Below are 230,686 nucleotides of genomic sequence, written 5' to 3' on the forward strand. Positions count from 1 at the left end.
ACCGGCCGGGTCGGAACCAGAAAGCCGCTGTGGCCGTATCTACCCCTTCCCGTTCAAACTGGGCAAAATAGCGGACCATCCCGCCGGGAACACCTTCTTCATTCGGCACCCCATACTCATTAATACTGATCGGTCTTGGAGAAATGCCCAGATCCAGCTCGATTTGCCGGTAAGCTGCAATATGGGCTTTGATAGTCCAGGTATCCGCAACCGTATTGCCAAGCTCATGCCAGCTGATAATATCCGGAAGCACATTATTGGCCTTGGCGTAGGTCAGGAAATTCCTCATCCAGGATTCTTCATAGCGGGAATAGCTTGGACCGATCGTTTTCGTTGCAGTATCAAGGGTCTTTACCCGTAAATAGGTGTTCTTCCAGCCATCCAGGAACGTTCCGGCTGCACTCTTCCAGGTCCAGTCCGGTTCATTCCACAGTTCGTATCCATAAATATTGGTCGCACCGGAGGCTAATCTGGCATTAACCATTGTGTCTACCTTGCTGTACCAATCCGCCCAGCTCAACCATTGATAAGGGAAGTTCGAGTAAATATCTGGCATCCGGATGGTGACAGCCGCTCCGTTTCGCGCCGCTATGGGGGCCACCTTCAGAGCGTCTCCAATCGGTACAGTCTCTCCATTCGGCAGCTGCCCGCCGTTCGGAGCCATTTGTGTAAACATTTTGGGCTTAGTCGGAGCGATCAGGCTGTCGGAGGGCCGCCCTTCTCCAGCAAGACCATACAAAGAACCTGATGCCACATGTGTCACCGAACGGTACTGATTGGCCAAATCTACAGTGAATGTTGCCGGTATGGCGGCACTGGCTGGCATTACTGGCAGGGACAACAGCAGCAGGGACACGCTGAGCAGGCTGAGCAGTTTCTTTTTCAAATCCTAACCTCCCATACTATGATTGAACAACAGTCAGTGACGGATAAATTACCCCTTTACACCGGTCATGGCAATGCCCTGAATAAAGTATTTCTGGGCGAACAGGAATATGATCAGGGACGGGAGCACAACAAGCGATACCGCCGCCATCATCAGATTCCACTGGGATGAATACGCTCCCTGAAACAGAGTAAGTCCAAGCATTAACGTATAGTTTTTCTCAGAGGACAGGTAGATCATCGGCGCTAAATAGTCATTCCAGTTGTTCAGGAAAGTAAACAGACCGACCACAATCATCGATTGGGAGCTAAGCGGCATAATGATCCTCCGGAATACAGTGAAATGATTGGCCCCATCCATAAATGCGGCTTCATCCAAATCCCGGGGGATGCCCATATAGAACTGACGCAGTAGAAAGATGTTGAACAATCCTCCGCCGAAATAAGCCGGAATAATCAGCGGTGCCAGTGTATCCGTCAAATGCAGCGTTCTCCAGCCGATAAACTGCGGAATCATCACAACCGCAAACGGCAGCATCAGCGCTGTGAGCATTACCCCGAACACCCGGTCACGGCCGGGCCAATCCACTCTGGAAAAACCATAGGCACACAGCGAGCTGCTGAGCAGTACACCGACAATATTGGCCACCGTTACTATACTGCTGTTCAGGAAAAAACGGTCAAACGGCTGTGCCTGCAGTGCATCGCGGAAATTGTGAAATTCCAGATGCTTTGGAAAGAAGGTCGGCGTAATTTCGAAGATCAGATCACTGCCCACGAGTGCCGTACGAAGCATCCAATAAAACGGGAACAGCGCAAAGATTGTGCCGCTGATCAGCAGCAGATAGAGCAGTATTTTTGTTGTGCGTCTCTGTTTGGTCATGATCTTTTGCCATCTCCTTCATAGTGAACAAAGGATTTGGAGAACCGGAAAATCAAAAAGGTAAAAATTAAGGTAACAATAAAAAGCAGTACTGCATTAGCGCTGGCCGCCCCCATTTTTGAGAAGCGGAATGCATTCTGGAACAGATACAGTACATAGAGCAGGCTGGCATTATCCGGTCCGCCCATCGCCGCTGCGCCGCTGCCCGAATTACCGCTGGTCATGACCATAGGCTGCACAAAGGTCTGGAAAGCATTGATAAAACCCATAACCGTGTTAAAAAAAATAATCGGTGAGCTCATAGGGATGGTGATATAACGAAGCTTGTGCCAGGCATTTCCCCCGTCCACCTCAAGTGCCTCGTAAAGATGGGCCGGAATCCCCTGCAGCCCTGCCAGAAAGATCACAATCATGCTCCCGGAATTCCAAAGGCTGAACAATATCAATGTTGGAATTACCGTGTTATCAGAAGCAAGCCATAATGAAGTTGGCAAATGAAGTGTCTGGAGCATATAATTCACCACACCGAAATCAGGCTGCAGCATCCACATCCAGATAATCCCCGCCGAAGCAATCGGAATGATGACCGGTAAATAAAAGACCCCCCTGAAAAAAGCTCTCGCCTTAATTTTCTGATTTAGCAGAACCGCTACAAAAAATGCGAAAACGATGCCCACAGGAACACTAACGAATACATAATAAAAGGTGGCTTTGACGGCAGGATAGAAAAACATGTCTCTTCCCGAGAACATATCCGTAAAGTTGCTCCAGCCAATAAAATGCATCGGCGCTCCAATCGAATAATCCGTAAAGCTGAGCACAAAAGTAATCACCAGCGGAACTACGATAAAAATGGAATACCCGAGCAGCACCGGTGAAGTAAATAAAAGTCCGGTCCTTAAGTTTTTCATCCTTTTTTTCCTGGCCTGGCGCTGGGCATCCATCTGCGTCTTCTCCCAATCCAGCTGAACTGCAGTAGACATACTCTCTCTCACCCTCCTATGAATGGGAAGCTTTCTTGAAGGAGCCTCTGATAAGCTTCGGATGCTCCTTCAATCGGCCGTATCCTCTTTATTTATCGTATCTGCCTTGGATATCAGGCTGGACTTTCGGCGCAATTTCATTTAGAGCATCCTGCGCCGTCTTTTTACCCAGCCATACGGAGTCCAGAGCCGAGATGACGGCTGTGTTCACTTTGGCATAGTTTTTCAGATAATAGGTTGACCCCGGCACCGAGTGGTTCAGGAACTGATTCATCATGGCTTCCTTGAATCCTGGGGGATGGGCTGCCGGATTCGCATCGACCCATTTAGCCACCAGGTCGGGATTGGTGTACCATTCCTTCATCGTCGGCATCCACAAACCGCTGGAATACAGTTCAATTGCACCATCCGGATTAGACATCCACTTGAAGAGCATCCAGGCTTCTTCCGGGTGTTTGGAATCCTTAAAGAATACAGTCGCCCCGCTCAGACCGACAGTCAGACTCTTCTTCAGCTTCGGCAGGACGCCGATATCATAATTGACTTTGGCGTTGCCGAGATCAAGGTTCATCCATTGACCACCGATGGCCATCGCTGTTATTCCCGACTGGAGTGCAACATTCATGGCAGGAAGCGACTTTGCTGCGAGCGGAGATGGGGCCACGTGATATACATTAATCAGGTCAGCTAATTTCTGGATGGCCTCGGCGGCTTCCGGTTTGTTCAGAGTGAACTCTTTGCCGTCTTCCGAGACCCAGTCGCCGCCATTACTGTAAATGAAATTATTCAGCGGCTCATTCCATGTTTCAAAGGTGACACCGTACTGTTTGATGCTCTTAGAATCAAAGTCCGGATCAGCTGCATTCCTGCCCTTTTTGTCCAGCGTCAGCTTCTTCGCGGCTTCTACAAATTGATCCCAGGTCCAAGCCGTTTCTGCTGTAGTTGGAGGGGTTTCCACCCCGGCCTTTTCCAAAAGATCCTTTCGATAGAACAGCCCAAACGTTTCACCGGCTGTGCTGATGCCCCAGGCGTTATCCGGGGACTGTTTATACCAGATCGTATCCAGGAAATCCTCCTTCTTCAGCTCATTGTCCTTGGCAAACATCTCAAACAAATTGACAAACTTGCCTTGCTTCGCCCAGGTATCTCCCAGGTCTCCGGTCATGTACCCGGTGTCGGGCATATCATTCGCTGCTGCCATTGCTGTCAGCTTCGTGTTATAGTCCGAATTTGGAATCTGTACATCCTCAACGGTAATCCAGGGATACTTTTCCGTAAATTTGGCGGTTGCATTTTCGATAGCCTTCTTCTCGTCTGCACTTCCCCAATACGTAAATTTAAGTTTCACAGGCTCATGCTCTTCTGCAGCCGTCGGACTGGCACTGCCAGCTGCAGAGTTGTTCACTGCCGCCGGTTCTTTCTCATTGCCCCCACAGCCTGCGGACAAAAGACCTAGAATTAATACGATGCTCATCATGGACAACAGCTGTTTGCTTTTAGACTTTTTCATGCTTGCCCCCCTGAATTCATTTACTTTGAAAGCGCTACCGCTATTCATGATTGAATTATAAATGACGTATCGTAAGCATAACTTGTAACATTTTAAGGTTATTGCACTTTTTTAGCTTGCTTACCGAACGTCCCCGGGCACCGGATCTTCTATGCTATAATAGCAAATGTATCCGGTTACATAAATTAATTAGGAGCACTTGGGGGTGGCCCATGTTTACAATATTGGTTGTTGATGACGAGCCCAGACAGGTCAAAGCGCTTGTTGCAGTGATCCGGCAGTTAAAGCCCGCCTATACCGTAATGGAAGCCTATGACGGGGACGAGGCACTGGATATCATCCGCAGAGACAAAGTTGATATCCTTATAAGCGATATCAATATGCCTCATCTCAGCGGCATCGCCCTGATTGAAATCCTCTCGAAATTAACCCCGACGCCCAAAATAGTAATGCTGACCGGCTATGACGAATTCGAATACGCCGTTCAGGCTCTGCGCTTTCAGGCTTTTGATTATTTGCTTAAGCCTATAGGTAAACCTGAACTGACTGTGCTGCTGGAACGTCTGGAAGCTCTTCTGCTGGAAGAGCAGCACTCCAGCCAGAAGCTGCTTACCGACCAGCGTCAGCTTGCTGCCACCGCTCCTGTCTATGAGTATTATTTGATGAACCAGTGGATTCATCTGCGGGCCGACAGCGGGGAATTGTCGGAAGTCCGCGCGAGACTACACAATGCTAGCGCTAGGGGTGCCATTATCCTGTTTGCGCTGCACAACAAATTGGCTCTCAGTGAATCAGAGACAATAGAAGCAAGTTGCGCTTTGCGGGAGTCCATCCTGCAGCAGTTCGATCCTTCTGACCAGCTTTGCGTATTCCGTCTGGAGGAAGACAGCCGCCTGCTCGTCCTCCCGTACTTCTGTGAATCTGCGGAAGGGATCAACAAACTGCTCCCCATTTTCGACCGTTTATCCAGCATGAACAGCCCGGAATCCGGGCTTAACATAGCTATCGCGGCAGGTCCCGTAGTACAGGATCTGCTGGTTGACGCTGCTTATTCGTTCAAGCAGGCTCATTCGGCACTGTCGGCCCTCTTCTATGGAGGGCAGCGCAAAGTAATAATGGCGGACGATAGTCCGCTTCATTTCAGCTCCCGTTTTCCGTTTAAAGAGGAATTTTCCTTATTTATGAATGCACTGAATGAGCAGGACGACTATGCTCTGCAGAAACTTGTCGGCGGGCACCTTGACAAGCTAAAGGACCACAAGTGCGACCCTGTGCTGCTAAAAGACGAGTGGTACGGCTTTATGCTGCAGGCAGTTAAACCGGTCAGAAACCAACTGGAGGACGAGGATTGCCGGACATGGATGGCAGAGCTGAAATTGCAGCTGTATAACTGCCGGGAATATACCGAAATACGGCCAATCCTGCTCACCTTTTTACTAAAAGTACACAGGCTGTTCCACCGTCATTCTAAAACTCAGCAGCAGGTTGTGATCACCCAGTGTATCCAATATATCACTCAAAATTATAATAAGGACATCTCGCTGGAAGAGGTTTCGGGAAGGTATCATTTTCACCCTTCTTATTTCAGCACCTTGTTCAAATCCATCGCCGAAATCGGGTTTTCGGAGTATGTGCAAAAGGTACGGATAGACGAGGCCAAGAAACTGATTCTTAGCACAGACAAAAAAATGAATGAAATAGCATTATGTGTCGGTTATCGGGATGCCGCATACTTCAACAAAACATTCAAGAAAGAAACAGGTGTCTCTCCCAATAAATATAAACGCATTCAGAAACTGGAGTAGACACGGACTATGAAAATTCAATTCCTCAAAAATATAAGTCTCCGCACCCAGTTTATCGCTTTGTTCATCCTCCTGATCACGATGACCTTGGGTATATTCGGGTACCGATACTATGTCATAAGCACAGCCGTCGTTACGGATATTGCCGAACAAAATGCCTATCAAATTGTAAAGAAGAACAATGACATCATCGACACCAAATTGTCTTTGATCGGGCAGAATATCGTCGCCTTCTCTAATGATAAAGAACTGTATGAAGCTTTTGGCACAATCCTTCCGGGCAATGATGAGGATATTCTGAAGCTTGACCATATTGTGAGCGATATCATCAAGAAATACTTCTCCCACTCCCAGGATATCTATTCTGTACAGCTGGCTACAAGCTATTATACTTTCGGGCCAACCACATTCTACAGTGGAGAATACGGAAAAAGCTTCATTCCCGCAGATGCACTGAAAGCCTCTCGGATTTATCAAACCGCCGAAGCGGCCAAAGGCAAAATCATGTGGATTCCTACCTACAAATTCGCGGAAATGTTCCACATCCAGTATCTAGACAATATAAAAACTGACTATGAGTATATGTTCTCCGCCGCAGAGATGCTTGACGGGGCAATCATAAATGGGAGTGTCTACTACACCTTTCCTGAAGGGGTTGAAGCTCCTGTACTGCTTGTTAATTTCAAAGAGGATTTCTTCAAAAATCTGCTGGAGGAGAGTATACCGATCGAAGGCAGCTATTACATGGTTCTCAGCCGGGAAGGCACCGTAATATCCAGTTCTGATGGTGTGGAGGAATTATCGTCCACATTAAATGCTCCATGGCTCTCCCAGATCATGAAGACGGAAAACGGCTTCGGCACCATTGAAATAGCCGGCAGGAAAATGATTGTCTGTTATGACACCTCTGACGTAACCGGCTGGATCTCACTCATTGCCTTTCCTCAGGAGCAGCTCGCAGGTACGATTATCGGGGCGATGCGCTCCACACTTTTATACTGGGCAGTCTTTATTCTCATCATCGCGGCAGTTGCGTCCTACTGGATTGCCGGACGTATTACCAACCCCATCCGGCGGATTACCAGAGCGGTTAACCGCACCGGGAAAGGTGATTTCGAGGTCAAACTACCGGCTATAGGCACAAAGGAAATCCGTATTCTGATCCATAACTTCAACCTCATGAATGAACGAATCGGCACGTTAATTGAGGAGAATTATGAAATCAAGCTTAAGGAAAAGGATGCGGAAATTACAGCCCTCAACCTTCAGCTGGATCCGCATTTTATGTATAACACACTCAATATGATCAGCATGGTTGCCTTGGAGAACAATCAGGATGAGCTGAGTGAGATGATTATCAGCCTGTCACGCATGCTGAAGTATACGGTGAAGAACAACAAGGATCTGGTCCTGTTTGCAGAGGATTTCGCTTATCTTGAAGGGTATATCTACTTAATGTCCAAGCGGTTTGAAGGAAAAGTAGAGATTCAGCTGGAGATGGATCAACGGATCCTGTCCACGACAGTGCCTAAATTTCTTATGCAGCCCTTTGTCGAGAACGTATTTGTACACAGTTTCAGAATCAAGCGTACCGGAAAGCTCGTCATTCGTACAGAAATAGACAATAATACGCGGCGGTTCATCATTGAAGACAATGGAGATGGTATTGCAGCAGAGAAGCTGCAGGAAATTCAGCATTATTCGGGCAGCTCGGTGGGAATGCTCAATGTTCAGAACCGTATCCGGATAATTTACGGCGGCTTATATGGAGTCGAAGTCAGAAGTGTCCTGGGACAAGGAACTTCCGTAACGATAAGTCTGCCATATCAATAAACTAGCACCCCCCAAAGGGGAAGGTAATCGCAAATACCGAGCCTTCCCCCGGCGTGCTCTCAACCGAAATTCCTCCTCCGCACAGCTCCACAATACGCCGGACCAGCGGCAGCCCGAGGCCGTTGCCTTCGGCCGACCGCGATTGATCCCCCTGATAGAATTTCACGAAGATATGCTTCATTACTTCCTCTGTCATACCGATACCGGAATCTGTGATTGTCACAGTAACGGCATGGCCTGTTGTGGAGAGATCGACGGTAATTTCCCCTCCGCTGTCCGTAAATTTAATAGCATTCCCAAGTAAATTCAGCCATACCTGCATCAGCAGATCCTCGTTGCCATAGAACACGACAGGTTCAAGGTTGAGGTCCAGATTGATATCTTTGTCATTCCACTGGGCTTCCAGCAGCAGCAGGGCCTGGCGGATTTGCTCATCAAGGCCGAAATGGCTTTTGTCCACGATGAATTCCTGATTCTCCAGCTTGGACAGCTTCAGGATGTTACTGGACAGTGAGGACAGCTGCCTCGTGCTCTCAATGATCAGACGGCTGTATTCCTGGCGTTCCTTCGGTGAAAGATCATGATCCTGCATTAAGGTGGCATAACCCTCAATCGCCGCAATCGGGGTCTTGAATTCATGCGAGACATTAACGATAAAATCATTGCGCAGTGTCTCAATGCCGCCCAGCTCATGCACCATACGGTTGAAATTGACGGCCATCTCCCCAAGCACATCGACTCTATGATCCTCATGCGCAACTCTAATGCTGAAATCTCCTTTGGCAACCTGCTTGGCGGCTTCACTGAGATCGATGATCGGGGTCAGGATTTTACGTCCAGAAATCGCAGTTATAACCGTCCCGATCAAGATGCTGGCAACCATTACGAAGGAAATCGGCCAAAAGATATTGAACCGGCCCACATCAATAATTCCCGAATGTACGATCAAAAAGCTCATCAGTGCCATTAATAGCGCCGCGCTCAGCATAATCAAGAACACCATTAGAACCAGCGTCCCCCACAGATTGCGTATTTTTCTCGGTCTGATCAACAGCGTTTCACCGCCTTATACCCTAATCCCCGGACGGTAACAATCTCGAATTCAGGACAGTCCTTGAAGCGTTCACGCAGCCTGTTGATATGCACATCTACAGTTCGCGCATCCGTTTCTGAGTCCATCCCCCAGATCTCGTCCATCAGCTGCTGGCGGGTAAAGATTTTGTTCGGGTAGGACAGCAGCTTGTATAGAAGGTAGAACTCCTTTTGGGGCAGCAGCAGGCTTTTCTCCCCGCGGTAGACCGTAATGGAATCTGAATCCAGTATGACCTCCCCGATTACCAGCCTGCGTTCATTCGCAATCTGTGCCCGTCGCAGCAGTGCCCCGACCCGCAAAATCATCTCGTTCACATCAATCGGCTTCACCATATAATCATCCGTGCCGGCCAGATACCCGCGCTGCTTGTCCTTGAAGCTTTCTTTTGCGGTAACCATCAGCACCGGAGTATTATAGCCTGCCTCTCTCAGCCTTTGGATCAGTTCATATCCGTCCACGTTTGGCATCATAATATCCGAGATAATCAAATCAATATAATGTGTATCCAGCAGCTCCAGCGCATGTTGTCCATCCACTGCCACCACCGGGTTATACCCGTGTTTGGTAAGCACCGTGCCGATCAGCTGCCGCAGCTTATCGTTGTCCTCTACTACAAGAATGTTGATCATTTCTCCACCTGCGTTCCCTCAAGGTTCGGTAATCCTTATAACATTGTACAACAACTTTATGAACCCATTATGAACGGAGAGCGTAACACTTACTATACATAGGCAGCTCCCCGGCTGCCAGGCTGTACGAGTTGATGTTCAGTTCATAATCGTATGTTACGCTTTGCACACACAAGAGAGATGGATGGATTAAGAGAGGATGAGAGTACGGTATGCTGCAATTGAAAAACATTTCTAAAAGTTATACAACGGGCAGTTTCACGCAAATTGCCTTAAATGATGTCAGTCTGGACTTCAGAAAAAACGAGTTTGTGGCGATTCTCGGACCCAGCGGTTCCGGCAAAACAACCTGTCTGAATTTGATCGGCGGGCTTGACCAGTATGACAACGGGGACCTGATTATTAACGGAACCTCGACCAAACATTTCAAGGACAGTGACTGGGATGCTTACCGCAATAACAGTGTGGGCTTTATTTTTCAGAGCTATAATCTGATCTCCCACCTGAGCATTACAGACAATGTGGAAATGGGCATGACCTTAAGCGGCGTGAGTGCCGAAGTCAAACACCGCAAGGCTGTAGAAGCGCTGGAGAAGGTCGGACTTAAGGAGCATATCCACAAAAAGCCCGGCCAGCTATCTGGAGGCCAGATGCAGCGTGTTGCCATCGCCAGAGCACTGGCTAATGATCCCGACATTATTCTCGCCGATGAGCCGACCGGTGCACTGGATACGGTAACCAGCGAACAGATTATGGAGCTAATCAAAGAGATTGCCAAGGATAAGCTGGTTGTCATGGTCACCCACAATCCGGAGCTGGCCGAGACTTATGCCGACCGGATCGTACAGTTCAGAGATGGAAAGGTCATTTCGGACAGCAATCCCCCTGACGAGATTCAGGAGAATACCAATTATCAGCTGAAAAAGACGGCAATGAGCTATTTTACCGCCCTCAAATTATCCGGCAAAAATATCTCCACCAAAAAATGGAGAACGGCTCTCACCGCCTTCGCCTCCAGCATCGGCATTATCGGTATTGCGTTGATTCTGTCGCTCTCGAACGGGTTCGACAAGCAGATCAGCAGCTATGAATCCGGCGCCTTATCCAATTTCCCGGTGACCATCAATGAATCGGCTGCCAGCATTGATCTGTCCAGCCGGCCATCGGAAGATGCCGGAAAGAAAGACAAAAAGTGGAAAGAATTCACCAGTGCGGGTGAAATCTACCCTTATGATCCATCCGCCAACACGGTTATGCATACGAATGTGCTAAGTGAAGAGTATCTGAAGTATCTGGACGGTATCGATCCTGCCCTGCTGGACGGCGTATCCTACAGCCGCAAGGTCAACATGAATATCCTTAGGTCCGATGGCGAGACCGCCGTCCCCGTCGATACAGCTAGTCTGAACTTTACCTCGTATCCCGACAAACCCGCCGGTGTTGAAGGCAGCTATCTTGCTGATTACTATGATCTGCTGGCCGGAAGCCTGCCGGAGAAGTCTACGGACCTCGTTATGGTCGTTGATGAATATAACCGGATGAGCCAAAGCATTCTCGAAGCCCTCGGCCTCGATTATAAAGCAGCTAACATCAGCTTCGATGATATTGTCGGCCGGGAGTTCAAGCTGATCTATAACGATGATTACTATATCGAATCTGACGGCATGTTTAAGCTAAACGGCAATGCTGCCAATCTGAGTGCAATGTACAACAGCGGCAATGCCGTCACGTTGAAAATTTCTGGAATCATCCGCAAGCAGCAGGATTCCCCAATGTCCACCATGTCGGCGGGAATCGCCTACTCTGACAGTCTGGCGGAAGAGTTTATAACCAATGCGAAGAATTCCTCCATTGTCAAAGCCCAGGAACAGCAGGAGCAGGTCAACGTGCTTACCGGGAAGGTATTCTCACAGGTCAGCGGCATGGGCAGCGGTATGGGTATGGGCATGAGCTTCAGTATGGGCAACTCCAGCGCAAGCTCGGATCCAGGCAGCTCAGTGTCCAAGGAAGATACGCTTGCCGCCCTGGGTGCTGTAGCTACTCCATCTTCAATCTCTTTATATCCTAAAGATTTTGAAGCTAAAGAGGGCATCGTGAAGTATCTGGATCAATGGAATGAAGGCCGCAGCGACAAAGAAATGATTGTCTACACCGATTTAGCTGAGATGGTCACCAGTCTCTCCAGCGGCATTATGGACGGAATTACCATGGTGCTGATCGCCTTTGCCTCCATCTCGCTGGTCGTATCCCTGATTATGATCGGGATCATCACCTACATCTCCGTGCTTGAACGGACCAAAGAAATCGGTGTACTCCGCGCCTTGGGTGCACGCAAAAAGGATATTACGCGTGTCTTCAATGCCGAGACCTGCATTATCGGTTCGCTCTCGGGACTGCTGGGCATCGGGATCGCTTATCTGCTGACCATTCCCGTCAACATCATCCTCAAGTCGATTACCGACCTGTCGAATGTGGCCCAGCTGAATCCGCTGCATGCCTTCGGACTCGTGGTACTCAGCGTCGGACTGACCATGCTGGGCGGATTCATCCCTGCCAAATTCGCAGCAAAAAAAGATCCGGTGGTTGCACTGCGCAGCGAATAAGTTACCTTGTGAACAGCGGAATATAGTTAGTTATGAAGGAGCCGGTCTTGGACCGGCCCCTTTTTTTCATTATAATGAATAAAAAACGATATATTGGAGCACATAAATGAGAAATTTCCGAAGTGGTGCTGTGCTCTTGGCCTGTTCCCAAAAATCCGTATGAAAAACATGTGTTCAAAACGGATTCCGTGAATCTCTATATCGTCATCGGAACAAGAAGCTCTGCCTATACCGGAGATTTCGAAGCCTACCATAATGCTGACCTGTTCACGATGGAGCTCAGCGAGCGGTTGTCTGCGCTTATGGTTCCTCCCTCAAATGAGAATGCAGTTTATCTTTTCAGACGGAAAAACCCGGTGATCCGGCGAACCTATTAATCGCCGGTAACCGGGTGATTTTTCCCTAATCCCAATTTCTGAGGTCATTAATCCCTTTCTTCTCGCTAAACGCTTTCTCCAGATCAATGTCCAGCTTATTGGCCAGATCAAAAATATTCCACACGACATCGTACATCTCGTAGCCCAGGTTCGCTTTTCGTTCCGCATCGGGATGAAAGGACACGGACAGCACTTCCTTGGCTAATTCGCCGACCTCAGTCATCAAGTATAACATCCGCTGCTCTATGGTACTCGTATCAAAGCCCTTCACTTCACTAAATGCTCTAACATACTGCTGAAATTCTGATGCGTTCATTCCTTCCGCTCCTCATGAGTTCTTTAATCTTCGAATCTCATTATACATCCTCTACTAGACAAAAAAACGCAGAGCCCGAAAATACGGGCCCTGCTCCTATAAGGATAACGGACAATCAGCCTAATTCAAAATAACGGTCAGCATTATGAAAACAGATATCCTGTACGATTCGGCCCAGGAAAGGCAGATCCCTTGGCGCTTCGCCGTTCACGACCCAGCCTCCGATCAGGTTGCACAGAATACGGCGGAAATACTCGTGGCGCGTGTAGGATAGAAACGATCTGGAATCCGTCAGCATGCCTACAAAGCAGCTGAGCAGACCAAGATTCGACAGGGATGTCAGCTGCTTGATCATGCCGTCCTTCTGGTCGTTGTACCACCAGCCGGAGCCGAACTGGATTTTGCCCTTGATGCCGTCGCCCTGAAAAGAACCAATCATCGCTGCCAGCACATCATTCTGTGCCGCATTCAGATTGTAAATGATCGTCTTGGGCAGTTCGCCGGTCCGGTCAAGCCCGTCGAGCAGCTTATATAACCGGTCGGCATAGCTGTTGTCGCCAATGGTATCGAAGCCTGTATCCGGCCCCAGCTCACGGAATCTGCGTGTATTCGGATTTCGGATTGCCCCGATATGCAGCTGCATGGTCCAGCCGTGTGCAGCGTATTTCCGGCCCATGGCCAGCAGCAGCGCAGTCGCGTATTGGTCACATTCCAGCCTGCTGAGGTTGTCACCGCCCAGACGTCTGCTGAAGATGTCTTCGAGGACTGAGGCCGGAGCTTCTTCATACGGCAGATGCGAGAACCCGTGGTCGGAAATCATGCAGCCCTGACGGTGGAAATATTCAATCCGCTCCAGCAAGGCACGTTCCATCAGTGCGAAGCTGGTAATCGGGTACCCTGCCACCTGCTCCAGACTGGAGACATACCCAGGGAAGGTCTCTGCTTCAATCAGCAGCGCCTTATCCGGACGGAAAGTTGGCGTGACGCCGGTTTTGAACGCCTGCTGCCCGGAAATCTGCCCGTGATAACGCAGATCGTCGACAGGATCATCTGTGGTGCAGATCCATTTCACATTGGAGCGTGTGATCAGTCCCTGTGCGGAGAAGCCCTTATCTGCAATCAGCGTATTGCAATGCTCATAGATTTCCCGCCAGTTCTGGGAATTCAGCTGTTCCTCCACGCCAAAATAGCGCTTCAGCTCCAAGGCCGACCAGTGAAACAGCGGATTGCCCACGGTAAAAGGAAGAACCTCGCTCCACTTGGCGAACTTTTCTTCATCTGAAGCCGGACCGGTTATATAGTTCTCCTCCACGCCGAACGTTCTCAGCGCGCGCCATTTATAATGATCCCCGCCCAGCCAGACCTCAGTGATGCTGTTGAACCGTTTATCTTCAGCGATGGCCTGCGGATCAAGATGGCAGTGGTAGTCTATAATCGGCAAGTCCTTGGCGAACTCATGATAGAGTATCCGGGCTTCCTCAGACTGCAGCAGAAAATCCTCATGAATCAGTGCCTTCATTTGCTCATGTCCCCTTATTTCAGATACTTCTCCAGTGTGCGTCTTACCGCTCCCGGTCCGGCCAGCAGCTCGTAGAACATACCCTCAATCTTATCGCCCAGGCCGATGTCATAGAGCTTCACGCCAAACAGCTGTTCATCCTGCAGAATTGCCCGCACATGGGTATATGTGTCTCCCAGAACAACACCCTGCAGATGCCCCTGCAAAGTTTCAAGCAGCGGGTCAGGACTGAGCGTGAAGGCATTCCCTTCATCATCCACGCCAAGCAGATAGCGGCACCAGACGGCAATCGCCAGCGGAATGGCTGTCAGCCCGGCCGGATCCAGATCCTCTCTGCGGATATACGATTTAATCGTTTCTCCAAAGCGGATGCCGACCTTCTGCGAGGTGTCGGTTGCAATCCGCTGCGGTGTGTCGGGAATAAACGGATTGGCGAAGCGCTCCTGCAGCACCTCATCCAGGAACTGCTTCGGACTAAGGATGCCCGGATCCACAACTACCGGCAGCCCTTCCGTGTAGCCGATGATTTCCACAAATTTGCGCAGCGTATCGTCCTTCATCTCATCGGCAATCAGTGTATAGCTGAGCAGACAGCCCGACACGGCGAGTGCGGTATGCAGCGGATTAAGACAGGTGGTCACCTTCATCGTCTCCACCTTATTGACGGTATCCCGGTCGGTGAAAATAATGCCCGCCTGCTCAAGCGGAGGACGGCCGTTCGTGAACTTGTCTTCAATGACCAGATATTCACTGATCTCAGCGTTTACAAACGGGGCAGTATAGGTATTCTTGGAGGTGACAATCACCTCCATCTCACCAATCCCCTGTTCAAGCAGCGCTGCCTGCACCGTTTCCGACGGGCGCGGCGTGATTTTGTCGATCATCGACAGCGGGAAGGTGATCAGCTGCTCGTTCAGCAGATAGTCTACGAAGCCTGCTTCCACCGAACCTTTTGCCGCCCATTCCTTGGCAATTGTGACAATCCCGTTCTTGAGCTTATCCCCGTTATGAGAGCAGTTATCCATGCTGACAAAAGTCATCGGGTACGCACCCTTCAGATAACGCTTGTATGCAAGGGCAGCCACGATGCTCATCGCATGGATCGGCTGCTCGGGTCCGCCGGCGATATCCTTCTCCACAATGCCGAGATACTGGCCGTTTGGTCCGGTCAGGGAATACCCCTTCTCCGTGATCGTGAAGCTGGCCATCTGCAGGCTCGGGTTCTCAAAGATTTCCGTCAGCCGCCGATCATCCGCTTCGAGGGTTTTGTCGGCAGTGATGCCTTCCGTGATGCTGCTGACCACTTTTTTCTGGAAGTCGCCGCGTGCATTCATCAGCACCAGCAGGGTCAAATTGTCATACGGCTTGTAGACTTTGTCGATCATTTCAAAATCAAACGTCTCCGCCGCAATGATCCCGGTGTCCGCAGCCCCGCTGTCCAGCAGCTTCTGGTGGGCATTGGCCACAAACCCGCGGAAGATGTTGCCTGCGCCGAAATGTACCCATTTCGGCTTCTCCAGCGTGTTCTTCGCTACGGTGTCATAGTCGAACTTGGGAAGCTCAACACCGGCGGCCTCCCAGGAGGCCGCCTCATTCCGGATACTGGATCGGGTCAGGCGCAACATGTTACTTCGCCTCCTTTACATTCTCCAGGCTATCCCATACGCCAAGCAGATACATAATACCCATCGCTCTGTCGTAGAGGCCATAGCCCGGACGGCAGTTCTTCTCTTCTCCCCAGAGGTGACGTCCGTGGTCCGGGCGCACATAGCCGGTGAACCCGCTCTCATGATAAGCCTTTACTACCTCAGCCACATCGACACTGCCGTCGCGCCCGCGGTGGGATACTTCGATGAAGTCCCCGTTGTCAAACACCTTCACATTCCGGATATGGGCAAAATAAATCCGGTCATGGAACTCGCGGATCATCGCCGGCAGATCATTCTCCGGATTCGTGCCGAGTGAACCGGTGCAGAAGGTCAGTCCGTTGTACGGGCTGTCTACGGCATCCAGCATCCGGCGGATCGTATCGCGGCTGCGGATGATACGCGGCAGCCCAAAGATCGGCCAGGCCGGATCATCGGGGTGGATGGCCATTTTGATATCCACTTCCTCACATACCGGCATGATGCGCTCCAGGAAGTACACCAGATTTTCGAACAATTTATCTTCTGTCACATCGGCATAAGAAGCGAACAGATCATCGAGCCTCTCCAGACGCTCCGGCTCCCAGCCGGGCATCGTGAACTCGCCTGCGCCTTTGAGGATGCGGTCAACCATTTCGCGCGGATTATCGGTAATGGCAGCCTTTTCATAAAAGAGGGCGTTCGATCCGTCCTGCAGCTCCTTGTACAGCTCCGTACGCGTCCAGTCGAACACCGGCATGAAGTTGTAGCAGATGACTTTAACGCCGACTTTGGCCAGCTTGCGGATCGTATCGATATAGATGTCGATATATTTGTCGCGGGACGGCAGGCCGATCTTAATATCATCATGAACGTTAACACTCTCGACTACAGCGGTGCTGAAGCCCTTGGCCGTAATCTGATCTGCAACCTTCTGGATTTCCTCCATCTCCCACACTTCGCCGGCCACCTTATGATGCAGCGACCACACAATGCCCATTACGCCCGGAATTTGCCGGATATGGTCCAGAGTGATATTGTCATTCCCTTCGCCGTACCATCTCCATGTCATGTTCATTGATAAACCCTCCTTAGGATGTATAAACCATGATTGCACATACCACAAATCTTGTATACAAGTTTTGAGTAGATCATAAATAAACAACACAATTTTGTCAACACTTCTTTTGAAAACGTATATCACCATCGATATATAGCGAAAATATTGCCTTGTCTCGTGAAAGTTTTCTTTTATCACAGCGGGCATTGATGTATACTAGAACTTAAAATACGGATGATGGAGCCGAAACACAATGTCGATCAAAGAACAAATTATGAAGACGCTCAAGCATGAAATTCTGACCCTGACACTGAAGCCCGGCACCATTCTTAGTGAGACTGTTTTATCCGAACGGTTCCAGATTTCACGGACCCCGCTGCGCGATGTGCTGAAACAGCTCAGTCTGGAATCCTATATTGATATCTATCCGAAGAAGGGCAACCTGGTTTCGTTCATTGATCTGGAGTCGGTTGAACAGATTATTTATTTGCGCAGTGTCCTGGAAAAAGAGATCATGAAATACCTGTCGGCCCATCTGGTGCTGAAGGGTGTACATGAGCTGAAGGAGATTCTCGACAGGCAGAAGGCTGCGATCCATGAAGTGGATGCCACGGAGCAGTTCCTCAACCTGGACGATGCGTTCCACGCCGCCCTTTTCCGGCTGGCCGGACGGGAATTCCTGTGGAATCTGATACAGCAGTCCAATGTGCATTATGTCAGATACCGGCGGCTGCACATGCTCCGTCAGGAGAAGCTGGAGGAGATCTTAACGGAGCATCAGCGTATCCTTGAATACATGACCCGGCAGGAAACGGACAAGCTGGATGCGCTGATCCATCACCATTTGCGCGAAGACATTAACTCACTCTATCTGCAGGAGAACTTCTCAGACTACATCAAGGTCTAGGCATTCGTTAAGCTTCGGAAGCCTACAATTGAACAAGACCACCCTGACGGGTGAATGTACTGCCCCCCCCTTAAGCATAGGCTGCCGGACAGCCATGCTTGTCTTGCTTGGGCGAGCGGCGTTTCTGCGGAATCAGAGGTACTTCTACCTCTGATTTCGTACCATGGCCGTGTTTCTGCGGAGTCAGAGGTACTTTTACCTCTGATTTCGTACCACGGCCGTGTTTCTGCGGAATCAGAGGTACTTCTACCTCTGATTTCGTACCATGGCCGTGTTTCTGCGGAATCAGAGGTACTTTTACCTCTGATCTCGTACCACGGCCGCGTTTCTGCGAATCAGAGGTATTTTTACCTCTGGTCTCGTACTACGGCCGTGTTTCTGCGGAATCAGAGGTACTTTTACCTCTGATTTCGTACCACGGCCATTCCTAAGCATGAGCTCCACTCCAACTTCAGGCGCTTCCTCATCACAGTAGACGAGACTCATGATACATTTAGCTGCAGCACAAACAGCCCGCCTCCGGAATGCCGGAGACGGGCTGTTCTTATAGTTAGACTGTACTGCTATTCTGCTGTACTGCTATTCTTGAACTCCTCCAGCTTCAGCCTTTGCAGGCAGAAACTGAAACCACTGAAAGTCGAACCTGCTGCCGGGCAGGAACAGGAAGGTTACCGTCTGTTTGCCGCTTACCGGCTCCAGCGTGAATTCCCGCTCCGTATAAGATTCTGCGCCGTCAAACTCGACAAGCTGTTTGGATTCGCCGCCTTGGCCGCTAAACAGCAGGTGCACCGTGTTGTTACTTAGCGCTGAACGCCCGCAGATGACTAGCCGTGAAGTCCCCTGCTCCCCGAAATCCATGTCCTCAAAAATTAGCGACACATTGTTGCCGATACCCTCAACCGCGGTCTCTGTTACAGAGAAGGTATCCCCATAAATCCGGCTGTTCGCCAGTGCATCCAGGCGGGCGTAAGCTTTGCTCTCCCGGATAAACCGGAAGCCCTTCAAGTGGATCTTCTTCCGCAGGACAAATGACAGTGTCGTGATGCCGCTCAGCCGTCTAGGCAGTTTGTAGGTCTCTTCCTGGTATACATTCCATTGGGACGGTTTCTGGTAGAGTACCGTGTCCAGCAGCTCTGCGTCATCCTGCCCCGGGATACCTTCCCAGATGTCGATCGGATATTCGTCACTATCCAGCGCAAAGATCGGCAGCGTGAGCTCCTCCGCACCATAGCTGCCAAAGTCGACACGCTCGAAACAGATCAGGCTCTCCCCTTCCCGCGCCGTAGCCACACCGCGCTCATTGCCGTTGGTCAGATTATAACTGGCGTTGCTGTGATAGGCGGCAGAGACGAACTCATACGGGTCAAGATAGGCCTGCCCGAACCCGGTCAGCCTGATCTCCATCTGCGAGTAGAGACGGATGCTGTCCGCGCCGTTCCCTGTTCCGCAGCGAATGAACACCTCCCCGTCCCCCAGAGCAGTAATACGCGCCTCATGCCCGTTCACTTCCAAAGAAGCAATATTGGAGTCCACCCCGGCCGCATTGGTAACGCGCCACTCTACCTCCCGGAAGGTCGCGTTCTCTGGATGCAGCTTCACGCGGATCGGCAGACCCGCCTTGTCCGGCGTCAGCACAACACCCTCAGGGCAGATGATTTCCAGCTTCCGTACCGGAATCTCTGTCAGTGAAGGGCTGCTGGTGTCCTTAGACCCCCCGCTTGCTTCCAGCGGGTTATCTGCATAGAGAATCAGTTCCTCTTCAGCACTATTACTCATTGCAGGAAGAATAGACTTCAGCACAATCTCAGCATCCGCAATACCCGGTGAGGCTCCATGCAGCGTGATCGGACCGGCTTCCAGTGTACCCGCAATAATCGCGAGCAGCTTGCCGCTGAACATCCGGCGGCTTACGCCTTTGTAGGCATCGTAATCGGTGCTGTCCCCATTATCAAGGCCCACTAGCCGTCCAGGTCCGTCTATACTCAAATGCACCCGGTTGTTGGCATTCTCCACCGGCAGACCCTGAGAATCGGCAGCGCTAATAGTCACGAAGATCAGATCCTGGCCGTCAGCCGTAAGCTCCCGCTTATCCGCCGTAAGAACCAGAGAAGCGGCATCCCCGAAGGATGAGCGCCGCTCCTCAGCAATCACATTACCATACTCATCGTAGGCAACCGCCCGCAGGGTACCCTCTGTATATGGCAGCTGCCAGTTCCCGAGCAACTGCAGGCCGCGTGCATGGTCGATGTCGTAGATTCCCTGCGAAATGTCATTTAGGAACAATTCAATTCGTGGCGCATTGGAGCACACCCGCACATCAATCAGCTGCCCCTCTGAGAAGTCCCAGTACGGGAAAATATGAATCATCGGGCGGATTCTGTAATCTGTCCATTCCGCCTGATAGATATAATAGGCATCCTTCGGAAACCCTGCAGTGTCCAGTTGCCCGAAATAAGAGTTCTTCGTGAAGTAAGGTGTCGGCTCACCGATATAGTCGAACCCTGTCCACAGGAACTGCCCGAGGGAATATGCGGCATCCCGGTCTCCGGTGATGCAGGCTTCCGTGCTTCTGGCCCCCCAGCTAGTAGAGCTGTTGCCGAGCGAGGAGCACTGCTGATCATCATCGGCAAGAACCTGCTGGTCCAGCGGGAAATGATAGATTCCCCGGCTCTGTACGGTGGAGCAGGTCTCACTGCCGTAGATAATCCAGTCCGGATGCGCTTCATGGTGCCGGTCATAATATTTCTCACCGTAGTTGTACCCCGCGAGCTTAACGATGTCGGCGCATTTCTGGGCATTCTCCCAAGGCATGTAGTTTGAGCCGATCGTCACATAGCCGTTGCCGCGCGGATCATGAATCAGCACTTCATCCTGCAGCATGCGGGTGACCTCCTGGCCGCGGGCGTCGGCATGGGTATCATAAATCTCGTTGCCGATGCTCCACATGATCAGACTTGGCCGGTTCCGGTCCCGCCGCACCCAGCTGGCAATCTCCTTCTTATACCATTCCGGAAAGAAACGGGCATAGTCGTAAGGTGTCTTGCTGCGTTCCCACATATCGAAGGCTTCCGAGACAATCAGCACGCCCAGCTCATCCGCCAGCTCCATCAACTCGGCCGCGGGCATATTATGCGCGGTGCGGATGGCGTTCACACCCATCTCCTGCAGCAGCACGAACTGCCGCCGCAGGGCGGCTTTGTTGACGGCTGCCCCCAGCGCGCCCAGATCATGATGCTGACACACCCCGTTAAGCTTAAGATGGCGCCCGTTCAGGAAAAAGCCTTTTTCGCTGTCCAGTTCCACCGTGCGGAACCCGAAGCTCTGGATCTCTTCTTGAGTAACTGCGTCTCCACCCAGCAGCTCCGTCTTAAGCATATACAATCTGGGGTTATCAATATCCCAGAGCTGCGGCTGCTCGGCAGTCAGCCGGCTATGGGAATGAACAGTCTCCTCACCGCTCTGCGCAGGCACGGCAGCTTCTGCTTGAGCAACCACTGCCCCGCCGGGATCTAGGACCGTGTGGCGGAGTTTCAATTCCGCAGCGCTTCCGCCTGCTGCGATATGCAGCTCGGAATCCACATCCACTGTCCAGGTGCCGCCGTCCGCTGGTCTGGCTGCTATATAAATACCATCAGACACAATATGCGTCTTCGGATACGTATGGAGCCATACGGAGCGGTAGATTCCCGCGCCGGAATACCAGCGGGAATTAGGCGATTCATGAATAACCCGCATCACAATCGTATTATCTCCGGCTTTCAGGAAGGGGGTAATTTCGAACTCAAAGGTTGAGTAACCGTACTTCCACTCGCCCGCAGCCTGTCCGTTAACATATAGCGTGGAGTTCATGTATACGCCTTCAAAACGCAACGATAGACAACTTTCCACCGGGACCTCGGCCAGGGTGAGGATTTTACGGTACCAGCCCTTACTGTTCTCATATAGGTCATGAGTGTTGTAGATCAGCCAGTCATGAGGCAGCGTCACCGGCATCCACTCTCCCTCAGCAACCACGTACGCCAGCTCCGATCCAAGAGGCTGCTTGCTGAAATACCAGCCGCCGTTCCATATCTTTTTCATGCTCATCGCCATAAATCCCTCCCAAAAGTAGTTGCTATGCAATCCATTCAATCAACGGTTCAAATAACGCTCATATGCAGCCTGCTGAATGTCCAGCGCGCGTTCAATGCCCAGGTCCCTCATTTGCTGCACGTACTTGTCGTAGTTATCAGCGGATTCGATACCCATAATTATTTTCAGCTCGGTTTCTTTCACAAAAGTGTTGATGTCGTTCATTATACTGCTCATTTCATCGGCTTCTTCGGCGGTAGGAGTGACAGGAGGCAGCAGATGCTGCTCATGATTGGTTTTCTTCCAGATGCTGATTGACTTGCCCGTTGCCGGATATTTGGCCGGCAGATTGTTATCCTGCTGAATCATTGGAAAGTTGGTACTATGAGAGTATTTAGACATGACCTGATCGCTCCCCAGACCTTCCGGGTTGTTGACCACAAGATCGGTGTAGACCGGTTTGCCGTTCTCCAGGTTATACGTGACTCCTTCAACGCCGTAAGTGTTCAGCAGGCTGCCTTCCTCTGTGTAGGCATAGTCCAGCCAGCGCATGGCTGCTTCCGCATTTTTGGTATAGGCTGAAATCGCTGCTGAACTTGTACCGGCATAAGCGTTGTCAAGCTGGCCGAATTCCGGAAGCTGGCCCTTCACGGCAGACGGATAAGGAGTTGCAACAAATGAGGCCTCCTTACCAGTCCCCTGCACGGCTGAATTGTATTTTTCGATATAGAACTGCCAGCCAATCGTCGCCCCGCTCTCGCCCGAGGTCATCTTTTTATCTACCGTTGCAGCATCTATCGAAGCAAAATCCTTATCGATCAGCCCTTCCTTATACCACCGGGCCATCGTTTTCAGATATTCCTTATAGCCCGGCTCCAGGTAACCGTAGACAACCTTTCCGTCATCAACATAGAAGTTGCCCATCACTCCGAAGGCCCCGGCGAATCCGCCGGTCCGCTCCCCTAAGAATAGTGTACGGAAGGTTACAGGTGCGCTGGCATGTTTCTTTTCTTTAAAAGCGGTCAGTACCGTATGCCATTCATCAATGGTTTCCGGAACACTGAGGTTCAGCTCGTCCAGCCAGTCCTGCCGGATAATCGGCCCGCCATATACCCGCCCGGTTTCAGAGCGGATGAACGGGAAGGCATAATAGGTACCGTCATCGGTTTTGATCATTTTGTCGATTTCCGGATGCTGCTCCAGCGTCTTTTTGAGGTTCGGCGCATACTGGTCAATCAAATCATTGAGCTTCAGAATGTAGCCTTGTTCCACTGCTTTATCAGGCCCGCCCGGATACTGCAGCCAAGTGTTGAGAAAAATATCTGGCAGCCCGCCCGAGGCCAGCAGCAGGCTGAATTTCTGGTCGGTCATCGGCGCTCCGCCCAGCTGCCTGATTCGGATGCCGGTCCGCCCCTCGTACTCTTCATCAATCGGCAGTCGTTCCGGCGTGCCTCCCAGCGTTTCATTCATATAGGTCAGTTCGATACCTCCCGGCATCGGGTAGGAGAAGTTTGCTGCATCTGCTGCAATAGCATTTCCCGTTGTATTAGAAGCGCTTTCAATCTTTCCATTATTTGAACCGCTGCATCCGGCGAACAGCAGGGTAAAGCCCAGCAGAACAGCTGCCACGGGCTGAAACCTTCTCTTTTGCATAGAATTCATCCTAATAACGACCTCCGTTTCTGTTTATAGGGAAACTTGATGCTCCTTCAATGTTAGCTGTATCGGGGGTAGACGGCAATGTTCAATATGCAAAATGTATCGCTAAAAACGTAAGTACACGCTCTATAAACTACAAAACCTCCTTACCGGCAGGCGGAACCGTATGGAACCTGAGGGTCCCTTTCGTCCACCTTAAGGCAAAGAGGTATGGATTAACTATAGGATTTGAAATACCGGCCTGTCCTGCACAAAGCGGACGGGCAGGCCGGGAAACTGCTGCGACAGCCGCTCGGCCAGCAGCTTCATGCCGGGTGCTTCACTCTCAGCGTGGCCCAGCATGATCAGCGCCCGGTTGCGCCCCTGTGCGGCGGCATCTTTTATATACTCCGGAGTTTCCCATTCCGGCCCTTCTCCGGCAATAATCAGATCGAGGCCGTCCTGTTCGAACAGGGGAATCGTCATTGAACCTCCGCCTCTATAACCAACCAGAATGCCCACCCGGGTACAGGAAGCAGTTAAATTGCCTGCCACACGCACATAAGAGATTGCCAGCTGCCGCTTCACCATCTCTGCAGCGTCTTTGACGGACATAGACGGAATGGTTAATATCGACACTGCCGCCCGGTGCTCAGTTACATAATCCTGCCAGCCGAGTGCACAGATCAGCCCCTCCGTTATCCCGTCCGGCGTGTAACGGTGCACATCATCATGAAACCGGTAGATCCCAATACCTGATGAGGCAATCAGGGCGGATTTTTGCAAAAATACCGGATCCCCGCCCAGCCATTCCCGCTGATCCTGGTGACTGTAATAAACCCCTTCATGAGTTACGATTAGGTTCGCCCCTAACGCAGCCGCCTGTTCAATTATATATTGCGAGGCTGCAAAGGCCGTAACGATCCCCTGCACCTCTGTCTCCCGGCTCCCCGGGTCCAGCTTGTCCACGGTTGGATCCGGCCGGCTGACGCCTGCCGTCAAGCTATCAATGACATGTCTGAAGGTAATTGTCATGGCCATTCACCTCTCAGTAGATAGTGCGCTGGCTTGCATCCATAATGCCGCTCTTTCTGAAGAAATACGTATTGATCTGGTCGCGCCATTCCTTGGCATGAGCAGCCTGCCCTTGTAGGCGCTCCTCGACCTGTACATACAGATCTTCTCTGAGGCTCCCCTGAAGGCTGCCCCATAAGGCAAGCAGTTCTTCCGCACGTTCTGCGCCAGCAAAATGAGTATCATAAATATGCTGGATCACCGTTTTGCCGGAATGGAGCACATGGGTATACGGAACATGATGGAAGAACAGCAGCAATTCATCGGGGCATTCCTCGAGCGAATCATAACGTGCAGCATTGCTGCCGATATACTGGGAACTGTAACCCGTACCACTCTGCACGGTCCGGTCGACTCCAATCCCGCAATTGTCGGCATAATGGTACGTTCCCCACTGGGAATATTCATAGCCGTCCACATTCGGCCCGTAATGATGCTCCGGATTGATCATCCAGCCCACGCCGAGCGGAGCTGTGTAGGATTCATATATTTCCCACGAATCCAGCAGAATCCGACTGATCACGGCCGCTGTTGTTGGATCCTGGCCAAAGGTTAGAGCGATCCATTCCCCGGCAATCTCTTCCGCGCTCAGCTCCGGATTCCAGGCCAAACGGCCATATCCGTACAGATTAGCCTGGGCCAGCAGATGACCGGTCCAGTTAAGGTCATTGCCTACATTGGACACCGCCGCGATCCCGCTGTACCGGTTGCCCCACAGCGAGCCGTCTACGATATGCTTGACCGGAGAAGCTTCCCCCTTGGCATTCGTATTGAATTCCAGCACCTCTTTCCACTGGGGGACAAGGTAACAGACATGGCGCTGCTGGCCCGTATATTCCTGGGCAATCTGGAATTCGATCACTTGATTGGTCCGCTCAAGCGCCCCGAACAGCGGGGATACCGGTTCCCGGACCTGGAAATCCATCGGTCCGTTCTTGATCTGCAGAATGACATTATCTTTGAATTTGCCGTCGAGCGGTTTGAAGTGATCATAAGCGGCTCTCGCCCGGTCTGTCTTGCGGTCGCGCCAGTCCTGCTTGCAGTTGTATACGAAGCAGCGCCAGATGACGATTCCGCCATAGGGCTCAAGGGCTTCCGCCAGCATATTCGCACCATCGGCATGGTCGCGCCCGTAAGTGAACGGTCCGGGACGGTTCTCCGAATCCGCCTTGACCACGAAGCCGCCGAAATCGGGGATCGCCTGGTAGATATCGGCCGCTTTGCGCTGCCACCAGCTGCGCACACCCGGATCGAGCGGATCAGCTGTGCCTACTTCCCCTTCATGCATCGGGCCGGCAAAATTAACGCTCAGGAACAGCCGGATGCCGTACAGCCTGAATACATCAGCAATGCTAGCCACCTCGGGCAAATATTCCGAAATAAACAGCGTCTCCAGGGCATGAACATTCACATTATTGATCGCGATGGCATTGATGCCGGTCGAGGACATCAACCGCGCGTAGTCGCGGATCCGTCCCATATCTCCTGTAAACCGGTTATTTTCATAGAAGAAGGATCTCCCCGCATACCCCCGCTCCACACTGCCGTCAAAGTTATCCCAATGATTGATCATCCGCAGCCCGTTTACCGGATTCACGGTTACATCGAGTTCCTCAATCTCCTGCAATGTGCCGAGCAGGCGCAGCAGATGAAACACTCCATAGAGAACGCCTACCGGTGAAGCGGCTCCTACAGCAATGCAGTTATGATCTGCACTCGTGCGGATGGCGAACCCTTCACGTTCCACCTTGCGGATGTCAGCTTCTTTAAACACACTGCGGATCAGCGTATTTCCGCCCCCGAAGGTGCCGATGGCAACCCTTAAGGCGCCGGTACTTAACTCTTGATCTGCCTGGACCTGAATGGCAAGCATGGCTACAATGCCCTTGTTCCATTCTGCCAGCGCGGCCTGAACCGTATCGTCAGCTTCGGTAACACTCACCGCTCCGCACCATTTTACATACTGCTCCTGCAATCTGCCCTGCGGCAGTGGCGGATAGCCCAGCCAGGCGCTGTAGCCCTGGTCTTCTACCGAAACATGATGCTCATTGGATTCTTTCATCATCTGGAAGACTCCTCCTGTGTTTTGCTTGAGTACTGGATATAAGCCTAACTATTAGCCTTTCTGCAGCCCGTCAGTGATCTGTTGCCTGTACCTTCCAAGAGCCAGAGGATTGCTGTAACTCCGCGGGGGTAGTATTTACTTCCACCTATCAGGCCGGACAAGATCTGGTCACTCCAGCACCAGTAGGACAGCTCGGGATGCAGCAGCCAGTTCACATGCGCAGCATCAGCCGCAAGCCCGCTCTCCTCCCAAGGCAGCTGCAGAATCTCCCGGGCGATGAACTGGGATAGATAGATTTTGCTGAGCCAGGAGTTATTGCTTGTGGACGACAGCTTCCAGCCTCCGTCCTCGAACAGGCATACGCCCGGAACCAATACCGTATGGAGGTGGGTATTCAGCGCACTGAGATACTCCGCAAATCTGCCGCCGGGATCGAGCGCTTCTCCGCAGCCGGTGAAGAGCGGGAAGACCAGGCCTTCAATCGCTGGAATAATACAGGATTGCTTATCTTCATGGATGATAGCGGGAATATAACCGTCACTGTTTAATTGGGAAGATAGCGAAGCGGCACACTTCACGGCCTGCTGCCCTGCCTCCGCTGCCAGTTCAGCCAGTCCTTCCTGTCCGAAGAATTTCTCCAGCGCTACATAAGCCGCCCAGCATTTTCCTGCCATATAAATGTTATTGCGGGACTGCCCAAGCGACGTATCCAAGCTGTCATAGGTAGTGATTTCGGCACCGCCTTGCGTCCGGTTGCTGTCCAGACCCATCAGGCCGTTGCGCTGGCTGCTGTCCGGATGATCGCGGTTCAGCATGCTGTCAAAGCAGGCACGGAGTGTCGGAAGCATTTTATCGGTGAATTCGCGGTCCTTGGTCTGTTCAATGTAGACGAGCGCCGAGACCAGCCAATTGACCAGCTCCTCATGGCTCATATAGGAGAAGCAGTCATCCAGCCCGGCCAGCTCATAAGCGGAGTACTGCGGCCGCGAGAATACATTGGCTACGCCAACATCATGAGTGAAGCTGATCCCTCCGGGGTACTCCTCGTTTCCACCCGGAAAGACCACCTTGTCCTCATAGCTGTAGCGGTCCACGAACAATTCGAGCTCATTGCGCACTGTCCACGGGTTCATTACCAGTTCAAAGAACAGCTGATCCGCCGTTAAATCCAGCGTATTCATCATCCGGTATTCGCCTTCATTCACGATCCAGATGTACCTGTCCCCGTCGTGCAGAAGCTGTGTGCTGCCATAATAGCTGTGAATCGCATGCGAGAGCATAAAGGTCTGATCTCCAGTAAGCCCGGCAGAGGCAATCCATTCATCGGCTGCTGTGCAGGAAGCAGTCAGCTCATCAAAATGCTCAAGCGCATAGCCGGCCACGGCCTCAATATTGTTAAAGTAACGGGTATAGGCATAGCTGGCATCGATACCTGTGGTCACCAGTCCGCCCCGGTAAAAACAGATGGCAAAACGGTACGTCCGTTTCTCCCCCGGAGGAACCTCCATTAACACGGCGCCTGTGCCGCCCAGTCCGAAGGCCAGGTTATGCGCAAGCTTAGCCTCCAGAATCTTCTCCATCGTGAACCCGAGTGCAGACTGAATCCCTTCAGCATCACAGGCAACTGCCATCAGCCGGCCTTGTCCGATTCCTTGAAAAGCCCCGCCGCTGGTGTCGCTGAGTCTGCGCATAGAGCTGTAGGGATCGCTGCCTTCATAACCGAAGAAGCCTTTTCGTGTAAAAGTCCCATTAGTGTTGTCGAGTGTGAGCTCGGCAAAGACTGCCGGCAGCAGGGCTGCCTTGAGCTCAGCTTCATCAGCAGCGGCTGGATCAGGCACCGGACGCACAGGGGAGTACACTTGAAAAGTCAGGTCACCCGCCTGCCAGGTATCCGTCGCCGCCCCAAGTGTTCTGCTGATTTCATGATCCTGAAACGCTTTCAAAAGAACGCCGGACAGCTGATGCCCGCCGTTTGGCATGGCTTCGTCATTCTCGACCGGCGGAACAGGGAATCCCTGCTGTAATTCCTTCGCGGTTTCATCCGCTTTTTCTATATCGTATCTGGCGCCGGCATCCTCAACCTGATCGAAAAAGGGCAGCGCCTCGTAAGTTGCACCGTCTGCGGACTGGAATCCGATATACACATTCTGGTCAGCCGGTTTACCCAGCTCCAGCCCAAGCCCCCCATGTTTGCCTTTAAAACCTAAAGTGAAGCTTGCAAAAGCACCTATCGGTGAATGCTGGACATTGTAGAACAGATTAGATTTTGTCATAATGACTCCTTCCCGGTTCGTACGTTTAGGATCGATTGCTCTGTTGGTACTTCCTTATCCTATCACGGGTCCGCCCGGCGGGAACATTGTCAAATCAAGCAATAATTTACCCAAATCAAGCTAATGTCAGGTATACTAATAGATATATCAGTGAGCTAGATAAACAAAGGGGAACTGCACATGGCTTCAGCTTTTATGCCGCCTGCACTTGGACAAAGCATCAGTGAAACGATCATTCCGGACGTAAAAACTACGCTGAACCTATTCGGCATGCATCTGAGGAAAGTAAGCGGTGCCTGGAATTATCCAATTCATGCCCACCCGCAGTACGAATTCAACTATGTGCTTGAAGGGGAGCAGCGGATGATCGTTAATAACCGCAGCTATACGCAGCGGGCCGGGGATCTGGTCCTGCTCAGACCCGGAGACTCCCATTCGAGCCAGAGCGGCAACGGCCAGCCGTTTACTTATTTCTGCATTCATTTTGACATTGATGACAAGCTTCTGATCTCGCTGCTGAGCCGGCTGAATCATATGCTCTTTACCGCGGAAAGCCCCATTGCCCATAAACTCACGCCTCCTCTAAGCAAATTAGTGGACATTTCAACCACAATCCATGGGGATATCACCATGTCCCAGCGGATGATGCTGCAGTCTGCGGTCTTCGACCTGTTCGGCCAGTTGTGGGAGGCGTTCTCGATTGAGGCGAATCTGCATGCTTCGGCTACTTATGAGAAGGTAGAGCTTGCCCACCAGATCCGCAGCCGCCTGCAAGGGCTTGTCTACCAGCAGTTCAAGCATGATATACAGGAAGACCGGACGCTTGGCGTCGATGATATTGCCGCAGAGCTGGGCATCAGTTCCTCGCACTGCTACCGGGTTTTCCGGCAGGTGTTCGGTCTCTCTCCCCGGGAGTTCCTCTCCCAGCAGATGCTTCATGAGGCTAAGATTCTGCTGGACGATCTGCGGCTGCCGGTCAGCCATATCTCTGCCCTCCTCGGCTACCGCGATATCGCTCATTTCAGCCGCCAGTTCAAACGCTGGCAAGGCCAATCTCCAAGGGAGTATCGGGAATCGGGCCCGCTACACAACTAAGACCTCATGGACGGCAGGGAAAAGCCTGTCCTTCTGCCGGCAAACCGCTTGCCCGGTAACGGTAGACCGGAAAAGTGAAATCTGCACAAACAGACCCGCCGGAAAAATTTCCGGCGGGTCTGTTGCAGCATTGCTTCAATCCGGCAGATTCAGCCGTTCTAGGGCGGCACCGGCCGGATTCGGCCAAGCTTAACGGCCGAGAGTTATCCACCTGCGGCTCGAATGATGATCGTAGAGAAGCTTCACTCCGGCACGCGGCGTGTTCTTCCTCTCTCTACGCTTAGAGAAACCACTCCGGAAACCATTGTTTCAGCGATTTAAGCTTGGCCTCGGTCTGAATCGCTCCCCCGCCCTCATGGGCGTTGAACGGATAAATGTTGATTTCTTTCTCTCCGGCAATCCGGTTATAGGTGGCAAAATACATCTCCGGCGGGCAGGTTTCATCCTTCAGGGCTACGGAGGCCAGCACCTTGCAGGTGATCCGACTGGCCATATTCATGGTATCGAAATAGCTCAGTTCATTCATCACCAGATCCAGTTCTTCCGGATGATGGCGGAGATAATCGGCTACCGCGGCAAATGCGCCATGCTCACCCTCTATTCTCCGCACCAGATTACTGTTGCTCGGAACATCCGCGAGTGCTGCTGCAGGCCTGTCATCCAGCGCGGCCATTGCCATCGTTAAAGCCCCGCCCTGGCTGCCGCCTTCAACGACAATCCGCTTAGGATCCACTTCCGGCTGGGCGCAGGCAAAATCGATCGCCTTCATACAGTCCATATATTGGTAGCGGTAATAATACTCATATTTGCTGCGTAGACCTTTACTGGCAAGGTTCATGGAGTATCCCCAGGATGAGGGGGCCCGGCTGCCGGTGCGTCCGCCTTGTTCCCTGCAGTCAATCGACACCACGGCAAAACCCATTAATACCCAGTGCATGAACTCAGAGGGTTCACCCCGGCTGCCGTTAAATCCGTGATAATGGATTAAGCACGGGTACTTCTCCTTTTGCATGAAGTCAGGAACAATATACCACCCGTACACCGGCGTTGTATCCATCCCGTCAAAGCTGATTTCATATACGCTTACTTGCTCAATCGGATAGGTTAATTTTTGTCTGCTGCTATTCAAGGGAACAGCCCTAGCCTCGGAAATGGTTTCCTTCCAAAACTGGTCAAAGTCTTCCTGCCGGGTAAGCTCCGGCTTATAGTTGAACAATTCCTTCGTAACATCCTCCAGGTAACCCATGTTCTCTACTCCCTTAATGCTTATTTCCGAACATTATTCTGTAATGCCAAAATCACGCAGCAGCTCCTGGGTATCGAGTGCAGGCAATCCCAGCGGGGTGCGTAAGTTCTGCAGCTTCTCCACCAGATCGGCTTCGTTCGCATACGCGTATGGGCTCTTCCACTCCGATTCCAGCGTGAGCAGTTCACTGGATCCAGGCTTCATGGAGTTATAATTCAGAATCCAGCTCTTCAGTTGATCCTTACTGATATCGGTACGGATATTATCGCCCAGAATGTCGATGATCTCCCCCCACTTGGCAATTCCGCTCACGGAATCCAGCTTATTCAGGATGAGGTTCAGCACCTCCTGCTGCCGTTCATTACGGGAGAAATCGGACGACTCTGCGGTTCCCCGGTTGGATTTGCGGTAGCGGACGAAATCCAAAGCTTCTTTGCCGCTTAAATGCTGCATCCCTTTTTTCAGGTTAATATTGGTGCCGTCGGCATTATCCACGTAACGCATATCCATCGGCACATTGATATCGAGTCCGCCAAGCTCATCCACGATGCTGCTGAATGCTGCGAAATTAATCAGAATCATATGCTCAATATCCATTTGCAGGATACTGCCGTAGAACTCTTTTGTCTTACTTAAATCCTCATCCTTGTTATGTGCGTAATAATAGGCATAGTAGTAATTGGCCTTATGCGAGCCGATCTCACTGCTTGTGATCTTCAGATCACGGGGGATCGACAGGATAGACAGCTTCCTGGTAACAGGCTCATAGACCACCGGCATCAGCACATCCGTATTCAGCGTCCCTCCGCTGCCGCTTCTGTTATCCACACCGGCGAGTAAAAAGGTTAGCGGCTTATTCTCATCCTTTTCCTCCGCAGCCTCAGCATCTGCCGATGCTCCGGGCACTGGTGATGCAGGACCAGCAGTTTCAGCGGGAGCCGTTCCCGATGCCGAAATCCGGTCAAGCGCACGCTCGGCCTTAAAATACAGTGTTCCGGCATAGACAGCTCCGGCGATCAGACATGTGCCAAGTACCGCTGAGACACTAAGCAGTGTCTTGCGGGTACGTTTTTTGCTGCGCTGTGCCTTCCTTCTCTTGCTTCGCTCCTCCATTCCCTTCCTCCTGCTTCCCTCTCATTAATGTTATAAGTTGTAAATGATTATACCACAGGCTAATAAAGCCGCTTACTAAAAAGTGGAAGAGATGTGGGGCATATCATTGAGGTGTAATCACATGCAGGCCTTTTCAAAAGGTGTATAATAGTAGGAACTTACCAAAAAAGGATGTCCTGACATGCTTCTTGCCGTGAACCGTGTGCTTAACCGGATGATGCCGCTGATCACTCCACTGAGTGTCCTGACCGGGGTGCTCTGCGGCAGTGCGCTTACTTCTTATACCTTTTTGTCTCCCTGGCTGTTTGCTTTTATGACGTTTGCCGGCAGCATCAGTCTTGGATTTAAAGATTTTGTGAATGTGCTCAAAAAGCCTCTGCCCCTGTTCGCCTGCTTATTTATCCTTCATCTGGCCATGCCGCTGGTTGCCTTTGGACTCGGGAATGTGCTCTACCACTCGGATGAATTCACCATCACCGGCCTTGTGCTTGCTGCGGTAATTCCTACGGGAATCAGCAGCTTTATCTGGGTCAGCATTTATAAAGGTAACACCGCTCTTACCCTCTCGATCATTCTAATCGACACGCTGCTGGCTCCCTTTATCGTACCGGGTGTGCTTTCCGTGCTGATTGGAACCAGTGTGGAGCTGGATACCTGGGCCATGATGAGCAGCCTCTTCTGGATGATTGTCGTGCCCTCTCTGCTAGGCATGGTGCTTAATGAATGGAGCAAAGGGGCAGTGGCCCCCGTATGGAGCCCGAGACTGAACCCGTTGTCCAAACTGTTCATGGCTGCCGTGATTATGATTAACGGCTCTGTCATTTCCCCTTACCTGGCGGACATCAATCTGCATCTGGTCGGTCTGGCCGCTGTTATTGTACTGATGGCTTCCACCGGCTATTGTCTGTGCTTCCTCACCGCCAGGCTTCTGCGCTGGAACGAAGCAGATGAAGTCGCTCTGCTCTTCAATGGCGGCATGCGCAATATCAGCGCCGGCGCAGTACTCGCAGTGTCCTATTTTCCCGCTCCGGTCGCCGTCCCCGTCGTACTCGGTATGGTGTTCCAGCAGTTGCTCGCTTCGCTGGTAGGCTTCCTGCTCGGCCGCCGCTCCAGGGTTAATCATGCGGCCGACCGGACTTCGGCGGCTTGAGCGAGGGGCCGGGTGGAATAAGCCCCCGGCTTCTAACCCGGTCTAGCAGAAAATGTCGCTGTAAGCTGCGGTGCTGGAGCCGGGAGGGCTGAAGGGCTGATGCCCGCCTGCGCTGAAGTCAAAGGGATTTTTACCATTAATTCCCCCATATTGCCCGAATGCGCCGAATTCAAAGGGATTTTTACCTTTAATTTTCCCAAATTGCCCGCCTGCGCTGAAATCAAAGGGATTTTTACCTTTAATTCCCCCATATCGCCCACATGCGCCGAATTCAAAGGGATTTTTACCTCTAATTTCCCCATATTGCCCGCCTGCGGCGAAATCAAAGGGATTTTTACCTTTATTTCCTCCATATCGCCCACTTGCGCCGAAATCAATGGTACTTTTACCTCTAATTCCCCCATATCGCCCACATGCGCCGAATTCAGCGGTACTTTTACCCTGGCACGTAGATCCCCAACAGATTCTCAGGCACCCCACACTTTCTCACCTTGCATCACATCCTACAAAACCAGCAAAGGCAGCGAAGTTGCCTCCGCCGCCTTAAAAACTAAGTATATTGTGTGCGCCAGCGGTCTATTGAGACCGGAGCATGGTAATTTGTTTGGCAAGATAAGCTGGGGTATACGGCATGTCCCGGCGCAGCCATTTCACCACCGTCCCAATCAGGGCTGCTGAGCCGTACCAGATGGCGATGTCCCTTTGAACCATGGACTCGGGACTGCTGCTGATGTTCCCATTCCGCTCCAGCCGCGAAATAATCATTTCATCAATCAGAGCCACCAGCCGGTCCGTAAAGATTGTACTTTGTCTAAAGGTAAGCGTAACTTTATATAGTCTTGCGTTCGCCTGGATATGCTTTAGCAGGTTCTCGAGCAGCTGCCACTCCTCTTTTCCCGCCTGCTCCGGATTGCTGTTAACGACTTGCCTAATGTTCTCGACCATTTCATCGGCCATTTTTTCCAGCATATCCGGCAGATCCCGGTAGTGCAGATAAAAGGTCACACGATTAATACTGGCCCGCTCGGCAATGCGGTTGACCGTGATTTTCTCGATATCCATTTCCTCCAGCAGCTCAACAACGGCATTCTTCAGCAATTGGCGGGTGCGGAGTACGCGGGGATCTACACGCGCTTCGTTATTTTCCATCCTAATTTCTCTCCATCCTTTCTCTTCCTCTTAGCAGACTACATTTTGCACGGAATTGTCGTTTTTCAAAAAGTTAAACTACATATCACCTATGAATGTTTATTAATTTACACTTTTTCAGAAACCGTTGCTTGCTTACATGAAAATTTCATTTATAATTTGTTTTATGCAATGTAAACTATACAACACGATGTAAATTAAGTCCATGATTAACGATTTGAAAGGATGGAGTGTAGTGAGTAAAGAAATAGAGGCAACAGCCAGTTCCATCAAAAAAGGGCCCATCTTGTTCATCATGATTCTGGGCGCATTTCTTGCGACACTGAATCAGACAGTGATGAGCGTTGCCGTACCCGGACTTATGAATGACTTCGGCATCACAGCTGCAACGGCCCAGTGGCTGACGACGGGCTATATGCTGGTCAACGGGGTTCTGATTCCGATCACAGCCTTTCTGATGCAGCGGTTTACTACCCGTGAGCTTTTCCAGACGTCCATCTTTGTCTTCCTGGCAGGGACCATAGTCTCCGCGCTTGCGACGAGCTTCCCTGTTCTGCTGACCGGACGGATGATTCAGGCAGCCGGTGCAGGGATTATCATGCCGCTGCTGACCAATGTAATATTAGCCCTCTTCCCCCGGGAAAAACGCGGAGCAGCCATGGGGATGGTCGGATTAGCGATCATATTCGCGCCTGCGATCGGACCCACACTGGCCGGATATATCCTGGAACACTACACCTGGGAAACCATGTTTTACGGTATGATCCCATTGACTCTGATTGTTATTATCTGCGGATTTATGTATTTGCGGAATGTGTCGGAGCGTTCTTATCCTAAAATTGATATTAGCAGCGTAATAATGTCTACTGTTGGTTTTGGTGCGTTGCTGTATGGCTTCAGCCGTGCGGCCAGCGCAGGCTGGTCAAGTGCGGAGGTCATATTGTCACTTGCTGCAGGTGTTGTTGCGCTCGGCTTGTTCATCTGGCGGCAGCTGTCTTCCCAAACTCCGCTGCTCGATCTCCGGGCTTTTAAATACAACATGTTTAGCTTAACTACGCTCATCAGCGTCGCAGTTACAATCGTGATGTATGCGGATATGATGCTGCTGCCGCTGTATCTGCAGAATGCCCGCGGCTATACAGCCTTGGAGTCAGGGCTGCTGCTGCTTCCCGGAGCGCTTATCATGGGGCTCTTAATGCCCGTTACCGGTAAGCTGTTCGACCGATTTGGCGCGAAATGGCTGGCGATCGTCGGCCTACTCATTATGATCGTTACAACGCTGGGCTTCGTTAACCTGACAGACTCGACCAGCTTCACTTATCTGGTGCTGATGTCCACAGGCCGGCGGATCGGGATGGCGCTGCTGCTGATGCCGATTCAGACACTGGGTCTAAACCAGCTGCCGTCGAAGCTGAATGCTCATGGTACAGCGATTTCAAATACCGTTAGGCAAGTAGCGGGGGCTGTAGGAACCTCTCTGCTTGTAACTGTAATGACGAGCCGTACGACTACTCACATGAAGGATATGCTTACTTCAGGCGGTACTCAAGGGACGAAAGAACATATGATCATGGAAGCCTCCATCCAGGGTATCAATGACGCTTACCTCGTTATCGTGGGAATTGGTGTCCTGGGTCTGCTGCTCTCCTTCTTCATCAAGAAGGTCGGCCAGACAACGGAAGCTGAATCCGGGCAGGCACTGAAGCAGGCCGTAGCCAAAAAAGCCTAGGCTCAGTTAAAAAAAGAGGTCGACGACAATCCCGGTCGTTGATCTCATTTTTTTGCGGGAGATTCCCACCATGATGTAAGTATATCTAACATAACATCCTGTGATCCGCCTTAAAAATAGCATAAAAATGAACAAATAAAAATTTATATGTCATCATTATTGACATTTTCACTGTGACTATTTATATTGACAATATAAGATTTCAACGACACAGCATTGTGTCAACGAAGGAAACAACGGGTTCTCCCCACAATGTTGTGGCTGGAAGGCTTGTTGTACCGGCATTCTTACATTTGTTTATAAAGTCAGCTACGATGACGTGGCTGCAATTGGCAACGGGGCCGATTAACACAATCCGCAGGTACGCGGGTTCTGTCAGTCGGCCCTTTTTTGTCGATTCACTTACTTGGGGTTCATTAAAAGGAGGATGTCAGCAATGGAAGCAAAAAGTTTTCGCAAGGCGGGTCATGCCCCGAGTTTATTCTCAGCTTTTTTGTACTTTGACGTAAGTTTTATGATTTGGGTGCTGTGCGGAGCTCTATCGCTCTACATTACCAAGGACTTCGGATTGTCAGATACTCAAAAAGCAACCATGGTCGCCATCCCAATCCTCGGCGGCTCGATCTTCCGGATTCCAATGGGGATCCTGGCAGACCGCATCGGGAGTAAAAAAGCGGGTCTGACCGGGATGTTCCTCACCATTATCCCCCTTCTGTGGGGCTGGCTTGGCGGAAGCAGCCTGCTGCAAGTGCATATGATCGGATTCCTGCTCGGTTTCGCAGGTGCAAGCTTTGCCGTATCGCTGTCCCTTGCAAGCCGCTGGTACCCTCCGCAATATCAGGGGCTGGCGATGGGTATTGCCGGTGCAGGAAACAGCGGAACAGCGCTGGCTACCTTTTTTGGACCGCAAATCGCCCAGGCTTACGGATGGCACAGTGTATTCGGACTCGCACTTATTCCTCTGGTGATCGTTATGATTATTTTTACAATATTAGCTAAAGATGCCCCGAATGCCCCTGCGCCTAAACCGCTCAAAGATTACCTCAGCGTCTTCAAGCATGCGGATACCTGGTGGTTCTCGATGTTCTACGCCATTACCTTCGGCGGGTTTGTCGGGTTCGCCAACTACGCGAGCATTTTCTTCTATGATGTGTACGGCGACGCCGCACACCCCGGGGGGCTGACCAAAATCCAGGTAGGATACCTGGTCACTATAACAGTCATCGCAGGCAGCTTCTTCCGTCCTTTAGGCGGCTGGATTGCGGACCGGATTGGCGGCATGCGTCTGCTGCTTGTTTTGTACAGTGTGATTTCGGTATGTGCGTTTGCCATTGCCTCGATGCCGGGTTCATTCCTGGTGATGCTGCTTTATACCAGCGTAATGATGGCCTGCCTCGGGATGGGGAACGGCTCGGTCTTTCAGATCATTCCTCAGCGCTTCTCCAGGGAGATTGGAGTCATTACCGGCATTGTCGGTGCAGCCGGAGGTCTTGGCGGTTATCTGCTGCCGACTTACGTCCTGGGCCCGCTGAAGCAGTCTACAGGCTCACAGGTCACCGGATTTCTCGTGGTCGGTTCCATTGTGCTCCTCACCACCCTTATCTTCTACGCTGTAACAAGATCCTGGAGAAAATCCTGGGCGAAGGCAGAGTCGGGTGTAAATTACTAATCAGCTCGTACAGAAAACTTCGGGGCGGTGAACTCACATGACAACTGACAAAGTTAAAAGCGTCTGTCCTTACTGCGGGGTTGGCTGCGGGATCATACTCGAAGTATCGGATAACCGCGTAGTCAAAATCACCGGGGATAAGGAGCATCCGGCCAATTTCGGCCGGTTGTGCACCAAAGGTAGCACCGCTGCAGCTGCGATTACGGAATCCGGCCGGATGGAGTATGCCTACAGCCGCCCTTCCCGGGGGGCTGTACCTGTAAAAATGGAAATCAACGCAGCCATCACCGAAACCGCGCAGCGGCTGCGCAGCATTCTGGAGGAACACGGCCCGGATGCCCTCTCCGTCTATGTATCGGGCCAAATGTCGCTGGAGGCCCAGTATTTGATTAACAAGCTGGCCAAAGGCTTCATCCGGACACCGAATATTGAGTCCAATTCACGTCTGTGTATGGCTGGTGCAGGCAACGGCTACAAGCTCTCCCTGGGAGCGGATGGCCCTCCGGGTTCCTATCAGGACATGGATCAGACAGATTTATTCTTCGTGATCGGCGCCAATATGGCCGATTGTCACCCGATTCTGTTCCTGCGGATGATGGACCGGGTGAAGAACGGCGCCAAGCTGATTGTCGTTGACCCCCGGCGGACGGCAACGGCAGAGAAGGCGGACCTGTTCATGCAGATCAGACCCGGAACAGATCTGGCCCTGCTCAACGGGCTGCTGCATCTGCTAGTCAAGAACGGCCATACGGACCCGGAATTTATCGCCCGGTTCACCTTGGGCTTTGAGAGCATGGAGGAATTCCTGGAGGATTATCCGCCGGATAAAGTCTCCGAAATCACAGGCATCCCGGAAGCGGATATCCGTCAGGCAGCCGAGTGGATTGGTGAAGCTCCGGAGTGGATGTCCTGCTGGACTATGGGTCTCAACCAGAGCATTCACGGCACCTGGCACACCAATGCCATCTGCAATCTGCATCTGGCTACAGGAGCGATCTGCCGTCCGGGGAGCGGCCCCTTCTCCCTCACCGGACAGCCCAATGCTATGGGCGGACGGGAGATGGGTTACATGGGGCCGGGCTTACCCGGACAGCGTTCTCTGGTATCTGAAGCTGACCGCGGCTTCATAGAGAAGCTGTGGGAAATTCCCCAAGGCACTCTCCGGACGGATGTCAGCGGCGGCACCATTTCCATGTTTGAAGACATGATCGTAGGCAAGATTAAGGCCTGCTGGATCATTTGCACGAATCCGGTGGCTACCGTTCCGAACCGCAAGAAGGTTATCGCTGCTCTTGAAGCGGCTGAACTGGTTATAACCCAGGACAGCTTCCTGGATACCGAGACCAACCGGTATGCGGATATCCTGCTGCCCGGAGCTTTATGGGCTGAAGGTGAAGGGGTGATGATAAATTCGGAGCGTAACCTGACCCTGATGCAGCAAGCCGTGAAGCCGCCTGGAGAAGCCATGCCAGACTGGGAGCTTATCGCCCGGGTAGCGGCTGCGATGGGTTATGCTGAAGCTTTTTCCTATTCATCCTCCGAAGAGGTCTATGCAGAAATCCAGCAGGCCTGGAATCCGAAAACAGGTTACGACCTGCGCGGGGCCACCTATGCACGGCTAAGAGAAACGCCTGTGCAGTGGCCAAGTGCGCCGGGTCAGCCGAACGACCGGAATCCCATCCGGTATTTGAATCTTCAAGACGGCAGAGCACAGATCGAGCTTTCAGATGGCAGTTCTCCGGATCTCGTGTTCCCGACAGAAAGCGGAAAGGCTGTATTCTGGGCACGTCCCTATATGCCGCCTGCAGAGCTGCCGGACAGCGACTATCCCTTTGTGCTGAATTCCGGCCGCTTGCAGCATCAATGGCATACGCTAACCAAAACAGGCAAAGTCCAGAAGCTTAATAAATTGAATCCGGGCCCCTTTGTAGAAATTCACCCGGAAGATGCTGAAGTCCTGGGAATTAAAGACCGGGAGCCGGTAGAGCTCCGTTCACGGCGGGGGCTGGCTGTTCTTCCGGCCGTCCTCTCAGACCGCGTGCGCCCCGGCAACTGCTTTGCCCCTTTTCACTGGAATGATGTCTTTGGAGCACAGCTGGCTGTCAATGACGTTACCAATGATGCCGTAGACCCTATGTCCTTGCAGCCCGAGTTGAAATTCTGTTCGGTATCTCTGGTCAAGGCTGCAGTTCAGCCTGGCGGGGAACTGCATACGCCGGCCAAAGACCAGAGTCCGGCTGCACAGCCAGTCAACGCTGAGAACGCCCGCCCGAAGGAGGCCGTAACCATGAAGCCGCTTGACACACTCGCAGGCCTGCTAGGGATTGAAGCCCCCGCACCCCTGACCCTGGATAGCCACGAACAGGCTTATCTGTCCGGCTTCCTCACCAGCCTGCGCACCGAGGCTGGCCGGTCCGCTTCCGGCATTCCGGTTTTACCGTCCAGCGCACCTTTTGAACCGCCCACCCGCTTCTTTGTAGACGGCCTGCTGGCAGGCATGTTCTCCCGTGCCCCGCTTCCCGGGGCGGAAGCTTACGAAAGAACAGAAACGCTAACAGACTCAGCCCCATCGGAGTCTGTTACGCTGCCGGAGAGTACCGCTACGACCAAGCTTCCGGTAACCATCTTATGGGCTTCACAGACGGGAAATGCGGAGGGTGCAGCCATTGACTGTGCCAGAAAGTTACAGCACGCCGGTTATGATGTACGGCTAATAAATATGAATCAATATTCCGTAAGCGATCTGGCCAAGAACCGGTTTGCCCTGTTCATCGCCAGCACCTTCGGAGCCGGAGATCCTCCGGACAACGGCGAAAGCTTCTTCCAGTCCCTTAAAGCAGAGAATGCCCCGCAGCTACAGGATCTGCATTATGCGGTGCTCGCTTTCGGGGATTCCAATTACGATCTCTTTTGCGGCTTCGGGCGGAATCTGGATACCCGCCTCACGGAGCTTGGCGCGCAGCGGCTGTTGGACTGTGCCCATTGCGATACAGACTTTCAGGAGCAGGTGGATGCATGGACGAATGATATCTCTGAACTGTTGAGCGGATTTAAAGGAAGCCCGAAGCCCGGTGTACCTGCCGCAGCAAGCAGTAATTCGTCCACTCCGGTTGCCGCATCCGCCCCGGTTGCCTCAAGTTCGGAAACACGCGGATATCACCGGAACCAACCGGTACCGTCCAGGCTGCTGTTCAAGCAGAACCTGAACAAAGCCGGATCTGAAAAAGAAACCCGCCACTACGCCTTCGACCTTTCCGCTGCCGGAGTACAGTTCGAAGCCGGCGATGCTCTGGGCGTGTGGCCTGCCAATTGCCCTGATCTGGCCAGCAGTCTGCTGCATACACTGGGCATTGAGCCTTCTACCCCGGTACTGGTCAAAGGCCAGGGACAACTGCCGGTGGCCGAAGCACTGCTCCGTCATTTCGAGATTGCCCGGGTGACACCGGATATGCTCCGGTTCATCCGTGACCGCTCTCAGGATGCCCGGTTAAGCCATCTGCTCGACCATGAGAACCCGGCGGAGCTCAAGCAATGGCTGTGGGGCCGTCAGCTGATCGATGTGCTGCAGGAAATTCCGGTTTCGCTCAGCGCACAGGAGCTTGTGGAACAGCTCAAGCCTTTGCAGCCCCGTCTCTACTCGATTTCTTCCAGCCCGAAAGCCAATCCGGACGAGGTTCATATTACTGTTTCCACCGTTCGCTACGAGAACAACGGCAGCGCCCGTAAGGGAGTATGCTCCACATTTCTCGCGGACCGTGCTACAGAGGATGCGGACATTCCTATTTTCATTCAAAAGAATGCCCATTTCCGGCCACCGGCTAATCCCGATGCCCCGATGATTATGGTCGGTCCGGGCACAGGCATTGCACCGTTCCGGGGCTTCCTGCAGGAACGCAAAGCATCCGGGGCCAAGGGAAGAAATTGGCTGATCTTCGGGGAACAGCGGGAGGAGAGTGATTTCTATTTCCGCGAGGAGCTTGAAAGTCTCCAGAAGGAAGGCTTCCTGCATCGGCTGGATACTGCCTTTTCACGTGATCAGCCTGACAAAGTGTATGTACAGCACCGGATCCTTGAGCATGGAGCCGAGCTCTGGGCCTGGCTTCAGGAAGGCGCGCACTTCTACGTATGCGGAGATGCCCAGCAAATGGCCAAAGAAGTGGATGCCGCATTGAAGACGGTAATCCAGCAGCACGGCGGCATGACTGCCGATGAAGCCAATCATTATGTCAAAGAAATGTCCTTATCCAAACGGTATGCGCGGGATGTCTATTAAGCAGACTAATAATTAATGATCATGCATAAAATCAGCCGGCAACGATCAACCTACAGGTTAGCGTCCTTATGGCGCGTTAATCACAGGAGGCGATTGTACAATGGCAAAGCCGGATAACCGTGCAGATAATGTCGAGCATTTACAGCAAAGCATTCAGCACACCATGCAAAACCTGCATGAAGCTGAAGACTATCTAAACGAATTCTCATCTGAAATCAGCAGCAAAGAACGGGAACAAATCGAAGAAAAGAACGAACGCCGCAAAGAAAGCATTAAAGGCTTCCGCGAGGAAGTTAAAGACGAAGCTGCGCATTCAGAGGAGTAGACAGCGTCTGGCGATGCCGATTCAATCGAGTCTATAACGAGCTGATTGCGCTTGTGCTGGCTCAAATCAAACAGCCCATGCCTTTAAGGATGGGCTGTTTCTCTATATAGCTCTGCTTGCGCGGGCGGTATCCGCACCGTCAATTGTACCTTTAAGCACAATCACTTGGATACCGCAAACAAGGATTGAGACAGCAAAACCATGGTTTGTCTGTAAACGGTATGGGCCGCGTCGACATCGCCCAGAAACCCGCTCATATACAGGTGAATTACCCCGTGAAGCGAAGCCCATATGGCGCTGACAATGGTCCCAGTCTCTTCCTCGTCCGAAATTTGTCCTTGCTGCTGGGCAGTGCTGATTAGAATCAGCAAACGGCTTATGGCTGTCATCGTTCCCTGCATACTTTCGGCATCCGGCTTGAACTCGGCAAAAGCCCCTCCAAACATCAGCTTGTAGTAGCTGGTATGATCCTGGCCAAACTGCCAGAAGGCTTCACCCAAATCCAGCAGATGCTGCAAGGGGTCTGAGGATGGCGACACTTCTTCAAAACGCTGGGCCAGCAATTTGCAGCCCTCAAGATATAGCTGCTGGGCCAGGCCTTCTTTATTAACGAACAAGCTGTAAATGATTTTGGTGGAGCAGCCCATCTTTTGCGATACTTTACGCACGGTAACGGCTTCCGGCCCCTCTTCCTGCAAAATGGCTGCGGCCGCGTCAACTACAATCTTACGGAGATTTTCCGTATTCTGCAGACGGACCTCCTGATATGTTTTTAACTCCCGCCCTGCATATTGCGAGGGCTTGTCTTCGTTATGGATAAGAATCACCTTCATTCGGTTATCATGTTGTTCACAGGAAACAAGGTTACTGGGTTATAACAGGCATTCTAAACATTTGTAAAAGGGTTGTCAATGGATCCATCACGCTGAAAAAAAAGATTTGACACATGCATACCCATGGGATACGATGATTCACATCGGAAACAGTGTTACCAAGATACTTTATGCCCATATATATTTGGCATTCTTTTTTTGGAGATTTGGTAACACTGTTTCTCGAATAAAACATTGTATTAAAAGGAGCGGGAATCATGAATATTAAAGGAAAATGGTCACTGATCACCGGAGCATCTTCAGGCATCGGCGAACAGTTTGCAAGACAACTGGCCAAGGAAGGCAGTCATTTGGTGCTTGTAGCCAGATCCGAACGCAGGCTTAATACACTTGCAGCCGAATTAACCCGAGGCTATGGAATTCAATCCCGGGTTATTCCCCTGGATCTGTCCGCCGCAGGTGCTGCCGGAGAATTGTATCAGAAGTGCCAGCAGCTCAACCTGGAAATTGATCTGTTGGTCAACAATGCAGGGTTTGCCACCCACGGTCTGTTCGAGAAAGTCTCCGGTGAGCGCCAGCATGAAGAAGTAATGCTCAATGTCGCTGCTGTAGTGGATATGACTCATTCATTCCTTCCGGGGATGCTCCAAAGAGGCGCTGGCGCTGTTATCAATGTATCGTCTACCGCAGGCTTTCAGCCGCTGCCTTATATGGCCGTCTACGGTGCTACCAAAGCTTTTGTCTTGTCCTTTACCGATGCCCTTTGGTGGGAGAATCGCGATCGTGGCGTTCAATTCTTTGCTCTATGCCCAGGCTCGACGGAAACAAATTTCTTCAATGTCGTTGGCACGGAGGATGCCTCAGTCGGTACGAAGGACACGCCGGAGCGTGTAGTGGCAGTCACGCTCCGAGCTATGAAAAAAGGGAAACAGTACGTTGTTCCGGGACTCCGGAATTATCTGGGTGCCCAAATTTCTCGTTTCATGACCCGCAGACAGAGTCTGCGGCTGGTTGGGAACATGCTTCGCCCGAGCAAACAATAAGGAGGAATTATGATGTCCACAGAACCAATGCAGCGCAGACGTTCAACACGTCAAAAAGTCAACAGATGGAGCTTGGCCCTGCTCGGGATAATTGTGCTGGGGATTGTTGTATTTCTGCTAATACCTGCTCCGGTAAATCCGGCGCTATGGTCAGCGCCTGCCGCCCCTTCCTTTGAAAACGAGGGACCCTGGAAAGAAAACAGCAAACTCAGCTCGGCAGAGCTGGTTACAGATCGCGTGAAGTACCCGGAATTTATCACCTTTGATGCAGAAGGACGGCTCTATACGGGAGATTCCGACGGCAAAATTTACAGAGTAGCCTTTGACACAACGGGGAAAGCGCAGCCGGCTGAAGTGTTTGCCGATACCCACGGAACACCTAACGGACTGAAATTTGACGCAGCCGGAAATTTGATTGTGGCGGATATTCAGAAAGGGCTGCTGTCGATTGACCCGGAGGGAAATGTTGAAGTCCTAACCAATCAAGTGGAGGAAGGTCCGATCTACTTGGCAAACGAGCTTGACATCGCGAAGGACGGTTCAATCTATTTCTCCGATACTTCAAACTATGGCAAGGTCATGTTCAAAGAAATTGCCGAGAACAAGCCGCATGGACGATTGCTGAAATATGATCCGCTTACCAGGGAGACGACCGTTTTACTTCGTGATCTGTATTTTGCCAATGGGGTTGCATTGTCTGCCGAAGAAGATTTCGTACTCGTTGCCGAATCCTATCATTATCAACTGACCAGATACTGGCTGAAGGGGGCCAAACAAGGCACCTCGGATTTATTTACCGAAAATATTGCCGGATTCCCGGATAACATCACACGTGATGCCCAGGGACATTTCTGGGTAGGGGTATTCACAACCCGTTTGTCTTTTGCCGATTACATGCACAGTCATCCCTGGTTGGCCGCAACGATGTCCAAAGTTCCACAATCTTTGTTAAATGGAGCAAGCAGGCCGGTGAAGCATGGGCTTGTCGCAGAATATGGACTCGAAGGAGAACTTGTGACTAGCTGGCATGATCCTGAAGGAACCCTGTACGGTGTTACCACTGCCGTAAGCCAAGGTGGATATTTATATCTCGGTACTGCACCGGGAGGAAGCCAGGGTGTTCACCGGGTGCTTTTGAATCCGTAAGGAAAGTTCCCCCAGACAAATTTCCAGCTGAAAAAGCAGGCACAAAACTGAACTGTCCCCCTAGTGTTAGACACCATCTAATGATTGGAGGTAAAGCTCGTTCATGCCTGCTTTTTAGCTTACTATAAATTATTCACCATTATTCCCTTCGCCGTTCCGCAGACTACCCCGCATCTCTGCATAAGCCTCAGGTGTGCCGACATCCTCAATCGTACCTTCCGTAAAATAGGCGCGGATCTCCTGGCGGGAGTGCAGCCACTCGGGAAAATAACTCGGCGCATCCGGGTTGCCTCCTTCGGCGAGATAACGGGAGAACAGCGGCAGCGTTGAACGCTTATAGATATAAAGTGCAAACACGCCTATGTTCGTCCGGGGTGACTGCGGCTTTTCTTCCAAGGAAAGGACCCGCAGCTCATCGTCCAGCTCAGCCACGCCTACACTGCGGAGCTCCTGGATATTGTCTACCGTCCGGACTAGAATACAGTCTTTGTCCACCTGATGAAAATAATTCAAATACCCCTCAAGGCCAAAGCCGAGCACATTGTCGCCTGCCAGAACCAGCAAATCCTCCTTCAGGTGTTCCCGCTCAATGACAAACTGGATATCACCGACCGCACCTAACCGTGTTTCAGGGGAAGAGGTGCCGTCATTCAGAATACGGACAGGCTTCGTCCCGCCATATTCGAGTTGCCACTGCTGAAAAGCGCCGAAGAAGCGCTCATTCGTCACAATCAGAATCTCCGTGATTTCCTCCAGAACCTCCAGCCGGTCCATCAACAGATCCAGAATCGTCCGGGTTCCTTGAATCGGCAGCAGCGGCTTTGGCGTATCCTTCGTTAACGGATAAAGACGGGTCGCATACCCCGCAGCCAAGATTAATGCTATCATCCTGTTCGCTCCCTGCCCTGAATATTTCCCTTAACTATATACCACAGGGATCATCAAGCCAAGTCTGCTGCTGCACCTTCATAAGCTACTTCTTCATCCGATACCGCCGGTATCTCATTACTTTTTTGTACATGGATTTATTTTTGAGCTGATTAAAGATGTAGGGATCCGGATTCATATTCACTTCAATAATCCATGGCGTCAGTGTCCGGTCCAATCCGACATCTACGCCGATCTGCACAATCTTCGGATAGGTTTTCTGCATATGAGCCGCCATCCGTACGCCAAGCGTACTCAGTTCACCCGTCAGCTGAGTAAGCTTCTGTGCAGGGAGATGGGTACTGAGCAAGGTTTCTATCGCTGTTGGTTTGCCGCCGCTGTGGTAATTCGTAACAATCTTGCGCGGGTGGCCCAGACGGCCGATAATTCCGGTAGCTTCCCAGACTCCCTTAGGACTTAACTGCACCATTACACGGATATCGAAGCGGCGGCGGTTATGCTTCAGCAGGTGAATTCCTTTTTGAATCAGATACCTTCTGCCGCCTGTCTTCTTCGCCAGACTTTGGTGAAAGGAATCAAAGGTGTCGAAATGGCGGACCGTTTCTTCATATTGGTAGGTGAAGCCCCCACGTTCCCCCCGCTCCGCGCGGATTACACCGTTCCCATAAGTTCCCCTTTCGGGTTTGACGTAGATCATCCCATAGCTGTAAATCATCTGCTCCAGATTGCGTCTGGTGAATTTACGGGTATCCGGGATATAGGGTCTGATGGAAGCACTCTGAAGCAGCAGCTTCGTTTTTAGCCATTTGCTCTGCAATGAAACAGCTTTTCTTGCCTTCACACCTGCACTCTCCTGTCCGAAAAGGGTTACCCTTTTCCTGATTTACAAAGTCAGTGCATCCTATGCAGAAACAGGCGAGGTGGAATGAACCATCTGTCCCGTCCGGGAATATTAAGTTTCAACTTTCCTCTGCCCGGTCATCCCTTGAGGCTCAGGCATATTCTAGTGCAGACGCGCAAGTGTCAATTTGTGCACGGAGATGAACCTAATGTCAGCAACCTCAGCAGGCTCACACGTTAGCGGCCCCTCTATAGACGTACTAATCCCGGCCATTGAAAAGGACCTGGCCACCCTTCCCTATGTGATCGACAGTCTTCGCTCCTATGTACTCCACCCCATCAGCCACATCTACATCGTCTCACCCGGCAGCAGCAGAATCAGGGAAATGTGCTCTCGCAAAGGCTGTATTTTTGTCGATGAGACTACCGTTCTGCCGTTTACTAAAAAGGACATCCGTTATTCCTCCTCCCGCTGGAACCGTTCCGGGTGGCTGTATCAGCAGCTGCTTAAGCTGAATGGGGATCATATCTGCCGGGAAAATTATTTTTTGGTCATCGATGCCGACACGGTCCTGATTCGCCCCCACCGGTTCCGTTCAGCGGGTAAAACCGTCTTTTACTGCCGCAATTGGAGCCAGCCGGAATATTTCCGCACCTACCGGAAACTGATGGGAACCGCAGCACCTTCTCCCAAGTCTTTTGTGACGCATTATATGCTGTTTGAGAAATCTAAGCTTGCCGCTTTAAAAAGAACCATTGAAGCGCGCCATGGAATGCCTTGGCATGCCGCCATTATCCGCAGTATCGATAGGAAAAAGCAGTTCGGATTTTCCGAATTTGAAACGTACGCCAATTATGTGTACAGCGGTAACCGTGCCTCGGTTTTGCTCAGAAATGCAAATAATAAATCGCTGAAAACCTCAGCATCTGCCGTAGGAATCAAACAACGCCGGAAGCTGGCGCGTACCTACCGGTCAATTTCATTCCATCAGCGTAAGGGATACTCCATTCGAGCCAAGCATTAAGAAGGGGGAGCGTCTTGCCTGCCACTCTTTTCTGCGGCGGTTCCGGCAAGCGGCTGTGCCCGCTGCCGGGCCGAATCCGCTCAACAACGGCTCCTTCCGGTGACGGGAAACCCATAAGCACAGCACATTTTACAGCAGCACCGAAGTCATTTACAAAGAATTGAAAAATCCCGCAGATTAAAGTAAACTAGCAGTGTAATCGACTGCACTTAAGTGCGTTTTATGGAGGGATTTTTTTGGGAAGCGCTGAACGAAGAAGCAGAGAGATGGAGCTTCGCAGGAAGGACATCATAGAAGCCGCCGAGCATGTGTTTTTTGAAAAGGGCTATGAACGCTCTACTATGGATGATGTGGCCAAGCAGGCGGAATTCAGCAAAAGAACCCTGTACGCTTACTTTAACAGTAAGGAGCAGATTTATTTTGAAATTATGATCAGAGGGTACCGGCGCTTAATCGGCCTCTTACAAGACAAGCTTCAGGGGAACAACTCCTTTACCGCACTGGAAGCACTCTGGGAGATTACCTCGGTTTACTATGAGTTTTCCTGCGCGGAGCCGCATTATTTCCAGGCCATTATTGAATATGAGAACAGCCTGGTTGATTTTCAGAACGGGATACCCGATGAGTCCAGGGACGAATGTTATGCGCTCGGGGAAGAAGCCCTGCAATTCGTGAAAAATGCGCTGCAAAAGGGGGTTGAAGAAGGTAGCATTCGTGCGGATCTGCCGGTGGATCAAACCACAATGACCTTATGGGCCAGTATGCTTGGCATATTCAGCACGGTACGGACCAAGAAGCATTACCTTGAGCGTTACTATAAAATCGGACCCGGTGAATTCATCCAAGAATCGTTCCGCCTCCTGCTCCGTTCCCTGGAACCGGCTCAATAATCCCACTTATGAAGGAGAACAGGTATGAAGAAAGCGGTGAAGAAATCTGTGAGTCTTGCTCTAATAAGTCTATCCGCCTTGGTGCTTCTTATTGTTGGCATTTTATTCTACATAAGCGGTGTTTTTCAGAAAGAGGCGTACCTTGAACCGTGGAACAAATCCTATGCTACGCAATTCGGCGATCCGCGGGTCCGCCTGGCTGCACACGGCCTGCTTGCCGCAAGCGGACATAATATGCAGCCCTGGAGAATCTCTCTTAGCGGGAGTGAGCCGATGAGCTTGTACCTCTACGCTGACAGCAGCCGGATGAGCAAGGAGGCTGATCCGCTTGCACGGCAGATGATGATCTCCCAGGGAACCTTCCTGGACTATATCGATGTAGCCGGTCAAAAGCTGGGATATGGAGTTGGCTTAGACCTGTTTCCTATGGGCCCATATGATGAACAGTCGCTGGCAGAGAGCATGGATACTTACCCCGTTGCAAAACTAACGCTGCTAAAGCGCCCTCCCCAAAACACCCCCTTATATGATGACCTGTTTCTCCCCGACACCAACCGGACGGCGTATTCGCCCGCTCCATTAACCCGTGAACAGATTGAACAGCTTGAGGCTGTCAGTGATGGCAGCAGCGTGTCCGTCCGCATTGTTCAGGACAAGGATAACCTGGATAAACTGGGCCGTTACGCCATGCAGGGAGCTGCCATCGAGGCAGCGGCAGCATCTGTAGCCAAAGAATCCGAGGACATCTTCCGTGCGAATGAGCACGAGAAAAATCAATACCGTTACGGGTTCTCCGTAGAGGGCCAAGGCACTACGGGCTTCATGAAACATATCATGCAGGGACTCGTCACCCTCTTCCCGTCCATGAACAGCGGAAAAGCTGCATCGGACCGGCTGATCCAGTCTGTTCAGACAGCGGTAAACAACACGCCGGCCTATGCCCTAATCCTTACCAAAGACAACAGCCGTAAAAGTCAGGTGCTAAGCGGAATCGTATACAGCCGGCTGATTCTGGAGGCGCATCAGCTAGGGCTCGCCATGCAGCCGCTTAGCCAGGTGCTGGAGGAATATCCGCAGATGCAGGCACCTTATCAGGCTATTCACCGGGAATACGCCCCCGAAGGCGGTACCATCCAGATGCTGGTACGCTTGGGCCGGCCCATAAAAGAGGCTCCGCTCAGCATGCGCCGTGAGGTAACGGAATTGCTTACCCCGGCAGATGCCAAGTAGAGCCGGTAACATTTTGAATTAGCTTACTGAACCGGGTGCGTGGCTCCGGCTTCTGGAGCGCGCAGGGCAAAATCAGAGGGATTTTTACCTCTGATTCCGGCTTCTGGAGCGCGCGGGGCGGAATCAGAGGGATTTTTACCTCTGATTCCGGCTTCTGGAGCGCGCGGAACGGAATCAGCCACACCCCTGGCTCCGGGACTTCTCTAAACCGGCTCTTCCCGCATATCATGCTCCATGAAGAGGATGTCGCGCTTCATCTCCTTCATGCCCTGTCTGGAGATCCGCCCGGTCTCGAACATGGCCTGAAGGTTGTCCCGCTCCAGCTGAATCCCGGCCCGGGCCAGCTCCTGTAATGACAGGTCGTAATCTTCGCGGGTACCTGTAGCTGATTGATCTCTGTTCAGACGAAGCAGCATCCGTTCATATTGCAGAATGAACGCGCTGACCGTTTCCATCTCCTGCTTACCCTCCGCAAGGAGCGCGTTCAGCTGCTTAAGCACATAAGCAATGTTTTGGCTTCTGAGTCTGGTCCGTTCGGCTCGTCTTTCGCGGAAGCTTAGGCGGGCCTGCTGCAGGATGCCAACCACATCATCCCATTGCTTAACAGGGAACAATTCTCTTTTATACCGGGCATCCTTTGTACTCATATACAGCATCTGGTTAATTCTTCTCAAATACCGGTAGCCGGTATAAGGATCGACTTCTTTCCGCTCCAGCGCAAGCAGCGTGTTCTCCCGTTCCCATTGCAGGACCAACAGGCCCAGAGCACGCTGCATGTTATCACTTCTGTCGTCCTTCCGGAGCGTGCGGATTCTGGAGGTATACGTATTGATGAGCTGAACGGCGGCCAGCCGGTTTTGGTCTGTGGTCAGATCGTTCAAGCCGGCAACCACATTTCTCAGAATCTCAATTTTGGCCTGTACCTCCTCTTCTTCCTGCGCAGTTGCCGGCTCTTTCCCGAGCAGCAGCGGCAGCAGATAATTGGAGGCCAGCAGTGTCCACAAAATCACGCCGGACGCCAGGAAGATGATGAGATCCCTTGACGGAAAGGCAGTTCCATCCTTAAGAAAAAACGGCAGCGACAACGTACTCGCCAGTGTGATCGTTCCCCGGACGCCCGACAGGGAGAGGATCAGCGCCTTTTTGAATCTGCCCTTCCCCAAGCTGCGTGCATCGCCGTCCTCCGGAACATCTATTAAAAGTACCCAGATCAACCGCAGCCCGAGTACGGCTACAGTCAACAATAGAGTATACATCACGACTTTGAAATTCCCGATTTCCGGGCTGTTCCAAATGGTCTGAATAATCTCAGGCAGCTGTGTGCCAAGCAGCAGGAAGACCAGGCCGTTCAGCACAAAGATGATAACGGACCAGGTGCTTTTGGAGACAACCCGCAGCTTGGCTACCTCGGGATTCATTTTCTTATAGCTGAAGGAATGGGCAATCCCTGCAGCGACTACAGCAAGAATGCCATTGACCCCCAGTTCTTCGGCCGCCATAAATATCATAAAGGGTGTCAGAATCTCAATCAGCATATGGAGGGTAACGTTCTCCATGCCGAGTCTGCGCAGCCATTTTACCACTCCATATTTCACCAGTGTGAGCAGCAGACCCAGGGCCACCCCGCCAAGTGAGATAGAAATAAAGCTGAGCCCGGCGGACTTGAAGGAGAACATCCCGGTAACCATAGCGGCTGCGGCAAATTGAAAGGATACCAGACCCGATGCATCATTGATTAAGGATTCTCCTTCAAGGATCTGCATTGTGCGGTGGGGGATTTTGACCTTCTGCTCCAGCGCACCGACGGCTACAGCATCCGTAGGCGCCAGGGCAGCCGCCAGCGCAAAGGACGCCGCCAGCGGGATCACCGGAAGCAGAGCGTGTACGAAATACCCCACAGCACCGACCGTTAGGAACACGAGACCCAGCGCCAGCAAAAGAATGGGCTTCTTGAGCTTCCAAAGCGCCTCTTTATCCGCATGCCTGCCATCATTGAACAGCAGCGGAGCAATGAACAGTAGCAGAAACAGCTCTGGATTTAATATCACTTCATAATGCAGGGGCAGCAAGGTAATCGCCATTCCCAGCGTAATTTGGATAATCGGCACAGAGACCGACGGAATAAACCGGTTCACCAGATTGGATACCGCCAGCGCCGCCAGCATGAGTAAAATATATTCAAACAATTCCAAAGGTTACTTCCCTCCATCTCTGTAGTCAGGGTTAATGTAGTGTAATTCATGAATTCAAACTGAATGTAAATACGCCGCTTAGGTTATTTATCGGCAATTCCTTATGTGAAAGTTGAAGCTATGGTTTTTCTATTTAGGGAATTATCCGTGACTGCAGAGAAAATTTGGTCTTCCGGCCGCTGTTAGATTTGGATTTCCTCGAATAGTTAATGTATATTTTCAAGTTCGAAGGGACCATTGCCAAAGCTGAATCATTCATGCAAAACAAATGCTTCCCTTTACCGGGGAAGCAATTGCTGTGAGATAAACGTCAAGTATTATGGATTCTCTTAGGCAGAATCTTCATGATTTTTTTATCACCATCGACACTTTATAGTTCGCATATTCATTTAACCCGTCCAGGAATTCATCTATATGCTGATTGGATGGAAATCTGCACTCCAGAAGGTAACACCCATCCCCGCCAATTTTATAAGTATTCAACACAAAGGGCTCTTTCATTTTAATATAGGCCAACAACGGTTGGTGATTAAGTGTATTGGTATAGAGCGTGATGAAAGCATGAATAATACACCCTAACTTGGATTGATTAACTTTTATCGTATACCCTTCAAGCACTCCAGTATCCTCCAGTTTCGCAACACGGCTTGCTGCTGCCTGCCCGGTCATATGCACTTTCTCCCCTAATTCTTTCATGGTGATACGGCTATTTTTGGATAATTCAGACAGAATAAGCAAATCGGTTTGATCCATTGAAGTCCCTCCTATGAAATGCGTGAAAATCTAAGCAAGCGTATTAAGATCACTTTCTTTCAAAATTAAAGTCAAATCATCCAAAGACTTGATTTTATATATGTAAGTTCAATGGTCTCCTAGGTACAATAATATTATAACAAAAGAAAAGGAGCTAATTTTATGAAAGTTAGATTGATAAGAAACGCAACCTTGGTTGTTGAATATGCAGGCAAGAAATTTTTGGTTGATCCATTCCTGGCAGAGAAGGGAACTCTTCCGCCATTTCCTGCTTTCACTAAAAATGAACAATATAACCCTTTAGTTCAATTACCGGTATCGCTTGAAGATTTAATTAAGGGTGTAGATGCGATCATTGTTACTCATTTACATTATGACCACTTCGATGAAGCCGCCAAAGAAGTGCTGCCAAAAAACGTAAAAATGTTTGTACAAAATGAAGAAGATGCAACAGAAATCAAAAAAGCCGGTTTCCAGGACATTGAAGTTTTATCGGACAGCACATCCTTTGAAGGGATCCAACTCGTGAAAACGAAAGGCGAACACGGGAGAGGAGAGGTCTTACACCTAGCCGGAGCAGTTTGTGGTGTTGTTTTTAATCATCCAGATGAGAAAAGGTTATATGTCGCCGGAGACACCGTATGGTACGAAGATGTTCAAAAAGAAATCGAAACCCACCAGCCGGAAGTCATTGTCGTTAATGGAGGAGATGCCCAGCTCACAGAAGGCGGCTCTTTGATTATGGGAAAAGACGATATTTATGAAGTGCATAAGGCTGCCCCTAACGCGGTGATTGTTTCAGTTCACATGGAAGCAGTAAATCACTGGACCTTGTCTAGAGCAGAGTTAAAAAGCTTCCTAAATGAAAAAGGGATTACTTCTAATGTATTCGTGCCGGATGACGGCGAATCTTATACATTCTAATATATAGGGATTACTATTCACTATAAATTTTAAAAAAACAGCTGCCGGAGGTTCCGGCAGCTGTTTTTCGTTTACCATAGCCCTCAGCGTATTCAAAAAACGACTCGACCCATTTAAAAATATTACAACATAACTACACCAAAGCCGCTAAAATACGGTCACACAAATCCATCGTCAGCACATTATCCCGCCCGTTCGATAGCGGCAGGATCCCCTGTGTGCAGCATTCCATGAAATGTGCCATCTCACCCACAAATCCGCGCAGGTATAAATCGCGATAGGCGCCGGACATCGGTGAAGCGGAGGGTGTAAATACGGAATCCTGCTCCTCCAGCGATTGCCAAGGCAAGGAATCACCGGTCCGCGATTGATGGATAACAAGCTTATCGATCTCTTCCGCGGAGGCGAAGCCATGATCAAATGTAACCAGCAGACGTTCACTCTCTCTGGACCAGGCCGTCATTCCGGTAAAATACACATTACCGACAATCCCGTTCTCAAATTTGAGCGCAATGCTCTGTGAGATGAATTCGCCGCTGCTGCTGCTGAAACCCGAGATTTGTGCAACTTCCCCGAACAGAAACCGCATCAGATCAATGATATGAATGGCTGCCAGCTTGATAAACTGCTCCTCGTCCTTGCAAAAAGGAGTGCTGTCCACGGCGAAAGTCGCCTGAAAAGAACGGGCAGCGCCCAGCGTTTCTCCTTCTATGAGCTCTTTCAATTTCTTATAGACAGGGGCGTAGCGCTTCATGAACCCTACCATTACAATTACTCCGGCTTGTTTGGCCGCATCCGCGATCTGCAGCGCTTCGCCGGCATTCCAGCCGAGCGGCTTGTCCACATAGACATTTTTGCCGGCTCTGATACAATCGAGCACCATAGCGGTCTGATCCCCAGGCTGGGCAACGACCACAACGCCGTCGCACTCCTCCTGTTCCAGCATCAATTGATAGTCGTCATACGCCTTGCCACGGCTTCCGAACCGCTGGAGCGCCGCTTTTGACCGTTCCAGATCACGGGTAGATATGGCTGTAATTTCTGCTCCTGCTCTAATTACAGAAGGATAAATATTGGTCGATGCATGAAAGCCTGCGCCGATGAAACAGAGTTTTGCTGTACTCAAGGCTGATCGCTCCTAATGTATGTCTTAGTTATATCCGGATTATTATTCTACCACGGGAGCACATTACCGGCATAATCGGTAAGCATAAGCCCCTGCTCCACATCGTCCAGCTTCAGGCGGTTCTCTACCAACTGCAGGATGTGCCGGGCCGACTCATCGGGAGTGAGACTACCTGTGGTGTCCAGCTTACCTTGCATATACGTCTGAACATGCCCCGGATGGATGACCATCACCTTACCGCCCTGCTCCGAGATCTGATTATGGATCAGCTGAGACTGCATATTGAGGGCTGCCTTGGACATACAATAGGCGTACCAGCTGGTGCGCCGGCAGGCTCCGATGCTGCCGGCTTCAGAGGAAATATTGACGATCAGCCTGCTCTCACTGAGGAGTAGCGGTTCGATTAAGCCATTTGACATGCGAAGCGCCCCCAGCGTATTCACCCGGAATACCTGCTCCATCTCTGCAAAATCCAGCTCATCCTGAACCGTAGCTTGTATATCCCCCAGAATCGCACCATTGTTAATTAGAATGTCCACCCGGTCCGTAACGGCTGAGACCGCGTCCAGCGCAAGCTTCACACTCTCTTCATCGCTTATATCCAGCTGCAGCACCTGCAACCGTTCTTTATGGCTTGCCTTAAGCTGACCCAGTGCATTATCATTCTCTTGTTGATACTGACCGGCAAACACATGATAACCCTGATCGAGCAGCTGCTTAACCAGACTGAGTCCGACACCCCGGTCAGCGCCGGTTACCATAACCCATTTTTTTTGCATAATTCCGCCTCCTGCTGATTCTATGAATACCTAAGGAGATGATACCACTGAAACCATTCATACAGCTGCTGCATTTTGGCTATCATCAGGCGATGAGCTGTATTTTTCCTGTAGCGATCTTTGGCACGCTGGCTCTTTCCAGTATGGTAGAGATTCCTTTCGTCTACCGTTATGATGCTGTTCTGATCATACTCCTTACCGTGCAGTATCTGATGTACCGCAGCGGACTGGAGACCTGGGATGAAATCAAAGTAATCTGTATATTTCACTTGATCGGCCTGCTGCTGGAAATCTATAAAGTCAGTATGGGATCCTGGTCCTACCCCGAGCCTGGGCTTACAAAAGTACTGGGTGTACCGCTCTATAGCGGATTTATGTATGCGAGTGTCGCAAGCTTTATGTGCCAGATCTGGCGCAGGCTGAAGATGGACATGACCGGATGGCCGGGGCTTGCTTCTGCGGGGATACTGGGAGGCGCCATCTATCTGAACTTTTTCACCCATCACTTTATTCCTGATTTCCGCTGGCTGCTGACAGCACTTGTATTCGTTGTCTTTTGGAGAACCTGGATTATATACCGGGTACGCTCCGTTACCTACCGGATGCCCTTATCGCTGGCTTTTATCATCGTTGGATTCTTCATCTGGCTGGCCGAAAATGTGGCTACCTTTTTTAATGCCTGGAAATATCCGGACCAGCAGCAAGCCTGGCATTGGGTCAGTTTCGGTAAAATCAGTTCATGGTTCCTGCTCGTCATCATTAGTGTCATTATTGTAGCCCAGTTAAAACATGTTAAAGCGGGAATGGGGAAGTAATCATATGAAACCGAAGTTAATATTAATCGAAGGATTACCGGGCTCAGGGAAAACAACAACCGCTGGCTTAATCCATGAGCTGCTCAAGGAAATGAACCTTAGCGCTCAGCTATTCTTAGAGGGAAATGCGGACCATCCTGCTGACTATGAAGGGGTCGCCTGTTTTACGGCAGCTGAACTCGCTGAATTATGGATTACCCATAACAAGTATAAAGAGTTATTGAGTAAACGGTTGATTACACAAGGGGACCGGCACTTCCTGGAATACCGGAAAATCAAACAGGAATTAGGAACGGATTTCCCGGATGAACTGCTGGCTGACGTCTCCAGATATGATATTTATGAATTGCCGCTGGAGTACAACAGAACTCTGATCACAGAGCGTTGGAGAAGATTCTCAGCGGATGCTCAACACAGCCCTGACATCTATATTTTTGATTGCTGTTTCATACAAAATCCTGTAACTGTAGGGATGATCAAATATGGCGCAGCAAAAGAAGCCGTTATAAGCTATGTCGAAGAGCTGGCCGCCATTGCCAAGCCGCTGAAGCCGCTGCTGATTTACGTAGAGCAGAACGATCTTGATCGTTCTTTCCGCAAGGCTGTTCACGAAAGACCCAAAGAATGGTCTGAGGGATTTATAGATTATTATACTAACCAGGGATATGGAGCACAGCAGGGGTACCATGGGTTAGAAGGAACCTTGCAGGTGCTGAAGGCACGAAAGGATCTGGAAGCAGAAATATTTAGCGGCCTGGCCATAGACAGGCACAGAGTGGATAACTCTGCATATGATCTGAGCGGTTATAAGCAAGCATTAACACAGATTCTGGCAGATCATTTCAGCCAGGTTTAGGGGGATTAAACGGATGGATCAGAAATACCCGATTGGCACTTTTCAATTTGATGATGAAATTACAAACAAAGTTACAAGTGCTTGGATAAACGAGATTGAAGATTTACCAGGATTATTACGGGAGGCGGTAAAAGACTTAGATAATGAACAGCTGGATACCGCTTATCGTTCTGGAGGATGGACTGTGCGGCAGGTAATACATCATCTTGCAGATAGTCATATGAATGCCTACATTCGCTTTAAATTGGCTCTTACAGAAGAAAGTCCTACAATTAAGCCCTATGATGAAAAGAAATGGGCTGAACTATCAGATTCTAAGTTGCCCGTGGATACTTCACTTTTACTCCTCGAATCATTGCACAAACGCTGGACTAACGTGTTACGTGGTTTAACTCCTGCTGATATGGAAAAGACATTTATTCATCCGGAATCAGGTGAAGTTTCAATAGGTAGAAATATAGGAATCTATGCCTGGCACGGGAAGCATCATCTTGCACATATTACTTCTTTGCGTAACCGTAAGGGCTGGTAATAAAAATAAAGACAGGGATCATCACAGATCCCTGTCTTTTCAATTAATCATCTTGCAGGAGCCGCGTTTGAGCAACACCGCATCATAAACAATATGCTGATTGCTTGACCGTCCGGAAATAAGGTCGAACAGGACACCCACACTGGATAAAGCCATTTCGGTACCCGGCTGGCTGATGGTATCGAGCGACGGGTGATAATATTCAGCCATTTCAATCCCGTCAAAGCCGATGATCGAAATGTCATCCGGGATCGACAGACCTGCGGTAAGCACCGCTTTGGCTGCGCCGATCGCAATCGTATCCGAAGCAGCGAACATGGCTGTAAGTCCCTTGTTCTTATTCAGCAGTCTCCGCGCGGCATTAAAGCCTGAGCTCGGACTGTATTCGCAGTCCTCGACCAGCCCGGCATCGTAAGGCAGACCATGCTCTTCGAGTGCCTGCTTGTAGCCCAGAAACCGCCGGTTGCCTGTCGTCTCATCCAATAAAGGAGACTTGGCCAGGAATCCGATATTCGTATGCCCTAGGGAGATCAGATAATTGGTGGCTTTATAGGCTTCCTTCAATTCATTGATAATCACACTGGAAAAGATGGCCGGGTCCACTTCCTGCGTGGAGGTGATGGTCGTCAGCACAAACGGAACCGTCAGCTGCTTAAACTTCTCCTCGGAATGATTATAGGTTCCGCCCATGAAGATAATCCCGCACAGATTCTTCTCCTTCACGAGCTGAATGGCTGCATTGATCTCATCCGTTCCATCCTCCACCTGCTGGATCAGAAACGGATATCCGCGCAGATTAACCTGCCGTTCAATTTCCTTGATCATATTGGAAAAGAACGGGTTGGTGATTCCTTTGACCATCAGTGCAATATTCTTAGACTGTGTTGTTTTCAAATTCCGCGCGTTGGAATTGGGAATGTAATTGTATTCCTTGACCACACTCAGCACTTTTTCCCGCGTGGCTTTGCTCACGAGTCCCTTGTTATTGATTACCCTGGAAACCGTCGAGATGCCCACACCGGAAATCCGCGCGATATCCTTGATATTTACGTCCACTTTACTCCTCCATTTATGGGTAAAGGAGCTATATCGGATCATAGCTCCTTTACACCTTTTAACGTTCCTTAGTTGACAGGAACAAATTCAGCCAGTTGCTTCTCTACTTCGGCAATGACCTTGTCAATTCCTGCTTTTTTCAGCTGATCGCGGTATTCTGCAACGGCTTCTTTAGGATCTTTACTGGTTTTGCCCAGCATCAGCTGGATGCCCAGCTGTGAATTTACGTTCGAGATCGAAGCAATTTCCGTAGTCACATTGGATGGATCGAAGCTGAAGCCATTGTAAGGATCATCGATGGCAACTTTATCCCATTCAGCGAACAGGGAGTTACGGACCGGATTTTCTGTATCGCTTGGAATCACGAACTTGTCATTGCGGAGCGACCAGGCTGCGAAGCCGCCGCCGTCTGTTTTTTCATTGTAGCCTGCAGGGAACTTCTTAATACCGTTTTCAATCACATACTGCTTGCCTTCGATACCGTATTGAATGAGGTTGTAGTAGCTCTCATCCGTCATGAACTTCTCAATGACCATAAGTGCACGTTCCGGATTAGCCGAATTGGTGCTGATTACCGTCGAGTTGTCTACACCCATCTTGCGTTTGATTTTCTTATTGGCTTCCGCGAAGGTGAAGAAGTAAGGATCCGACTCCGGCTGTGCCTTCATGTCCGCACCATATTGGCCGATCCAGTCCTGGGCATGGGTCAGATAACCTGCAGAATTGGCTGCTCTGAAATTATCCTTGCCGCCCAGAGTAGCGGACAGCACGTCCTTGCTCCAGTAACCTTTATCCGCCCATTCGCGCATCTTCACAGCCCAGTCTTCGAACTCCTGGGTGAACGCCGGATGGAAGACGGTTTTATAATCCTCGGGACTCTTCGTAACCAGATTCAGCTCATTCAGAGAAATCCCCGGCGCATTCAGCCACATCCCCGTAGTATCAACCAGCATTCTGAACATGTTCTCCGCATCTTCCGCTTTGCCGTTAATCGGCGGGAAGGATTCATTGGCGACCACGTTATCCATGTACTTTTCCATATCCGCAATCGAAGTGATTTTGTCCATACCATACTTCTTCAGCAGGTCTGAACGGTAGGCATAACCGTAAGGTGTGTATTCACTGTATAAGCTCGGAACGCCATAAATTTTGCCTTTGTATTTCGTGTTCTGCCAGGCGCTGTCGGGAATTTCCGCCTTTAGCTTCGGAGCAACTTTGTCCAGCATATCCGTGATATCTACCAGTGCGCCTTCACTAGCCAAGGTAAAATAGGAGACCGGTGCTCCCGGGGAAGCGTGTGACATATCAAAGGATTCGCCGGAAGCGAATAGCAGCGGGTATTTGGTGGCAATATCCGGCCAATCGATATACTTCACTTCAAGGGTAGCGTTGAGATCAGCCTTAAGCTTTTTATTAATCTCGGCAAGGATAGCTTTATTCTGAACCCCTTCACTTCCCCACAGGTAATACGTCAGCTTGGCTTCTTTGGAAGTATCTACTCCGCCTGTGTTAGCAGAAGTTTCTGGTGCTTTCGTGGCTGCCGCATCATTCACCGGCTCATTGTTGTTAGATGAACAGGCTGACAAAACTCCGCTAAGCATGAGGACAGCAATTAAAGAAGACGCAATCTTTTTACCTTTCATTCGGTAAGCCTCCCTTTTCTCTTCTATTTACGAAATGCCTTCATTTATAATAAACGCCCCTCGGAAGCAGACGTCCATTAACCCTTTACAGCCCCGATCGTCAGGCCGGTTACGAAGTAACGCTGTACGAACGGATACAGGAGAATGATCGGCCCGGTAGCCAGCACCGCTGTAGCCATCTTGATCGATTGGGTCGGAAGATCAGCGGTATTGATGACCGCTCCCGAGTTAATCAGTGCTCCAAGATTCGTCTGGCTGACCATCCGCTGTAGAAAGTATTGAAGCGGATATTTGGCCGGAGTGTCGATGTACAGCATCCCGTTATACCACTCATTCCAGAAGCCCAGCGCCGAGAATAGCCCGATCGTAGCCAGCGACGGAACCGCCAAGGGAATAAAAATCCGCCAATAGATACGAAAATCACCGGCACCGTCAATTGTCGCAGATTCATACAGGGAGTCCGGGATCGCCTTCATGAAATTACGCATCAGGAAAATAGACCATGCACCCACCACCGCCGGCAGAATCATCGCGAACAGGCTGTCCTTCAGATGGAGGTGTTTGACCATCAGAATATAAGTTGGAATCAGGCCGCCGCTGAAGAGCGTTGTGAAGTAAATCAGGAATGAAAAGAAATTCCGGTATTTGAAGTCCTTGCGGTTGAGCACGAACCCGGCCATCGACATCATAAACAGTCCAAGCACAGTACCCACTACGGTGATAAAAATCGTGACCTGGTAAGCATTCACCAGCTGGGTGGAGTTATTCAGCAGCAAGTCGTAGGCTTTAAATGAAATTTCCTTGGGCAGCAGCTTGTAGCCTTCGCGGACAATCTCCTGCTCGTTCATGAATGAGGAGGAGATCATCAGCGCAAAAGGAAACAGGCAGAACAGTGCGAATATTGTGACACAGAAGTAGCTGATCCCCTTAATGAGAATACTGCCGGAGTCCTGTTTGATCGTATTCTTTTCCATCATCATCACCCCTGTTTCTATCTAAAATAGTGCGCTGTCCGGTTCGACCTTGCGTACGATAAAGTTAACCACCAATACAAGAATCAGGCCGAACAAAGATTGATAGAAGCCCACCGCCGCTCCCATGGAGAAGTTGAACTGCCCTACCAGTGAACGGAAGACATACGTATCTATGATATCCGTCTGCGGATACAGCACGGAGTTGGTGCCGATCAGATTATAGAACAGGTCGAAGGAGCCTTTGAGAATTCCGCCCATTCCGAACAGCAGCAGCAGAATAAAGGTTGGCTTCAGAATCGGCAGGGTCATATAGCGGATCCGCTGCCAGGTTGTGGCTCCATCCATATAGGCCGCCTCATACAGATCATGATTGATTCCGGTGATGGTGGCGAGATAGACAATCATGCCGTAGCCGGTACTGGCCCAAATCTTGAAGGCGACGATGATATACTTCCAGATGCCCGGATCAGAATAGAATTCATAACGGTCAAGCCCGGTGCTGACCAGCAGGGTATTGATAAAACCGGAGTTGAAGTTGAAGATATTGTAGGCAAACACGCCCACGATAACCATTGAAATGAAGTTCGGCAGGAGAATGACGGACTGGGAGACCTTCTTGAACCATTTGCCCGAGATTTCGGACAGCATAATTGCAAATACGATTTGAATGATATTGCCCAGAGCCAGGAAGACGAGATTGTAGAGCAGCGTATTTTTCGTAATATTCCAGAGATCACCGTTCTGCACCAGGAATTCGAAATTCTTCAGGCCGATGAAATGGCTTCCGAAAATACCTTTGTTGAGATTATAGTCCACAAATGCGACGTAAGCGCCGGGCATTACCGCATAGTGGAAAATTACGAAATACAGAATTACAGGCAGCAGCATGAGAAACAGGACTTTGTTTTTAATGATTTCTCTGACAATATTCCCACCCGTATGCACAAGTCTTGCCAATGAGCCCACCTCCAATTTGAACGGTAATGAACGTATTGAATGGTATAGAAACGTTTCCATCATTTCTTTGGAACTCCCCTTGCGAAGAGCATACTCCTGAAATGTATGCGCTGTCAATTGAAATTATTTTTTAATTTTTAAGTACTAATATCCTAGTTTTAGGGGTAAATCATCTGAAACAGCGATAATTCCATAGAGGATTGACAATTTTTGCTTTGGAGACTAATATCGAGGTGTATCTAACATGGAAACGTTTCTATCTCCTTTTTTTTGTGAAAAGATCACCCTATATTCTGGCATCTGGTCATGAATTCCCCTTCCATCCTATCCACGCTGCACGAAAGAGAGGGTTGTTATGATCTTCAAACAACATACGAACCTGATTACCCTGAACCGGGATGATTACAGATATCTTTTCCTGCCTGCCGGAGACGTCTTCGAGTTCACCCATGCACAGTTCCTCATCAATCAGTTCCAGGGTAATCCGCTTGACGGCTCGGCCAATAATATCTATCTGCGTGTGCACACGGCAGAGGGCATAGCCAGCTATCCGCTGCTCGGCATCCGTTCCCACTCCAAATTGTCTTATAATAACGAACGGCTGATTTTTCAAGGCTCTATAGACAAGATTAACTATAAGATAACCTTTGCTCCCGCAGCGGATGGCATCTGGTTCTGGCATGTTCTGCTCTCAGGAAGCGGGGAAACGGTCGATCTGATCTACGGACAGGATATCGGCGTCGCAGACAAGGGCGGCGTGCTGTCCAATGAGCTCTATATGAGCCAATATCTCGGTCACAGCATCCTGGAAGGTCCTCACGGGTATGTTGTATGCTCACGCCAAAATCAGCCGCAGGGCACTGCTTTTCCCTATCTGCAGCAAGGTATTCTGGGAACGCGGGCTGTGGGCTACTCCACGGACGGAATGCAGTTTTTCGGCTTATCCTATAAAGCGGACCAGCTCCCCCAAGTGCTGCAGACCGGACTGCCCAGCCTGAACTATCAATATGAGCTGTCTTACACAGGCCTGCAGACGGAGCAAATGCAGCTGTCTGAACCTGTGGAATTCGCTTTTTATGGCCTCTTCCGTCCGGATCATCCCGCTGCAGTAACCTCACTGGAATTCGGAGCTGAGCTGCAGGCAGCCTATGACCGCATCGATTGGCATCATCAGAAGCCGCTGCAAGACGGAGAAACCGTCACCCTATGTAAGGAATACGGTCAGCCTTATGTCTCCGGGCAGTGGTCCTTGGAGGAGGTTACCTCATTTTATCCCGACCGCCGGCTGGAGGAATTCCAGGACGGGCAGCTGCTGTCCTTCTTCACCCCGGACCATGTCCATGTCGTCCTCCAGCCCAAGGAGCTGCTGGTTGAGCGCCCGCACGGCCATATCATCACCACGCTGCTGGATGATAAGCAGGTCAGTGGCAATCTGATTACCTCCACAAACTATATGTACGGTATTTTTAACGGTCAGACGGTTGTCGGCAATACTTCCTTCCATAAGCTGCTCTCCACACCGCGCGGCCTGCTCAATATTCTCAAGAATACAGGACAGCGCATGTACATCCGTATGGGGGCTGTCTACCGGATGCTCACGCTGCCGGCCGCTTATGAAATGGGCGTTAACTTTGCCAAATGGCATTACCAGCTGGAAGAGGATACGCTGACGGTCACTGCTTTTGCCGCAGCCAGACAAGCGGATATTGTGCTGGAGGTGCACTCCAGGCTCGGCAGAGTCTACGATTTCCTCATTACGAATCAGCTGGTGATGGGCGAGCATGAATTCCAGCATCCGGTTAGCGTCAGCTTCGCTAATGAAATTCTGCACATCCTCCCTGCTGAAGAGGTGCGGCAGAACCATCCTTATCCCGGACTGCACTATGACATACAGCTTCCCGGTACCGCTTACACTGTCAGCGATGACCGGATCTTCTATGAAGACTGTCAGCCGCGCAACGGGACATTGCTCACGATCTCAGTTGCGCAGTCTGCAGGCTTCCAGCTGGTAATGCAGGGAAGGCTTACGGATGAGCAGAGTCTGCCGCTCACTGCCTATTGCTTCGAGACCGAAGCAGCACAATACAGTGAATTCTATGAAGCCTTCAGCTCGCGCTTCCGGCTCCAGATTGCAGGCGACCGGCAGCAGCAAATAGATATCCTGAACGAAACCGCATGGTGGTATACCCATAATGCTATGACCCATTTCATCGTGCCGCACGGGCTGGAGCAGCCTGGCGGAGCGGCTTGGGGAACACGGGATGTATGCCAGGGGCCGATGGAGTACTTCCTGATGACCCAGCATTATGAACTTGCCCGGAACGTCCTGCTGGAGATCTTCGCCCATCAGCTGTGGGAGACCCGGGAGTGGCCGCAGTGGTTCATGTTCGACCGGCATCCGGTCCAGTCACCGGAATGGCATGGCGATGTGGTGCTCTGGCCGCTGAAATGCATCGGTGACTACGTGATGGCTACCGGGGATCGTACTATTTTTCATGAACAGGTAATCTACCACCAGCTGGCGGATGCGCTGCCAAGCCGGCAGTCGGAGTCTCTTCTGGAGCATGTCAAGGCAGCAGTTGATACGATCCGTAAGCGTTTCCTGAACGGGACGGCCCTTCTTTCTTATGCAGGGGGCGACTGGGATGATACCCTGCAGCCTGCCGATGAAGCGCTGAAAACCCGGCTGGTCAGTGCGTGGACGGTGGCCCTGGCGTTCCAGGTCATCCGCAACCTGTCGCAGGTTACGGCCTTCGATCCCGGGTTCTCGTCCAGCCTTGCCGAAATGGCTGAAGAGATGAAGGCCTCCTTCCACTCCCTGCTGATTAAAGATGAGGTTATTGCCGGCTTCGCTTACTTCAAGGATGCCGAAACCATCGAATATATGCTTCATCCCGAAGACAAGGAGACGGGAATTCATTACCGCCTGCTGCCGATGACCCGCAGTATTATTGCTGAGCTGGTGGATCCGGCACAGGCCGCAGCCAATCTGCGGCTGATCGATGAGCATCTTAAATGTCCGGATGGCGTACGCCTGATGGACCGCCCGGCCCGCTACGAAGGCGGTGTCAGCACGATTTTCCGCCGTGCAGAGCAGGCGGCCAATGTCGGCCGTGAGATCAGCCTGCAGTATGTGCATGCCCATATCCGTTATCTGGAGGCGGCAGCCAAGCTCGGCGAAGGGGAGCGCGCCTGGGAAGGGCTGTTCCAGATCAATCCGATCCTGATTCAGCACAGCGTTCCTAACGCGAAGCTGCGCCAGAGCAATATGTATTTCAGCAGCTCGGACGGGGATTTCCCTGACCGCTACAGCTATCACGAACACTTTGACCAGCTGCGCACCGGCAGCGTGGAAGTGAAGGGCGGCTGGCGGCTGTATTCCAGCGGCCCCGGTATTTATCTGAATCAGCTGATTTCAGGCATTCTGGGCATCCGTTTCAATGACGATAACCTTATTATTGATCCGGTTCTTCCGTCCGCCCTGGATGGCCTGCACTTCACTTATCAGTGCTTTGGCCGCACGGTCACCTTTGTTTATCACATCCGCTCCGGCCCGGCCCGCACCCTGGAGGTGCGTGCAGACGGGCAACCCGTTCCGGGGCAGGTTTTATACAATCCGTACCGTCCTGGTGCTGCGGGCATTGCCAAAGATATCCTGCTTGCATTAAAGGACGGAGAACTGCACATCTATTTAACCCAATAAATTTCCGTACGCTGTGGAAGAAGGAGTTAACCATGACGAAACCGTTTATCCAAGATCTTGTGAATGATATGACGCTGGACGAAAAACTGGCCCAGCTCACCCAGCTGGGTCCTCACTATTGGGGTCTGGACGATACTGTGGATTTAACGGGTCCGTTCAAGGAGTTGAACATAAAGCCGCATGTGATTCATAGCATCGGCAGCGTTCTAAACGGCATTGGCGCGAGGAATGTAATGGAGCTGCAAACCCGGCATTTGCAGAATAGCCGCCAGCGGATCCCCCTGCTCTTCATGGCAGATGTGATCCACGGCTACCGGACCATTCTCCCGATCCCGCTGGCGATGGGCGCAAGCTTTGATCTTGCAGCTTGTGAACGGTTTGCCGCTATTGCTGCCAAGGAAAGTGCTGCTGCCGGGATTCACGTTACGTTCTCCCCGATGACCGATCTTGTGCGCGATCCGCGCTGGGGGCGCGTGATGGAAACCTCAGGCGAGGATCCCTACCTGAACGCCCTGGTTACAGCAAGCATGGTCCGGGGCTACCAGGGCTATGATCTGAGGGAAAAAGGCCGCATCGCCGCCTGTGTGAAACATTTCGCCGCCTATGGTGCGCCTGAGGGCGGGCGCGAATACAATACGGTCGACCTGTCTTCCGGCGTATTGCGCGACTTCTATCTGCCTGCTTATAAAGCGGCCGTTGATGCCGGGGTTGCTATGGTGATGGCTGCCTTTAATACCGTAGACCGCATCCCGGCAAGCGGGAATAAACAGTTGCTCCGTGGTATTCTGCGGGAGGAATGGGGATTCGGCGGGGTGACGATCGCTGACTTCAATTCCGTCAATGAACTGATCCCCCATGGCGCGGCGCAGGATGGCCGGGAAGCCGCAGAGTTAAGTCTGGCTGCCGGTCTTGATATAGAGATGATGTCCACCCATTATCTTGCCCATGGTGCGGAGCTTGTGGAGCAAGGCCGGCTGGACGCCGCCCTGATCGATGAAGCGGTCATCCGGGTGCTGGAGCTTAAGGATGCGCTGGGCCTGTTCGACAATCCGTTCAAGGATGCCGATCCGCAGGCGGATGAGGTAGCTGAACCCAGCGGGGAGCACCGTCAGGCTGCCCGGGAGCTGGCTGCAGGCTGTGTTGTGCTGCTGAAAAATGACGACCAGGTGCTGCCGCTTAAACGGGGGATGAAGATCGGCCTGGCCGGTCCCTTCGCGACCTCCGTTCATGTGCTGGGCGGCTGGTCCGGGACCGGGCAGGATTCTGCCGTATCGTTATATTCAGGCCTTGCACAGAAAACCTCTGCCGGAGATATTCTCACGGCCATGACCGGCGAGCTGGGCAGCATGCTGGAGGGTATCTTTGATGTCGCAGATGAAACAGAGGAAGCGTATAGCCGGCTGAAAGATTGCGATGTCATTCTGGTTGCCGTCGGCGAGAATCAGCAGGATACCGGAGAAGGCGGCAGCAAGTCCAACCTCCGGCTGTCCCCCAACCAGGAGAAGCTGGTCTGGCGGCTGAAGGATACCGGCAAGCCGGTGGTCACTATTGTATTCAGCGGCCGTCCGCTGGAGCTGAAGCCTGTTCTTGAGGCCAGTGACGCCCTGGTGCAGGCCTGGTTCCTAGGGACAGAATCCGGGAATGCGCTCGCAGATGTGCTGTTCGGGGACTATAACCCGTCCGGACGCCTGTCGATGAGCTTTCCCTATACGGTGGGACAGATTCCGGTGTATTATAACGCCTATCAGACCGGGCGCCCCTATGATCCCGAGTATCCGCAGGTCCGTTATGTTACCCGCTATCTGGATTGTCCCAATGACCCGCTGTTCTGCTTCGGCTATGGACTGAGCTATTCGAATTTTGCTTACAGCAGCTTTACAGTTAAACGGGTTGAAGACGGAGATCAGCTTACCGCCTCCATCGAGGTAGAGAATACATCGGACATCGCCGGCAAAGAAACCGTCCAGCTCTATATCCGCGATGTCAGCGCAAGTGTGGTACGTCCGGTCAAAGAGCTGAAGGGCTTCCGCCAGCTGCTGCTTGCCCCGCATGAGAAACAGGCGGTCTCCTTCGAGATCACCAGGGACATGCTGATGTTCTACGGCAAGGACGATCAGCTGATCTTCGAGCCCGGCGAATTTGACATTATGATCGGCCGGAATTCCGGAGACTGCAGTACAGAACGGATCTGGATCGGCTGATCTCACTATAGCTGTATAACTGAAAGCGCCACACCCTTTAACCTGAATGGTGAAATAGGCGGTTGGCGCTTTTCAGTGAACCTGAGAGGAGAATGTAATGATGAGCGGCAATTTATCATTCCGGCAAGACGGAACCTTTACCATTGTGCAATTCACCGATCTTCACTGGATGGACGGAAGAGCCGAGGACCAGCGTACCCGGGAGCTGATGGAACGCGTGCTCGAAGCGAAGCAGCCGGATCTGGTTGTCTTCACCGGGGATCTCATTTATACCGGTCCCGTGTCACCGGGAGACCAGGAATGTACCCAGCCTGAACAAGCCTTCCGGGAGGCTGTAGCCGCGGTGGAGACCGCCGGAATTCCCTGGGCCTTTGTATTCGGCAACCATGATACCGAGAAGCTGATCACCCGGCAGGAGCTGATGCAGATTGCCCTGGAGCATCCCCACACCCTGGCGGAACCGGGTCCCGAAGAGATTGCCGGAACCGGCAATTACAGTCTTGAAATCGCAGGTCCGGACGGCCGGGCCGCCGCCCATCTGTATTTCCTGGACACCGGCAGCTATTCCGAAGTGGAGCATGTGCCGGGCTATAACTGGGTTCAGCGGGATCAGATCAGCTGGCTGACAAATGAATCCGCGCGGCTGAACCCGCAGGCAGGCGCGGCTAAGCTGCCGGCACTGGCCTTCTTTCACATCCCGATCCCTGAATACCAGGAAATGTGGGACACGCAAATCTGCCGCGGACAAAAATTCGAGCGTGTCTGTTCACCGGTGATCAATTCGGGATTATTTGTGGCCTTGCTGGAAATGGAGGATGTACGGGGGACCTTTTGCGGACATGATCACGTCAACGACTATACCGGCAGCCTGCATGGCATCCGTCTCTGCTACGGGCGGGCTACCGGTTACAACACATACGGCAGAGAAGGCTTCATGCGCGGCGCCCGGATCATCCGGATGACGCTCGGCAGCCAGGATTTTGACACCTGGCTTCGGCTGGAGGACGGTTCTGTTATTATGGAGCAGCCTGTTCATGATCCTGAATAATTGATGAGTATTCAGGCTGCCGGGAAATTTCCCGGCAGCCTTTTGGGTTTCTTTTATTTAATTGCCCGGGCAATTATTCCACTGATTATCCCCGGCCCTATCAGAAGGCATTCCTAGTCCATGGTAATGATAATTTCCCTGTCTCCAGACGTAAGCACCGTGATTCTATCCTGCTCAAACCTCACGTTCAGCAAGGCCGCGGGTGATTGTTCCAGAACATCTTCAGTCGTGAAAACACGGTTCTCCTTAGCAGAAGCTCCGGCCGGGCCCCCGTATACAGCGGAAGCCAGCCAGTGGATTCCCGGTGCTAGGGATGCCGTCAATGTCGGCAGCACCGTCCGCGGATGAAGCAGATTGGTGTTGGCATTGGGCCAGATCAGCTCTGCCTTCCTGTAGCCGAGCAGTCCCTGAACCCCGCTGATTCCCCAGGCAGTAGATACAACCATCCCCGTCTCGCCGGCTTTCTCTTCGCGCTCCGTGTCCAGGCCAAGTGCGAAGCCTCCTTCCGCAGCGTCCAGTTCCCGGCCGGTCCGGATCCGGTGAATCCGGATATGCCATGGCAGGCCGGCGATAAGCCAGGAACAGACCTCGACGTCAGCCCATGGCTTCCAGACCGAACGCAGCACATTATCCGTGATTTCCGACTCCAGGTTCCGGCGTCTGACCCGGTACAGGTTGTCTCCGCCCTCGCTCAGGGCGAGCATCGAATCAAAGGCTCCCTGAGATAAGCCCCATTCGGCGCGGGGCACACTGAAGCCGAAGCCTGTCGAGTAGACGAATTTCTCGTATTTCGCCGAGGTGTGGGTATGTTCATTACTGTACAGGTGTCCGCTGTTAAAGGCAGCCACATGGCCAGCATTAGCATCCCGGACGATAACCAGATGCGCCGGCTGCTGGACCGTAACGGCCGGAATTTCCGGCAGCGGCAGCTCGGCTGCCTTCCAGAACGGATGCTCCTCGCTGAAGGCCAGCGGCAGGAAGGTCTTCAACGCCCAGTACGGAGAACCGGGAGCGTTATAGTTCTCTGCCATTACCAGATTCGGATAGACATAGCCGATGGTCAGCACGCCATTCTCGTCGAAGATGGGCTGGGCGAACCACCAGCGCAGGTTGCGCAGCACCAGCCCTTTAAGGACACCCGCAGGGAGCCCGTCTACTCCGGCGTAAGCATAAGCGCCCCAGAAGGCCGACTGGGCGAAGCGGTAAGCGAGACTGCGACCGTACGGCAGCGCAGAGCCGTCCGCCGCGAACCAAGTGATGAACTCGGCCGCGAACAGTCCCGCTCTTTCTTTGAACTGACAGGAACGCTCCGGATCTTCCTGCTCCATCAGCTTTGCATACAGCAGTCCGTAATAGTGGATGGCGAATGGACCGTAATAATCACTATGGCCGTTGATCCCATCGCTGTACCAGCCTTCACCCAAGTAGAAATCATCCATGCGCCGCAAATTAGTCTCCAGTTGCTCCGCATCATAAGGAAGACCCAGCTTCTTGAATCCGGAATTCACCAGCACATTGAAGAACAGCCAGTTGCAGTCATAGCAGGGATGGGCGTTAATCTGATTCAGCCAGAGGTACAGATGATCCCGTTCCTGCGGAGCAAGCGGTGTCCAGATCCGTTCCGGGATGGCCGCCAGGGCGAAGCCGAAGACCGCCATCTCCACCAGACGCTGGTCATAATCCCCCACTTCCCCCCAATATTCTTCGTGGGAAGGATCGGTTCCATGCCGGATACCGTCCAGCACCAGCTCCCAGAGCCCGGTGTCTCCGCCGCCCATCAGCAGCGGCACCAGCCCCCACAGCACCCGGGAGAAGCCTTCCATCTCCGCAACTTTGGCAGGATAACTGGCTCCCGTGGTTCCGGCTTTCAGCCGTGCACCGCCCGGACTATAGAGCGGACGAAGCGGAGCCGTAAGCTGCTCAAGTGCCTGCACCAGATCATGCCGAGTCTTCAGCGGATTCTCTTGAATCCGTGAAGCTGCTGTTACCTTCTCGCAATTCATCCTGTATCCTCCCCTATTCCCAGTAGAACGGTCCGGCTTCCTTCACCCGGGCCAAAGCTTCCACATAGAAAAAATCCCCGTAAATCAGCGGAACATCAACATTCCGGTTCTCCGGATAGTGACTCGTGCCGTGCAGCAGCAGTCCTTCCTCATCCGCATTCTCCCAGGTGCCGTAATTCCGGTAGAGGGACTCCAGAATCTTCATGGCACCCTTCCGGTACACATGCGATTCCGAAGCGGTTACCTGACCCGCCAGCAGCAGAAGTCCGCTCGCCGCACAAGATCCGGCCGAGGTATCGCGGAGATCACCGGTTGCCCCGGATGTGCGGAAGTCCCAATGCGGAACATGATCCTCCGACAGGCGGGTCAGGAAGAAATTCGCCACCTGCTGTGCTGCATGCAGGTATTCCTGCTTGCCGGAATGGTGATAGGCCAGCGCCAATCCGTAGAGGGCCCAGGCGGTGCCGCGGGACCAGGCCGATTCCGGCGCATAGCCCTGCCCGCCGAGCTTCTCCGTAACTTCACCCGTTTCCGGGTTGAAGCTGACGATATGATACACCGAGCCGTCCGGCCGGATGAAATGCTCCAGCACCGTATCCATATGCGCCTCCGCGATATGGCGGTAGCGCGGATCACCGGTCTCCCGGGAAGCCCAGAAGAGCAGGCTCGTATTCATACAGCAGTCGATAATCGCGATCCCGCTGTTATCCTCGCCTTCCCGCCAGGGATTCCAGGCGCGGATGTAGCGGCCCTTCAGATTGAAGCGGGCTGCCAGATAATTCGCTGCCTTCAGTGCCCTGATCCGTGAGGCTTCATCACCCGTTAGCTTGAAATTCGCTACACTGGTCAGCAGCCACATGAAGCCCAAATCATGATCCAGCTTGACGTAGCCGTCAAGCACCTCATCGAGCTGCTGCTCACACGCTTCGGCAATTGCCTTCAGGCTCTCGTCCCCGCTCTCGGCGTAGAACTGCCAGAGCATGCCCGGCCAGAAGCCGGCCGTCCACCAGTTCGGAGCCTCAAGCACATATTTACCATCCTGGCTGGCGTGAGGAAACCCTGCCCCTATTCTCTCACTGTTACTTTTGGTCTTCTCCAGCGCTTTGCCCCAGGCTTCATCTATCCACGTTTGCTTTGCCGTCATCATCATATTCGAATTACCGCCTTTATTTTGAATTTGCTCGTATCCTTTATAAAAACTGAAAAGTGAAGGCAAATCTGCCCCCGCTGCCGGGCCGGACCGCATGAAAGTCCAAGCTATGCCAGACCTGCTCCCGGCCAAAATGATCCCGGTACATATGCGCTGCGATCTCCGGCTCTACTACCCCGGGAACATAGGACACTTCGACTCCGCCGCCCTCTCCCGGCAGCAGCACAGTACCGGACCGGAGCAGCTGTGGCTTGCGCCACGTGACAAACCGCTCGATCCAGCTTCCCGGAACACCGTCATACCGGTATTCATCCAGCAGCTCCAGACGGGGCAGCCTCTCTTTGTGCCAGACGAAGGAGCGGGTGAGCGACAGCAGACCTTCAGCCTCATAAGCCTGCGTCAGGTCCAGCGTCAGTTCATCCGTATCCCCCGTGGATGCATGGAGCACCACGGAGCTGAACTGCTGCCCCGGCGATTGATACCGGCCGCCAATAACCGGTACCGAATGGCCCTGCGATCCGTTGCAGTCATACTGATAGCGGCCGGCGCCGAAATAATCCGCCGTATATTCTCCGCTGCCCAGATCAGCTGCGTAGACCTCGCCCCGCCCGGTCAGGATGAACTGTCCCAGGTCATTATGGTTATGCGGCTCCGCATTGTGGCCGCCCTTGGCAGCGAATCCGAATGTATCCGCCTCCGGCACATGCCGCGATATCAGCCATGCGGCATCTGGCAGGTAGAAGCTGGAAGCGTCCCAGGCACTCTTCCCGCTGCCCGGCCTAGTCCAGAGCAGATTGCGGAGCGCCGGAGCAAACCGGCTGCAATGATCTCCGGTATACGGTGCACGGAGAACTGCCGGGGGATGCTCAACCTCTCCGGGATAGACCTCCGCCAGATAATGGGATAAGCCCATATGCACAGACATTTGCGGCAGAGAATCCGAAAAATTGGCAACAAGGGAGCCATCGATGAAGCATTGCTGCTGAAACCGGGCGATCCTTCGCACCTTCTCATGGTGGAACCAATCCAGCTTCCCCCCACTGCGGGAGCGGAGCAGGTCACTGTAATAAGTGAAATAGCCAAAGCCGTAATTCCAGTACCCAAGCCCCTCAAGGCACGCCCCGTCTTCCCCGAAGCCTTCCAGATAATAGCGCATGCTGCTCTCTGTCCTGAACAGAATTTCCGTCAGGAGCCCGGGATCGTTCAAGGACAGCAAGGCGGCTGCCCCGATCGAGCCAGCACAGACAGCTGCCCAGTTATGCCGGGCAGTCTCCCATTCATAAGGCCCCTGAGTAAGAAAAGGCCGGAACAGCCTGCGCTCTACTTCTTGCCGTATCCGTAAGCGGAGCGCCGGCGGGAGCCTTTCCCCCAGCAGCAGTGAGATCTCGCTCAGCGTAAAGCCGGTCTCGGAAGAAAACAGATCGATATAGCGGTCGATATCAGCCGCCTGATGCTCCCGGGGGAGATGCGCCGGCAGACACCAGGTGTACTCCCCGCATACCGCCCGGACGATATCCTCCAGCTGCTCCAAATGCTGCGGATTCTCCGGCTCCAGCAAGGCAAGAAACACATACGTGTTCAGCCGTCTTCTCCGCTCGAAGTAGACCTCCTCATACGGAATTCTCGAACCCGTCCGTGCGAACATGGATAACAGCTCTGCCGTCAGCTCCGGTATCGCCTGCCTGTCCAGTCTCTGCCCCTCCGCACAGATTTCTGCGATTTCCTGCGCTAAATGTGCGGACACTGCTGCCTGTTTCCACCAAGCCTCCGTATCTCCCTCCGGATAATACAGGCTTAAGGATACCGGCTTCAGCTCCAGCACCGTTTCGAAAAGCTCCTGCTTATTCATGCATTTCTTCCTCCTATCGCGGTTCCCAAAATCCTCCTCCGTCACTTCTTCCCTTTTTCTGTGTTTTAAGGTTCAATCTATTTACTTGCCCAAGGCAATATCCCTCATCACATTCTCGCCTGAAGTAATTCTCTGTGAGGTCCATTTCATGTCCTCCCCCGCCCAGAATGGGTCGGAAGGAAGCAGGCCAAGCGGCAGAAATACGGAAGCGCACAGGTAGAGGCTGCCTGTATTGATATAGCTCTCGGCAAGCTCCGGCTGGTAGCCGTATACCCCCGGGCGCAGCCATCCGTTCTCATCGAAATTACCGGGAAACTCCATAATCCGGGCGATCACTGCGGTCAGGGCGCAGCGCACCTGCTGCGGCGGAAGCGCTTCCTCCAGAAAATGCTGAAGTGCCGCCTGCGACAACAGCTGAAACGCTCCAAAACGGTAGACAATGGAGCGGCCGGTGAACGGATACGTTCCATCCGGCGCAATCATCCGTTCCAGCACGGTTGCGTATCTCTGCGCCCGCTCCACGATTACCGGCTTCCACTCCGCGTATTGCCCCGATTCGTGTTCAAAGAGCTTCACCACATCGAGCAGCATCGGCTGAATAACAAAGCTGTTGTAATAGTCCCAGTGAAACTCCTTGCCGTCCCCGTATACGCCATCCCCCTTATACCAGTCCATGAACATATGGATGGCATACCCGACGCGCATCCGGTCATATTCGGGATCACCGAGAATATACAGGGCGGCTTCGACCATGGCGCTGAACAGCAGCCAGTTGCTGCCGCTCGGCGCGGTCCGGCGCGTCTGCTTAAGTGCCGCGGTTACATTGCCTCTGACCCGCTCATTCAGCCGCCCGGCGAGCTGCTTTGGTGCGCGAACCAGCGCATGGGCCAGAAAAGCCGCATCGACCAGCGGCTGGCCTTCGGTCCGGAAATCCATGTAATCCGGTGAAGCCGGATCGGTAGCCGCATCAATAGCTTCCAGCATCAGCCCGGCATAGCGGGCTCTAAGCTGTTCCTCTTCTCCTTCCAGCCCTTCCAGCTCCAGCCAGGGGGCCATTCCGCATGCCGTTCTGGCGAAGGCTTCGAGATGGGCAAAGCTGCTGCGGTCATTGTGAAACTCCGTAGGAAGCTGATTTTTCAGTTCCCTCCGGCTAAGTGCCTCCAGGACCGGATGTCCAATCTGAAGCATTGTATCCAGCCAGTATTTACGCTGTTCCGTATCATTCATCTATCGTTTCGCCCCTTTAATTGCGCAATCTTCTTCTATAGTTTACTGTTGTGTTAGTGCAATGTCTTTGCGATTAATGATGATTTATTGCGTTTCTTGCGATGAATCTGAAGGGCGGCTATCCGTATGAAACATGCTGAGTATTATCAGGTGTTCGATGGCGATATTCTGGCGGGAATCGGCAATTCGCCGGTCTCTCCTACCCGGGATTTCCACATCCATGACCATTACGAAATCTTCCTGTTCCTGGGCGGCAAGGTGAACGGATTCGTGGATCAATACAGCTATCCCCTGCAGCGGGGCGATGTGCTCCTATTCAACAATCACGAGATTCATAAAATTATCAATTTGTCTTCGGAGCCCTATGAACGGTTAACGATTCATTTTAAGTCCCCGCTCGTGTATCCCTTCTGTACCGCAGGCACGAATCTGCTGGCCTGCTTCCAGAACCGCCAGCCCGGAGAGCATAATCTCGCACATCTGGATGAGCCGAAGCTTACAGAATATATGGATCTGTCCTTACGTCTGATCGACCTGCTGGAACACCCGAAATACGGCAGCGAGGTGCTGGCATTGACTTATCTGATCCAGCTCCTGGTACTCGTGGGTGAGCTGTACAGTCACACCCGTTATGCCATTCCGAGCATTATTTCTTCACATATCCAATCCGCCATGAGTTATATCGACAACCATCTGCATATGAATCTGTCACTGGAGCAGATTGCCGCGGAACTGGGTACCGATAAATATTATCTCAGCCATATGTTCAAGCAGCAGACAGGCGGAACAATCTACCGTTATGTCCTGCTCAAAAAGATCGCATTAGCCAAGCAGCTCTTAACCGCCGGAACCTCCGTGTCCGATACGTGCTACCAGACCGGCTTCAATGATTATGCCAATTTCATCCGCACCTTCAAGAACATCACGGGCGTCCCGCCCGGTAAATACGGCAAGCAAACGGAGAAGCAAGACGGAATATAACTGCTCTTGATAAAAAAAAAACGGCAGCCTGCTCACATCGCAGTCTGCCAGGTTTAATACAGCCGGTCACAATCCTCCTAGCCTTTAATCCCCGAAGCCGCAACCCCCTGCACAAAATACTTCTGCAGCGCCAGGAACACGATGACTACCGGAATAATTGAAACTACACTGGCGGCCATAATCAACCCGTATTCGGCTGAATATTGCGAGATGAACATCCGCAGCCCGATCTGAATCGTCTTTAAATCGGTTTTGGTCAAATAAATCATCGGCCCGAGGAAGTCATTCCAGGTAGAGACGAAGGTAAAGATCGTCAGGGTGGACAAGGCCGGCTTCGACAGCGGCAGCATAATTCTCGCCCAGATCCCGTATTCACTTAAGCCGTCGATCCGCGCCGCCTCACATAATTCATCCGGCACCCCTTGGTAGAATTGGCGCATCAGGAAGACCCCGAAAGCCGAGAAAGCCTGGAGCAGAATAATCGCCATATGCGTGTTGTTCAGTCCCAAAGAACGCATCATGATAAACTGCGGCACCATATAGGCCTGCCAAGGGATCGCAATAGTGGCAATATAGCCGAGGAACAGCACGTTTTTCCCTTTAAAATGCAGCTTGGAGAACGCATAGGCCGCAAAGCTCGACGTCAGCAGCTGCAGGATCGTCACGATTACAGATAATTTTGCCGTGTTGAAAATGAAGCGCCCGAGCGGAATCTTGGTCCAGATGTCCACGAAATTCTCCCAGCGCGGATGCGCCGGAATCCACTGCATCGGGAAGGAGAAGACATCCTTATTCAGCTTAAGTGATGAGGACAGCATCCAGAGATACGGAACAAGCATACAGAACACTGTCGCAAGCAGCAGAGCATATACAAGCACCATTGTGCCCATTCTAATTCCTTTATTTGAACCTACCATATCGTTCATATCCTCCTATTGTCCGTACTTCTTCTCGCCGCGGAACTGGACGATGGTAATCCCGAGTACCAGCAGAAACAATACAATGGCCATGGCGCTGGCATATCCGTAATCTAACGAACGGAACGCCGTGTTATAGATTTGATAAACCATTACTCTTGTAGAGTCGTTCAGCTGATTGTCGGCACCGGCAAACAGGTTGATAAAGATATCGTAGACCTTGAACGAATTGATCACCAGAATCATCAGGACAAAAAACGTCGTCGGTGCCAGCTGCGGAACCGTCACATTGCGGAATCTTCGCCAGGCGTTGGCTCCATCCAGCTCAGCCGCTTCATACAGCTCAGGATTGATGCCTTGAAGCCCTGCCAGATAGATCACCATGTAATACCCCATGTTCTTCCACACGGTAAACAAGATAACGGTAAACATCGCCCAGTGCTTGTCTGCCGCCCAGCGGGGGAGATCCTCGATCGGAACGCCGGAAATCAGGTGCAGAATATTGTTGACGGGCCCCATAGTAGGACTGAAGATAAAATTCCAAACCGCCGCTACCGCTACCAGCGAAGCGACATAAGGAAAGAAGAACACCGTCCGCATGAAATTACGGGCAATAATCCTCTGATTGAGCAAGATTGCCAGCGCAAGTGCCACCGCCATGGTGAAGGGAACAACGCCGATCGTGTAAACAATGGTATTCCAGAGCGCTTTATGGAAGGTCGTATCCCTCATCAGGCGGGTAAAATTATCAAACCCGATGAACTCCATCGGATTGGACCCGTCCCATTTCACAAACGCCAGAACAAAGGCAAAGAACATGGGTACCAGGGTAAAGATCGCAAAGCCGATAAAGTTCGGCGCAATAAAGCTGTAAGCTACCAGGTGATCCCGGACGCCTTTGGACAGCAAGCTTTTAGGGGCTTTTTTGGGTTGCAATACGGTTTCATTCTGCATTCGTTCTCCTCCAAACCTTATATCATAACCCCACAAAGCGGGGCATTATCTTTGATGATTACTCAGGTACTTTGCGGGGACCCCAAAACAAAGTGGGCGGGTCTCCGCCCGCCCCCTGAGAATCACGTTATCCTTCCGCTTAATTGTTCAAGAGCTCCTGCACACGGGTATTCATATCCTTAAGCCCTTCGTCAATCGTCGCGTTTTTGGTCATAATGTTGTCGTGGGCTTCGTTCAGGATCACTTCAATATCCGCACTCTTTTCATGCATCGGCATTTCCAGGTAGGTCTTCACGGTTGTCAGGGCTGCTTTGCTGTTATCATCTGCAGGGAAACCGTCAATGGACGTAATGGAACTGATAACCTCATCATTCTTGATCGCCGGGATTGTACCGGTGGAAGCAATTACGGTTGCCCCTGTTTCGCCAGTCACGAATTTCATGAAATCAAGTGCAGCTTCCTTGTGTTTGGATTTCTGGTTCACAGCCAGGGAAGTAATTGTACCCAGTGTTGTTCCGGCTTCCACGCCTTCCGGATGCGGATATTTCACGATGCCCCAGTTGGTGGCCTGGGATTCGCCGCTTTTGACCTTCTCAATCTGAGTGGCGATAAACCAGCTGCCCATGTTCATCATGGCAACAGAATTGTTGTAGAATACGCCGGAATAATGCGTGCTGGAGGTCTTCAGGGTGGCGTAATCCATCACGATGCCGTCCTCCTGCTCCTTCAGAATCCGCTCATAGGTCGGCTTCAAGAAGTCATAGTTTCCATCGACCACAGTGTTCTTGCCGTCCAGAATGCCGAACAGCTGAACCGCACTGCGCCAGGTATGATAATGGGCTCCATACACCTTTTCCGCTCCGCTGCCGGAGGTCATTTTTCTCGCAAGCTCATCATATTGGTCGAAGGTCATATCGTTGGTCGGATACTCTACTCCGGCTTTGTCGAATAAATCCTTGTTATAGTAGACAATCCAGAAATCGCTGCGGAACGGAAGCGCATACACTTCGTCGTTCACTTCAATCTGTTCAACCGTACCCCCGTACAACGAAGGGTCGATGCTGTTTGCGCTCATGAATCCCTTAAGGGGCTCCAGGTGATTCTGCTTCACCAGATTGGAGTATCCGGGGATATCCTTAATGGTAAGAATATCGAGATCCGCACCGCCGGACAGCTGTGTGCTCAGCATAGTCATATAGTCGGTAGAACCAAGATCGACGTATTCGATCGTGACATTCGGATGCTCTTTTTGATAGGCTTCGATCAAAGGCTTGTAGTACGCGGTGGCTTCCCAGTCCCAAAGCGCCCATTTCAAAGTAACCGGATCCTGGCCCGGCTCGGCGGAAGCGCTTGCATTACTTCCAGTAGAAGGAGCCGTTGTGGCAGCAGCATTATTAGCTTCATTGTTGTTGCCGGAGCACCCGGCCAGTACGCTCAGCGAGAGCACTGTAGCGAAGGTCATACCGTATAATCTTTTGTGATTCATTTTAATATCCCCTTTTCTGCTTGTTTGGTTAACGATGAATCCTCTTCTGTTGCTAAGTCAAATTCTAACGGGTTCCCGGCCCGGATGGGATGCATTTTCAACCGCAGATCCTTCACTTTTATGTTCTTTTTCGTCTTCCTCCGTGTTAGACCTGTAATTTTCTATTTAAAACCTGTAAAATTCTTCGTTCCTGCCTCCCCCTCTATTTTGAGTTACAGGAATATGCTATGGTGTTTATGTAACCGCTTCATTATAAGTGAAGGAGGATTCACAACGAGAAGACAGTCTACCATAAAAAGCCGCATTATTCTGATTATGATAATTTTTGCGCTGCTGATTGCCGCACTCCTGTCATTCTTCAGCTATGAGCTAATTTCCTATTATCAACGGAAAACGACCATCCAGGCGACGGAATTTAATCTCCAGCTCGTCTCCCATATTATAGAACAGGATTTACTGAATCTGTCTGCACTCGCGATGACCAGCAGCACCAATTCGGCGACCAATACTTTGCTTACCGACTATTTCGGCTCACCGCAGGCCAAAGCCCGGGACGCACTCAATGTTTTCAACTCGATGCAGGAGGACTTCCGGGTCAACCGCTCCAACAGCTACGTCCGCCGCCTGATCGTTACAGACAATAAAGGAAAGTTCCTGCAGGTGGACAATTCCGTCAGCACATCGGTTCCGCTTACTATTCATAATATCGGACAGATTACCGGACTGAACAATAATGAGGCTGTAAAAGAATACGATCAGGTCATTAAAGACCCGCTCTCCACCTCGGTTGGAATTCCATATATTCTGCCGGTTTACGGAGAGCGGGCAGCCCGGATCGGAACCGTCTATCTGCTCGTCAATACGTCCGTCATTACCGACAAGCTGAAAGGCTACTCCCTCCCTGAGGATTCGCGGCTGCTGCTGACCCTGGGAGACAACCATTATCAGCTCATTGGCGACAAGGTGCAGGATATCGGAGCGCCCTATGAACCGATTCCTTACACAGATGATGAACCAGTCGGCCCGCAAACCAAGCTGTCCACCCTCCGGCTGGAAGACGGGGAGCAGACCATCGCCGTGTCTTATCCGGTACGCAGCGGAGTGGTGCTGTCCCAGACCCTGTCCGGCAGCCAGTTCGCCCCCAAGGCAAGCATCTGGATTCCGATTATGCTGGGCGTATGTTTCATGGTTCTTGTCCTCAGCGGTATTATTACCATATATTTGACCCGGACAATCAGTCTTCCGGTGGAGAAATTGAAGAAGCGGATCGACAAAATCGCCCAGGGCAACTTCCTGCTCGACCGGAATATCGAATGGAACAGTGAGCTAGGAGATGTCGGCAGAGGGATCAACCGCCTGTCCCAGGACATCACCGCATTAATGGACAGCCGGCTGGCTGACGAGAAGCAGAAGCAGGAGCTGGAATACCGGATGCTGCAAAACCAGATCAATCCGCATTTCCTCTACAATACGCTGAATTCAATCAAATGGATGGCGACGATTCAGAATGCGACCGGCATTGCTGAAATGACCACTGCCCTGTCCAGGCTGCTGCGCAGTATTGCCAAGGACAACCGGCGTCTGCTGCCGCTGAAGGACGAGCTGAAGCTGCTGGAGGATTATTTTCTGATCCAGAAATACCGCTATGGCGGTACTGTCTCTATGGAGCAGACGATTTCAGACGAGGAGCTGCTGTCAGGCCTGATCCCCCGCTTCACCCTCCAGCCGCTCGTGGAAAACGCCATCTTCCATGGGATCGAGCCTAAAGGCAGAGGGGATATCATGATCACGGTGCAAAAAAACGGCTTCGCCGATATTCTGGTCACCATTGAGGATAACGGTGTCGGCATGCAGAAGGAGCAGATCGCGAAGATCCTGGACGCGCGGGAGGAGGGCTCCACGGGGCTGTTCGAGAATGTCGGGCTCCGCAGTGTCAATGAACGCCTGCACCTGGCGTTTGGGGAGCCTTACGGCCTTTCGATCGAGAGTGAACCGGGGCAGTATACACAAATGAAGATTCTGCTGCCGTTCCTGCTGAAGGAATAACCCGGAATCCAGAGTGAGGAAGTGATGAGCTTGATCAAATTGCTGATTGCCGATGACGAAGCGCTCGTCTGTATCGGCTTGCAGTCCATGCTGAAATGGGAGCAGTATAACATAGAGATCGTCGGAATCGCGCATAACGGGGCTCAGGAGGAAGAGATGATTGACAGCCTCCGCCCGGATATCGTCATCAGCGATATTAAAATGCCCGTTAAGAGCGGCCTTGCCGTTGCAGATTCGGTACGCAAAAAGTACGGCCGGCTTCCGCTGTTCATCATCCTGACCAGCTACGAAGATTTTGAATACGCACGCGCAGCCATCGGAGTCCAGGCCACCGATTATCTGGTGAAGCTGGAGCTGACGCCGGACACACTGGCCGCATCTATTCAGCGGGCCATTACGCTGCTGGAGGCTTATCAGACGCTGGAGAGCTACCCGAAGCTCGTCCACCGCGGCAATCTGCAGGCCCAGCGTGATAAGTTCTTCATCCGGCTGTTCAATAACCTGTTCGAGAATAAAAACCAGTATCTGCTGCAAAAAGAGGATTTGGACCTTGACCTCAGCGGCCCTGCCTATCTGGTCTGTACCTGCCGTATTCTGGGCCCGGACAGTGTGCCGCCGCGCGGGGATAAGCTGGTAGCCCTCTGCTCAAGCACCGTCCAAATGGCCAAGGATACCCTAACATCCACCCGGACCTGCTATGTTACGAGCCTGGATCTGCGCAACTTTGCCGTTGCCCTGCCTGTCTGCGGAACCGATCCGCTGGGGTGGATGCCGGACACCCAGAAGCTGCTGGCCGATATGGCCTCCGTGCTCCACAACTATTTCAATGTAACGATTATCGGTGCGATTGGCTTTGCCGTCGAGGACCCCTATCTGCTGCGGGAGAGCTATCTCGCGGCCCGAAAAGCACTGCCGGCTGCAGTAAAAGCACAGTCGTTCGTATTCTTCGCCGAAGGGGAGCCGCTGGAACAGGATTATCCCCTGTTCGATTTCTCCGAATCACGCAGCGAGATCCGCCGTGCCTTTGAAGAGATGGACACTCAGGCGCTCTACGCCATCATCTCGCGAATGATCGAGATCTTTGACGGCCGCTCCGACCTGCTGGTTCCTGCCACCGACGCCGCCTGCAATATTCTTTATATGGCCACCTCCCTGCTGGCGGACGGGGAAGAGATTGTAGAACAGATTTTTGAGCATGAACCGGAGGGCTACCGTGCCATCTACCAGATGCATACGATTGAAGAGATCGCGGGCTGGCTGATCACGTTCCGTGACGGCTGCTCCGCCATCCTCTCCACCAGAAGACAAAGCTATAAGGAGCAGATCGTCAAAAATGTCCAGGAGTACATCAAACGGAACCTCGGCACCAAGCTCTCGCTCAATCAGGTAGCCGATGTCTTCAATTTCAGCCCCAACTACCTGAGCCATCTGTTCTCCAAGATCGCCAAGGTCAATTATGTGGAATATATCACCGAGACCAAAATTACGGCCGCCAAAGAAATGATGCTGCGCGGCGAGGGCCGGATTTACGAAATCTCGCAGAAGCTGGGCTACGAGAGCGCCTTCTATTTCAGCAAGGTGTTCAAGAAGGTCACCGGCATGTCCCCCCGGGAATATATACAGCAGATAGAGGCAGGTTCTCAGCCTGAGCGCAGCCTCCAGGAGAGAAACCGCTCCTGAGCTCAGGCGGCGGCCCTTGTTTTTAGAGCTTTCTCCGCTGTTTAAGCGGTAAATGTACTATAAAACACGAAAGATCCGAGTAAATCCCCCTTCGTTATTTGCGCTTACTTTGTGCTTCAAATCACCCTGTTCCTCCAGCAAAAAGCCGTATAGTTAGGGAATTAGTACCCGTAATACCCTATAATTTTTCGGTAGGAGGTCAATGATTCGATGAGGAAATATATCCCTAACCAGCACGGTGCCTGGGCCATGCTCATCCTTCCCTTTCTGTTTGGAGTAGCAGCATCTGGGGGGCAATGGATACATATTCCGCTGTTTGCCTGCTGGCTTTTGATTTATTTGTTCAGCTTCCCTTTGCTGCAGGGGGTCAAGAGCGGTAAATTTAAGCGCTATGAAAAGCCTTTGAAGGTATATGGAGTTCTGCTGGTGCCATTAGTCATCTATCTGGTAATCGCTGAACCGGTACTGTTATGGTTTGTTCTGCCGCTCCTGCCTTTGTTCGCTGTGAATCTCTATTATGCCAAAACCAAAAATGAACGTGCCTTACTCAATGACATCTCGGCCATAGTGGCATTTTGCCTGATCATTTATCCGGTCTTCTATGTCGGTCAGGGTGAAAGCTGGCGGACAGCAACAGAGCTGTTCCTGCTGGCCGTACTGTATTTCGTCGGAACCGCCTTCTATGTCAAAACCGTCATTCGTGAACGCAACAACATCACCTTCTATTACGGTTCTGTGGGGTATCATCTGCTGTTTGCGGCAGCCGGGCTGTTCATCTTTCCGTCACTGCTGGTTCCGCTGCTGATTCTGCTGATACGGGCAGCCATTGTACCCAAGACCGGAATCTCAGCCAAGCATACCGGAATGATTGAAATCGGCTTTTCCCTTATGTTATATGTATCTGTGCTTGGGTTGTACTTCTAAATATAGCAGCATTAACACAAAGAAGCTCCCCTCCCAGTAACCCGGGCAGGGGAGCTTCCTTGTTCTTGCATTAATCTATTCTACGATCATATCCTGATTGCTGGCCCCCGGAGGTACGATAGGATATACATTTTTCTCCTCGGTAATATCAAACTCCATTACGACAAGGCCGTCCGTGTGCAGTGCGAGCTCGATAATCTGCTCTGCTTCAGCAAGCGTATGGGCCCGGAATCCGTGGGCACCAAAGGACTTGGCCAAGGCGACAAAATCCGGCGAGCTGATCCGCACCGAGGAATACCGCCGACCCAGAAACAGCTGCTGCCACTGTCTTACCATACCCAGATACCCGTTCTTAAATATAGCGACCTTAACATTGAGCCCATGATCGACAGCCGTCATGATCTCCTGCATATTCATCTGGAAGCTGCCGTCCCCCGTGATACAAATGACATGGCGGTCAGGAAAAGCAACAGCGGCACCGATCGCAGCAGGCAAACCGTATCCCATGGTGCCAAGCCCTCCGGAGGTCAGAAAGGACCGAGCTTCCGAGAATTCATAATGCGTTGCGGTCCAAATCTGATGCTGGCCGACATCCGTAGCTATAATGGCATCGCCTGCTGTAGCCTTTTGAATGCACCGGATAACTTCCTGGGGGGTCAGCTTATCCTCCAGTTCCCGTCTTGCTTTTGCAGAACGGCGGGACCAGGTTCCGATCTGTTGTTCCCAAGCGGAGTGATCCGCAATATGTACGTTCTCCAGGAGTCCTGCGAGCAGTTCTGCACATGAGCCTGTAATCGCCAGGTCTATAGGGATGTTCTTGTTCAATTCCGATGTATCCAGATCCACCTGGATTTTATAAGATCCCGGAGAGAATGCTTTGCGGTTGCCGGTCACACGGTCACTAAAACGGACGCCGAGACAAAGCACAACATCAGCATTCTGCAGCGCACGGTTGGCCGCCACGGTTCCATGCATTCCTACCATGCCTAGATGAAGATAATGTCCGGACGGGAGCGCCCCCAGCCCCATCAGTGTACTGGCAACGGGTAGGTTAAAACGCCCGGTGAACTCTTTTAATAGCGCTGGTGTACCATCTGTCATACAGCCTCCGCCAATCAGAATAAGCGGCCGCTGCGCCTGGCTCAGCCGCTCTGCCGCCACCTGAATATCCGCCGGATCAATGGCATGATCGGGCTGGTATCCCCGGATGAACGGCGTAGAACTCTGCGTAGCCCGCTGGTTCTCCGCTGTGAACTCCGCATTCATCACATTCTTCGGCAGGTCAATCAGGACCGGCCCCGGCCGCCCTGTTGTCGCTACATGGAACGCTTCATTTACGATTCTCGGAAGATCAGCAATGTCCCTGACAATATAATTGTGCTTGGTGACCGGCATGGTCATCCCGTAAATATCCACTTCCTGAAAGCTGTCCAGGCCAATAAGGTCGGTGGATACCTGTCCGGTAAGAACGATTAGCGGAACCGAATCCATAAATGCTGTAGCGATTCCTGTGACAGCGTTGGTGGCTCCGGGACCGCTGGTAACCAGTGCCACGCCCGGCCGGCCGGTTGCTCTTGCGTATCCGTCTGCCGCATGAACCGCAGCCTGCTCATGCCTGACCAGCACATGCTGGATTCTGTCACAATCATACAAGGCATCATACAAAGGCAATACCGCACCGCCGGGGTATCCGAAGAGGATTTCAATATTCTTCCCGATCAGCATCTCTATCAGCAGCTGTGCTCCGTTCATAGGTACAGTTCGTCTCCAGTCGTATAAAAAGTGTTTTCAGGTTACAAAATATGGGTATTACCTTATGATTACTTCCTTAAGAGGAGAGTGAAAGCAAATGATTAACGAATCCGATCAATCGTCAATGCTAAGCCGGGAGGAACGTGAGCAAATCGGCCGCCGGACAGGTGCAGGCTTCGCCCGGGTGGAGCGCACGGAAACCTCCGAAGGTTCGACCAATATTCCAACCGGATCGATCGGCGCAGAGCTGACAGAAGATGAAATCCGCCGCCTGGTAGGCTCGGGCAATTTTGAATCGGCCAAGAATGATCGGCAATCCGGCTCGATCAACAGCTGAAGCAGTATTTCGCCGCCTAACCACCAATATAGGACATGCCGATCTTGGTCCTGTTCTTCACGGTCTGTTCCGTCCGCTCATCGGAATAACGGTCACTCCGCTGCTCCCATACGTTTTGGATAGCTGCGAGCAAGCTTTGATCACTCGCCCCGCTGCGGATCATTGCCTTGAGATCAAAGCCGCTGGAAGCGAACAGACAGGTAAACAGTTTGCCGTCAGAAGACAGCCGGGCCCGCGTACAGGAGGAGCAGAAGGATTCAGATACGGACGTAATAAAGCCGACCTCCGTGCTGCTTCCCTTGTACCGGTACCTTTTGGCCACCTCACCGAAATAATTGTGGTCCTGCGCTTCCAGCTCAAAGCTACTTTGGAGGCGCTCCAGTATTTCCCGCTTGGTGACGACTTTATTATAGCTCCAGCCATTGTCGTTGCCGGCGTCCATAAATTCAATGAAGCGCAGCGTGATGTTCCTGTCTTTGAAGTACGATGCCATCGGCACAATCTCCGATTCGTTCACACCTCTCTGCACTACCATGTTCACTTTTACCTCAAAACCGGTATTCACGGCATGATCAATATGCTGCAAAATTGCATCAGGCTTATATCCCCGCCCGTTCATTCTGCCGAACAGTTCAGGCTCCAGCGCGTCCAGACTGACATTCAGCCTGCGGAGGCCTGCCTCATACAGCGGCACAGCGTACCTTCCAAGCAGCACCCCGTTCGTTGTCAGTCCGATATCTTCCACACCGCAGATCGAACGAATTCCCGATACAAGTGCGGGAAGGTTCTGCCGCATCAAGGGCTCTCCTCCGGTCAGGCGGATTTTGCTTACGCCAAGGGAGACAAACAGCCCCGTCAAGCGGTGGATTTCTTCAAACGTAAGCAGCTGACTTGCCGGAAGGAAGGCGTAGTCATCACCGAACACTTCCTTTGGCATGCAATAGGAACAGCGGAAATTACACCGGTCAGTGACTGAAATCCGCAAATCGTGTATTGGCCGCCGCAGCTTGTCTTGTAGCGGATGAACACTCATCTGTCTGTCTCCTTTCCGGTAAGCTTACCGGTTCTTCCGGTTATTTCTGCGTAATATCGCTGAAGGTACCCACATACCGGACATCTTCGCCGGTCTCATCCTTCACAGCGCTGATATTCAGCCACTGCAAATACTCTTCGCCGTTCTTGCGCTTGTTCCAGATCTCTCCCTGCCACATGCCCTTTTCCCTGATTTCCTTCCACATGCCGAGGTAAAAATCCTTGGATTGGCGGCCTGATTTCAGGATGCTGGGCTGCCTGCCGAGTACTTCCTCTTCGGTGTAGCCGGTGAGCTTCGTAAATGCCGGATTCACTGACTTAATCAGACCCGATATATCCGTTACAAGAATACCCTGCCCAGTGGAGTTGAACACTTCAGCGGTAAGCGCAAGCCGGTCCTGAAAATAGAGCCACACTACCAGCACCAGACTGGCCAGTGCCACCTGTGAGAGCAGCATGAACCCGATCGAATATTGCCCGGTCGCCGAATAAATCACCGACAGCATAATCGGAGGGAAAAATCCGCCCAGACCGCCCATCATCGACACGATCCCGTTGGCAATCCCCGCCTGCTTATTGAAGTACAGGGGAACTAATTTGAAAATAACCCCGTTACCAATCCCCGCACTTACAGCAATCGCAAGGCAACCCGCGGTATACATGCCCATATCCGGCATAAATGCCAGGATAATTGCTGCCACCGTATAGATACTGAAGGTGCCGATCAGCAGGAACAGAGGCTGAAATTTATCACCGAGCCACCCGCCTATTGGCCGGAAGAACGTTGCCACGGCAATGAAGCCGGCGGTTCGCATGCCTGCATCCACCTTTTCCAGACCGAAATTCGAGACCAGAAAGTTCGGCAGATAAATGGTAAAGGCAACGAAGGAGCCGAATGTAATGAAATAGAAAAGCGAGAACAGCCAGAGCTTTTCATTCCTGGATACACCCTTGATCTGTTCGATAATCGGTGTTTTGAGCTTGGGCTCATGACGGTCGCCGAAGAAAAAATTCAATGCGATAAACACAAGTAACAGAATCAAATACATCTTAATTGCAGACGCCCAGCCAATCTGCGCAGCCACCATCGGAGCCGAGAAGGTAGTGACCGCCGTTCCGATATTGCCGATTCCATAGATCCCGTTGACCAGACCATGCTTCTCTTTGGGGAAATACTTGGGCAGGGAGGTCACACCTACAGAAAATACGGCTCCGCCGATGCCAAGGAACACTCCCCCGATAATTAAATGGGTAACCGAAGAGGCTTCACTGATAAAATAGACCGGAAACAAAAGCAGAATAAAGCTGGACATAAAAATAATGCGGGCACCCAGAATGTTGGCATAATACCCCAGAGGAATTCTTAGTATAGAACCGAGCACAACCGGAATAGCCGTAACCATCGCCAATTTTCCCTGCGGGATGCTTATATCCTCCGAAATAAAGGGCATCAGGGAAGAGATGATCACCCACACCATGAATCCGGTAATCAAGTTTAATGTTTGTAACGGCAACTGCATTTTTTTTATCATTCGCCCCACCTTTTCGCCATGTATTCTCTGATCGTCTGTACAATACTTCCTGTATTCATTGTATCTGCCCATCCCCCGCTCAGATATAGGGGAGTCCCCTTTCCCTCACAGGGGAAACCCTGAAAATAAGTAGAGACGGCATTCCCGTCCTGTATGGGACGGTATCCGTTTCTGCGAGAAATAGAAGGATAATTTAACTTCAATACTAAAACAAGCCGCCCCATTTAGGAGCGGCTTGTTCATTTCATGTAATAAGCGTATTCAGCTTTTGGCTTAGCCGCTCTTTGTCCTTCGCACTCAGCTGATGTTCGGCCATCGGAAAGATAACCGTTTCTTCCTTTACAAAGTGGACCGTAAGTACCTCAAAGGCCTCCCCTGCATCTCTGACAGCCGCACGGATATCTTCCAGAGACAGCAGGTCCGCCCCGCCGTCCGTATGATGCAGGAAATGCCCGATATATCCGTCAATTTCTCGGTGTTCCTCCTGAATGCCGACCAGCGGTCCTTGTTCAAACCCGATATAAGTGCCCAGCAGCGGGAAAAAATGCGTCTCTTCCTTCAAGGTATGCTTCTTCAGCGGACCGGTAAACTCCAGGATCGCCTGGCGCAGCTCTTGAAGCCGTATCCTGCCCTCATCCAGACGGATTTGCTCCTGTTCAAACCAAAGTACGATGGCATGCCATTCTTCCATTAAAAAAGATAAATAGCGGTGCTCGTTCTCAAGAATGCGCATGGCGGGCGTTGTGAACTGCAACTCTGCATATTCCGGCATGCAGCGGTACCTCCATTCGCCGGTTAGAAATCCAGCATTTTTTTCTTCAAAGCATATTCGACCAGCTCAGGCCGGCTTTTAAGATTCAATTTCTCCATAATTTTCGCTTTGTGGGCTTCCACCGTTTTCACGGAAATGAACAGCCTTTCTGCTATTTCTTTGTTTCCGTAACCTTTGGCAATAAGCGGCAAAATCTCTAGCTCCCGCTTGGACAACAGCTCGAACAGGTCTTCTGTCCCGGCGGTTTTCTCCTGCTTGATGAACTCACGGACAAGAGAGGTAGCCATTTTGGGATGGATATAGGTCCCCCCTTCATAGATGGTCCGGATGGCCAGCAGAAGTTCCTCGTCCGGCGCACTTTTGAGCACATAACCGGAGGCTCCGTTCTTCAATACATGAAAGAGGTATTCATCATCATCATGCATCGTCAGAATCAGGATTTTGGTATCGGGGTAATCCTCTTTAATCTTGCCAGTCGCAACCAGCCCGCTTTCTCCCGGGGGCATGCTTAGATCCATAATAAGAATATCCGGACGGAATTTGGCGACCAGTGCATAAGCTTCCCTGCCGTCTGCCGCCGCTCCGATCACTTCAATGTCATCTTGAAAATTGAGAATCATGGAGAACCCGCTGCGTACGATCGCATGGTCGTCTGCGATGACAATCTTCATCAGAAGCTCATTCCTTTCCTCGGGCAAATCCTACTGGTACCTGCAAAAGAATTCTCGTTCCCCTGCCTATCCCTGAATCTACATTGAAGGTGCCGCCCACCAGCTCTGCCCGTTCCTGCATGCCAAATAGGCCAAGTCCGGTACCACTGGGCTCGTCACCCTGATTGAAGCCAATCCCCTCATCTTCAATCAGAAGGCGCAGCACACCGTCCTTTTCGGTAAGGGTTACTTTGACTGTATCTACCTGGGCATACTTCAGGGCGTTCAAGACAGCCTCCTGGCATACACGGTACACAACGGTTTCGATCTCACTCTCATACCGTTTGTCAGCAAGACGGGACTCATATTCGATGACAAGCCCATAGCTTTGCTCCATCCGCTTGAAGTGTGAGCGGAATGCAGCCTCCAGTCCGAAGTCATCCAGTGCAGCCGGCCTGAGCTCCACCGAGAGGTTGCGGATATCCTGCAGAAGCCTTGTCATGGAAACTTCAGTCTGCTTCACTTTCTTCAGCAGCTGCTCATCGGCTGTCATATATTTCAGCACCCGCAGATCAATCACGGCGCTCATCAGCTCTTGGGCAACGCTGTCATGGAGCTCACGGGAAATCCGCTTGCGTTCATTCTCCTGCGCCTCAATGATATGCTTCATCATTTTGTTCTGATAGAACTTCTCTTGGGTCTTGAACTGTCTGGTTAAATCCCTAAGCATAAACACTCTAATATCATTCTCATAGTCTATCGTGTGAAAGGTCGCGGCATAGGGAACGATTCCCTTATCTTTCGTCTCCAGATAGACTTGATAGGAAGTAAACTCCTCGGAGTCCGGAGTACTTAAATAACAATCCAGACAAGTGCGAAGCTCCGTTTCACTGGTGTATCCCCGGCAGGTCCCGCAAAGGGCTTGCGGATTTCCCTGATACAGCTGCTTCAGAATATCCTTGTCAACGATATTCTCAGCAGCGGGATTCATCGCCAGCGCTTTCCCTTCCCGGTCAAAAAAGAACATCGCTTCCGTGCTGTTCTCGAACAGCTTCGTCATGAGCAGGCTCGGCAGATCCTTTCCGGGTATGATCAACTCAGCAACAATTCCTTCCCGTTCAAGTCTCCAATACCTTGACGCGCTGTCGCTTCCAGGGCTAGCAGCATTTCACCGGTTACCTCACGCTCTCCCCGGAATCCGCCAAGAAGCACACCGGCGACGCGGGCATCATTCCACATGGGTACAGCACCAATGCTGTTCAGATTCTCCATCTTGGTAATGGGATAATTAAACAATGAATCAGGCTTCACATCTTTCTGCACAGAAGGGAGTAGAAACGGTTTGCCGGTCTTGAACACGATTCCCGCAATCCCTCTTCCGGATTGAAGAACGATCCGCCTGTAACGTTCATTCGTGTTCCCGGAGGCATATTTCCATCGGATAACGTAGTCATATTCTGCGGGTTCAGCCAGTGCCAGTGACATGAAATCATAACCTAAATCCATGCGGATCCGGTCAAGCTCCAGTTGGTAATCCACCTTATTGGTCATCGTATTCTCTCCTAATTGAACAGGGAAAGAAGTTCGCACTGCTCTCTCCTTTAATTCGATTTATTTCTTCTGTATAGAATATAACTTCTGCCTACATAATTCAACGGAACACTCCACACATGGACCAGCCGGGTAAACGGCCAAAAGGCAAAGATAGCAAACCCGGACAGAATGTGCAGCTTAAAGGAAAATGGCACATCCGCCATCAGCGACGGGTCCGGACGGAACATGAACAGGCCGCGGAACCAGACGGAAATCGTATCGCGGTAGTCAAATTCAGGCTGTACGGCATTCGTTACGATCGTGGAGTACATCCCCATAAATACGATAAACAGAAGGAGTGAGTTAACGATCAAATCCGAGGCGCTGCTTAGCCGGCGGACATTCTTAATCGAAAAGCGCCGTGAGGTCAGAATCAGCATCCCGAGCAGAGTGGCAGCACCGAAAATCCCCCCGATGTATACCGCTCCGATGTGGTAAAGATGATCACTGACGCCGATGGCCTCCAGCCACGATTTTGGAACCGCCAGACCGCCGATATGGCCCAGAATAACCGGCATAATGCCCAGATGGAACAGGATGCTGCCGTATTTCAGCTGTTTCTTTTCTACAAATTCACTGGATTTGGCCGTCCAGTTGAACTGGTCTTTCCGGTAACGGAAGATATGGCCTCCGATAAAAATCACCAAACAAACATAAGGGAAAATGACCCATAAAAACTGACCGGACATATTCATTGATGGAGGGCCTCCTGTTCAGCACAAGCTTTGAATGTTTCGCGAAGTCCCTTCACCAGATGGAAATAGGGGCTGTTAACCCGTTCAAGCGCCTTGAGCAGATGATAGGTTCCATCCTCAAGAATCGCGATCAGCATGCGGAAATTCTCCGGTGCTCCCGGGTCTTCCAGCCATTCTGCGGCGTATAGAAATTCACACATGAGCGGAAGAAAATCGGGTAATTCGCCTTCAGGCATCAGAAGCCCGGACATTTCGTACAGAAGCTTCAGTTTGGCGAGCATCTGTCCCCGTTCTTTGGCATCCTCAAACTTAAAATAGGTCATATAGAGAGCGCAGTCCTTCTGGAAATCAAAGGTGGCTGCGTAGCTCTCCTGGATCTCATCCAGACTGAAGTGTTGCATTAGCGTCCAATAGGTATGCACATGGGCGTAACCCGGGTGACCGCTATCAAACGCCTCTTCCAGAAAAGCCGGATGAAAATCCAGCTTTTCCGGGTACATGAGCTGCAGGGCGAAATATCCGAAGGATTGCTTGTAATCATGCAGTTTCATCAGATCAATCACGCCAAATCCCCCCGTAGAAATTCTCTTCGTACATCTCCTTGCCGGTCTTCATGGTGCTCTCGGCAGGGCTGGCCGGTCCGCAGCCGTCACAGCCGGATCCGGAACCCATATCGCCCATAGTGTTGCCGAAACCGGCTGAGCCTTGGGCACGGTAAGGATTCATATGCTGTTCCTTATGCGAGGTCGGGATAACGAATCGGTCCTCATATTTGGCAATGGCGAGCAGCCGGTACATTTGCTCTGTCTGATGTGCGGTCATTCCGACACGTTCAAGACGGCTGAGGTCAAATTCCTGGCCTACGGACTTAGCCCGCATGTAGGAACGCATCATCGCCATCCGCTGCAGGGCTTCCTTAACGGTCTGCGTATCGCCTGCAGTCAGCATGTTCGCCAGATACTGGATCGGTGTACGCATCTCTTCGATGGCCGGGAAGATCATATCGGGATTCTTCAGCGAATCTTTGCCTTCAAAATAATTCATGATCGGGCTAAGCGGCGGCACATACCATACCATCGGCAGTGTCCGGTATTCCGGGTGAAGCGGGAAGGCCAGCTTGTGCTCGATGGCGAGCTTATAGACCGGAGAGTTCTGGGCCGCTTCCAGCCAATCCTCGGAAATGCCGTCTTTTCTGGCCTGGGCAATGACTTCCGGATCATGGGGATTCATAAACAAATCGCATTGCGCTTTGTAAAGGTCCTTCTCATCCGGTGTTGAGGCAGCATCCAGAACCTTGTCTGCATCATACAGCAGGACACCAAGGTAGCGGATCCGGCCGGTACAGGTCTCGGAGCATACCGTAGGCAGCCCTGCTTCCACGCGCGGGAAACAGAAGGTGCATTTCTCCGCCTTATTAGTCTGCCAGTTGAAGTACACTTTTTTGTAAGGGCAGCCTGTCATGCAATATCTCCAGCCGCGGCAGGCCTCCTGGTCAACCAGGACAATCCCGTCTTCATCCCGTTTGTACATAGCTCCTGAAGGACAGGAAGCGACGCAGCTTGGATTCAGGCAGTGTTCACATAAGCGAGGCAGATAGATCATGAAGGATTTCTCGAAGTTGAATTTGATCTCTTCCTCGATCTTCTGGATATTCGGATCAAGCGGTCCGGTTACATGTGCCCCCGCCAGATCATCCTCCCAGTTCGGTCCCCATTCAAGATCCATTTTTTCGCCTGTCACCGCTGAATGGGCGCGCGCCACGGGAGAATGCTTCTGTTCACCTGCATTGGTCAGGTTCTCGTAATTGTATGTCCACGGCTCATAGTAGTCTTTCATCTCAGGCATGTCTGGGTTGTAGAAGATTTTGCCGAGCGCAATCTTGGACAGCTTGTTGCCTGACTTCAGCTCAAGCTTCCCCTTGCGCAGCTGCCAACCGCCCTTATAGAGCTCCTGGTCCTCCCAGCGCTTCGGATAGCCGATCCCCGGCTTCGTCTCTACGTTATTGAACCACATATATTCCGCACCCTTGCGGTTCGTCCAGGTCGTCTTGCAGGTCACGCTGCAGGTGTGGCAGCCGATACATTTATCCAGATTCATCACCATTGCAACTTGCGCTTTAATTTTCAAGCCAATTTACCTCCTTCATTTTGCGTACGGCTACATAGACATCCCGCTGGTTGCCGATTGGACCATAGTAGTTGAAACCGTAGCTGAGCTGTGCATATCCGCCGACCATCTGGGTAGGCTTCAGATGAATTCGGGTAGGCGCATTGTGGCTTCCGCCGCGGGTATCCGTAATTTCGGAACCCGGTACTTGAATGTGCTTGTCCTGAGCGTGGTACATAAACATTGTGCCTCTCGGCATCCGGTGGCTGACAACGGCACGTGCAGTTACAACACCGTTCCGGTTATAGACTTCGAGCCAATCATTATCTTCTATGTGATGGGCCCCGGCATCCTCATTGTTGATCCATACGGTTGGCCCGCCGCGGAACAACGTCAGCATATGCTGGTTATCCTGGTAGGTCGAGTGGATATTCCACTTGCCATGCGGTGTCAAATATCTCAGGACCAGTGCATCCTGTCCGCCCTTTACTTCCTTGTCACGCGGTCCGAAGACCATCGGCGGCAGGGTGGGCTTGTAGACCGGCAGGGATTCGCCAAACTGCTGGAAGATCTCATGATCAATGTAGAAATGCTGTCTTCCTGTCAGGGTACGGAACGGAACGAGCCGTTCGATATTGGTGGTGAATGGTGAATAACGCCGCCCCTGCTTGTTCGAGCCACTGAATACCGGTGTCGGGATCACTTCCCGCGGCTGCGCGGTGATGCTCTGGAACGTAATCTTCTCGGCGGCCCGGTCGGCCGAGATATCCCGGAGTTCTACGCCTGAATCCTTCTCCGCCGAAGCGTAAGCCTTCTGGGATACACGGCCATTGGTCGCCGAAGACAGGTGAAGAATTGTATCTGCGGCCTGGCGTGCGGTTTGCAGCTTCGGCAGGCCGTTTTTGATTGTTTCGTCGAAATAAACTCCGCTGAGCCGTTTCAGCTCCTCATATTCTTCAGCGACAGAGAAGCTGATTCCGTGTGCACCTGCTTTACCGGTTATGAGGTTTGGCCCGAGTGAGATGTACTTATCATGGATTTTGGTATAATCGCGCTCGACAATGTTGAAATTCGGCATGGTTTTGCCTGGGATCGCGTCCACTTCGCCTTTGGCCCAGTCTTTGACCAGACCCATCGGCTGGGAAATCTCACTAATCGAGTCGTGGCCCAGCGGTGTGACGACAAGATCTTTATAGACGCCGGGCAGATGGGATTTCGCCATTTCGGAGAATACCTCTGCCAGCTGGCGGTAAATATCCCAGTCTGAACGGGATTCCCACAGCGGATTAACTGCCGGATTAAACGGATGCACGAACGGATGCATGTCGGTTGACGACAGGTCCGTTTTCTCATACCAGGTAGCGGCCGGCAGCACGATATCTGCATAGAGCGGTGTTGTGGTCATCCGGAAATCCAGCGCAACCATGAGATCGAGCTTGCCATCGACATCCTCCCGCCAGATGATCTCCTCCGGCTTCTGTTCTTCATTGGGCTCAGCCAGCAGACCGTCAGAAGCTCCGAGCAGATGCTTCATGAAGTATTCCTGCCCTTTAGCGGAGCTTGAAATCAGGTTCGAGCGCCAGATGAACAGGGAACGCGGGAAGTTCTCCGGAGCGCCGGGATCCTCCACGGCAAAGCGGGTTTTCCGTGATTTAATCTCTTCCACCGTGTGGCTGATGATCTCGGCATTCGTCTTCTTGCCCTGCTGCGCAGCCTCTTCAGCGAACAGAAGGCTGTTCTTGTTGAATTGCGGGAAGGACGGCAGCCAGCCAAGCCGTGCAGCCAACACATTATAGTCAGCCGGATGCTGATAAGCGACCTCCCCGCCCGTCGGAGATTTCAGCGAATCTGTTCCGCTCTCCTCATATCGCCACTGCTCAGTTGCAAAGTAGAAGAACGAGGTCGCATTCTGCTGACGCGCCGGACCTTGCCAGTCCTTGGCAAAGGCAACCGTTGACCAGCCCTCGATCGGACGGCATTTCTCCTGGCCGACATAATGCGCCCAGCCGCCGCCGTTGACGCCTTGGGAAGCAGTCAATACCACGAGATTCAGAATCGAACGGTAGATGGTATCGCTGTTGAACCAGTGGTTGATGCCTGCCCCCATGATGATCATGGACCGTCCGCCCGTATCAATTGCATTCTGGGCAAATTCGCGGGCGATTTGCACCACGACACTTGCTTTCACCGTCGTAATCTTCTCCTGCCATGCCGGGGTGTAATGAGAGGACTCATCCTCATAACCCTTGGCGTTAAGCGGACTTTCTGTACGCACGACACCATACTGGCTCATCATCAGATCATAGACAGTGGCTACTAAACGTTCTGTACCATCAGCCAGCTGGACTTTCCGGACCGGAATCATCCGCCGGAACGTGCCGTTGCCGGCATTGTCGAAGTACGGGAACACGATTTCCATCCACTCTTCCCCGTGGCCTTCGATTGTCAAGGCTGGTTCCACTTTGCTGCCGTCTTCATTCTCAAGGATCAGGTTCCACTTCTTGCCTTCTTCCCAGCGCTGCCCCATGGTTCCATTGGGAACGATCACCTGGCCGGTGGCCTCATCGAAGATTACCGGCTTCCAGTCGGCGTGCGGCGAATCCTCTCCAATATCACTTGCCCGGAGGAAACGCCCTCCCTTGAGTGCATCCTCATGGGGGTCAAGCAGGATTAGGAAAGGCATGTCAGTATATTGCTTCGCATAATTCAGGAACATCGGCTCCTGGCGTTCCTGGTAGAACTCATTTAGGATGACATGCGTCATAGCCTGGGCAAGCGCAGCATCCGTACCAGGATTCGGTGCCAGCCAGTTATCAGCAAATTTGACGTTCTCCGCCAGATCCGGTGCCACCGACACGACTTTGGTTCCCTTATAGCGCACTTCTGTCATAAAGTGGGCATCCGGTGTCCGGGTAAGCGGCACATTCGAGCCCCACATCATCAGGTAACCGGCATTGTACCAGTCAGAGGATTCCGGAACATCCGTCTGCTCGCCCCAAATTTGCGGAGAAGCTGGTGGAAGATCCGCATACCAGTCATAGAAGCTCAGCATTTGTCCGCCCAGGAGCGATATGAACCGTGCACCCGATGCGTAGCTGACCATCGACATGGCCGGAATCGGTGTGAAGCCGGCGATGCGGTCAGGGCCGTATTTTCGGATCGTATAGATCAGCTGTGCCGAAATGAGGCGAAGCGCGTCGTCCCAAGCCACACGAATATGACCGCCTTTGCCGCGTGCCTGCTTGTAGAGGGTAGCCTTTTCGGGATTTTCCACAATACTGGCCCAGGCGTCGACGTAATTGTCATGCTCCTTCAGGGCCGTCTGCCACAGGCGCCACAGCTTTCCTCTGATGTAGGGATATTTCACCCGCAAAGGACTGTATTCGTACCATGAAAATGTAGCTCCGCGGGGACAGCCGCGCGGTTCGAATTCCGGCATATCCGGCCCGCAGGAAGGATAGTCGATCTGCTGGTTCTCCCAGGTAATGATTCCGTTCTTCACAAACACCTTCCAGCTGCATGAGCCTGTACAATTGACTCCGTGTGTGGTGCGGACGACTTTATCGTGAGACCAGCGCTGGCGGTACATATTCTCCCAATCTCTGTTTTTCTCCTCAAGAATGGACCAGTTCCCGGAATAGCTTTCAACCGGTTTAAAAAAGTTAAGGCCGTATTTTTTCTTCATCGATTACGAACACTCCTTTGCAGAAAACATTCAAGTAATACCATTATGGATCTACCAGACTGCGCTTCCCATTAGGGAAACACCTATTGTGCCTCGGGAATTCCCTTGATCTGAATAAAAAACAAAAAAGCTTTCCTCACAGGGAGAAAAGCTCTGTTCTGGCGAAGGAAATTCCAAGGCGGCAGCTCCATTAGGGACTTCCCTCTTTGTTAACCGGGGAACTCCTTATCGGGAATTTCACTACAATTCTGTGTGCTATACTGACAAGTGGAAATGGCTTTGCCGTCCTTTTTTGAGGACGGTACCGTTTCCGCGAGAAATAGAAGGATTATTTATCAGGTGAAACAAATAAATGCTTATATTTTCAAAAAAACGAGAGGATGAAGCCTCATGCCAGGACCATCACTGCGCCAATTGCACGCCCATCATGCCATTCATCAGGGTGGGCTGTCCGGTGCTGTAGCCAAGACTGAAGAAGTAGAGGAGCTGCTGGAAGCGAGGGAATTCGAAGTGGCGCGGCAGGCCGCCGATCATTTGATAGAGTACTGGGAGACGCGGATTCTCAGCCATGCTGATGCGGAAGAGGACGGATTCTATCAGGAAATGGCTGAGAAGAATCCTAACCTGCAGGATACGGTTCTGCGGCTTACACGTGATCATGAATTATTGCGGATCATCGTACAAGATGTGAAAGCACAGCTCGTAGAAGAAGGCCTCACACCTGAGGTTCTTCACCAGTTCCATGCACTGCTGGTATTGAATGCCATTCATAGCCGGGAGGAAGAACGTCTTCTGTTTGAGGAAGCGTGACCTCGTTCTGCTGCTGCAAAATAGCACGCAAATCATCTTTGTTGACCAGCAAATCCTGCAGTGTGTATTCATCCAGCACCTGCAGATAGGCTTGAAGGGCTCTGCCCAGCACACCTTTAAGACCGCATACCGGGGAGATCGGGCAGCTGCCGCCTGAGGGATTGAAGCATTCGACAAGATAAAAGTCGTCTTCCATCCGCCGGACGACCTCCCCGATGTTTATATCCCCGGGTTCAAGAGCCAGACGTATGCCTCCCTTCCTTCCTCTTACCGTTTCTATGTATCCCGCCTTACCTAATTCATGCGAGACCTTCATTAAATGATTTTTGGAAATCTGATAAGCATTTGAAATATCCTGTATAGTTGACAGCTCATCCCGTTTTTTCGCTCCAAGATAGATGAGAATCCGTAATGAAAAATCCGTGTACAACGTCAGCCTCATATTTATCTCCGATCCCTAGGTATAGTAAGTGATATTTATTACAAATACTATCATAAGTAGTGTCCATTTTGTTAAAGTGGTATTTTAAATATATCTTTTAATTTAAAATGGGTATATATTAATTTTGTAATAATTGAGAGGGGATGAACATTATTTTATCACAACAAACCCGCGACATTGTCAAATCTACAGCGCCAGTCCTGGCAGAACATGGAACAACCATTACAACCGTCTTTTACCGCAACTTGTTCGAAGCCCATCCGGAATTGCTAAATGTATTTAACCATGCCAACCAGGCGCAAGGCCGCCAGCAGGCGGCACTCGCTAATGCAGTGTACGCAGCGGCCGTCCACATCGATAACCTTGAGAACATTCTGCCGGCGGTAGTCCAGATTGCACACAAGCATGTCAGTCTTGGCATCAAGCCGGAGCATTACCCGATCGTAGGTGAATTTTTGCTGAAGGCTATTAAGGAAGTGCTGGGTGATGCGGCTACGGGTGAGATTCTTACTGCCTGGGAAGAAGCCTACGGTGTCATCGCTGATGCCTTTATCGGTGTCGAAGACAGCATGTATAAAGAAGCACGCGAGCAGGAAAACGGCTGGAACTTCTTCAAACCGTTCACCGTTGCCCGTAAAGTACAGGAGAGCGGAAACATTACATCGTTTTACCTGAAACCGGCAGACGGCTCCAATGTACCGGATTATAAACCGGGCCAGTATATCTCAGTACGCGTCCTGATTCCTGGTGAGAAGTACACAATGATCCGCCAATACAGCCTTTCCCAGGCTCCAAAACCTGATGAATTCCGTATCTCCGTAAAACGTGAAGAAGCGAATGACCCGAATGGCGTTGTATCCGTATATCTTCACAATCAGGTCAATGAAGGAGACACCCTTGAGGTTAGTGCCCCTGCCGGTGAATTCTTGCTTGATGCCACCAAAACTACACCCGTTGCGTTCATCTCCGGCGGCGTAGGCATTACACCAATGATAAGTATGTTCGAGACCGTTGCCAATGTAACGCCGGACCGGCCGACGGTCTTCCTGCACTCTGCACGGAACGAAGCGCTCGCCGCTTTCACTCAGGATGTGGAGAAGCATGCTGCAGCCATGAGCAACGTGAAGACCAAATTCTTCTTCTCCGGCGGCCCGGACGGCGTCATTACAGGAGAAACCCTCAAAAATTATGTGGACATTACCGGTGATGCGTATGTTTGCGGTCCGGTGCCCTTTATGGAAGCCATGATCCGTGAGTTACATGCACTCGGAATGAAGGAAGAACAAATTCATTATGAGTTTTTCGGCCCGGCCCTGCAGCTGGACAATCACTAAATCTGTGAGTCTGGTCACCCAGCCTCCTTTCCAGCTTGCGTTATGCTTTCTGTAAAGATGCCATTCTATGGCAAGTAATGTTTACAGGAGGATTCACAATGGAAAAGGTAGCTGTCAATTATGAGAAGATGTATTACGGGTTTCCGGTTATTCTGGTGAGCTTTTACGATGTCAATGGACTCCCCAACGTGACAACCATCTCTTCCTCATACACGTTGAAGGACATGGTGGTCCTTGGCTTCAGCAGCAAGGGTTATGCCATCCATCAGATTAAAGAGGTCCGTGATTTTGTAATCAATGTGCCGAACCGGTCGATGATGGACGCCATCAGCTATTGCGGATCGAATACAGGTTATGACCTGGGCAAATTTGATAACGTAAGCCTGACGCATGTAAAGTCACAATCCGTAAACGCTCCGGTGATCCGGGAGTGTCCAATCTCCATTGAATGTACACTGTCGGATATCATCGAACGGGAGCAGTTCAAAGGCATAACCAATATCCTGGCCCAAATCAAAGGTAGATTGGTCGCCAAAGACTATCTGAACGATGACGGCGGGCTGCAATCCTCGGAATTCGACAATGTGTTCTATATCGGGGATGGACGCCAAAAGGGATTCAGATATATGCAGTAGATTGAAAAAAGCACACGGGCCGCTTCCCGGATCTAATGATCCAGGGGCGGCCCGTGTGCTTTTTAACGGGAAAGAAGCCGTTTATACAGTACGGCAGCATGATTGTGTATGGAGTCTTTGGCGGCATACACCAACGTAACTTGTTGTTCCAGCGCCCGCTCCATAATCTTAGCAGCAAGTCTTACGCGCTCCGGCTCCTCTTCCAGTTCCCTGATATAGCGGTCACTGAATTCCCCGAACCGTTCCGGCATGTGGCCGAACCATTGGCGCAGGTCCGGGCTGGGGGCAATTTCCTTCATCCACTCGTCGATTGCGACCTCCGGTTTGGAAACTCCGCGCGGCCACAGCCTGTCTACAAGTATCCGGTACCCGTCCTCCGGAACAGCCGGCTCATAAACCCGCTTCAGACAGATCCGGTAAGGATGTTCAGCCGATAGCCTAGTCAATGTACTTCTCCAAGGACGGCCGGTTCTTCACAATAAGCTGCTTGTTTCCTACCAGCTCAATGAGGCCCAAATCCTCGAAGATGGCAAATTTACGGCTGATCGTTTCCCGCGTAACACCCACATAACTGGCCAGCTCCTCACGGGAGAGAGGCAGCTTAATATGTATGCCGCTGCTGCGTGGTTTGCCGTACTTGTCACTCAGCTCCAGAATCATATAGGCGATGCGGATTTCCGGGTCTTTGGTTGCAAGGCTCTGGGCAAGATTCTCGGTATGGGCCAGCCTTTTGGAGACGGTCTTCAGCAGCTTGATCGTAATATCCGGATTCTCCGAGATCAGCTGCTCCATATCATTTTTGGTCAGCATGCAAATACTTGTATCGGTCAGCGCATACGCACTGAAATTGCTCAGCTCTTCGCTGTTAAATATATTCAGCTCGCCAAAAAATTCTCCGCTTGTCAGCACATGCAGGATTTGTTCTTTTCCCTGAGGCGTCATTTTTGACAGCTTTACTTGCCCCTGCTGAATGATATACAAGGTGTCTGTTGGCTGCTCTTCAAGCAATAGCGCCTGGCCTTTGCCTACTTTCCGGTGTCTGATCATGGCGCTGATCCGCGAGAGCTCCCCATCGCTGAGCGATGCGAAGATAGGCACTTTACGGGTACAGGGCTCCGCAGCGTTCTGGCAGGAATGTTCCAACATTCATATCCCTCCTAGTATCTCTACTGATATTGAAGCAGGCGCAGCTTCTTAAGAAGCTGCCCCTTTGTCTGGTACAGGTGCAAAATGGGTCGTATCTTCGCCGCAGACCGGACAGACCCAATCCTCCGGCAGATCTTCAAAGGCCGTACCCGGTTCAACATCCTCATCCGGATCGCCTAACGCCGGATCGTAAATATAGCCACATGGCAAACAAATGTATTTTTTCATAGTCGTTATCTCCTTCAAATTGTTCAATTAGTTCTGTAATCTGGACTCTATTTCAGACATGATTTCCCCGAGAGTACTATTCGCCAAGTCGATGCCTGTAAGGCTTATATTCTGCTCAATTGCGGATTTATAGATTAACGAGGCTGCAGCACCTTCCCAGGAGAGAGCCCCGGTCAACACGCTGTCCTTCACAAAAATTCTGGTGTACACGCCGTTAACCACGGCTGAAACCGTCTGGTCGCATTGACTCTCATCGGTATTGCCGATGGAGAACAATGAGATGCCAAAAGCGTTGAACAAGGTGACCGGTATGGACTTGCGGTAAGCAGCGGGCTGCGCGGCAGCCATGTTGCCTCCGGCAACCTTCCCCTGCTCCATGGCACCGCCCCATAAGCCTTCGACCTGGCCGTCCAGTTCGGCAAGATCTCCGGCCGCGTAGATATGCGGAGCACTTGTCTCCAGATGGGTGTTCACAACCACGCCGGAGCGTGTGCGGATCCCTGTTTCTTTTACAAGAGCAGTATTAGGAACGATGCCTATAGAGTACACCACATGCTCGCAGGGTATTGCCGCCATGTCGTCAAGGGTCACGCCGGAGACAACGTCCGTTCCATTAATTGAGGTTACTCCGCGATGAAGTTTAACCTGCACACCAGCCTCTTCCAGGGTCAAACGCAGCTGCTCTGAGGAAGCTTCATCCAGCTGTCTGGCCATCAGCCGCGGGGCTGCTTCTACTATAGTTATTTGATAGCCGGCTTCATGCAGTGCCCAGGCCGTCTCCAGCCCCTGAACCCCTCCGCCGATAACAACGATTCGTTGTCCGCTTGTGAGGCTTGCTTTTAGTGCGTCGGCGTCCCCTAACTCACGGATCGTGTGGACATTCTTCAGTCCAGCTCCCTCCACCGTAAGCGCCCGGTTTCTCGCACCCATGCAGAGCAGCAGCTTATGGTATGAGGTCAGCTTACCGTCTGCGGTCTCCACCTGCTGCCGCTCCGGATGGATGGACATAACCCGGCTCGAGGTCTGAAGGGAGATCCGGTTGTCCCGGTACCACTTCTCCTTCTTGATCAGCACCTTCTCGCTGTGCAGGTCGCTGAACAAACCTTTGGTCAGCTTGATCCGGTTATACGGCAGATGCTCTTCCTCGCCAAAGATCGTGATTTCTGACTCCGCATCCTGATCACGGATCGCCTTGGCGGCATGAACTGCCGCGACTCCGCTTCCGACAATGACGTAATGTTTAGGCATATCAGTACCCCCTTAGAATGAGCTCAGCAGCAGATCGGAAACAAAATCAGCAGCATTTTTGATTTTCTGTGTCTTATCAGTATCTTTTGGCGAGAACCGGACCCGGATAGGGAACTCCACATGTGTCATTCCGGTTGACTTGATTACCTCGGATGTACTTTGTACTGTCATATTGGTTCCGTTCAAATAGTCCTGAATCACCTCAATGGCTTCACCGCTCCAGCCGTAAGAGCCAAATGCCGCTGCAAGCTTGCCTTCCAGATTCATTTGCTGCAGCTCTTTCAGCAGGGGCTCCAGGTTACCGATCATGTCTGCATAACGGGTCGAGCTGCCGATAAAGACGGCATCCGCTGCGGCGATACTGTCCAGAATCTCTGACATGCCGCTTTTTTCCGCATCCCAGACTGCTGTTTCAATCCCGTTTGCCTGCAGGGTATTCTGCAGAATGCCGGCCATTTTTTTGGTGTTGTTTTTGAGTGTTGTGTACACGATAGCTGCTTTTTTGCCCTGTGTCGTCTCACGGCTCAGCTCGGCGTACAAATCAATATATTTGCGGACATCTTCCCGGATAATAAATCCGTGCGAAGGGGCGATCATTTCGATTTCCAGATCCTTAACAGCTTCAATCAGCGTTCTTACATATCTTCTGTGCGGATGGATAATGGCATTATAGTAACCCTTGAAGTCCTCTGTAATGTCGAACCCGGCTTCATCGCTGAACAGCTTCCCGACAGCAACATGTGTGCTGAATATATCGCAAGGGAACAGGATTTTGTCTTCCACACAATACGTAATCATCGTCTCTGCGGTATGAAGGTACGGCGTTTCTTTGAACAGCAGCGTCTTGCCGCCAATATCCAGCGTATCTCCATCCTTCACAACCAGGAAGTTGCGGGCATGAAGCTTGTACATTTCCTGAAGCTCTGGCACAGCAATCTCTGTGCAGACAATCGTGGCGTTAGCCGCCCGGGAAGCCAGTGCTGCAAGTCCGCCGGAATGATCAGGTTCGGTATGGTTGATTACAATGTATGAAATGTCCAAAGGATCGATCAGCTTTTCCATCTGGTCCGCATATTCCCGGCCAAATTCCATATCCACGGTATCGATAACGGTCGGCTTGCCGGTTTTCAGCAGGTATGAATTATAGGTGGTTCCTTTACTCAGTACAAGACGGTGGAAGGGAACCTCCCGGTTGTCGATTTTGCCTACCCAATACGTATCTTTTGCAATCTTAATTTCAGTGTTGTTCATCTGTTTGCCCTCCTGATTGATAATGTTTATCAGCAACCTCATTCTATAATGGCCGCCAATTCAAAAGGAGGATTTGAATCAAATTTTGAAAGTTTCAAAAACAGATGTCCATAACCTGAATATACACTATGGCTGAAAATGCGTTATGCGTCTGGTCACCTTAGGTGCCGGAAGTTATTGGATTCACATCTTGCAATAGCAAAAAGGAGGGGCATCTAAGCCCCTCCTTAGGAATGCTGGCGCTGCCAGACACCGTTAGCTTGCAGTCCCCTGCACCAGCTGATTCTGATACATCTCGAAGTAGAACCCCTTACGGGACATCAGCTCTTCGTGTGTGCCCCGCTCGGTAATCTCCCCGTTCTGGACTACGAGAATTGCATCTGCCTCGCGGATCGTACTGAGCCGGTGAGCAATAACGAAGCTGGTCCGCCCCTTCATCAGCGTCTTCATCGCCTCTTGGATATGCAGCTCCGTTCTCGTATCCACGTTGCTCGTTGCCTCATCCAGAATCAGAATGGCGGGACTGGCCAGCACAGCCCGGGCGATCGTCAGCAGCTGCCGTTGTCCCTGGCTTAAGTTCCCGCCTTCGGCGTTCAAGTACGTATCATAGCCGTCCGGTAGCTTCCGGATGAACACATCGGCATTCGCGAGCCGCGCCGCTTCCTCGACTTCCCGGTCAGTAGCACCGAGGCGCCCGTAGCGGATGTTATCACGGATCGTCCCGGAGAATACATAAGCATCCTGCAGTACGAGGCCGATCTGCTCTCTTAGCACCCTTTTGTCAAAATCATTAATATCTTCCCCGTCAATGAGAATCCGGCCCGACTGGATATCATAGAACCGGGTCAATAGGTTGATAATCGTGGTTTTCCCTGCGCCTGTCGGACCCACGAGCGCCAGCACCTGGCCGGGCTCTGCATGTAGCGAGAGATTGTTCAGCACAGGCACATCCGGTTTATAGCCAAAGCCGACCTGCTCGAACACGACCTCGCCCCTGATGCGGCGCTCCTCTCCGGTCTCTGGCTCCTGCCCCATCTCGGGCTCCAGATCCATCACTTCAAATACGCGCTCCGCTCCGGCAATGGCGGATTGAAGCAGATTGTATTGATTGGCCAACTGGTTAATCGGCTGGCTGAACTGGGTGGAATAATTCAAAAAGCTGACAATGATCCCGATAGTAATGAGTTCATGGTAGGCAAAAATGCCGCCGGATACCGCAATGACTACAAAGGTTAAATTGCGCATCGAGTTCATCAAAGGACCGACGGAACCGGAAAAACTCTGCGCCTTCACCCCGACTGCCCGCAATCGTTCGTTGATGGTCCGGAATTGTTCAACCGACTCTGCTTCTCTACCGAACACCTTAATGACCTTCAAGCCTGAGATGTTCTCCTGCACGAATCCGTTCACTTCTCCAAGAAGCTGCTGCTGCTCCGAGAAGAAGCGGCGGGTATGCTTAGTTATTTTTTTAATGGTGAACGTAATAACCGGAACAGTAAGAATCGTAATGAGCGTCATCCAGACGCTTAGGCTGAGCATCATGACAAGGCTGCCCACCAGCATAAGAACGCTGGCAATCAGCTGGACAACGGTTTGATTCAGCGTATTCGAGACGTTGGAGATATCGTTGACTGCTCTGCTCATCAGCTCACCGTGTGTCCGTTGATCAAAGAACGACACCGGCAGCCGCTGATATTGCCCGAACAAATCCTGCCGCATATTCTGCACAGTATTCTGGGACAGGCTTGAGGCCATGTACTGCTGGACCCACGTGAAGAACGCGCCTAGCGCGTACACTCCGAACAGAATCAGCCCCATACGCACCATCCCGTCAAAATGCCCCGGAACAATATAGTCGTCGAACAGCTTGCCGATCATATAGGGTCCGATGAGTGCAAGGCCGGTCGTTAAAACCGTACAAAGAATAACCCAGAAGAGCGCCCGCCGCTCCAGCCGCAGATAACCTCCGATTCTCCGCAGAGTTCCGGCTGTATCCTTCGATCTTACCTTGGGCACGCCCCCATGAATATGACCCGATCCCGGGCGGAAGCCCATCTGGTCGATTTTTTGCGGCATAGTACTCTGGCTGGAAGAATTGGAAGACGGATTGCTAGCCGACATAAGGCACCTCCTCCTTGCCGAATTGAGAGCGGTAGATTTCTTGATAAACCCCGCAGCTCTTCATTAATTCTTCATGAGTTCCTCTGCCTGCGATCGCCCCTTCATCAATGACAAGGATCTCCTGCGCGTCGACCACGGACGAAATCCGCTGGGCAATCAGGAACGTGATGGTGTCTTTCATGACATGGCTCAAGGCCGTGCGGAGCTGTCTCTCCGTCTTCGAATCGAGCGCACTCATGCTGTCATCCATAATTAGAATGGGCGGCTTAACGAGCAGCGCCCGGGCAATAGAGATCCGCTGCTTCTGTCCCCCGGACAGATTCACACCCTTCTGGCCCAGCATCGTATCATACCCTCCGGGCAGCCTGCTGATAAAATCATGAGCTTGTGCGGTCCTGGCCGCGTCTTCAACTTCCGCTTGCGTAGCCTCCGGTTTGCCAAAGGCAATATTGTCACGGATCGTTCCGGTGAACAGGAAGGATTCCTGAAGAATCATCCCGATCCTCCGTCTTAGTTCAAGGAGCGGAAGCCCGCGGATGTCCTGTCCGTCCATCTGAATGGAGCCTGACGTGACATCATACAGCCGGGGAATGAGCTGGACGAGCGTTGTTTTGCCGGACCCCGTAGCCCCGATAATCGCAACGGTCTCTCCGCGGCGCGCTTCAATGTTAATATTCTGCAGCACCAGATCCTTGGGATCAGACGATCCGTTATAGGAAAAACACACCTGCGATAGCTTAACCTGCCGCCCAGACAGGGAAAGGTCCTTCTGCGGTGCCGCATCTTCAATGTGGGGCCGCGTTGCCAACACTTCCTGAATACGCTTCGCCGATACGCCCGCCTGTGAGACATTCATCAGCAGCGCGCTTACCATAATCAGGGAGGACAAAACCTGGACAACGTAATTCACAAAAGCTACCAGATCCCCAGCCTGAACGGAACCGATCGACACCTGATTTCCGCCATACAACAGGACGGTAACCAGACAGGCATTCATGATAAGCGTCACGATCGGCGAGTTCAGCGCGATAAACCGTGCTGCCCGTATGGATACCTGCGTATAATCCAAGTTGACCTCTCGAAACCGCTGGGTTTCATAGCCGGTCCGGACGAACGCTTTTACCACCCGGATGCCGGCAAGGTTCTCCTGAATTTTCGTATTCACAGCATCCAGCTTACTCTGCACCGTTGAAAAAATCGGCGTTGAGAAGCGGATCAATACGACTAGGACTGCAATCAGGACGATAAGCGTACCTAGCAGGATAAGTCCCAGTCTTAAATTAATGATCAGCGCCATGACCACACTGCCGATTAGCAGACTCGGCGCCCGGACAAGACCTTGAAGCCCCATCTGCAGCAGATTCTGCACTTGAACGACATCACTGGTCATACGGGTCATAAGCGATCCCGATTTGAAGGTATCCACATTCTCGAACGAGAAGGTCTGCACCTTCGTAAAAAGCGCCTCACGGATATCGGCACCGAAGTTCTGGGAGGCACGGCTGGCAAAAACGTTGCACAAGACGCCTGTCACCAGTCCGAGCCCGGCCACCGTAAGCATCGTAAAACCTGTACGCTCAATCACACTGAAATTACGAACTACGATCCCGAAATCAACGATATGTGCAGCCAAAGTAGGCTGAAGCAGATCAAAGAAGACCTCCATCATCATGAACATCGGGGCGAGAATCATAAATTTTAAATACGGCTTCAGATAGCTTCTTAATCCCCACATATTCAATCCCCTTCTGTGTTCTCCGGCTTAAGCTCCTCAGCTTCTCTCCCGCGGAGTTCAAAGTGCCGGGTATATTCGTCAATGATCATTTCAACCGCCTTTAGCTCTCCGAGTAAAACAGGTTTAATCTCCTGATACTCCGGTGCCTCCACCTGCTGCCTGAGCGTCGTCCGTTTGACCTCAAGCACGCTTAGAAATTCAAGTGCCCGCCCGCGGCGAAAGGTCTTCGCGCCAGGATGATGCGGCCCTTTATGTCTGCCCTCACAGTTCCGTTCCCCGTTGTCAAATGGTTCCCTCATGATCCATCACTCCTTATGTATACAAATGTATACATAGTGATGCGGAATGTCAATTTTGCATCTTTATAAACATAAACGGCCGTTCCCGGTAAAAATACCGGAAGCGGCCGTGTTTAGTTTTATTTTGTATCAATATCCTGTGATTCCAAGAAATATGCTTTAAGCCGCCGGGCCAGCTCATCGTCCGGTAAAGGATTGCGGTGCGTATTTTCCAGATAAATATACTTTTCGGTCTCCGGCATCAAGTATTCTTTGTACCACAGGAAGAAATCGGGGCTGTCGCCGTTCATCCGCAGTACCCGTCTTAACGTATCCATATTCTGCACCGTGCTCTCGATGTTCGTCAGCCAATCCGCCCGGTAAAAGCCGTCCCATTTCCCGTACTCGGAACCTCTTAGCACATCAAGCCCCTCCCGGTACCTCCACATGGATTCTGAGGCATAGACAAAAGCCTGCGGATAGCGCTGACGGCTGTATTCCCCGTAAGAACGGCACAGCCAGTAAAAGCCTTCGCAGCCGGACAAATGAAGCGCACCGTGGAACCGGAGCTGGTCGGCGGCTCTGCGGCTGTCTTCCCCTTCAAGTCTCCTGATGACTTCATCGCAGCGTTCAAGCCAGGCCCGCCACTTCCCGATGCCTGCTTCAAGCCGCGTCTCGAACCCCTTGACCTGCTCTGCAAAAGGTAGGTCCCCTACCGCCCAGATCAGACCCGGGTCCGGCTCAGCTTCCTTATGCTGCAGCCAGTGCCCGATAATTCTCCTCGCCGGATGATGGTAATACTCGTCTCCGGCCAGATCATCGGCATTCGGCCCATAAGGAAGCGCTGCGGCGGAATAGCTGCGGTACAGCTCCTCCAGCTCTTCACGGCCGGATGCGTAATAGCTGCTCACGAATTCACTCAAATGCTTATCTGTATCGATTTCACCTGCGGTCCACAGCTCCCGCAGAATATCCAGCGGATAGACATGAGGCCGGATGTTCCCGCAATTGACCAGCACATATTCATCCGTTCCCGCAGCAAAGGCTGTTTCCAGCTCCTGCTTCAGGAATGCGGCCGAACCCGGGAACATCGTCAAATGGTTAGATGCCTGCAAATCATGGAAGGTCACATGGTAGTACAGGCCATGTTTACCTCCGTCACCGCCAGCCGGCAAGGCAGAAACCCGCAGGTTCAGGTTATTATGCCGGCGCGAGACCATCCGGCCGTAGCCGTTATCGGCCCATACCTTAATCACATTGTCCGGCAGATCTATGTATCCGCCTTTATACAGCTCTGAGATTTCGCCATACAGCGCTACACAGCAGACTGGGTTTTGAACCGCCGCACTGATCATCTCATACTGTCTGCGGATGACCTTGCTGATCATAGCCCCGCGCTTCTCAGAGGTGTCGAAGGAAGGATCCTCGATCCAGAACGGCTTGTCTCCCTGGCCGCGGAAGGACAACACCCAGAGTACGTTCATGTCCTTTTGCATCTCGATCGCTTCGAGCCACAGATTTTCGAACAGCTCCGGCTCACTTTGATAGCTGGCATGTTTGCCCGGGAAGGCACGCAGGAACATTTCGGCTCCAAGCGGCTCGGCATGATGATGCGTCACCCACAGGCCCATCTCCGACGCCAGCTTGTAATGAATGCCGTCTCTGGGCAAATCGGTACCGGGGATAACCATGTTTCCGCCGCAGCGCAGCAGCGCTTCAAATACCGGCTCCCACACTTCTCCAGTTGGCGGATAAGGTTCCTTCCAGCCGATCAGGCACACTTCGTCATTGACGAACCAGCCCCGGTAGCGGACCTTCGGCTGCGGAGCGTCATAATCCTCGCACAGGATAACGATCTCCTCCTGCCTTTCAATCGTCTGGTCCATCCAGAACCAGAACGGCTGAATACCCAAGTATCGCCGGCTGAACTCAAGTATGCCGTAGACGATGCCCAGCTCGTCACTGCCGATGATGTTCAACCGACTTCCGTCATCACCGGATTCAAAACGAAAACAGAACCCCTCCGGACGTGCCTCACAATGGTCCTGCTCTTCAGCCAGGCGGATATGCAGCTGCGCGGGTTCGGGTCCGTCTGTTACCCATTCGGGCTCCGAGCCGAGAACAGCCTCCAGATCCCTCGCGAGTATCCTGAGCGCATGCTTCACCGGTGAAGTTAGTACTGGCGGTACTTGTATAAGTACCCGTCCCCGAAGCTTCAATTGTTCATTGACCTTACCACTCACTTGCCCATCATCCTCTCATCTTCACTATAGAATATCGAAACGGCTTGCTGCCGGCTTATCCGGGATCCTTCTCTTAAAACGCTTTCATAGTTTCCCAGAATCCTTCAACCGTCGTTGGAACCGGCTATCTCAGTTCACTCATTTGTATTGCCCCTTTATCTTGATATTGTGCTATATGTTTTTCCTCTTCGCAAGCTCGAAGTGATCAACCGCCGCTTAGAACTATAACCGCTTTCACACCAATACTCAGAAGAACGTCTTCACGGCCGTAATCCGTTAACTCATTGCACATTGGGCAATTTTGCACTTTGGGCAAAGTCATGCTTTAATGGAGAATAGCATTAAGATGTTGTCAATATTAAATCCAGGAAAGGAGGGTATATGAAACTTGAATCCCAAGCTCACCCTGCGCGACAAAAAGAAGGAAGCTACCACCTATGCTTTGGCCGAGGCTGCCTTTGAATTGGCCCTTGTGCAGGGGATGGACGGCTTCATCGTGGACGATATTGTCCAGCAGGCAGGCGTTTCCCGGCGGACCTTTGCCAATTACTTCTCGTGCAAAGAAGAAGCGGTAGCGGCGTACTTTATGAGCAGTGCTTCGAAAGAGGATCAGAACATGCTGTTGGCAGGCTTGCCTCCGGATGCAACACCGCTGGATGCCTTATACTGTCTACTTAAGCTGCAGTTCACTTCTGAATTTCTGCATAAACTGCGGCAGTTTGTGTCGCTGGCGAATCAGTATACCACGCTTGAGCCGTATATCCTCAGCGTATTCCACCGCTTACAGATTGCCGCACAGGAGGTACTGGAACAGTTCACCCGCGGGCGTTACACCGACGGTTATACCCACCTGCTTGCCGGTGCCGTCTATGGGGCGTTCATTCCGATTATGGACGGACGGCTCAATGTACTGCTGCCGGGAGAAGCACAGGATGAACGCTCCAGTGCCATATCGTTCGATCATTATTTGAATTCAATGTTTGGTTATTTACGAAAAGGCTTCTAAACCAGAGATAAAAAGGAGAAACCATCACATGTCCACATTTCTGTACCGATTGGGAAAATCGGCGTATTCCAAACCATGGTATTTCCTCGCGGCCTGGATCATCATTCTCGGCGTTGTAGGCGCCCTGATAGGCGTTAATGGCATCCAGTCCAGCTCCGAAATGAAGATTGAAGGAACTGAATCGCAAAAAGTGCTGGATATGCTGGCCGAAGAACTCCCTGCTGCCGCCGGCGGCCAGGCGAGTGTCGCCTTCACTGCGCCGGACGGAGAACGTCTGGACACGCCGGAACGGGTAGCACTGCTCCAGAAGGCTATCAATGATGTCTACAGCATGGACTATGTCATCAATCCAGCTGAACTTGCCGCCGAAGCCGCCGCTGCTGCAGGTCAGGCTGCTGGTGCTGATCCTTCGGCTGCAGCCGGGCAGACAGATGCTGCCGGCCAAGCTGCTGCTACTGATCCTTCAGCTGCAGCCGGGCAGACAGACGCTGCCGGGCAGGCTACTGCTGCTGCCCAAGCTGCTGCCGCAGCTCCTTACGGCCCGCTGCTGGCTGACGGCGTTCCGGTTCCCGGGGTCATGCTGTCCGCAGACGGCAGCATCGCCCTGTTCCAGTTCCAGTTCACGGTTCAGCAGACTTCACTGCCTTCTGAAGTACCGGATAACGTCATCAAGGCCGTGACCGAAGTCGAACAGGCAGGCTCCGGCATCACTGCGATTCCGAGTGATTCGCTGAAGAGCACACCATCGATCGGATCGACAGAAGCAATCGGTGTAGCCGTTGCCGCAGTCGTACTGTTTATTACGCTTGGCTCGGTTGTTGCCGCCGGATTGCCGCTGATCACCGCCCTTCTCGGGGTCGGTATTAGTGTCGGGGGTGCTTTTGCCCTCGGAAGTGTGATCCAGATGAATGACATTACGCCGATTCTCGCTGTCATGATCGGTCTGGCTGTCGGGATCGATTACTCTTTGTTCATCGTAAACCGTCAGCGCCGCTTGATTCTCGATGAGAAATTAAGCGCCCGCGAAGCGGCAAGCCGGGCAGTGGGTACAGCCGGAAGCGCCGTATTTTTTGCCGGACTAACTGTTATTATCGCCCTGTGCGGCATGCTGGTCATTGGTATGGCATTCCTGTCGACCATGGCGCTGGTTGCTGCTGCCAGCGTGCTGATCACCGTCCTGCTGGCATTAACTCTGCTGCCGGCGCTGCTAGGGCTGGTTGGTGAGCGGATTTGCTCCGCCAAAGCGCGCTCAAAAAGCACAGCCTCCAGTAATAAAGGTCATCAAGGGTTCTCTCACCGCTGGGCCAACTTTACAGTGAAATTCCGCTGGGTCATCATCGTTCTGGTGGTTCTGGTGCTTGGCACAGCTGCAATTCCGGTAACGAAAATGGAGCTTGGCATTCCGTCCGGTGCCTCGGCCAACCTGGATACCCCGGCCCGCCAAAGCTATGACATCATTTCCAAGGGCTTCGGCGAAGGGTTCAACGGACCGCTGCTTCTGGTCGCCCAGCCGAACAACCCGTCCGATAAAATCTCCATGCAGACACTGGGCAAGCTGGTTCAGGAGCTGCAGATGCATGATAATGTCACGCTGGTATCCCCGATGGGCGTCAACGCGACCGGTGATATCGCCATTATCAGCCTGATTCCAAAAACAGGCCCAACCGATACAGAAACAAGAGATCTGGTGCAGGAGCTGCGCGATCCCGCGTACAGCCTCGCATCAGACAATAATATTACCCTTGGAGTGACCGGATTTACCGCTATTAATATCGATATGTCCTCCAAGCTCTCAGACGCATTCCCTGTGTACATCGGCATCATTGTCATTCTGTCGCTGATTATTCTGCTGCTCGTATTCCGTTCGATCATTGTACCGGTCAAAGCGACTGTCGGTTTTATTCTTAGCATTCTAGCTACCTTCGGCGTGACCACTGCTGTCTACCAATGGGGCTGGCTGCACTCCCTGTTCGGTTTTGATACCGGCGGACCGCTGCTCAGCTTCATGCCGATTCTGGTTACCGGCATTCTGTACGGTCTGGCGATGGATTACCAGGTGTTCCTGGTCAGCTCCATGCGTGAGGCTTATGTCCACGGGCGCCACGGCAACGACAGCGTGGTGCACGGCTACGATCTTGCCAGCCGCGTTGTGCTTGCCGCAGGCATAATCATGGTCTCCGTGTTCGCCGGCTTTATCTTCGCCCCTGATGCGATGATCAAGCAGATCGGCTTCGCGCTGGCCTTCGGGATCCTGATCGATGCCTTCATCATCCGCATGACGCTCGTGCCGGCCGTCATGGCCGTGTTCGGCGACAAAGCCTGGTGGCTGCCGAAATGGCTGGACCGACTGCTGCCGAACCTCGATGTCGAGGGCGACAAGCTTATCGCCAAGCTCCAGGCCGAGAGCGGCGGTAGCGGACACAAGAATTAAATAAAAATGCCATCCCATTCTAAAAAAAGCAGGGCCTGCGGACAATGTCTGCAGGCTCTGCTTTTTTTATTTGTTATAAGCATATTTATACACGGCGTAGACAATTCCTGATGAAATTCCAAGGGATACTAGCCACACTATCATATTTTGTATAGAGAACATGGACGGTTGAATACCAAAATCAACTCTTGATTGCACATGTTCTGTTCCCGCACTTTCATATGCATTTGTTATATCAGGTACATATTCTTTGGTCATTAACATCCCTAATCCAACCTGGATTCCGGCAGTTATCAGAAGAAAACTGAACGCAAAGATCAAGCCGAGAACAAGGTACTTTATCATTTTCACCGCCTTCCTCCAACAAGCTTGTTTTTTCATTATACACATTTTTACATTTATCCTGTACCTTTCAAGTCGAGTAATGATCCCTCAATATAGAGCAGCGGCCAGCTCCTCTACGGATTCCCGGAGATAACTGGCCGCTTAGTTACGTTGTTATAAGAATTATTAATAATATTTTATTGCATAATCAGCCTTTGGTGGCCCCGGAGGCAATTCCCTTGACGAAATACTTTTGCAGGGAGATAAAGACGATTAACACCGGAATCACTGACATTGCAGTTCCTGCAAAGATCATATCCCAACGCGAGGAGAATTCGCCGATATAACGGTAAATTTCCACAACCATTGTCTTGGGATGCCCTGAAGGCAGGACCAGCATCGGCATCAGGAAATCGTTCCAGATTCCAAGACCGTTTAGGACGACCATACTGGCAGTGACGGGCCCCAGCAGCGGGAATACGATTTTCCAGAAGATCCCGTATTGGTTGCAGCCGTCGATTTCCGCAGCTTCCTCGATCTCCCGCGGAATGCCTTTGACGAAGCTGGTGTACAACAGACAGCCAAAGCCGACAGCGCCTGCGACATACACGCAGATGGGACCGACCAGACTGCCGTACATGCCCAGCACCTTCAGTTCCTTGAACAACGGGATCATGTAGGCCTGGAACGGAATCATCATCCCTGCCAGGAAGTACAGAAAGACGGCCTGGGTCCATTTCGCATTCCGCCGTTCAATAGCATAACCAGCCATCGGAATGATCAATACCTGGGCGGCGATGGAGACAACAGTCAGAATCAGGCTGTTCCCAATCGCCTGCGGGAAGTTCGTTTCGGTCAGCAGATACTTGAAGCTCTCCAGATACAGCCCTTTTGGAAAAGCGAGCGCATCGCGCATTATTTCAGCATTGCTCTTGAAAGCTGACATCAGATTAAAGAAGATCGGAAAGAAAAAGATCACCGCCAGGATCAGCGTAATGGCAAAGAGGATAACCTCTCCCCAGCGTTTTTTGGCCTGAATAGTCATTACATCTGCACCTCCCGTTTGCGGAGGAATTTCACCTGAATAAGAGTGACGAGCAGAATCAGCAGGAACAAGACCATCGCCAGCGCCGTACCGAAGCCCTGCCGCAGTTCGCCGAAGCCCACTTTATAGATGATATACGTCAGCGTCTCGGTCTCAAAGCCCGGTCCGCCGTCGGTCATCACCGCAATCTGATCGAAGATCTTCAGCGCGCTGATCATTGACAGCACCATACATACTGTCATTGAGCCGGCCAGCAGCGGGAAGGTAATATGGCGGAACTGCTTCCAGCCTCCGGCACCGTCAATCGAAGCCGCTTCATTTAATTCAGCCGGGATGCCCTGAAGCCCCGCCAGATAGATAATCATGTAGTAGCCGGCACCTTTCCAGACTGTGGACAAAATTATCGCCAGCATTGCATATTTGGGACTGCCAAGCCAATCGACCATCCAGCTTCCCAGGCCGACAGCATCGAGCATTTGGTTGAATACCCCAAAGTTATAATTCAGGATCATAGCCCACACGAAGCCCATTACGACACCGCTCAGCAGTGTCGGGAAATAGAAGACACTTCTGAACAGATTTTTGAACCAGCGCACCTTGTCCACCAGCACAGCCAGCAGAATGGCGGCGACATTCTCCAAAACAACCAGACTTATCGTCATAACGAGCGTATTTTTTAGCGCGTTGTGTACCCGGGTGCTTTGCAGAATCTCGACGAAGTTGGCAAAGCCGATGTAACGGATATCTTCACTGATGCCGTCCCAGGATGTGAAGCTGAGATAGATGCTTCCCGCTGTAGGTACAATAACGAACAGCGTATAAATTAGAAATGACGGTAAAATAAACAGCAGCGCATAGGATTGCCATTTTCTCTTTCTCTTTGGATTGGCAACGGCCAGCGTCTGCTCAGCCTTTACAAGGTTTGCACTCATGGCTGCTCTCCCTCCTGTATCTAAGTCCAGGCCGGAGTTCCGGAATCCTCTGCGAGGAGAGGACCCGGCAATCCTGCCTAAAGCTTATTACATCTGATTGGCTTTAACCTGATTGTCATATTCGTTGTCTGCCTGTTTCATGTAATCCGTAACGTCTCCGTCCTTGGCTACCAGTTCCTGCATCAGCTTGTAGTACCAGTTGCGGAACTGCGGAGGGATCAGGTTGTCACCCCACCAGTTATTGATCGCCAGCGATTTGGTTACATTCGGATCGGTGATCAGGTCAAGAGCTACCTGCATCTGCTCACTGGTCTCGTAGGTTATCTCTTCCTTGGTGGAAGGAATACCGTTGATGCTGGCCAGATATTTGGAATAGTTGTCCTTCTGGAAGAAGAAACGGATAAACTGTTCAATCGCTGCTGTCTTGTCCGCATCTTTGGCCGCTTCGGCTGACAGTGACCAGCCAGCCGGTGATGCCAGGCCGACTACATTCACTTTGCCTTCACGGTCCGGGATTGCATAGAACCCGAAGTCGAAGCTTGGATCAGCTTCCTTGATCTGTGAGAACATCCATGTGCCGGAATACAGCTGGGCTGCTTTGCCGGATACGAGGAAGGATGCGGTCTGGTTATCCGCTGTGCTGAGCCAGCCTTTATCGACATATTTGGTGAACAGCTCTTTATAATCCGTCATCGCCTGTACGACATTCGGGTCAGTGAAGCTGACCGTTTTGGCTGTACGCTTGGAATTCCAGTCCGGATCTTTGGAATACACATCATCGATCAGGAATTTGTTGATCCAGAAGCCCATATGGAAAATATCTTTACCGCCTACTACAAGCGGGGTAATGCCGCTGGTCTTCAGCTTTTCCTGAATCTGCAGGAACTCGTCATACGTTTTGGGAAGCTCGGTGATACCGGCGTCGGCATACGCTTTTTTACTGTAAATAATGCCCTGCGGCACATTCACCTGCATCGGTGCATTCCACACCTTGCCGTCTACCTGAGGCGGGTCCTTGAACAGCTCAAGCAGATCCGATGGAAGCTCAACGATCTTGCCGGCGTCTGCGAACACCTGCGTGTCACGCATTTCAACGAGATCCGGGAATTCACCGACCGCATCCTTGGTCTTCAGCCAGTCCAGATAAGCGGACGAGGAGGTTTCGCTAAGGTCCTTAACTGTTATATTGGGGTTTGCTTCCATGAAGGCTTTGACGGTATCCGCGATGGCCTGCTTGGTGGCCGGGTCGCCTGAGGCATAGCCGATGGTGAAGCTTACCTTTTTGACTTCAGGAGTGTTGCCGGCCGCAGCAGCATCCGGGGCTGCTGTGCCTTCCGAAGTGTTGTTGGCGGAGTTATTGTTGTTACCGCAGGCGGCTAATACAGTAGTTGCTGCAAGAAGCAGAGCAGATAACCGGATCAGCGTTTGTTTTTGTCTCATATTAGAAATAACCTCCCTTTGGTTATGCCGGAAACTGTAATTCGATGTGCGCATCATCGCCGAAAGCGTTTCCTTGTGATTAGGATAACATCGCAGCCCTGCTATTAGAATGAAGTTTCTTAAGCCGCATATGCAGGTTATTTAAGAAGAACGCTCCACGGATTCTGGAACAGGAAACGTAAGCGTCACCGACGTCCCGATATGCTCCCGGCTGCTGACGGATAACCCGTAGCCATCGCCAAAGACTGTCCGGATACGTTCGTGGACGTTCTTCAGCCCGACGCTTTTCCCGGGAGAGCTGGGTTCTTCAAGCAGCTCCAGCACCTCTTTCAGCCGCTTTGGGTTCATCCCGTTTCCGTCATCATACACCGTAACCGCGTACTCCAAATCCCGCAGTTCGATCGTCACCCCGACGGTTCCCCTACCCTTTTGCCGCAGCCCGTGCGAGACCGCATTCTCCACCATCGGCTGCAGCGACAGCTTCAGAATCGGCCATTCCAGATCAATCTCCGGCGAAATATCCAGGTGAAGCTCATAGTAGTTGTCATAGCGCACCGATATAATATAAAAATAGTCCTTCAGGTGCTCCAGCTCGCTGCGGATGCTGACCCGGTCTTCACCGTAATCGATCACATATTTCAGCTGGTTGGACAGAGAAAGAATCATATCGGCCACTTCACTCGCTTCCTTATCCACCGCATTCATGCGGATCACTTCAAGGGTGTTATACAGATAGTGAGGGCGGATCTGCGATTTCAGCGCATTCAGCTCCGTCTGCTTCTGCTTGATCTGGGCAACATATGCCTCATTGATATAATCCTGCAACCGCTCCACCATGCGGTTAAAGCCATAAGCCAGTCTCCCCATTTCATCATTACTCTCCACCGGCAGCTGAGTATCCAGATTTCCCGACTCCACCACGGACATCTGCTTGATGACGCTGCGGATCGGTGCCGCCAGGCGGCGGGAGAACCAGAAGCCCATGAAGATCAGCGCTACCGAGCAGATGAGTATGGCGATATATATCGTAGTACGGGCGGCCAGCAGCTTCTCGAACAGGCTGCTACGGTGAATCCTGGCGATCAGATGACCGTCCAGAAACGGAATCTCTTCGCTGAGAATGATCATTTTATCATTGCTCCTTACCAGGCCCTCTACTTCATAGGTCTTTTCCTCCCTGCCGGCAAGATTGCTGAAGAATACATGCCCTTCCCCGTCCAGCAGATAGAGCTCGTCCTTATCGCCAAGATTAAGCTCCTGCAGGAACTGCTGGAACAGCTTGACATCCACATCAAAAAAAAGTGTGCCCACCACTTTCGGCGTCCGGCTGATCCCCTGCGACGTATCGATCAGGTTGCGCCCTATGGTATATACCTTCCGGCCGGAGCCGAAATAGTAATTGTCTGCATGGCTTGGAAATATGGCTACCTTGGACGGCTGCGGAGCCATCGAATGAATCCAGTCCCTGTAAGGCAGCGCCTCCAGCAGAATCGATTTATTTTCCTTCTCCTGCTCATACACTTTCTGGTCCGAGCTGCGCACAAAATAAGCGCTTGTAATAAAGGGATCGCTCTGTAGCAGCGTTTTCAGATACGAGTTGATAGGAATTGAATTAATCTGCTCCAGCTCATTGACATTAATCGTCTGGTTCTGGCTGGAGCTCTCGAAGCCTTCATACTTGCCGGTATACATAATTTTGGAGATATCGTTGTACTGGTTAAAGGTAGCGTTCAGGTTGTAGCTCATGTAGAGTACCATCTGCTGCAGGTTACTTGTGGTGTACCGCTCAATATATCCTGAGAAGGTGCGCACCGAAAAAAAACTGAGTGCGAACAGCGGAATCAGCCCCACCAGAATGAACGATATGGAGAACTTCATAAACAGGCTTCCAGATGTACGTCTTTGACCAAACATGACAAACCTCCCCATTTCTGTAGCTGCCCAATAATTGCGCTATGAATTTCTATAGCTCTGTTTATATTCCTGGGGAAGCTTGCCGAATTTACGTTTGAACATATCGCTGAAATGGCGCGCATTGTTGTAACCCACCCGGTCGGCGATTTCGTAGACCATGAGATCACTCTCCAGCAGCAGCCGGAGCGCGTGGCGCATCCGCACCTCGGTGACATAATTTTTGAAATTCTGCCCGGTATGCTTCTTAAAAAAGCTGCTGAAATAATACGGGTTCATATACACCATCGCAGATACCGACTCCAGCGTGATGTTATCCGCATAATGCTGCTCCACATGAGCTTTTACCCGGGAGAGCTGGACGTTATCTCTGCCCTTGATTTTACCTGCCAGCAATTCCGCGATCCGGCTGACTGCCTGCTCCAGTTCAAAGCCCAGCTGTTCAAAGGTCGGCGCTTCATGCAGCATCTCCAGCAGCGGCTGCGGTAATCCATCCTGAATGCGTGCTTCAATCCCGTAACCGGCGAACTCCTGCTCCAATTGCAGAATGACGTTGTAGGTGCTCGACACGGCTTTTCCCCGGCTGCCTTCCGCCTGCTGCTTCAACGTCTCCAGCAGTCTGTGCAATAATGGCGTAAGCTTGTCATACTCCAGGGATTGCAAGGTTTCGATCAGCTGCTCCTGCAGCTTCTTCAGTTCTTCCTGCGCATACTCCCCCGGCACCTCAACCTCCCCGGAGTAAGCATAGACCTGGTTCAGTCCCGCGAAATAACGTCTTGTCAACGCTTTCAGCGCAGTCGTATACGATTCGTCAATATGTTCAATGTCATGTACAGACCGGCCAATGCCGACCGAAACCTTCAGCTTTAAAAAAGCATTAATCTTGCCGTGCAGATCCTGCATCAGCGGAAGCGGCTCTCCGGGAGCATCATGCTGCAGCAGAATACCGAACCGCTCGCCCTTGCGGAACACGTAGCCGTTACCATGGGCTTCGACTGTTTCCTTAATAATATTCGATAGGGCAAAAGTCACCAGCTTCCGCTCGCGTTCCTTCCAGCGGGAGGACTGCCCGTCATATTCATCCGTTTCTACTACACAGACCGTAACAAAATCCCTGTCCGCCCTTCCTGCCATGCGGATAAATTCTGCAGCCCTGCTGCGGTTGCCGTCGGCCAGCTGCTCCAGCAGCTCTTCAATCGTTACACTGCGGTTCTTCTGCTCATAATGGTTCAGCATCAGTTTGTTGCGTTCACCTTCCGACTCCTCACGAATCGCCGCAACCGCCCTGGACAAGACCTGCTCCAGCTGGCCGGTGTTCACCGGCTTCACCAGATAATCCAGTGCGCCATATTGAATCGCCTGCCGGGCATAATCGAACTCCTGGTAGGCGCTGATAAATACCACCTTAATCGGACGGCCGGATTCATGAATATCCCGGATAATATCAATGCCTGTAAATCCCGGCATGCTGATGTCGCTGATAATTAAGTCGGGATCAGCATTGTTAATCAGCTGCTTCAGCTCCTTGCCGTCTCTAGCCTCGCCTACAATACTCAGCCCTAATGCTTCCCAGGCAATGAGCTTCTTCAGCCCGCGGATGATGATCGGCTCATCATCGGCCAGTAATACCCGGATGGGTCGCATGGTTCGTCCTCCTTTATGAAACGGCTTTTCGCCTTCATTGTATCAAAAAGCGGCTGCTTCCACTTTAGCATGATTGTTTCCCGAGCCGGATACGATAATTTAAGCGTTTTGTGCAGTTTTTTCAGCATTTTATCCGCTATGCCGGGGCACCAGCAAAAAACAGCCCGTCCAGGAAACCGGATGGGTTGCTGGATGGGCTGCTGGAGTTTCATTCATTACTTTTCCTGTATTTCAGCGGTGTTGTGCCGAGCATTTTTTTGAATAGCTTGTTAAAATACGAGGCGTTCGGAAATCCGACGGTGATCCCAATCTGCTCTACCGGCAGATCCGTAGTGGTGAGCAGACGGCAGGCCTGCTTGATCCGCCTCGCGGTCAGATAATCAACCAGCCGGCTCCCCGTCTCCTGGTGAAAAATCCGACTGACATAGGATTTCGACAGATGTGTCTCGGCCGCCAGCTGGTCCAGGTTCACTTCTTCCTGGTAGTGCTCCTCGATCCATTTCATGATTTTTTCCGAGTAATGCAGATTCCGCCGCTCTTCTGAAGTTAGCAGTGATGTCTCTCCGGTTCCCATACATTCCAGCAGCTGCAGCAGCAGCAGTGCAATATCTTCAGAGTCATCCCCTGCAGAGCTCATTCTGGTTAGATTGTAACGGGCATACGCCGATTCCAGCACCAGGGCCTGGGTGCTTAGGTCGAAACCGCAGTAAGGATTGTTGTTCTGCCATAAGGCAGTGAAAACCGCTCTCCGTTTCGGGAAGCCCTTAAGCAGATCCCCGGCAACCTGCGGATCTATATAAAAGATACTGCGCACAAAGGGAGACTCCCGGGAGACCTCAGAATAAATCCGGTGCAGCTGATAAGGCTGGAAGAAGAACAGCATCCCGGGACGAATCTCGTACATCTGCTGATTAACGACCACATTCCCCTGTCCGCCATGGACGAACAGTACCTCGCAGCACTGGTGCCAGTGATAATATCCTTTGTAATGGTCATCGGTATAGATCTGATAATCCCAGACGAGTGACTTGTGGTCAGGGAAAAACACAGGCTCGAACAGTTGCTTCATGTTCCCTCCATCATAACAAAATATATTCTATTATACTCTTCCGGCTGCGGGGGCTACAATCAGGCCAGCGGTAGGCTGCCTGCATGTCAAAACAAAAAAATGCGCCCCGGTTAAACGCAGGACACATTCTCTTCGGGTTATTCGCCTTCCCTTTATCCGTCTCCCTTACCACAGATACAGGTCGTTCCCCTTCAGCTTGAAGACGGCTTCCATGAAATAATAATCGCCGTAAATAATGGGAGTATGCCGGTTAGGATTATGGTAGGCAGCGGAACCGCCTGTCAGGAAATTATCGGTGTCCAGCGACCAGTCACTGCGGGATTCATCCAGGGTCCGCAGAAGCTTCAGCGCGGCGTTGATATATATAGCCTGTTCATGCTCGCCGACAGCCTTGGCAATCTCGATCAGACCGCAAGCCGCGATTGCTGCAGCGGTGGAATCCTCGTATGCCGGCTCCTTCGGTTGTCTGAAGTCAATGGGAATTATTCCGTTCCCGGGAATATTAGCCATGAAATAATGCGCAATCCGTTTGGCCGTATGCAGGTACTCTTCTTTGCCCGTGTGGATGTAGCTCATCATGAAACCGTAAAGCGCCCAGGTCTGGCCTCTCGTCCAGGAAGAGCCATCCTCATAGCCTTGTCCGCCGTAAGTCTTCATCACTCCGCCATGGAACGGGTCGAATTCAACAATATGGTTCACCGAGCCGTCCAGTCTTACGAAGGAGGTCATTGAGGTATCGGCATGAGCCATCGCAATCTGCTTAAACCTTGGATCCCCCGTCTCTTCCGAAGCCCAATAGAGCAGCGGAATATTAAACATACAGTCAATGATCGCCCAGCCGCGGGTATCCCCTTCCTCCAAATCATTCCACGCCCGGATAAAACGTCCAGCCAGATTGAAGCGTCCGGCGAGCAGATTGGCGGCATGGAGCGCTCTCCTTCTGGACTTTGCATTACCGGTCACCTTGTAATTAGCTACACTGGTCGGGAGCCACATAAACCCTACATCATGATGAAGTCCGTTGTACTGCTGAAAGCATTCATCCAGCTTATCTTCTGAAATATTGGCGATCTCCCGGTACTTCTGATTCCCCGTCTCGTGATACATCAGCCACTGCATGCCGCCCCAGAATCCGTTGGTCCACCAGCAGATGCCGTCAGTGTCCATCCGGGATGGATTAGCCTCTGACCGGTCATCATGTACTCCGTTAACTGCAGTATAAGGAATTTTATTTCGGGACCGCTCACTGACCACATCCATCTTGTGTGTAATTTTTGCAACAACCTCCTGCAGCCAAGTCTGGTCGTTATTTTGTAATTGCAGCATTATACTCCCACTTTCCAAATGAATTCTACGTAAATACGCTTGATATGCCCCTATTATAGCTTTGTGCCGCATCCCAAAAGTTATAATGAATTATGATAAAATGTTGATTTTTTGTTGTTTCATCTACAAAAGGAAAAAAACATCATAGCTCTCCATTGCCTTACTCATCTTTCATCATGACAAGATATCAATATTTTAGCGCAATCGATTATAACTTTCCGTTTGGGCAGGCGATACAATGAAAGAGGTACATTCAGCGCGTCTATTGTAATGCACACCACTGTCCACCCTATAATCCCAGGAGGTTTTTATCGTATGGCGCAACAGATTGTCAATCCGGTGGTGACCGGATTTCATCCCGATCCGTCTTTTATACGGGTAGGGGATGATTATTATATTGCCACTTCCACCTTTGAATGGTTTCCGGGCGTAGAGATTCACCATTCCCGCGATCTGGTTCATTGGCATTCCCTTACCCGGGTTCTGACAGAGTCCTCTCAAGTTGATCTGCGCGGCAACGCCAGCTCCGGCTCGATTTGGGCTCCGGCGCTGTCCTATGATAACGGCCTGTATTATTTGCTGTTTACCGATGTGAAATCCCGCAAAAGCGTATACAAGGACCTGCATAACTATCTGATTACCGCAGCCGATATTATGGGCTCATGGAGTGCACCGGTCCGGTTAAACGGCAGCGGATTTGATCCGTTTCTGTTTCATGATGAGGACGGGCGTAAGTGGCTGCTGAATATGCGGTGGGATTTCCGCCAGCAGCACAGCAGTTTCTCAGGGATTATTATGCAGGAATATGATCCCGCCGCCGGCAGGCTGACCGGTCCGGTTCATGAGATTTATACAGGTACTCCGACAGGTGTTACGGAAGGACCGCAGCTTTATAAGCGTAACGGTTATTACTACCTCCTTGTGGCTGAAGGCGGCACCGGGGTCAACCATATGGTTACGCTGGCGCGAAGCCGCAGCCTGACCGGCCCTTACGAGACTGACCCGGATTATCCGGTTATGACTACAGCGCATGATCTGACCTTTGCCTTCCAGCAGGCAGGCCATGGCTCGCTGGTGGAGACACAGGCTGGCGAATGGTATATGGCTCATCTGTGCACACGCCCGATTCCGGGCACCGGAATCATGAATCCGCTCGGCAGGGAGACCGCCATTCAGCGCTGCGTATGGACCGCCGACGGCTGGCTACACCTGGCCCATGGCGGCAAGCTGCCCGCGCTTACGGCGGATGCGCCGGATTTGCCGCCGCACCCGTTCGAGCCACTGCCGGAGCGGGATGATTTTGATTACGGGGAGCTGGGTTTTCCGTATCAGAGTCTTCGCGTCCCTTTTGATCCGTCTTGGGTTAGCCTGACGGACCGCCCGGGCTACCTGCGTCTGACCGGACGGGAATCCCTGGCTTCGCTGCACGACCAGAGTATGATCGGCCGCCCGATCCGTCACTTTGCCTGCACTATATCTACCTGTCTCGAATTCAAGCCTGACAGCTTCCTGCAAATGGCCGGACTGGTGCTCTATTATGACGATAGCGATTATTACTATCTGCGGGTAACGGCGGATGAGATCAGAGGGGTCGCCTTGGGTGTCGTGATGTGCAGAGCGGGGAAATATGCTGAAATCTCTTCGATGCAAATCTCCGTGAAGGACTGGGAGCGCTACTATCTGAAGGCCGAGATCAATGGCCGGGACATCCTGTTCTATGCTTCTCCGGACGGGGAAGCATGGACAGCTATGTGCACACCGCTTGATTTCGGGACGCTATCGGATGAATACGGCGGTAAGCTCGGCTTCACCGGCTCCTACGCCGCATTATGCGCGCAGGACTTGGACCAGCAAGCTAAGAAGGCGTATTTTGATTATTTCGAGTATAAGGCAGCGGGAGAATAAGACAGTTGCTGGATTGATATATAGAAAAATAAACGGCAGCCAGGGAACATTCAACATGTTCCCAGCTGCCGTTTTTGGCTTAAGCTCTCCGCCTTATGAAGACACGCCTTCCAGCTCCGGGTGCATTTTCTTCACGGCCCGGAAGGCATCATCGGCCACCTCCAGCGTAAAGGCGATGTCCTCCTCTGTCAGCGCCACTACAACGATATACCATGTACTTCTTCAAATAGAGGTTACGTATGTCCCACTTTAAGTCTCGATCCACCCGTTGCCAATCACTTTTTTATACCAGTAAAAGCTGTCTTTAGGTGTCCGCTTCAGTGTATTGAAATCCACATGGATCAGTCCAAAGCGCCTGCTGTAGCCATCCGCCCACTCGAAATTGTCCAGCAGTGACCAAGTCATATAGCCCTTCACCGTAACCCCGTCTTCCATAGCCCGCTTCAGCTGAAGGAGATGCTGGCTCAGATATTTGATTCGCTTCACATCCTGAACCCTTCCCTCCACCGGATCACCGTCATAGCAGGCTCCGTTTTCCGTAATATAAATGGGCACCGGACCGTAGCGATCCTTGACATGTACCAGCACCTTGTATAAACCGTGAGGATAAATCGGCCAGTTGAAATCTGTCCGTTCATAACCTTCGTCGATATCTTCAAGCCCGAACAAGCCGTGATCCTGCTTATAGAGCCCCAGTGACCCCGTGTAATAATTGATGCCCAGAAAATCAACCGGCTGCCGAATATCCTCCATATCGCCTGGTTCAACCCTGACTTCAGCCCCCATGGCCGCGAAAGCTGCTGTCATGAACTCAGGATACTCCCCTTTGAAAAGAGGGTCCAGAAACCATTCCACCATCCAGCCTATTCTGCGGCGGCAAGCATCAATATCCTCCTGCCGGGAGCTGAACGGTTCCCGCCAGCTAACATTCGGAGCATAGCCGATCTGCCCGGGAACCCCCGACTGCCGGAACAGCTTCACGGTTCTGCCGTGCGCAAGCATCAGGTGATGGGCTACATCAAGCGCGCTCTGCAGGTTCTGTTCACCGGGAGCCAGATCACCGATATAGTGGGCCTTAAAAGATACGCACCATGGCTCATTGAAGGTGGTCCAGAACTTGATCTTTCCCTGGAAGGCCTTGAACATCGTCTCTGCGTACCCGACAAAGGCATCGATGGTGTTACGGTTCTTCCAGCCGCCCGTATCCTGAAGGGCCTGCGGAAGATCCCAATGATACAGGGTACAGAACGGTTCGATTCCGTTCTCCAGCAGCTCATCTACCAGACGGTGATAGTAATCTAAGCCCTCTTCATTAACCGCTCCCGTCCCGTCCGGGAAAATTCTGGACCAGGCTATAGAGAACCGGTAAGTGCGCAGCCCCAGCTCTTTCATATAAGCGATATCTTCTTCATAGCGGTGGTAGCTGTCACAGGCAGTATCCCCGTTGTCGCCGTTACGGATCTTGCCTGGCGTATGCGAATACGTATCCCAGATTGAGAGGCCGCGCCCCCCCTGGTTCCAGGCTCCTTCGATCTGATAGGCTGCCGTAGCTGCCCCCCATAGAAAATCCTCCGGAAACTGTATCATTGACAATCCGCTCACTCCATTTCCTTATAGATAAAATAATCAAAGTCGGCATGCCTGCGCGTTCCTCCCAGATCCTGCACACACATGCCAATAAACGTCCCGGTAAATCTCAGTGGCTCCTTGGCTTCATCTGAGAGATGGGCAATATTGATCTCCCCGCCAGCAGGAGACCAGCCGCCAGCTTCAACGGCATAATAGAACTGCAGGACTTCACGGTTAACTACAGCCTTCAAAAAGACCGGACCATCTGCCGGCAGCGGAAGATCCTCCTCAAGCAGCTCGTCATACACTCCGCGGTCAGACTGAATAATCCCGATTACTCTGCCGTGCTGCTCAAGATGTGTGATCCGCAGGTATACATAATCTTCCGTGTTGTAGTAGAGAATGAGGCCGGCCATCTGCTGGAAGCTCTCCGGTTCGAACTCAATTACTGTCTCCGCTTCAAAGCGGAACGCCTGCTGCCGGCGGGCAACCAGGCTCTGCCTGTGGCAGGAGCTCAAGGATTCCCTTCCTGCCAGTCGCAGGAAGCCTGGCCGCTCACGCAGTGAGAGCCAGTCCGGGTCCGGAGGAAGCCGTAGCGTATTCCAAGGATTGCCCAGCAGCGCTTCCTCAAAATCATCCCTCTCCGGCTCCGGCTCAAACGGATGAAGCGGCAGTTGCGGAGCCTGCACCTCAGCAGACGGGGCATACCCGCCCCCTTCCAGCCGGAGCCAGCCCTCTTCGTCCCAGTAACACTTTTGCAGTGCGGTCTCCCGGCCCAGAATACAATGGAATCCGTCCACAGGTCTTGCGCACAGATGAGCCATATACCATTCACCGGACTCCGTTTCAACAAGTGACCCGTGACCCGCCTTTTGAAGCATCAGCTCCGGACTACCGCTGCTGGTCAGCATCGGATTACGGGGATCAATCTCGTAAGGACCCAGCAAGGAAGCAGAGCGGGCCACAGTAACAGCATGCTTGTACCTCGTTCCGCCTTCCGCTGTAAGCAGGTAATAATAACCGTTGTGCTTATACACATGCGGGCCTTCTGTAAAGCCGATTTCAGTGCCTTCAAAAATCGTTGTGACCGGACCCATCAGCCGTCCTTCCGCCTGCGAGTATTCCTGAATAACGATACCCCCGAATTTGTTCTTCCCCTTGCGGAAGTCCCATCGCATATTGAGCAGCCATTTCCGGCCGTCTTCATCATGAAACATGGACGGATCGAATCCGCTGCTGTTGAGATAGACCGGTTCCGACCACGGTCCTTCTATGTTCTTTGCGGTCACCAGATAATTATGGGTATCCTTAAATGCACCCTTATGGGACTTCACGTCGGTATAAATTAAATAGAACAGTCCGTTGTCATAGGTCAGGCAGGGCGCCCATACCCCGTCGGAGTCTCCGTTACCCCGCATATCAAGCTGGGATACCCGGTCCAGCGGCCGCTTCAGCAGCCTCCAGTGGACCAGATCCCTGGAATGGTGAATCTGCACGCCCGGGAACCATTCAAAGGTGGAAGTGGCAATATAATAATCGTCCTCTACACGGACAATCGAAGGGTCGGGGTTAAATCCTCGCAGTACAGGATTAGTAATGGTGTTCATCTCTAAGCCTTCTCCTCCAGACGCCGCACCGGAGTTAAGGTCACCGGACCGATAAGCCCGCTTGGCTCCTGCTGCGCGAAGGAGGACAGGAAATCCTGCTGGTCTTTGGCGAGCGTATTGGTAACCTCAATAACGAGGCGGTTCGTTCCTTTCCGGACTACACCCGTGACTTCCATCCGGTACGGTGGGCAGAGGCTAACGCCAGCATGGTTGCCGTTGATCCACACTTCCGCCGTCTCATAGACTTCTCCCAGTTTAAGCAGCACCTTATCACAGGAATGGCCCCAGTCGAATTCCGTCTCATAGCGGAAAGTGCCGGAGAAGTCCGGTAGCAGCTCCGGTCCGCTCATATTTTGCAATGTTGTTAATGTCACCGGCGCAGCAAAGTTAGGGTAGGACTCTGCAGCTGCAGTCGCTACAGTCCACTCCCCTTGCAGTTCAAGTTCCGACCCGTCCTCCGTCCACTGCCGCTCTGCAGGATAATCTGTAAGCGCAGCACCGTGGAGCAGCACAATGGATTCATAAGGATGAAGTACAAGCTCTACTGTTTTAGACCCGGGTGCAACGGCCGCCTCCAATAAGGCAACCTTGTTAAGGAACGCATCATAGGCATAGATTCCGCCCTCCCCCTCAAACGGCAGCGTAAGCTTGGCCGAGATGACCTGATGCGGGCTTTCATTGAAAAACATAAACACCTCTGCATCTTCATGGACATAGTGATAATTGCGCAGATACGGCTCGTACCCGTCCGCCTTGACCTCATAATACCCGTCTGCAATAAGATCATCAGCAAGCACGCTTAATCCGGTAAGCCTCACATTCGGATCGGCGGAAAGCGATAGCAGCTCAGCTGAAATATCTATCCCTTCACTGGAACGTACCGGCAGTCCGTCTACAAAATACACAGGCATTCCCTGCCCGGCAAAATCAGCCAGACGCCGCATCATCTCTGCCGGAAGTGCTTCTGCATACGGGATTATGAGACAGCTATAATTCTCAAGGTTAACATACAGCTTATTATCCTTGACCACGGCTGCATCCTGCAGAGCATCAACGGGAAGCACCTCACAGTCAATTTGATGCTGCATTAATTGCTTTACCGGTTTGTGAAAATACATCGCTTCTCCTGACCACTCGGCTTCCGCATGGTACAGAACGGCTGCGGTCGCCACATGTCTTCCGCCGGAGATCAGATGGCTGATCCGGTTAATGTACCGGTTGAGATAACCATAATAGCGGAACTGCGGGTTTTTCCCGCCCGCATACATATGCGGCCCGCAATCCGGGTCCGGAAAATCCTTCTGGGTAAAGGCATGCGGAACAAACCGGTTCACGCCGCGGACCAGCATATGGTCAGTAAGCCACTTCATCAGCTTGAGTCCTTCGGTCCAGCCGTAAGCTCCGTACACCTCGCACATCGTCCGTCCCTGTTTTTTCGGATCGATATGGCCGAGCGATACTCCAAGCTTAGCAAGGCCGTAGTGGAAGAATTCACTGTCTGTTACTCCTGAAGCAGAGCGGAAAGACAGCTCATCGAAGCCTGGGACAATCTGCCACAGGACTACATCCAGGCCTGACATATCCTGTCCCCACATGGAACGGAAGAAGTGTCCTGCTCCCGGGCCGAGTCTGGCATGGACGTTGTTGTCTTCAAGCACATGTCCGATGTACTCGACCCCGCGGGCTCTGCACCACTCTCCGAGCTGGCTGCAGAAGTTCTCTGCGTACAGCTTGCTGACAATATTCATATAGGCATATCGGATACGGCCCGACTGCTCTTCCGCATCATGCCAGAGCAGATACAGGTGCTTACGATAGTCTTCACCCAAAGACTGCGCAAGCAAGGCAGGCATTTCACTGCTCCAGGGGAGCGACACTCCTGCTTTGCCGGGCCTGGAATTGAAGTCAAACGTCGTCTTGTCGTTATAAAAGCCCGGTTCATCCGAGAAGAAGCCCGCAAAGGTATGCCCGAAATCTGCCTTATAGCGATCATAGACCGCCTCGTAAACCGTATCGAGCAGAATCCGGACGGAATCACGGTCCAGCGGGTTCAGATAATCCTCCTGCTTCTCGCTGCCGCCCTGCTTATCCTCCGAAATCACAAATACCCGCCAATACCCTTCCGGGATGTCCCAGTACAAGACACCTTCATTTACGAGTCCCGTGAGGTCAACGGATTCACCAATCAGTGCTCCACCGGATGGATCGCGACGGACCGCAGTAACGGAGATCAGCTTGTTTTTGCCGCTTGCATTGTCTCTCAGGGAGATGGTCGGCCGGAGTCCGGTCATCAGCAGCGTATCTACCAGCAGCGATGCCCCCGGGGCAGGTCCAAGCGTATCAATGTAGCGCTCGCCCAAAAACCTGCGGTGAAGCTCTTCCGGTGCCTCCTTCACCTTTCCCGCTGCATGGCCTGTCGGAAAGTGATCATCATCCAGCAGCCATACCTTCATCCCGCGCTTCCGGGCCTCATCCATAATAATATCCATATCCATCCACCACTTCGGCCCGAGAAAATCAGGATGGGGCCGGGCTTCTATGCATACCGCCCCGATTCCGGATTCATGGACACGGGCCATCTCTTCGCGGATTACCGCTTCTTCCTCCCCATGCTGCCAGAGAAAAGGAAGAATATAATTGTCCTCCCGGCCTTGCAGCACTTCCGTTACACGACTGCTCATAATTACCTCCTGCATGATCTGATTCTTTTTGTACTTTTGCTTCCCGATAGCCCGGATTACAATATCCGCCCGGCCTGCAATCGGACCGGGCGGATATCCGTACTATTACTGCTGCACCTTGCTGTACCATTCTCTGGCGCGCTTCGTAACCTCTTCGCCGCCCGATTTGTTCCATTTCTCTACAAATTCATCAAACTTCTCGATCGGATACTGCCCGATTATAATTTTGGAGGCATATTCGGCGTAAAGCGTCCGGTTATTAATATCCGGGTAGCCGTCATATACACTGGCCGGCATCCCGTCACCGGCAATGACTTTGGCATACTGCTGGGCGTCCTGCATATTCCGGGTAACCTGGTCAATCGCCCACTTGCTGTCCTCCGATACCGTGCTGTTAAAAAGATCTATGGTAAAATCCAGGGTGGATACGCTTGTAGCCGGATTAAGAATCTGGTTCTCCTGCGTGCTCTTGTCATCCGGAAGCTTAACGGCTTTGCCGTCCTTCATGGTATAGTGCATGCCTTCCACACCCAGGAAAAGATCTTTCCAGTTGTTCTTATCGTACATATTGTTAAGCAGCTTAAGCGTGGCCATCAGCTTCTCTTCATCCTTATTATTTTTGAGGACCCACAGAGGAGAGGCAATTTTCTTCATTGTATAGAAGCCCTTATAGCCCTTAACTTCAGGTATAGGTAGGACGGAGAATTCAGCCTTAACGCCGGTGTTCTTATACATATTCTCGAAAATCAGGTTACCCTGCTCCACCCAGTGGAAGTAATTACCGACTTTGTCCGCCTGAATTTTCCCGTCCCACTTGTCCTTGCTGTTCAGCAGGGACTCTTTGTCGATTAGCCCTTGCTTGTACAGCTTAGCAATAAACTCCAAGGCCGCTCTCATATTCGGGGTTACCGCAGAATAAGTCAGCTCACCATCGTACATATCCCACTCCGGATAGCCCTCAAACATCGCTACGCCATACATCGCGAACAGATGGTCCATCCAGCGCGCCTGCTCCCGGCCGCCGGTCGGTATTTCGTCCTTCTGGCCATTTCCGTTCGGATCCTGGTCCCGGAAAGCCTCCAGCACCTTCACATATTCATCCTGGGTTTTGGGCATTTTCAGCCCCAGCTTATCGAGCCAGTCCTGGCGGATCAGACCGGCATATCTGCCGTATTCGACCACATTGGGAATATAATAAATTCTTCCCTGACCTGTAGGGTCGTTCGCCTTCACCACGTTCCAGATCTCCTCCGGAATGACCTTCCATACGTTCGGCGCATATTCAGGCAGCAGCTCCGTCAGATCAGCAATCGCACCATTTTTCGCCAGGCTGTCTTCAAGCCCCTGCTGGGGTACGAACAGGTCCGGCATTTCATTAGCGGCAATCTTCAGGTTCAGCTGATTGAGGTAATTGGTTCCCCCGTTCCACTCCACATACGGGTTGATGACACCAACACCCAGCTTTTCCTTATAAAATTCGTACAGCTTGCTGCCTTTGGTGACCGGCTGATAGCCGATGTTTGTGCCCCATACCTCAAGATCAACAATGCCCGCCTCAGCGGCGTTCTGGCTCTGGGGAGCAGCTGGTGAGCCCTGGGAATCGTTGTTGCCGCTGCAGCCTGTCAATGCAGTTACTGCAAGTACACCGGCAGCCAACAGCAGGCCGCTTTTTCTAAATTGCATATATTTGCCCCCTATGATGTGTATAGATTCTTAACCTTTAACCGAACCGATCATGGCTCCTTTAACAAAATACTTCTGCAGGAATGGATATACCACAACAATCGGAACAATTGCAAAGATTACTGTTGCCGCTCTTAACGTGCGCTCATTGTAGTTCAGCTGGGCTGTTGATGCAGCACCTGACATAATAACGCTGTCGTCGGTAATGAATTGGCGGATTTTGATCTGCAGCGGGAACCAGTTGGTATCCTGCAGGAAGAACAGCGGATGCTGGAACTGATTCCACAGCACCACCCCGTAGAATAGGGCAAGCGTCGCCAGCACGGCCTTGGACAGCGGAAGCACGAACTGGAAGAGCATCCGGAAGTATCCACAGCCCTCCAGAAAGGCAGCTTCCTCAAGCTCCTTGGAGAACTGCTTGAAGAAGGTTCTCATGATGATCAGATTGAACGGATTCAGGATATGCGGCACGATCAGCACCAGCGGATTATCGTACAGGCCGATCCCGCGCACCGTCAGGAAGTAGGGGACAATCGGCGCTTTGAAAATCATGGCGACAACGACAGCCATCATGATGACCGAGCCCCAGCGGAACTCCGGCTTGGACAGCGGGTAAGCGAACAAGGCTGTCATCAGAAGCGCCAGTATGGTTCCGATCAGCGTGGTGCTGAGTGTCAGAAAGAATGATTTCCACAGATCCGGACGGTCAACAATGTACTTCCAGGAGTCAAATGTAAATTGCTTGGGCCACAGCGTGACCAGGTTCATATCTACGGCGCTCTTAGAGCTTAAGGAAGTTGAAATGACTGACAGAAGCGGTATGAGCGCTACAATGGAGAACAGGATGAGCAAGCCGGTAATGACTGCTCCGAATGTTTTTTCGCTTTTTGATGCAAGCATACTACCAGAGCCCCCCATCGGAAACCTTATTGGACAACTTGTTGAATGTATAGACCATTATAAAGCCAATTACGGATTGGAACAGTCCGACTGCGGTTGCGAAGCTGTACTGGCCCTGCTGTATCCCTGTTCGGAATACGTACGTATCCAGGATATCCCCTACATTGTAGGTCATCGGCGTCAAGAGGTTATAGACCTGATCAAAGCCGAGATCGAGGAAATTCCCGATATCGAGCAGGAACAGCACAAGCACGGTAGGCAGCAGGATCGGGAAAGTAATATGCCGGATCTGCCGGAATCTTGAGGCGCCGTCGATCATCGCTGATTCATAGAGCTGCGGGTCAATCGCACTGATAGCCGCCATATAGACCACGGTTCCCCAGCCTGCATCCTTCCAGATGGACGCCAGTACGTAAATCGGTCTGAAGTATGCGCTTTCTTGCATCGCCAGAACAGGTTCGGCACCAAACCATCCAAGGATAATGTTGAACATTCCGCTTAAGGAGAAGAAATCGAACAGAATACCGCCTACGATAACCCAGGATAAGAAGTGCGGAATATACAGGGCCGTCTGAATGCCTTTCTTCAGCGCCGATTTCCGGATTTCATTGATCATCAGTGCCAGCAGCACAGGAACCGGAAAAACAATCGTAAGCTTGAATAATCCCAGCAGCAGTGTGTTGCTGAATACTCTCAGGAAGTCCGGGTGCTGCAGCAGAGTCTCGAAATGCTTGAACCCTACCCACGGGCTGTCAATAAATCCGCGGAATACGGAATAGTCTTTGAAGGCGATTACAGCGCCGGCCAGCGGAATAAATTTAAAAACGATGAGAAATATCATTCCCGGAATCGCCATCACATACAGCGGCCAGTATACCTTCATTTGATGAGATGCAATAGATTTCAAAGTGTCCCCCCCAATATCTTGTTGTTGAATTCGTTTACAATGTAACTATATGCTCAGTCCGGCGGGGTCTCAATCGGGCGTTTTTAAGTTCCTACCGGGTCATTTTCAATACAATCACAGGCCCGGACTCCTGGAGCTAAACCGCCCGGCATACCCGCCCTTCGGTGATTCCGGCCTCATTGAAAGTATCAACCCTCACGTATACCGGCTGACCCTCCATTAATGCCCTGATCATTACCCGGCTGCAGCCGAATACCATCTGGCTGTGATAGAGCTTGTCCGCAGCATATCCCCAGAGCACGTTGTATCCCGTGGCCTCACCCTGATCCCAGCTAACGGACAGATCCAGCCGGTCTGCAAGCTCAGTTACTACACCGCTTGCCTGCTCCGGCAGTTGTCCCCCGCCCATTCCGAACACTCTAAGCCCGGATATGCAGGCCTGCTGGCTGAAAGGCAGCTCCTGCACGGTGCATCTGATAAATCTGGCTCTGATCCCTTCCTCCCGCACGATCAGATCATGCGGCAAATCCGTAGCTGCTTCCGTTTTATCCTCAATAACGAAGTATTCTCTGCCGTCAAGAGAACCTTCCAGAAGCCAGCGGGTAAACTGCCGGTGCCCGACGATAAACCGGTTCCCCTGCAGCACTGTTCCGGCGGGAGGATCAACCTGCAGCCGGTCATCCGCAAAATTGATCTGTACCGCATGCACGCTGCATTCCTGCCCCAGATCCAGCTCCAGCCATTCGCCCGGGCGGCTGGAGCCGGCACGCCACCAGGTCTGCACATTTTCATCCGCTGCCCTGGAAGGTTCATAACCCTTCTCAGAGGAAGAAGCTGAAGCCGGTTTATTGTAGGAGAGCAGCATCCAGTCCGGTCCGCTCCAGGGGTCCATCTGCTTCTGCTCCAGCCTGTACGGCCAGTCCCCGTATCGCTGGTTGCAGAATAAGCTGCCGTCCCCGTCAAAGCCCGCAGGCCACAGTCCGAGCCTTCTTTCAAATAAATGGTTCATGCTGATACGCATAGAGGAGATATGCCAGAGATTGCCGTAATGATCGGTCAAGTTGGAGCCGTGTCCGGCTCCCGGTATGAACCCGCCCGGCTTGTAGGAGAAAGGATTATTGGCAGCCAGTCTGAATGGCCCCAGCGGCTTATCCGAGATGTAAACTCCGTCCGAATAAATATTGTGCTCCGTGCCGGGACTGGCATACTGCAGATAGTAGGTTCCGTTATGCTTGTCCATCCAGGCCCCCTCAATGTAAGGGGCGTTTCCGTCCGGATGGTGATTCTCGCCTTTTCTTTCATAGCCGTGCTTCCCGGGATTTCCATAGATCAGTGCAAGAGGCTCAGACAGTGGCCTCATATCCGCGGGATTAAGCTCTACGCCATAAATAGGAGTCTCGTTGGAGCAGCCCCAGTAGAAATACAGCCTTCCGTCCTCATCCTGGAACAGATTAGGGTCCCAGAAGGGAAACGTTCCTTCAATCTCTTCGAATTCCCCGTTGACCGGATCTTTCGTTCTATAAAAGGAACAGTTCCGCAATTTGCTGGAAGCAGAGAAATACAGATAGTCCCCGATTGCCCGCACATCAGGAGCATAGTCGTAGACAGGCACGCCCTGGAGCGGATGGAAGGTCCAGGCAGCCAGATCGGCGCTTGTCAGAAATCCCGCGGTCATCGAAGGGAACAGGTAATACTCCCCATGAAAGGCAATCAGGGTCGGATCGGCGGCTTCCCTGAAGACAGCTCTCTTCCCCATAATCTCAACGATCTGGTATTTGTATTCCATATTCATAGGATTGCATATATACGTCATTCACTCCACGTTCCTTTCCGGACAAATAGATCCGCCCGGCAGAAGACTATGCCGGGCGGATGATAGTGTTAATGCATCTATTTCTTAATTTTGGCGTACCATTCTCTGGCCCGCTTCGTTACCTCTTCGCCGCCTGACTTATTCCATTTTTCTACGAACTCGTCAAACTTGCTGATCGGATACTGCCCCAGAATAATCTTGCTGGCATATTCCACATAAAGCGTCCGGTTGTTGATGTCCGGATAACCTTCATATACACTGGCCGGCATACCGTCACCGGCAATGACTTTGGCATATTTCTGGGCTTCCTGCATATTGCGGTTAACCTGGTCAATTGCCCACATGCGGTCTTCCGAAGCGGTACTCTTATTGAGATCCATCATGAAATCAAGCGTGGATATTTTGGAATACGGATCAAGAATCAGGTTTTCCTGTGTGCTCTTATCATCCGGCAGCTTCGTGGCCTTGCCGTCTTTCATCGTATAGTGCATGCCTTCTACGCCCAGGTACAGGTCTTTCCAGACTTTCTTGTCATACATATTGTTGAGCAGCTTCAGGGTAGCCATCAGCTTTTTCTCGTCCTTGTTGTTTTTCACTACCCAGGCAGGAGGCGTGAATCTTTTCCACGTGTAGAAGCCTTCATAGCCATCAACCTTTTGCACAGGCAATACTGTGAAATTAGCTTTTACACCGGTATTCTTGAATAAGTTTTCCAGAGGCAGATAGCCCGACTCCACCCAGTGGAAGTAATTACCTACCTTATCCGATGTAATCTTGCCTTCCCATTTGTCCTTTGTGTTCAGCAGCGATTCCTTGTCGAGAAGGCCTTCCTTATACAGCTTGGACATAAACTCCAGAGAGGCTTTCATATTCGGAGTCACCGCAGAGTAGGTCAGCTCACCGTCATAAATGTCCCAGTCCGGGTAGCCTTCGAACATCGCTACTCCATACATCGCGAAGAGATGGTCCATCCAGCGTGCCTGCTCGCGTCCGCCTGTAGCCAGCTCATCCTGCTGTCCGTTGCCGTTCGGATCTTCATCCCGGAAGGCTTCCAGTACTTTTACATACTCTTCTTGTGTCGTAGGCATTTGCAGCCCCAGCTTATCGAGCCAATCCTGGCGGATCATGGCGGAATATCTTCCGTAGTCTACCATTCCCGGGATGTAATAAATCCGGCCTTGGCCGGTAGGATCATTGGCCTTGACGATATCCCACATGTCCTGCGGGATGGCGTTCCACAGGTTCGGCGCATATTTAGGCAGCAGATCTGTCAGATCGGCAAGCGCACCGTTTTTCGCCAGACTGTCCTCCAGCCCCTGCTGCGGCAGGAACAGATCCGGCATTTCGTTGGCGGCAATCTTCAGGTTCAGCTGGTTAAGATAATTCGTGCCCCCGTTCCACTCCACATACGGGTGAATGACGCCAACGCCAAGCTTTTCCTTGTAGAATTCATACAGCTTGCTTCCCTTCTCTATCGGCTTGTAGCCGATGTTGGTACCCCAGACTTCGATGTCAACAACCTCGTCCCCGGCTGCACTCTGGTTCTGATTCCCGCTCTGGCTCTGGTTCTGGTTAGCCGCGGCATTTCCGTTGTTGTTATTACCGCCGCAGCCGGTTACCGTTGTAATGGCAAGGGCACTCACTGCAAGCATCAAGCCGATCTTTTTAAATTTCATGTTCTTCCCCCTCAACAGACTGTTTTGTGAATCCGCTTACAATGAAAATGATATATTCAGCCGTATCTCTCTACAATTGGGCATTTTTAAGTTTAAACATGCTATTTTTAACATAAAAACCACCCCTGAAAGGAGTGGTTTTGCCCGCAATCAGCCATTGGGCAGATTCCGGCGGAATTCTCTGGGCTTGCAGCCTGTCAGCTTCTCGAACATTCTGGCAAAATGCTGGGTATCCGAATACCCGACCATCTGACAGACTTCATAGACCTTCAGGTCGGTATTCTCCAGCAGCTCCTTTGCCTTATCGATCCGTATCTGGGTCAGGAAATTGAGATAATTATCCCCCGTCTTCCGTTTGAACAGCTGGCTTAAATAATAGGGGCTGATAAAGAACCTCGCTGCCAGATCGGCAAGACTGATCTGCTCATTGAAATGCTTGGATACATACGTTTTAATTTCAGAGATGATGTCTTTTTTCTGGGACAGATTATGCTCCTGCTTGAAATGAATAACTCCCCGGATGACCTGGATCATCCACTCCTCCAGAACCTCCATTGTCTGAAACCGCGAGATACCCTCCAGCGACAGAATATGCCTGCCTACCCGCTCGTTTTGCTGCAGCTGCTGAAAGGAAAGCTTGCGGATGCTGGACAGCAGGATGCTCAGGCACCACTGCTGCAGCTCCGCCGGATTCATCCCCGGTTCGGCTGTCACCCCCCGGAACATTTCCCTGATAATGGCTACACATTCCTCCTCATTCATGTTGTCCAGCGCCTCTTCCAGCCGGATGATCTGCTCTTCGGGAACCGGCTGGCTGCGGCCGGTTAGCTGCATAATTTCACTGTAGGAGATGACCGGGTCTCCTCCCTTGATCACCTTATAGCTTAGTGCATTCCGCGCCTCTTCGAAGGATTGGCTGATCCCCGAAGCCCGCTTATACATAGTACCGATACCAATACTGACAGGAAGCTTCAGTTCACGGTCCAAAGCCTGCTTCAGGCCCTGCACCGCATGGAGCAGCCGCACGTAAGGAAGGGTACTGTTATGGGCAATTACTATTGCTATCTGCGGCCCGAAGTAGCGGAAGCGGTAGACTTTGTGGTAATGCCTTAAGGTCAGGTCGATCTGCCGGAAGAGCGGCTGAAAGCCAATTTCCTTAAGCTGCTCGGTGCCGCCGCCGATATCAAGCAGAACCGAATTGAACCAGATGCCTGAGGTAGGGATTTGCGCCTCCCGCAGCAGCTCCTCCACCAGCTCAGTGTGTTCGGGTCCGATATCGATAATGTCACGCAGCGTCTCCTCCTGAATACGGCTGCTGACTTCGTGCTTCAATTCATCCAGCTTCTGCAGTCTGATCCGGTCAGCACGGATCGTCTCCATGACCTGGATCACGCTGCTGCGCAGCTCCTCCTCTTCAACCGGCTTGTTGATGTAGAATTGCACACCCAGCTTCATTCCTCTTCTCGCATACTCAAAATCGGCATACCCGCTTAACAGGATAAACTTTGTTTTCACACCTGCTTCATTTGCCATTTGGATCATATCCAGACCATCCGCCATAGGCATACGGATGTCTGTAATCACAATATCAGGCTGCAGCCTCTGAATCAGGTCGAAGCCTTCCAGCCCGTTGTATGCTGCGCCGACAACCCTGCATTCCGGAAGATAGCGGCCGATAATCTTTTTAATGCCCTCCACAATGCCTTTCTCATCATCAATCAAAGCAATTCTCATCCCTGGTCCCTCCCGCTGCTCGGAATCAGGATTTCAATGGACGTTCCATCCTGTATTCCGGCAACAATCGTCAGATAATATCTGTCTCCGTAATGCAGCTTGATGCGTTCTGCGATATTTTGCAGGCCAAGCCCCTTCTCCGGCTGTTCATTCACATCCTCCAGCTTATACTTATGCGATTCTGCTCCATCTAGGGCGGCAAGAAGCTGGGCTCGCTTGTCCAGACTCATCCCGGCACCGTCATCTGTTATCCGGAATAACATCTCTCCCTGCTCCGTCCAGCGGCCCTCAATAGTAATGGTCATGATCCGGCTGTAGTCTTCAAATCCATGGTTGATGCTATTCTCAACGATCGGCTGGAATACCAGGGGAATGATGCTGCACTCAAGCATTTCATCAGGCAGGTTAAGCTCAAGCCGGAAGGAGTTATCGAACCGGATATTCTGGAGCTGCAGGTAATTTGCAGTGTATTCCAGCTCATGCTTTACCGAATGCAGCCTGCCTTCTTTATTTAAGGTCAGCCGGAACATGCGTGCCAGAATTTTTATCATGTCTGCCGTCTCGTCATCATCCTTAACCAGTGCCTTCATCCGGATGGATTCCAGGGTATTGTAGAGCATATGGGGATTGATCTGATTCTGCAGCGCAATAAATTTGGCCTGCCGCTGTTTGATCTCCCCGATATATACGTCCTCGATCAGCGTGCGGATGGTTATAATCATTTTGTTATAGCTGTGTACGAGGCTTCCGATCTCGTCACCCGTCTGCTCTTTCTCGATAGCGAGATACTGCCCGACCTCTGCCTGCTTCATGCTTCTGCGGAGTGCCTTGATCGGCTTCGTAATCGTATAGCTTAAACCGAAGGAGAAGAGCGTAATAATCAGACAGCTCATCAGAATAACGATGACCGTCATGCCCTTGATCTGATTAATTTTCTTCAGCAGCTTTGAGCGGGGTATTTCGGTCTTGATAAAGAGCTCTCCCTGCGATGTGCTGCTTAGCAGTACGATGTGATTCTTATCTTTCTTATCCTGAATGTACTCCTGGCCTGAATCAAGCACCTGCTTCCAGGAGATCCTGCCGCTGGCAGCATCAGAGTGGTACACGATCTGCTGCTGCAGATTTGTTATGACTACACTTATACCGTACTTATCCCGGGCCTGAATGAATTCATGATCGAGCTGTAGCAATGTAAACGGATCCAGATCGATCAGCAGCATCCCCGCATAGGCACCGTCTGAGCTGAACAGCACTCTGCCTGCAGTTACTACCGCCCCCTCCCCATTATCCTCATAATAGGAACGGTCATGCAGTCCGGTAATAAAGAAGGTCTCACTGGAATTACGAAGCCTGGTGTACCACTTCTGGGCAAGCAGGGCATTCTCATTGATCTTATTGGTAGAATTACTGAACTGATATACACTGTTATCCCTGCTGACCAGCATCACGCTGCTCATCTCTGATTTGAGCAGGGCCACCCGCATCAGCAGCCGCTGCACCGCCAGCCTTTGATCAATCAGTTCGTCAAAGGGCAGATTCCTGGCCTCACCGAGACTGTAAATTATATCGTTATCAACGAGAACGGATTTCGTAACTTCTTCATATTCTTTCAGAAATTCATTTAGAGTCGTGCGAATCTGCGACGTATACAGCGAAGCGAACTCCTCAGAGGAGTCCTCCAGCCCCCTGGCAGACTGCTGAAATATGAACGCGCTTACAAATGACAAGGGAATAACGCACACCAATACATAACCCAGCATTAACTTATTTTGCAGCTTCATATTTCTTATTCTGACAACGAACTTTTGCATCCCGTGTTTGAGCATCATAGGTGACCTGCCTTCGTTATTGTTCCATCTATATCATAGGATGTAAGCATCCTTAAATTCCTCTACATGAACTATACTATTATCAGTATATAATTACATAGGGATTTTTAATGGTTTTCAAGGGTATTTACAGGAAATTTCCCGCCGTGTATATAATAACTGAAGCCGAGCCCCTTTCGGGGCCGGCTCATTTAGGCTTCTCCTATAATCATTCAGACCGGGTGAACACTTCAAACAGATTTAGCGGCCTATCCTCCAATGGAACGTAATCAAAATAATCAAAATGCGCTGGCGTTTCCGCATTCTTTCCGCTGCCGGCCGCATACATCGCAAAGAACGTGCCGGCAAAGCCGCCTGCGACCTCCTTAGTAAGGAATGCAACCTCGCCTTTTCCAATAACCTCAGTTGTTGTCCTGTCTGGATGCGCATAAGTAAACGTATACATAACTTCATTCGCCTGAATACCCAGGATAACTTCGGATCCGTCATAATCCACTTCCGCTGCAATCTGCATAATGCTGCCCATCCGGCGTCTGAATATTAATTTGGGTACTCCGTCCCTCAGTGTCTTGGCAATCTCATAATGGAATTTTTCATTCATGAATACGGTAAGCCCGGCTTCCTCGCCCTCTTCGGGCAAGAACTCCAGCTTAGTACGGATTTCACAGTTTTTATGCTGCTGCCTGCGGCCAACGAACGCGGGTGACCCCTTTTCACTAAGGCCGCATACCCGCCCCTTCAACGTCAGATAACCCGGACGTTCCTTCAAAGACCACGAATCCGGCTCCGGATTACGGTAAAAGTTCCATACCGGCCCGAGCATTTCGGCATCAAAATCCTCTCTGTGTTCCCAGGCCGCCGGTTCCCCGAGCGGCAGAGTACCGGCATCATACTCCAACTCGGCCAACCCATGATTTCCTGCGACTGGCCAGCCTTCTTCGTTCCAGGAGACCGGTGCCAGATTCGTCTCACGGCCCAGGATATGGCGTTTAGCATTGCCGACCGGCCTAATGCCCAGAAAGACACACCACCAGCTGCCATCCTTTGCCTGCACCAGATCTGCATGTCCCGTTGCCTGAATAGGTTTGGACGTACTCCGGTTCGAGAGGATTGGATTAGCCGGATTGGATTCGAACGGCCCATACGGATTACGGCTCCTGGCAATCGTCTCCATATGCCCGTATTCAGTACCGCCCTCGGCTGCCATTAAATAATACCAGCCGTTAATCCGGTATAAGTGCGGACCTTCTGGATGGCTCCCGCCCGTCCCTTCCCAGATCAGTCTTCTTGTACTCAATAGCTTCCCGTCTGCTATATCCAGTTCCGCCTGATAGATCCCGGTCTGCTCGCCCATAAAGTCAGATGTACCTGTTACATACACCTTCCCGTCTTCATCGAAAAATAGGGAGGGATCAACCCCTCCCCAGCTGTCAAGGAAGACCGGTTCAGACCAGGGACCTTGCGGATTATCCGCCCAGACATAGAAGCTCTTTTGTATAGAAATATTGGTCGTGATCACATAAAACAAGCCTTCATGATAACGGATCGTGGGTGCATATATTCCCTGAGACCATCCCGGCGGGAATGAGCCCTGAAGCTGAAGCTGGCTGTCACGGGTCAGCACATGTCCGAGCTGCCGCCAGTTCACCAGATCCCTGCTGTGAAAGACCGGGATTCCCGGAAAATAATCGAATGAGCTTGTAACCAGATAATAATCTTCGTCTACTCTGCAGACGCTCGGGTCAGGATGGAAGCCGGGAATAACCGGATTGCTAAACGTCGTCTTCATGATCACACTCACCTCTGGATTATTGTAGAATTTCCGGATGCTCCCACTTGGTAGGCGTAAGCTTGCCAGCACCAGCGCCTGCGTCAACAGGAATCGCTGCACCACTTATATAACGTGCCAGGTCAGAGGCCAGGAATAGGGCCAAATGGGCAATTTCCCGCGGATCTCCAAGCTTCCCGTTTGGAGAGATAATTGTGGCAAATTCCTGTATCACTTCTTCAGGCGCCTGCCCCCAGATCGAGGTTCGGAAGGTTCCCGGGCAAATGGCATTTACAGTGATATTATAAGGCGCATAGTCGAGAGCTGCGCTCTTGGTCAAGCCCACTACGCCATGCTTGGATGAAGTATAGAGTCCCATGGAGCTGTTGCCCAATATTCCGGCCAGTGAGGCAATATTCACAATGAAGCCGCCTGATGATTTCGACCGCAGAATAGCCTCCACACCATGCTTCATACCCAGGAAGACGCCCTTCAGATCCACAGAGGTAATCCGGTCAAATTCTTCTGCCGAATATTCGTGGAGCGGGCGGTTGGGAGCAGCAATGCCTGCATTGTTGACCAGGCCATCCAGACGGCCATAGGTTGAAACCGCATAATCTATCATTCCCTTAATCTCCTGTTCGCTGCTGACATCGGCCTTGAAGAAAGAAGCTTCGCCGCCCTGTGCCTTGATCTGTTCAACAGTTTGCTGCCCTTTCCCGTTATTGATGTCTGTGACGACAACCCTCATTCCATTCTCTGCATAGCATTGGGCAATAGCCTCACCCAATCCATCGGCGGCGCCTGTTACGATAACCACCTTCCCCTTAACACTTGAGAAATCCGTCATCTATTCTTCCCCTTTCATATTAAATCTGGGCAGCTTGGCGCCTCGCCTCAAGCTCTTCCTGAATTTCGGCCATACGGTCCTTATCCAGCTCATAGAACTTCATTGCAATCAGGGAGATAATCCACGCGAGCAGCATTACTCCGCTGGCGAGGAACATTGTCATCCAGAAAATTTTACCGGAGTATGGTGTATCCACATCAGGAAATGCCGTTCTGAAGCCGATAAACGCGAGCATGATGCCGACAAAGGTCTGCTGTAGGGAAGACACTCCTTTATCAATGAATGCGTATACAGAAGAAATCAGTCCAGGGGCATAATAATTGGATTTGTACGCACTGTAATCAATGACATCGGCCAGCATCGGCATCATCAGGCCTGAACCTACATACCGTACAGCTCCGCCAACCAGATACAGTACCATGAAGCTGATGGTCATAAAGCCCATATTATCCATCCGGATTTGAGTGGGATCACCCAGCCACAGCAGCAGCAATAGAAGGCTGTAGCTGATGATGCAGGCCCAGGTGGCAATCACGAACCCTTTTTTCGAGCCGAATCTCATGGAGTAGCGGATTCCGAACACCAGCACTAATATATTCGGAATCATGCCTATGGCGTTTGTCGTTCCCAGCAGGCTGTAATTGCCGATAACAATGCCGAACAACATGACATTCACAATCTGATTTCCGGCGATTTGCAGGCTGAGCTTGTCGATCGAGGCAGCGATGACATACATCTGCAGCGGGCGGTTGCTTTTGAACAGGGGCCAAATCTCTTTTAATTTGATGGCTTCCGTTTTTTGGCCTGTGCCGTAGTTTTCACTGCGGTCCTTGGAGGCAATTCCAATAATGGCGAGAGTATAGGCAATACCCGCAATGATTACTGTTGAGATTGTCATTTCCTGAAAAAGCTCGACATTCGTATAACCGCCATATTTGCCGGTCAAATATAAGGACAGGTACACGGATGCGCCTGTGTAGAAAATCATCGTATAGATCATGGTCAGCCCGCCGAACAGAGGCCGTTGCTCCGGATCATTCGTAATAACGGCATTCCCGATATTGAGTGAAATCTGGGACAGCGCATAGCCGATAATAAATACAAAATACAGGACTATAAAATAAACAAGCTTCAAACCCTCAGGAACAAGATGGTTTGTAAAAAACAACAGAAGAGTCGAAGCAGCCATCAGAACATACGCGATAGCCAGAGCTGGCCTAACCTTTCCGAATCTCCCGTTGGTTTTGTCCAGCAGAATCCCCATAACCGGGTCCGTAACAGCATCCATAACCCTTGAACCGGTAATAATCAGTGAAGCAACCACTGTGCCCAGCCCGACAATACCGGCAGCATAATAGGATACAAGGCCCATCAGGAACATAAAGGCATTATGACCGAAGCCGCCGACCGGATAGATAGCCATCTGCCAGGCCTTTGCACGGCGGTATTTTCTGTCTCTCTCGGCTTTACTGGCAGCCTTCTGTTCTTTGATTACTTGTCTGTTTGCAATCTGCCCCACACTTTCCACACCCTTTCAAAATTCCGAATCATTTGCGCGGTAATCCAAGCCAGTAATCATTCCCGGGTATTTCTCGTCCTGGTTACGAAGTTAATGATAACGCTTTCTTTTTATTGTTTATGGTACTTTAGTCGTTTTTTTGGTGTTGTTATGATTAAATTTTACTACATTTATAATCGCATACATAAAAAAGCCGGCCTCTTTCCAACATAGAGGCCGGCTGTTCCTTTTAAAGTCCCATAAACGGATTAATATTGTCCCCGTATTTTTACCTCTCCCATAATTCCGGTAGGCTGCAGAAACGGAGCTTTGATAAAAGCAGCAAAGATACTTCCCTGATTCAGCGGCGAGAAATACTGCTCACGCTCCAGCGTGGTGGCCACCTCAATCCGGACTGTATTTTCTCCTGGATTTAACAACTTGCTGATATCAAATCTGAATGGCGGAGCAACCTGAATTCCCGCTGACTGATCATTTATGAATACTTCAACGCCTTCAAAAGCATCCTCAATAACCAGTACTGCCCGGTTCCATGCCGGAACGGATACATCATTCTCATAGCGGATAAAACCGGAGAACTCAGGATATTTCAATCCTATACTGGTGAACCCGGATATGGCCTGTTCATCATGGAAATGGGGATACTCCACAGCAGACGCGAGGCTCATGGTCCAGCCCTCCTTCAGAACCAGCTCCTCATCCGAAGACATTGGTGTGGTGATCCCTGTAGCCCCGGCATGGTCAAATACAATGACTACACTTTGATACGGCGGTATTTCTAATCGAAGTGCAGTTCCCCCGTCTACCGGATCCGCCTGCACTTCATGCAGGGTATTATTCCAGACATCATAACCGTATACAGCGCCTTGGATTGGGACGGTTACCGTTCCGCGGAACGTCTCAGCCATATTCTCGTTAGTGAACAGATAGAGATCGCTCTGTTGCCGGTAATGCAGATAACGCAGCATTGGAAAAGCCGGCTCCACTGCCAGCTCTGCAGCAGCGTGTGTCTGCAGCTCTCCAGCAAGCGCCTCTAACGCAGCCACCTTACATCCTGACAGCTCTGCAAGCAATTCCTGCTCTCCATCAAGAATCCCGCTTGGCAGGCCATCAATGAAGAGAACAAGGCAGCCTGCCTGCTGAAGCTCCAGAATAGCCTTGGCTGTACTTGCTGTAATATACTCCGAATAGGGAATAATCAAAGCCTTGTATTCCTGATTATTGACCTGAAGAATATCCCTAAGCCGGGTTTTGAACCGGTCCTGTTCCACAAATACATCGGATGGGATAATGTCAAAATCAATCTGATGGTCCATCAGGACATGGGCCGGTTTCTGGCTCAGCATATAATTCCCTGCCCACTCTGCCTCCGCATGATACAGAATAGCTGCCGGAGTCACACGTTTACCGTCACTAATTAGGGCGCACATCCGGTTCAGGTATCTCATCAGGGCACCGAAATGGCGGAACTGCGGATCATGGCCATTCGCATAGAAATGCGGGGGACAATCCGGGTCCGGATAAGGCTTAGCAGAAAAGGCATGCGGCACATAATGATTCACACCCCTGACCAGAAAATGATCCACAAGATATTTCATCATGCGGACGCCTTCACCCCAGCCGTATGCGCCGAAAATCTCGCACATGGTACGCCCATTTTTTACCGGATCAATAGCCGCAAAAGAGCTGCCCAGCTTCCCGAGAAGGTAATGGAAGAATTCCCCATCCCGCTCCCCGATAACCGTTCTTTTCGGATAGAGCTCGCCGCCTGGCATCACCTGGCCGCCGATATCATCAATACCGGACATATGCTGGCCGGACAGCCCGCGGAAGAAATGACCCAGACTGGATCCGGGTCTTGCATGCATGTTATTGTCTTCAATTAAATGGCCGATGTACTCTACATTCCGCTTCGTACACCATTCCCCGATCTGCCTGGAGAAATTCTCTTCCACGAGCCGTGTGATGATATCCATGTACACATAACGGACCTCTGCCGTCAGATCCGGATGATTACCTGACTCCCAGAGCAGCGGCAATCGGGATCTCCAGTTCTCACCAAGCCGGTCAAGCAGCTGTACCTCCACCTCAACGCTCCACGGAAGATCCTGCTCTGCGCCAATCGGCTTATTATCATTCATTTTCCCGTTACCAAGCTCCGGTTCATCGGAGAAGAAGCCGGCTATGGTACTCCCGAACTCTGCCTGGTAACGCGCGTAATGCGGCTCGTATACAGCTTCAATCAGTTTGCCTGCACTGATCTTATCCAGCATGTTGATATAGCCGTCCCGGCTCCCTGCATTGCGGGTCAGATAATTCACATATACGATCCATTTGCCTTCCGGAATATCCCATACCAGCTCCCCGTCTTTCACCAGGTGGGTAATATCGGTTAAAGTTGCCGTATCGAAGCCCTGATCCACACGTGCTGCACATACGCTTAAAAGTGTGTCATCCTCAAATTTCCTTTTTTCCTTCTTCGCCCGCATCGAGAACATGCTCGCTTCAAACGGGTTTTTGACGTATTTGGCATGCTTGGCCACGTTCAGCTGGGCTGACTTTACAGGTCCCATTACTTCAATAGACGAGTAATAAAGAAATTGCCGGCATAGTTCAGCAGGAGCCTGCTCCAGCGCGCCATTGGCATATCCCGTAGGAAAATGGCTGTCATCCAGTATCCAGACCTTCATCCCCCGTTGTTTCGCTTCATCGATAATAATGTCCAGATCCTGCCACCACCGGGGTCCGCAAAAGTCCGGGTGAGGCCTGCTCTCTATACAAACCGCGCCGATGCCGGCTGAATGAATCGCCTCCATATATTCTCTGAGGACTTCCTCCTCTTCCCCGTGCAGCCATAGAAAAGGGAAGATGTAGTTTTCTCCTTCCGCCTGAAGCAGACGCTCAATTTTTGTATTCATAGGAAGCTACCTGACCTTTCCTGCCTGCTTATTAATTTTGATCAGCTCTTGATTTAATTTGTTTATCGCCCGTTTGTTGAACAATAGACTATCATTATCCATCGCGGCCAGTGCATCGACTTTGAAGTTCTCCATCATGCCATACATGGGAATCTGGGTCAGATCACCCAGTACGCGGATTACTACGGATTTCGCGGCTTCATCAGCCATTAGATCCTGCAGCGTATCGCCAGAGGAATAGACTCCCTCCGGTATTTCCACCTCAACCCATGGCTCATTGTCATCAAGCTCAGGCAGAGTGAACCAGTTAGCAACCATTTCCCCTTTGTCCTCGTCAGGCGCGGAATAGCAAGGGGTCACTTCCGCAACTTTTTTAAACACGGTCAGATCAGTAAAAGAGCCCGTCTCATCTTCTGCTACAACCTCAATTTGAGTATACCCTTCTCCTAAAGCCACATTTTTGAACACCAGAATCCGGTCAGATCCGGACAACGTTCCGGTCATCACACCGTTAACGAAAAGAGATACTGACTTGCAGTTCGTGTATACTTTTAAATCGATGCTATTGCCTGCGCGCTCCAAATGCCTTTTCCCGGCAATATGGACGAAGGGGGTCGTGGACCAGTGTGCTTTATACATATAGAAAGCATCCTTCTTCACTTTGCGGTCATAGGTAACCAGCCCTTTGTTGTTGCGCCCTTTCACTCCGCCCTCATCCCGGACATTGGCCCCGAAATCGAACATATTCCACACATACGTAGCCCACAGGAACGGACGCAGCTCAAAAATCTTCCATACCTGCTCGTGGTAAAGCGCATGGTATTCCTCGGTGTAGTCCTTCACTATCGGCTGATCGCTATGATATTCGATAATGCCTTCAGCACCGTACTCGGAGATACACAGACTGGTATCCGGGTTGATCTCATGAAACTGATCAATCCACGGGCCGAAATCCTCCGCTTTCCCGTTATACCAGCCATAATATTTGTTATAGCCGATAACATCCGTAATATAGTTGTACTCATCCTTGTCATCAACAATAAACATGTTGGCCATCGTAGTCAGCCGGGTCGGATCCTCTTGTTTGGTCAATTCATGGAGCTCACGGACAACCTTACGGACCTGCTCCACATTCTTGCTGCCGATCTGGATTTCATTCTGGATGCCCCAGAACAGCACCGAAGGATGATTGTAATTCTGGCGGATCAGCTCGGTCATCTGAGACTTGGCATTTTCACCGGTCAGATCACTTTCCGACATCCGGGTAATAAACGGAATCTCGGCCCAGACGACCATTCCCGCACGGTCACATAAATCATAGAAATACTGGTCATGCTGGTAGTGCGCCAGACGAATGGAGTTAGCCCCAATTTCTTGTATCAGCGCCATATCTTCATCATGCTCGCAGGCGGTAATGGCCCAGCCCCTATCCTTACGGTCCTGATGCCGTGCCACACCGTTCAGCCGCACTGCTCTCCCGTTCAGGAACAGCCCCCTGCCCGGATCAACGTGGAAATAGCGTATACCGAAGGGAATAACAGCCTCATCCACTGTATCGTTATAGCGCTGCAGGGATACTCTCGCCTTGTAAAGATGTGCATCAGGAGCGGCCTCCCACAGCAGCGGATTCTTAATGGTTATAACCAGATCTACAGCCGCCGTGTCTCCGGCAGCCAGATTCACCTCGGCACCTGAAATGCCGGCAATCTTCCCTGTCTGATCCAGCAGATCGATCCACAATCTTACCTTGCTCTCTTCTGCGTAAGCATTGGTGATCCGGGTACGGACCTTCAACCTGGCTGAATCATCAGACACTTCTTCCTGAATAACATAGACTCCAGATGAACCCTGGTCCATTAAATCAATATGCACCGGATTTACGACGATAAGATTCACATCCCGGTAAATCCCCCCAAAGAAGGTGAAATCGGCGCGCAGCGGATACACATCCTCAAATGCTGAATTATCCACCTTAACAGCCAGCATATTGGGGCCGCCGAACCGGAAATGCTCGGTCAGATCAAACCGGAAGGTGGAATAGCCGCCGCGGTGCTGGCCGATATAACGGCCGTTCAAGTAAACATCGGCCACACTGTTGGCTCCCTGGAATTCGATATACACCCGGTTGTTCCGGTCTGCTTCGGATAGGGTTAGAGTCTTACGGTACCAGCAGGCCCTCCGGTCATATTCATGGCCATTTGCTCCATCAATTGCATTCCATGTATGCGGCAGAGTGACTGTTTCCCAGTCAAGATCGCTGTAACCCGGCTCTTTGGCTTCTATATCATCCTGTTTCGAGAATTTCCACACCGCATTCAAATTCAATACTTTCCTCATTGGAACATCTCCTTATCTAGAGCAAATCTTTCATCTTATCGGCAATCAGTCCGGCGGCCCGCTTAGGATTCAAACGGTACAGCTTATCCATCAGCCGGGAATCCTTGCCTGCGAGTACCCGGAACCGGTTCTGTTCGATGCCGTTAACAATGATTTCTGCAGCTTTTTTGGGCGTTAACAACTGGGCAACCTGCTTCTGATTCAATTCCTTGTTCTTTGTCTGGTCCAGCCCGGAATTCTTCATAATATTGGTACTGACACCGCCGGGAAATACAACCGTAACTTTTACACGGGTATTCTTAAGCTCCGAATGCAGTCCCTCTGTCAGCAGCTTCACTGCCGCCTTCGATGCGCCATAAATGGTCTGGCCCGGAACGGGGAGGAATCCTCCCATGCTCGATATGTTGGTAATATGGGCAGTTGGTCTAGTCAACAGATGCGGCAGAAAAGCCTTGACCATGAAAAGCGTCCCGTAGAAATTGATATCCATCACTTGCTTGATTTTGTCATATCCCAACTCATTCACAGGTACAAATGAATGGATGATACCTGCGTTATTAATGATTCCATCTACTGTTCCATGATGATTGATCACTTGCTCCGGAAGGGACTCCACAGCCTCACAATCTGTCAGATTTACGATATGTGCGGATAGTCTGCCGCCTGCGTCTCCAGACTGCTTCCTTGTTTCTTCTAATGCTTCTTCGCTTATGTCAACGGCAGCAACCCGTGCACCTTTGGAGAGCAGATTAAGCACTAGTTCCCTGCCAATCCCGCCTCCGGCTCCGGTAACGACAATTACTTTGTCTGCAACCTTCATCAATCTATTCCGCCTGCACTGATCGTACCCAATACGGACAAGCTCTCCTTCGGATGCCGCGTCTGGGTGGACCGGTCCACCGCAATTAATCCAAACGTCTGGTCATATCCTAATTGCCATTCGAAATTATCCAGCAGTGACCAATAAGTATATCCAATGACTGGGATGCCTTTCTCAATGCGCCGGTACACTCCATTTAGAGCCTGCTTAATAAATTCAACTCTCTCTTCATCGTTGTCCGTAGACAGGCCGTTCTCGGTAATGAAGATGGGCTTGCTCCAGTGCGAGGCAACGAAATCCAGCACATTGCCCAGCGCCGTAGGATAATTTTCGTAGCCCATTTTCGTCAATCTTGCTGTATCATCCGGGGGAACAACGCCCTCTGGACCATGAATTTTACGTGAGTAATTTTGCACGCCGAGGAAATCATCCTCCTGCAGGAACGGCAGATAATCCAGCAGATCCTCCTGCTGCTCCTTGCGTACTGACACCTCTCCTCCCGGCAATGCCTGATGGTCATAGAGCGAGAAGGTGATGCCCACCTGAATTGCCGGATGGAGCTCCTTGATAATGCTTCGCGCGGTCTCATGGCATTTCATGATAATGAGCTCCCCCTGCTTAGACCTTGGAGCGAGGAAAGGCTGCACTTTACTTGGATCGATTCCGAAGGTTTCACCAAGCTCCCGGTAATAATGTTCCATCCGGGTGCCCATATCCACATTCAGACCCACCTGAACGTCGGCCGTATCCTTCTTCTTGGGTGTGGCTGCACTCATCATCCGCTTCATAATCTTCGTAATCTGCTTGCCCATATTGGCTTCGTTAATGGTACAAATATAGGGAATAAGCTGGCCCAGCCGTGAAACAACATACCTGCAGTACTTGCCAAAGGATTCGATCGTTGCCTCGCTCTCCCAGCCCCCTTCGGAAATGAGCCATTTAGGCGAGGAAAAATGATGAAGTGTCACAACCGGTGTTATGCTGTGCCGGTGACAGAAATTCAGAACGTTTCTGTAGTGCTCAATTTCTTGTTCATTAAATTCACCTTTCACCGGCTCAATTCTGGCCCATTCGATAGAAAAACGGTAGGTGTTACAGCCTGCATTCCGGAGCAGCAGAATATCTTCTTCGTACCGGTGATAATGATCCACTGCATCCAATGAGGGCTCCTTATATACGGAGTTAGGTACATGCTCCATCGCCCAAAAATCACTATAGATATTGTGTCCTTCCACTTGATGGGCAGCTGTTGCCGCTCCTATCATAAAATCTGCCGGAAATTTACTCATGTTTTCTGTCCACCCTTTCTGATCAGCATCCAATGAAACCGTTATCATAAATACAAATCACCTTACTGCTAAAAGGATACCACTGCCTAAAAAAACATTATGGTATTTTAGTACTTTTTTTTGTAGCATATAAGCAAGAAGTTTGCTCCTGATGAAAGGGGATCAGCATGGACTCTAACCTGGAGAAGAACCTGAAATTATGTGACCTTGTTGCCGGTACATTTGATTTGCATGTGTTTTACATTGATCCGGCCGGTAAAATTATCTATGAATCGCCCAATAACCAATTATTGAACCCGCTGTATGAGAACCAGAAGCAGAGCTTATTTACCCGGTTGAATTTCTACGCAAGCAAGCCTTATGATTTTCCGCTAATCCAGAAGTCGGCCTTCTCTGAAAAGTTTATCTTAATCAGTGTGTTCAACAATCAGGCCTTTGAAGGCACCGTGTTAATTGGCCCGACGGTTGCTTATTCTTTATCGAGTGACCGGGTAAACGGGATCATCCATGATTCGCTGGGATTCTTTTTCCGGGATAAGGTGATCCAGTATTACAACTCCATCCCCGTCGTTCCCCATGAGAGGTTAATACAGTTGAGTTCGCTGGTCTTCCACCTATTTAATCAGGTCTATATTGCTCCAGAAACGGTATGGGAAAGAAACGGTAAACTGGCGGAGCCCTATGAAAAGATGGAGAAAAGTGATTTAATCGTCTCCCAAAACCTGCAGGCGAACACCTATCATGAACGGTTATTTGAGAAGAAAATGCTTGAAATCATCAAAGAAGGACGCGTTGAGGAATTAACCCAACTCCCTACTTTAAAAGAAGAGGAGGTAGCCAGCGTTTTGTCGAAAACCAGCTATTTCCGTTCAAATAAAAACCACATCATCACCCTCATCACGTTAGTCTCCAGAGCTGCCATTGACGGCGGCCTGCATGAAGAAGTCGCTTTCAGTCTGCATGACCGCTTTATCCAGCAGTTAGAAGAGGCGAATACCCTTGAGGGCATCCGGGAGCTGGCCAAAGAAGTGCTCTATACTTATGCGGAGAAGGTTCAGCAGGTCAAAAATGAACGCTATTCCAAGACGGTCACGACCTGTAAAGATTATATTTACAAACATATCTATGAGAACATCAGCCACGATGATATTGCCCGCAAAGTTGACCTCAGCCCCAAATACCTTTCCTCCTTATTTAAAAAGGAGGTCGGGATCACCGTGAGCGAATACATCCAGAACACTAAAATTAATGAAGCGAAAAAATTGCTTTCCCTCAGCAAAACGCCCATTTCTGAAATCTGTACGCTGCTAAACTTCAACGACCAGAGCTATTTCACCAAAGTATTCAAAAAGGTAAGCGGAGTCACGCCCATGTATTACAGGGAACGGCATCATCTTCTAGACAGGAAGTAAGACTGGACAATGGGGCCGGAACTCAATTCACTTGAGATCCTGGCCTGTCGCAGCTTCGGGCTTACCCTAAAGGACAGACTCAGCCCCCTCGTAGCAGTATGCTCGTTTGCTTCCATAAAAAAGAGCTGTTGACTCTAAATTCAGTCAACAGCTCTCTTTCTTAAATAGTGCTGTGCGTGACGTGTTTTGTCATAGCTGCTAGATAAACAGCAGGAACGCCACACGGCCGGATCCGAGTGTCGGCACTGCGAATCGGGGAGCAAGGCCCGCAGCCAGCGTACCCAGCTGATCCAGGTTCATGCTCCTCATGCAATGCTCTCCCCCGAGCCATTTAAGACACCCCCTCAAGCTCCGGGTGCATTTTCTTCACGGCCCGGAAGGCATCATCGGCCACCTCCAGCGTAAAGGCGATGTCCTCCTCTGTCAGCGCCGCATTAATAAAGTGGTTATGGTGGTTGGTAAAGAAGACACCACGCTGAACGCAGGCGGCGATCCACTCCTGGTGCAGTACCTGGCTCGGATCATTTGCAATCCGCATGTACCACATCGGCAGTTCGCCGCTGATCCGCAGATCGATACCATGCCCGGCGGCGACTCCGGCCAGACCGCTGGTCAGCCTGCTGCCGAGTTCCTGAAGCCGCTGAGGCGCCTGAATCGCCTTCAGCTTATTCAGCGTAGCGATCCCTGCGGCAAAGGGAACGGCCGAGAACCAGTAGCTCCCCGTATAGAATACCGAAGAAGCGGCACTTTTCAGCTCATCCTTGCCGCACAGGGCAGAGACGTTGTAGCCATTGGCCAGTGCCTTGCAGAAGCAGATCAGATCCGCCTCGAAGCCGTAATGATGATCCGAGCCGGCCAGATCCAGCCGGAAGCCGCAGCGCACATCGTCAATGATTAGCACAATGCCGTGTTTCGTGCAGAGTGAGCGCACCTTTTGCCAATATTCCTGCTCCGGCAGCTGGTTATCGACAAAATTCCCCTGAAAATAAGGACTGGCGATAAAGCAGGCAATTTGCCCCGGATAGGCACTGATCAGCGCTTCCAGCTGTCCGATATTGTTCCAGTCCACATAGAGGTTATTCGCAATCTCCTCCGGCGCAATGCCGGAATTCCCCGCAAGCTTCGTCCATGCAGCCACACCGTGATACCCCTTATTTACAAGCACCGCTTTGTTCCTTCCTGTGGCGGCACGTGCAATCATGAGCGCAAAGCTCGTAACATCCCCGCCATTTTTAGCGAAAAATGCCCAGTCGGCACTATGTACGGTAGCCACCAGCTGCTCGGCGAATTCAACCATTTTTACTGAAGGTAAGGTCACACAATCCCCCAGCTCCCCCTGCGCTCTCGCCGCCTGATCCACATCGTCGTCACGGTAGCCGAGGATGTTGGGGCCGTAAGCACACATATAATCAATGAACCGGTTGCCGTCCACATCCCAGAAATAAGCCCCCTTGGCTTCCCTGGCGAAGAACGGAAAGGCGCTAGGCGGAATCATGCTGCCCTCGACAGGACCAAGATGTCCATAGACCCCGGCCGGAATAACCTTCATCGCACGTTCGAATAGCAATCTGCTGTTAGTATATTTATTAGGTTCCATCTATCGATTCCTCATTTCATCCGGGTCTGAATTACACAAACTGCGGCACTTTAGCCAAAATATCATTCATGTGCTGAATCATCGGCAGCATTCCTTTAAGCTTCAGCCTCTCGGTAACAATCAGCTCATGAACATCTGCTTTCTCGCTAAGGACATCGTTAGCAGACTGAACGGTATCAAATACCATGTAGGCACTTGGAGCCGCAGGAGCGCTCTTCATTGCCTGAAGCCGACCCTTCAAGGCGCGCAGGAACACCTGCTGTCCGCTCTCCTCAATAGAGATCGAAATGACACCGTCTGGTATTCTCGCCGCAATGCGCCTCCCGATCTCATCATAATTCCCGATACAGGCCACGGCGTAAGCTGCCGTATTCAGCAGCAGCCGGGTATGGATGGCGAAATAGTCAGGATCTTTAAGGAGTACGTCGTCCGGCTTCAAATAATATTCCAGCCTTTGGGTCAGCTTCGTGAAGTCAGTGGTTAGGAATCCCCGCCGGGTCAGTCCGCGCAGCGGTATAGGATTCGCCTTCCCTTCAATCATCTTGTTGAAATGCTCCGGAGAACGGAAGTACAGCACAATGGATGAAGCCCCGGCCGGTTCTTGCATAGAGACCTCGCCGTCCGCTATAACCAGATCCGCTGCAGGTCCGCCCCGTATTTTGAACCGGATGGTATGCAGCTTGCCTTGTATCAGGGCAATTGAGGCAGGGTCCAGGCGGCATAATTCCTCCAGATTTCTGAGAACGGCATACAGATTAACTGCCGCTTTGGTGCCATTGACCGACGCTTTTACAGACTCCATCACAGGCATCGTCTAACTCCCTTCCTCTCTTGAAATGAAATGGGCATAAGTGTCTTTTCCCTTCTATAAAGAGGTATCGAACAGGCCCCAATCAGGGATTTGGGTGAATACTTTGGTCCTTACTGTCAGATACAGCAGCCCAGCGGCAAACCAGATTCCTCCCACCAGAAAAGCCTGAGGGCTCAGACTGGTAAGCAGCCAGATATTGCTCCCGATTCCGATGGCGGGCAGAAGCAGATAGATCAGGACTGCCTTGGGCGTACGAAGCCTTCTTTTGACAAAGTAATGAAGAATCACACACAGGTTCACAAACGCAAAAGCCACAAAAGCCCCTAAATTAATCAGCGAGGCCAGGGTAACCAGATCAAAGATCATACAGGCTGCTACCGTCAGCACACCGATAAAGACAATGCCGCCCACCGGTGTGCCATACCGCGGATGCGTGTAGCAGAACAGCTTCTCCGGAAATACACGGTCCCTTCCCATGACAAACAGCAGACGGGAGATTCCGGCCTGCTGTGACACAATAAGCGTAAAGACCGAAGCGGCTGTCACCAGCATGAACAAGGTTTCGAAGAGCGGACCGCCCAGGAATTCCACCAGCTCCACAGCTGCGGTATCACTGCTGATGAAGCTTCGGCCCTGATAGGCAAGCACGCCGAAATAGGCGATCAGGATAAATACAATTCCGTTCAGTATCGTCACAAAGATCAGTGTCCGGGGAATCGTCCGCTCAGGTTCAACCGATTCTTCGGCAATCGTCGTCACCGCATCAAAGCCGAGAAAGGATTGGCAGACCAGCGCGGTACCGGCAATGACGCTGAGCATGGAGAAGTCTGGATTCCAGAATGGGGCTGAGGAGAGTAAGGAGTGGCCCGGAGAGGGAGACACGAGGGCATAAATACATGTTCCGAAGAAAATAGCGATGAGTACAAACTGCAGACCCACCATGATCCGGTTAACCTTAATGGCCATTTGCAGGCCCCGGATATTAATGAGGGTGCTTAATGCAATGAACAGCGCCACCCATACCACCACAGGAATTACCGGCACCATCTCGTGCAGGGCCAGACCCAGGAACAGCACGGACAGCATCGGAACAAAAGCATAGTCAAGCAGCAGCATCCAGCCCACCAGAAATCCCGCTAGCGGATGAACGGACTTCTGGACATAGCCGTATGCAGAACCGGAGGTCGGATACACCTTGACCATTCTGCCATAGCTGTAAGCCGTAATGAGCATCACCAGAAAAGCAAGCAAATATGCTGCCGGCAGCAGCCCTTTGGAGAGCTCATTAGCCACCCCATAGGTCCCAAAGATAGCGATGGGCGCCATCAGGGAAATTCCGAATATCACTTGCCTGCCTTGCGTCATCACCCTGGCAGGAACATGTAAGACTCCCTCTGTTTTTTGCAATTAGCATTCCTCCCATTCAGAAAAATTGATCTTAGTGTGTAATATAAAATTACACAAAATTCATATTCCCGGGCAATTCATGCTGTAATCCTACTTTAAATGCAAAACAGGAAATTGTAAATGTTAATTAACATCCCATCGTGATATCGAGCTGCGCACAGAAAAAGCCCCAATATCCACTTATATATGGATATTGAGGCCGCCTGAAGCCCTGCTTCTCTCTGATTAGAATCCAGGATGGATTATCAGTGTTACTCGGACCATTCCTGTGATATCCGGTTCATCCGCTCCGCTACCGACTGGGCATATGCGTGTAAGTCAAAGGATTTCAGCATATAGATATAAGCCTGAACATTTTTGTGATTGAACGGATCCTTCGTACAGAGCTTTTCATAGTACTCCATACTCCGGTAATGATCCCCTTGCCCGGCGAAATGCTCGGCCAGCGTGCTCAGGATATGCAGATATTTGATCCGCAGCCGTTCACGTTCCGTTTCAATGAAGGCTTCGTATCTGTATTCCTCCAGCAAATCGCCCTTATATAGCTGTTCCGCACGGATCAGCTCCTGAATATCGCTGGTTTCCCGGCTCACCTCCAAAAAAGCGGCAAGGTCCAAATCCACAAGTCCGGTGTTCAGCGAGTAAAGTCCGTCGACATTTTTAATATACCGGGAATTGCGCCCCGGATTGCCGCCCGGCTCCAGGGTGCTTCTAAGGACGGATAAGGCAACATACAGCTGATTCTGCGCCGGGCCGAGCAGCTGATCCTTGAACAGCTCCTCGATAATCATATCCTGCGGCGTTCTTGCCTTATGATTCACAATCAGAAACAGCAGCAGCCTTAAGCTGGCTTTCCTGCGTACCACAACAGGCTGATTATTGAAGCTGATGGTGAGCGGACCCAGCACCCCGATTTGCAGCAGTGGCGCGGCTTCTTCTTCAATAACTATGGCTGCTTTAGCCTGCTGCTCCTGCTGATAGCGGCTCACAATGAAGGGATAGCCGTTCTTCTCACATACCCCGCTGAGCTCCTGCCACTTCAGCCCGGCTGCCTCGGTGTCCTGCTGCCGCAGCAGCAGAGCATACTGTGCCGAGACTACATGCGCGAACAGGAACTTGAACGGATGCAGCACCTGGTAAGCGATGTCGAGGCAAGGTCCGGCTTCCAGCAGACGGCCGGCGCTCACATAGGCCCGGGCCAGATAAATATGGGACAGTCCGATATCCCGGTCAAACCCGAAGTCCTCGGCAAGCTGGACGGTTCTCTGCGCCCATTCGATAGCCAAGGGAACATCCTGGAGGAGATTATAGAGCTTGCATCTGCTGCAGTACAGGAAGAACAGAAGCGCATCATCATTTCCCTGGCTGCACTCCAGCGCTTTCTCCAAATACTCTACAGCTTCTGGAGCCCCGTCCTCAATCAGGGTATCCGCTATCCCGCTTAAAGCATAAGGAAGGAAATGCAGATCGCCCTCCGATTCTGCCAGGAACAGGCAGCGCTGTGCGCAAGCCTTGGCTTCTGCGGTCTGCCCCAGATTAAGCAGCAAATCGGCCTGAAAGTTAAGACTGAGCATCATCATCGGCTGATCCTGCACCCGCTCGAAGGTACGCAGCGCAGCTTCCGAGAGTGCCTTGGCCCGTCCGAGGTCTCCGGTCAGCTTATATATTCCTGCTAATTGCTGGCGGATCAGCGCAGCCCCCATCTGCTGCTGCCGGTTCTCGAGGCTGGTCAGGTTCTGCTCCAGCAGTTCGATGAGATTATGCAAGATATACAAAGGGATGCAGCGGTATAGAAAAATAGAGGATTCAATATAGTGGTGATCAAAAAATTCTTCCAGCCAGCTTTGCAGCAGCACAATAAATTCCTGCGGCTGATAACGGACCTGGAGCACCCGCATCAGCCTGCCCGCATTCACGAAATCCCTGCCCAGGATGGAGTGGGCAAAAGCCGGAAAAAACTGATGATTGCCTTCATAGATGCCGCTCAGCTTCAAGTGGTCCTGATTAATAACACTGCGGCTTGTTTCCTGGCGGTACTGCTTCAGCAGGAAGGAACGGAACAATTTATGATAGCGGAAGGTCTGTTCACTGGCATTGACGGTAAAGGTGAACCGCTTGATCAGCAGCGCCGGGACCTCCTCATCCGCCGGGTCCAAATACTGGCGGATGACGGAAAGGTCCAGTTCCCGCATGATGCTGGTCTTCAGCAGAAAAGAACGAAATGCAGGAGTCTGCAGCTCAAGGACTTCCCTGTCCATATAATCGTAAAGATGCGGAATATCCGCGAACTTCGGCAGAATGCGGCCTCGTTCCTCCATGGATTTCCCCTCCACCGCATCACGGATCAGCTCCAGGCTGGCCGGCCAGCCTTCAGTTGTATACAGGATATATTCTATTTCATGATCTGCCAGGGGTGCAGCCGGCAGATCATGAAAGAAGGCGGCGATCTCTTCCTTCGTAAAGGCAAGCTCCGACTTGCTGATATTGAAATAATTCCGGCGCAATTTATATGAAGCATAAGGTAGGGATGGCAGCAGCTGGCCGACTAGAACAAAGCGGATGCCCGGCGGTGTTTCATTCAGCAGTCTTTCCAGCAGATCAAGAATATCCTCTGCCCCCTGGATGACATGCGCATGGTCGAGAATAATATACAACTCTTCCGGCCAGTTGGAGAGTGTATGCAACAGCTCTTCCACACCTGGATGAATAAACTTTGGCAGGCGGAGGCAGTCAGGCCGCTGCTTCAGCTGTTTGCCCAAGGCTGCCAGCAAATGAGAAATGAAGATGCCGGCGGAACTGTCGCTATCATGCAGCTGGTACCACACCACCGGCAATCCCCGGTCCAGCATATAACTGGAGAGCAACGCTGTTTTGCCGTAACCGGGTTCCGCAACGACTGTCATCATCTTCACCCGGCGGTGACGGTCCAGAAGCTCATACAGACGGGGCCGGGGCAAATAGTACGGACTGTCCGGAATAGTGATCCTGTTATTGTTTTCATGTATATTCAATCCGTCTTCACCTCGCTGTACAGCATTATAATTTGAACTCTTCCACAGCAATCCTTTAGCTAAATAACGTTAGAAACATTTACACCATTATAACCTACTCCTTCATTTATTTTTTAAAATTATGATATTTTTCCGCTCTAAAAGCATTTAATGGCGCTTACATCAGCCTTTCGGGATAGTTTTGTAAGATTACAGTAAGGTCAGCCCGGTATCATATATCACATGTCATATATGTTGACTTTAGGTTAGCCGAATGGATTGGTTAACGGTATCCCATTATGGAGGTGAACGTTTCAGCAATTCCACATCCGCTTGAAATACCGGATACAGGTATGAGGGGCAAAACCAATAGAAATGAATTTCGCGTTCAATCAGGAGGGTAAAAACTTGAGAAAAGAATGGTTTAGTAAGTCTATTACGATCATGGCCTTTACATCGCTCTTGATTGGCTCAGTCGGGAGCGCCTTCGCTGCCCAGAATGCTTCAGCCAACCCGCGGAAAAGCGGATGGAATGCAGAAACCGCACCGAAAGAAAAGGTCGTTCAAGTAGTTTCTGCAGCCGGCGGGGGGAACGAGAGCAGTGAGCCTAAGCTGATTCCTTCCGGTGAAGCTGCCTATGACAGCAGCCGGATTATCGTAAAGTACAAACCCGGTTTCAGCTCACCTTCCAGTTCCATTCTGGATTCCAGCATCCTTAAGAATAGCAGCAAGCTCTCCAGCATTAATGCAGAGGCTTTGTCGCTCCCTGAATCTACCGATATTGAACCGCTGCTTGCCAAACTGAATAAAGACCCCAATGTCCTCTACGCCGAGCCCAACTACAAGCTGTATCCCGCTGCAAGCGGCACACTCCCGAACGACACCTATTTCAAGGACCAGTGGGCACTGCTGAACACGGGACAGGATCCCGCAGGGTTCAATAGCCCCGGCTTACCGGGAATTGATATCAAGGCTACGGAAGCCTGGAATATTACCCAAGGCAGCAGCGATCTCATTGTTGCAGTCATTGATACCGGCGTGTTCACCGACCATCCTGATCTGGCGGACAACATCTGGACCAACAAAAAGGATTATGCCGGTAACGGCAAGGATGATGACAACAACGGCTATATAGACGACGTTCACGGCTGGAACTTCATTGATCATACGAATCAGCTCTATGATGCGGTGGACGGAGACTGGCACGGAACAGCCGTAGCCGGGATTATCGCAGCTGAATCGAATAACGGCATCGGCGTTGCGGGCATCGCTCCGAATGTAAAGCTTATGCCGCTCAAGTTCATCAAAGGCGAATATGGCACTGAGCTTGCTCTGATCGAAGCTATTCAATATGCCGAGAAGAACGGAGCCAAGATCGCCAACATCAGTGCAGAAATGTACACCTACAGCCAAGCGCTGAAGGATGTCATTGACGCCTCAAAAATGCTCATTGTGGCACCCTCCGGCAACTATAACGTGAATACAGATGCTACTCCCGCTTACCCGGCTGCCTATGACAGCCCCAATATTCTCTCCGTCACGGCAGTCGATAACACGGGCAATCTGGCACCAAACTCTAATATCGGGATGGAATCCGTAGACGTGGCCGCACCAGGCTTGGAAGTATGGACCACTGCGCCGGTAAACAATCCGGGGCTGTCCGCTCAAATCGAGGAAGGCCAGTCCAAAATTATTTTTAACGGAATCGCCTTCGAGAATATGCTCGATGAGGAGGATGCCGACCAGGATTACCGTCAGGATGCCTTTGACAGGGCGCTGGATTATCTTGGTGCCTCCAAGTACGACCCGTCCGCCAGAATCCTCCTTGTGCAGGATGACGGCTCCAACATCGCTCCTTATCCCTCCAGCCCCAAGCTGTCAAAGTACAAGGAATTACTTGAGGATTATGAAGGCTTTGATGAAGACAGAGACATCGTGACCTCTGCGCCTGACGGCGGCGACGGGCCTTCCACAGAGAAGATGAAGGAATATGACGTGGTGATCTGGTTTACAGGCAGTGCCTCCTTTGAAAAATATCAGAATATCACTGAAAACGACCAGACCCATCTTAAAGATTATCTGAAGGACGGCGGAAGCCTGTTGCTGACCGGCTCTCATCCCTTGCACAAAATTGAGGGCTCCGCCTTCGTGAGCGATGTCCTGCATCTGTACTTCAAAGAGGAGTTCATGTGGGAATACGTAGTCGGACTTCCCGGAACCATCTACGAAGGTGTCCGTTATCCGCTGAATGAAGACAGAGACAGCTATAACTGGGTAATCTCCAGAGACCCGTCCATTGCCAAGATCAACCTGGAATTCATTATGCCGGAGCCGAAAAGCGTGTACTCCTATGCATGGGGAACCTCCATCGCTGCCGCCAATGCCTCGGGTGCAGCGGCGTTAGTGCTCAGTCAGGATCCATCACTCAGTCCACTCGCTGTTAAGCATCGGATCATGAGCAGCGGCACACGGCTCAGCTCACTGACCGGCCGTGTGGCCAGCGGAGCCATGGTCAACGCTTATCAGGCACTGACGGATGATGATATTCCCGGCACCCCTTACTCTGGCGGCAGCCTCACTAACCGCCTGGATCAGGACACGGATGTAAATGATGTCTACTCCATCGAGCTCCATGCCGGCGAGAATATCAGCGTCGCGCTGTCCGGGGATAAAACGGCCGACTTCGATCTGTACCTGTACTCTCCCGAAGCGGTAACCGTTCAAGGGAACAAGGATGTCCTGGCGTACTCGGAAAACCAGGGAACTTCCTCCGAATCCATAGAATACACAGTTACCGAGACCGGGACCTACTACCTGGACGTTTATGCCTTCAAGGGCAGCGGCAGTTACACGCTTAGCGTTGCCACCGACAATCTGTCAGGCAGCTATGAAGATACCAGCAGTTCTCTGGCTTTCACCGGCCCTTGGGCACAGGTCAGCAGCAGCGCGTACTCCGGAACCACCGCTAAGCAGATTAACGCGAAGGGCAAGGTTGAATTTGCCTTTGTCGGCAGCTATATAAGCTGGACCGGCTCCAAGAATGACAAGCAGGGCATCGCCGATGTCTATATCGACGGAATCAAGGTGGCCTGGGCCCTCACTGTTCAGCAAAGCTTCTCTGGACAACCAGCTGATTTATGAAAAAATCGTCCCTTACGGACAGCACACCTTCAGGGTGGAATGGACCGGTAAGACCGATCCAAATGCCAAAAAGACCGGCACTGCCTTTATCAATGTCGATGCCTTCACCGTTGCCCGTCTGGTTCAGGAGGATGATCCCTCTACCACTTACAGCGGAGCCTGGCAGACCAACTTCAGCCTGAAGAATTTCGGCGGGATTGCCAAATACACGAAAAGTCCGGGAGCTTATGCCCAGTTCAAATTCGAAGGCACCCAGGTTCAGCTGCTCGCAAATACCGGACCGGGCCGTGGCCAGGCTGATATCTATATTGATAATAAGCTAGTGAGTTCAGTTGATATGTACAGCACAGCTCCGGGCTTCCGGACGGTCATCTTCGAATCGGGCGTCTTGCCGGCCGGGAAGCACACCTTGCGAGTGGAACATAACGGGGAGAAAAACGCAGCTTCCAGCGGAACTTATATTTCGGTGGATGCCATCTCCACCCTGCAATAACACAGGTGATCATCTTCTCAAGAAATGGGGAACCAGAAATTGGCTAAATTAATAAGTAAACCATCCGTCGCGCTGTTCACTTCCGTCCTTCTGCTGGCTGCTCCTCTGGGCAGTCCGGCATCGGCAGCCGGAACTGCGCCGGCACCCGTAACACTTGCCGATCTGCTTAATCCGTCACAGCCGCTTATCCCAGCCTCATTGTCTGCCGCGCTGGAAGCGGCCAATCCGGCGCAGTCTCTGGCTGCAGCCGCAGCTCCAGCCGTCGTGGACAAGAACATCGACACGGCCTCTTCCGATAAAATCAGTGTCATCATCCAGCTCAGCGGCCAGGCTGTATCCGAAGCCAGACATTCGGCCAGCCAGTCCAGACGCTCCTTCTCGGTGCAATCGGCTGAACAATCCGTAATGTCGGAGCAAACTGCATTTAAGAATACCGCCAGCTCCAAGGGTATCGCGATGAAGGTCAACTACCAGTACAATACGGTGCTGAATGGTATGGAGGTTACCGTCAGCGCCAATCAGATTCCGAAGCTGGCCCAGCTCACCGGGGTCAAGGCCATCAGCCTGAACAGCACTTATTATCCGATTCCCCTGATCGAAGCTCCGGCTGCGGAGGGCAGCACCAGTGCTAACTTCGAAATAGATCCACTTGCGCAGATCGGTGCCGACACTGCCTGGCAGAGCGGATTCACAGGCAAAGGCGTAAAGGTTGGCGTTATTGATACCGGCGTTGACTACAAGCACCCCGATTTGAAGAATGCCTACAAAGGCGGCTATGATTCCTTCTACCAGGATAATGATCCCTATGAAGAGATTCCTGCGATCTTCGGCTTCGAGGGCACCAGCCACGGCACCCATGTGGCCGGAACCATTGTCGGACGCGGAGAGAATACCAGCTCCGAGGTCGTCCAGAAAGGGGTCGCTTACGAGGCCGACCTCTATGCTTATAAGGTGCTGGGGGCAACCTATGATGAGGGGAGCGGATTATACAAAACCTCCGGTACCTCGGCTCAGGTCATCGACGGCATTGAGCATGCCGTCAAGGATGGCATGGATGTCATTAATCTGTCGCTCGGCTCGGACCTTGAGAAAGGCCCGGATTCGCCGGATTCCATCGCCGTGAATAATGCCGTGCTCTCCGGTGTCGTTGCCGTTGTAGCAAACGGAAATGCCGGAGCCGACGGCAAATATTATTATTCCATGGGCTCACCGGCCAGCTCCCAGCTGGCGATTTCCGTAGCCGCCGCCACTAGCACCAGCATCCATTACAGTGCCAATTTCAGTGCACAGCTGACAGACACAGTAACAGAAGAAGTGTACTCCGTGACAGACACAGTCTACTCCGATCTTCTCGGCTGGAGTTATAAAGGCGATAATTTCGGGGAGCTGCTGGGAACCGAACCGCTGGATGCAGTATATGCGGGACTAGGGGATTACAGCGACTATATCGAAGTCGGCGACGTTACAGGTAAGGTGGTTGTAGTCTCGCGCGGCAACCTGACGTTTGTAGATAAGGTCGCTATTGCCAAGAGCTATGGAGCAAAAGCTCTGATCATCTTCAACGGTAATTCCCTGGAAGGATCGGAGGAGGCCGATCTCTCCGTAAGCATTCCCGGACGTGATGGCCCGATTGGGGATGTAGGTTTCCTTGGAGATGATTATGCCCATATTCCAACCTTTGACATGGCGGGTGCTGCAGGACGGGCCTTGGCCCGGGAGATTCTCGCGAATCCGGATAAACCGCTGCATATTACCTTCGGCAAGGACTTTCCGATGACTATAAAGCCTGGCGACACGATTGCCAGCTTCAGCTCACGCGGACCGAATTCAGATGATAATTACGGCATTAAGCCGGACATCAGCGCACCGGGCGTGAACATTTTGTCCACGCTGCCGGAATACGCCGCCTATTACGGTGATCCTGAATATTCTTATTATTTTGACAGCGAGCCTAGTTATGATCTGGCCTATCACCGTTCCAGCGGCACCAGCATGGCCTCTCCGCACATCGCAGGTCTTGCGGTATTAATGACGCAGGCGCATCCGGACTGGACGCCGCTCGACATCCGGGCTGCGCTGGCCAACACGGCAGATGTCATCTCCGATGAGAGCGGCACGCCATACGATGTGTACTCCCAAGGCTCCGGACGGGCCGATGTGGCCAGCGCCCTGGTTACACCGGCTGTAGTGGAGGCCCTTGATCCGATTACCATCTATGATGAGAAAATGAATGCTTCAGTCATCGAGAGCGAAGCCAGCAATTTGAGCTTCGGAGCCATTGAACCGGGTTCCGCTCCGTTGTCCAAACCGCTGCGGCTCAAAAACTTCTCCGGTGAGAAAGTGACCTACACCGCTTCCGTAGTGATGCACCCAAGTGTGACATCCGATCCTTCCGATCCGATCGCCACTCCGGATGTGAGCGACATTGAGATGACGCTTGGCGGCCTTGATGCCTATTCCACCATCACTGCCGCCGCAGACTCCAGTACCTCCTTCACCCTATCTGCCCAAGCTGCGGATAGTGCAGCCCACGGTGTATATGAAGGCGAAATCCTGCTGCAGAGTCCGGGGCTTCCTCCGCTGCATCTGCCATTTGTGATCCATGTCGGCAGCGATGTTGCCGATAACGATTTTGGCCTGGTTAATGGAAATCTGACCAACAAAAGAATCTCTCCGGCTGCTCCAGCCGATCTGTCGGTCACCCTGGCGAATGATCATACCAACTTCATGGTGGTTGAAGTCAATGGTCTCAGCGAGGGCTATATCGGACGAATTTCCGACTGGTATGATCTGAACACCGAGACCCAGACGCTGTCTACACTTCCTGAAGGCAGAGTGAACTTCGAAAATATTGACGGAAGCTACTCGGACGGAACCGTAGATGAGTACGGAAATTACGTAATTAAGCATCTGGAGCCGGGACAATATAAGCTTGGCGTATATGCGGTGCAATATGACGAGAGCTTCGAGGTCACAGATGTGCAGCTTGTAAACATGACGTTCTATATGGTGGGAGAAGACGGAGAGACTTCCCTGCCAACTGAGCCTACACCAGATCCGGGCAGCGGGGGCGGCGGTGCAACACCAACACCAGCGCCAACGCCAACCCCTACTCAAGCGCCAGGTAATGGTGGCGGCGGTGGCGGTGGCGGAGCTGCTGCACCGGCACCAACCGCAAGCAGCAGTCCGGCAAGCCCTGCGGAACCGCTATCGGCCGTAGTTGAACCAGGGCAAACCATTGCCGCCCTTACCGCAACCTCTGCTCCGGACGGAGATCAGACCGTATTCACGATCACCAATGCTGAGCTTCAGAAGGCGCTGGATGCAAAGACAGCTTCTACCGTCTACAGTGTCACTGCCGCCTCAACAGAGAACGGCAGCGCCAAGGCCAGTCTGAAGCTGACAGCTGAGCAAGTGAAGCTGCTGCAGTCCGCACCTGCGGACAGTGCACTCGCCTTCACCTGGAACAGTGCATCGGTATCCCTGCCGCTGTCCGCTCTATCTGGACTTGCAGCCAATGCCGGTCTGACCGTCTCGATCGCACCAGATACCACTAGCAAGGCGGCATTTGCCACAGGCTACGCTAGTGCGGCGATACTCGGAACGCCGTATACCTTCGAAGCTGTTTCGATAGTGGCAGGCGTTCCCTCCAAAGTCACCTTCGCACCGGATCAGATCGTCCACCGGGCCTTCCTGCTGGATAAAGGCATTAATGCCGCGAATGCAGGCGCACTGTATACAGAGGGCGGCCAGGTATATCCTGTGCCTGCCAAGTTCAAGACATTAACGGATGGATCAACCTTAGTCACTATCAGCCGTCCGGGCCTCTCCACTTATGCAGCTGCAACGAGAGCGATCACCTTCACGGACATCGGCTCTTCCTGGGCGAAGAGCCAAATCCAGACCCTGGCCGGCAAGTTCATTCTGAACGGAACTTCAGCAAATACATTCTCGCCGAAGAATCCGGTCACCCGTGCAGAGTTTGCCTCCATGCTAGTGACCGCAATCGGACTGGATAAAGCCACAACAACGAATGCGTTCACTGATATCAAGGGAAGCGAATGGTATGCACAGGATGTGAATGCCGCCTATCAAGCCGGCCTGATCACCGGCTATGATGGAGGCTTCAGACCAAAAGACGAGATTACGCGCCAGGACCTGACTGTCATGCTGGCCAGAGCGGTTAAGCTGCTGGACATCAAGTTCACCAGCGGTACCGCAAGCGTGCCTTATGGCGATGCCGCAGCTTTCAGCAGCTACGCCAAGGACAGCATCCAGGCGGTCAGCGATGCCGGCCTGATGCAGGGCGAAAGCCAGCAGGGGCAGTTCATTTTCCACCCTGCCCTGCCAACCACCCGCGAAGCCGCAGCCAAGGTGCTGTATCAGCTGCTTAGCTTAGGCGGACTGATTTAGAAGGCTATAACGAAGAAGCCCCCTGCCATCGGGAAGCTGATGGCAGGGGGCTTTTCAATTCGCTAAATAACCCGTTGGCAAATTACAATAACAGCTCCCAGCTTAATGGAGTTCCCGCTTTCAGATCTCTTTTCATTTGCTTTCCGATAAGCAGATCATAATATTTCGGATCCAGACCGAAGCCTGGACGGATCACCCTTAGATTCGCTGTCGTCAACACTTCACCAGCCTTGATATCCTTAGCAATGTAAATGGACCGTCGGAATTGGAGGGAATGTTCTTCCTCCTTAGTTGGACCGATAGCAACCCCGCCCAGTGACCTCCACGCGGTATCCGTCTCTTTCACGAGGGCAGCGAATTCTTCCGGCTCCAGGGAAAAAGCAGCATCGACGCCGCCTTCCTCACGGTTAAGGGTAAAATGCTTTTCAATTACAGTGCTGCCAAGTGCTACACTTGCCACAGCCGCTCCAATTCCCAGGGTATGGTCGGATAGGCCCACCTGACAATGAAATACATCTCTTAAATAGGGAATCGTGTTCAGGTTCGAATTTTCAGGTGAAGCCGGATAGCTGCTTGTGCATTTTAATAAAATATAATCATCGCATCCTGCTTCCGAGATTGTCTTGACTACATTTTCAATTTCACCAAGCGAGGCCATGCCTGTTGAAATAATCATCGGCTTTCCTTTGGAAGCGACCTTTTGTAATAATGGGATGTCATTATTTTCGAAGGAGGCAATTTTGTAGCAGGGAACACCAAGGGATTCTAAAAATTCAAGCGAAGTTTCATCAAACGGTGTGCTAAACGGAATCATTCCTAATGCCTTACAGGATTCAAAAATCGGCTCATGCCATTCCCAAGGGGTATAGGCCTCTTTATAAAGATCAAATAATGACTTTCCTTTCCAGAGTCCATTCGATTCGATCCTGAAACCTCCGTCCTGGATCTGAAGTGTCATCGTATCAGGCGTATACGTTTGAATTTTGAATGCGTGCGCTCCTGCTTTTGCCGCTGCCTTGACTATTTCGAGCGCCCGGTCAAGGGACTGATTATGATTCCCTGACATTTCCGCTATGATAAACGGAGGGTGGCCGTTGCCTATCCGTCTGTTACCGATCGTTATTTCCTTCATTGGCCCTAACAACCTCCTCTTTCAGAAATTCACTTTGTTTCTCCCACTGTTCCTTGAATAGGCCCATTAACACCACATCAATATATTGATTATTTTTCAGAAGCTGCTTTACCAGCCTGCCTTCTTCGGCAAAACCTAATTTGTGGTGATAGGATAGGCTCCTCCGGTTAAAGTCCAGGATTTGAGCACAGACCTTCCTCATAGGCCTTTCTTTAAAAATGTAATCCAAAGCTAAGATCCCCATGGCCTTCCCGGACCCGCGGGGACAGGACGTATCTCCAATATAAAAGCCCCACTCACAGGTTTGGTTCTTGGGATCAATGTGTGAGAAGTTCACGAACCCAACTGGCTTTTCCTGATAAAAACACAGTTTAATCAGCTTCCCTGCATCCTTTTGCACAGCCTCTAACCAGCGGTAATGCTCCTCTAACGGGATCAGATCATCATGATTCATAAAAGGACGGATATGATCAGCGTTTCGCCATTCCCATACAAGGTTTATTTCGTTCCGGCCTAAATCCCCCAGTCTATAATCATGAATGGATGTCATTGTCCCCTCCCATAATCCTGTCTATGACCTCATTGAATTTATCCTCTCCCATAAGCTGAAGGGCCTGCTTAGACATCTCTTCCACCAGTGACGGGCTGGCAAGCATCGTGTTCAAACCATGCTCAATGCTTATAGCTGTAACTTCGGCACTATCCCCCAAGCAACAAGTTGCCCCCTGTTCATGCACCCGTTTGGTTATTTCCCTTTGATTATCCGCAGTTATAATGGAAAGTGAAGGTAATCCTAAATAACACCGCTCCCAGGTAGAGCTTCCGCCTGCGCCGATGGCAAAGTCGGCCTTCCGCATTAAATCTGCCATGTAATCAATCTGACAATGAAAAAATGCGTTCGCCATAGGGGTGCACAGTTGTTCAATGACATCCTTGTTTGTATTCATTTCACCTACTACGACATCAAGGTGTAAATTCGAATATTGGCGTTTATTTAATATTTGTAACGTCTTTAATGTTTCATGGGTAGGGTCTGTACCCCCAAAAAAGACAAGAATTCTGTTAATACTTCCATCACGCTCGGCCAGCTGCTTCTTCATTGACCGAAATTCAGGCCGAAGGATGGCATAACTGGTCCCCACTAACATCACACAGCTATCCGGGACTAAACCATGATAACGGTCCCCGGCAGATGAACTATTCTGATCCAGTACAATACTGCATTGATGCGGCCGGTCGGCTAAGTCATCGATTACAACAAGCTTCGCCACATTCGCTTCTATTAAGCTCTCCCAGCGTTGATCGATTCCATAATGGTCAATGATCAGGCAATCTACAGGGGAAGAGGCCATAAGAATTTGTAAGGTTTCCATCGCATCTGTTTTGAAGTCCACCCGTAGCCAGGATGCATCTGCCCGTTCACTCCGGAAAGGCAGTAAAAATACAGGATAGCCCTGGCCCCTAATATAGCTTGCCAGATTCCCGGGCAAATCACGGCAAATGAACGAAACCTTCGCCTGTCTGGTTTTAAGTTCATGAGCCAGTGTTAAACACCGCATGACATGGCCTGTACCCATTTCATATGAAGAATCGACCCGAAAGATTATATTCATTGTTATGCTCTCCTATGACCGTCTGCTTTCTTTTGTTCGATATGAGCGTTAATTAATACCCAATCCGGATTCTCCTGCAAAAGGGTGATCACATCATCCAGCGTGAACCCTTCCCTTCTTTTCCCGCACAGGGCCGTTATTAACCTCGACATTAATTCAAAATCCTCTTCTGTATCCACTGTGAGGCGATAAGAGCTTAAGTCTTTGCTGTGCTTAACTTGCCCTAATCTGAATACCTCAGGATGCTGGTACAAATACAAGGTAACATGTTCCCGTTCTGCAGCATTACCCGCTTCCTTAAACGTCTGTTCCAATACCTTCATGGAGAACACTTCAACATCATATCCACGCGGATAGGTTCTCTCTATAGTGTTAGATACATAATCAACGCGTTCTGAACGGGATAGAAATACATTTATTACCCTGTCTATCACAGCCGGGTCCAGTAACGGGCAGTCTGAAGTAAGACGGACAACGATATCTGCCCCATACCAACAAGCGGCCTGATAATACCTTGACAAGACATCGTCCTCCGGCCCACGGTAGTAATCCACCGCCATTCGTTTACACAAGTCGATGATGGGCTGTTCTGTATCTTTGGTCGTAGTAGCAATGACAATTTGGTCTATGGTTTTGGATCGTCTGACTTGCTCGATCTGATATTCCAGTACTGACTTGCCTGCAACTTCTTTCATAATTTTCCCCGGCAGTCTGGTCGATCCCATTCTTGCCTGTATGACCGCTACAATTTTCATAGGATCTCCTTCATATTATTTGGAGTAATAGTCCAAAACTTTATTTACAGCACAGATCACGTCGTGAACGTCCTGCTCTGACATCCCCTGGAACAACGGCAGCGTAATAATCCTGTTATACAATTGTTCCGCGTTCGGGCAACTCCCTTCCTGGTAACCGAGCTCTTGATAATAAGGTAAGAGATGCACAGGGATATAGTGCACATTAACACCAATGTTCTCCTTTAGCAGCGCTTCAAAGATATCCTTCCTGCTGCCGCTTAGCTGTTCCAAATTCAGAGCGATGATATACAGATGCCAGCTGGAGGCACCCTCACTACTTTGGTAAGGAATTTGAATAGCTTGGGTATGCCGGAATGCCTCATTATACATAGCCGCATATTTTTTCCTTAAATCAACAAACAGATCTAATTTCTTGAGCTGGCTTAGGCCAAGTGCTGCCTGGATATCCGTCAACCGGTAGTTATACCCTAGGAATTGCATTTCATAGTACCAGGGGCCATGATTCTGAATCATATGATCAGGGTTACGGGTAATGCCATGTGTCCGAAATTGCAGCAGCTTCTCATAATACAGCGGGTTGTTCGTCGTGATCATTCCGCCTTCTCCCGTTGTTATATGCTTTACAGGGTGAAAGCTGAACATTGTCATGTCGCCAATGGAGCCAATGCTTTTATTCTTATATTTTGCACCAAGCGCATGTGCCGCATCTTCAATCACGATTAAGTTATTGTCCCTGGCAATGGTATGGATCTCATCAAGCTCAGCCGGCTGGCCTGTAAAATGGACTGGAATGATTGCTTTTGTGCGTTCTGTTATCTTTTCCCTGATCCGCTTGGGATCCAGATTGTAGGTTAACGGATCGATGTCAGCGAAAACCGGTGTTGCTCCTTGATATAATATACAGTTGGCTGAAGCGGCAAAGGTCATTGGTGTGGTAATAACCTCATGCCCCGCGCCAATTCCGGCTGCATAGCAGGCGCCGTGTAAGGCTGCTGTTCCGCTTGTGAAGGCCACCGCATACTTCGCTCCTGTGAACCTTGCGATTTCAGCTTCAAACTGCTCAATGGCAGGGCCGGTCGTTATGAAATCACTTTGTAACACCTGAACAACCGAGGCAATATCTGCCTCATCGATGAATTGTCTTCCATAAGGCAAATAGTGACTGCGTACGGGAGTCCCTCCATGGATTGCTAATGTGCCGCCGCTCATGATTTAGACCGGTCCTTTCTATGGAAGGTTGATTGTATCCAGTTCTCTGTCCGCTTAATCCCCTCTTCAATCGTTACCTTAGGTGTCCAGGACAGGATTTTTTCAGCTTTTTGATAATTACACAGCAGCTTCTGGATCTCACTTTGCGGATGAATATGTGGAATATGATGAATAGGTGCCTTGCCCGCTGAAATAAGCTCTGCTAATTGATTGATGGAAATATCTTTCCCTGTACCTGCATTTACAATTTCTCCGTTTAGCTGATCGCTGTAACCCGCTTCAACCACAAAATCAGCACAATCCTCTACAAATAACAGATCCCGTGATTGGGTTCCGTCTCCATAGATATTTAAGGGTTCACCTTTTAATTTGTTATGAATGAAGATAGCCACGACTCCGCCTTCACCGCCGGTTTTCTGATAAGGCCCATACGTATTAAACGGTCTCACGACAACAACGGGCAAACCATAGGCGAAGAAATAGGATAACACCATATTTTCAGCGGCAATTTTGGCTCCAGCATAGGGGGAAGCAGGTTTGATCGGGGATTGCTCGTGAATTCCATGTTCGTCGCTTGCTCTGGCGTACACCATGCATGTACTCATAAAGACTATTTTCACATGCTGCTTTCTGCATTCTTCCAGCAAATAAAAAGTTGCAATAGTGTCGTTGTTAAACGTAGTTTCGGGGTCATCAATACTGTCTTGAACATTAATGCTGGCTGCGAGATGGTAACACAGATCAAAGGTGGTCTCACGGAAAAGCTCTATTAATGATTCTCGGTCCTTCAGATCCATAATTTTGACCATCTGCAGATGTTCATTGCCACTATACTCTTTCAAATTATCAAGGGATGAATTTGCTAAATTATCGATTACCCAGACCTTCTGTCCATCCTTCAATAAACGTCCAACGACCCATCGGCCAATAAAGCCAGTACCACCGGTTACGAGTATGTTCATAGTAAACCTCCGCTAGATTAGATTTTGTTCAATGGTTAACTTCCGCACTTCTTCCTTAGTCAGAGGGATCACACCTTCAGAACTATAGGTACCGGGTTTCGGCCTGCTTGCTGCCTTATATGTTTTTTTAGGGGCAAACGGAGAAGGAACAATATATAAATTTGGTAATTCATAGGCATTTAAGGATTCGTCATACGTCATCAGTTCTTCATACCTTTTCTCACCGGGCTTTAAGCCAATTTCAACGATCTCAACGGCGGACGGATCCATCCCGTATTTCTTTGGCGCCTCTTCCACAACAATTTCAGCCAAATCCTTTAGTTTGATCACAGGCATTTTCAGAATAAAGGTTTCTCCGCCTTTGGAGATTTGCAGGGATTGGATGGTAAGTTTCGTTGCCTGCTCCAGCGTCATCATAAATCTTGTGATCGATAGATCGGTTACGGTGATAGCCTTGCCTTCTCTGACTTGCTTAACGAATAACGGTATAACCGAACCTCTGGAGCCCAAGACATTGCCAAACCGTACCGTACAGAACACCGTTTTTCCCGGCCCCTTTGAATATTCTGCAGAGGAGATCAGCTTTTCCGCGGATAATTTGGTAGCTCCATAATTGTTGGTCGGAGAAATGGCTTTATCTGTACTTGTAAACACTACTTTTTTTATCTTTTGCTGTTTCGCTGCCCGAATCACGTTATTCGTACCGATAATATTCGTAAGTACAGCTTCATAAGGGTTGAATTCACAAAAGGAAACATGCTTCATTGCTGCGGTATGAAACACGTAATCCATATTCTCCATCGCCGCCAGCACACGGTCATAATCACGGATATCGCCAATCCAGTAACTTAGCTTTGAATTACGGTTCACTTCATTTTGCAGCTCGAACTGTTTATACTCATCCCTGCTAAAAATCCGGATCACTTCAGGATCCTCTTGCAAGATATGTTTCACAATGTTTTTTCCAATCGTGCCAGTTCCGCCAATAACCAGAATTTTTTTATGCTTAAAGAACATACCTCTCCTTCCCCCTTTCTTTACTTATTCAGGTGTTATTCAAGTGGCGGATCAGATCTGTAAGCTGTTTACCGGAATCTTCTGTTCGATAGGATTGCAATAGAAACTTATTCTTCACTTCTTCATAATTTAATCTCTCTTGGTCACTCGAAAAGTATAAAGAGACTTGTTTTGTTAATTCTGCCGGCTCATTCTGAATATAATCGTCAAGGGCATTATAATAATCGTAATCACGGTTGGCCTGAATGAAATGATAGACAAAAACCGGTTTATTCATTAATAAGCCTTCCAGTGCAACAGTGGATAGTGAAGATATGACGCCTGCTGAATTCAAAATCAGATCACGTACATCCGTTTTTCTGTCTTTGATTACATGTACGGCGTTAGTTTTGCTTTCCAAATCCGCATAGAGTGAAATCAGTTTTTTGGACAGCTCCCAGGGATGAGGTTTAATGATTAATTGAAATCTCTCGTCCGTAACCAGCTCTGTGATTAGCCTGTATATTTTGGTTTCATCTAATTTAGGTCCTGTAGCAAGCAGTAACGTAATTTTATTGGGGTCAAGGCCATATTCCTCATTAAACGAATCATTAGATTGCCGTTCCGAAGTAAAGATCTCATCATACCGGGGATGACCGGTCACTGCGATTCGTTGTTCCTCGAGGCCTCTTGTCATGAACCATCTTTTCTCATATTCGCCATAGACCCCCACATGACTTGAGAAAACAGGGATAAAGGCTTCCTCCCCCATCAATATCCCGTGCTGCAGACAAATGCTGGGGGTTCCCTTCATTGCTCCAACGACTCCAAGGGATCGGCTAACCATATCTTCCGAGGTGCCTATCAGTGACGTTGTTACCGGAATCTGATCATAAAGATTGCTAACCGTTTCTATGGCATCTACAATACCGGGAATTCGCTTCAAGAACGTGTCGGTAAAAAAAGCATTCCCAAAAGCCGGGTGTCCTTCGTATTCCGCAAAAATGGAAGCTGCCCTTTGGATTAACTCCTCAGACGCAAGACTGGTGTCGCTTTTAAAGCCTCCAATCCATATGTTTGGAATCCCATAGTATTCTGGCGCTCTGGAACGTGACAGAATGAGGGTGCGGTCCCTGCTAAAATACTCACTTAATCGTTTCTCTGGAATTCTTGTGTAGTCTAAATTAATTAATATTTTTCCATCTGCATTCGCCTGGAATGGCTGTTTAAAAGGTGCTATCAGCTTTTCAAAAAAAGGTTGAATCTGATCTGGTTGCTTAATCCTTGAATCGTTCAGTTTCATCTCAAACCCCGTTTGCTCCATATCGCTTCGAAGTTCATCGTTAATTTGTTGGTAGAAGTTCGTCATGAGGGCAATCGGTATGTCTTTATATTGTAATTCCTTAAACACGTTGATAAATTCGCTGTAAAGAGACCAGTAATGGGTTAGATAAATAGACACTCCGTTTGATCCCTCCTTATGTGATGAATTTGGGCTGCTCGCTTACTTTCTTTTTCATGGCTCTCAGATCTTCTCGAAGCTCTTTACATGTTCTTTGCGGCGGCAGCATTTGTATAAATTGACTCTTTTCCTGCTGCTGCAGCTGATGATGGATGGATAGCTCTGTTATATAGTTATCATCCAGAACATCCTCTATAGGATAGAAATCCCAGAAATGATTGAGCCGCCAAAAAAAACGGCCATCGCCAATTCTATAAAATTCCGGGTTCTCGTCCCAATAGGATCCGAACGTTTCTTTGATTACCGGTAGAATGGAGCTTCGGTGCATGACCGAGCAATGATCGATTTGACAAGGGGCAACCGCGGCCACCCTCTTGGCCGGCCTTAATTGTTGTTTCGTGATCTCATTCTTTTCATTCAAGTAATTAACTATTGAAGCGGAATAGACGATCATCACACCCGGGCTCTGCTCTAAATAATCTACCATTTGCTCCAGTCTAGTATTTCTATAACAGTTATCATCGGTGGCATATGAAATATACTCCCCCGACGCTTGCAGCAAGGCTTCATTAATTAGAGCCGCATACCTGACCTTCTCCACCCTTTGGTCCATGGTTTGAATAGTACTCTGATAGAATTTGATTCTCTTATCCTTTAGAAAGGGCTCAATGACTGTAAGGGTTTCTGAATTCGAGTTATCATCCATCAGGAAGAGCTCAAAGTCCGTAAACGTTTGATTTAGAATCGATTGAATGGACTTCGCGATATAGCCGGGCTTATTGTAACTAGTCATGATAATGGATACCTTTGCCAATATAAGACCTCCCCTAGTGCTGCTTACTTGCTATACTATGTTTCGATCATCAAAAGGTAATAGGTTAGAGCACTATATTTGCTAATAACTGGTAATGAGCACATGAATAAAACGCTTAACAGTTTCCTGCTAAGCGTTTTGTAGGTACCCGAATTTATTGTTCTGATTGAACCGTCTTTACCAAACTGTCGATTCGATGCTGAAAGGTGTGAGAGGCCAGCACGCGTTTTCTTGCTTGTCTGGCAATGCCCTTGCGTTCTTCGCCGTGTGCAATATAATAATGAATCTTCTCCAGGAAATCATTCTTATCTGCAAAAGAAACCATTTCCAACCCCTCTTCAAAATGATTTACCAGCCCTTCTTTGGAATCGATCAGTTGAAATGCTTCACAGCTGGCAGCATCAAAGGTACGGTTGTTGATACTTTTGGCCATAATCCCCATACGGTTCTTATTATATTTCTCATCAGAGGGGCGATGAATATTTAGAACGATTGTTGAACCGTTATAATATTTCATTGCTGTTTCGGGCTTTACCCAAGCATTCACTAAATGAATATGCCCATTTATGTTTCTGTTCCATTCCATATGATGCTTTCCCCACCCCCGCCCAACGATCTGAATCGTATAGTCTGTATTCTTTAACAACAAATCAATAAGCTCAATTCGATTGCTGTAGGGTACTCCTACTAAACCAATATCACTTGTAAACTCCTCAGAGACTGGTGCGGAGTGAAATAATTCCGGATCCGTCCCCAGCGGAAGATGATACACACAGGGATGACCATGTCTTGTATATTGTTCTGCTGCAGCCTGATCGATGGTAAAGATGTAGTCAAAATAAGCGGTGAGCGGAAGGGTCCAATCCATATAATAAGGATCCTCCGTCATCCAGACGGCTGACTTCACGTTTGTTTGTCTCAAGTACTCTAGTATCGGTTTGGGGATTTTTAGACCGGCCATTGCTAAAATTAGATCCGGCTGTAAAGATTGTTCCATTTGTTGTAATGCATGTAGATCATTTCTCAAACTAAAAGATTCACAATAATGACCTGCATTCTGAAATGCTTCTATTATACTTTGTTCAAAGAAGTAATAAACCGCCCGAAAACCTGAGGTTATAAAAAGAATTCTCATGTTCTCCCTCCCTCGTAAACCGGAGAATTTTCAGTTAATAGGACATTACCACAAGCATAAAATAAAATAATCCATATGATATTTCATTAATAAGTGGAGGTGTAATATGGCACATACCTTAGTTGAATTTGTTAGAAGCATCCAGACGAACCTGGACAATGGAGTAATTGTTCCAATTAATGCAACATCAAAGTTGATATTAGAATTTGGAGTTAATGTTCCGACTGCAACCAACTTCATAGAACTTATTACTACAGTAGGCTGGCAGGCGACGAACGTTTTTGTTACTCCGCCAGAACAGCCAAAGCTCTTACTTCAAATTGTTTTGGATGGAGTCGTTGTTAGTAGTGCTGAGCAAAAGTCTATTTCAACCGATGAAGATGGAATGCTTGAAATGACCACAGCGTTCCATTCCATTCTTACGAATGTATCTGTAGGCTTTCATGTCATTCAAGTGTTCGCCTCCAACCCGGAGGATCTACAAGGAGACATCACCCTGACCGGTCCAGTCAGTATTACCGGAAAAGTTTATGCGCCTGCATAAAATTAAACCTAATCAGTCTATTCCTCAAAGTAAAAACTCCTTTGTAGAAGTCTGGTTTGTTTTAGGACAAACCAGACTTCTAACGTAGGAGTTTTTTTAATATACTATTCATCTGAATGGTAGTATATGCTTAAACTGTTAAACATTTATACCTCTTTCTATTTACAGAACAATCTCTACCGGACTGTTGTCAAATATTTCAAACGGTCCAGGTGTTACATTTCTTTCTGGGCGCAGCTTATGAAAGAAGTCGTGGTCGAAACGGTAAGAAGATCCATCCGGTTCCTCATAGTACATCTCAGCGTGATGGCTTCTGCCTAGAAGAGCAGTTGTGACTATCGTAGAAGCTGCAGCACGTATGATTTCAGGACTATGAACATGCACTTGTACCCTGCAGGTAGCCGGGTCGATTACGATTTCAATCTCGTTAGTGTCATAGATCTTTGCATCGGACTCATGACTACTTGGCACCGCGCCTTTTAAATACAGATTGCCCTGCACCGTAACGGGGAGTTTCATCTTATCAGGCTGAAATGGATTTCCGGATTCCTTATAAGCCGCAATTTCTTCCTTGGTATAATCCCACCACCGCTTTTTAGCAGTATCTGGGTAATCATTATAGCCGCCCAATCCGGCAGGATGAAGATAACAGCGGGAGTTATCCGGTACTCCGTCCATCACTGCTTCACCGCCGTAATCCATATTCTCTCTTGGAGTGAGCGGAAGGTGCTCGAAAAAGGTCATAGGCTGCGGCTCTTTATCCGGATCGCCGTCACCTATAAAGATGTTATTGTAATACCTGTCGTCGCCGCCCGTGATGTTGCTGTACCCGGCAACCGCTGTCTCATGAGGCATATGGTAGGGAGTATAGCGGGTAAGCTCGGAGCGCACCACAAATCTGCCGGTAAACAGATTGTGAACAAACGCACCGCCTTGGGCCATATTGCGGAAGTTCATAGGCGATAGGAACAGGTTATGATCTACTATATAAGGGCCGTGGCAGACCTCCACAAATAGATCCTCGGACAGATTGTCATAAAAGATATTTCGGCTGATGCGGGTGCCTTGTGCTTGCCAATCCAGCCAAAGTGCCCGGTAGGAGCTATAGATGACATTCCCGCAAATCTGGGTATCCAGTGCGGCATGCAGTTTGATTCCCCCCACTTCTGCGCCGTGGAAGATACGCTTGTGGTGAATATTATAAATGCGGTTCTGGTAGATCCGACTAAAAGCAGCACCTAAATGTCCAACGATACCAGCCTGTTCACAATCATGAATGACGTTGTTGCGGACAATATGGCTTCCGATATGATCCTTATGCCAATCCTTGCGCAATGCACGGAAAATAACTTCCTGCTCCCGTTGCGTTCCGCCTTTGCTGCGATTATCCGAGTATTCGTTCTGCCCGGTAGTTATATCTTTGCCTAGGCTGATACCTGTACATTTGGACTCACTGATCAGGTTATTCTCAATAATCCAGCCTTTACTCCAATGGGGACCTATAAGCCCTTCTTGCAAAGCAGTTGGCGGGGCCCACTGGGGGGATGCCTGCCGGAGAGTAAAGCCCCTGACGGTAATATAGTTGCGGCCGGTCTTCTCAGGCCAGAAGCAATAAGGGCGCACATTGATTTCCACATTCTCTTGACGGGGATCCTTGCCTCCGAAGTTCGCCCATATGGTGGTGGTAGTTGAGCTTACTTCCGCGTACCATTGCATCAAAGAGTTCTCCGCATATTTGGCCTGTGGCCAAACCTGGGGATTGTACAATTTCTTAACGCTATCACATTCATATAGGGATTTTTCGTCAAGATACACATCCCCCAGATGCGGCTCGAACGCACCTTCAAACAACCAATCACCGTACAATTTAGTCTGATAGGGGTTGCGGATGACAAACAGACTGTTTGGCACCTCCGTCCTCCAGACACCGTCTCCTTCGTCTTTCCAATCAGCCACAGGCTCAGCACCCGTGATAACCACTTCTCCATCCCCGGCAGATTGGTATACAATCCTCTGTTCCTCTGTTCCTCCATTGGCCGGGTTGATCCATTCCCTGTAAACACCGCTATGCACGGTTATGATATCTCCCGGCTCCGCTATAGCAGCAGCGCGGGAAATAGTGCGGAAAGGTTGTGCCTCCGTACCCGGCGCTTGATCACTACCTTGAATTGCTACATGATATTCCACTAGACAACCACCCTTTCTTTTTATGTCTTCTTTCATCATTTTAAGTTAACCTTCAATATTTTTATTTCCAGATACGTCAGCCGAACAGCTTCTACTTTCACAGATTCAGGATAATGTTTAAACTTCTGACCTTTTTTAGCTGGCATAAAAATGCACCCCATAGAATTACATGGGATTACCCAGGGGTTTTTCCAATGTCTATTCTAAGGGGTGTCAGAACTGCATGCAGGTAGTTTTTCAAGAATGTGTGCTAGGCTTTTTTTACCGTGAAATATACTTGATAGGGTTCATAACCTATATCGCGGATTCTTCTCAGCTGAATTCCCGGATCCTGATTCGCCGTCTTGAAGAAATAGCGCCAGCTGCCCCACTCACGTTCATTCTCCATAATCAATTCAGAGGCAATATCATCTTGTGTAAAGAGAATTCTTTCATTCTCACAAATACCAGCCAGGACTTCAGGACCATAACGAAACGCTCCTGTCAGTTCGTCGTCCGGCAGAGGAATGAACCGGATGCCGACCGACAGAATGATGCTGATCCGGTCACCGTCTTTCCAATTCCGCATGATACTATAGAAGGCATTGTGATCCGCAGATTTCCCGTGAAGCTGATCGTTCACATAGATGACGGCTTCCGTCATGGTCCAGTCTGGTATGCGCAAATGGATGGCAAACGCTTGGGCAGAGCGGGTATGGACTACGAAATCATATTTTTTATAATCAGGCAGATTCTCGTGAAGAGCTGTGATCTCATTCAATTCCTGGTGTCCTGCAGTATTCGAAGAGTTCAGCATGCTTCCGCTCATGTAATCCTGCGATTGCTGAATCCGGACGCTCTCTCCGCCCAGCTCCGTGTTCAGCTCAGAACGGAAATACTGGCATACATAGACATCGTTCTGATCCTGATAATAAATCCCTCTGTTCAATGCTGCATTGGCTTGTACCATCGTTCCGTGGCAGCAGAAGAAGCTGTCGGTCTCTGTACTCCAATCTTTGCGCAGCCCTGCCTTCATCGGCAGGAAGTAGGTGAGCAAGCCGGTGGCGGGATTATTATGCTTATTGCCGGTCAGATGATACTCCTGGTAGTAGGCTTGAGCCATAATTCCGTTGTACAAATTATATTCGATATACTGCGCATAGGCCGGATGAGAGGTATGCCGGAAAAGAAACTCTGCCAGCCGAATCATGTTATACACCGTGCAGTGTTCCTGATTCTTGTCACCGAGGCGTGCTTTGATCTTCATCTTCGGCATCCACACTTCACCAGCCGTATTCCCGCCAGTAGCCAGCGTTCCCCGCTCTGTAACCGCACATTTCCAGTAAGCCGTGACAATGTCCATCCATCTCTGCTCGCCGGTAACCTCATAAGCTCTGGCGCAGCCGAGTACTTCAGGAATGGTGGTGTTGGCATGCATGTTGGTCAGAGGGTCTTTGTTTTCCAGTAACGGGCGGAAAAGTCTGCTGCGGTAATAACGCTCCAGCAAGGTCGCGTATTTAGCATTCCCTGTAATCTGGAGCAGGTCCGCCCAAGCTTCAAGCATTCCGCCTGTCTCCATGTCCAGAATGTCATCGAATTTCTCCCTGGTGAAGGTACTGCTCCACTCCACGAACCAGTCTGCGAAACGATCGGCTATATCGAGCGCCTTCTGACTGCCGGTGAATTGGTACATATCCACAAGTCCCATAAATAACTTATGGATATTGTACTGCGGAGCCCATATCGCTTTACCTTGAGCAACCCAGTGTAAATATTTCTCCGGAATAGGCGCTGCCCATTGTCCACCGTTATCCTTCTGGCACTCTGCCAGCTCGTCCAGAATGAGATCCGCTTTGAGCTTGAGTTCCAGATCTCCGGTTTCATGAAACCGCATAGCTGCGGCAGACAGCCAATGTCCAAGAAAGTGTCCCCGGATCTGACAGACGGGCGTCTCCCATCCTCCATGTGCATCCTGCGGAATATCTCTGCCATCATATCTTCCTGCTTCCACTTTATAGTTAAACAGAAGATTATCATTTGTCAGTTTCATTAAATAACCCCGGTTTGCTTCTTCCCTACGTTTCAGATCATTATCATGAAGAACAACATGCTTGCCCTTAAGTTCTCTCATTGCTGCAGCCCCTTAATATAATGACATTGATTTCACAATGAAAGTATATAGCAGCGCTTTCATCAATCCAATGATTAATCCTAATATATAGTTGATCCATACTGAGTATTAAACTGAAAGCCGGTGTTAAAAAAATTGCTGAATTCACTTTGTTGAACTGACGGCCTTTATTAGCCCCATTTAAAAAAAGGATCGGTCCGACATTTTTCCTGTTTCTTTAAAAATATAAAAAAGAACGACCACCCTAAACAAGGGCATAGTCGTTCTTCTCAACATAATTACATATTTAATTATTCCGCACCCGCTCAACCCGTTCAATAAGCTCCTGAATCACCTCATCCGGTGACCGTTCGTTCATCCAGGTCTGGCCGAACATCTGGAATACCTTCACCATCGGGAAGTCCTCCCAGAAGCCGATGAACTCCTCGTTAAGAAATACTTTGTCTATAACGTGCTCATTCATTTCATTCAGACACTCTTCCAATACGGCTTTTGCGGCGGGGTCACTCACCCATTCGCTGAGAAGGCTGAATTTGTGGAACGTGATTTCTTCCTTGCCGAAGTCACAGTGCAATCTTCCCGTGATCCGGATGTCCTTGGATGAGCTGCCCAGGAGAATTTGGAAGTATCCCGTGTCTGCGACCCAACGGTTATACTTGGTATTGAAGTATGAGAAATCTCTCTCCTCCAGCTCAAAGACGATCGTCTGCTTCTCACCCGGATCAAGCTCAACCTTGGCAAAAGCCTTCAGCTCCTTCTCCGGACGGGTCCACTTGCACTCTTCATCGTGTACGTACAGCTGAACGACTTCCTTCCCTCTGCGCTTGCCTGTATTGGCCAGTTGAAAAGATACTTTGACGCAAGTCCCGTGCTGCACCACTTCCAGGTCCGTATAGGCAAAGGTAGTGTAGGACAGACCGTGTCCGAACGGGAATTGCGGCGCCAGCTCCTTACGGTCGTAGTAACGGTAACCCACGAACAGGCCTTCGCGGTAATACAGCTTGCCGTTCTCTCCGCGGATCCGCATATGTGAAGGATTATCCGATAGCTTCACAGGGAAGGTCTCCGACAGTTTGCCTGAAGGATTCGTGTAACCGAACAATACTTCCGCTATTGCTCTGCCCATGCCTTGACCCGACAGCCAGGAATGGATGACGGCAGGAACATGCTGCACCCATGGACGCATGACCAGCGCCGAGCCGCTGCTTGTTACCACGATACATTTTGGCTGAACGGCTGCAACCGCCTGAATCAGCTTGACCTGATGTTCCGGAAGCTCAATGTCCTTCAAATCATGCATTTCAGATTCGGCATATTCCGGCTGGCCTACGAACAGAACCGCCACATCGGCGTTTCTTGCCAGCGTTACACTTTCCTTAATAAGGTCTTCATTCACGGAATCATCTTCCGGGTATCCGGCCGTATAGTTCACAGTAGCCAAAGTACCTGCCATCTCTTTGATTTCATCCAAAGGGATATCGACTCTTGTAGGCGTAACCTTGGCACTGCCAGCCCCCTGGATTCTCGGCTTCACCGCAAAACGTCCGATTACCGCAATCGACGAAGCCGTTTCCGGCCGCAGCGGGAGAACCGCGTTATCGTTCTTCAGCAGCACGATGCTTTCGGCCGCGGCTTTACGGGCAAGCGTATGGTAATCTGCATTTGCCTCTCTGTCCGCAGCTTTGTTTCCGGTAACCCGTTCAACCAGCTTCAGGATACGGCTCACACTCTTGTCCAGCTGTTCTTCGGAAAGCTTCCCCTCCTGAACCGCCTCTACTATTGCTTTGGCATTGTAATGGGCGGGACCCGGCATTTCAAGGTCAAGTCCGGCCTTTAGACCGCGTATCCGGTCATTAACGGCTGTCCAGTCGGACAGGACAACGCCGTCATAACCCCACTCTTCTCTTAAAATATCATTTAGCAAATGTTCATTCTCGCTGGTATAAGTTCCGTTCAGCAAGTTATAGGAACACATGACCGTCCAGGGATCTGATTTCTTAATAATCCGTTCAAAGGCGCTCAGGTAAATTTCACGAAGCGTCCGCTCATCGATTTCCGAGCTGGTCACCATTTTCTCGAACTCCTGGTTGTTGCCTGCAAAGTGCTTAACCGAGGCTCCAACGCCTTCGCTTTGGATACCGTTAATGAATGCAGCGCCAAGCTCGCCCGTCAGGCAGGGATCCTCCGAATAGTATTCGAAATTTCTTCCGCCAAGCGGTGTTCTTTTCATATTGACGCCCGGACCGAGCAGCAGCTCTACCTCCATCGTTTTGGACTCCTGTCCAAGCGCCACGCCTACCTCATGCAGCAACGCTGTATTCCAGGAAGAGCCGATCGCAGACCCTGTCGGGTAACAGGTTGCCGGTACATTTTCCGTGGTGATACCCATCTCTTCATTACTGTTCGTCTTGCGGATACCATTGGTTCCGTCATACATATGAACAGGCGGGATGTTTAACCGCTCGATCCCTTTGGTCATCCACATATTCAGTCCCGCACAAAGGGAGGCTTTTTCGGTAAGCGTCAATTCCTTCAACAATTCATCAGGTGATTTATTCATGCTGCTCCATCCTTTATTATCAGTTTAGTTTTCCTGTTCCTTTTTCAGCTCCTGGGCATCGTACAGCTTGAAAAACGGGAACCAGACAGCAAACACAATCAGCAGGACCACCGCCAGCAGAATAACTCCGTTAAATCCGCTCATCAGGTAGGTAGAGAGCCCAATCGGGGTATACCACAACTGGAAGATTTGGCTTGGAATCCGCACCAGCCCCATATCGAGGACGATATACACGAGAATCGGCGTGATCAGCCCGTTAATCCACATCGGTACCATAAGCAGCGGATTGAACGCAATCGGCGCCCCGTACACTACCGGCTCATTAATATTGAACAAGGACGGAAGGATCGTCGCTTTGCCGACGGACTTCAGCTTTTTGGACCGGGCCAGCAGGAACCAGACAACTAAAGGCAGCGTGGCACCCATCCCACCGATACCCAGCCAGCCGGAGAAGAAGGTTTCGAACGTATTGATGTTGACCGGATCCTGCCCGGCTGCGACGAGGGCTGCATTCTGTTCAATGGCAGGGATCCATATGGCGTACCAAATCGGAGTCATCACCCATGGGCTTACGCCGAAGGAATACAGCACCACGCCGATAAAGTTGAACAATACAAAGCCGGTAAGACTTTGACCCATGGCATTGATAGGCTCGAACACATTTACAATCAGCGCAAAAATATCGAAGTGAAGCGGATATACCAAAACCCATCCTGTAGTTAAGATCAGGGCAATCGGTACGAGAAAATCGAACCAGTCCATAATAAACTCCGGAAGGGAAGAACCTTTTTTTGAAGAACGAGAACTTATTGCAGATATTCATGACGAGAGCAACAAACACGCCAACTAGGAGTGCCGTAATCATACCCGAAGGTCCAAACCGTTCCAGAATGAACTGAATGGTTCCGTCTTCATTTAGGGTCGGGTTAAGCAGCATCACGAAGAGAGAGACCCCGCTCATTCCCGCCAGCAGCTTGATTTTGTGACGCTCTCTTTTTTCCATGACGGTATACGGCGTTAAAAAAGCAATAAACAACCCCAATAACCCGAAGCTAAAGGTCGTGATGGGTGTAAGATCCGGCATCCCCGGAATGAAATCCTTCAAGATAGAAATGAGTGTGATAATCGAGCCGATAAAAATCATCGGGATCGCCACCATAATGGCTTCCTGAATGGATGCCACCCAGAGATTATTTGTAAACGCCTCCAATCTAGGTGCAAACGATTCTGTCATCCACTTCATGAAACGCTTCATCTAAATTCCCCCTGTCTTTCTCTTAACTGCTACAACCCTAGTATAGAGATTAATGATACCGTTTTCTTGTTGTAACTTGCCGCATCCGGGTTCGTATTTTGCCTACTTCTTGCCTTCTGTACTAGCTTGTCTGCTTCGATCCAAAATAAACAACAAAAAACACCCCTTCAGCAAAAAGGGATGTTTGATTGATGTGTTTTCCCGATTAAAACTGCCTTTCGAGCTGGAGCAGCAGCACCCCATGAGGCGGGAGTACAATTTCTTTGTGCCAGTCTTCCTTCTGTATAAGCTCTGTCCGGATGACCGGACCGCTTCTGCTGTTTAAATACTGAATCTCCTCCTGCGTTAAAAAATCAGGCGCTCCCATAGTCATCCACTCATCAAATACCGACCCATGCTCCCGGTCCAGCTGATAGCTGGTGCATTTATAGGGCCCTGTGAGCAGAGTTAGTGTGATTTCAAAGGCTTTGCTGCCTTTTTCCTCAAATACATCATAACGGGTTGAACCGGATAGCTCCGACCAGTCTCCATTCGCAAACAGCTGATCCACATGCACGTAGTGATAGAACAGAAATTGCAGGCTTCCGTCGCTTTTCCGAGTTCCGATATAACCGTCTCCCTGTATAAGCAGCTTGTCACCCAGCTTCTGCATCAGCTCAAACGCATAATACGCAGGCTTCTTCAGCCCGTCACGGTTGATTAAGCCAAAGCCTCCATAGAACGGAGAAGCGGGAACAACACTTTCTTCAAAAACATCGGTAAAGGACCAGTAGGCCATCGCATTCACGTCCCCGAGCGTGTTCATCGACTGGTAAATGACAAACGGCGCCATAAACATCGTATCGTGAAGCAGGTTTCGGTCATAAAGTGAAAAGTTCCACTCGGTAATATGAAGCTCAACGTCACTGTACGAGGCCGCATTCATTTTTTGCCGCACACGGTCAATGCTTTCTTTAAAAAATGCCGGGGGCATGATCCGGGTCAAACGGCCCTCTTCCGTTTTTAGCTTGGGGTATTCCGAATAAATATGGAATGAAAAGAAATCGAGCGGCACCTCCCGCGAGCGGCAGTAAGCTAAAAAATCCTCCGCCCAGGTATCGTTCCAGATCGAACCGTACCCCATGGCGGGACCGCCTGCTCTCAGCTCCGGCAGCACCGATTTAATCGCATGAACGGTGGATTCGTAAAAGGCAAAGTACTCTTCTTTGCTGCCTGCCCAGCAGACCCCCGCCAGATCAGGCTCGTTCCATACTTCGAAATACCACTGCTTCACCTCATCCGCCCCGTAACGGTTCAGACAATGACGGATGAATGCCCGGACCAGCGCTTCCCACTTGGCGGGATCTGACGGCGGACTGATATTGCCTCTCCACCAGAACAGTGTTTCTCTGGACCTCGCCAGCTGGCCCGGCATAAAGCTCAATTCCACGAATGGCCGGACTCCCTGCTCTAGAAGAAAATCATACAGCTTGTCTACATAAGACCAGTTGTAGACCGGTGTGCCGTCTTCATTTTCACTGTATACCATCATCTCATCATTAAAAATGCCGTGAAACCGGATATAACGAAACGGGATTGTCCCCTTCAAGGCAGACAGCTGCTTCCGCCAATCCTCGCGCAATCCTTCTACCGCTCTTCCGGCCGTCGTGGTAATATTCCAGTGCTTTGTATAAGTAGTCGCTGCCTGGTCTGTACGAACCTCAATCCGTTCGGGGGCACCCGCAAGGGCAGCCGACATCGGAACGCTGGACTGATCCGCATCCGTTTTGACCTCCAGATAGCGGTACAGCGATCCTATGGCATTCATCGTGTCCATCTCATAATAATCTCCGCTTGAGGATTCCTCATACGTTTTGGGCTTGCGGGTCAGATTCAGCCGGTGCAGCTCTGGTGCGAGCGAGGCTTCCCGGTAGGAACCCGGTGTGCATCCATATTTTTCCTTAAAATATTTGTTAAACAGCTTCACGTTGGCAAATCCGCAATCCAGGGCAATATCGGAAATGGTTCTATCGCTCTCCGCCAGCTGGATCTGGGCCTTCTCCAAACGGATAAGCGTCAAATACTTTTGAAAGGGGATTCCGATTTTGTCCGTAAAGAAGTGGGAAAAATAATGCAGGCTTAAATGCTCGGAGTCCGCCATATCCTGCAGCGTAATCTTCTCATTATAGTGGCGGTCAATGTATGTGAGGACACTGTTCAGTCTTTTATAATCATTATCCTTGCTTCCTTCTGCCGTCGCCGGATTCGTCCCGTCTGAAAAATATCTCAGCAGGCATCCGCATAACATCTGTAATCTGCCTATGGTGTAGCTTTGATAACCCGGCGATTTCTTGTTAATCTCCCACACCATTTGCGCAAGATTCTGTTTGATGCTGTGCAGCCGGGATGGGTCCTGCCCGGAATTGCCGGCGGAGTTGCAGGAGATATACGCATTATTATTTAGCAGCTCGGGGCCGAACTGCAGGGTTAACAGCACATTATCCTGGTGGGTCCGCTCAATTTTGTGAACCGACATGCTGTTAATCACGAGAATATCATCTTCCTGGAGCGTATATTGCTTCTGGTCCAGATACATGTTGACCGAGCCGTGGAGAACATACAGGACCTCAACTTCCTTATGCCAATGAAAATCAATATGCTGCACAGAGTTCACGAAGAGCTTCATCGGCAGATCATCCTGATGCTGAATAAATTCGTATAAATAGCGAATCGTCTGCTCCCCCCTTCATACCGCTTATTATAGACATGTCCATTTTAAGTTATCAATATGAGGAGGGTTTATTCGCGTAACGCCAAAGTTGACGAAAAAAAAACAGCCCCTCGGATATCATCACTCCGCAAGGACTGCACCATTATTACGAATTCCAATTTTTAAACACAAAAAAACCTTGATTTCTCAAGGTTTTCACTGTAGTGCCGAGGACGGGGGTCGAACCCGTACGGTACTCACGTACCGCAGGATTTTAAGTCCTGTGCGTCTGCCTGTTCCGCCACCCCGGCATAATATGTGCGTTGTAACGCGACAAGAAATATAATATCACGTATTTGGTGAACACGCAATCTAAATTCCGATGTTTTTTTATTTATAGCAAAAGCCCGTTCCGGATTAGCGGGACGGGCTTTGCTCTGTAAGGCTTAGGATGAACTAGCGGCGGTCACGTTCAGTGCTTCTACTGCGCATGCCGGCCAGGCCCAGGAGGCCGACTAAGCCGAGCCAGCCCCAGTTCGAGTCGTTGTCATCATTGTTGTTGGCATTGGTGGTTGTACTGGTGGCCCGGTATCTGCCGGTCTGCGTTGTGTTGTTCAGCGGAGAGACCCTATTGTTATCGCCAGGAGTGACCGCGTCCCTCACCATGTTCTCACCTTTACGCATGGATCCCGTGGTCTGATTCATCATGTTATTGCCCTGATTCATCAGATGGGTGCCTGTACCGTTCATCTCACGTATTCCTTCTGTTCTTGTACCCGTTGTCCCGGTGTCTGGAATGGTTGTGCTCATTCCTCCGCCAGTACCGGCTGCATTGGCTGCATAACCGGATCCCAGCAGGCTAAGTGATAACACTGTACCGCATGCCAGGCTTGTGATCAGCTTGTTCAAGATGTATGCCCCCTTTGAGGATAGTGTGGTATCTCGCTGATAATTTCCCCACATCGAGCATCATCTATGCAAGCAATCCTTATTCTCTGACGAGGTTTACTGTCCTGTTCACCGGATCATAAGATACTGTGGCTCCAAGCGCCTCGGCCACCGCCCGTACTGGCGCGAAGGTGGTTCCGTCCTCCAGAAAACCGCTGGTAATCTTGACTCCATTTAATGTAACGGTGATGGCCGGATCCGTCTCGCTGCCGGTTCCATTAATCAGGGCTAAGGCATCCTTCACCTGCTGTACCGTCGGCTGTTTACCGGCCCGGAGCTGCTCAGTGGTAAGCCCGAAGGTCATCTCCAGATGAGAATAGTCTTTAAAAGAAGTCCAGTCCCCGCCCCATGCGAAGCCGAGCTTCTTCGCCTCCTGCGCCACCTGCTGCCAGTCCGCAAGCCTATCGTTGTTCCCGTCGCGGGAGGTATCCCAGGAAATGCTTTTCCCGTCCGGCAGAAGCAGGGCAAAGTCAATCGCCAGACCATAGTTATGGTAGCTGCTGCCTCCTCTGGCATTGGTCACAATGTTTCCCTTGGTTGTCCGGCCTTGCGCATAAAGCGCATTCTGCTCAGCAATGGTCCGCATCCCCTGGGTAATGACGATCGGAATTCCTTTGGCGTAGCACCTTTGGATTAGCGCACTCGCACCAGCCAGCAGAACGGGATGAAGCTTGCCCAGCCAGCCTGCTGATTTACTCTTCACCTGATCTAAAGTCAGCATGTACTCACCCCCTGGTATAGTAAATGCCCCCTCTTCCCACTTTGCTTGTACGGTTCCCCCAGGGTCAACGCATAGATGTCCAATTGAATGAATATCCGCAAAAGAGGCCACACTACCCGCGAAAGGTGGGATGAGTCTATGGACATTCACAGCGACAGCTACAAGGTAGCCGCACTTAGCGACCAGGAGAATGCGGTAGAGATTATCCGGCAAGCCGAAGCGGCTATTGCCCAATTAACCGGCAACAACGCCGTTACGCTTATTGCTTATGAGAAAACGGAAGCCTCCGCCGCAAAATAAACCTCTAGACTATGTAAACCTCTACTATGTCGTCTACGTTAATCCATTTCCATTCCTCTGCCCACTGCAGCTTAATCTCACGCGAGTGGGTATGAATGGAGGTAACAAATCCGTTCAGCAGCTTGTTCCCGGAGAGATCATATACAATCACTGTTACCCGAACATGGGTCCGCAGCGACAGCGCCAGCGTACACTCGATTTCCTCCAGCTTCTCCGCATCCAGCAGTAGCTTGCCGCGGCGCAGTGTCTCCAGCTCCTCCCTGCTAATCCGGCTCTTACGCTCAAGCAGGCCGCGATCCTCCAGCTTTTTGCTCATTTCCGCTCTCCTTCCAGTTGGATAAGATCAGTTGCACTTCACACAATACGAACGTATGTTTGTATTATATCCGCACAGCTGCCTATTTATCAAGCAGAAAAAGCTGCCAGCAGGCAGATAACAGCCCTAGCGCCAAGCTTCGGACTGCATGCAAAAGGCGCGCACCCTCAAGCTGTGCAGCGCCTTTATTGGAATACCTGATCACCGGAAAAATCTCTAATTCGCCGTATTGCCTGACTCTGAGCCTGTAACCGCAGAGGTACCGGCATTTGCGCCGCTCTTCTTGGCAGTATCTGCCGCTCCGTCTGTCTCCGCTGCAGTTCCGGCAGTTGTTCCCAGCTCAGCTTCAGCCGCGCTGTCTTCTTCAAGCAGCCCTACAGCTACTCTCGCTTCATTCAGCTTGGAGATGCCGTACAGCATTGCCACATCCGCCTGCTGATTCAAAGCGTTGAACTCATCCTTAGTAACCTCCGGGGAAACTGCGCCTTGCGAAGCCTGTTCTTTAATAGAATAGGCGCTTTGGAACGCAATTGCAGCATCCCTTAGCAATGTCTGGACATTCTTCGGCAGCTTCTTGGAGATCTTCACATCCTTGACCTGATCGGCAATATCCGATGCTGTGTCCTGGAATTCATCAACCGCTTTCTCCAGTTCTTTGTCAGTTGCTTTTCCTGTCGAATAAGAAGTCAGTGTTGTATTGAAGCTCTCCAGAGATGATTTGCCCATCTCATCGAATTTCGACATTTCATTGTAAAAGTTCTGTACAGTTTCCTGCACTTCTTCCTCTGAAGCAGGTGCAGAACTATCATTGCTGCACGCGCTGAGGACAACGACCATTATAAGCAAAACTGTCAGTAAGGTTTTTCTCATTTCTAATCCCTCCACTTAACAGAATAATGGCGGGTTTTGTAAAGTGCAAATGAAATTTTATGTAAAAAGGACTCGAAATCCCCACCCCCTATAAATAAAGCGCATTCATAGCAAAGAGACCTCCATAGTGACTGGAAATCCCTGCTATAATAAATATAATCTCATCCTGTAGTAAGAAAGGAAGATATCTATGCCTTATTGTACCAGCTGTGGCGCTGAATATAAGCAAGGCGCCAAATTCTGCGGAGAATGCGGAGCGGGTACGGACACCGCCGCTTCCGCTGCCCCGCGTCGTCCTGCGGGTGGCTCCGCCTCCGGGGGAGGCCCGGAAACCGAGCTCTGGCAGGGAAAACCTGCCGGCATCTCTGACCGGCTCAAGGGCCTGATTGGTCTCAACACGACCAGATATACGATTACCAGCCAGCGGATTATGGTGAAGACGGGACTCATCGGCAAAGATCTGGAAGAAATCGAGCTGCTGCGGGTCAATGACTTCTCGGTGGATCAGACCCTTCCGGACCGTCTGCTCGGCATCGGGACTCTGACGATATTCTCCGATGACGCTTCGTCCCCGCAGCTGCTGTTCCGCAAGATCCGCAAAGTGCTTACGGTTAAGGATGTGCTCCGCAAAGCGGTGCGTGACGAAAAAACCGCCAATAATATCAGCTACCGCGAACAGATTTGATTGCCGTTCAGTCAGCAAGAATATAGGCCCCGGCTGGAATAATGACTTTGGGCTGGCTGGGGCTTTCCCACATCAGCACTGCTTTGGCATCGCCCTGGTTTTCGAAGTACTCTACTCTCAGCTCATGCAGCCTGCCGGCGGTCAGATTCACGCTGCCTTTTCGCTCCTGTCCGCTCTGTTTAATCCAGCTGTCAATCACCAATCCCCCGTCAATCCACACCCGGATGCCGTCATCCGAAGAAGAATAAATGGTATAGCTCTCGCTGAATTCCGCTTTCAGCCAGCCGCTCCAGCGCACAGAGAAGTTGTCGGAGGCTACCGCCGGATCAGGACTGGACTGTCTCCAGACGAAGTTGACCGCCGGATCTGTACGAACCAGTACCGGAGCTCCGCTTAGTGTAATATTGTTGAAATACTCCCCTTTAACTCCCGCAGCAGTTGTTATTTCCGTTCCCGCAGGCATAAACCTATATTCATCCCGGGTGATTACAAAACTGTTCTTCATATAAGCCTTAATCACAGCGTCCGTATTCTTCTCATACAGCAGCTTGCCCCAGGTCATCTGGTAGGACCATTTGCTCTGGGAACTTGCAAGGACTGCCGGAGAAGGCAGCTCTCCGTTTTCCCCTATGGCGATCAGCTTACCGCGTCCCAGGTCCCACAGTCCGTCATGGTGGCTTGCCTTGAAATCTCCATCGTAAATATCAAGGGCCAGTACGTCTACCCTGCCGGCACCGGGATAATAGTCCACAGGCTCGCCCGACCACTGATTTTTGGCATTCGGACTCCATACCCACAGGAGATTGTGCAGCCCGTGATAACCCGTGTACCGTTCGAACATAAGGTTCCATAGCTCGGAGAAGCGGCTTTTCTGCCCCCACCAGAACCATCCCCCGTTCATCTCGTGGTACGGCCTCCATAGGACAGGAACACCTGCATTACTCAGTTGTTGTAAGGACAGCGCCGCCTTGTCGAGATCTGCCAGCAGCGCGGTATACTGGACAGTACCCGGCGTTATATATCTGGCAAAGTCAGCCTCGCTGAGGCTCATGGAGACATTGGACCAGGCCGGAGCCGTCCCCGGCAGATTCGCATGATAGCTCATCGTCACGATTCCCCCGGCCTTATGCCAGCGAACGGCACTATCCACCACCGCCTGCCGCTGGCTGGCAATAACCGCCTCCGTCTGGTTGCTTATCGCCCCCAGCTCATAGCCGTGAAGTCCGGGATAGAATCCTCCGGTATTCTTCAGCTTATTACTGTACTCATCCGGACTCTCCAGATAATCATGCTGTCCGCTGATGATGCCCTTGCCCTGCAGCGAATACAGCTTCTTCAGCAAGCTTTTCGCCGGGGGCGCAAGAGCCGTATCGGCAGGTTCCATCACCAAGCTGCGGAAAGACGCCTGCCAGCGGACATCATTCACCAGCCGCGACGCCGAATCGAGCAGATCCCGGAGGATGCGTTGTTCCATTTTTCCCACCAACCTTTTATACCATTGTATGGGGACAACCGGGACAAGGACGCGGCGAATGTTGAGCATTCGGCAAAATATTCATTTTTTCAATATGTATGATTACCATTACGGCTATTGCTGTCACTAACTGTCACTTACCTCGCATACCGCAGCGGCAAAAGCTCAAGAATATCCACTTTGGCCAAGGTTCCTTCCGCAGGTACAATCACCTTGCAATCCTTGGCGTAATCCGCGATCAGCTCCCGGCACATCCCGCATGGCGATACCACCTTGATCTCTCTATCCTCACTGTCCGGATCCGGGTGCCTCACGGCAACAATGGTGTCGAACTCCTGATATCCCTCTGATATCGCTTTACCAATAACCATCGCCTCGGCACATACGCTAACCCGCGGCAGATTTGCCTCCAGATGAACGGCTGTGAAAATCTCCCCTGTCTTCGTGCGCAATGCCGCACTGACATGATGCCGCTCCCATGCATATCGTTTTCTGATAATCTCCTTGGCAGAAGCTACCAGGGTCTGATCCTCAATCGAAATCTCAACTTCCATGTGCTTGTCCTCCTAAACGTTTTGCAAGCTTATGCCTCACCGCAGGGTTCGGCCAAAATTCACTTCGTGAATGGTAACCTTATCCTAATTTAGTATACTAAAAGCCGTTTGTTTTAAGATATAATACTTATTAGGCAGAGACTTTATGACCCCCACACCTTAGGAGGAGCATGTGAAAAAACAGAAATTCATCTCCACTCTTATCATCATTCTACTGCTGGTCCTGGTGGCTTACTGGTTTGAGGAAAATAACCCGCCCACCGCTCCATCTTCTACAGATGACTCTGAAATCGTACAACTGGAGTTCCCGGCAGACCGTTATCCCGAAACCGCCGAGCATATCCAGGAAGCGATTGAGAGCGGTGAATCAGCCGTCTGCACCATCAGCCGGGAAGATGCCGAGGAGAACCGCAAGGAATCCTTATCCGGCGTGCCGACCAAAAAGGGCTACGACCGTGATGAATGGCCGATGGCAATGTGTGCCGAAGGCGGCAGCGGTGCCGACATTGAATACATAACGCCCAGTGACAACCGCGGGGCCGGAAGCTGGGTTGGCAATCAGCTGGAAGGTTATGCCGACGGAACCCGGGTAGAGTTCATGTTCAAGTAAACTTGAACCGCATACGTATGAATTAGCCCCCTGCCGTCAGCATCGGCAGGGGGCTTTGGCAATTTCAAAGGCTATCAACCTCTCTGCGAGTCCTTCAATCGGTCCAGTGACCGCTGCCGCTGCCGGGCACTTTAGCCCCTGGCTCCGGACTTTCCCATGCAATGAGAACTACCGCTGCCTCTACGGGCTGGGGCGGCTGCCATTGGATAAACCCCTGCAGTGCCAGTTCACGAAGGCCGGACATCACTTGAGCCTCTCTCCGCCCGCTAAGCCTAGCAAGCTCTTTAAGCTGCGGCATCCGCCCAAAGTGGCTTCTGAAGTGACACATAATCCGCAGCAGCTTGCGGGCAGTATCATCCAGCATGACGTGCCTTGGCCCGCCGCCAGGCCAGAATACTTCCGGTTCTGAATACCCTGGGACCGCCTGTAGTTAAGCAAGTGGCCCGCAGCAGGTCCCCTTTAATTCCGTGCACCTCGACGCTGCGCTGGGTGATTTTGCCCGATTTGTCCTCGTAGATGATTTCAATTACTTGTCCGATCAGCTTTTCCAATTCTCTTGCCTTCACTTTAAGTCCCCCTTATCACAATTCCCGTAATAATTATATGTATTATATGCGAACAAATGTTCTTTATGCAACATGATCGTGATAACACATAATTCCAAGTGAAAGCCCCGCTTAGGCACTCTGCCTGACGGGGCTGCACTTACCATAAAGTCCTTTAGAATATACAGGCCTTGGTGATAATAACCAGCAGGATGAACAGTACCAGAATGGCACTCGTTGAGGTCCATGGGCTTACAACCGGCGTAACCGTCGGAGGTCCCTGGTTCACTCCGCCAACATTATTTCCGCAACCGCAACCATAATCTGCACCCATCATTAATTCCTCCTCTGAGATATGAAATGCATGAAACGTGATTCTCAAGTTCATCTCTTACACAGCACAGAATATGTTGCCGGGAGACCGGCAGCCTGGGCCAACCGGCAAACAATATCCGCTTCGCCTAAATAAACCGCTCTATCCGGACGATATACATTAAAGGAAGGCTGGCAAACCTGGGATTCTAATTGGCCAGCATTCACAAAAATACGGGATATAACCCATTCAGGAGGTACGAAATGGACATTGCCGCTCTATCCATTGCAATGAGCCAGGCGTCCTTACAGCAGGCTGTCGGGCTGCAGGTCATGAGTATTGCCAAGAATACCGCTGAGCTTCAAGGGCAGAATATAGCCCAAATGCTCCAGCAGAGCCCTCATCCGAACCTTGGAAAAACACTTGATATTCAGGTTTAATTGCATTATGCTTAGATACATAAGAACATCAGTTCCGGTATGAATCCGGCAACTACTAGCCCCTTCGGGCTTTTCTTTTTCCCTTAAATACGAACATACGATCCTATATCGAGGTGATGACATGCAGTCTTATTACCAAATGACCGCCCTGGAGAACTGGACCGAGGATTTATATCAGCGTTTGCAAGTGCGGCTGCCGTCGGACATATCGGTAAATTATATCGCCGAACGGCTGAATATCTGGGTTCATTATCTGGATGTGCGGAGCAAGAGCATTGAGGCCTCTGCCGGGATGTACACCATGTTTCTCGACAACCGCCTCCCCCCCGAGCTGCAGCGCCTGGAATTTCTCCATGAGCTCTGCCATCTGCTCCGTCATGCCGGAAGCCGTATCCTGATGCCCGGACACTTTACACAGGCTCAGCAGGACGAATCGGAGCGGTTTATTCTTTATGCGGCTATGCCCTACTCCATGATCTCTGCGCGACCGTTACCGGAGCTGCGCGAGGATGCCATCCACTACATTGCCACAACGTTTCAGGTTCCGGAGGAACTGGCCATACAGCGGATTGACCAGATTCAGAGGCGGGTGTTCCAGGGGCAATTGATGGCTGTGCTGGAAAGAAACGAAGACAGAAATCTCATCCATCACCGGCATATCCGGTAACTTTTTTTATCCTATCTACAAGTATTTCCGCAAAAAAATGACCCCGCCGGCTTCCGGCAAGGTCTATATCAATTACTAGGGGGTATGTCCTTACTATACAGCCTCCAGCTTAAGCCATTATGAAATCCGGCTGAATATGAGCTAAAATCTGTCCTGCTTAAACGGGATCGCCGGCATTTACAAACCTGTTTTCTTGCAGCACCGGTACCGCATAGCTGATATCTGCTTGGCAGCAGTACGTGACATCATCTTCATATCCGCGTTCCCGTAGCTCACGGCCGCTGGCAGACTCCCAGATCAAATCCCTGATCCGATGACCGGAGGACTTCACAGCGCCAATGCACACCTCCGCTTCCGGAGATTTCGTTCCGGCTAACCGGGAGAGAATCAGACCTGCACCCAGGTAATCCTCGATGCCCGGGCGCAGTTCATCCTCACCCTCTTTAACATCAGACCACTTCTCGCCGCAGGGGATTACCGTAATATTCACGTCCATTTCAAGCTTTAGCCGGTTAGCAGTATCTGCAACAGCAGAAGCATTTAACAGACAGCCGACAAGCAGAGCCGGCACTTGTGCTGCAATCCATGTACAGGCTGCACCGTTCAAGGAACATAATACAAAGTCACGGGCATAGTCGGCTGAGCTGAAGGACAACGGCGATAAGGAGTGGCCGCCCACTCTTATAGCTTCCGATCTTCCCCAGACCATTTCGGCACCAAGCTCCTTGGCATAAGCTTTGGCGGTTTCATTAATCGGCGGAGGATACGGATAAATATTGGCTTTATGCTGAACCGCCGTTACTACCGTAGACGAGAAGCTAAGCACGTCTACAATAATCACAATGTCCCCGCGCTCTGCTGCTGCCCTTGCCCCTCTCCGTCCCCAGTCCAACTTAACTTCATAAGGTGACTGATCAAAATACACAGGATTCCCTCCTTCCGGTTTTCAGATTTTTCTCAATCCTTCAAAGAGGGAGTTACCCATAGATGGCTACTCCCAAACCGTCAATCGCCGGCTTTCTTTAATTATTTTTAAATCAGACAGATCTTGCAATACCTTAAGCTCATGTTCTATAACGGCAAAAAAAGTGACCCTACCGGTCATCCGGCAGGGTCAAGGTCTATTCACTGGGGGTCATGTATTTAATATAGATCCCGAAGCTTAAACGAATCTGAAGCAGTGCTAAATGTTTGCTTAAGTTGCACTCCCAGGCTCTATACCCAGAAGGATTTAGTAATAATTACGAGCAGAATGAACAATACCAGAATTGCAGCACTAGAAGTGAAGGGGCTAGCATATCCACCGCCGCAGTTAGCTCCACCAACCGGACTTACATTTTCACCGTAACAACCCATTCCAAATTCCTCCTTCATAATTGAGTACACCATAGACTATGTAAATTAGCCGCTGGCCGACTGGGTGAATAGGCAAACTTTAGCCTTCATCCGGACCGGTCCGTAAGCTCCTCTGTTGAACATCACATTTGTCAGCAATCAGCGTATAAAATTCCGGAAAACTCGGGTCCTGGGCATTAGGTATCTCTTCAAAGGTACGGATATATAACCCGTTAGAGGCCACTGCCGTTATAATATCGCCAACCGTCCATCCCCGCGTCAAAACCCTCCCCAATCCCGAACGTTCTTTTTCAGGAAGCAGCTTAGCAAAGGCAATTTCGCCTTCCTGGATTGTGTCGTCAAAATAATTCCCTGTCGGATGCTGAAGATTTACCGTTGTCCTCCATGTCCTGGCAAACGGATGAAAGTCCGTTAACATCAACCGGCCATTTGCGCCTAATCTTCTGCTGACCAGAGCAAAAATGTCATTTAGATCGGTAAAATAATGCAAAATCCCAAACTCCATCAATACAATATCAAATTGGCCCAGCGCCTCTTCATCCGGAATATGCAATACATCTGAGCAGATATAGTTCAAAGGGATCCCCGCAGCAGCCGCAACCTCACAGGCATACTTACAATTTTCTTCAGAAATATCGACCACGGTAACCTCAGCGCCTAACACGGCTAACGCGATCGCTTTCATGCCATGGGAACCCAGCAGGTTGATTACTTTCTTTCCTGTTGGATCACCAAGGTACTTTAACCAATAACGCAAAGGGTGCCGCGGGTCTATTAATAATTTACGGGCCAGCTCGTCCGGAGATCCGTGATGCTCTACCCAAGCCTGATATGCCTTCGATTCCCAAGCCGCCTTATTCGCACGTGCCAGTTGTTCCTGCATATAGTCCCCCTTGATAAAATATGGAATTATTTCCAGGCTTCTAAGTTTACTACATTTTATAGTCTTCATCCACAATCCCAAATCTGCTTAATATCACATCGTCTTATATATACCTAAAAAAAAGGCCATCCCCGTAAGGATGACCTTGCCCATTTCCATACTATTTTTACTTCACAGATCTTATTTCAAAAAAGTCCCCTGCCGGTACTCACTGAACGCCACCGTAATCTCTCTTTCCGTATTCATAACGAACGGTCCTCTGGCGACTACTGGTTCGCGGACAGGTTCACCTGCATATAACAGCACCCGCAGCTTCCCTCCTGCCGTAATATCCACTTCACTTTCTCCGCTGCCGCCTTCACCAAGCCATAAGACTTGGCCTTTAGAAGCCGCTGCTTTGTTGTTTCCAAAGGTTCCGTCGCCTTCAAGAACATAGATGAACCCGTTGTAGCTGCCCGGCAAATCCTGCGTGACTGTATAACCCGGCTCAATGGTCATCTCCACCATCGTTACCGGAACATAGTTGCGGATTGGACCAGCCACTCCCTTGGAAGATCCGGAGAAAACTTTTATGGCTGCGCCAGCTTCCTGCCGTACAGGCATATCCCCGCTTTTCAAATTCTGATAACGCGGCGTAGTCATCTTGTGCACCTTCGGCAGATTCACCCAAAGCTGCAGGGAATGCGCAGTCATCCCTTCAGAGGGCACTTCATTATGCTCAACTCCGCTGCCTGCCGTCATCCACTGCACATCCCCCGGCCCGAGCACCCCGCCTTCCCCGCTGTGGGTGTCGTAATGTTCGATCTGTCCAGAGATCACATACGTTACCGTCTCCATTCCGCGGTGGGGGTGAATGTCAAAGGATCCCTTCTGGAACTTATCCTCCATCATCAGCAGAAAAGGATCATGCTTCGCCCAATTTCCCGGTTCAAGTACCGGTCCTGCCGAATGGATTGCACTCACCTGGTTTAGAACAACCTTTCTGACTTCACTTATATCCCTTTTAACTGCAGCGGACTGTTCCATAATGCTCTCCTCCTTAATGAGTTGTGGTTCAGCTCTATATTTAACTATTAATTTTATATTTACTATATTTTATATAGTTAATTTAACACTTCTCTTTTCGTTTGTCAATTTTCCGGAAACAAAATGTGACCAAATCCCGTTCTTAATGGTGTTATAGGTAAAGGAGGGCAGAGCATCATGCAGCGATTCATGTCCCGGCCGGGGAATGATGTGATAAAGAGTTATGAAACCTACTCAAAAATGCTGTTCCGGATTGCCCTGGTTCATCTGGGCAGCCGCCAGGATGCCGAGGAAGCTACTCAGGATACCTTCATTAAGCTTATGGAGAAAGCGCCGGAGTTCAAGGATGCCGAACATCAGAAGGCATGGCTGATCCGGGTACTCACCAACACGTGCAAAACATCGCTGGGCAGAGGCTGGCGTAAGCGCGAGAGGAAGCTGGAGGGTGCCGAGCCGCTTACAGCAGACAGCCCCGAGGATTTGGCAATGCTACAGCTGGTGCTGGCCCTGCCCGTAAAGTATAAGACTGTTATCCATTTGTATTATTACGAGGATTATCCCGTCCAGGAGATCAGCAAAATACTGCAGATCAGTGAGTCCGCCGTGAAGATGAGGCTAAAGCGGGGACGGCAGCTGTTAAAACTGGAGCTGGAAGGAGCGGAACCGGAGTGAACGAGGATCAGTTTCGATCAACCTATAAGAAAGCGGTGGATTCAATGAACCCCAGCGAAGAGATGAAAAAAGGACTACTCGCCAAAATGGAGCAGCATCAGGAGACAAAACGTCCGCGTAAGACAATATATATCGCAGCAAGTATCGTACTCGCCGCCGGAATCGGTCTGGCTTCGCCTACTATATGGAACCAGATAAACGGGCCAACGTCACCTGCACAAGTGGCACAGGTGGATCCCGGAACATCAGGTATAGGCGGAGCCGCTTCGGCCGGCAGCGTCGACATTCCCAAGCTGAAGCTGCCGGATTCTAGCTCGGGTGTTAAGGCAAGCATGATCGCCCTGGTTGTGTATAAGGGGAATATTTATACACAGTCTGCTACACGTATCGAAGCCGCTGATGCAGCCGCGCTGCGCGGTGACAGTCTCGGACGGACGACCGGCGGTATTGACGAATGGAGCGGTAAAGACGATTACACTGAGCTATCCTCCAATATCGGTGAGACAGATATCTATACCGTGAAGGGATACGATTCCGGCTTCCTGATTATGTCCTATTCGGAAATCGACGGCCAGGTATTCGCTGAGCTGTATGAGCATACGAACGGCATCACTGTTAACAGCGGAGCCGATCTGATCGGCAAGCTGAATCTTGAAGGCCGGATCGCTTCCGCCCAGTGGGAGAGCTTCGACAGCTGGAATAACGGGCTGCAGCAATACGCGCCGCTTAGCGGAAGTGAAGCGCTTGACAGCTTCCTGTCGGCCCTCCTGGCAGCCAAACCGCTCGCAGCAGAACCGCTGATCGCGCAGGGCATTTACGACAGTGAAGACCGCAAGGTCATCTATCTGGAGCTCCAAGATAAGACGCGGGTTCAGCTGGTACTCTTTGGTCAAGGACTTGTTCGTTATGGCGATGCGCCGGTATTTTTCGAAGTCGAATCCGGTGCGTTCCAAGGGCTGTGGAACATCATGACACAGTAAGACGGATACCTGGCCACAGCATGCACTCGGGGATGATTGGGTCAACAAAAATACAGCCCCGCCTCATCGAGGCGGGGCTGTATTTTTACTTCACCAGCATTTTCACAGCAGCATTCACCCATTTGATCGTCTCCGTGCCCACCCATCCGCCTGCGCTTGCCAGAATAAAATTATGAAATATCTTGTTCGCCAGAGCATATGTCACTGTTCCGATTATGATCTCTATCACAAAGAACCGCATAATATCGCCAGTAGTTATAATGTACACTTTGAATTCCTGGTTATGAAGCACAGGTTGGATCACTCCCCTTCGAAGGATTATTATTAACCTTTATGCTTCGGGCGGATTGTCTAATGCCATTTCGAACAACGATTTGCGTGACACATTAACGTATTTCAGCTGCTTCATACCGCCCAGAAATTCAGGCTTCCGTTCGATCAGACACATACCAATGTCCAGGAATTGCAGATTCTTCAGCTGCTCCAGTTCAGGCGGCAGTTCACGGATCGAGGTGTATTGAATCGTCAGCTGCTCCAGTTGTTCCAGTTCCCCGATCTCCGGCGGGATGCGGTTTAGGCTGATCTCCTCCCTGGGCTTGGCCTGATACCCGGGAGCCGGCCGGTCCGAGCTCGCACACTGGATAGACAGTACTTTCAGATTCTTCAGTCTTGCTATAGATGCAGGAATGCCCTCCAGATCAGCAGATAAAATTTTCAGACATTCCAGCTTGCTTAATTCGAACAGCCCTTCGGGCAGACGATACAGATCTTGTTCAAAAATCTCCAGCTCCCGCAGCTCTGTAAGCTCCCGGATTCGTTCCGGCAGCTCCGTCAGCCTATGTCCGCTTATATACAGCCAGTCAGTCTGATGTTTAATGGCATCGTCCAGCAGACGATCCAGATCACGGTGTGCTTTTAATTCCAAAAACAGTCCCTTAACCCGCTCCATCAGCTCACCCGCTTCCTCCTCCGTTACATCCATTCCGTACATATGTTCATGGACTACCGAGTACAGGTAATCTCCGCCGCCTTTTTTCAAGAAACACAAGTCCTCCGGCAGTTTAGGGTATATCCAGTCCGACAGGCGGCTTGCCATTTGCTTCAGCAGCTTCCCGCTTTCTTCACAGCATCGGAATAAGTAATAAGTCCCAGCGCTATAGAAGGCATGACTGTTATATATCTTCCTGATTCGCATAAGCTCATCCATATTATTGTTCTGGATTATGATGGTCTTCAACAGATAAGGCTCCAGCGCCTCCAAAACACCTGTGTACCGGTCCCGTAACGCCATATCGGCTGGAATCTTCTCCCCAGCACAAAACATTCCGAATTCGATATCGCCAGATCAATTACCTGCTCATATGCTCCGCCTCTAGGGTCTGTATACATTCTCATCGTGTCCAGTCTCCATTTCTGTTCGGAGTATATATGGTCGCTGATATTAGCGTAGTGTTTTCACCATCTTAAAATTAACTAACCCTACACCTTTACGTTCAACGATCTGCTGCTGGATTACATGGTATCCTAAACGTTCAAAAAATGGCCTGGCAGTTATACTTGCCTCTGTATCCATTTCATTAAGTCCTAACCGCCTTGCTTCAGCTTCAAGTGTGTTTACCAAAGCAGAAGCAACCCCCTGCCGAAGATAATCCTTATGAACAAAAAGTCTCTCTACATGCCCCTCTTGATTCATATCAGAAAATCCAACGATTTCACCTTTGATATCCGCAACGTAGGTGAAATTGTGACTCAGCGCGTCTTTCCAAGCCTTCAGCTTAAGCGGCTCTTCCTCTTTGGGTGCCCAGGCATGAAGCTGCTCCCCGGTGTAATCCCGTTTGTTGACGGAATGCACGGTTTCGTAGAATATAGAGACGATCTGATTAATATCCTCATCCTTAAACCTTCTTAACTCCATTAGGTATCCTCCTTTACACCCAGAGGGTAATTTGATGTCAAAAAGCCGTCTGATTAAGACGGCCTGCAGTTGCAAAAGTATGGGTTTTAGAATTCCTTTTACTAGAATTAACGGTTTCATACAATATTCGCGATAATTGCGTAAATATTCTTAAATCTGCTGGTTACAAATAACTTGATTTTAGTTGTTTATAGATTGGCTAAAAGTCCTGCCTTTAGCTAAGATATATAGTAACGGATCACTATTCTCGATAGAAAATTCCCATGATCTTTGAATCTTTTCATCCACTTTAACCGCTGGACGAGTTCTGGCTTTGGAACCAGGCCATGCTCCATCCGAATCAAGTACATATTTCCCCTTTGTTAGAAATACAGGATGAAGATCTTCTCTTCCAGTAGAGATATTTTTACCGGAGATATTCTGTGCTGTAATTCCAACTTTCACTGTAGAGAGCAAATGGTCTGTTTCAGTTGTAATTGTTGTCTGCAAAGGCAAGAATGCATTCTCATTATCAACGATGCTGTTTAGGGACGAATCAAACTCTTCAAAATTACTGACTATTTTTGTTTTTAATAACCGACTGTCTTGTATATTCACGTATCCGTAGTTAGAGTTAATATTAGCCTTGATTTGGAAAGATTCCAGTATAATTTTCATGGGTATAATCATGGAACCCTTGTAAATTACAGGAACAGTATCCATAGACCTCTCAGCATTATCCAAAGATGCTGTCTTTGAGTTACTTGTTAACAACAACTTATGATTGTCCATTACAATTGTAGCAGTTTTAGATTTAGAATTATACGTAACTTCGCCACCAAGCAATTCACTGATTGACCGAAGTGGAACCATTAATCTTTGCTTGGAGTCAATGTAAGGTGCCTTAGGCGCTGTATACAATACATAGTATTGATTAACCTTTAAGTGATTAATAGTTTTTTCGGACAGTGATGTTGTGGCATATGCAATATTTGAAATCCCAATCGCCAGAATACTCGTTAAAGTTAATATTTTCAGTGTTTTTGATTTCATAAAGTTTCCCCCTAAAATTAGAGTAGAGTACCCTAAAAGGGTACCCTACTAATCTTATTAAATGCAACTTAAATGTAATTTAATTGAGATTAATAAAATCCGTTTCATTTGCTGCATTCAGAAATTCATAGGTTACTACATCTAGAGTATAAGTATGATAGCCATATGAACCATCCGGTGCACTTGTTGCTTGATCGCTATTAGTCTAAGTATGATTAGAGGATTGACTTGTACCAATTAAAGCGTTAGTCCACTGTACATTGTTAATATATGCACCACAATGAAGACCTTGATAAGGAGCTTGTCCTATAGTTGTCATTCGCTCACATCTGTTGCCGATCATGCAGGAAGAGGCCGTTGAGAGAATTGAAAATGAACTCAATAAATTTGCAGAAAAGCAGCTTGGACCTGTGAAATAAAAGTCTCCGTTAGCAAGCTTAAAAATATAGCCTTTCCCCACTCCCGCATATTCGCTCCATCGAGCCTACTTATAGCAAAAACCCCTTGCTAGGCAAGGGGTTTAGTGAAGTGGGCCCTACAGGACTCGAACCTGTGACCAATCGGTTATGAGCCGACCGCTCTAACCAACTGAGCTAAGGGCCCGGATCTAAAGTATCCGAATGTACAATGGCTGTAGGAAAATAAATTGGTTGCGGGGGCAGGATTTGAACCTGCGGCCTTCGGGTTATGAGCCCGACGAGCTACCGGGCTGCTCCACCCCGCGTCAGTAATCATATTCAAACAGCGACAATAGTTAATATACATTAAATGAGGCCCTAAAGTCAAGGATGAAATTGTTAATTCTTCAGGGTAAGAATCGCACCCCGTAACGCCCTTTCCGTGAACGGTAAATCTCTACAAAACGCGGGTCATGATAGCCGTAAATCCAGCCGTCCTGCTCCAGTCTTTTTGCCAGGCAGCCTGCTTGAAATCTCGTCCTGAACAGCTTTGCAAAGTATATCCAGTTCATGATGGATGTCTCCCTTGAGGTTGTTGTTCAACGCTGCAATTATAGGATACCCCACTATGATAAAAAAATATGCGCGACTTCCGGATTTCATTACTGAAAAACCGGAACTCCCGCATGTAATGCCTTCCGGCGGCCAGTTGGCACGCCGGACTCAAGCTTGTGTTAACTTAATGGGCCGATCCTTACACTTACACTCCAAACGATGCCGGATCTTTACGCCACGATTGCAGCAGAGCTACATCGCCCTCGGCGATCTTGCCTTGGCTCAGGGCTACATCAATCAGAGTGGTGTAGTTGGACAGGCTTTGCAGGGGCACTCCGGCTGCAGTGAAGCCTTCAGTCGCACGGTCCAGCTCATAGCTGAAAATCGCCAGTACCGCCAGCACTTCTCCGCCTGCTTCTTCTACGGCCTGAGCCGCTTTGATCGAGCTGCCCCCGGTGGAGATCAGGTCCTCGATGACAATAACCTTTTGGCCGGGAGAGATGATGCCTTCGATCTGGTTCTGTTTGCCGTGGCCCTTGGCCTTGTCACGGATGTAGGCCATCGGCAGGTTCAGCTTGTCGGCCACCCAGGCCGCGTGCGGGATACCCGCAGTCGCTGTACCTGCAATTACCTGAGCTTCAGGGTAGCTGGATTTAATCAGCTCTGCGAAGCCATTTGCGATATAGTTACGCACTTCCGGAAAAGACAGAGTCAGACGGTTGTCGCAATAGATTGGCGATTTAATGCCTGAGGTCCAGGTGAACGGGTCCTGCGGGCGCAGTGCAACCGCCCCAATCTCCAATAGATAAGCTGCGACCTGTTCGCTTGTATTCGATAATGTACTCATACTTGAGTCATCTCCTCAATGATTGATAGTGCAGCTGCGCGCGGATCGGCTGCTGCGGTAATCGGGCGGCCCACTACAAGGAAGTGGCTGCCCTGCCGGATAGCTTGTCCAGGCGTCATAACCCGGGATTGATCGTCCAGTGAGGCGCCTGCCGGACGGATACCCGGAGTCACAGTAACGAACTCCGGACCGCAGGCCGCAGCGATAGCTGCAGACTCCTGCGGGGAAGCAACGACGCCGTGCAGGCCGGCTTCTGCCGCCAGACGGGCGTAGCGCACCACGGTATCCTCTACGTTCCCGGCAATACCAATTTCTCCATTCATGACTTCCTGGCTGGTACTCGTAAGCTGTGTCACCGCGATAATCAGCGGAATATGCAGTGAAGGATGCAGGCTGACTGCCTTCGCGGCCCCCTCAAGCGCTGCTGTCATCATCGCCTTGCCTCCGGAAGCATGGACATTGAACATATCCACGCCGAGCCTCGTGATGCTCTCCGCTCCACCACGGACGGTGTTCGGGATATCATGCATTTTGACATCAAGGAACACGGAATACCCGCGGTCCTTCAGCTCCCGGATAAAGTCCGGTCCAGCTGCATAGAACAGCTGCATGCCGACTTTCAGGTAGCACGGGATGCCTTCCAGCTTATCGATCAGTACCCTGGCCTCGGCTGCATCAGGATAATCAAGGGGAATCATCAGCCTTCCGGCCATTTCATCCCGTTTGGTGATATGACCGATACTCTCATGTTGGGCCTGTTCTGGAGTCTGCTCCATGGTTGTTATCCATCTCCTTCAGTACAGGTCCCGGGCACAGCGGAACGGTCTGCGATAACGCAAACCGTCCTTTGTGGAACCGCCCGGAAGCTGCCCGTAATTTTCTATTTTATTGTCCGACAAAAGCTGGCATCGACTGCGACGAGAAGTTAATCGTCTGCAGCATTCTCAGCAGCGCCGTTACCGTATCCAGTGATGTCATACATACGACCCCGTTCTCTACCGCTTCGCGGCGGATACGGAAGCCGTCGCGTTCCGGCGTCTTGCCTTTGGTCAGGGTATTGAATACGAAGTTGGCTTGACCGCTGCGGATCAGGTCAAGGATGGTAGGCTCACCTTCATCCAGCTTGTTGACGTTCATCACGTTCAGGCCGGCCTGTTCAAGCGCCTGCGCCGTACCGCCGGTTGCGATGATTTTGTAGCCCATAGCGTGGAAGCCCTTCATCAGCTCTACTGCCTCAGCTTTATCTTTGTCCGCTACTGTAACGATGATCGCACCGGTTGCCGGAATTTTCATACCCGCACCGATCAGCCCTTTGTACAGCGCCTTAGCATACAGCTTGTCGCGGCCCATAACTTCACCGGTAGATTTCATTTCAGGTCCCAGGGTAGGCTCTACTCTGCGCAGCTTGGCAAAGGAGAACACCGGCACTTTAACCGATACATAGTCGCTTTCCGGCCACAGGCCTTCTGTGTAACCATCTTCCTTCAGCTTGCCGCCGAGGATGATTTTGGTTGCCAGGTTAGCCATCGGAATGCCGGTTACCTTGCTCAGGAAAGGAACCGTACGCGAGGAGCGCGGATTCACTTCGATTACATATACTTCATTCTGGTAAATAACAAACTGGATGTTGACCAGTCCGATCGTTTTCAGCTCTTTGGCAATCTTGATCGTAATTTCACTGATCTTCTGTTTCAGCCCTTCATCCAGATACTGCGGAGGGTATACAGCGATTGAGTCGCCGGAGTGAACGCCTGCGCGTTCCACGTGCTCCATGATGCCCGGAATAACAACCGTTTCGCCGTCGCAGATCGCATCAACCTCGACCTCTTTACCCAGCATATAACGGTCGATCAGCACCGGGTGCTCCGGATTAACCTTCACCGCTTCCACCATATAGCTCATCAGCTCAGCATCATTGTAGACAATCTCCATTGCGCGTCCGCCTAGTACATAAGAAGGGCGTACAAGCACCGGATAGCCGAGTGATTGTGCAGTTTCTACAGCCTGACTGGCATCGGTAACCGTCTTGCCTTTCGGCTGAGCGATATCGAGGCGGGCCAGCAGTGCTTCGAACCGCTTGCGGTCTTCAGCTTCATCAATGCTCTCCAGGCTCGTGCCGAGAATATTAACACCGGCTGCCGCCAGCGGCGCAGCAAGGTTGATCGCCGTTTGTCCGCCGAATTGGACGATGACCCCAATCGGATTCTCCTGTGCGATCACGTTCATTACATCTTCAAAGAACAGCGGTTCAAAATACAGCCGGTCTGAAGTATTAAAGTCCGTCGATACGGTCTCCGGATTGTTGTTGATAATGACAGCTTCGTAGCCGGCCTTTTGAATGGCCCATACCGCATGTACGGTAGAGTAGTCAAATTCAATCCCCTGGCCGATCCGGATCGGACCGGAACCGAGCACGATTACTTTTTGCTTATCCGAATGGGTCACTTCATTTTCTGTCTCATAGGTAGAGTAGTAGTAAGGTGTTGTCGCTTCGAACTCAGCCGCACAGGTATCTACCATCTTGAAGACCGGCGTCAGGCCCTGTTGCAGGCGCATAATACGGACATCTGCTTCCTTCGTCTGTGCCCCGCCCGGGCGTCCTTCTGCACGAATTTCGGCAATAGCCCGGTCAGTAAAGCCTTTACGTTTGGCCTGGTAGAGTGTTTCTGCGCTTAACGTCTCTTCACTGCGCAGCACATCCTCAAAGTTAATCAGGCCTTCAATCTTGGACAGGAACCACCAGTCCACGTTCGTGATATCCTGAATTTCCTGCAGGCCGTAGCCGCGGCGGAACGCTTCCGCAATCAGGAACAGACGCTCATCATCGGGCTTCGCCAGGCGGGTTCGCAGCACGCTCTCTTCCAGCAGCTCGGCGCCCGGCAGACGGAAGCGGTGTACACCGATTTCCAGGGAACGGATCGCTTTATGGATCGACTCTTCAAAGGTACGGCCAATCGCCATTACTTCTCCGGTCGCTTTCATTTGTGTGCCCAGCTTGCGGTTCGCGTAAATGAACTTGTCGAACGGCCAGCGCGGGATTTTGCTGACGATGTAATCCAGTGTCGGCTCAAAGCAGGCATAGGTCTGGCCGGTAACCGGATTGACGATCTCATCCAGCGTGTAGCCGAGGGCGATTTTGGCTGCCATTTTGGCAATCGGATAACCGGTCGCCTTCGAGGCCAGCGCCGAGGAGCGGCTTACGCGCGGGTTTACTTCAATTACATAATATTGGTAGCTCTGCGGATCAAGCGCGAACTGCACGTTGCAGCCGCCTTCGATATTCAGCGCACGGATAATCTTCAGCGAAGCGCTGCGCAGCATCTGGTATTCACGGTCTGAGAGTGTCTGGCTCGGCGCTACGACGATACTATCTCCTGTATGTACACCAACAGGATCAAAGTTCTCCATGTTGCAGACTACGATACAGTTGTCATTCGCGTCACGCATTACTTCATATTCTACTTCCTTCATGCCGGCGATACTCTTCTCCACCAGACACTGGCCGATCGGGCTGTAACGGATCCCTGCTTTTACCGTCTCGCGCAGCTCTTCCGCGTTGTCGCAAATTCCGCCGCCAGTCCCGCCCAGGGTATAAGCCGGACGCACAATCAGCGGAAAGCCGATTTCCTCAGCAAAGCTCATAGCTTCCTCAACCGTTGTAATGATGGTACTTTCCGGTACTGGCTGTTCCAGCTCACGCATCAGCTCCCGGAACAAGTCGCGGTCTTCTGCTTTTTCGATGGACTCCAGCTGGGTTCCGAGCAGCTTCACGTTCTCCGCCTCCAGCACGCCGGCACGGGCCAGTTCAACTGCCATATTCAGGCCGGTCTGGCCGCCCAGTGTCGGCAGCAGGCCATCCGGACGCTCTTGGCGGATAATGGCCGTTACGAATTCGAGTGTAATCGGCTCGATGTAGACCTTATCAGCCATATTGGTATCCGTCATAATCGTGGCCGGGTTACTGTTGATCAGTACAACCTCAACGCCTTCTTCTTTCAGCGCCTGGCAGGCCTGGGTTCCCGCATAGTCAAACTCAGCGGCTTGCCCGATGACGATCGGACCGGAGCCGATGACGAGGATTTTTTTAAGCTTATCGTTCTTTGGCATGTTATAGAGCTCCTTTCACGGCTTCAAGCTTAGTAGTAGGTTTCGGTGCCGTGATTCTGGCATTTGCCGCAAGCTGGGCCTGGCGTGAGCCGGCAGGTGTCTTCGCTTTGTGGTCGGCAATCATTTGCAGGAAACGGTCGAACAAATAGCTGCTGTCATGCGGTCCCGGCGCTGCTTCCGGATGGTATTGCACCGAAAATGCAGGGTAACGGGTATGTTTTAAACCTTCAATGGTCTTATCATTGTTGTTGATGTGTGTCACTTCCAGCTCCGTGCTCTGTACCGATTCATCATTAACGGTGTAGCCATGGTTCTGTGAAGTGATGAAGCAGCGTCCGCTTTCCAGCTCCTTGACCGGATGGTTCCCGCCGCGGTGGCCGAATTTCAGCTTCTCGGTGTCTGCGCCGCAAGCCAGAGCGAACAATTGGTGACCCAGACAGATACCGAAGATCGGATATTCACCGAGCAGCTCGGAGATCGTCTTCACCGCATAAGGCACATCCTTCGGGTCCCCAGGGCCGTTGGACAGCTGGATACCGTCCGGGTTCAGACGGCGGATTTCGTCCGCTGTCACATCATGCGGTACTACAACCACGTCGCAGCCGCGGCTGTTCAGCTCGCGCAGAATACCGGTCTTTGCGCCGTAATCAACCAGCACGATCCGCTCTTTGGTTCCCGGGCTGCTGTAAGTCTTAGTTGTAGAAGTACGGGCAACCTGGTTGCGCAGCTCTTCAATCGTTGTATCTCCCATCATTTCCATCAACTCTTCCACACGCTTATTCGATGTAGTCAGGATGGCTTTCATGGTGCCGTAGTGGCGGATAATGCGGGTCAGCATCCGGGTGTCGATCTCGCTGATGCCGGGAATGCCATATTCCTTCAGCAGGTCATCAACGCTATATTCAGCACGCCAGTTGCTTGGCACTTCCTCATGGCGGCGTACAACAAAGCCGTGAACAAACGGACGCACAGATTCGAAATCATCGCGGGTGATGCCATAGTTTCCGATCAGCGGATAAGTCATGGTAACAATCTGTCCACAATACGAAGGATCTGACAGCACCTCCTGATATCCTGTAATCCCTGTGTTAAATACAACCTCGCCTGTCATTTCGCCTTCAGCGCCAAATGCGGTGCCTGTAAAAAGCGTTCCGTCCTGTAGCAGCAATCTCGCCTGCATTCCCTTCCACTCCTTCTTGTTTCTGTAGTCTGATTCTATGCCTTGCATCACTAGCGGAGTGTACGCGCCAAAATGCCGCCGTAGGTTCACCTGCTCCATACAGCGGGCATTTTCGTCCCACCAGTTCGTTAATTACGCTTTAGTCCATACCTCTTTGCCATCAACCCAGGTCTTAACCGGCCAGCCCTTCAGCTTCCAGCCGGTGAAAGGAGTATTGCGTCCTTTGCTGGCAAAAGCAGCCGGGTCCACCACTTGCTCTTCGTTCAGATCAATCAGTGTTAAATCGGCAGGTGCTCCTACCGCAAGTCTGCCTGTATTCAGCCGGAACACGCGGGCCGGATCAGCAGTCATCCGCTGTACCAGCAGTGACAGATCCCATTTGCCTGTAGCCACAAAAGCGGTATACAGCAGCGGGAAGGCTGTCTCGAAGCCGACGATGCCAAACGGTGCAAGCTGCATGCCCTTGGCCTTCTCTTCTTCACTGTGCGGCGCATGGTCGGTTACGATGATATCCAGTGTTCCGTCCAGCAGCCCTTCAATACAGGCTTCCACATCACGGCGCGAGCGCAGCGGCGGGTTCATTTTCCAGTTGGCATCAAGCCCTGGAATGTCTTCCTCTGAGAGCAGCAAATGATGTGGACACACCTCAGCGGTCACTTTGATGCCGATTTGCTTAGCTTGGCGGATCAGCCGCACCGATTGCTCCGTGCTGACATGGCACACATGGTAGTGGACGCCAGTCGCTTCGGCGAGCAGAATATCGCGTCCGACATGAATGGCTTCCGACTCATTGGGAATTCCCTTCAGTCCGTGCTTCGTTGCGAAGGTGCCTTCGTTGACCGCGCATCCTTCCACCAGTGAATCATCTTCACAGTGGGCGATGACCGGCATATCTAAGTCTGCTGCCAGCTTCATTGCATTCTTCATCATTTGGGCAGTCTGTACGCCTACACCGTCATCGGTAAAGCCAATCGCACCAGCTTCTTTCAAGGCGGCAAAGTCCGTCAGCTCACGGCCAAGCTCATTTTTGGTGATTGCCGCATAAGGCAGCACTTTAACGAGTCCGGCTTCACGCGCTTTGTCTTTGACGAGCTCCACGATCTCCGGGGTGTCTGTCACCGGGCGGGTGTTTGGCATGCAGGCGATCGTGGTAAATCCGCCCTTAGCTGCCGATAGCGTACCGGTTGCAATCGTTTCTTTATGCTCAAAGCCAGGCTCGCGCAGATGCACATGCATGTCAATCAGGCCGGGAGTCAGCAGCTTGCCTGCAGCGTCTACAATCTCTGCAGATTCATCAGCAGCCGGCAGATCACTTTCGATCGCTGTAATCATTCCGTCCTGAACTACGATATGCTTGATTTCCAGTTCGCCTTCTTTGTTCAATACGCTGGCGTTTTTAATGATCACTGTCATGATTCTCCTTTTGCCCGCAAGCCGCAGCTGCAAGCTCTCTCGTTATTATATAATAAAAATTCATCTTTGTGTATATTTATTAATACATTTATGTCAGGTTTTTATGAGTTCCCCTCCGGTTACAGAAGCGCCCGTTCCATCACGGCCATTCTGACCGGCACCCCGTTTGCCATCTGCGGGAAGATCCGCGACTGGCTGCTCTCCACTACTGCATCGTCAATTTCCACATTGCGGTTAACGGGCGCCGGATGCATGATGATGGTATTCTTGTCCAGTTTTGCCGCGCGCTCCTCGGTAAGTCCATACTGCTTGCGGTACTCTTCAGCTGACTGCAGGATACCCGTGGCATGGCGTTCCAGCTGCACACGCAGCATCATAACCACATCGGCCTTCAGAGCTTCCTCCATTGTTACATAAGGTGCGTACTGTGCCAGTTCCGGGGCCTTCATACTGTCCGGTGCACAGAACTGCACCTTCGCCCCCATCTTCGTCAGTCCCCAGAGGTTCGAGCGCGCTACGCGGCTATGCATAATGTCTCCTATAATGGATACTTTCAGGCCCTTCAGCTCGCCAAAGTTTTTGGTCATCGTATACATGTCCAGCAGCGCCTGCGTCGGATGCTCGTTGTTCCCGTCCCCTGCATTAACCAGCGGTATAGATACCTTCTCCGAAAGCTGCTGCAGGACACCCGCAGGCTTCAAACGCACAACTCCGGCGTCGATCCCCATCGATTCCAGCGTACGGACTGTATCGTAGATCGACTCGCCTTTTTCTACACTAGAAGCCGCAGCTGTGAAGTTCAGCACCTGAACCCCCAGGCGTTTCTCGGCCATTTCAAAGGAAAAGCGGGTACGCGTGCTATTCTCAAAAAACATATTGGCTACAAAGTGCGACTTCAGCACCGGGTTCAGCTTCTCGCTCTGATTGTCCCAGTAAGCCGTTCTGTTCAAAAGCTGCAAAATCTCTGTCCGGTCCAGCTCCTTAATCCCCAGCAGACTACGTTCCTTCACCTTGGTTGCTGTCATCATTGTTATCGTTCCTCCCGGTTCGAAATAATGTAAACCTCGTCTCTGCCGTCATATTCCTTCAGCGCCACTTCGATTTGCTCATGTCTGGAGGTCGGTACGTTTTTGCCGATGTAGTCCGGCCGGATCGGCAGCTCGCGGTGTCCGCGGTCGGCCAGCACAGCTAGCTGAATCATCCGCGGCCGTCCGCAATCCATCAGTGCATCCATTGCTGCGCGGATCGTACGGCCGGTGTAGAGCACATCGTCGAACAAAATCACTTTTTTGTCACGGATGCCGCTGGTGCCGGCGGGAAGGGTCACATTGCTCTCCACGACCGCCCGGTCCATTGCTTCCCGGTTGTCGCCGCCTTCGCGGTCATCCCGGTAATGCGTAATGTCGAGCTCTCCCCAAGGGATATCAACACCCTCGATCTCCTTGATCCGTTCCGCGATTCGCTGTGCCAGGTACACCCCGCGTGTGCGGATGCCGATCAGCAGGCAATTCTCAATCCCTTTGTTCTTCTCCAAAATCTCATGTGCAATGCGCGACAGCGCCCGGCGAATTGCCGTCTCATCCATAATTACATTCTTCTCGGTATACATTATCTGGCCATCCTCTCGCTTGTACGCCCGTTCAAGCTCCCGGAAATCAAAAAACTCCTTGCCCGAAACAGGCAAGGAGTGAAATCCGCAGATTACTAAAGATGGCGTGTCCGCGCGCATAAAAAGGCCCTCCGTACTCATACGGATTCCTTTCTAAGTCGCGAACCTCGATTCACGTTACCTTGCCAGCCTCACGGGACTGAATTAAAGGCGCATATTCATTTAACAGAATTATGACAGATGTTGAGGCGGGTGTCAAACTGGGAAAGATTTCTTTGGATTGGTGGTGGCGCTGGTTGGGTGTTGGGTGGTTAGGTGATGGGCGCTGCTGCGGGGATTTTGGACTTCCGGCCGCTGTTATGTTTGGATTTCCTGATTAATACCGCTAGCAGCGGTAGAAATCCAAACATAAAGGCGGACGCTACCGCTCCTACAGTTCCAAAATCCCCTCCGCGCTTCCACCTAACAGAAACCTTCCCCAGTTCGAAGGAGTAAGGGCAGCAAAGGCATAACGGCTGGCTGCGCCTCAGCGTTATCAACCATAAAAGATAAACACTAAAGATAAAAAGATAAAAAGATAAAAAGATAAAACTAAACATAAAAACATCAGCGGCAAAAACCCCGCCTGCTTATTTGATAAAGCTAACAATAATTAATACTAAGAATAAAACGGGGATACCGAACATCACAGCATAACCAATATACCGGATAGGAGCCGGCAGGGTATCCAAATCCACCCTCCGCGGAGGGCCACCGGCCTCAATCTTCTGCTGCGGAAGTAACTGATCATCTATATAGGCGGTTTGACGTTCCGTAACGGCTGTGCCCGCTAGCTTCCTGGCAGGCACAAGCTTTTCATATTCGGACTGTTCAGGATCTGTATGACTCATACACATCACTCCTTTCCGATTAGGAACCTCTGCAAGGATTCACTCTATACTTCCCCTATTTCCAATAATATTACATTTTTATCCAAGTAATTTCAATAATCTTAATCAAGCCTTCCGCACAGGATGCCGCAGAATCGTCTTCAGCTTGGCTGTCTCTGTTTTGCGTGGGTCAGAGAGGTAAATTTCATGATGCCGTCTGGCATCTGACAGGTCGCACAGCAGATCATGCTCTGCGATGTAGCTGTTCATTTTGGCAACTGTTGCGGGCTCGTTATCAAAGCTGCCAATATGCATACACTGCACGCATAGTCCCTCTGTGAATGTTACAAGTCCAGCCTTGGAGACATCAACCTGCGGCTTTTTCCGTTTCACTGCTTCGACCGCGGTGGCAAATACCTGTTCATTCACGAAATCAGGCTGGCGGATCATAGCTGTCCAGCTGAAGGTATCCTTGCTCGTGAGGTCCACTCCGCGGAGTCCCTCCTGCCACCACAGCCCCTCCAGCGGGGGCACCACATACTCAAAATAGCCGTGCGGCGCTGGCCCGTTTTTGGGTGACATTTTAATTGTATAGGATAGAGCATATAGCGTCTCCACAGCCTTTTGATATTCGCCCTCCGGATCATTTGGGTTGCCGTGCCCGTTTACCTGAATAAAGGTCATCGCCGGAACATCAATGATACCGGGTTCAGTCTTTGGCTGATACAGTTCTTTATTGGTTTTTTTATAATCCATTTTGTCCATATCTACACTCCTTTGAATGTGTACCTATTTCTATTCTATCAACCCTAAATAGACATCTGTATGTCATATTCCAAGGAGGGCAGGAAATTCAGTCTTCACTTCCTTTTTTACTCTTCCCATCCCGGTCTGCTATGATGAAATTGGAGGCGACGGATGATGAACATGGAGCTAATTACGATTGCACATTGGGATGATAAGCTGTGGAGATCTATCGAGCCGGTATACCGGGAGGCTTTTCCCAGCGGGGCGAAACCGGAAGGTATCCTGCGCAGTATGCTGGACCGGGGAATTGCCCATATCCATGCAGGCCTTATAGATGGACAAGCAGTTGCAATGGCTGTAACGGGAATAGTGAATGGTGCGGAAGGGAAACGTCTTATTATAGATTATCTGGCGGTCAGCCGGGAGCTGCGCGGCCGTGGGGCCGGGACGGTGTTTCTGGATCTGATCCTAGACTGGGCAAAACAAACTAATAACGTACTGGGCGTCATTATAGAGGCAGAATCGGGGAGCTCGGAGACTCATGCACAGCGTATTCACTTCTGGGAGAAAAACGGCTTCATCTTAACCCCTTATGTGCATCAGTACATCTGGGTTCCGGAGCCATATCAGGCCATGCTGAAACCGCTGGAGCAGAGCGCACAGGTAGAGGACAACGGTGAGTCCCTGTTCCGCTATATTAATAATTTCCACAAAAAAGCCTACCGTCCGTCCTCTAAATAAACCGGAGCAGAGAGGATACGTGTGGCTTGGGCCCATTAGAAGCTGGTTCACAATAGGGTAAAAGCTTATACAAAAAAAGCCGCCGCAGTGAAAACTGCGGCGGCTTTAGTATTAAAATTCGAATTCAACGTCGCTCAGACGTCTTTGAATTTCGGAGATTACACGTTTCTCTTCTTCCTCGCCTTTGGCTACGAAAGTAACGGAGAAGCGTACGAATGCGCCGGCATCGTCCCAAGGCACGGTGGAAATCAGCTTCTCGCGGATCAGGAACTGCGAGAAATCTTCGCCGGATTCAAAGCGGCGTCCGCCTTTAACACCTTTAGGTGCAGCTACATACAGGAAGAACGAGCCCTTCGGTTTCTCGGCTTTGAAGCCCAGGCTATTCAGCGCATCCACCAGCATGTTGTGGCGGCGGGAATACTTGGCGGCAATGGCTTCGGTGATCTGCGGGTTCGCCAGACCGTAGGCAGCAGCCTTTTGGATGGCAATGAACTGACCGGAGTCATTATTGTCCTTCACGTCGCTGAATGCCTTCACAACCAGCGGGTTGCCGGCTACAAACCCGATTCTCCAGCCAGTCATGTTATAAGACTTGGAGAGGGAGTGCAGTTCTACACCGACATCCTTCGCGCCTGGAACGGACAGGAAGCTCAGCGGCTTCACGCCATCATAAGTCAGGGCTGCGTAAGGCGCGTCATGAATGACTACGACATTATATTTTTTGGCCCAGTCAACAACAGCGCTGAAAAATTCAGGCGTTGCGCTTGCGCCGGTAGGGTTGTTCGGATAGTTCAGATAGAGCAGCTTCGCCTTGTGGGCGATGTCTTCCGGAATGGAGTTCAGGTCTGGCAGGAAGTTGTTTTCCTTCTTGAGTTCCACGGTGTAGACTTGTCCGCCTAAGTATTTGGTGTGGGTGCCCAGAACCGGATATCCCGGAATGGTCATGATTGTGATATCGCCCGGATTGATGAAGCAGGAAGGCAGCATCGCCAAAGCCGGCTTCGAACCGATGGAGTGCACCACTTCGTTTACTGGATCAATGCCTTCAACCTGGAATACTTCTTTCAGGTAAGCGGCAGCCGCTGCTTTGAATTCAGGGATCCCGTTATCGGAATAACCACGGTTTTCTTCTTTGGCAGCTTCGAGGGCAAGCTTGGAGACGATACCTTCATCAGCCATTTCATCCGGTTCGCCTACGCCCATGTCAATCAGTTCAATGTTAGGAAAATCCTGCTTCGCCGAAGCTTTAGCGCGTTTGATTTTCTCGAATTTATAAATGTTAGTATCTTTGCCGTAGTTCGCGCCGCCGATGCGGTCTGCAAAATTAGTCTGAATAAAGGTGTTCTGGTATTGTTCAATACTCATAATCTTGTTCTCATCTCCTGGCATTTTTTGTATCCCATGATTGACTATCTTTACATCTTATATCCTAAATATGAAGGAAAGCCGCCTTCAAAACCATGGATTTATCATCACTTCATTTGTACTTATCTGCTGCGCAGTGTAAACAGCACTTCTTCCATATCTGCAGGAATCGGTCTGCTATATTCCATATACTGTCCTGTCGAAGGATGCACGAAGCCCAGTACAGCGGCATGCAGAGCCTGTCCAGCCATGGTGGTCCCTTTACTGCGCCCGTATACCGGATCCCCGACCAGCGGATGACCGATAAACTTCATATGCACGCGGATCTGGTGTGTACGCCCCGTCTCCAGCTGCAGCTCCAGCAGGGTACAGTCGCCAAAGCGCTCCAGCACGGTAAAATGCGTAACCGACCGCTTGCTGTTCTTCTCTGTTACCGTATATAGCTTACGGTCATGGGGATCGCGGCCGATTGGCGCGTCCACAGTTCCCTTGTCATGCGAAAGGTTACCGTGCACTACAGCGATATAGCGGCGCGTTACGCTGTGCTCTTTGAGCTGGGCTGCGAGGGATGCATGGCTGGCATCATTTTTGGCAGCCATAATCAAGCCAGAGGTGTCTTTGTCGATGCGGTGCACAATGCCCGGGCGGATCTCGCCGTTAATGCCGGACAGATCCTTGCAGTGATACATCAGCGCATTGACCAGGGTGCCCGAAGGATGCCCTGCTGCCGGATGGACAACCATGCCACGCGGCTTGTTGACAACAATGACATCGCTGTCCTCATAAACCACGTCAAGCGGAATATCTTCTGCCACCAGATCAGTCACTTCCGGCTCTGGAACAGTAACCGCCACAACATCGCCTTCACTCAGCTTATAATTCGCTTTTACAGGAGCACCGTTTACCGTAACATGTCCGCTGCTGATCCACAGCTGTACCTGAGAACGGGAAATATCCTCTTCCCAGGACTCAGTGATATATTTATCGATCCGTTCCTTGGCATTTTCTGCAATAACCGTCCATTCGGTGACGTCCTTATCTTCTTCAGAGGCAGCCCCAGCCGCCATCTCTTTGACGTCCTTATTCAAATCATTCATTCCCTTCTTTGACTTCCTTGGATTCCTTAACTTCGGTAATATCTTCTCCGCCCTTTATGTCACGCAGCGTATCGAGAATAATCAGCGCTACCCCAATGACGATGCAGGAGTCGGCCACATTGAAAATCGGGAATGTATAGCTGCCGAAATTGAACATCAGGAAGTCTACAACTTCACCGTTCAGTAAACGGTCCAAAAAGTTGCCGACCGCTCCGCCAAGCACAAGTGCCAGCGCAGTAGGCAGCAGTTTGCGGGTCTTCCGGGCTTTGTTCAGGTACCAGACGATACCGACAACAACGATAACCGTAATCAAAATGAAGAACCACTGCTGTCCTTCAAGAATTCCGAAAGCGGCTCCACGATTGCGGTGAGAGGTAATAATAAAGAAATCCTTAATAACCGGAATCTGCTCAGCAATCTCCAGCCGGGTAGCAATAACATATTTGGTACCCTGGTCAATCAAAAATACAATAAGCGCAATCAGAAAGTACACCACAGAAGTTGTCACTCCGTTCTTATTTTTCCCGCGGACGCGGTACGAATACTGAATAAAGACTTGTATATTGTAGCACAGGCCTCAAGAACCCGTCCATGGCAGGCCTTTAGCAAACGGCCTCTTACTCAGAACTATTTTCCAGCGGTAAAATAACCTTCCTCAGGTCAAGCTATCAAAGGAAGAACCGGTGTAAGCTGCCGGTAAGCATCAGCACCTGAAAGGAGCATAGGGCCCTATGAGCCGACTGACACCACAGCAGCTTGGAGAGCTGCATACCCTACTACTTCAGCAGCAGCAGGAAATCAGCCACCGTCTGCAAAACAACGGGCATTATGGACTGCAGGAATCCCTGCGGGATAACACCGGAGAGCTGTCGACCAATGACAATCATCCCGGCGATGCCGCAACGGAGCTGTATCACCGCTCCATGGACATTTCCCTTGTGGAACGGGATGAACATGAGCTCGAGGAAATCGATGATGCCCTGAAAGCGATTGATGAGGGCAGCTACGGCACCTGCGCGGTTTGTGGACAGGACATTCCATATGAACGCTTGTCCGTTGTCCCTGCAACCCGGTACTGCAAAGAGCATAATCCCCGCCAGTTCTCCCCGTTTACACGGCCGGCAGAAGAAGAATTTCTGTCGCCTCCATTTGGACGGACCAGCCTCGATGAACGAGACGAGCAAAACGGCTTCGACGGCGAAGACGCTTGGCAGATTGTTGAAAGCTATGGCAGCTCAAACTCCCCGGCCATGGCCGAAGATAATGACATCCGCTCGTATAATGACATGGAGATCGAAGCCGATGAGACCGAAGGCTTTGTAGAACCATGGGAAAATTTTGTCGCTACGGATATTGCCGGCAATCATCTCACCATAATCAAAGGAAACAGCTACCGTCACTATATGGATTCCGAGGAAGGCAGCTATCTCCTGGAACCGAATAGAAAAACAGACAGGGAGTAGCCATGGGCTGCTCCTTTTTCTCAGCAAAAAGTCAAAAATACGGCCCGGTTAAAAGGTCTTCAGCTCCAGCTGATGCTGGACGATCCGGACAATATCAGCAATATAATCCCCGATAATCGGCAGATTGAGCGCGCCAAGCACCTGCAGGACATAAATAATGGTCGCCGCAAAAAAAGTAAAACCGAGCGCGATCCCCACCCCGCGGGCCGTCCCCGCCAGAACATTGAGCCAGATTAAGCGAAAGGGAGAGTACAGCAGCTCTGTATAGTCTGCGATCCGCGACTTCTCCATCTGCTGGGCCAGTCCGGTAGTCAGCCGGTAGACGGCATTCAGCTTTTCTTCCTGCGTAATTTGCGGCTCCTCCTTCGTATCCAGCTGACTCTCCCTCTCCTGTTCCGAATTGAGGTTTGCCCGCGATGTCTTAATGGAGATTCTCCCGTTATAGATAGAATTATTGTGCTCCTGCTCCCTACCCGCCACCATTGATAGCCCCTTCCACGGCATTCTCAGTACCCCGTCCTGACTGCCCTTTGCCGCAAATAAAAAGTCCGGCCCTGATAGAGAGGTCTCTCCAGGAACACGGACTCGTTATTGTACGTAATAGATAAAGATGTTCTGAAATCTATCCCTATCTTCACGCAGTAACGGCATCCTGTAAGCGGTACGGGTACCGTTCACTAAGGGAAAGCACACGCCCTTGGTTCAGGGCTGCCTGGACGTTTCTTCTTATGCCGCTAGTATATGCCATTTGGGAGCAGGTAATGCACAGCAGGCGCGCAGGCCTTACTCTCCGATAAAGATCCCGATGGATCTGCCGCCGGCATCGACTGTCTCAAAGCTGTGGTTGCTGTCAAAATCAACCGTAGTCACCAATACGTTCTCACGCAGCACATGTTCAAATGCGGTGACGGCTGCTTTCAGCTCGTCGTCCAGCTGCAGTGAAAGGGCAATCCGTTTCTCAATGACCAGATCCTGACGTTTGCGGGTATCCTGCACAGCACGGATGATTTCGCGCACCCAGCCCTCTTGCTCCAGTTCCAGCGTAATCTCGGTATTCAGCGCCACGGTCAGACCATACCCGGAGGCGGCAGCAAATCCCGCTTTTGCCTGCTTCTCAACCAGCAGCTCTTCGGCAGTAATCTGCAGCTCTTCGCCTTCCGGTGAGACAATCGCTACGATGCCTTCACTCACGGCTTTGCGGGTAGCTTCGCTGTCCATCCCTTTCAGGAAGCCCTGCAGGAAGCCGACGTTTTTACCGTATTTCTTACCTGCTACCTTGAGGTTCAGCTTCAGGGTGAAGTCCACAAAGCCGCTGTCGCTGTTCTCCAGGACAATATGCTTAACGTTGATCTCATCCTTGATGATCTCCTCATAGTCTGCAATATCCAAATTGCGGTCCAGGGAAACAATCAGTTCAGACAATGGCTGACGGTTCTTGATGCCGGTTTCGTTGCGCACGTTACGGGCCAGCTCCACAATCCCTCTGGCACTTTCCATATCGCGTTCCAGCTCAAGGTCGATCAGGTTTTCATCAGCCTTAGGATAATCCGCCAGATGCACACTTTCGCCGCCGCCCAGGTTCGTGAAGATGTCCTCAGACAGCATTGGTGTGAACGGAGCCATCAGTGTAGCTGTAGTAAGCAGCACATGCGTCAGTGTCCGGTAAGCATCCAGCTTTTCTTCGCCAAGACCGCTGCCCCAGAACCGGTCACGGGAACGACGGATGTACCAGTTGCTCAACTCATCCACAAAGTTCTCGATCGCTTTGGACGTATTGACGAAGTCGTTGACGGCAAGGCCCTTATCCACCAGCAGGATCAGGCTGTTCAGGCGGGAGAGAATCCAGCGGTCCAGCTTATGCTCGGAGACTTTGAACGGATGATCCGCTGGATCATAGCCGTCAATGCCGGCGTACAACGTCAGGAATGCATGGGTGTTAACCAGTGTATCTACTACCTTGGATTTGGTCTCGCCGACCAGACCGCGTGAGAAGCGTTTGTTATTCCATGGCGCACTGTCAGACAGGATCGCCCAACGGAATGCGTCAGTGCCGTATTCGTTCATGATTTCCCAAGGGTCGATAACATTGCCTTTGGATTTGGACATTTTTTGGCCGTTCTCATCGAAGATGTGGCCGTGGGCGATAACTGCCTTGTAAGGCGCCTTGCCCTTGAACAGTGTCGACACCGCAAGCAGGCTGTAGAACCAGCCGCGTGTCTGGTCGATTCCTTCGCAGATCATATCCGCCGGATACTGATCCTCGAAGGTTTCATTGTTCTCGAACGGATAGTGGCTCTGTGCAAACGGCATCGATCCGCTGTCGAACCAGACGTCGATGACTTCCGGTGTGCGCACCATTACTCCGCCTTCGCTGAACGGGCTGCGCAGCTTGATATTATCCACATACGGCTTGTGCAGCTCGATGTCCTCTGCAACTTCGCCGATTGCCATCGAACGCAGCTCAGCGATGCTGTGCGGCGCGAATTCCTTGCCGGTGTCTTGGCAGACCCACACGTTCAGAGGTGTGCCCCAATAGCGGTTACGGCTGATATTCCAGTCGACCAGCTCTTCCAGGAACTTGCCGAAGCGGCCTTCCCGCACGTGATCCGGATACCAGTCCACGGTGTTATTGTTAGCGATCAGCTGATCCTTGATAGCTGTCGTCTGGATGAACCAGCTGTCTGTTGCATAATAGAGCAGTGGTGTATCGCAGCGCCAGCAGAACGGATAGCTGTGCTCGTATTTCTCTTTATTGTAGAGCAGTCCTTTTTCGGACAGCACCTTGATGATATCCAAATCGCAGTCTTTAACGAAGCGTCCGGCAAAATCGCTCACCACACCGGTGTACTTACCGGAAGTATCCACAACATTAACAAAGCTGATGCCATTCTCACGGCAGCTCTTATAGTCATCTTCACCATGTGCCGGGGCCATGTGTACGATCCCGGTACCGCTGGAATCAGTGACAAAGGACGCACCGACGATTACATTGTGCTTCTCAGCCTGGATATAATTGAACGGCGGCGTGTAGCTCTGGCCGATAAAGTCGGCACCTGTGTGGGTAGAAAGGATAGTGTAGTCGCCTTTCAGCACTTCTTCCACCAGGTTTTTAGCTAAGATATATACGCCGTCTTCCTGCTGGGCACGCACATATTCCATCTCCGGGTTCATGGCCAGCGCCATATGTGCCGGAAGCGTCCAAGGTGTGGTCGTCCAAGCCAGTACGTAGTCTCCGCTGCCTTCCAGCTTGAACTTAGCTGTAGCACTCAGGTCTTTAACCGTCTTATAGCCCTGCGCCACTTCATGGGAGCTCAGCGTTGTCTGACAGCTAGGGCAGTAAGGGCTGACGCGGTGTCCGCGGTACATCAAGCCTTTCTCGTGCACCGTAGCCAGGATGTTCCATACGCTCTCGATGTAGGTATTGTCCAGCGTCACATAAGGATTATCCAGATCGGTCCAGTAGCCGATCGCTTCCGTGAACTCACGCCACTGCTTCTCGTAGCCGAATACACTTTCCTTACATTCCTTGATAAATTTCTCTACACCGTATTCTTCGATATCCTGCTTGCCGGAGATGCCGAGCTTCTTCTGCACGCCGAGTTCAACCGGCAGGCCGTGGGTATCCCACCCGGCCTTGCGCACAACGCGGAAGCCCTTCATAGTCTGGTAACGGCCGATAAAGTCCTTGATAACCCGGCCCAGCACGTGCCCGATATGCGGCACGCCATTCGCCGTCGGCGGTCCTTCATAGAACACATAGTTCGGGCGTCCCGCACGGTTCTCCATGGATCTGCGGAACGTATTTTCGTCGCTCCATTTCTTCAGGATGCGGACATCTCTGGCCCGCGCCTTTTCTTTGACATCTACCTTTTGCATGAGGGTCAATCCTTTCGTGGGTTTAGTCTTTAAACCATTTTCGATCCCCCTAAATCCCCCTTAGCCAAGGGGGACCCCGAGGGCCCCGGCCCTCTGGACACCCGGAATATTGGCTAGTTCCGGGACAGAGTCGGTGTGATTGGTGGTTTTTGTTGTAGTCCTCGCTTGTCGCCGCAAGCGGCCCGCTCTACCTCAGGCACGCTAGTCGCGTAGCCCGCCGCTGGCCGTTGCTCTTGGGCACCCGCCCCGCGATCCCGTTAGGGCAGCGCTGGGCGGGGCGCCTCCGGCGGCGGGG

General features: G+C 51.0%; 182 protein-coding genes, 3 tRNA genes and 2 pseudogenes (1 of these 187 cut by a window edge). 48 read left to right on the forward strand and 139 right to left on the reverse strand.

Annotated features, from left to right (window positions below; genetic code table 11):
* From L6H70_RS09750 to L6H70_RS09765, 4 genes are all read right to left on the reverse strand, one after another.
* A protein-coding gene (locus tag L6H70_RS09750; RefSeq protein WP_236332287.1) for a CBM35 domain-containing protein crosses the window boundary here: on the reverse strand, window positions 1-886 show its beginning. The gene continues 1,205 nt to the left of window position 1, outside the view; the window shows 886 of its 2,091 coding nt (coding positions 1-886); the start codon lies at window positions 884-886; its stop codon lies beyond the left edge, outside the window.
* A gap of 48 nt (window positions 887-934) precedes the next feature.
* Window positions 935-1,768, reverse strand: coding sequence for a carbohydrate ABC transporter permease (locus L6H70_RS09755; protein WP_236332289.1), 834 nt, complete (start codon window positions 1,766-1,768; stop codon window positions 935-937).
* A complete protein-coding gene (locus L6H70_RS09760; protein ID WP_236332291.1) occupies window positions 1,765-2,751 on the reverse strand; it encodes a carbohydrate ABC transporter permease in 987 nt (328 codons plus the stop codon). The genes L6H70_RS09755 and L6H70_RS09760 overlap by 4 nt, the downstream gene beginning before the upstream one ends.
* An 88-nt stretch (window positions 2,752-2,839) precedes the next feature.
* Entirely contained in the window at window positions 2,840-4,261 is a 1,422-nt protein-coding gene (locus tag L6H70_RS09765) for an ABC transporter substrate-binding protein (protein WP_236332293.1), read from the reverse strand.
* Between the two features lie 212 nt (window positions 4,262-4,473).
* Between L6H70_RS09765 and L6H70_RS09770 the strand changes: the two genes are divergently transcribed.
* Window positions 4,474-6,066 carry a response regulator transcription factor gene (locus L6H70_RS09770; protein ID WP_236332295.1) on the forward strand — a complete coding sequence of 531 codons (1,593 nt, stop codon included), beginning with the start codon at window positions 4,474-4,476 and terminating at the stop codon, window positions 6,064-6,066.
* A 9-nt stretch (window positions 6,067-6,075) separates the two neighbouring features.
* Entirely contained in the window at window positions 6,076-7,899 is a 1,824-nt protein-coding gene (locus L6H70_RS09775) for a sensor histidine kinase (RefSeq protein ID WP_236332298.1), read from the forward strand.
* 1 nt (window position 7,900) lies between these two features.
* Here the strand turns inward: L6H70_RS09775 and L6H70_RS09780 are convergent, their stop codons facing one another.
* Window positions 7,901-8,950 (reverse strand): HAMP domain-containing sensor histidine kinase, encoded by a 1,050-nt coding sequence (locus L6H70_RS09780; protein WP_236332300.1) that lies wholly within the window; start codon window positions 8,948-8,950, stop codon window positions 7,901-7,903.
* Window positions 8,947-9,621, reverse strand: a complete 675-nt coding sequence (locus L6H70_RS09785) for a response regulator transcription factor (RefSeq protein ID WP_236332302.1) — start codon at window positions 9,619-9,621, stop codon at window positions 8,947-8,949. Before L6H70_RS09785 ends, L6H70_RS09780 begins: the two co-directional genes overlap by 4 nt.
* 212 nt (window positions 9,622-9,833) lie before the next feature.
* Here L6H70_RS09785 and L6H70_RS09790 point away from each other — a divergent pair, with 212 nt between their 5' ends.
* Together L6H70_RS09790 and L6H70_RS09795 are read left to right on the forward strand one after the other, a co-directional pair.
* Entirely contained in the window at window positions 9,834-12,224 is a 2,391-nt protein-coding gene (locus tag L6H70_RS09790) for an ABC transporter ATP-binding protein/permease (protein ID WP_236332304.1), read from the forward strand.
* A 170-nt stretch (window positions 12,225-12,394) separates the two neighbouring features.
* On the forward strand, window positions 12,395-12,601 hold the full coding sequence (locus L6H70_RS09795) for a hypothetical protein (RefSeq protein ID WP_236332307.1): 207 nt from the start codon (window positions 12,395-12,397) through the stop codon (window positions 12,599-12,601).
* 25 nt (window positions 12,602-12,626) lie between these two features.
* On the opposite strand, the gene L6H70_RS09800 is transcribed toward L6H70_RS09795, so the two are convergent.
* The 4 genes from L6H70_RS09800 to uxuA all read right to left on the reverse strand — a co-directional run bounded on the left by L6H70_RS09800 (window position 12,627) and on the right by uxuA (window position 17,139).
* Window positions 12,627-12,917 (reverse strand): MazG nucleotide pyrophosphohydrolase domain-containing protein, encoded by a 291-nt coding sequence (locus L6H70_RS09800; protein ID WP_236332309.1) that lies wholly within the window; start codon window positions 12,915-12,917, stop codon window positions 12,627-12,629.
* Window positions 12,918-13,032: 115 nt separating this feature from the next.
* Window positions 13,033-14,436, reverse strand: coding sequence for a glucuronate isomerase (gene uxaC / locus L6H70_RS09805; protein WP_236332311.1), 1,404 nt, complete (start codon window positions 14,434-14,436; stop codon window positions 13,033-13,035).
* 14 nt (window positions 14,437-14,450) lie between these two features.
* Complete coding sequence (locus L6H70_RS09810; protein ID WP_236332313.1) at window positions 14,451-16,061, reverse strand: mannitol dehydrogenase family protein; 1,611 nt, start codon at window positions 16,059-16,061, stop codon at window positions 14,451-14,453.
* A 1-nt stretch (window position 16,062) separates the two neighbouring features.
* Window positions 16,063-17,139, reverse strand: coding sequence for a mannonate dehydratase (gene uxuA, locus L6H70_RS09815; protein WP_236332315.1), 1,077 nt, complete (start codon window positions 17,137-17,139; stop codon window positions 16,063-16,065).
* 235 nt (window positions 17,140-17,374) lie between these two features.
* Between uxuA and L6H70_RS09820 the strand changes: the two genes are divergently transcribed.
* Window positions 17,375-18,028: a GntR family transcriptional regulator gene (locus L6H70_RS09820; RefSeq protein WP_236332317.1), complete on the forward strand. Its 654-nt coding sequence runs from the start codon at window positions 17,375-17,377 to the stop codon at window positions 18,026-18,028.
* Window positions 18,029-18,607: 579 nt separating this feature from the next.
* Here the strand turns inward: L6H70_RS09820 and L6H70_RS09825 are convergent.
* From L6H70_RS09825 to L6H70_RS09845, 5 genes are all read right to left on the reverse strand, one after another.
* Window positions 18,608-22,114 carry a glycoside hydrolase family 2 TIM barrel-domain containing protein gene (locus L6H70_RS09825; RefSeq protein ID WP_236332319.1) on the reverse strand — a complete coding sequence of 1,169 codons (3,507 nt, stop codon included), beginning with the start codon at window positions 22,112-22,114 and terminating at the stop codon, window positions 18,608-18,610.
* A gap of 45 nt (window positions 22,115-22,159) precedes the next feature.
* Window positions 22,160-23,761 carry an extracellular solute-binding protein gene (locus tag L6H70_RS09830; RefSeq protein ID WP_236332321.1) on the reverse strand — a complete coding sequence of 534 codons (1,602 nt, stop codon included), beginning with the start codon at window positions 23,759-23,761 and terminating at the stop codon, window positions 22,160-22,162.
* A gap of 216 nt (window positions 23,762-23,977) precedes the next feature.
* The gene (locus L6H70_RS09835) at window positions 23,978-24,772 is read right to left on the reverse strand and encodes a Nif3-like dinuclear metal center hexameric protein (protein WP_236332323.1); all 795 of its coding nucleotides are present in this window, start codon (window positions 24,770-24,772) and stop codon (window positions 23,978-23,980) included.
* A gap of 13 nt (window positions 24,773-24,785) precedes the next feature.
* Complete coding sequence (locus tag L6H70_RS09840) at window positions 24,786-26,876, reverse strand: alpha-glucuronidase family glycosyl hydrolase (RefSeq protein WP_236332325.1); 2,091 nt, start codon at window positions 26,874-26,876, stop codon at window positions 24,786-24,788.
* Between the two features lie 44 nt (window positions 26,877-26,920).
* The gene (locus tag L6H70_RS09845) at window positions 26,921-29,149 is read right to left on the reverse strand and encodes a glycoside hydrolase family 52 protein (RefSeq protein ID WP_236332326.1); all 2,229 of its coding nucleotides are present in this window, start codon (window positions 29,147-29,149) and stop codon (window positions 26,921-26,923) included.
* Window positions 29,150-29,329: 180 nt separating this feature from the next.
* On the opposite strand from L6H70_RS09845, the gene L6H70_RS09850 reads away from it, so the two are divergent.
* Entirely contained in the window at window positions 29,330-30,244 is a 915-nt protein-coding gene (locus L6H70_RS09850; RefSeq protein WP_236332328.1) for an AraC family transcriptional regulator, read from the forward strand.
* A 280-nt stretch (window positions 30,245-30,524) separates the two neighbouring features.
* Here L6H70_RS09850 and L6H70_RS09855 read toward each other — a convergent pair whose 3' ends face one another.
* Window positions 30,525-31,490 (reverse strand): acetylxylan esterase, encoded by a 966-nt coding sequence (locus tag L6H70_RS09855; protein ID WP_236332330.1) that lies wholly within the window; start codon window positions 31,488-31,490, stop codon window positions 30,525-30,527.
* Between the two features lie 33 nt (window positions 31,491-31,523).
* On the reverse strand, window positions 31,524-32,603 hold the full coding sequence (locus L6H70_RS09860; protein ID WP_236332332.1) for an LCP family protein: 1,080 nt from the start codon (window positions 32,601-32,603) through the stop codon (window positions 31,524-31,526).
* Window positions 32,604-32,784: 181 nt separating this feature from the next.
* Between L6H70_RS09860 and L6H70_RS09865 the strand changes: the two genes are divergently transcribed.
* Window positions 32,785-33,753, forward strand: a complete 969-nt coding sequence (locus L6H70_RS09865) for a bile acid:sodium symporter family protein (RefSeq protein ID WP_236332334.1) — start codon at window positions 32,785-32,787, stop codon at window positions 33,751-33,753.
* A gap of 32 nt (window positions 33,754-33,785) precedes the next feature.
* Here the strand turns inward: L6H70_RS09865 and L6H70_RS09870 are convergent, their stop codons facing one another.
* Window positions 33,786-34,166, reverse strand: coding sequence for a hypothetical protein (locus L6H70_RS09870; protein ID WP_236332336.1), 381 nt, complete (start codon window positions 34,164-34,166; stop codon window positions 33,786-33,788).
* A gap of 163 nt (window positions 34,167-34,329) precedes the next feature.
* A complete protein-coding gene (locus L6H70_RS09875) occupies window positions 34,330-34,902 on the reverse strand; it encodes a TetR/AcrR family transcriptional regulator (protein ID WP_236332337.1) in 573 nt (190 codons plus the stop codon).
* A gap of 205 nt (window positions 34,903-35,107) precedes the next feature.
* Between L6H70_RS09875 and L6H70_RS09880 the strand changes: the two genes are divergently transcribed.
* The 4 genes from L6H70_RS09880 (at window position 35,108) to tlp (ending at window position 42,898) form a co-directional block, all read left to right on the forward strand.
* Complete coding sequence (locus L6H70_RS09880; protein WP_423802787.1) at window positions 35,108-36,631, forward strand: DHA2 family efflux MFS transporter permease subunit; 1,524 nt, start codon at window positions 35,108-35,110, stop codon at window positions 36,629-36,631.
* Between the two features lie 436 nt (window positions 36,632-37,067).
* Window positions 37,068-38,300, forward strand: coding sequence for an MFS transporter (locus L6H70_RS09885; protein ID WP_236332339.1), 1,233 nt, complete (start codon window positions 37,068-37,070; stop codon window positions 38,298-38,300).
* A gap of 37 nt (window positions 38,301-38,337) precedes the next feature.
* Entirely contained in the window at window positions 38,338-42,573 is a 4,236-nt protein-coding gene (locus L6H70_RS09890) for a sulfite reductase subunit alpha (RefSeq protein WP_236332341.1), read from the forward strand.
* 100 nt (window positions 42,574-42,673) lie between these two features.
* Entirely contained in the window at window positions 42,674-42,898 is a 225-nt protein-coding gene (gene tlp, locus L6H70_RS09895; protein WP_236332343.1) for a small acid-soluble spore protein Tlp, read from the forward strand.
* A gap of 161 nt (window positions 42,899-43,059) precedes the next feature.
* Here tlp and L6H70_RS09900 read toward each other — a convergent pair whose 3' ends face one another.
* Window positions 43,060-43,731, reverse strand: coding sequence for a TetR/AcrR family transcriptional regulator (locus tag L6H70_RS09900; RefSeq protein ID WP_236332346.1), 672 nt, complete (start codon window positions 43,729-43,731; stop codon window positions 43,060-43,062).
* Between the two features lie 257 nt (window positions 43,732-43,988).
* Here L6H70_RS09900 and L6H70_RS09905 point away from each other — a divergent pair, with 257 nt between their 5' ends.
* Together L6H70_RS09905 and L6H70_RS09910 are read left to right on the forward strand one after the other, a co-directional pair.
* Window positions 43,989-44,774: an SDR family NAD(P)-dependent oxidoreductase gene (locus L6H70_RS09905; RefSeq protein ID WP_236332348.1), complete on the forward strand. Its 786-nt coding sequence runs from the start codon at window positions 43,989-43,991 to the stop codon at window positions 44,772-44,774.
* 12 nt (window positions 44,775-44,786) lie between these two features.
* Window positions 44,787-45,920, forward strand: coding sequence for an SMP-30/gluconolactonase/LRE family protein (locus L6H70_RS09910; protein ID WP_236332350.1), 1,134 nt, complete (start codon window positions 44,787-44,789; stop codon window positions 45,918-45,920).
* 129 nt (window positions 45,921-46,049) lie between these two features.
* Here L6H70_RS09910 and L6H70_RS09915 read toward each other — a convergent pair whose 3' ends face one another.
* Window positions 46,050-46,808 (reverse strand): nucleotidyltransferase family protein, encoded by a 759-nt coding sequence (locus L6H70_RS09915; RefSeq protein ID WP_236332352.1) that lies wholly within the window; start codon window positions 46,806-46,808, stop codon window positions 46,050-46,052.
* A gap of 85 nt (window positions 46,809-46,893) precedes the next feature.
* Window positions 46,894-47,649, reverse strand: coding sequence for a YheC/YheD family protein (locus L6H70_RS09920; RefSeq protein WP_236332355.1), 756 nt, complete (start codon window positions 47,647-47,649; stop codon window positions 46,894-46,896).
* Between the two features lie 208 nt (window positions 47,650-47,857).
* On the opposite strand from L6H70_RS09920, the gene L6H70_RS09925 reads away from it, so the two are divergent.
* From L6H70_RS09925 to L6H70_RS09935, 3 genes are all read left to right on the forward strand, one after another.
* Window positions 47,858-48,673, forward strand: a complete 816-nt coding sequence (locus tag L6H70_RS09925; protein WP_236332357.1) for a DUF6492 family protein — start codon at window positions 47,858-47,860, stop codon at window positions 48,671-48,673.
* A 236-nt stretch (window positions 48,674-48,909) separates the two neighbouring features.
* A complete protein-coding gene (locus L6H70_RS09930; RefSeq protein ID WP_236332359.1) occupies window positions 48,910-49,563 on the forward strand; it encodes a TetR/AcrR family transcriptional regulator in 654 nt (217 codons plus the stop codon).
* 24 nt (window positions 49,564-49,587) lie between these two features.
* A complete protein-coding gene (locus L6H70_RS09935; protein ID WP_236332360.1) occupies window positions 49,588-50,793 on the forward strand; it encodes an Acg family FMN-binding oxidoreductase in 1,206 nt (401 codons plus the stop codon).
* Window positions 50,794-50,816: 23 nt separating this feature from the next.
* Here the strand turns inward: L6H70_RS09935 and L6H70_RS09940 are convergent, their stop codons facing one another.
* From L6H70_RS09940 to L6H70_RS09950, 3 genes are all read right to left on the reverse strand, one after another.
* Window positions 50,817-50,975: a hypothetical protein gene (locus L6H70_RS09940; protein WP_236332362.1), complete on the reverse strand. Its 159-nt coding sequence runs from the start codon at window positions 50,973-50,975 to the stop codon at window positions 50,817-50,819.
* A 21-nt stretch (window positions 50,976-50,996) separates the two neighbouring features.
* Entirely contained in the window at window positions 50,997-52,985 is a 1,989-nt protein-coding gene (locus tag L6H70_RS09945) for a Na+/H+ antiporter (protein WP_236332364.1), read from the reverse strand.
* A 342-nt stretch (window positions 52,986-53,327) separates the two neighbouring features.
* A complete protein-coding gene (locus L6H70_RS09950) occupies window positions 53,328-53,738 on the reverse strand; it encodes an Lrp/AsnC family transcriptional regulator (RefSeq protein WP_236332366.1) in 411 nt (136 codons plus the stop codon).
* 162 nt (window positions 53,739-53,900) lie between these two features.
* On the opposite strand from L6H70_RS09950, the gene L6H70_RS09955 reads away from it, so the two are divergent.
* A complete protein-coding gene (locus tag L6H70_RS09955; protein ID WP_236332368.1) occupies window positions 53,901-54,662 on the forward strand; it encodes an MBL fold metallo-hydrolase in 762 nt (253 codons plus the stop codon).
* Window positions 54,663-54,795: 133 nt separating this feature from the next.
* Here L6H70_RS09955 and L6H70_RS09960 read toward each other — a convergent pair whose 3' ends face one another.
* On the reverse strand, window positions 54,796-55,788 hold the full coding sequence (locus tag L6H70_RS09960) for a Gfo/Idh/MocA family oxidoreductase (protein ID WP_236332370.1): 993 nt from the start codon (window positions 55,786-55,788) through the stop codon (window positions 54,796-54,798).
* Window positions 55,789-55,835: 47 nt separating this feature from the next.
* Window positions 55,836-56,567: an SDR family oxidoreductase gene (locus L6H70_RS09965; protein ID WP_236332373.1), complete on the reverse strand. Its 732-nt coding sequence runs from the start codon at window positions 56,565-56,567 to the stop codon at window positions 55,836-55,838.
* Window positions 56,568-56,605: 38 nt separating this feature from the next.
* On the opposite strand from L6H70_RS09965, the gene L6H70_RS09970 reads away from it, so the two are divergent.
* From L6H70_RS09970 to L6H70_RS09980, 3 genes are read left to right on the forward strand one after another with little or no spacing between them, the layout of a single operon-like run.
* On the forward strand, window positions 56,606-57,382 hold the full coding sequence (locus L6H70_RS09970) for a DUF817 domain-containing protein (RefSeq protein WP_236332375.1): 777 nt from the start codon (window positions 56,606-56,608) through the stop codon (window positions 57,380-57,382).
* A 4-nt stretch (window positions 57,383-57,386) separates the two neighbouring features.
* Window positions 57,387-58,238: a P-loop NTPase family protein gene (locus L6H70_RS09975; RefSeq protein WP_236332377.1), complete on the forward strand. Its 852-nt coding sequence runs from the start codon at window positions 57,387-57,389 to the stop codon at window positions 58,236-58,238.
* A 13-nt stretch (window positions 58,239-58,251) separates the two neighbouring features.
* Complete coding sequence (locus tag L6H70_RS09980; protein ID WP_236332379.1) at window positions 58,252-58,770, forward strand: YfiT family bacillithiol transferase; 519 nt, start codon at window positions 58,252-58,254, stop codon at window positions 58,768-58,770.
* Between the two features lie 39 nt (window positions 58,771-58,809).
* Here the strand turns inward: L6H70_RS09980 and L6H70_RS09985 are convergent, their stop codons facing one another.
* The 4 genes from L6H70_RS09985 to L6H70_RS10000 all read right to left on the reverse strand — a co-directional run bounded on the left by L6H70_RS09985 (window position 58,810) and on the right by L6H70_RS10000 (window position 63,409).
* On the reverse strand, window positions 58,810-59,826 hold the full coding sequence (locus L6H70_RS09985) for a LacI family DNA-binding transcriptional regulator (protein WP_236332382.1): 1,017 nt from the start codon (window positions 59,824-59,826) through the stop codon (window positions 58,810-58,812).
* Between the two features lie 68 nt (window positions 59,827-59,894).
* Entirely contained in the window at window positions 59,895-61,469 is a 1,575-nt protein-coding gene (locus tag L6H70_RS09990; protein ID WP_236332385.1) for a DUF3502 domain-containing protein, read from the reverse strand.
* Between the two features lie 77 nt (window positions 61,470-61,546).
* Window positions 61,547-62,443, reverse strand: a complete 897-nt coding sequence (locus L6H70_RS09995; protein ID WP_236332388.1) for a carbohydrate ABC transporter permease — start codon at window positions 62,441-62,443, stop codon at window positions 61,547-61,549.
* Between the two features lie 21 nt (window positions 62,444-62,464).
* A complete protein-coding gene (locus tag L6H70_RS10000; RefSeq protein ID WP_423802817.1) occupies window positions 62,465-63,409 on the reverse strand; it encodes an ABC transporter permease in 945 nt (314 codons plus the stop codon).
* A 346-nt stretch (window positions 63,410-63,755) separates the two neighbouring features.
* On the opposite strand from L6H70_RS10000, the gene L6H70_RS10005 reads away from it, so the two are divergent.
* The 3 genes from L6H70_RS10005 to L6H70_RS10015 all read left to right on the forward strand — a co-directional run bounded on the left by L6H70_RS10005 (window position 63,756) and on the right by L6H70_RS10015 (window position 70,352).
* Window positions 63,756-67,103 carry a GH36-type glycosyl hydrolase domain-containing protein gene (locus L6H70_RS10005; protein ID WP_236332392.1) on the forward strand — a complete coding sequence of 1,116 codons (3,348 nt, stop codon included), beginning with the start codon at window positions 63,756-63,758 and terminating at the stop codon, window positions 67,101-67,103.
* A gap of 32 nt (window positions 67,104-67,135) precedes the next feature.
* Entirely contained in the window at window positions 67,136-69,304 is a 2,169-nt protein-coding gene (bglX, locus tag L6H70_RS10010; RefSeq protein ID WP_236332393.1) for a beta-glucosidase BglX, read from the forward strand.
* A 100-nt stretch (window positions 69,305-69,404) separates the two neighbouring features.
* Window positions 69,405-70,352 carry a metallophosphoesterase family protein gene (locus L6H70_RS10015; protein ID WP_236332395.1) on the forward strand — a complete coding sequence of 316 codons (948 nt, stop codon included), beginning with the start codon at window positions 69,405-69,407 and terminating at the stop codon, window positions 70,350-70,352.
* Window positions 70,353-70,465: 113 nt separating this feature from the next.
* Here the strand turns inward: L6H70_RS10015 and L6H70_RS10020 are convergent, their stop codons facing one another.
* From L6H70_RS10020 to L6H70_RS10035, 4 genes are all read right to left on the reverse strand, one after another.
* Entirely contained in the window at window positions 70,466-72,355 is a 1,890-nt protein-coding gene (locus tag L6H70_RS10020) for a DUF2264 domain-containing protein (RefSeq protein ID WP_236332397.1), read from the reverse strand.
* Between the two features lie 13 nt (window positions 72,356-72,368).
* Window positions 72,369-73,505: a glycoside hydrolase family 88 protein gene (locus L6H70_RS10025; protein ID WP_423802788.1), complete on the reverse strand. Its 1,137-nt coding sequence runs from the start codon at window positions 73,503-73,505 to the stop codon at window positions 72,369-72,371.
* A 40-nt stretch (window positions 73,506-73,545) separates the two neighbouring features.
* Window positions 73,546-75,354 carry a heparinase II/III family protein gene (locus L6H70_RS10030; protein WP_236332400.1) on the reverse strand — a complete coding sequence of 603 codons (1,809 nt, stop codon included), beginning with the start codon at window positions 75,352-75,354 and terminating at the stop codon, window positions 73,546-73,548.
* Window positions 75,355-75,435: 81 nt separating this feature from the next.
* Complete coding sequence (locus L6H70_RS10035; protein ID WP_236332402.1) at window positions 75,436-76,581, reverse strand: DUF2264 domain-containing protein; 1,146 nt, start codon at window positions 76,579-76,581, stop codon at window positions 75,436-75,438.
* Between the two features lie 126 nt (window positions 76,582-76,707).
* Between L6H70_RS10035 and L6H70_RS10040 the strand changes: the two genes are divergently transcribed.
* Entirely contained in the window at window positions 76,708-77,562 is an 855-nt protein-coding gene (locus tag L6H70_RS10040; protein ID WP_236332404.1) for a helix-turn-helix domain-containing protein, read from the forward strand.
* A 77-nt stretch (window positions 77,563-77,639) separates the two neighbouring features.
* Here L6H70_RS10040 and L6H70_RS10045 read toward each other — a convergent pair whose 3' ends face one another.
* From L6H70_RS10045 to L6H70_RS10055, 3 genes are all read right to left on the reverse strand, one after another.
* The gene (locus L6H70_RS10045; RefSeq protein WP_236332406.1) at window positions 77,640-78,488 is read right to left on the reverse strand and encodes a carbohydrate ABC transporter permease; all 849 of its coding nucleotides are present in this window, start codon (window positions 78,486-78,488) and stop codon (window positions 77,640-77,642) included.
* Window positions 78,489-78,494: 6 nt separating this feature from the next.
* The gene (locus L6H70_RS10050) at window positions 78,495-79,433 is read right to left on the reverse strand and encodes a carbohydrate ABC transporter permease (protein ID WP_236332408.1); all 939 of its coding nucleotides are present in this window, start codon (window positions 79,431-79,433) and stop codon (window positions 78,495-78,497) included.
* Between the two features lie 139 nt (window positions 79,434-79,572).
* Window positions 79,573-80,919, reverse strand: coding sequence for an ABC transporter substrate-binding protein (locus L6H70_RS10055; RefSeq protein ID WP_236332410.1), 1,347 nt, complete (start codon window positions 80,917-80,919; stop codon window positions 79,573-79,575).
* A 315-nt stretch (window positions 80,920-81,234) separates the two neighbouring features.
* On the opposite strand from L6H70_RS10055, the gene L6H70_RS10060 reads away from it, so the two are divergent.
* From L6H70_RS10060 to L6H70_RS10070, 3 genes are all read left to right on the forward strand, one after another.
* A complete protein-coding gene (locus L6H70_RS10060) occupies window positions 81,235-82,965 on the forward strand; it encodes a cache domain-containing sensor histidine kinase (RefSeq protein ID WP_236332412.1) in 1,731 nt (576 codons plus the stop codon).
* A 30-nt stretch (window positions 82,966-82,995) separates the two neighbouring features.
* Window positions 82,996-84,645 carry an AraC family transcriptional regulator gene (locus L6H70_RS10065; protein ID WP_236332414.1) on the forward strand — a complete coding sequence of 550 codons (1,650 nt, stop codon included), beginning with the start codon at window positions 82,996-82,998 and terminating at the stop codon, window positions 84,643-84,645.
* 210 nt (window positions 84,646-84,855) lie between these two features.
* On the forward strand, window positions 84,856-85,569 hold the full coding sequence (locus L6H70_RS10070; protein WP_236332416.1) for a YwiC-like family protein: 714 nt from the start codon (window positions 84,856-84,858) through the stop codon (window positions 85,567-85,569).
* A 75-nt stretch (window positions 85,570-85,644) separates the two neighbouring features.
* Here L6H70_RS10070 and ilvB read toward each other — a convergent pair whose 3' ends face one another.
* Window positions 85,645-87,321 carry a biosynthetic-type acetolactate synthase large subunit gene (gene ilvB / locus L6H70_RS10075; protein WP_236332418.1) on the reverse strand — a complete coding sequence of 559 codons (1,677 nt, stop codon included), beginning with the start codon at window positions 87,319-87,321 and terminating at the stop codon, window positions 85,645-85,647.
* A gap of 97 nt (window positions 87,322-87,418) precedes the next feature.
* Between ilvB and L6H70_RS10080 the strand changes: the two genes are divergently transcribed.
* Window positions 87,419-87,658 carry a hypothetical protein gene (locus tag L6H70_RS10080; protein WP_236332420.1) on the forward strand — a complete coding sequence of 80 codons (240 nt, stop codon included), beginning with the start codon at window positions 87,419-87,421 and terminating at the stop codon, window positions 87,656-87,658.
* A 16-nt stretch (window positions 87,659-87,674) separates the two neighbouring features.
* Here L6H70_RS10080 and moaA read toward each other — a convergent pair whose 3' ends face one another.
* The 10 genes from moaA to L6H70_RS10130 form a co-directional block, all read right to left on the reverse strand.
* On the reverse strand, window positions 87,675-88,691 hold the full coding sequence (gene moaA, locus L6H70_RS10085; RefSeq protein ID WP_236332421.1) for a GTP 3',8-cyclase MoaA: 1,017 nt from the start codon (window positions 88,689-88,691) through the stop codon (window positions 87,675-87,677).
* Window positions 88,692-88,731: 40 nt separating this feature from the next.
* The gene (locus tag L6H70_RS10090) at window positions 88,732-90,222 is read right to left on the reverse strand and encodes a nitrate/nitrite transporter (RefSeq protein ID WP_236332422.1); all 1,491 of its coding nucleotides are present in this window, start codon (window positions 90,220-90,222) and stop codon (window positions 88,732-88,734) included.
* Window positions 90,223-90,466: 244 nt separating this feature from the next.
* A complete protein-coding gene (locus L6H70_RS10095) occupies window positions 90,467-90,994 on the reverse strand; it encodes a hemerythrin domain-containing protein (RefSeq protein WP_236332423.1) in 528 nt (175 codons plus the stop codon).
* Window positions 90,995-91,017: 23 nt separating this feature from the next.
* Window positions 91,018-91,665, reverse strand: a complete 648-nt coding sequence (locus L6H70_RS10100; RefSeq protein WP_236332425.1) for a response regulator transcription factor — start codon at window positions 91,663-91,665, stop codon at window positions 91,018-91,020.
* A 7-nt stretch (window positions 91,666-91,672) separates the two neighbouring features.
* On the reverse strand, window positions 91,673-92,704 hold the full coding sequence (locus tag L6H70_RS10105) for a sensor histidine kinase (protein ID WP_236333225.1): 1,032 nt from the start codon (window positions 92,702-92,704) through the stop codon (window positions 91,673-91,675).
* A 32-nt stretch (window positions 92,705-92,736) separates the two neighbouring features.
* Entirely contained in the window at window positions 92,737-93,195 is a 459-nt protein-coding gene (locus L6H70_RS10110; protein ID WP_236332429.1) for a GAF domain-containing protein, read from the reverse strand.
* 50 nt (window positions 93,196-93,245) lie between these two features.
* Window positions 93,246-93,932 carry a respiratory nitrate reductase subunit gamma gene (gene narI, locus L6H70_RS10115; RefSeq protein ID WP_236332431.1) on the reverse strand — a complete coding sequence of 229 codons (687 nt, stop codon included), beginning with the start codon at window positions 93,930-93,932 and terminating at the stop codon, window positions 93,246-93,248.
* A complete protein-coding gene (gene narJ, locus L6H70_RS10120; protein ID WP_236332435.1) occupies window positions 93,929-94,495 on the reverse strand; it encodes a nitrate reductase molybdenum cofactor assembly chaperone in 567 nt (188 codons plus the stop codon). The genes narI and narJ overlap by 4 nt, the downstream gene beginning before the upstream one ends.
* Window positions 94,488-96,059 (reverse strand): nitrate reductase subunit beta, encoded by a 1,572-nt coding sequence (narH, locus tag L6H70_RS10125; RefSeq protein WP_236332436.1) that lies wholly within the window; start codon window positions 96,057-96,059, stop codon window positions 94,488-94,490. The genes narJ and narH overlap by 8 nt, the downstream gene beginning before the upstream one ends.
* The gene (locus L6H70_RS10130) at window positions 96,049-99,723 is read right to left on the reverse strand and encodes a nitrate reductase subunit alpha (protein ID WP_236332438.1); all 3,675 of its coding nucleotides are present in this window, start codon (window positions 99,721-99,723) and stop codon (window positions 96,049-96,051) included. Before L6H70_RS10130 ends, narH begins: the two co-directional genes overlap by 11 nt.
* 390 nt (window positions 99,724-100,113) lie before the next feature.
* On the opposite strand from L6H70_RS10130, the gene L6H70_RS10135 reads away from it, so the two are divergent.
* A complete protein-coding gene (locus L6H70_RS10135; protein ID WP_236332440.1) occupies window positions 100,114-100,533 on the forward strand; it encodes a hemerythrin domain-containing protein in 420 nt (139 codons plus the stop codon).
* Window positions 100,534-100,549: 16 nt separating this feature from the next.
* Here the strand turns inward: L6H70_RS10135 and L6H70_RS10140 are convergent.
* A pseudogene (locus L6H70_RS10140) lies at window positions 100,550-100,975 on the reverse strand (RrF2 family transcriptional regulator); the annotation flags it as partial.
* Between the two features lie 152 nt (window positions 100,976-101,127).
* Between L6H70_RS10140 and hmpA the strand changes: the two are divergent.
* Together hmpA and L6H70_RS10150 are read left to right on the forward strand one after the other, a co-directional pair.
* Window positions 101,128-102,309, forward strand: a complete 1,182-nt coding sequence (gene hmpA, locus L6H70_RS10145) for an NO-inducible flavohemoprotein (protein WP_236333228.1) — start codon at window positions 101,128-101,130, stop codon at window positions 102,307-102,309.
* A 98-nt stretch (window positions 102,310-102,407) separates the two neighbouring features.
* The gene (locus L6H70_RS10150; RefSeq protein ID WP_236332442.1) at window positions 102,408-102,944 is read left to right on the forward strand and encodes a flavin reductase family protein; all 537 of its coding nucleotides are present in this window, start codon (window positions 102,408-102,410) and stop codon (window positions 102,942-102,944) included.
* A gap of 62 nt (window positions 102,945-103,006) precedes the next feature.
* Here L6H70_RS10150 and L6H70_RS10155 read toward each other — a convergent pair whose 3' ends face one another.
* From L6H70_RS10155 to L6H70_RS10195, 9 genes are all read right to left on the reverse strand, one after another.
* Entirely contained in the window at window positions 103,007-103,390 is a 384-nt protein-coding gene (locus L6H70_RS10155) for a DUF488 domain-containing protein (protein ID WP_236332444.1), read from the reverse strand.
* Window positions 103,383-104,090, reverse strand: coding sequence for a Crp/Fnr family transcriptional regulator (locus L6H70_RS10160; protein WP_236332446.1), 708 nt, complete (start codon window positions 104,088-104,090; stop codon window positions 103,383-103,385). The genes L6H70_RS10155 and L6H70_RS10160 overlap by 8 nt, the downstream gene beginning before the upstream one ends.
* 48 nt (window positions 104,091-104,138) lie before the next feature.
* Window positions 104,139-104,318 carry a rubredoxin gene (gene rd, locus L6H70_RS10165; protein ID WP_236332448.1) on the reverse strand — a complete coding sequence of 60 codons (180 nt, stop codon included), beginning with the start codon at window positions 104,316-104,318 and terminating at the stop codon, window positions 104,139-104,141.
* Between the two features lie 27 nt (window positions 104,319-104,345).
* Complete coding sequence (locus L6H70_RS10170; protein WP_236332450.1) at window positions 104,346-105,566, reverse strand: NAD(P)/FAD-dependent oxidoreductase; 1,221 nt, start codon at window positions 105,564-105,566, stop codon at window positions 104,346-104,348.
* 12 nt (window positions 105,567-105,578) lie between these two features.
* Complete coding sequence (locus L6H70_RS10175; protein ID WP_236332452.1) at window positions 105,579-106,817, reverse strand: FprA family A-type flavoprotein; 1,239 nt, start codon at window positions 106,815-106,817, stop codon at window positions 105,579-105,581.
* A gap of 255 nt (window positions 106,818-107,072) precedes the next feature.
* A complete protein-coding gene (locus L6H70_RS10180; RefSeq protein ID WP_236332454.1) occupies window positions 107,073-108,938 on the reverse strand; it encodes an ABC transporter ATP-binding protein in 1,866 nt (621 codons plus the stop codon).
* On the reverse strand, window positions 108,928-110,673 hold the full coding sequence (locus L6H70_RS10185) for an ABC transporter ATP-binding protein (protein ID WP_236332457.1): 1,746 nt from the start codon (window positions 110,671-110,673) through the stop codon (window positions 108,928-108,930). Before L6H70_RS10185 ends, L6H70_RS10180 begins: the two co-directional genes overlap by 11 nt.
* Before the next feature lie 2 nt (window positions 110,674-110,675).
* A complete protein-coding gene (locus tag L6H70_RS10190; protein WP_236332459.1) occupies window positions 110,676-110,972 on the reverse strand; it encodes a hypothetical protein in 297 nt (98 codons plus the stop codon).
* A 119-nt stretch (window positions 110,973-111,091) separates the two neighbouring features.
* On the reverse strand, window positions 111,092-113,194 hold the full coding sequence (locus L6H70_RS10195) for a glycosyl hydrolase 115 family protein (protein WP_236332461.1): 2,103 nt from the start codon (window positions 113,192-113,194) through the stop codon (window positions 111,092-111,094).
* A 388-nt stretch (window positions 113,195-113,582) separates the two neighbouring features.
* Between L6H70_RS10195 and L6H70_RS10200 the strand changes: the two genes are divergently transcribed.
* Both L6H70_RS10200 and L6H70_RS10205 read left to right on the forward strand, forming a co-directional pair.
* On the forward strand, window positions 113,583-114,200 hold the full coding sequence (locus tag L6H70_RS10200) for a TetR/AcrR family transcriptional regulator (protein ID WP_236332463.1): 618 nt from the start codon (window positions 113,583-113,585) through the stop codon (window positions 114,198-114,200).
* Between the two features lie 28 nt (window positions 114,201-114,228).
* Entirely contained in the window at window positions 114,229-116,631 is a 2,403-nt protein-coding gene (locus L6H70_RS10205) for an MMPL family transporter (RefSeq protein ID WP_236332465.1), read from the forward strand.
* Between the two features lie 66 nt (window positions 116,632-116,697).
* Here L6H70_RS10205 and L6H70_RS10210 read toward each other — a convergent pair whose 3' ends face one another.
* From L6H70_RS10210 to L6H70_RS10245, 8 genes are all read right to left on the reverse strand, one after another.
* The gene (locus L6H70_RS10210; protein ID WP_236332468.1) at window positions 116,698-117,012 is read right to left on the reverse strand and encodes a hypothetical protein; all 315 of its coding nucleotides are present in this window, start codon (window positions 117,010-117,012) and stop codon (window positions 116,698-116,700) included.
* A gap of 151 nt (window positions 117,013-117,163) precedes the next feature.
* Entirely contained in the window at window positions 117,164-118,000 is an 837-nt protein-coding gene (locus L6H70_RS10215) for a carbohydrate ABC transporter permease (RefSeq protein WP_236332471.1), read from the reverse strand.
* Complete coding sequence (locus L6H70_RS10220) at window positions 118,000-118,932, reverse strand: carbohydrate ABC transporter permease (RefSeq protein WP_236332473.1); 933 nt, start codon at window positions 118,930-118,932, stop codon at window positions 118,000-118,002. Before L6H70_RS10220 ends, L6H70_RS10215 begins: the two co-directional genes overlap by 1 nt.
* Window positions 118,933-119,019: 87 nt before the next feature.
* The gene (locus L6H70_RS10225) at window positions 119,020-120,372 is read right to left on the reverse strand and encodes an ABC transporter substrate-binding protein (RefSeq protein WP_236332475.1); all 1,353 of its coding nucleotides are present in this window, start codon (window positions 120,370-120,372) and stop codon (window positions 119,020-119,022) included.
* A 141-nt stretch (window positions 120,373-120,513) separates the two neighbouring features.
* Window positions 120,514-122,286 (reverse strand): cache domain-containing sensor histidine kinase, encoded by a 1,773-nt coding sequence (locus L6H70_RS10230; protein ID WP_236332477.1) that lies wholly within the window; start codon window positions 122,284-122,286, stop codon window positions 120,514-120,516.
* Window positions 122,287-122,325: 39 nt separating this feature from the next.
* Window positions 122,326-123,927: a response regulator gene (locus tag L6H70_RS10235; RefSeq protein WP_236332480.1), complete on the reverse strand. Its 1,602-nt coding sequence runs from the start codon at window positions 123,925-123,927 to the stop codon at window positions 122,326-122,328.
* A 208-nt stretch (window positions 123,928-124,135) separates the two neighbouring features.
* Entirely contained in the window at window positions 124,136-124,996 is an 861-nt protein-coding gene (locus L6H70_RS10240) for an AraC family transcriptional regulator (protein WP_236332482.1), read from the reverse strand.
* Between the two features lie 165 nt (window positions 124,997-125,161).
* A complete protein-coding gene (locus L6H70_RS10245) occupies window positions 125,162-126,322 on the reverse strand; it encodes an AGE family epimerase/isomerase (RefSeq protein ID WP_236332483.1) in 1,161 nt (386 codons plus the stop codon).
* A 315-nt stretch (window positions 126,323-126,637) separates the two neighbouring features.
* Here L6H70_RS10245 and L6H70_RS10250 point away from each other — a divergent pair, with 315 nt between their 5' ends.
* Window positions 126,638-128,227 carry a glycoside hydrolase family 43 protein gene (locus L6H70_RS10250; RefSeq protein ID WP_236332485.1) on the forward strand — a complete coding sequence of 530 codons (1,590 nt, stop codon included), beginning with the start codon at window positions 126,638-126,640 and terminating at the stop codon, window positions 128,225-128,227.
* Window positions 128,228-128,476: 249 nt separating this feature from the next.
* On the opposite strand, the gene L6H70_RS10255 is transcribed toward L6H70_RS10250, so the two are convergent.
* The 17 genes from L6H70_RS10255 to L6H70_RS10335 all read right to left on the reverse strand — a co-directional run bounded on the left by L6H70_RS10255 (window position 128,477) and on the right by L6H70_RS10335 (window position 156,127).
* Entirely contained in the window at window positions 128,477-129,820 is a 1,344-nt protein-coding gene (locus L6H70_RS10255) for a GH1 family beta-glucosidase (protein WP_236332487.1), read from the reverse strand.
* Window positions 129,821-129,825: 5 nt separating this feature from the next.
* Complete coding sequence (locus tag L6H70_RS10260; protein ID WP_236332489.1) at window positions 129,826-131,403, reverse strand: glycoside hydrolase family 43 protein; 1,578 nt, start codon at window positions 131,401-131,403, stop codon at window positions 129,826-129,828.
* 2 nt (window positions 131,404-131,405) lie between these two features.
* The gene (locus tag L6H70_RS10265; protein WP_236332491.1) at window positions 131,406-134,084 is read right to left on the reverse strand and encodes a glycosylhydrolase-like jelly roll fold domain-containing protein; all 2,679 of its coding nucleotides are present in this window, start codon (window positions 134,082-134,084) and stop codon (window positions 131,406-131,408) included.
* Window positions 134,085-134,189: 105 nt separating this feature from the next.
* Window positions 134,190-135,767: a type 2 periplasmic-binding domain-containing protein gene (locus L6H70_RS10270; RefSeq protein WP_236332493.1), complete on the reverse strand. Its 1,578-nt coding sequence runs from the start codon at window positions 135,765-135,767 to the stop codon at window positions 134,190-134,192.
* Between the two features lie 30 nt (window positions 135,768-135,797).
* Complete coding sequence (locus L6H70_RS10275; protein WP_236332495.1) at window positions 135,798-136,667, reverse strand: carbohydrate ABC transporter permease; 870 nt, start codon at window positions 136,665-136,667, stop codon at window positions 135,798-135,800.
* Window position 136,668: 1 nt separating this feature from the next.
* On the reverse strand, window positions 136,669-137,574 hold the full coding sequence (locus L6H70_RS10280) for an ABC transporter permease (RefSeq protein ID WP_236332496.1): 906 nt from the start codon (window positions 137,572-137,574) through the stop codon (window positions 136,669-136,671).
* 136 nt (window positions 137,575-137,710) lie between these two features.
* On the reverse strand, window positions 137,711-139,366 hold the full coding sequence (locus L6H70_RS10285) for a family 43 glycosylhydrolase (protein WP_236332498.1): 1,656 nt from the start codon (window positions 139,364-139,366) through the stop codon (window positions 137,711-137,713).
* A 98-nt stretch (window positions 139,367-139,464) separates the two neighbouring features.
* Complete coding sequence (locus tag L6H70_RS10290; RefSeq protein ID WP_236332500.1) at window positions 139,465-141,063, reverse strand: type 2 periplasmic-binding domain-containing protein; 1,599 nt, start codon at window positions 141,061-141,063, stop codon at window positions 139,465-139,467.
* A gap of 150 nt (window positions 141,064-141,213) precedes the next feature.
* Window positions 141,214-142,797 carry a helix-turn-helix domain-containing protein gene (locus L6H70_RS10295; RefSeq protein WP_236332501.1) on the reverse strand — a complete coding sequence of 528 codons (1,584 nt, stop codon included), beginning with the start codon at window positions 142,795-142,797 and terminating at the stop codon, window positions 141,214-141,216.
* Window positions 142,794-144,578 carry a cache domain-containing sensor histidine kinase gene (locus L6H70_RS10300; RefSeq protein WP_236332503.1) on the reverse strand — a complete coding sequence of 595 codons (1,785 nt, stop codon included), beginning with the start codon at window positions 144,576-144,578 and terminating at the stop codon, window positions 142,794-142,796. The genes L6H70_RS10295 and L6H70_RS10300 overlap by 4 nt, the downstream gene beginning before the upstream one ends.
* A gap of 256 nt (window positions 144,579-144,834) precedes the next feature.
* Complete coding sequence (locus tag L6H70_RS10305; protein WP_236332505.1) at window positions 144,835-146,415, reverse strand: glycoside hydrolase family 43 protein; 1,581 nt, start codon at window positions 146,413-146,415, stop codon at window positions 144,835-144,837.
* A 19-nt stretch (window positions 146,416-146,434) separates the two neighbouring features.
* Window positions 146,435-147,244, reverse strand: a complete 810-nt coding sequence (locus L6H70_RS10310; RefSeq protein WP_236332507.1) for an SDR family NAD(P)-dependent oxidoreductase — start codon at window positions 147,242-147,244, stop codon at window positions 146,435-146,437.
* Window positions 147,245-147,263: 19 nt separating this feature from the next.
* Window positions 147,264-148,763, reverse strand: a complete 1,500-nt coding sequence (locus L6H70_RS10315; protein WP_236332509.1) for an MFS transporter — start codon at window positions 148,761-148,763, stop codon at window positions 147,264-147,266.
* Window positions 148,764-149,011: 248 nt separating this feature from the next.
* On the reverse strand, window positions 149,012-151,681 hold the full coding sequence (locus tag L6H70_RS10320; protein WP_236332511.1) for a glycosyl hydrolase: 2,670 nt from the start codon (window positions 151,679-151,681) through the stop codon (window positions 149,012-149,014).
* Between the two features lie 6 nt (window positions 151,682-151,687).
* Complete coding sequence (locus tag L6H70_RS10325) at window positions 151,688-154,018, reverse strand: glycoside hydrolase family 2 protein (protein ID WP_236332512.1); 2,331 nt, start codon at window positions 154,016-154,018, stop codon at window positions 151,688-151,690.
* 16 nt (window positions 154,019-154,034) lie between these two features.
* Window positions 154,035-154,838, reverse strand: a complete 804-nt coding sequence (locus L6H70_RS10330; protein WP_236332515.1) for an SDR family NAD(P)-dependent oxidoreductase — start codon at window positions 154,836-154,838, stop codon at window positions 154,035-154,037.
* On the reverse strand, window positions 154,838-156,127 hold the full coding sequence (locus tag L6H70_RS10335) for a glycoside hydrolase family 1 protein (protein ID WP_236332517.1): 1,290 nt from the start codon (window positions 156,125-156,127) through the stop codon (window positions 154,838-154,840). Before L6H70_RS10335 ends, L6H70_RS10330 begins: the two co-directional genes overlap by 1 nt.
* Window positions 156,128-156,294: 167 nt before the next feature.
* Between L6H70_RS10335 and L6H70_RS10340 the strand changes: the two genes are divergently transcribed.
* Window positions 156,295-157,539 (forward strand): helix-turn-helix domain-containing protein, encoded by a 1,245-nt coding sequence (locus L6H70_RS10340; RefSeq protein ID WP_236332519.1) that lies wholly within the window; start codon window positions 156,295-156,297, stop codon window positions 157,537-157,539.
* A 331-nt stretch (window positions 157,540-157,870) separates the two neighbouring features.
* Here the strand turns inward: L6H70_RS10340 and L6H70_RS10345 are convergent, their stop codons facing one another.
* The 4 genes from L6H70_RS10345 to L6H70_RS10360 all read right to left on the reverse strand — a co-directional run bounded on the left by L6H70_RS10345 (window position 157,871) and on the right by L6H70_RS10360 (window position 164,365).
* Complete coding sequence (locus L6H70_RS10345; protein WP_236332521.1) at window positions 157,871-159,136, reverse strand: aminotransferase class III-fold pyridoxal phosphate-dependent enzyme; 1,266 nt, start codon at window positions 159,134-159,136, stop codon at window positions 157,871-157,873.
* 31 nt (window positions 159,137-159,167) lie between these two features.
* On the reverse strand, window positions 159,168-159,947 hold the full coding sequence (locus L6H70_RS10350) for an SCP2 sterol-binding domain-containing protein (RefSeq protein ID WP_236332523.1): 780 nt from the start codon (window positions 159,945-159,947) through the stop codon (window positions 159,168-159,170).
* 54 nt (window positions 159,948-160,001) lie between these two features.
* Window positions 160,002-161,354: an APC family permease gene (locus tag L6H70_RS10355; protein ID WP_236332525.1), complete on the reverse strand. Its 1,353-nt coding sequence runs from the start codon at window positions 161,352-161,354 to the stop codon at window positions 160,002-160,004.
* Window positions 161,355-161,605: 251 nt separating this feature from the next.
* A complete protein-coding gene (locus L6H70_RS10360; RefSeq protein WP_236332527.1) occupies window positions 161,606-164,365 on the reverse strand; it encodes an AfsR/SARP family transcriptional regulator in 2,760 nt (919 codons plus the stop codon).
* A gap of 387 nt (window positions 164,366-164,752) precedes the next feature.
* On the opposite strand from L6H70_RS10360, the gene L6H70_RS10365 reads away from it, so the two are divergent.
* From L6H70_RS10365 to L6H70_RS28685, 3 genes are read left to right on the forward strand one after another with little or no spacing between them, the layout of a single operon-like run.
* Window positions 164,753-167,485, forward strand: a complete 2,733-nt coding sequence (locus L6H70_RS10365; protein ID WP_236332529.1) for a S8 family serine peptidase — start codon at window positions 164,753-164,755, stop codon at window positions 167,483-167,485.
* Window positions 167,486-167,519: 34 nt separating this feature from the next.
* Window positions 167,520-167,978: a hypothetical protein gene (locus L6H70_RS10370; protein WP_236332530.1), complete on the forward strand. Its 459-nt coding sequence runs from the start codon at window positions 167,520-167,522 to the stop codon at window positions 167,976-167,978.
* 39 nt (window positions 167,979-168,017) lie between these two features.
* Complete coding sequence (locus L6H70_RS28685; protein ID WP_279306742.1) at window positions 168,018-172,391, forward strand: S8 family serine peptidase; 4,374 nt, start codon at window positions 168,018-168,020, stop codon at window positions 172,389-172,391.
* Window positions 172,392-172,473: 82 nt separating this feature from the next.
* On the opposite strand, the gene pseI is transcribed toward L6H70_RS28685, so the two are convergent.
* The 10 genes from pseI to L6H70_RS10435 form a co-directional block, all read right to left on the reverse strand.
* Window positions 172,474-173,523, reverse strand: coding sequence for a pseudaminic acid synthase (gene pseI / locus L6H70_RS10390; protein WP_236332532.1), 1,050 nt, complete (start codon window positions 173,521-173,523; stop codon window positions 172,474-172,476).
* Window positions 173,501-174,073 (reverse strand): UDP-4-amino-4,6-dideoxy-N-acetyl-beta-L-altrosamine N-acetyltransferase, encoded by a 573-nt coding sequence (gene pseH / locus L6H70_RS10395; RefSeq protein WP_236332534.1) that lies wholly within the window; start codon window positions 174,071-174,073, stop codon window positions 173,501-173,503. The genes pseI and pseH overlap by 23 nt, the downstream gene beginning before the upstream one ends.
* Entirely contained in the window at window positions 174,057-175,136 is a 1,080-nt protein-coding gene (gene pseG, locus L6H70_RS10400) for a UDP-2,4-diacetamido-2,4,6-trideoxy-beta-L-altropyranose hydrolase (protein WP_236332536.1), read from the reverse strand. Before pseG ends, pseH begins: the two co-directional genes overlap by 17 nt.
* Before the next feature lie 2 nt (window positions 175,137-175,138).
* Entirely contained in the window at window positions 175,139-175,891 is a 753-nt protein-coding gene (locus tag L6H70_RS10405) for a cytidylyltransferase domain-containing protein (protein ID WP_236332538.1), read from the reverse strand.
* Between the two features lie 15 nt (window positions 175,892-175,906).
* On the reverse strand, window positions 175,907-177,103 hold the full coding sequence (pseC, locus tag L6H70_RS10410; protein ID WP_236332540.1) for a UDP-4-amino-4,6-dideoxy-N-acetyl-beta-L-altrosamine transaminase: 1,197 nt from the start codon (window positions 177,101-177,103) through the stop codon (window positions 175,907-175,909).
* The gene (locus L6H70_RS10415; RefSeq protein ID WP_236332543.1) at window positions 177,100-178,065 is read right to left on the reverse strand and encodes an NAD-dependent epimerase/dehydratase family protein; all 966 of its coding nucleotides are present in this window, start codon (window positions 178,063-178,065) and stop codon (window positions 177,100-177,102) included. The genes pseC and L6H70_RS10415 overlap by 4 nt, the downstream gene beginning before the upstream one ends.
* Window positions 178,066-178,077: 12 nt before the next feature.
* Window positions 178,078-179,082: an SDR family NAD(P)-dependent oxidoreductase gene (locus tag L6H70_RS10420; RefSeq protein WP_236332545.1), complete on the reverse strand. Its 1,005-nt coding sequence runs from the start codon at window positions 179,080-179,082 to the stop codon at window positions 178,078-178,080.
* Window positions 179,083-179,110: 28 nt separating this feature from the next.
* Window positions 179,111-180,523: a CDP-glycerol glycerophosphotransferase family protein gene (locus tag L6H70_RS10425; protein WP_236332547.1), complete on the reverse strand. Its 1,413-nt coding sequence runs from the start codon at window positions 180,521-180,523 to the stop codon at window positions 179,111-179,113.
* Window positions 180,524-180,539: 16 nt separating this feature from the next.
* Window positions 180,540-181,337, reverse strand: a complete 798-nt coding sequence (locus tag L6H70_RS10430; protein WP_236332549.1) for a glycosyltransferase family 2 protein — start codon at window positions 181,335-181,337, stop codon at window positions 180,540-180,542.
* Between the two features lie 154 nt (window positions 181,338-181,491).
* Window positions 181,492-182,472, reverse strand: a complete 981-nt coding sequence (locus L6H70_RS10435; RefSeq protein ID WP_236332551.1) for a CgeB family protein — start codon at window positions 182,470-182,472, stop codon at window positions 181,492-181,494.
* A 106-nt stretch (window positions 182,473-182,578) separates the two neighbouring features.
* Here L6H70_RS10435 and L6H70_RS10440 point away from each other — a divergent pair, with 106 nt between their 5' ends.
* Entirely contained in the window at window positions 182,579-183,016 is a 438-nt protein-coding gene (locus L6H70_RS10440; protein ID WP_236332553.1) for a hypothetical protein, read from the forward strand.
* A gap of 162 nt (window positions 183,017-183,178) precedes the next feature.
* Here the strand turns inward: L6H70_RS10440 and L6H70_RS10445 are convergent, their stop codons facing one another.
* From L6H70_RS10445 to L6H70_RS10480, 9 genes and pseudogenes are all read right to left on the reverse strand, one after another.
* Window positions 183,179-185,203 (reverse strand): right-handed parallel beta-helix repeat-containing protein, encoded by a 2,025-nt coding sequence (locus L6H70_RS10445; RefSeq protein ID WP_236332555.1) that lies wholly within the window; start codon window positions 185,201-185,203, stop codon window positions 183,179-183,181.
* A gap of 250 nt (window positions 185,204-185,453) precedes the next feature.
* On the reverse strand, window positions 185,454-187,313 hold the full coding sequence (locus tag L6H70_RS10450) for a beta-L-arabinofuranosidase domain-containing protein (RefSeq protein ID WP_236332557.1): 1,860 nt from the start codon (window positions 187,311-187,313) through the stop codon (window positions 185,454-185,456).
* 286 nt (window positions 187,314-187,599) lie between these two features.
* Window positions 187,600-189,873, reverse strand: a complete 2,274-nt coding sequence (locus L6H70_RS10455; RefSeq protein WP_236332559.1) for a beta-glucosidase family protein — start codon at window positions 189,871-189,873, stop codon at window positions 187,600-187,602.
* 24 nt (window positions 189,874-189,897) lie between these two features.
* On the reverse strand, window positions 189,898-190,635 hold the full coding sequence (locus L6H70_RS28800; RefSeq protein WP_341482723.1) for a PTS transporter subunit EIIC: 738 nt from the start codon (window positions 190,633-190,635) through the stop codon (window positions 189,898-189,900).
* Window positions 190,636-190,732: 97 nt separating this feature from the next.
* Window positions 190,733-191,128, reverse strand: a pseudogene (locus tag L6H70_RS28805) (PTS sugar transporter subunit IIC); the annotation flags it as partial.
* A 205-nt stretch (window positions 191,129-191,333) separates the two neighbouring features.
* Window positions 191,334-193,793, reverse strand: coding sequence for a GH39 family glycosyl hydrolase (locus tag L6H70_RS10465; protein WP_236332561.1), 2,460 nt, complete (start codon window positions 193,791-193,793; stop codon window positions 191,334-191,336).
* Between the two features lie 249 nt (window positions 193,794-194,042).
* Window positions 194,043-194,128: transfer RNA gene (locus tag L6H70_RS10470), tRNA-Leu, on the reverse strand.
* Window positions 194,129-194,273: 145 nt separating this feature from the next.
* Window positions 194,274-194,726, reverse strand: coding sequence for a WGxxGxxG family protein (locus tag L6H70_RS10475; RefSeq protein ID WP_236332562.1), 453 nt, complete (start codon window positions 194,724-194,726; stop codon window positions 194,274-194,276).
* A gap of 79 nt (window positions 194,727-194,805) precedes the next feature.
* Window positions 194,806-195,486 (reverse strand): M15 family metallopeptidase, encoded by a 681-nt coding sequence (locus L6H70_RS10480; protein WP_236332564.1) that lies wholly within the window; start codon window positions 195,484-195,486, stop codon window positions 194,806-194,808.
* A gap of 138 nt (window positions 195,487-195,624) precedes the next feature.
* On the opposite strand from L6H70_RS10480, the gene L6H70_RS10485 reads away from it, so the two are divergent.
* Window positions 195,625-195,786: a hypothetical protein gene (locus L6H70_RS10485; RefSeq protein WP_236332566.1), complete on the forward strand. Its 162-nt coding sequence runs from the start codon at window positions 195,625-195,627 to the stop codon at window positions 195,784-195,786.
* A gap of 4 nt (window positions 195,787-195,790) precedes the next feature.
* Here L6H70_RS10485 and L6H70_RS10490 read toward each other — a convergent pair whose 3' ends face one another.
* Entirely contained in the window at window positions 195,791-196,102 is a 312-nt protein-coding gene (locus tag L6H70_RS10490) for a YolD-like family protein (protein ID WP_236332568.1), read from the reverse strand.
* Window positions 196,103-196,318: 216 nt separating this feature from the next.
* Window positions 196,319-196,972: a hypothetical protein gene (locus L6H70_RS10495; RefSeq protein WP_236332570.1), complete on the reverse strand. Its 654-nt coding sequence runs from the start codon at window positions 196,970-196,972 to the stop codon at window positions 196,319-196,321.
* 190 nt (window positions 196,973-197,162) lie between these two features.
* Between L6H70_RS10495 and L6H70_RS10500 the strand changes: the two genes are divergently transcribed.
* Window positions 197,163-197,657 (forward strand): PH domain-containing protein, encoded by a 495-nt coding sequence (locus L6H70_RS10500; RefSeq protein WP_236332573.1) that lies wholly within the window; start codon window positions 197,163-197,165, stop codon window positions 197,655-197,657.
* Between the two features lie 7 nt (window positions 197,658-197,664).
* Here L6H70_RS10500 and L6H70_RS10505 read toward each other — a convergent pair whose 3' ends face one another.
* Entirely contained in the window at window positions 197,665-199,131 is a 1,467-nt protein-coding gene (locus L6H70_RS10505) for a glycosyl hydrolase (RefSeq protein ID WP_236332575.1), read from the reverse strand.
* Window positions 199,132-199,268: 137 nt separating this feature from the next.
* The gene (locus L6H70_RS10510) at window positions 199,269-199,685 is read right to left on the reverse strand and encodes a cytidine deaminase (RefSeq protein WP_236332577.1); all 417 of its coding nucleotides are present in this window, start codon (window positions 199,683-199,685) and stop codon (window positions 199,269-199,271) included.
* Window positions 199,686-199,857: 172 nt separating this feature from the next.
* Here L6H70_RS10510 and L6H70_RS10515 point away from each other — a divergent pair, with 172 nt between their 5' ends.
* Entirely contained in the window at window positions 199,858-200,295 is a 438-nt protein-coding gene (locus L6H70_RS10515) for a NucA/NucB deoxyribonuclease domain-containing protein (RefSeq protein WP_236332579.1), read from the forward strand.
* A 94-nt stretch (window positions 200,296-200,389) separates the two neighbouring features.
* Here the strand turns inward: L6H70_RS10515 and L6H70_RS10520 are convergent, their stop codons facing one another.
* The 3 genes from L6H70_RS10520 to L6H70_RS10530 all read right to left on the reverse strand — a co-directional run bounded on the left by L6H70_RS10520 (window position 200,390) and on the right by L6H70_RS10530 (window position 201,174).
* Window positions 200,390-200,659, reverse strand: a complete 270-nt coding sequence (locus L6H70_RS10520; RefSeq protein WP_236332581.1) for a LexA family transcriptional regulator — start codon at window positions 200,657-200,659, stop codon at window positions 200,390-200,392.
* A complete protein-coding gene (locus tag L6H70_RS10525) occupies window positions 200,649-200,861 on the reverse strand; it encodes a hypothetical protein (RefSeq protein ID WP_236332583.1) in 213 nt (70 codons plus the stop codon). The genes L6H70_RS10520 and L6H70_RS10525 overlap by 11 nt, the downstream gene beginning before the upstream one ends.
* A 154-nt stretch (window positions 200,862-201,015) precedes the next feature.
* Window positions 201,016-201,174: a YjcZ family sporulation protein gene (locus L6H70_RS10530; RefSeq protein WP_236333276.1), complete on the reverse strand. Its 159-nt coding sequence runs from the start codon at window positions 201,172-201,174 to the stop codon at window positions 201,016-201,018.
* Window positions 201,175-201,416: 242 nt separating this feature from the next.
* Here L6H70_RS10530 and L6H70_RS10535 point away from each other — a divergent pair, with 242 nt between their 5' ends.
* The gene (locus tag L6H70_RS10535) at window positions 201,417-201,593 is read left to right on the forward strand and encodes a YjfB family protein (RefSeq protein ID WP_236332585.1); all 177 of its coding nucleotides are present in this window, start codon (window positions 201,417-201,419) and stop codon (window positions 201,591-201,593) included.
* Window positions 201,594-201,714: 121 nt separating this feature from the next.
* On the forward strand, window positions 201,715-202,260 hold the full coding sequence (locus L6H70_RS10540) for an ImmA/IrrE family metallo-endopeptidase (RefSeq protein ID WP_236332586.1): 546 nt from the start codon (window positions 201,715-201,717) through the stop codon (window positions 202,258-202,260).
* 157 nt (window positions 202,261-202,417) lie between these two features.
* On the opposite strand, the gene L6H70_RS10545 is transcribed toward L6H70_RS10540, so the two are convergent.
* The 4 genes from L6H70_RS10545 to L6H70_RS10560 form a co-directional block, all read right to left on the reverse strand.
* Complete coding sequence (locus L6H70_RS10545) at window positions 202,418-203,185, reverse strand: 2-phosphosulfolactate phosphatase (protein ID WP_236332588.1); 768 nt, start codon at window positions 203,183-203,185, stop codon at window positions 202,418-202,420.
* A 290-nt stretch (window positions 203,186-203,475) separates the two neighbouring features.
* Complete coding sequence (locus tag L6H70_RS10550) at window positions 203,476-203,616, reverse strand: hypothetical protein (protein WP_159067788.1); 141 nt, start codon at window positions 203,614-203,616, stop codon at window positions 203,476-203,478.
* Between the two features lie 79 nt (window positions 203,617-203,695).
* Window positions 203,696-204,499, reverse strand: coding sequence for a class I SAM-dependent methyltransferase (locus L6H70_RS10555; RefSeq protein ID WP_236332590.1), 804 nt, complete (start codon window positions 204,497-204,499; stop codon window positions 203,696-203,698).
* 180 nt (window positions 204,500-204,679) lie between these two features.
* A complete protein-coding gene (locus L6H70_RS10560) occupies window positions 204,680-205,525 on the reverse strand; it encodes a pirin family protein (protein ID WP_236332592.1) in 846 nt (281 codons plus the stop codon).
* Between the two features lie 177 nt (window positions 205,526-205,702).
* Between L6H70_RS10560 and L6H70_RS10565 the strand changes: the two genes are divergently transcribed.
* Both L6H70_RS10565 and L6H70_RS10570 read left to right on the forward strand, forming a co-directional pair.
* Window positions 205,703-206,197 carry an RNA polymerase sigma factor gene (locus L6H70_RS10565; RefSeq protein WP_236332594.1) on the forward strand — a complete coding sequence of 165 codons (495 nt, stop codon included), beginning with the start codon at window positions 205,703-205,705 and terminating at the stop codon, window positions 206,195-206,197.
* A complete protein-coding gene (locus L6H70_RS10570; protein WP_236332596.1) occupies window positions 206,194-207,177 on the forward strand; it encodes a hypothetical protein in 984 nt (327 codons plus the stop codon). Before L6H70_RS10565 ends, L6H70_RS10570 begins: the two co-directional genes overlap by 4 nt.
* 85 nt (window positions 207,178-207,262) lie before the next feature.
* Here L6H70_RS10570 and L6H70_RS10575 read toward each other — a convergent pair whose 3' ends face one another.
* From L6H70_RS10575 to L6H70_RS10650, 16 genes are all read right to left on the reverse strand, one after another.
* A complete protein-coding gene (locus L6H70_RS10575) occupies window positions 207,263-207,469 on the reverse strand; it encodes a hypothetical protein (RefSeq protein ID WP_236332598.1) in 207 nt (68 codons plus the stop codon).
* A 39-nt stretch (window positions 207,470-207,508) separates the two neighbouring features.
* Entirely contained in the window at window positions 207,509-208,468 is a 960-nt protein-coding gene (locus L6H70_RS10580; RefSeq protein WP_236332600.1) for a leucine-rich repeat domain-containing protein, read from the reverse strand.
* Window positions 208,469-208,618: 150 nt separating this feature from the next.
* Window positions 208,619-209,092: a GNAT family N-acetyltransferase gene (locus L6H70_RS10585; protein ID WP_236332602.1), complete on the reverse strand. Its 474-nt coding sequence runs from the start codon at window positions 209,090-209,092 to the stop codon at window positions 208,619-208,621.
* A 180-nt stretch (window positions 209,093-209,272) separates the two neighbouring features.
* Window positions 209,273-210,124: a copper amine oxidase N-terminal domain-containing protein gene (locus L6H70_RS10590; RefSeq protein ID WP_236332604.1), complete on the reverse strand. Its 852-nt coding sequence runs from the start codon at window positions 210,122-210,124 to the stop codon at window positions 209,273-209,275.
* Window positions 210,125-210,653: 529 nt separating this feature from the next.
* Window positions 210,654-210,727 (reverse strand) — tRNA-Ile (locus L6H70_RS10595).
* Between the two features lie 44 nt (window positions 210,728-210,771).
* Window positions 210,772-210,848: transfer RNA gene (locus L6H70_RS10600), tRNA-Met, on the reverse strand.
* An 81-nt stretch (window positions 210,849-210,929) separates the two neighbouring features.
* A complete protein-coding gene (locus L6H70_RS10605) occupies window positions 210,930-211,094 on the reverse strand; it encodes a hypothetical protein (RefSeq protein ID WP_019909365.1) in 165 nt (54 codons plus the stop codon).
* A gap of 188 nt (window positions 211,095-211,282) precedes the next feature.
* Window positions 211,283-211,924: an orotate phosphoribosyltransferase gene (gene pyrE / locus L6H70_RS10610; protein WP_236332606.1), complete on the reverse strand. Its 642-nt coding sequence runs from the start codon at window positions 211,922-211,924 to the stop codon at window positions 211,283-211,285.
* The gene (gene pyrF / locus L6H70_RS10615; protein WP_236332609.1) at window positions 211,921-212,700 is read right to left on the reverse strand and encodes an orotidine-5'-phosphate decarboxylase; all 780 of its coding nucleotides are present in this window, start codon (window positions 212,698-212,700) and stop codon (window positions 211,921-211,923) included. Before pyrF ends, pyrE begins: the two co-directional genes overlap by 4 nt.
* A 109-nt stretch (window positions 212,701-212,809) precedes the next feature.
* Window positions 212,810-216,031 carry a carbamoyl-phosphate synthase large subunit gene (gene carB / locus L6H70_RS10620; RefSeq protein WP_236332611.1) on the reverse strand — a complete coding sequence of 1,074 codons (3,222 nt, stop codon included), beginning with the start codon at window positions 216,029-216,031 and terminating at the stop codon, window positions 212,810-212,812.
* 1 nt (window position 216,032) lies between these two features.
* Window positions 216,033-217,211, reverse strand: a complete 1,179-nt coding sequence (gene carA / locus L6H70_RS10625; RefSeq protein ID WP_236332613.1) for a glutamine-hydrolyzing carbamoyl-phosphate synthase small subunit — start codon at window positions 217,209-217,211, stop codon at window positions 216,033-216,035.
* A gap of 132 nt (window positions 217,212-217,343) precedes the next feature.
* A complete protein-coding gene (locus tag L6H70_RS10630) occupies window positions 217,344-218,624 on the reverse strand; it encodes a dihydroorotase (RefSeq protein ID WP_236332615.1) in 1,281 nt (426 codons plus the stop codon).
* Between the two features lie 119 nt (window positions 218,625-218,743).
* The gene (locus tag L6H70_RS10635; protein WP_236332617.1) at window positions 218,744-219,652 is read right to left on the reverse strand and encodes an aspartate carbamoyltransferase catalytic subunit; all 909 of its coding nucleotides are present in this window, start codon (window positions 219,650-219,652) and stop codon (window positions 218,744-218,746) included.
* Between the two features lie 2 nt (window positions 219,653-219,654).
* On the reverse strand, window positions 219,655-220,233 hold the full coding sequence (gene pyrR, locus L6H70_RS10640; protein ID WP_236333232.1) for a bifunctional pyr operon transcriptional regulator/uracil phosphoribosyltransferase PyrR: 579 nt from the start codon (window positions 220,231-220,233) through the stop codon (window positions 219,655-219,657).
* 629 nt (window positions 220,234-220,862) lie between these two features.
* On the reverse strand, window positions 220,863-221,123 hold the full coding sequence (locus L6H70_RS10645; protein WP_236332619.1) for a hypothetical protein: 261 nt from the start codon (window positions 221,121-221,123) through the stop codon (window positions 220,863-220,865).
* Between the two features lie 105 nt (window positions 221,124-221,228).
* Window positions 221,229-221,867, reverse strand: a complete 639-nt coding sequence (locus L6H70_RS10650; RefSeq protein ID WP_236332621.1) for a GyrI-like domain-containing protein — start codon at window positions 221,865-221,867, stop codon at window positions 221,229-221,231.
* 156 nt (window positions 221,868-222,023) lie between these two features.
* Between L6H70_RS10650 and L6H70_RS10655 the strand changes: the two genes are divergently transcribed.
* Entirely contained in the window at window positions 222,024-222,590 is a 567-nt protein-coding gene (locus L6H70_RS10655) for a GNAT family N-acetyltransferase (protein WP_236332623.1), read from the forward strand.
* A gap of 111 nt (window positions 222,591-222,701) precedes the next feature.
* On the opposite strand, the gene L6H70_RS10660 is transcribed toward L6H70_RS10655, so the two are convergent.
* From L6H70_RS10660 to lspA, 3 genes are all read right to left on the reverse strand, one after another.
* A complete protein-coding gene (locus L6H70_RS10660) occupies window positions 222,702-223,955 on the reverse strand; it encodes an LL-diaminopimelate aminotransferase (RefSeq protein WP_236332624.1) in 1,254 nt (417 codons plus the stop codon).
* Window positions 223,956-224,077: 122 nt separating this feature from the next.
* Window positions 224,078-225,052 carry an RluA family pseudouridine synthase gene (locus L6H70_RS10665; RefSeq protein WP_236332626.1) on the reverse strand — a complete coding sequence of 325 codons (975 nt, stop codon included), beginning with the start codon at window positions 225,050-225,052 and terminating at the stop codon, window positions 224,078-224,080.
* A complete protein-coding gene (gene lspA / locus L6H70_RS10670; protein ID WP_236333234.1) occupies window positions 225,045-225,548 on the reverse strand; it encodes a signal peptidase II in 504 nt (167 codons plus the stop codon). The genes L6H70_RS10665 and lspA overlap by 8 nt, the downstream gene beginning before the upstream one ends.
* 235 nt (window positions 225,549-225,783) lie before the next feature.
* Between lspA and L6H70_RS10675 the strand changes: the two genes are divergently transcribed.
* Entirely contained in the window at window positions 225,784-226,515 is a 732-nt protein-coding gene (locus L6H70_RS10675) for a TraR/DksA C4-type zinc finger protein (RefSeq protein WP_236332629.1), read from the forward strand.
* Window positions 226,516-226,563: 48 nt separating this feature from the next.
* On the opposite strand, the gene L6H70_RS10680 is transcribed toward L6H70_RS10675, so the two are convergent.
* Together L6H70_RS10680 and ileS are read right to left on the reverse strand one after the other, a co-directional pair.
* On the reverse strand, window positions 226,564-226,866 hold the full coding sequence (locus L6H70_RS10680; protein WP_423802818.1) for a DUF5665 domain-containing protein: 303 nt from the start codon (window positions 226,864-226,866) through the stop codon (window positions 226,564-226,566).
* Window positions 226,867-227,298: 432 nt separating this feature from the next.
* Complete coding sequence (gene ileS / locus L6H70_RS10685; RefSeq protein ID WP_236332631.1) at window positions 227,299-230,391, reverse strand: isoleucine--tRNA ligase; 3,093 nt, start codon at window positions 230,389-230,391, stop codon at window positions 227,299-227,301.
* Window positions 230,392-230,686: the final 295 nt, after the last annotated feature.

The sequence above is a fragment of the Paenibacillus auburnensis genome (assembly GCF_927798115.1).
In the GTDB taxonomy this organism is placed as follows: Bacteria; Bacillota; Bacilli; order Paenibacillales; family Paenibacillaceae; genus Paenibacillus_AQ; species Paenibacillus_AQ auburnensis.

Excerpts from the sequence above, each read along its gene's own strand:
- L6H70_RS09755 (WP_236332289.1), bottom strand. The coding sequence starts at position 1,768 with ATGACCAAACAGAGACGCACAACAAAAATACTGCTCTATCTGCTGCTG.
- L6H70_RS09760 (WP_236332291.1), bottom strand. The coding sequence starts at position 2,751 with ATGTCTACTGCAGTTCAGCTGGATTGGGAGAAGACGCAGATGGATGCC.
- L6H70_RS09765 (WP_236332293.1), bottom strand. The coding sequence starts at position 4,261 with ATGAAAAAGTCTAAAAGCAAACAGCTGTTGTCCATGATGAGCATCGTA.
- L6H70_RS09770 (WP_236332295.1), top strand. The coding sequence starts at position 4,474 with ATGTTTACAATATTGGTTGTTGATGACGAGCCCAGACAGGTCAAAGCG.
- L6H70_RS09775 (WP_236332298.1), top strand. The coding sequence starts at position 6,076 with ATGAAAATTCAATTCCTCAAAAATATAAGTCTCCGCACCCAGTTTATC.
- L6H70_RS09785 (WP_236332302.1), bottom strand. The coding sequence starts at position 9,621 with ATGATCAACATTCTTGTAGTAGAGGACAACGATAAGCTGCGGCAGCTG.
- L6H70_RS09790 (WP_236332304.1), top strand. The coding sequence starts at position 9,834 with ATGCTGCAATTGAAAAACATTTCTAAAAGTTATACAACGGGCAGTTTC.
- L6H70_RS09800 (WP_236332309.1), bottom strand. The coding sequence starts at position 12,917 with ATGAACGCATCAGAATTTCAGCAGTATGTTAGAGCATTTAGTGAAGTG.
- uxaC (WP_236332311.1), bottom strand. The coding sequence starts at position 14,436 with ATGAAGGCACTGATTCATGAGGATTTTCTGCTGCAGTCTGAGGAAGCC.
- L6H70_RS09810 (WP_236332313.1), bottom strand. The coding sequence starts at position 16,061 with ATGTTGCGCCTGACCCGATCCAGTATCCGGAATGAGGCGGCCTCCTGG.
- uxuA (WP_236332315.1), bottom strand. The coding sequence starts at position 17,139 with ATGAACATGACATGGAGATGGTACGGCGAAGGGAATGACAATATCACT.
- L6H70_RS09820 (WP_236332317.1), top strand. The coding sequence starts at position 17,375 with ATGTCGATCAAAGAACAAATTATGAAGACGCTCAAGCATGAAATTCTG.
- L6H70_RS09825 (WP_236332319.1), bottom strand. The coding sequence starts at position 22,114 with ATGAGCATGAAAAAGATATGGAACGGCGGCTGGTATTTCAGCAAGCAG.
- L6H70_RS09830 (WP_236332321.1), bottom strand. The coding sequence starts at position 23,761 with ATGAATTCTATGCAAAAGAGAAGGTTTCAGCCCGTGGCAGCTGTTCTG.
- L6H70_RS09835 (WP_236332323.1), bottom strand. The coding sequence starts at position 24,772 with ATGACAATTACCTTCAGACATGTCATTGATAGCTTGACGGCAGGCGTC.
- L6H70_RS09840 (WP_236332325.1), bottom strand. The coding sequence starts at position 26,876 with ATGATGAAAGAATCCAATGAGCATCATGTTTCGGTAGAAGACCAGGGC.
- L6H70_RS09845 (WP_236332326.1), bottom strand. The coding sequence starts at position 29,149 with ATGACAAAATCTAATCTGTTCTACAATGTCCAGCATTCACCGATAGGT.
- L6H70_RS09850 (WP_236332328.1), top strand. The coding sequence starts at position 29,330 with ATGGCTTCAGCTTTTATGCCGCCTGCACTTGGACAAAGCATCAGTGAA.
- L6H70_RS09855 (WP_236332330.1), bottom strand. The coding sequence starts at position 31,490 with ATGGGTTACCTGGAGGATGTTACGAAGGAATTGTTCAACTATAAGCCG.
- L6H70_RS09860 (WP_236332332.1), bottom strand. The coding sequence starts at position 32,603 with ATGGAGGAGCGAAGCAAGAGAAGGAAGGCACAGCGCAGCAAAAAACGT.
- L6H70_RS09865 (WP_236332334.1), top strand. The coding sequence starts at position 32,785 with ATGCTTCTTGCCGTGAACCGTGTGCTTAACCGGATGATGCCGCTGATC.
- L6H70_RS09875 (WP_236332337.1), bottom strand. The coding sequence starts at position 34,902 with ATGGAAAATAACGAAGCGCGTGTAGATCCCCGCGTACTCCGCACCCGC.
- L6H70_RS09880 (WP_423802787.1), top strand. The coding sequence starts at position 35,108 with ATGATTAACGATTTGAAAGGATGGAGTGTAGTGAGTAAAGAAATAGAG.
- L6H70_RS09885 (WP_236332339.1), top strand. The coding sequence starts at position 37,068 with ATGGAAGCAAAAAGTTTTCGCAAGGCGGGTCATGCCCCGAGTTTATTC.
- L6H70_RS09890 (WP_236332341.1), top strand. The coding sequence starts at position 38,338 with ATGACAACTGACAAAGTTAAAAGCGTCTGTCCTTACTGCGGGGTTGGC.
- tlp (WP_236332343.1), top strand. The coding sequence starts at position 42,674 with ATGGCAAAGCCGGATAACCGTGCAGATAATGTCGAGCATTTACAGCAA.
- L6H70_RS09900 (WP_236332346.1), bottom strand. The coding sequence starts at position 43,731 with ATGAAGGTGATTCTTATCCATAACGAAGACAAGCCCTCGCAATATGCA.
- L6H70_RS09905 (WP_236332348.1), top strand. The coding sequence starts at position 43,989 with ATGAATATTAAAGGAAAATGGTCACTGATCACCGGAGCATCTTCAGGC.
- L6H70_RS09910 (WP_236332350.1), top strand. The coding sequence starts at position 44,787 with ATGTCCACAGAACCAATGCAGCGCAGACGTTCAACACGTCAAAAAGTC.
- L6H70_RS09915 (WP_236332352.1), bottom strand. The coding sequence starts at position 46,808 with ATGATAGCATTAATCTTGGCTGCGGGGTATGCGACCCGTCTTTATCCG.
- L6H70_RS09925 (WP_236332357.1), top strand. The coding sequence starts at position 47,858 with ATGTCAGCAACCTCAGCAGGCTCACACGTTAGCGGCCCCTCTATAGAC.
- L6H70_RS09935 (WP_236332360.1), top strand. The coding sequence starts at position 49,588 with ATGAAGAAAGCGGTGAAGAAATCTGTGAGTCTTGCTCTAATAAGTCTA.
- L6H70_RS09950 (WP_236332366.1), bottom strand. The coding sequence starts at position 53,738 with ATGGATCAAACCGATTTGCTTATTCTGTCTGAATTATCCAAAAATAGC.
- L6H70_RS09955 (WP_236332368.1), top strand. The coding sequence starts at position 53,901 with ATGAAAGTTAGATTGATAAGAAACGCAACCTTGGTTGTTGAATATGCA.
- L6H70_RS09965 (WP_236332373.1), bottom strand. The coding sequence starts at position 56,567 with ATGCAAAAAAAATGGGTTATGGTAACCGGCGCTGACCGGGGTGTCGGA.
- L6H70_RS09970 (WP_236332375.1), top strand. The coding sequence starts at position 56,606 with ATGATACCACTGAAACCATTCATACAGCTGCTGCATTTTGGCTATCAT.
- L6H70_RS09975 (WP_236332377.1), top strand. The coding sequence starts at position 57,387 with ATGAAACCGAAGTTAATATTAATCGAAGGATTACCGGGCTCAGGGAAA.
- L6H70_RS09980 (WP_236332379.1), top strand. The coding sequence starts at position 58,252 with ATGGATCAGAAATACCCGATTGGCACTTTTCAATTTGATGATGAAATT.
- L6H70_RS09990 (WP_236332385.1), bottom strand. The coding sequence starts at position 61,469 with ATGAAAGGTAAAAAGATTGCGTCTTCTTTAATTGCTGTCCTCATGCTT.
- L6H70_RS09995 (WP_236332388.1), bottom strand. The coding sequence starts at position 62,443 with ATGGAAAAGAATACGATCAAACAGGACTCCGGCAGTATTCTCATTAAG.
- L6H70_RS10005 (WP_236332392.1), top strand. The coding sequence starts at position 63,756 with ATGATCTTCAAACAACATACGAACCTGATTACCCTGAACCGGGATGAT.
- bglX (WP_236332393.1), top strand. The coding sequence starts at position 67,136 with ATGACGAAACCGTTTATCCAAGATCTTGTGAATGATATGACGCTGGAC.
- L6H70_RS10015 (WP_236332395.1), top strand. The coding sequence starts at position 69,405 with ATGAGCGGCAATTTATCATTCCGGCAAGACGGAACCTTTACCATTGTG.
- L6H70_RS10020 (WP_236332397.1), bottom strand. The coding sequence starts at position 72,355 with ATGAATTGCGAGAAGGTAACAGCAGCTTCACGGATTCAAGAGAATCCG.
- L6H70_RS10025 (WP_423802788.1), bottom strand. The coding sequence starts at position 73,505 with ATGATGATGACGGCAAAGCAAACGTGGATAGATGAAGCCTGGGGCAAA.
- L6H70_RS10030 (WP_236332400.1), bottom strand. The coding sequence starts at position 75,354 with ATGAATAAGCAGGAGCTTTTCGAAACGGTGCTGGAGCTGAAGCCGGTA.
- L6H70_RS10035 (WP_236332402.1), bottom strand. The coding sequence starts at position 76,581 with ATGAATGATACGGAACAGCGTAAATACTGGCTGGATACAATGCTTCAG.
- L6H70_RS10040 (WP_236332404.1), top strand. The coding sequence starts at position 76,708 with ATGAAACATGCTGAGTATTATCAGGTGTTCGATGGCGATATTCTGGCG.
- L6H70_RS10045 (WP_236332406.1), bottom strand. The coding sequence starts at position 78,488 with ATGAACGATATGGTAGGTTCAAATAAAGGAATTAGAATGGGCACAATG.
- L6H70_RS10050 (WP_236332408.1), bottom strand. The coding sequence starts at position 79,433 with ATGCAGAATGAAACCGTATTGCAACCCAAAAAAGCCCCTAAAAGCTTG.
- L6H70_RS10055 (WP_236332410.1), bottom strand. The coding sequence starts at position 80,919 with ATGAATCACAAAAGATTATACGGTATGACCTTCGCTACAGTGCTCTCG.
- L6H70_RS10060 (WP_236332412.1), top strand. The coding sequence starts at position 81,235 with ATGATAATTTTTGCGCTGCTGATTGCCGCACTCCTGTCATTCTTCAGC.
- L6H70_RS10070 (WP_236332416.1), top strand. The coding sequence starts at position 84,856 with ATGAGGAAATATATCCCTAACCAGCACGGTGCCTGGGCCATGCTCATC.
- ilvB (WP_236332418.1), bottom strand. The coding sequence starts at position 87,321 with ATGAACGGAGCACAGCTGCTGATAGAGATGCTGATCGGGAAGAATATT.
- L6H70_RS10080 (WP_236332420.1), top strand. The coding sequence starts at position 87,419 with ATGATTAACGAATCCGATCAATCGTCAATGCTAAGCCGGGAGGAACGT.
- moaA (WP_236332421.1), bottom strand. The coding sequence starts at position 88,691 with ATGAGTGTTCATCCGCTACAAGACAAGCTGCGGCGGCCAATACACGAT.
- L6H70_RS10090 (WP_236332422.1), bottom strand. The coding sequence starts at position 90,222 with ATGATAAAAAAAATGCAGTTGCCGTTACAAACATTAAACTTGATTACC.
- L6H70_RS10095 (WP_236332423.1), bottom strand. The coding sequence starts at position 90,994 with ATGCCGGAATATGCAGAGTTGCAGTTCACAACGCCCGCCATGCGCATT.
- L6H70_RS10100 (WP_236332425.1), bottom strand. The coding sequence starts at position 91,665 with ATGAAGATTGTCATCGCAGACGACCATGCGATCGTACGCAGCGGGTTC.
- L6H70_RS10105 (WP_236333225.1), bottom strand. The coding sequence starts at position 92,704 with ATGACGAAGCTGTTCGAGAACAGCACGGAAGCGATGTTCTTTTTTGAC.
- L6H70_RS10110 (WP_236332429.1), bottom strand. The coding sequence starts at position 93,195 with ATGACCAATAAGGTGGATTACCAACTGGAGCTTGACCGGATCCGCATG.
- narI (WP_236332431.1), bottom strand. The coding sequence starts at position 93,932 with ATGAATATGTCCGGTCAGTTTTTATGGGTCATTTTCCCTTATGTTTGT.
- L6H70_RS10130 (WP_236332438.1), bottom strand. The coding sequence starts at position 99,723 with ATGAAGAAAAAATACGGCCTTAACTTTTTTAAACCGGTTGAAAGCTAT.
- L6H70_RS10135 (WP_236332440.1), top strand. The coding sequence starts at position 100,114 with ATGCCAGGACCATCACTGCGCCAATTGCACGCCCATCATGCCATTCAT.
- L6H70_RS10150 (WP_236332442.1), top strand. The coding sequence starts at position 102,408 with ATGGAAAAGGTAGCTGTCAATTATGAGAAGATGTATTACGGGTTTCCG.
- L6H70_RS10160 (WP_236332446.1), bottom strand. The coding sequence starts at position 104,090 with ATGTTGGAACATTCCTGCCAGAACGCTGCGGAGCCCTGTACCCGTAAA.
- rd (WP_236332448.1), bottom strand. The coding sequence starts at position 104,318 with ATGAAAAAATACATTTGTTTGCCATGTGGCTATATTTACGATCCGGCG.
- L6H70_RS10170 (WP_236332450.1), bottom strand. The coding sequence starts at position 105,566 with ATGCCTAAACATTACGTCATTGTCGGAAGCGGAGTCGCGGCAGTTCAT.
- L6H70_RS10175 (WP_236332452.1), bottom strand. The coding sequence starts at position 106,817 with ATGAACAACACTGAAATTAAGATTGCAAAAGATACGTATTGGGTAGGC.
- L6H70_RS10180 (WP_236332454.1), bottom strand. The coding sequence starts at position 108,938 with ATGTCGGCTAGCAATCCGTCTTCCAATTCTTCCAGCCAGAGTACTATG.
- L6H70_RS10185 (WP_236332457.1), bottom strand. The coding sequence starts at position 110,673 with ATGTGGGGATTAAGAAGCTATCTGAAGCCGTATTTAAAATTTATGATT.
- L6H70_RS10190 (WP_236332459.1), bottom strand. The coding sequence starts at position 110,972 with ATGAGGGAACCATTTGACAACGGGGAACGGAACTGTGAGGGCAGACAT.
- L6H70_RS10205 (WP_236332465.1), top strand. The coding sequence starts at position 114,229 with ATGTCCACATTTCTGTACCGATTGGGAAAATCGGCGTATTCCAAACCA.
- L6H70_RS10210 (WP_236332468.1), bottom strand. The coding sequence starts at position 117,012 with ATGAAAAAACAAGCTTGTTGGAGGAAGGCGGTGAAAATGATAAAGTAC.
- L6H70_RS10215 (WP_236332471.1), bottom strand. The coding sequence starts at position 118,000 with ATGACTATTCAGGCCAAAAAACGCTGGGGAGAGGTTATCCTCTTTGCC.
- L6H70_RS10220 (WP_236332473.1), bottom strand. The coding sequence starts at position 118,932 with ATGAGTGCAAACCTTGTAAAGGCTGAGCAGACGCTGGCCGTTGCCAAT.
- L6H70_RS10225 (WP_236332475.1), bottom strand. The coding sequence starts at position 120,372 with ATGAGACAAAAACAAACGCTGATCCGGTTATCTGCTCTGCTTCTTGCA.
- L6H70_RS10230 (WP_236332477.1), bottom strand. The coding sequence starts at position 122,286 with ATGTTTGGTCAAAGACGTACATCTGGAAGCCTGTTTATGAAGTTCTCC.
- L6H70_RS10235 (WP_236332480.1), bottom strand. The coding sequence starts at position 123,927 with ATGCGACCCATCCGGGTATTACTGGCCGATGATGAGCCGATCATCATC.
- L6H70_RS10240 (WP_236332482.1), bottom strand. The coding sequence starts at position 124,996 with ATGAAGCAACTGTTCGAGCCTGTGTTTTTCCCTGACCACAAGTCACTC.
- L6H70_RS10245 (WP_236332483.1), bottom strand. The coding sequence starts at position 126,322 with ATGCTGCAATTACAAAATAACGACCAGACTTGGCTGCAGGAGGTTGTT.
- L6H70_RS10250 (WP_236332485.1), top strand. The coding sequence starts at position 126,638 with ATGGCGCAACAGATTGTCAATCCGGTGGTGACCGGATTTCATCCCGAT.
- L6H70_RS10260 (WP_236332489.1), bottom strand. The coding sequence starts at position 131,403 with ATGAACACCATTACTAATCCTGTACTGCGAGGATTTAACCCCGACCCT.
- L6H70_RS10265 (WP_236332491.1), bottom strand. The coding sequence starts at position 134,084 with ATGAGCAGTCGTGTAACGGAAGTGCTGCAAGGCCGGGAGGACAATTAT.
- L6H70_RS10270 (WP_236332493.1), bottom strand. The coding sequence starts at position 135,767 with ATGCAATTTAGAAAAAGCGGCCTGCTGTTGGCTGCCGGTGTACTTGCA.
- L6H70_RS10275 (WP_236332495.1), bottom strand. The coding sequence starts at position 136,667 with ATGCTTGCATCAAAAAGCGAAAAAACATTCGGAGCAGTCATTACCGGC.
- L6H70_RS10285 (WP_236332498.1), bottom strand. The coding sequence starts at position 139,366 with ATGAATATGGAATACAAATACCAGATCGTTGAGATTATGGGGAAGAGA.
- L6H70_RS10290 (WP_236332500.1), bottom strand. The coding sequence starts at position 141,063 with ATGAAATTTAAAAAGATCGGCTTGATGCTTGCAGTGAGTGCCCTTGCC.
- L6H70_RS10295 (WP_236332501.1), bottom strand. The coding sequence starts at position 142,797 with ATGAGAATTGCTTTGATTGATGATGAGAAAGGCATTGTGGAGGGCATT.
- L6H70_RS10300 (WP_236332503.1), bottom strand. The coding sequence starts at position 144,578 with ATGAAGCTGCAAAATAAGTTAATGCTGGGTTATGTATTGGTGTGCGTT.
- L6H70_RS10305 (WP_236332505.1), bottom strand. The coding sequence starts at position 146,415 with ATGAAGACGACGTTTAGCAATCCGGTTATTCCCGGCTTCCATCCTGAC.
- L6H70_RS10310 (WP_236332507.1), bottom strand. The coding sequence starts at position 147,244 with ATGACGGATTTCTCAAGTGTTAAGGGGAAGGTGGTTATCGTAACAGGC.
- L6H70_RS10320 (WP_236332511.1), bottom strand. The coding sequence starts at position 151,681 with ATGAATACAAAAATTGAGCGTCTGCTTCAGGCGGAAGGAGAAAACTAC.
- L6H70_RS10325 (WP_236332512.1), bottom strand. The coding sequence starts at position 154,018 with ATGAGGAAAGTATTGAATTTGAATGCGGTGTGGAAATTCTCGAAACAG.
- L6H70_RS10330 (WP_236332515.1), bottom strand. The coding sequence starts at position 154,838 with ATGAAGGTTGCAGACAAAGTAATTGTCGTTACCGGAGCCGGAGGCGGG.
- L6H70_RS10335 (WP_236332517.1), bottom strand. The coding sequence starts at position 156,127 with ATGAGTAAATTTCCGGCAGATTTTATGATAGGAGCGGCAACAGCTGCC.
- L6H70_RS10340 (WP_236332519.1), top strand. The coding sequence starts at position 156,295 with ATGGACTCTAACCTGGAGAAGAACCTGAAATTATGTGACCTTGTTGCC.
- L6H70_RS10345 (WP_236332521.1), bottom strand. The coding sequence starts at position 159,136 with ATGGAACCTAATAAATATACTAACAGCAGATTGCTATTCGAACGTGCG.
- L6H70_RS10350 (WP_236332523.1), bottom strand. The coding sequence starts at position 159,947 with ATGCCTGTGATGGAGTCTGTAAAAGCGTCGGTCAATGGCACCAAAGCG.
- pseI (WP_236332532.1), bottom strand. The coding sequence starts at position 173,523 with ATGAAGGAAATAACGATCGGTAACAGACGGATAGGCAACGGCCACCCT.
- pseH (WP_236332534.1), bottom strand. The coding sequence starts at position 174,073 with ATGACATCCATTCATGATTATAGACTGGGGGATTTAGGCCGGAACGAA.
- pseG (WP_236332536.1), bottom strand. The coding sequence starts at position 175,136 with ATGAATATAATCTTTCGGGTCGATTCTTCATATGAAATGGGTACAGGC.
- L6H70_RS10405 (WP_236332538.1), bottom strand. The coding sequence starts at position 175,891 with ATGAAAATTGTAGCGGTCATACAGGCAAGAATGGGATCGACCAGACTG.
- pseC (WP_236332540.1), bottom strand. The coding sequence starts at position 177,103 with ATGAGCGGCGGCACATTAGCAATCCATGGAGGGACTCCCGTACGCAGT.
- L6H70_RS10415 (WP_236332543.1), bottom strand. The coding sequence starts at position 178,065 with ATGAACATACTCGTAACCGGTGGTACTGGCTTTATTGGCCGATGGGTC.
- L6H70_RS10420 (WP_236332545.1), bottom strand. The coding sequence starts at position 179,082 with ATGTTCTTTAAGCATAAAAAAATTCTGGTTATTGGCGGAACTGGCACG.
- L6H70_RS10435 (WP_236332551.1), bottom strand. The coding sequence starts at position 182,472 with ATGAGAATTCTTTTTATAACCTCAGGTTTTCGGGCGGTTTATTACTTC.
- L6H70_RS10440 (WP_236332553.1), top strand. The coding sequence starts at position 182,579 with ATGGCACATACCTTAGTTGAATTTGTTAGAAGCATCCAGACGAACCTG.
- L6H70_RS10450 (WP_236332557.1), bottom strand. The coding sequence starts at position 187,313 with ATGAGAGAACTTAAGGGCAAGCATGTTGTTCTTCATGATAATGATCTG.
- L6H70_RS10455 (WP_236332559.1), bottom strand. The coding sequence starts at position 189,873 with ATGAATAAATCACCTGATGAATTGTTGAAGGAATTGACGCTTACCGAA.
- L6H70_RS28800 (WP_341482723.1), bottom strand. The coding sequence starts at position 190,635 with ATGGACTGGTTCGATTTTCTCGTACCGATTGCCCTGATCTTAACTACA.
- L6H70_RS10465 (WP_236332561.1), bottom strand. The coding sequence starts at position 193,793 with ATGAAGCTCTTCGTGAACTCTGTGCAGCATATTGATTTTCATTGGCAT.
- L6H70_RS10480 (WP_236332564.1), bottom strand. The coding sequence starts at position 195,486 with ATGCTGACTTTAGATCAGGTGAAGAGTAAATCAGCAGGCTGGCTGGGC.
- L6H70_RS10485 (WP_236332566.1), top strand. The coding sequence starts at position 195,625 with ATGGACATTCACAGCGACAGCTACAAGGTAGCCGCACTTAGCGACCAG.
- L6H70_RS10490 (WP_236332568.1), bottom strand. The coding sequence starts at position 196,102 with ATGAGCAAAAAGCTGGAGGATCGCGGCCTGCTTGAGCGTAAGAGCCGG.
- L6H70_RS10495 (WP_236332570.1), bottom strand. The coding sequence starts at position 196,972 with ATGAGAAAAACCTTACTGACAGTTTTGCTTATAATGGTCGTTGTCCTC.
- L6H70_RS10500 (WP_236332573.1), top strand. The coding sequence starts at position 197,163 with ATGCCTTATTGTACCAGCTGTGGCGCTGAATATAAGCAAGGCGCCAAA.
- L6H70_RS10505 (WP_236332575.1), bottom strand. The coding sequence starts at position 199,131 with ATGGAACAACGCATCCTCCGGGATCTGCTCGATTCGGCGTCGCGGCTG.
- L6H70_RS10510 (WP_236332577.1), bottom strand. The coding sequence starts at position 199,685 with ATGGAAGTTGAGATTTCGATTGAGGATCAGACCCTGGTAGCTTCTGCC.
- L6H70_RS10520 (WP_236332581.1), bottom strand. The coding sequence starts at position 200,659 with ATGCTGGATGATACTGCCCGCAAGCTGCTGCGGATTATGTGTCACTTC.
- L6H70_RS10530 (WP_236333276.1), bottom strand. The coding sequence starts at position 201,174 with ATGGGTGCAGATTATGGTTGCGGTTGCGGAAATAATGTTGGCGGAGTG.
- L6H70_RS10535 (WP_236332585.1), top strand. The coding sequence starts at position 201,417 with ATGGACATTGCCGCTCTATCCATTGCAATGAGCCAGGCGTCCTTACAG.
- L6H70_RS10540 (WP_236332586.1), top strand. The coding sequence starts at position 201,715 with ATGCAGTCTTATTACCAAATGACCGCCCTGGAGAACTGGACCGAGGAT.
- L6H70_RS10550 (WP_159067788.1), bottom strand. The coding sequence starts at position 203,616 with ATGGGTTGTTACGGTGAAAATGTAAGTCCGGTTGGTGGAGCTAACTGC.
- L6H70_RS10555 (WP_236332590.1), bottom strand. The coding sequence starts at position 204,499 with ATGCAGGAACAACTGGCACGTGCGAATAAGGCGGCTTGGGAATCGAAG.
- L6H70_RS10560 (WP_236332592.1), bottom strand. The coding sequence starts at position 205,525 with ATGGAACAGTCCGCTGCAGTTAAAAGGGATATAAGTGAAGTCAGAAAG.
- L6H70_RS10565 (WP_236332594.1), top strand. The coding sequence starts at position 205,703 with ATGCAGCGATTCATGTCCCGGCCGGGGAATGATGTGATAAAGAGTTAT.
- L6H70_RS10580 (WP_236332600.1), bottom strand. The coding sequence starts at position 208,468 with ATGGCGTTACGGGACCGGTACACAGGTGTTTTGGAGGCGCTGGAGCCT.
- L6H70_RS10585 (WP_236332602.1), bottom strand. The coding sequence starts at position 209,092 with ATGGAGTTAAGAAGGTTTAAGGATGAGGATATTAATCAGATCGTCTCT.
- L6H70_RS10590 (WP_236332604.1), bottom strand. The coding sequence starts at position 210,124 with ATGAAATCAAAAACACTGAAAATATTAACTTTAACGAGTATTCTGGCG.
- L6H70_RS10605 (WP_019909365.1), bottom strand. The coding sequence starts at position 211,094 with ATGAACTGGATATACTTTGCAAAGCTGTTCAGGACGAGATTTCAAGCA.
- pyrE (WP_236332606.1), bottom strand. The coding sequence starts at position 211,924 with ATGAGTACATTATCGAATACAAGCGAACAGGTCGCAGCTTATCTATTG.
- pyrF (WP_236332609.1), bottom strand. The coding sequence starts at position 212,700 with ATGGAGCAGACTCCAGAACAGGCCCAACATGAGAGTATCGGTCATATC.
- carB (WP_236332611.1), bottom strand. The coding sequence starts at position 216,031 with ATGCCAAAGAACGATAAGCTTAAAAAAATCCTCGTCATCGGCTCCGGT.
- carA (WP_236332613.1), bottom strand. The coding sequence starts at position 217,211 with ATGCAGGCGAGATTGCTGCTACAGGACGGAACGCTTTTTACAGGCACC.
- L6H70_RS10630 (WP_236332615.1), bottom strand. The coding sequence starts at position 218,624 with ATGACAGTGATCATTAAAAACGCCAGCGTATTGAACAAAGAAGGCGAA.
- L6H70_RS10635 (WP_236332617.1), bottom strand. The coding sequence starts at position 219,652 with ATGATGACAGCAACCAAGGTGAAGGAACGTAGTCTGCTGGGGATTAAG.
- pyrR (WP_236333232.1), bottom strand. The coding sequence starts at position 220,233 with ATGTATACCGAGAAGAATGTAATTATGGATGAGACGGCAATTCGCCGG.
- L6H70_RS10645 (WP_236332619.1), bottom strand. The coding sequence starts at position 221,123 with ATGAGTCATACAGATCCTGAACAGTCCGAATATGAAAAGCTTGTGCCT.
- L6H70_RS10650 (WP_236332621.1), bottom strand. The coding sequence starts at position 221,867 with ATGGACAAAATGGATTATAAAAAAACCAATAAAGAACTGTATCAGCCA.
- L6H70_RS10655 (WP_236332623.1), top strand. The coding sequence starts at position 222,024 with ATGAACATGGAGCTAATTACGATTGCACATTGGGATGATAAGCTGTGG.
- L6H70_RS10660 (WP_236332624.1), bottom strand. The coding sequence starts at position 223,955 with ATGAGTATTGAACAATACCAGAACACCTTTATTCAGACTAATTTTGCA.
- L6H70_RS10665 (WP_236332626.1), bottom strand. The coding sequence starts at position 225,052 with ATGAATGATTTGAATAAGGACGTCAAAGAGATGGCGGCTGGGGCTGCC.
- L6H70_RS10675 (WP_236332629.1), top strand. The coding sequence starts at position 225,784 with ATGAGCCGACTGACACCACAGCAGCTTGGAGAGCTGCATACCCTACTA.
- ileS (WP_236332631.1), bottom strand. The coding sequence starts at position 230,391 with ATGCAAAAGGTAGATGTCAAAGAAAAGGCGCGGGCCAGAGATGTCCGC.